General features: G+C 72.5%; 209 protein-coding genes, 1 pseudogene and 2 riboswitches (2 of these 212 running past the window's edge). Of the genes and pseudogenes, 90 read left to right on the forward strand and 120 right to left on the reverse strand.

Going from position 1 to position 226855, the window contains the following annotated elements; genetic code table 11:
* Positions 1 to 336, forward strand: the 3' portion of a protein-coding gene (locus ACZ68P_RS01045) for a glycoside hydrolase family 35 protein (protein ID WP_471000673.1). 1419 nt of this gene lie to the left of the window's left edge; 336 of the gene's 1755 nt are visible here — the last part of the coding sequence; the start codon falls outside the window, past its left edge; it ends in the stop codon at positions 334 to 336.
* A gap of 74 nt (positions 337 to 410) precedes the next feature.
* Here the strand turns inward: ACZ68P_RS01045 and ACZ68P_RS01050 are convergent, their stop codons facing one another.
* Positions 411 to 1208 (reverse strand): S1 family peptidase, encoded by a 798-nt coding sequence (locus tag ACZ68P_RS01050; protein WP_471000676.1) that lies wholly within the window; start codon positions 1206 to 1208, stop codon positions 411 to 413.
* A 141-nt stretch (positions 1209 to 1349) separates the two neighbouring features.
* Between ACZ68P_RS01050 and ACZ68P_RS01055 the strand changes: the two genes are divergently transcribed.
* Both ACZ68P_RS01055 and ACZ68P_RS01060 read left to right on the forward strand, forming a co-directional pair.
* Positions 1350 to 2234 (forward strand): hypothetical protein, encoded by an 885-nt coding sequence (locus ACZ68P_RS01055; protein ID WP_471000679.1) that lies wholly within the window; start codon positions 1350 to 1352, stop codon positions 2232 to 2234.
* 195 nt (positions 2235 to 2429) lie between these two features.
* A complete protein-coding gene (locus ACZ68P_RS01060) occupies positions 2430 to 4067 on the forward strand; it encodes an ankyrin repeat domain-containing protein (RefSeq protein ID WP_471000682.1) in 1638 nt (545 codons plus the stop codon).
* A 149-nt stretch (positions 4068 to 4216) separates the two neighbouring features.
* Here ACZ68P_RS01060 and ACZ68P_RS01065 read toward each other — a convergent pair whose 3' ends face one another.
* Entirely contained in the window at positions 4217 to 5101 is an 885-nt protein-coding gene (locus tag ACZ68P_RS01065; protein WP_471000686.1) for an SDR family oxidoreductase, read from the reverse strand.
* Positions 5098 to 5928, reverse strand: a complete 831-nt coding sequence (locus tag ACZ68P_RS01070) for an SDR family oxidoreductase (RefSeq protein ID WP_471000689.1) — start codon at positions 5926 to 5928, stop codon at positions 5098 to 5100. Before ACZ68P_RS01070 ends, ACZ68P_RS01065 begins: the two co-directional genes overlap by 4 nt.
* A gap of 67 nt (positions 5929 to 5995) precedes the next feature.
* Here ACZ68P_RS01070 and ACZ68P_RS01075 point away from each other — a divergent pair, with 67 nt between their 5' ends.
* From ACZ68P_RS01075 to ACZ68P_RS01090, 4 genes are read left to right on the forward strand one after another with little or no spacing between them, the layout of a single operon-like run.
* Positions 5996 to 6766, forward strand: coding sequence for an enoyl-CoA hydratase family protein (locus ACZ68P_RS01075; RefSeq protein ID WP_471000691.1), 771 nt, complete (start codon positions 5996 to 5998; stop codon positions 6764 to 6766).
* Entirely contained in the window at positions 6763 to 7617 is an 855-nt protein-coding gene (locus ACZ68P_RS01080; RefSeq protein WP_471000694.1) for a CoA transferase subunit A, read from the forward strand. The genes ACZ68P_RS01075 and ACZ68P_RS01080 overlap by 4 nt, the downstream gene beginning before the upstream one ends.
* A gap of 54 nt (positions 7618 to 7671) precedes the next feature.
* Positions 7672 to 8406, forward strand: a complete 735-nt coding sequence (locus tag ACZ68P_RS01085) for a CoA-transferase subunit beta (protein WP_471000697.1) — start codon at positions 7672 to 7674, stop codon at positions 8404 to 8406.
* On the forward strand, positions 8406 to 9455 hold the full coding sequence (locus ACZ68P_RS01090) for an NAD(P)H-dependent flavin oxidoreductase (RefSeq protein ID WP_471000700.1): 1050 nt from the start codon (positions 8406 to 8408) through the stop codon (positions 9453 to 9455). Before ACZ68P_RS01085 ends, ACZ68P_RS01090 begins: the two co-directional genes overlap by 1 nt.
* Before the next feature lie 176 nt (positions 9456 to 9631).
* On the opposite strand, the gene ACZ68P_RS01095 is transcribed toward ACZ68P_RS01090, so the two are convergent.
* The 6 genes from ACZ68P_RS01095 to ACZ68P_RS01120 form a co-directional block, all read right to left on the reverse strand.
* Positions 9632 to 11287 (reverse strand): DEAD/DEAH box helicase, encoded by a 1656-nt coding sequence (locus tag ACZ68P_RS01095; protein ID WP_471000703.1) that lies wholly within the window; start codon positions 11285 to 11287, stop codon positions 9632 to 9634.
* A gap of 93 nt (positions 11288 to 11380) precedes the next feature.
* Complete coding sequence (locus ACZ68P_RS01100; RefSeq protein ID WP_005318814.1) at positions 11381 to 11584, reverse strand: cold-shock protein; 204 nt, start codon at positions 11582 to 11584, stop codon at positions 11381 to 11383.
* A 188-nt stretch (positions 11585 to 11772) separates the two neighbouring features.
* Positions 11773 to 12930 carry an acetyl-CoA C-acetyltransferase gene (locus ACZ68P_RS01105; protein WP_471000706.1) on the reverse strand — a complete coding sequence of 386 codons (1158 nt, stop codon included), beginning with the start codon at positions 12928 to 12930 and terminating at the stop codon, positions 11773 to 11775.
* A gap of 18 nt (positions 12931 to 12948) precedes the next feature.
* The gene (locus ACZ68P_RS01110) at positions 12949 to 13536 is read right to left on the reverse strand and encodes a TetR/AcrR family transcriptional regulator (RefSeq protein ID WP_471002360.1); all 588 of its coding nucleotides are present in this window, start codon (positions 13534 to 13536) and stop codon (positions 12949 to 12951) included.
* A 90-nt stretch (positions 13537 to 13626) separates the two neighbouring features.
* Entirely contained in the window at positions 13627 to 14415 is a 789-nt protein-coding gene (locus ACZ68P_RS01115; RefSeq protein ID WP_471000708.1) for an SDR family oxidoreductase, read from the reverse strand.
* Complete coding sequence (locus ACZ68P_RS01120; RefSeq protein WP_471002363.1) at positions 14412 to 15548, reverse strand: acyl-CoA dehydrogenase family protein; 1137 nt, start codon at positions 15546 to 15548, stop codon at positions 14412 to 14414. Before ACZ68P_RS01120 ends, ACZ68P_RS01115 begins: the two co-directional genes overlap by 4 nt.
* Positions 15549 to 15606: 58 nt before the next feature.
* Here ACZ68P_RS01120 and ACZ68P_RS01125 point away from each other — a divergent pair, with 58 nt between their 5' ends.
* Together ACZ68P_RS01125 and ACZ68P_RS01130 are read left to right on the forward strand one after the other, a co-directional pair.
* Positions 15607 to 16746 (forward strand): acyl-CoA dehydrogenase family protein, encoded by a 1140-nt coding sequence (locus tag ACZ68P_RS01125; protein ID WP_471000711.1) that lies wholly within the window; start codon positions 15607 to 15609, stop codon positions 16744 to 16746.
* On the forward strand, positions 16746 to 17828 hold the full coding sequence (locus tag ACZ68P_RS01130) for an acyl-CoA dehydrogenase family protein (RefSeq protein WP_471000714.1): 1083 nt from the start codon (positions 16746 to 16748) through the stop codon (positions 17826 to 17828). The genes ACZ68P_RS01125 and ACZ68P_RS01130 overlap by 1 nt, the downstream gene beginning before the upstream one ends.
* A gap of 226 nt (positions 17829 to 18054) precedes the next feature.
* Here ACZ68P_RS01130 and ACZ68P_RS01135 read toward each other — a convergent pair whose 3' ends face one another.
* Together ACZ68P_RS01135 and ACZ68P_RS01140 are read right to left on the reverse strand one after the other, a co-directional pair.
* Positions 18055 to 18432, reverse strand: a complete 378-nt coding sequence (locus ACZ68P_RS01135; RefSeq protein ID WP_471000717.1) for a VOC family protein — start codon at positions 18430 to 18432, stop codon at positions 18055 to 18057.
* 56 nt (positions 18433 to 18488) lie between these two features.
* Entirely contained in the window at positions 18489 to 19208 is a 720-nt protein-coding gene (locus ACZ68P_RS01140; RefSeq protein ID WP_471000720.1) for a VWA domain-containing protein, read from the reverse strand.
* Between the two features lie 141 nt (positions 19209 to 19349).
* On the opposite strand from ACZ68P_RS01140, the pseudogene ACZ68P_RS01145 reads away from it, so the two are divergent.
* The 3 genes and pseudogenes from ACZ68P_RS01145 to ACZ68P_RS01155 form a co-directional block, all read left to right on the forward strand.
* Positions 19350 to 19475 (forward strand): annotated as a pseudogene (locus tag ACZ68P_RS01145) (wHTH domain-containing protein); the annotation flags it as partial.
* Entirely contained in the window at positions 19472 to 19807 is a 336-nt protein-coding gene (locus ACZ68P_RS01150; protein WP_471000723.1) for a hypothetical protein, read from the forward strand. The pseudogene ACZ68P_RS01145 and the gene ACZ68P_RS01150, both read left to right, overlap by 4 nt.
* Positions 19804 to 20256, forward strand: coding sequence for a hypothetical protein (locus tag ACZ68P_RS01155; protein ID WP_471000726.1), 453 nt, complete (start codon positions 19804 to 19806; stop codon positions 20254 to 20256). The genes ACZ68P_RS01150 and ACZ68P_RS01155 overlap by 4 nt, the downstream gene beginning before the upstream one ends.
* 250 nt (positions 20257 to 20506) lie before the next feature.
* Here ACZ68P_RS01155 and ACZ68P_RS01160 read toward each other — a convergent pair whose 3' ends face one another.
* The 3 genes from ACZ68P_RS01160 to ACZ68P_RS01170 all read right to left on the reverse strand — a co-directional run bounded on the left by ACZ68P_RS01160 (position 20507) and on the right by ACZ68P_RS01170 (position 27820).
* The gene (locus ACZ68P_RS01160) at positions 20507 to 21967 is read right to left on the reverse strand and encodes a glutamate synthase subunit beta (RefSeq protein WP_471000729.1); all 1461 of its coding nucleotides are present in this window, start codon (positions 21965 to 21967) and stop codon (positions 20507 to 20509) included.
* Positions 21960 to 26519 carry a glutamate synthase large subunit gene (gene gltB / locus ACZ68P_RS01165; protein WP_471000732.1) on the reverse strand — a complete coding sequence of 1520 codons (4560 nt, stop codon included), beginning with the start codon at positions 26517 to 26519 and terminating at the stop codon, positions 21960 to 21962. Before gltB ends, ACZ68P_RS01160 begins: the two co-directional genes overlap by 8 nt.
* Positions 26520 to 27091: 572 nt before the next feature.
* Positions 27092 to 27820, reverse strand: coding sequence for a VIT1/CCC1 transporter family protein (locus ACZ68P_RS01170; protein WP_365715124.1), 729 nt, complete (start codon positions 27818 to 27820; stop codon positions 27092 to 27094).
* A 221-nt stretch (positions 27821 to 28041) separates the two neighbouring features.
* Between ACZ68P_RS01170 and ACZ68P_RS01175 the strand changes: the two genes are divergently transcribed.
* The 7 genes from ACZ68P_RS01175 to ACZ68P_RS01205 all read left to right on the forward strand — a co-directional run bounded on the left by ACZ68P_RS01175 (position 28042) and on the right by ACZ68P_RS01205 (position 36056).
* Positions 28042 to 29049: an ADP-ribosylglycohydrolase family protein gene (locus ACZ68P_RS01175; protein ID WP_471000735.1), complete on the forward strand. Its 1008-nt coding sequence runs from the start codon at positions 28042 to 28044 to the stop codon at positions 29047 to 29049.
* 125 nt (positions 29050 to 29174) lie between these two features.
* Positions 29175 to 30494: an ADP-ribosylglycohydrolase family protein gene (locus ACZ68P_RS01180; protein WP_471002366.1), complete on the forward strand. Its 1320-nt coding sequence runs from the start codon at positions 29175 to 29177 to the stop codon at positions 30492 to 30494.
* Positions 30475 to 31626, forward strand: coding sequence for an ADP-ribosylglycohydrolase family protein (locus ACZ68P_RS01185; protein WP_471000738.1), 1152 nt, complete (start codon positions 30475 to 30477; stop codon positions 31624 to 31626). Before ACZ68P_RS01180 ends, ACZ68P_RS01185 begins: the two co-directional genes overlap by 20 nt.
* A complete protein-coding gene (locus tag ACZ68P_RS01190; RefSeq protein WP_471000741.1) occupies positions 31623 to 33131 on the forward strand; it encodes an ADP-ribosylglycohydrolase family protein in 1509 nt (502 codons plus the stop codon). The genes ACZ68P_RS01185 and ACZ68P_RS01190 overlap by 4 nt, the downstream gene beginning before the upstream one ends.
* Positions 33128 to 34054 carry a ribokinase gene (rbsK, locus tag ACZ68P_RS01195; protein ID WP_471000744.1) on the forward strand — a complete coding sequence of 309 codons (927 nt, stop codon included), beginning with the start codon at positions 33128 to 33130 and terminating at the stop codon, positions 34052 to 34054. Before ACZ68P_RS01190 ends, rbsK begins: the two co-directional genes overlap by 4 nt.
* A complete protein-coding gene (locus tag ACZ68P_RS01200; RefSeq protein ID WP_471000747.1) occupies positions 34051 to 35265 on the forward strand; it encodes a CaiB/BaiF CoA transferase family protein in 1215 nt (404 codons plus the stop codon). Before rbsK ends, ACZ68P_RS01200 begins: the two co-directional genes overlap by 4 nt.
* Positions 35262 to 36056 carry an HpcH/HpaI aldolase/citrate lyase family protein gene (locus ACZ68P_RS01205; RefSeq protein ID WP_471000750.1) on the forward strand — a complete coding sequence of 265 codons (795 nt, stop codon included), beginning with the start codon at positions 35262 to 35264 and terminating at the stop codon, positions 36054 to 36056. Before ACZ68P_RS01200 ends, ACZ68P_RS01205 begins: the two co-directional genes overlap by 4 nt.
* Positions 36057 to 36138: 82 nt before the next feature.
* Here ACZ68P_RS01205 and lgt read toward each other — a convergent pair whose 3' ends face one another.
* The 11 genes from lgt to hisI all read right to left on the reverse strand — a co-directional run bounded on the left by lgt (position 36139) and on the right by hisI (position 45155).
* Positions 36139 to 37182, reverse strand: a complete 1044-nt coding sequence (lgt, locus tag ACZ68P_RS01210; RefSeq protein WP_471000752.1) for a prolipoprotein diacylglyceryl transferase — start codon at positions 37180 to 37182, stop codon at positions 36139 to 36141.
* A 73-nt stretch (positions 37183 to 37255) separates the two neighbouring features.
* Positions 37256 to 38080: a thioredoxin domain-containing protein gene (locus tag ACZ68P_RS01215; protein ID WP_471000755.1), complete on the reverse strand. Its 825-nt coding sequence runs from the start codon at positions 38078 to 38080 to the stop codon at positions 37256 to 37258.
* Positions 38081 to 38143: 63 nt separating this feature from the next.
* Entirely contained in the window at positions 38144 to 38959 is an 816-nt protein-coding gene (gene trpA, locus ACZ68P_RS01220) for a tryptophan synthase subunit alpha (protein WP_471000758.1), read from the reverse strand.
* Positions 38956 to 40251, reverse strand: a complete 1296-nt coding sequence (gene trpB, locus ACZ68P_RS01225) for a tryptophan synthase subunit beta (RefSeq protein WP_471000761.1) — start codon at positions 40249 to 40251, stop codon at positions 38956 to 38958. The genes trpA and trpB overlap by 4 nt, the downstream gene beginning before the upstream one ends.
* Positions 40252 to 40366: 115 nt before the next feature.
* A complete protein-coding gene (gene trpM / locus ACZ68P_RS01230; protein WP_471002369.1) occupies positions 40367 to 40591 on the reverse strand; it encodes a tryptophan biosynthesis modulator TrpM in 225 nt (74 codons plus the stop codon).
* 58 nt (positions 40592 to 40649) lie between these two features.
* Entirely contained in the window at positions 40650 to 41459 is an 810-nt protein-coding gene (gene trpC, locus ACZ68P_RS01235) for an indole-3-glycerol phosphate synthase TrpC (protein ID WP_471000764.1), read from the reverse strand.
* A 130-nt stretch (positions 41460 to 41589) separates the two neighbouring features.
* Positions 41590 to 42153: a DUF2752 domain-containing protein gene (locus ACZ68P_RS01240; RefSeq protein WP_471000766.1), complete on the reverse strand. Its 564-nt coding sequence runs from the start codon at positions 42151 to 42153 to the stop codon at positions 41590 to 41592.
* Positions 42154 to 42227: 74 nt separating this feature from the next.
* A complete protein-coding gene (locus ACZ68P_RS01245; protein ID WP_471000769.1) occupies positions 42228 to 42476 on the reverse strand; it encodes an HGxxPAAW family protein in 249 nt (82 codons plus the stop codon).
* Positions 42477 to 42609: 133 nt separating this feature from the next.
* The gene (locus ACZ68P_RS01250; protein ID WP_471000771.1) at positions 42610 to 43287 is read right to left on the reverse strand and encodes a TIGR02234 family membrane protein; all 678 of its coding nucleotides are present in this window, start codon (positions 43285 to 43287) and stop codon (positions 42610 to 42612) included.
* A 6-nt stretch (positions 43288 to 43293) separates the two neighbouring features.
* Positions 43294 to 44793 (reverse strand): anthranilate synthase component I, encoded by a 1500-nt coding sequence (locus ACZ68P_RS01255; protein WP_471000775.1) that lies wholly within the window; start codon positions 44791 to 44793, stop codon positions 43294 to 43296.
* A gap of 11 nt (positions 44794 to 44804) precedes the next feature.
* Positions 44805 to 45155, reverse strand: a complete 351-nt coding sequence (gene hisI, locus ACZ68P_RS01260; RefSeq protein WP_365715108.1) for a phosphoribosyl-AMP cyclohydrolase — start codon at positions 45153 to 45155, stop codon at positions 44805 to 44807.
* Between the two features lie 84 nt (positions 45156 to 45239).
* Between hisI and ACZ68P_RS01265 the strand changes: the two genes are divergently transcribed.
* Positions 45240 to 45875 carry a TIGR03085 family metal-binding protein gene (locus tag ACZ68P_RS01265; protein WP_471000778.1) on the forward strand — a complete coding sequence of 212 codons (636 nt, stop codon included), beginning with the start codon at positions 45240 to 45242 and terminating at the stop codon, positions 45873 to 45875.
* A 139-nt stretch (positions 45876 to 46014) separates the two neighbouring features.
* Here the strand turns inward: ACZ68P_RS01265 and hisF are convergent, their stop codons facing one another.
* The 8 genes from hisF to hisD are packed head-to-tail and all read right to left on the reverse strand — an operon-like array spanning position 46015 to position 51779.
* Positions 46015 to 46770 carry an imidazole glycerol phosphate synthase subunit HisF gene (gene hisF, locus ACZ68P_RS01270; RefSeq protein WP_471000781.1) on the reverse strand — a complete coding sequence of 252 codons (756 nt, stop codon included), beginning with the start codon at positions 46768 to 46770 and terminating at the stop codon, positions 46015 to 46017.
* Positions 46767 to 47180 carry a RidA family protein gene (locus tag ACZ68P_RS01275; RefSeq protein WP_471000784.1) on the reverse strand — a complete coding sequence of 138 codons (414 nt, stop codon included), beginning with the start codon at positions 47178 to 47180 and terminating at the stop codon, positions 46767 to 46769. Before ACZ68P_RS01275 ends, hisF begins: the two co-directional genes overlap by 4 nt.
* Complete coding sequence (gene priA / locus ACZ68P_RS01280; protein WP_471000786.1) at positions 47177 to 47908, reverse strand: bifunctional 1-(5-phosphoribosyl)-5-((5-phosphoribosylamino)methylideneamino)imidazole-4-carboxamide isomerase/phosphoribosylanthranilate isomerase PriA; 732 nt, start codon at positions 47906 to 47908, stop codon at positions 47177 to 47179. The genes ACZ68P_RS01275 and priA overlap by 4 nt, the downstream gene beginning before the upstream one ends.
* 2 nt (positions 47909 to 47910) lie before the next feature.
* Positions 47911 to 48561: an imidazole glycerol phosphate synthase subunit HisH gene (hisH, locus tag ACZ68P_RS01285; RefSeq protein WP_471000789.1), complete on the reverse strand. Its 651-nt coding sequence runs from the start codon at positions 48559 to 48561 to the stop codon at positions 47911 to 47913.
* Entirely contained in the window at positions 48558 to 48725 is a 168-nt protein-coding gene (locus tag ACZ68P_RS01290; RefSeq protein WP_365715102.1) for a hypothetical protein, read from the reverse strand. The genes hisH and ACZ68P_RS01290 overlap by 4 nt, the downstream gene beginning before the upstream one ends.
* Positions 48722 to 49315, reverse strand: a complete 594-nt coding sequence (gene hisB / locus ACZ68P_RS01295) for an imidazoleglycerol-phosphate dehydratase HisB (protein WP_158986436.1) — start codon at positions 49313 to 49315, stop codon at positions 48722 to 48724. The genes ACZ68P_RS01290 and hisB overlap by 4 nt, the downstream gene beginning before the upstream one ends.
* Positions 49312 to 50442, reverse strand: a complete 1131-nt coding sequence (locus ACZ68P_RS01300) for a histidinol-phosphate transaminase (protein WP_471000793.1) — start codon at positions 50440 to 50442, stop codon at positions 49312 to 49314. The genes hisB and ACZ68P_RS01300 overlap by 4 nt, the downstream gene beginning before the upstream one ends.
* On the reverse strand, positions 50439 to 51779 hold the full coding sequence (gene hisD / locus ACZ68P_RS01305; protein WP_471000795.1) for a histidinol dehydrogenase: 1341 nt from the start codon (positions 51777 to 51779) through the stop codon (positions 50439 to 50441). The genes ACZ68P_RS01300 and hisD overlap by 4 nt, the downstream gene beginning before the upstream one ends.
* Positions 51780 to 51953: 174 nt before the next feature.
* Between hisD and ACZ68P_RS01310 the strand changes: the two genes are divergently transcribed.
* From ACZ68P_RS01310 to ybaK, 4 genes are all read left to right on the forward strand, one after another.
* Positions 51954 to 53555 carry an oxidoreductase gene (locus tag ACZ68P_RS01310; RefSeq protein ID WP_471000798.1) on the forward strand — a complete coding sequence of 534 codons (1602 nt, stop codon included), beginning with the start codon at positions 51954 to 51956 and terminating at the stop codon, positions 53553 to 53555.
* Positions 53556 to 53790: 235 nt separating this feature from the next.
* Positions 53791 to 54816: a hypothetical protein gene (locus ACZ68P_RS01315; protein ID WP_471000801.1), complete on the forward strand. Its 1026-nt coding sequence runs from the start codon at positions 53791 to 53793 to the stop codon at positions 54814 to 54816.
* 5 nt (positions 54817 to 54821) lie between these two features.
* The gene (locus ACZ68P_RS01320; RefSeq protein ID WP_471000804.1) at positions 54822 to 55559 is read left to right on the forward strand and encodes an LON peptidase substrate-binding domain-containing protein; all 738 of its coding nucleotides are present in this window, start codon (positions 54822 to 54824) and stop codon (positions 55557 to 55559) included.
* A 12-nt stretch (positions 55560 to 55571) separates the two neighbouring features.
* Positions 55572 to 56075 carry a Cys-tRNA(Pro) deacylase gene (gene ybaK / locus ACZ68P_RS01325; protein WP_471000807.1) on the forward strand — a complete coding sequence of 168 codons (504 nt, stop codon included), beginning with the start codon at positions 55572 to 55574 and terminating at the stop codon, positions 56073 to 56075.
* A gap of 58 nt (positions 56076 to 56133) precedes the next feature.
* On the opposite strand, the gene ACZ68P_RS01330 is transcribed toward ybaK, so the two are convergent.
* Genes ACZ68P_RS01330 through ACZ68P_RS01345 form a run of 4 tightly spaced genes read right to left on the reverse strand, consistent with a single transcriptional unit; the run spans position 56134 to position 60018 of the window.
* Positions 56134 to 56787, reverse strand: a complete 654-nt coding sequence (locus ACZ68P_RS01330) for a DUF2567 domain-containing protein (RefSeq protein ID WP_471000810.1) — start codon at positions 56785 to 56787, stop codon at positions 56134 to 56136.
* A 34-nt stretch (positions 56788 to 56821) separates the two neighbouring features.
* Positions 56822 to 57658, reverse strand: a complete 837-nt coding sequence (locus ACZ68P_RS01335; protein WP_471000813.1) for an ABC transporter permease — start codon at positions 57656 to 57658, stop codon at positions 56822 to 56824.
* Positions 57659 to 57716: 58 nt separating this feature from the next.
* Positions 57717 to 58688, reverse strand: a complete 972-nt coding sequence (locus ACZ68P_RS01340) for an ABC transporter ATP-binding protein (protein ID WP_365715242.1) — start codon at positions 58686 to 58688, stop codon at positions 57717 to 57719.
* A gap of 37 nt (positions 58689 to 58725) precedes the next feature.
* Positions 58726 to 60018 (reverse strand): NYN domain-containing protein, encoded by a 1293-nt coding sequence (locus ACZ68P_RS01345; RefSeq protein WP_471000816.1) that lies wholly within the window; start codon positions 60016 to 60018, stop codon positions 58726 to 58728.
* Between the two features lie 216 nt (positions 60019 to 60234).
* Here ACZ68P_RS01345 and ACZ68P_RS01350 point away from each other — a divergent pair, with 216 nt between their 5' ends.
* Positions 60235 to 60405: a hypothetical protein gene (locus tag ACZ68P_RS01350; protein WP_471000819.1), complete on the forward strand. Its 171-nt coding sequence runs from the start codon at positions 60235 to 60237 to the stop codon at positions 60403 to 60405.
* A 147-nt stretch (positions 60406 to 60552) separates the two neighbouring features.
* Here ACZ68P_RS01350 and dnaE read toward each other — a convergent pair whose 3' ends face one another.
* Complete coding sequence (dnaE, locus tag ACZ68P_RS01355) at positions 60553 to 64092, reverse strand: DNA polymerase III subunit alpha (RefSeq protein ID WP_471000822.1); 3540 nt, start codon at positions 64090 to 64092, stop codon at positions 60553 to 60555.
* A 223-nt stretch (positions 64093 to 64315) separates the two neighbouring features.
* Between dnaE and ACZ68P_RS01360 the strand changes: the two genes are divergently transcribed.
* From ACZ68P_RS01360 to ACZ68P_RS01380, 5 genes are all read left to right on the forward strand, one after another.
* Positions 64316 to 65641 carry a DUF2252 domain-containing protein gene (locus tag ACZ68P_RS01360; protein ID WP_365715091.1) on the forward strand — a complete coding sequence of 442 codons (1326 nt, stop codon included), beginning with the start codon at positions 64316 to 64318 and terminating at the stop codon, positions 65639 to 65641.
* A 61-nt stretch (positions 65642 to 65702) separates the two neighbouring features.
* Positions 65703 to 66389, forward strand: coding sequence for a hypothetical protein (locus ACZ68P_RS01365; protein ID WP_471000825.1), 687 nt, complete (start codon positions 65703 to 65705; stop codon positions 66387 to 66389).
* Between the two features lie 46 nt (positions 66390 to 66435).
* On the forward strand, positions 66436 to 67251 hold the full coding sequence (locus ACZ68P_RS01370; protein ID WP_471000828.1) for a DsbA family protein: 816 nt from the start codon (positions 66436 to 66438) through the stop codon (positions 67249 to 67251).
* A gap of 109 nt (positions 67252 to 67360) precedes the next feature.
* Positions 67361 to 69007, forward strand: a complete 1647-nt coding sequence (locus tag ACZ68P_RS01375; RefSeq protein WP_471000831.1) for an alkaline phosphatase D family protein — start codon at positions 67361 to 67363, stop codon at positions 69005 to 69007.
* Between the two features lie 329 nt (positions 69008 to 69336).
* On the forward strand, positions 69337 to 70302 hold the full coding sequence (locus tag ACZ68P_RS01380) for a zinc metalloprotease (protein ID WP_471000834.1): 966 nt from the start codon (positions 69337 to 69339) through the stop codon (positions 70300 to 70302).
* Positions 70303 to 70350: 48 nt separating this feature from the next.
* On the opposite strand, the gene ACZ68P_RS01385 is transcribed toward ACZ68P_RS01380, so the two are convergent.
* Complete coding sequence (locus tag ACZ68P_RS01385; protein WP_471000836.1) at positions 70351 to 70938, reverse strand: dienelactone hydrolase family protein; 588 nt, start codon at positions 70936 to 70938, stop codon at positions 70351 to 70353.
* Between the two features lie 63 nt (positions 70939 to 71001).
* Here ACZ68P_RS01385 and ACZ68P_RS01390 point away from each other — a divergent pair, with 63 nt between their 5' ends.
* Complete coding sequence (locus tag ACZ68P_RS01390) at positions 71002 to 72156, forward strand: mechanosensitive ion channel family protein (RefSeq protein WP_471000839.1); 1155 nt, start codon at positions 71002 to 71004, stop codon at positions 72154 to 72156.
* Positions 72157 to 72237: 81 nt separating this feature from the next.
* Here ACZ68P_RS01390 and ACZ68P_RS01395 read toward each other — a convergent pair whose 3' ends face one another.
* The 5 genes from ACZ68P_RS01395 to ACZ68P_RS01415 all read right to left on the reverse strand — a co-directional run bounded on the left by ACZ68P_RS01395 (position 72238) and on the right by ACZ68P_RS01415 (position 77048).
* Positions 72238 to 73824: a Na+/H+ antiporter gene (locus tag ACZ68P_RS01395; protein ID WP_471000842.1), complete on the reverse strand. Its 1587-nt coding sequence runs from the start codon at positions 73822 to 73824 to the stop codon at positions 72238 to 72240.
* 326 nt (positions 73825 to 74150) lie between these two features.
* Positions 74151 to 74618: a GNAT family N-acetyltransferase gene (locus ACZ68P_RS01400; RefSeq protein ID WP_471000845.1), complete on the reverse strand. Its 468-nt coding sequence runs from the start codon at positions 74616 to 74618 to the stop codon at positions 74151 to 74153.
* Positions 74615 to 75556, reverse strand: coding sequence for an RluA family pseudouridine synthase (locus ACZ68P_RS01405; protein ID WP_365715082.1), 942 nt, complete (start codon positions 75554 to 75556; stop codon positions 74615 to 74617). Before ACZ68P_RS01405 ends, ACZ68P_RS01400 begins: the two co-directional genes overlap by 4 nt.
* 41 nt (positions 75557 to 75597) lie before the next feature.
* Positions 75598 to 76164 (reverse strand): signal peptidase II, encoded by a 567-nt coding sequence (gene lspA / locus ACZ68P_RS01410; RefSeq protein WP_471000849.1) that lies wholly within the window; start codon positions 76162 to 76164, stop codon positions 75598 to 75600.
* Positions 76165 to 76226: 62 nt separating this feature from the next.
* Positions 76227 to 77048 (reverse strand): TraR/DksA family transcriptional regulator, encoded by an 822-nt coding sequence (locus ACZ68P_RS01415; protein ID WP_471000852.1) that lies wholly within the window; start codon positions 77046 to 77048, stop codon positions 76227 to 76229.
* Between ACZ68P_RS01415 and ACZ68P_RS01420 the strand changes: the two genes are divergently transcribed.
* Positions 77041 to 77505 carry a hypothetical protein gene (locus ACZ68P_RS01420; RefSeq protein ID WP_471000855.1) on the forward strand — a complete coding sequence of 155 codons (465 nt, stop codon included), beginning with the start codon at positions 77041 to 77043 and terminating at the stop codon, positions 77503 to 77505. The two genes, ACZ68P_RS01415 and ACZ68P_RS01420, sit on opposite strands and share 8 nt — an antisense overlap.
* 529 nt (positions 77506 to 78034) lie before the next feature.
* A complete protein-coding gene (gene ileS, locus ACZ68P_RS01425; protein ID WP_471000858.1) occupies positions 78035 to 81172 on the forward strand; it encodes an isoleucine--tRNA ligase in 3138 nt (1045 codons plus the stop codon).
* A gap of 480 nt (positions 81173 to 81652) precedes the next feature.
* On the opposite strand, the gene ACZ68P_RS01430 is transcribed toward ileS, so the two are convergent.
* The 16 genes from ACZ68P_RS01430 to rsmH form a co-directional block, all read right to left on the reverse strand.
* Positions 81653 to 82798: a DivIVA domain-containing protein gene (locus ACZ68P_RS01430; RefSeq protein WP_365715078.1), complete on the reverse strand. Its 1146-nt coding sequence runs from the start codon at positions 82796 to 82798 to the stop codon at positions 81653 to 81655.
* 55 nt (positions 82799 to 82853) lie between these two features.
* Positions 82854 to 83144 carry a YggT family protein gene (locus tag ACZ68P_RS01435; RefSeq protein WP_365715077.1) on the reverse strand — a complete coding sequence of 97 codons (291 nt, stop codon included), beginning with the start codon at positions 83142 to 83144 and terminating at the stop codon, positions 82854 to 82856.
* A 76-nt stretch (positions 83145 to 83220) separates the two neighbouring features.
* Entirely contained in the window at positions 83221 to 83844 is a 624-nt protein-coding gene (locus ACZ68P_RS01440) for a cell division protein SepF (RefSeq protein ID WP_365715076.1), read from the reverse strand.
* 123 nt (positions 83845 to 83967) lie between these two features.
* Complete coding sequence (locus ACZ68P_RS01445; protein WP_471002373.1) at positions 83968 to 84687, reverse strand: YggS family pyridoxal phosphate-dependent enzyme; 720 nt, start codon at positions 84685 to 84687, stop codon at positions 83968 to 83970.
* A 16-nt stretch (positions 84688 to 84703) separates the two neighbouring features.
* Positions 84704 to 85432: a peptidoglycan editing factor PgeF gene (pgeF, locus tag ACZ68P_RS01450; RefSeq protein WP_471000863.1), complete on the reverse strand. Its 729-nt coding sequence runs from the start codon at positions 85430 to 85432 to the stop codon at positions 84704 to 84706.
* Positions 85429 to 86637 carry a cell division protein FtsZ gene (gene ftsZ / locus ACZ68P_RS01455; protein WP_365715074.1) on the reverse strand — a complete coding sequence of 403 codons (1209 nt, stop codon included), beginning with the start codon at positions 86635 to 86637 and terminating at the stop codon, positions 85429 to 85431. Before ftsZ ends, pgeF begins: the two co-directional genes overlap by 4 nt.
* Before the next feature lie 279 nt (positions 86638 to 86916).
* Positions 86917 to 87729, reverse strand: coding sequence for a cell division protein FtsQ/DivIB (locus ACZ68P_RS01460; protein ID WP_471000867.1), 813 nt, complete (start codon positions 87727 to 87729; stop codon positions 86917 to 86919).
* A gap of 110 nt (positions 87730 to 87839) precedes the next feature.
* Positions 87840 to 88934, reverse strand: a complete 1095-nt coding sequence (gene murG, locus ACZ68P_RS01465; protein WP_471000871.1) for an undecaprenyldiphospho-muramoylpentapeptide beta-N-acetylglucosaminyltransferase — start codon at positions 88932 to 88934, stop codon at positions 87840 to 87842.
* Positions 88935 to 88940: 6 nt separating this feature from the next.
* Positions 88941 to 90278 carry a putative lipid II flippase FtsW gene (gene ftsW / locus ACZ68P_RS01470; RefSeq protein ID WP_471000874.1) on the reverse strand — a complete coding sequence of 446 codons (1338 nt, stop codon included), beginning with the start codon at positions 90276 to 90278 and terminating at the stop codon, positions 88941 to 88943.
* A gap of 55 nt (positions 90279 to 90333) precedes the next feature.
* Complete coding sequence (gene murD, locus ACZ68P_RS01475; RefSeq protein WP_471000877.1) at positions 90334 to 91782, reverse strand: UDP-N-acetylmuramoyl-L-alanine--D-glutamate ligase; 1449 nt, start codon at positions 91780 to 91782, stop codon at positions 90334 to 90336.
* Positions 91764 to 92834, reverse strand: a complete 1071-nt coding sequence (gene mraY, locus ACZ68P_RS01480) for a phospho-N-acetylmuramoyl-pentapeptide-transferase (protein WP_471000880.1) — start codon at positions 92832 to 92834, stop codon at positions 91764 to 91766. Before mraY ends, murD begins: the two co-directional genes overlap by 19 nt.
* Positions 92831 to 94255: a UDP-N-acetylmuramoyl-tripeptide--D-alanyl-D-alanine ligase gene (locus ACZ68P_RS01485; protein ID WP_471000883.1), complete on the reverse strand. Its 1425-nt coding sequence runs from the start codon at positions 94253 to 94255 to the stop codon at positions 92831 to 92833. The genes mraY and ACZ68P_RS01485 overlap by 4 nt, the downstream gene beginning before the upstream one ends.
* Before the next feature lie 3 nt (positions 94256 to 94258).
* On the reverse strand, positions 94259 to 95908 hold the full coding sequence (locus ACZ68P_RS01490; protein ID WP_471000886.1) for a UDP-N-acetylmuramoyl-L-alanyl-D-glutamate--2,6-diaminopimelate ligase: 1650 nt from the start codon (positions 95906 to 95908) through the stop codon (positions 94259 to 94261).
* Positions 95909 to 95924: 16 nt separating this feature from the next.
* Positions 95925 to 97889, reverse strand: a complete 1965-nt coding sequence (locus ACZ68P_RS01495; RefSeq protein ID WP_471000889.1) for a peptidoglycan D,D-transpeptidase FtsI family protein — start codon at positions 97887 to 97889, stop codon at positions 95925 to 95927.
* A 5-nt stretch (positions 97890 to 97894) separates the two neighbouring features.
* Positions 97895 to 98512, reverse strand: coding sequence for a cell division protein FtsL (gene ftsL / locus ACZ68P_RS01500; RefSeq protein WP_471002376.1), 618 nt, complete (start codon positions 98510 to 98512; stop codon positions 97895 to 97897).
* A gap of 85 nt (positions 98513 to 98597) precedes the next feature.
* A complete protein-coding gene (rsmH, locus tag ACZ68P_RS01505) occupies positions 98598 to 99554 on the reverse strand; it encodes a 16S rRNA (cytosine(1402)-N(4))-methyltransferase RsmH (RefSeq protein WP_365718903.1) in 957 nt (318 codons plus the stop codon).
* A 255-nt stretch (positions 99555 to 99809) separates the two neighbouring features.
* On the opposite strand from rsmH, the gene ACZ68P_RS01510 reads away from it, so the two are divergent.
* From ACZ68P_RS01510 to ACZ68P_RS01525, 4 genes are all read left to right on the forward strand, one after another.
* The gene (locus ACZ68P_RS01510) at positions 99810 to 100412 is read left to right on the forward strand and encodes a beta-class carbonic anhydrase (protein ID WP_471000898.1); all 603 of its coding nucleotides are present in this window, start codon (positions 99810 to 99812) and stop codon (positions 100410 to 100412) included.
* A gap of 167 nt (positions 100413 to 100579) precedes the next feature.
* Positions 100580 to 101620: an AAA family ATPase gene (locus ACZ68P_RS01515; RefSeq protein ID WP_471000901.1), complete on the forward strand. Its 1041-nt coding sequence runs from the start codon at positions 100580 to 100582 to the stop codon at positions 101618 to 101620.
* Complete coding sequence (locus tag ACZ68P_RS01520; protein WP_471000904.1) at positions 101620 to 102993, forward strand: DUF58 domain-containing protein; 1374 nt, start codon at positions 101620 to 101622, stop codon at positions 102991 to 102993. The genes ACZ68P_RS01515 and ACZ68P_RS01520 overlap by 1 nt, the downstream gene beginning before the upstream one ends.
* A complete protein-coding gene (locus ACZ68P_RS01525) occupies positions 102990 to 105410 on the forward strand; it encodes a transglutaminase TgpA family protein (RefSeq protein ID WP_471000907.1) in 2421 nt (806 codons plus the stop codon). Before ACZ68P_RS01520 ends, ACZ68P_RS01525 begins: the two co-directional genes overlap by 4 nt.
* Before the next feature lie 245 nt (positions 105411 to 105655).
* Here ACZ68P_RS01525 and ACZ68P_RS01530 read toward each other — a convergent pair whose 3' ends face one another.
* The 3 genes from ACZ68P_RS01530 to ACZ68P_RS01540 form a co-directional block, all read right to left on the reverse strand.
* Entirely contained in the window at positions 105656 to 106057 is a 402-nt protein-coding gene (locus tag ACZ68P_RS01530) for a DUF3040 domain-containing protein (protein WP_365718911.1), read from the reverse strand.
* Positions 106058 to 106361: 304 nt separating this feature from the next.
* On the reverse strand, positions 106362 to 107150 hold the full coding sequence (locus tag ACZ68P_RS01535; protein ID WP_471000910.1) for a class I SAM-dependent methyltransferase: 789 nt from the start codon (positions 107148 to 107150) through the stop codon (positions 106362 to 106364).
* Positions 107151 to 107217: 67 nt separating this feature from the next.
* Positions 107218 to 107778 (reverse strand): SAV_6107 family HEPN domain-containing protein, encoded by a 561-nt coding sequence (locus ACZ68P_RS01540; protein ID WP_471000912.1) that lies wholly within the window; start codon positions 107776 to 107778, stop codon positions 107218 to 107220.
* A gap of 159 nt (positions 107779 to 107937) precedes the next feature.
* Between ACZ68P_RS01540 and ACZ68P_RS01545 the strand changes: the two genes are divergently transcribed.
* The 5 genes from ACZ68P_RS01545 to ACZ68P_RS01565 all read left to right on the forward strand — a co-directional run bounded on the left by ACZ68P_RS01545 (position 107938) and on the right by ACZ68P_RS01565 (position 114218).
* A complete protein-coding gene (locus tag ACZ68P_RS01545) occupies positions 107938 to 109017 on the forward strand; it encodes an ATP-binding cassette domain-containing protein (RefSeq protein ID WP_471000915.1) in 1080 nt (359 codons plus the stop codon).
* Positions 108989 to 111076 (forward strand): YhgE/Pip family protein, encoded by a 2088-nt coding sequence (locus ACZ68P_RS01550; protein ID WP_471000918.1) that lies wholly within the window; start codon positions 108989 to 108991, stop codon positions 111074 to 111076. The genes ACZ68P_RS01545 and ACZ68P_RS01550 overlap by 29 nt, the downstream gene beginning before the upstream one ends.
* 82 nt (positions 111077 to 111158) lie before the next feature.
* Complete coding sequence (locus ACZ68P_RS01555) at positions 111159 to 111767, forward strand: TetR/AcrR family transcriptional regulator (protein WP_471000921.1); 609 nt, start codon at positions 111159 to 111161, stop codon at positions 111765 to 111767.
* 368 nt (positions 111768 to 112135) lie between these two features.
* Positions 112136 to 112765, forward strand: coding sequence for a DUF4126 domain-containing protein (locus ACZ68P_RS01560; RefSeq protein WP_471000923.1), 630 nt, complete (start codon positions 112136 to 112138; stop codon positions 112763 to 112765).
* 10 nt (positions 112766 to 112775) lie between these two features.
* Positions 112776 to 114218 (forward strand): phytoene desaturase family protein, encoded by a 1443-nt coding sequence (locus tag ACZ68P_RS01565; protein ID WP_471000926.1) that lies wholly within the window; start codon positions 112776 to 112778, stop codon positions 114216 to 114218.
* 84 nt (positions 114219 to 114302) lie between these two features.
* Here ACZ68P_RS01565 and ACZ68P_RS01570 read toward each other — a convergent pair whose 3' ends face one another.
* From ACZ68P_RS01570 to ACZ68P_RS01590, 5 genes are all read right to left on the reverse strand, one after another.
* On the reverse strand, positions 114303 to 115109 hold the full coding sequence (locus ACZ68P_RS01570) for a hypothetical protein (RefSeq protein WP_471000929.1): 807 nt from the start codon (positions 115107 to 115109) through the stop codon (positions 114303 to 114305).
* A 51-nt stretch (positions 115110 to 115160) separates the two neighbouring features.
* Complete coding sequence (metF, locus tag ACZ68P_RS01575; RefSeq protein WP_365718927.1) at positions 115161 to 116078, reverse strand: methylenetetrahydrofolate reductase [NAD(P)H]; 918 nt, start codon at positions 116076 to 116078, stop codon at positions 115161 to 115163.
* Positions 116079 to 116151: 73 nt separating this feature from the next.
* On the reverse strand, positions 116152 to 116805 hold the full coding sequence (thiE, locus tag ACZ68P_RS01580; RefSeq protein WP_471000933.1) for a thiamine phosphate synthase: 654 nt from the start codon (positions 116803 to 116805) through the stop codon (positions 116152 to 116154).
* An 83-nt stretch (positions 116806 to 116888) separates the two neighbouring features.
* Positions 116889 to 117254 (reverse strand): Rv2175c family DNA-binding protein, encoded by a 366-nt coding sequence (locus ACZ68P_RS01585; protein WP_365718931.1) that lies wholly within the window; start codon positions 117252 to 117254, stop codon positions 116889 to 116891.
* Between the two features lie 199 nt (positions 117255 to 117453).
* Positions 117454 to 118617 carry an NAD(P)/FAD-dependent oxidoreductase gene (locus tag ACZ68P_RS01590; RefSeq protein ID WP_471002379.1) on the reverse strand — a complete coding sequence of 388 codons (1164 nt, stop codon included), beginning with the start codon at positions 118615 to 118617 and terminating at the stop codon, positions 117454 to 117456.
* A 239-nt stretch (positions 118618 to 118856) separates the two neighbouring features.
* Positions 118857 to 118969, forward strand: a riboswitch (TPP riboswitch).
* Between ACZ68P_RS01590 and thiO the strand changes: the two genes are divergently transcribed.
* From thiO to ACZ68P_RS01620, 6 genes are all read left to right on the forward strand, one after another.
* A complete protein-coding gene (gene thiO, locus ACZ68P_RS01595) occupies positions 118967 to 120145 on the forward strand; it encodes a glycine oxidase ThiO (protein ID WP_471000937.1) in 1179 nt (392 codons plus the stop codon). It overlaps the preceding riboswitch by 3 nt.
* Before the next feature lie 5 nt (positions 120146 to 120150).
* Positions 120151 to 120351: a sulfur carrier protein ThiS gene (gene thiS / locus ACZ68P_RS01600; RefSeq protein WP_471002383.1), complete on the forward strand. Its 201-nt coding sequence runs from the start codon at positions 120151 to 120153 to the stop codon at positions 120349 to 120351.
* Between the two features lie 5 nt (positions 120352 to 120356).
* A complete protein-coding gene (locus ACZ68P_RS01605) occupies positions 120357 to 121151 on the forward strand; it encodes a thiazole synthase (RefSeq protein ID WP_471000940.1) in 795 nt (264 codons plus the stop codon).
* A 94-nt stretch (positions 121152 to 121245) separates the two neighbouring features.
* Complete coding sequence (gene pknB / locus ACZ68P_RS01610; RefSeq protein WP_471000943.1) at positions 121246 to 123174, forward strand: Stk1 family PASTA domain-containing Ser/Thr kinase; 1929 nt, start codon at positions 121246 to 121248, stop codon at positions 123172 to 123174.
* A 5-nt stretch (positions 123175 to 123179) separates the two neighbouring features.
* Positions 123180 to 124031 (forward strand): deoxyribonuclease IV, encoded by an 852-nt coding sequence (locus ACZ68P_RS01615; RefSeq protein ID WP_471000946.1) that lies wholly within the window; start codon positions 123180 to 123182, stop codon positions 124029 to 124031.
* A gap of 79 nt (positions 124032 to 124110) precedes the next feature.
* Positions 124111 to 124671 (forward strand): DUF4396 domain-containing protein, encoded by a 561-nt coding sequence (locus ACZ68P_RS01620; RefSeq protein ID WP_471000949.1) that lies wholly within the window; start codon positions 124111 to 124113, stop codon positions 124669 to 124671.
* 95 nt (positions 124672 to 124766) lie between these two features.
* On the opposite strand, the gene ACZ68P_RS01625 is transcribed toward ACZ68P_RS01620, so the two are convergent.
* Positions 124767 to 125399 (reverse strand): sulfite oxidase-like oxidoreductase, encoded by a 633-nt coding sequence (locus tag ACZ68P_RS01625; protein WP_471000952.1) that lies wholly within the window; start codon positions 125397 to 125399, stop codon positions 124767 to 124769.
* 175 nt (positions 125400 to 125574) lie between these two features.
* On the opposite strand from ACZ68P_RS01625, the gene bfr reads away from it, so the two are divergent.
* Positions 125575 to 126051, forward strand: coding sequence for a bacterioferritin (gene bfr, locus ACZ68P_RS01630; protein ID WP_471000954.1), 477 nt, complete (start codon positions 125575 to 125577; stop codon positions 126049 to 126051).
* 24 nt (positions 126052 to 126075) lie between these two features.
* On the opposite strand, the gene ACZ68P_RS01635 is transcribed toward bfr, so the two are convergent.
* Both ACZ68P_RS01635 and ACZ68P_RS01640 read right to left on the reverse strand, forming a co-directional pair.
* Entirely contained in the window at positions 126076 to 126330 is a 255-nt protein-coding gene (locus ACZ68P_RS01635) for a (2Fe-2S)-binding protein (RefSeq protein WP_365718951.1), read from the reverse strand.
* A gap of 138 nt (positions 126331 to 126468) precedes the next feature.
* Positions 126469 to 127818 (reverse strand): class II 3-deoxy-7-phosphoheptulonate synthase, encoded by a 1350-nt coding sequence (locus ACZ68P_RS01640; RefSeq protein ID WP_471000958.1) that lies wholly within the window; start codon positions 127816 to 127818, stop codon positions 126469 to 126471.
* A gap of 100 nt (positions 127819 to 127918) precedes the next feature.
* Between ACZ68P_RS01640 and ACZ68P_RS01645 the strand changes: the two genes are divergently transcribed.
* On the forward strand, positions 127919 to 127975 hold the full coding sequence (locus ACZ68P_RS01645) for a trp operon leader peptide (RefSeq protein ID WP_093653364.1): 57 nt from the start codon (positions 127919 to 127921) through the stop codon (positions 127973 to 127975).
* A 91-nt stretch (positions 127976 to 128066) separates the two neighbouring features.
* The gene (locus ACZ68P_RS01650) at positions 128067 to 130001 is read left to right on the forward strand and encodes an anthranilate synthase family protein (protein WP_471000961.1); all 1935 of its coding nucleotides are present in this window, start codon (positions 128067 to 128069) and stop codon (positions 129999 to 130001) included.
* 27 nt (positions 130002 to 130028) lie between these two features.
* On the opposite strand, the gene ACZ68P_RS01655 is transcribed toward ACZ68P_RS01650, so the two are convergent.
* From ACZ68P_RS01655 to ACZ68P_RS01675, 5 genes are all read right to left on the reverse strand, one after another.
* Positions 130029 to 131027, reverse strand: a complete 999-nt coding sequence (locus ACZ68P_RS01655; RefSeq protein WP_471000964.1) for a 2-hydroxyacid dehydrogenase — start codon at positions 131025 to 131027, stop codon at positions 130029 to 130031.
* A 75-nt stretch (positions 131028 to 131102) separates the two neighbouring features.
* Positions 131103 to 132131, reverse strand: coding sequence for a 6-phosphofructokinase (locus ACZ68P_RS01660; RefSeq protein ID WP_471000966.1), 1029 nt, complete (start codon positions 132129 to 132131; stop codon positions 131103 to 131105).
* Between the two features lie 99 nt (positions 132132 to 132230).
* Positions 132231 to 132941 carry a response regulator gene (locus tag ACZ68P_RS01665; protein WP_471000969.1) on the reverse strand — a complete coding sequence of 237 codons (711 nt, stop codon included), beginning with the start codon at positions 132939 to 132941 and terminating at the stop codon, positions 132231 to 132233.
* 6 nt (positions 132942 to 132947) lie between these two features.
* Positions 132948 to 134180: a MacS family sensor histidine kinase gene (gene macS, locus ACZ68P_RS01670; RefSeq protein WP_471000971.1), complete on the reverse strand. Its 1233-nt coding sequence runs from the start codon at positions 134178 to 134180 to the stop codon at positions 132948 to 132950.
* Between the two features lie 33 nt (positions 134181 to 134213).
* The gene (locus ACZ68P_RS01675; protein ID WP_361433551.1) at positions 134214 to 134945 is read right to left on the reverse strand and encodes a lysophospholipid acyltransferase family protein; all 732 of its coding nucleotides are present in this window, start codon (positions 134943 to 134945) and stop codon (positions 134214 to 134216) included.
* Positions 134946 to 135160: 215 nt separating this feature from the next.
* On the opposite strand from ACZ68P_RS01675, the gene ACZ68P_RS01680 reads away from it, so the two are divergent.
* Positions 135161 to 135943, forward strand: coding sequence for an alpha/beta hydrolase (locus tag ACZ68P_RS01680; RefSeq protein WP_471000975.1), 783 nt, complete (start codon positions 135161 to 135163; stop codon positions 135941 to 135943).
* Entirely contained in the window at positions 135936 to 136586 is a 651-nt protein-coding gene (locus ACZ68P_RS01685; protein ID WP_471000978.1) for a hypothetical protein, read from the forward strand. Before ACZ68P_RS01680 ends, ACZ68P_RS01685 begins: the two co-directional genes overlap by 8 nt.
* A gap of 240 nt (positions 136587 to 136826) precedes the next feature.
* Here the strand turns inward: ACZ68P_RS01685 and ACZ68P_RS01690 are convergent, their stop codons facing one another.
* The 6 genes from ACZ68P_RS01690 to ACZ68P_RS01715 form a co-directional block, all read right to left on the reverse strand.
* Positions 136827 to 137570 (reverse strand): endonuclease/exonuclease/phosphatase family protein, encoded by a 744-nt coding sequence (locus tag ACZ68P_RS01690; protein WP_471000980.1) that lies wholly within the window; start codon positions 137568 to 137570, stop codon positions 136827 to 136829.
* A 78-nt stretch (positions 137571 to 137648) separates the two neighbouring features.
* The gene (locus ACZ68P_RS01695; protein WP_471000983.1) at positions 137649 to 138590 is read right to left on the reverse strand and encodes an ROK family glucokinase; all 942 of its coding nucleotides are present in this window, start codon (positions 138588 to 138590) and stop codon (positions 137649 to 137651) included.
* Positions 138591 to 138656: 66 nt separating this feature from the next.
* Positions 138657 to 139118, reverse strand: a complete 462-nt coding sequence (locus ACZ68P_RS01700) for a DUF5304 domain-containing protein (RefSeq protein ID WP_471000986.1) — start codon at positions 139116 to 139118, stop codon at positions 138657 to 138659.
* Between the two features lie 54 nt (positions 139119 to 139172).
* Positions 139173 to 140324, reverse strand: a complete 1152-nt coding sequence (locus ACZ68P_RS01705) for an ArsA family ATPase (protein ID WP_471000989.1) — start codon at positions 140322 to 140324, stop codon at positions 139173 to 139175.
* Positions 140325 to 140435: 111 nt separating this feature from the next.
* Complete coding sequence (locus ACZ68P_RS01710; RefSeq protein WP_471000993.1) at positions 140436 to 140879, reverse strand: SRPBCC family protein; 444 nt, start codon at positions 140877 to 140879, stop codon at positions 140436 to 140438.
* Positions 140880 to 140968: 89 nt separating this feature from the next.
* Complete coding sequence (locus ACZ68P_RS01715; protein ID WP_471002386.1) at positions 140969 to 141736, reverse strand: metallophosphoesterase family protein; 768 nt, start codon at positions 141734 to 141736, stop codon at positions 140969 to 140971.
* Positions 141737 to 142000: 264 nt separating this feature from the next.
* Between ACZ68P_RS01715 and ACZ68P_RS01720 the strand changes: the two genes are divergently transcribed.
* On the forward strand, positions 142001 to 143797 hold the full coding sequence (locus ACZ68P_RS01720) for an AMP-dependent synthetase/ligase (RefSeq protein ID WP_471000996.1): 1797 nt from the start codon (positions 142001 to 142003) through the stop codon (positions 143795 to 143797).
* Positions 143798 to 143937: 140 nt separating this feature from the next.
* Positions 143938 to 144468: a hypothetical protein gene (locus ACZ68P_RS01725; RefSeq protein WP_471000999.1), complete on the forward strand. Its 531-nt coding sequence runs from the start codon at positions 143938 to 143940 to the stop codon at positions 144466 to 144468.
* A gap of 58 nt (positions 144469 to 144526) precedes the next feature.
* Here ACZ68P_RS01725 and ACZ68P_RS01730 read toward each other — a convergent pair whose 3' ends face one another.
* Complete coding sequence (locus ACZ68P_RS01730; RefSeq protein ID WP_471001002.1) at positions 144527 to 145669, reverse strand: glycosyltransferase family 4 protein; 1143 nt, start codon at positions 145667 to 145669, stop codon at positions 144527 to 144529.
* Positions 145670 to 145750: 81 nt separating this feature from the next.
* On the opposite strand from ACZ68P_RS01730, the gene ACZ68P_RS01735 reads away from it, so the two are divergent.
* Positions 145751 to 147025 (forward strand): glycosyltransferase 87 family protein, encoded by a 1275-nt coding sequence (locus ACZ68P_RS01735; protein ID WP_471001005.1) that lies wholly within the window; start codon positions 145751 to 145753, stop codon positions 147023 to 147025.
* 88 nt (positions 147026 to 147113) lie between these two features.
* Here the strand turns inward: ACZ68P_RS01735 and ACZ68P_RS01740 are convergent, their stop codons facing one another.
* From ACZ68P_RS01740 to ACZ68P_RS01760, 5 genes are all read right to left on the reverse strand, one after another.
* Positions 147114 to 148358 carry a hypothetical protein gene (locus ACZ68P_RS01740; RefSeq protein WP_471001007.1) on the reverse strand — a complete coding sequence of 415 codons (1245 nt, stop codon included), beginning with the start codon at positions 148356 to 148358 and terminating at the stop codon, positions 147114 to 147116.
* A gap of 40 nt (positions 148359 to 148398) precedes the next feature.
* Positions 148399 to 149412 (reverse strand): C40 family peptidase, encoded by a 1014-nt coding sequence (locus tag ACZ68P_RS01745; protein ID WP_471001010.1) that lies wholly within the window; start codon positions 149410 to 149412, stop codon positions 148399 to 148401.
* A gap of 205 nt (positions 149413 to 149617) precedes the next feature.
* Positions 149618 to 150646, reverse strand: a complete 1029-nt coding sequence (locus ACZ68P_RS01750) for a C40 family peptidase (protein ID WP_471001013.1) — start codon at positions 150644 to 150646, stop codon at positions 149618 to 149620.
* Between the two features lie 256 nt (positions 150647 to 150902).
* Positions 150903 to 152267, reverse strand: coding sequence for an NYN domain-containing protein (locus ACZ68P_RS01755; RefSeq protein WP_471001016.1), 1365 nt, complete (start codon positions 152265 to 152267; stop codon positions 150903 to 150905).
* Positions 152268 to 152301: 34 nt separating this feature from the next.
* Positions 152302 to 152544, reverse strand: coding sequence for a hypothetical protein (locus ACZ68P_RS01760; protein WP_260228851.1), 243 nt, complete (start codon positions 152542 to 152544; stop codon positions 152302 to 152304).
* A 187-nt stretch (positions 152545 to 152731) separates the two neighbouring features.
* On the opposite strand from ACZ68P_RS01760, the gene ACZ68P_RS01765 reads away from it, so the two are divergent.
* Entirely contained in the window at positions 152732 to 153466 is a 735-nt protein-coding gene (locus tag ACZ68P_RS01765) for a rhomboid family intramembrane serine protease (protein ID WP_471001019.1), read from the forward strand.
* Complete coding sequence (locus ACZ68P_RS01770) at positions 153463 to 153744, forward strand: Lrp/AsnC family transcriptional regulator (protein WP_017238849.1); 282 nt, start codon at positions 153463 to 153465, stop codon at positions 153742 to 153744. Before ACZ68P_RS01765 ends, ACZ68P_RS01770 begins: the two co-directional genes overlap by 4 nt.
* 91 nt (positions 153745 to 153835) lie before the next feature.
* Here ACZ68P_RS01770 and ACZ68P_RS01775 read toward each other — a convergent pair whose 3' ends face one another.
* From ACZ68P_RS01775 to ctaE, 6 genes are all read right to left on the reverse strand, one after another.
* A complete protein-coding gene (locus ACZ68P_RS01775; RefSeq protein ID WP_471001022.1) occupies positions 153836 to 155212 on the reverse strand; it encodes an aminotransferase class V-fold PLP-dependent enzyme in 1377 nt (458 codons plus the stop codon).
* A 160-nt stretch (positions 155213 to 155372) separates the two neighbouring features.
* Positions 155373 to 155489, reverse strand: a riboswitch (SAM riboswitch).
* Between the two features lie 156 nt (positions 155490 to 155645).
* A complete protein-coding gene (gene trpD, locus ACZ68P_RS01780) occupies positions 155646 to 156710 on the reverse strand; it encodes an anthranilate phosphoribosyltransferase (protein ID WP_471001024.1) in 1065 nt (354 codons plus the stop codon).
* A gap of 126 nt (positions 156711 to 156836) precedes the next feature.
* Positions 156837 to 158462 (reverse strand): cytochrome bc1 complex cytochrome b subunit, encoded by a 1626-nt coding sequence (gene qcrB / locus ACZ68P_RS01785; RefSeq protein ID WP_471001026.1) that lies wholly within the window; start codon positions 158460 to 158462, stop codon positions 156837 to 156839.
* Positions 158459 to 159511, reverse strand: a complete 1053-nt coding sequence (gene qcrA, locus ACZ68P_RS01790) for a cytochrome bc1 complex Rieske iron-sulfur subunit (protein WP_471001029.1) — start codon at positions 159509 to 159511, stop codon at positions 158459 to 158461. Before qcrA ends, qcrB begins: the two co-directional genes overlap by 4 nt.
* Entirely contained in the window at positions 159508 to 160317 is an 810-nt protein-coding gene (gene qcrC / locus ACZ68P_RS01795) for a cytochrome bc1 complex diheme cytochrome c subunit (RefSeq protein ID WP_471001032.1), read from the reverse strand. Before qcrC ends, qcrA begins: the two co-directional genes overlap by 4 nt.
* A gap of 71 nt (positions 160318 to 160388) precedes the next feature.
* Positions 160389 to 161009 (reverse strand): aa3-type cytochrome oxidase subunit III, encoded by a 621-nt coding sequence (ctaE, locus tag ACZ68P_RS01800; RefSeq protein ID WP_015033013.1) that lies wholly within the window; start codon positions 161007 to 161009, stop codon positions 160389 to 160391.
* 177 nt (positions 161010 to 161186) lie between these two features.
* Between ctaE and ACZ68P_RS01805 the strand changes: the two genes are divergently transcribed.
* Positions 161187 to 161588 carry a response regulator transcription factor gene (locus ACZ68P_RS01805; protein WP_471001035.1) on the forward strand — a complete coding sequence of 134 codons (402 nt, stop codon included), beginning with the start codon at positions 161187 to 161189 and terminating at the stop codon, positions 161586 to 161588.
* A 60-nt stretch (positions 161589 to 161648) separates the two neighbouring features.
* Here ACZ68P_RS01805 and ACZ68P_RS01810 read toward each other — a convergent pair whose 3' ends face one another.
* From ACZ68P_RS01810 to ctaC, 4 genes are all read right to left on the reverse strand, one after another.
* Positions 161649 to 162902 (reverse strand): L,D-transpeptidase, encoded by a 1254-nt coding sequence (locus ACZ68P_RS01810; RefSeq protein WP_471001038.1) that lies wholly within the window; start codon positions 162900 to 162902, stop codon positions 161649 to 161651.
* A gap of 111 nt (positions 162903 to 163013) precedes the next feature.
* Positions 163014 to 163412 carry a cytochrome c oxidase subunit 4 gene (locus tag ACZ68P_RS01815; protein ID WP_365719009.1) on the reverse strand — a complete coding sequence of 133 codons (399 nt, stop codon included), beginning with the start codon at positions 163410 to 163412 and terminating at the stop codon, positions 163014 to 163016.
* Positions 163409 to 165145: an aa3-type cytochrome oxidase subunit I gene (gene ctaD / locus ACZ68P_RS01820; protein WP_365719011.1), complete on the reverse strand. Its 1737-nt coding sequence runs from the start codon at positions 165143 to 165145 to the stop codon at positions 163409 to 163411. The genes ACZ68P_RS01815 and ctaD overlap by 4 nt, the downstream gene beginning before the upstream one ends.
* Entirely contained in the window at positions 165142 to 166107 is a 966-nt protein-coding gene (gene ctaC, locus ACZ68P_RS01825) for an aa3-type cytochrome oxidase subunit II (RefSeq protein ID WP_471001042.1), read from the reverse strand. The genes ctaD and ctaC overlap by 4 nt, the downstream gene beginning before the upstream one ends.
* 286 nt (positions 166108 to 166393) lie before the next feature.
* On the opposite strand from ctaC, the gene ACZ68P_RS01830 reads away from it, so the two are divergent.
* Positions 166394 to 167776, forward strand: a complete 1383-nt coding sequence (locus ACZ68P_RS01830) for an aminotransferase class V-fold PLP-dependent enzyme (protein ID WP_471001045.1) — start codon at positions 166394 to 166396, stop codon at positions 167774 to 167776.
* 158 nt (positions 167777 to 167934) lie between these two features.
* On the opposite strand, the gene ACZ68P_RS01835 is transcribed toward ACZ68P_RS01830, so the two are convergent.
* Positions 167935 to 168909: a carbohydrate kinase family protein gene (locus ACZ68P_RS01835; protein ID WP_471001048.1), complete on the reverse strand. Its 975-nt coding sequence runs from the start codon at positions 168907 to 168909 to the stop codon at positions 167935 to 167937.
* Between the two features lie 133 nt (positions 168910 to 169042).
* On the opposite strand from ACZ68P_RS01835, the gene ACZ68P_RS01840 reads away from it, so the two are divergent.
* Both ACZ68P_RS01840 and ACZ68P_RS01845 read left to right on the forward strand, forming a co-directional pair.
* Entirely contained in the window at positions 169043 to 169249 is a 207-nt protein-coding gene (locus ACZ68P_RS01840) for a hypothetical protein (RefSeq protein ID WP_471001050.1), read from the forward strand.
* A 76-nt stretch (positions 169250 to 169325) separates the two neighbouring features.
* Complete coding sequence (locus ACZ68P_RS01845) at positions 169326 to 170744, forward strand: hypothetical protein (protein WP_471001053.1); 1419 nt, start codon at positions 169326 to 169328, stop codon at positions 170742 to 170744.
* 89 nt (positions 170745 to 170833) lie between these two features.
* Here ACZ68P_RS01845 and ACZ68P_RS01850 read toward each other — a convergent pair whose 3' ends face one another.
* On the reverse strand, positions 170834 to 171190 hold the full coding sequence (locus tag ACZ68P_RS01850) for a HesB/IscA family protein (protein WP_018848827.1): 357 nt from the start codon (positions 171188 to 171190) through the stop codon (positions 170834 to 170836).
* Between the two features lie 263 nt (positions 171191 to 171453).
* On the opposite strand from ACZ68P_RS01850, the gene nadA reads away from it, so the two are divergent.
* Positions 171454 to 172635 carry a quinolinate synthase NadA gene (gene nadA / locus ACZ68P_RS01855; protein WP_471001056.1) on the forward strand — a complete coding sequence of 394 codons (1182 nt, stop codon included), beginning with the start codon at positions 171454 to 171456 and terminating at the stop codon, positions 172633 to 172635.
* 125 nt (positions 172636 to 172760) lie between these two features.
* Here the strand turns inward: nadA and ACZ68P_RS01860 are convergent, their stop codons facing one another.
* The 5 genes from ACZ68P_RS01860 to ACZ68P_RS01880 form a co-directional block, all read right to left on the reverse strand.
* A complete protein-coding gene (locus ACZ68P_RS01860; protein ID WP_471001059.1) occupies positions 172761 to 175928 on the reverse strand; it encodes an efflux RND transporter permease subunit in 3168 nt (1055 codons plus the stop codon).
* A gap of 184 nt (positions 175929 to 176112) precedes the next feature.
* Complete coding sequence (locus ACZ68P_RS01865; RefSeq protein WP_471001062.1) at positions 176113 to 176805, reverse strand: response regulator; 693 nt, start codon at positions 176803 to 176805, stop codon at positions 176113 to 176115.
* The gene (locus tag ACZ68P_RS01870) at positions 176802 to 178031 is read right to left on the reverse strand and encodes a sensor histidine kinase (protein ID WP_471001065.1); all 1230 of its coding nucleotides are present in this window, start codon (positions 178029 to 178031) and stop codon (positions 176802 to 176804) included. The genes ACZ68P_RS01865 and ACZ68P_RS01870 overlap by 4 nt, the downstream gene beginning before the upstream one ends.
* Before the next feature lie 128 nt (positions 178032 to 178159).
* Entirely contained in the window at positions 178160 to 178438 is a 279-nt protein-coding gene (gene pspAA, locus ACZ68P_RS01875) for a PspA-associated protein PspAA (RefSeq protein ID WP_471001068.1), read from the reverse strand.
* A gap of 38 nt (positions 178439 to 178476) precedes the next feature.
* The gene (locus ACZ68P_RS01880; protein WP_471001070.1) at positions 178477 to 179274 is read right to left on the reverse strand and encodes a PspA/IM30 family protein; all 798 of its coding nucleotides are present in this window, start codon (positions 179272 to 179274) and stop codon (positions 178477 to 178479) included.
* 272 nt (positions 179275 to 179546) lie between these two features.
* On the opposite strand from ACZ68P_RS01880, the gene ACZ68P_RS01885 reads away from it, so the two are divergent.
* Both ACZ68P_RS01885 and ACZ68P_RS01890 read left to right on the forward strand, forming a co-directional pair.
* The gene (locus ACZ68P_RS01885) at positions 179547 to 180143 is read left to right on the forward strand and encodes a DUF3043 domain-containing protein (protein WP_471001073.1); all 597 of its coding nucleotides are present in this window, start codon (positions 179547 to 179549) and stop codon (positions 180141 to 180143) included.
* Positions 180144 to 180247: 104 nt separating this feature from the next.
* Positions 180248 to 180955, forward strand: coding sequence for a class I SAM-dependent methyltransferase (locus ACZ68P_RS01890; protein WP_471002389.1), 708 nt, complete (start codon positions 180248 to 180250; stop codon positions 180953 to 180955).
* Positions 180956 to 181255: 300 nt separating this feature from the next.
* Here the strand turns inward: ACZ68P_RS01890 and ACZ68P_RS01895 are convergent, their stop codons facing one another.
* Positions 181256 to 181462 carry a hypothetical protein gene (locus tag ACZ68P_RS01895; protein ID WP_365719037.1) on the reverse strand — a complete coding sequence of 69 codons (207 nt, stop codon included), beginning with the start codon at positions 181460 to 181462 and terminating at the stop codon, positions 181256 to 181258.
* A 90-nt stretch (positions 181463 to 181552) separates the two neighbouring features.
* On the opposite strand from ACZ68P_RS01895, the gene ACZ68P_RS01900 reads away from it, so the two are divergent.
* The 4 genes from ACZ68P_RS01900 to ACZ68P_RS01915 all read left to right on the forward strand — a co-directional run bounded on the left by ACZ68P_RS01900 (position 181553) and on the right by ACZ68P_RS01915 (position 186468).
* Positions 181553 to 182755 carry a bifunctional adenosylcobinamide kinase/adenosylcobinamide-phosphate guanylyltransferase gene (locus ACZ68P_RS01900; RefSeq protein WP_471001077.1) on the forward strand — a complete coding sequence of 401 codons (1203 nt, stop codon included), beginning with the start codon at positions 181553 to 181555 and terminating at the stop codon, positions 182753 to 182755.
* 44 nt (positions 182756 to 182799) lie between these two features.
* Complete coding sequence (gene cobT / locus ACZ68P_RS01905; RefSeq protein WP_471001080.1) at positions 182800 to 183888, forward strand: nicotinate-nucleotide--dimethylbenzimidazole phosphoribosyltransferase; 1089 nt, start codon at positions 182800 to 182802, stop codon at positions 183886 to 183888.
* A gap of 97 nt (positions 183889 to 183985) precedes the next feature.
* Positions 183986 to 185761 carry a phosphatidylglycerol lysyltransferase domain-containing protein gene (locus tag ACZ68P_RS01910; RefSeq protein WP_471001083.1) on the forward strand — a complete coding sequence of 592 codons (1776 nt, stop codon included), beginning with the start codon at positions 183986 to 183988 and terminating at the stop codon, positions 185759 to 185761.
* Positions 185758 to 186468 carry a hypothetical protein gene (locus ACZ68P_RS01915; RefSeq protein ID WP_471001086.1) on the forward strand — a complete coding sequence of 237 codons (711 nt, stop codon included), beginning with the start codon at positions 185758 to 185760 and terminating at the stop codon, positions 186466 to 186468. Before ACZ68P_RS01910 ends, ACZ68P_RS01915 begins: the two co-directional genes overlap by 4 nt.
* On the opposite strand, the gene ACZ68P_RS01920 is transcribed toward ACZ68P_RS01915, so the two are convergent.
* Positions 186408 to 187172: a hypothetical protein gene (locus ACZ68P_RS01920; protein ID WP_471001089.1), complete on the reverse strand. Its 765-nt coding sequence runs from the start codon at positions 187170 to 187172 to the stop codon at positions 186408 to 186410. The two genes, ACZ68P_RS01915 and ACZ68P_RS01920, sit on opposite strands and share 61 nt — an antisense overlap.
* Positions 187173 to 187248: 76 nt before the next feature.
* On the opposite strand from ACZ68P_RS01920, the gene cobS reads away from it, so the two are divergent.
* Positions 187249 to 188019: an adenosylcobinamide-GDP ribazoletransferase gene (gene cobS, locus ACZ68P_RS01925; protein WP_471001092.1), complete on the forward strand. Its 771-nt coding sequence runs from the start codon at positions 187249 to 187251 to the stop codon at positions 188017 to 188019.
* Positions 188020 to 188116: 97 nt separating this feature from the next.
* Here cobS and ACZ68P_RS01930 read toward each other — a convergent pair whose 3' ends face one another.
* The 5 genes from ACZ68P_RS01930 to ACZ68P_RS01950 all read right to left on the reverse strand — a co-directional run bounded on the left by ACZ68P_RS01930 (position 188117) and on the right by ACZ68P_RS01950 (position 194738).
* A complete protein-coding gene (locus ACZ68P_RS01930; protein WP_471001095.1) occupies positions 188117 to 188923 on the reverse strand; it encodes an endo alpha-1,4 polygalactosaminidase in 807 nt (268 codons plus the stop codon).
* On the reverse strand, positions 188920 to 189537 hold the full coding sequence (locus ACZ68P_RS01935) for a spherulation-specific family 4 protein (RefSeq protein ID WP_471001098.1): 618 nt from the start codon (positions 189535 to 189537) through the stop codon (positions 188920 to 188922). Before ACZ68P_RS01935 ends, ACZ68P_RS01930 begins: the two co-directional genes overlap by 4 nt.
* Before the next feature lie 80 nt (positions 189538 to 189617).
* Entirely contained in the window at positions 189618 to 191120 is a 1503-nt protein-coding gene (locus tag ACZ68P_RS01940) for a hypothetical protein (protein WP_471001101.1), read from the reverse strand.
* Positions 191117 to 192637 (reverse strand): GT4 family glycosyltransferase PelF, encoded by a 1521-nt coding sequence (gene pelF, locus ACZ68P_RS01945; protein WP_471001104.1) that lies wholly within the window; start codon positions 192635 to 192637, stop codon positions 191117 to 191119. Before pelF ends, ACZ68P_RS01940 begins: the two co-directional genes overlap by 4 nt.
* A gap of 25 nt (positions 192638 to 192662) precedes the next feature.
* Positions 192663 to 194738 carry a hypothetical protein gene (locus tag ACZ68P_RS01950; RefSeq protein WP_471001107.1) on the reverse strand — a complete coding sequence of 692 codons (2076 nt, stop codon included), beginning with the start codon at positions 194736 to 194738 and terminating at the stop codon, positions 192663 to 192665.
* A gap of 293 nt (positions 194739 to 195031) precedes the next feature.
* Here ACZ68P_RS01950 and ACZ68P_RS01955 point away from each other — a divergent pair, with 293 nt between their 5' ends.
* The 6 genes from ACZ68P_RS01955 (at position 195032) to ACZ68P_RS01980 (ending at position 204897) form a co-directional block, all read left to right on the forward strand.
* Positions 195032 to 196540: a leucyl aminopeptidase gene (locus ACZ68P_RS01955; RefSeq protein WP_471001110.1), complete on the forward strand. Its 1509-nt coding sequence runs from the start codon at positions 195032 to 195034 to the stop codon at positions 196538 to 196540.
* Positions 196541 to 196922: 382 nt separating this feature from the next.
* Complete coding sequence (gene lpdA, locus ACZ68P_RS01960) at positions 196923 to 198311, forward strand: dihydrolipoyl dehydrogenase (RefSeq protein WP_471001113.1); 1389 nt, start codon at positions 196923 to 196925, stop codon at positions 198309 to 198311.
* A gap of 62 nt (positions 198312 to 198373) precedes the next feature.
* Positions 198374 to 200152, forward strand: coding sequence for a 2-oxoglutarate dehydrogenase, E2 component, dihydrolipoamide succinyltransferase (gene sucB, locus ACZ68P_RS01965; RefSeq protein ID WP_471001116.1), 1779 nt, complete (start codon positions 198374 to 198376; stop codon positions 200150 to 200152).
* Positions 200153 to 200266: 114 nt separating this feature from the next.
* Entirely contained in the window at positions 200267 to 200890 is a 624-nt protein-coding gene (locus tag ACZ68P_RS01970) for a GntR family transcriptional regulator (RefSeq protein ID WP_471001119.1), read from the forward strand.
* Positions 200891 to 201205: 315 nt separating this feature from the next.
* Positions 201206 to 203902 (forward strand): pyruvate dehydrogenase (acetyl-transferring), homodimeric type, encoded by a 2697-nt coding sequence (aceE, locus tag ACZ68P_RS01975; RefSeq protein WP_471001122.1) that lies wholly within the window; start codon positions 201206 to 201208, stop codon positions 203900 to 203902.
* A 32-nt stretch (positions 203903 to 203934) separates the two neighbouring features.
* Positions 203935 to 204897, forward strand: a complete 963-nt coding sequence (locus ACZ68P_RS01980) for a helix-turn-helix transcriptional regulator (protein ID WP_471001125.1) — start codon at positions 203935 to 203937, stop codon at positions 204895 to 204897.
* A gap of 23 nt (positions 204898 to 204920) precedes the next feature.
* Here ACZ68P_RS01980 and ACZ68P_RS01985 read toward each other — a convergent pair whose 3' ends face one another.
* Complete coding sequence (locus tag ACZ68P_RS01985; protein ID WP_471001128.1) at positions 204921 to 205847, reverse strand: SDR family oxidoreductase; 927 nt, start codon at positions 205845 to 205847, stop codon at positions 204921 to 204923.
* Between the two features lie 99 nt (positions 205848 to 205946).
* Here ACZ68P_RS01985 and ACZ68P_RS01990 point away from each other — a divergent pair, with 99 nt between their 5' ends.
* The gene (locus ACZ68P_RS01990; protein ID WP_365719098.1) at positions 205947 to 206465 is read left to right on the forward strand and encodes a DUF4240 domain-containing protein; all 519 of its coding nucleotides are present in this window, start codon (positions 205947 to 205949) and stop codon (positions 206463 to 206465) included.
* A 44-nt stretch (positions 206466 to 206509) separates the two neighbouring features.
* On the opposite strand, the gene ACZ68P_RS01995 is transcribed toward ACZ68P_RS01990, so the two are convergent.
* Positions 206510 to 207295: an SDR family NAD(P)-dependent oxidoreductase gene (locus tag ACZ68P_RS01995; RefSeq protein ID WP_471001130.1), complete on the reverse strand. Its 786-nt coding sequence runs from the start codon at positions 207293 to 207295 to the stop codon at positions 206510 to 206512.
* A 127-nt stretch (positions 207296 to 207422) separates the two neighbouring features.
* Between ACZ68P_RS01995 and ACZ68P_RS02000 the strand changes: the two genes are divergently transcribed.
* Positions 207423 to 208082 (forward strand): TetR/AcrR family transcriptional regulator, encoded by a 660-nt coding sequence (locus tag ACZ68P_RS02000; RefSeq protein WP_471001133.1) that lies wholly within the window; start codon positions 207423 to 207425, stop codon positions 208080 to 208082.
* On the opposite strand, the gene ACZ68P_RS02005 is transcribed toward ACZ68P_RS02000, so the two are convergent.
* Entirely contained in the window at positions 208057 to 208599 is a 543-nt protein-coding gene (locus ACZ68P_RS02005; protein WP_471001136.1) for a GNAT family N-acetyltransferase, read from the reverse strand. The genes ACZ68P_RS02000 and ACZ68P_RS02005 overlap by 26 nt on opposite strands.
* A gap of 46 nt (positions 208600 to 208645) precedes the next feature.
* On the opposite strand from ACZ68P_RS02005, the gene ACZ68P_RS02010 reads away from it, so the two are divergent.
* Both ACZ68P_RS02010 and ACZ68P_RS02015 read left to right on the forward strand, forming a co-directional pair.
* Entirely contained in the window at positions 208646 to 209542 is an 897-nt protein-coding gene (locus ACZ68P_RS02010; protein ID WP_471001139.1) for a TIGR01777 family oxidoreductase, read from the forward strand.
* 302 nt (positions 209543 to 209844) lie between these two features.
* Complete coding sequence (locus ACZ68P_RS02015) at positions 209845 to 211167, forward strand: NAD(P)/FAD-dependent oxidoreductase (protein WP_471001142.1); 1323 nt, start codon at positions 209845 to 209847, stop codon at positions 211165 to 211167.
* A gap of 276 nt (positions 211168 to 211443) precedes the next feature.
* On the opposite strand, the gene ACZ68P_RS02020 is transcribed toward ACZ68P_RS02015, so the two are convergent.
* Positions 211444 to 213087: a regulator gene (locus ACZ68P_RS02020; protein ID WP_471001145.1), complete on the reverse strand. Its 1644-nt coding sequence runs from the start codon at positions 213085 to 213087 to the stop codon at positions 211444 to 211446.
* A 293-nt stretch (positions 213088 to 213380) separates the two neighbouring features.
* On the opposite strand from ACZ68P_RS02020, the gene lipB reads away from it, so the two are divergent.
* The 4 genes from lipB to ACZ68P_RS02040 all read left to right on the forward strand — a co-directional run bounded on the left by lipB (position 213381) and on the right by ACZ68P_RS02040 (position 216530).
* Positions 213381 to 214232, forward strand: a complete 852-nt coding sequence (gene lipB, locus ACZ68P_RS02025) for a lipoyl(octanoyl) transferase LipB (protein ID WP_471001148.1) — start codon at positions 213381 to 213383, stop codon at positions 214230 to 214232.
* A gap of 116 nt (positions 214233 to 214348) precedes the next feature.
* Positions 214349 to 215308, forward strand: coding sequence for a lipoyl synthase (lipA, locus tag ACZ68P_RS02030; RefSeq protein WP_471001151.1), 960 nt, complete (start codon positions 214349 to 214351; stop codon positions 215306 to 215308).
* 294 nt (positions 215309 to 215602) lie between these two features.
* Positions 215603 to 215815, forward strand: coding sequence for an SCO2195 family GlnR-regulated protein (locus ACZ68P_RS02035; protein WP_137994733.1), 213 nt, complete (start codon positions 215603 to 215605; stop codon positions 215813 to 215815).
* Positions 215816 to 215825: 10 nt separating this feature from the next.
* Entirely contained in the window at positions 215826 to 216530 is a 705-nt protein-coding gene (locus ACZ68P_RS02040) for a DUF4191 domain-containing protein (RefSeq protein ID WP_471001155.1), read from the forward strand.
* 85 nt (positions 216531 to 216615) lie between these two features.
* Here ACZ68P_RS02040 and ACZ68P_RS02045 read toward each other — a convergent pair whose 3' ends face one another.
* Entirely contained in the window at positions 216616 to 217083 is a 468-nt protein-coding gene (locus ACZ68P_RS02045; RefSeq protein ID WP_471001158.1) for an RDD family protein, read from the reverse strand.
* A 221-nt stretch (positions 217084 to 217304) separates the two neighbouring features.
* On the opposite strand from ACZ68P_RS02045, the gene glnA reads away from it, so the two are divergent.
* A complete protein-coding gene (gene glnA / locus ACZ68P_RS02050; RefSeq protein WP_391140845.1) occupies positions 217305 to 218714 on the forward strand; it encodes a type I glutamate--ammonia ligase in 1410 nt (469 codons plus the stop codon).
* Positions 218715 to 218823: 109 nt separating this feature from the next.
* On the opposite strand, the gene ACZ68P_RS02055 is transcribed toward glnA, so the two are convergent.
* Positions 218824 to 219099 (reverse strand): hypothetical protein, encoded by a 276-nt coding sequence (locus ACZ68P_RS02055; RefSeq protein WP_365722073.1) that lies wholly within the window; start codon positions 219097 to 219099, stop codon positions 218824 to 218826.
* Positions 219100 to 219234: 135 nt separating this feature from the next.
* Here ACZ68P_RS02055 and ACZ68P_RS02060 point away from each other — a divergent pair, with 135 nt between their 5' ends.
* The 3 genes from ACZ68P_RS02060 (at position 219235) to ACZ68P_RS02070 (ending at position 221899) form a co-directional block, all read left to right on the forward strand.
* Positions 219235 to 219594: an arsenate reductase family protein gene (locus tag ACZ68P_RS02060; RefSeq protein ID WP_471001162.1), complete on the forward strand. Its 360-nt coding sequence runs from the start codon at positions 219235 to 219237 to the stop codon at positions 219592 to 219594.
* A 47-nt stretch (positions 219595 to 219641) separates the two neighbouring features.
* Positions 219642 to 221072, forward strand: coding sequence for a MocR-like pyridoxine biosynthesis transcription factor PdxR (pdxR, locus tag ACZ68P_RS02065; RefSeq protein WP_471001165.1), 1431 nt, complete (start codon positions 219642 to 219644; stop codon positions 221070 to 221072).
* 83 nt (positions 221073 to 221155) lie between these two features.
* The gene (locus tag ACZ68P_RS02070; protein ID WP_471001168.1) at positions 221156 to 221899 is read left to right on the forward strand and encodes a hypothetical protein; all 744 of its coding nucleotides are present in this window, start codon (positions 221156 to 221158) and stop codon (positions 221897 to 221899) included.
* Positions 221900 to 221952: 53 nt separating this feature from the next.
* Here ACZ68P_RS02070 and ACZ68P_RS02075 read toward each other — a convergent pair whose 3' ends face one another.
* On the reverse strand, positions 221953 to 222861 hold the full coding sequence (locus tag ACZ68P_RS02075) for a Gfo/Idh/MocA family protein (protein WP_471001171.1): 909 nt from the start codon (positions 222859 to 222861) through the stop codon (positions 221953 to 221955).
* Between the two features lie 931 nt (positions 222862 to 223792).
* Between ACZ68P_RS02075 and glnII the strand changes: the two genes are divergently transcribed.
* On the forward strand, positions 223793 to 224824 hold the full coding sequence (gene glnII, locus ACZ68P_RS02080) for a glutamine synthetase (RefSeq protein ID WP_471001174.1): 1032 nt from the start codon (positions 223793 to 223795) through the stop codon (positions 224822 to 224824).
* Positions 224825 to 225216: 392 nt separating this feature from the next.
* A complete protein-coding gene (locus ACZ68P_RS02085; RefSeq protein WP_471001177.1) occupies positions 225217 to 225783 on the forward strand; it encodes a winged helix-turn-helix domain-containing protein in 567 nt (188 codons plus the stop codon).
* On the opposite strand, the gene ACZ68P_RS02090 is transcribed toward ACZ68P_RS02085, so the two are convergent.
* On the reverse strand, positions 225784 to 226855 hold the 3' portion of the coding sequence (locus ACZ68P_RS02090) for a PepSY-associated TM helix domain-containing protein (protein WP_471001181.1). 437 nt of this gene lie beyond the right edge of the window; the window shows 1072 of its 1509 coding nt (coding positions 438-1509); the start codon falls outside the window, past its right edge; it ends in the stop codon at positions 225784 to 225786.

Consider the following 226855-nt stretch of genomic DNA (forward strand, 5'->3'; position numbering starts at 1 on the left):
CACGGGGTGCGGGCCCGGGGGCTGCGGCTGGACGCCTTCACGCCGGCGGCGGTGCGGAAGGTGCCGTTCCGGCCGGTGGCGGGGGGCGGGGCGGAGCCGGGTCTGTACCGGGCGGTGGTGGAGGTGACCGGGCGTCCGGGTGACGCGGCGCTCTCCCTGCCGGGCTGGGGGCGCGGTTTCGTCTGGGTCAACGGTTTCTGTCTGGGGCGGTACTGGGAGGTGGGCCCGCAGGATTCGCTGTTCACGCCCGGGCCGGTGCTGCGGGAGGGCGCGAACGAGGTGTGGGTGCTGGAGCTGGAGGGCGGCGGGCCGGGGCCTCGGGTGGAACTGACGTAGGGGGTCCCGGCGGCGGACCCGTACGCCCGGGGGCAGGTGCGGCCCCCGGGCGCACGGGTGGTGCCGTCGGTGCGTCAGAGGGTGGCCGCGGCCGACTTGATGGCGGTGGCGAACGTCGACACCTCGGTGTAGACGCCGGGGTAGCCGGGCCGTGCGCAGCCCTCGCCCCAGCTCACGATGCCGACCTGGATCCAGGCGCCGGCGTTGTCGCGGCGGAACATCGGGCCGCCGGAGTCACCCTGGCAGGTGTCGACGCCGCCCTGGTTGTAGCCCGCGCAGAGCTCCTCGCTGGGCACGAGGTCGCTGCCGTACGACGCCTGGCAGGAGGCGTCGGAGACGAACGGGACCGTGGCCTTGCGCAGGTAGCGCTGCTGCGCGCCGCCCTCGCGGGTGGCGCCCCAGCCGGCGACGGTGAAGGTGCCGCTGTTGTACGCGGTCGTGTCGGCGATCTTGAGGGTGGGCAGCGTGGTGATCGGCGAGGCGAGCTTGATCAGCGCCCAGTCCTTGCCCTTGCCGTTGTAGCCGGGGGCCTGGAGGACCTTGGTCGACCGGACCTTGACGGCGCTGCTGCTCTGCAGGTCCACGACTCCGGCTGTGGCGGTGATGCTGGTGTTGTTGCCGGAGCCGCTCACACAGTGGGCGGCGGTGAGCACGATCTGCGGGGTCAGCAGCGAACCGCCGCAGCCCATGGAGAGCCTGACCATCCAGGGGAACTCGCCCTGGGCGGCGAGGGTGCCGCCGACGACGGGCGCCGGCGCGGCGGACGCGGTGCTGGGCTGGAGGCTGACGGCGGCGAGGACGACGGCACCGGCGGCGGCGATTCTCTGGAGCGCGCGGACGATCCTGTTCTTCTGCAAGTGACTGCCTTTCATGGGGGGTTGAGCCTTGATGGCATGAGCCCGTCAAGGCGTGGTCCGGATTATGGGCAAGGGCTCCTGGGGCCCACAAGCACCCGTTTTCGGCCAGGCGAACGAAGCCCGGGGGCCCGTAGAGTGGAAGGAAGGGGGTCCGGCGTGCCGAACGGTAACGAAGTCGTCCACGGGTTTCCGCATCTCGACACGGTCCGGGCCGCGATCACCGCGTTGTACCGCCGACTGTCGTCGGACGGAGTAAGGCGGTACGCGACGAGCGTGCCGGCGGCGGACGTGGCCTTCGGGGACGACGACGAGCTCCATCTGGGTGCGCAGCGGGTGGCCGCCGCGCTGGTGGGGCACCTGGGGCTGCCGGGTCTGCCGCGGGCGCGGATGGTGGTGAGCTTCCGCGAGATGGAGCACGCGGCGAGCGTCGAGCTGGCGGCGGGCCCGGAGTACTTCATCGAGCTGAACGACCGCTTCCGACGACACCGCAGGGACGTGGGGGCGGCGCTGGCCCACGAGATCACCCATGTGCTGCTGCACCGTCTCGGCCTGCACTTCGCGGACGTCCGGGAGAACGAGATCCTCACGGACGTGGTGACCACCTACCTGGGGGCGGGGTGGCTGCTGCTCGACGCCTACCGGGAGGACGAGGTGTCGAGCCAGAAGCTCGGCTATCTGACGCCGGAGGAGTTCGGCTACGTCCTGGCCAAGCGCGCGGAGGTCTTCGGTGAGGATCCCTCGCCCTGGTTCACCAGCGTCGCGGGGTACGAGGCGTGGGCGCGGGGCCGGGAGCTGGCCTCCCGGGACGGGCGGCGGCCGCCGCTGGAGACGGCGGGGTGGGCGGCGCGGCACCGCTACTCCAAGGAACGGCGGTACGGCCGGGCGGGCATAGGCGCCTCGTACGCCTTCGAGGGCACGGGCCGGTCGATGCGGGTCTCCTTTCCGTGCCCGGTCTGCTGGCAGCGGATCCGGGTGCCGACCGGGCGCAGGCTCCGGGCCAGGTGCCGGGTGTGCGGGACGGTGCTCGCGTGCGAGACGTAAGACCAACGCGGCGCAGGCGACCGGCACGCGCCGATCCGGGACGACACGCGCCGAGACGGGATGGCCTGGGGCGACCTGAGGCCGCGTGACGGCGTGACGGGCGTGACGGCGTGACGGCGTGACGAGCGTGATGACCTGAAGGCGTCGGGACGTAATGATTTGCGTCGTTCGGCCGGCCCGGGTGAGGGTCGGTGGATGAGCACGTTGTTCGAGGGGATCCACGACGGTGATGTCGACGCCGTCGTACGGGCGTTGCGGAGCGGGGAGCGGGCCGAGGCCGACGAGGGCGGGGAGACCGCGCTGTACCGGGCCGCGTTGGCGAACGAGGCGGGGATCGTACGGGTGCTGCTCGCCGCGGGCGCCGATCCCGCGCGGGGCGGCGGGGCGGAGGGCGGGGACCTGGCCCTGTGCGCGGCCGCCTGCGGTGGACACGCCGAGGTGGTGCGGGCGCTCCTCGCCGCCGGGGCGCACCCCGACCAGGAGGAGGCGTACGGCTTCACGGCCATGGCGTGGGCCGTACGGCTCGGCCACGCCGAGACCGTGCGGGCCCTCCTGGAGCACGGCGCCTCCCCGGACCGGCCCGGGCCCGACGGCCTGCCGCCGCTCGTCGCCGCCGCCCGGCGCGGGTCCACGTCGAGCGTGCGGGCCCTCCTCGAACACGGCGCCGGCGCCCGGGAGGAGGCGTTGGGCGAGGCGCGTCGCTGGATCGGCGTGGACGTCGCGGGGGCCGTGCTGCGCGGGCTGCTCGACACGCACGGCCCCCAGCCGTACGAGGCGGTCGTGCGCCGGGTCCGGGAGGACGGCGGGATCACCGTCGTCGTCGACCTGCTGCGCGCGGACGGCACCCCGGGCAGCGGGAACGACCAGCAGACCGGTCACGCCGCCGTCGCCACCCTCCTGGAGACCGCGCTCGGCGTCCGCGTGCCGCACGAGGAACTGGCCGCCCGGGCCCTGCGGTGCGCCGACCCCGGCCTCGACGACTGGACCGAGGCGGTCGCCGCGCTGGCCGCCCGCGGCGACGAGGAGACCTTCCGCGCGGCCGCCGCGTGGTGCGCCTGCGACGACGCTCCGCGCCGGGCGTTCGGCGCGTACGTCTTGGGGGCACTGGACGGCTTCGCCGACCACGCCCTCGCGGTCCTGCGCCGCCTGGCGACGGAGACCCTGACGAAGGACGGGCCTTCCTGGCACGGGCTGGGCCCGGCCGACCGGGCCGGCGGGTGGGGCGTGGGTGGTGGGCGGGGTGTGGGCAGTGGGCCGGGCGCAGGCGGCGGACCGGCCGTGGGCACTGCGTCGGCCGTGGGCGGCTCGGCGCGTGAGCCCGCGCTGGCGGTGGTCACCGCGCTCGGGCGGGTCGCGCCCTCGGCGCAGGACCGGCGGGAGGCGGGCGGGGAGCCGGCCGGGCTGGGCGAGCTGCTGCCGTTCGCCGCGCATCCCGACGCCGAGGTGCGGCGCGCGCTCGGGACGGCGCTCACCGGGCTCGTACCGGCCGGGCACGCGCGGGCCTTCGACACGCTCCTCGCGCTGAGCCGGGACCACGACTCGGGCGTGCGGGACTGGGCGACGCTGGCGCTCGCGGAGGTGCCCGGGGACACGCCCGGCCTGCGCGAGGCGCTGGCGGCCAGGCTGGGCGATCCGGACCCGGACGTGGTCGCCGAGGCGGCCCGTGGCCTGGCCATGCGCCAGGACCCCCGCGCCCCCGACGCGCTGGCGGCCCTCCTCGCGGACGGCGCCCCGGACTCGGCGGCCCGTGACACGGCCCTCGCCGCCCTGGAGTTCGTGCGGGACGAGCGCGTAAGGAACCGGCTGGAGTGGACGAGCCCGCGCTGCCGATGACCGGCGCCTCCGTTCGGCGCGGCAGCGGCCGCGGACGCGGGGCCGGTCGGCCCCGCCTTGCGCTCCGCACACCGCTCCCGGCGTCTGAGCCACGGCATGCCCCGGAGCCTCCGCTCGCGGCCGGCCGACGCGCGGCCGCCGACCCAGCCCTACGCTCCGTACACCGCTCCCGGCCTCTCCGCCGCGGCCAGGAGTCTCGCCGCCGCCTCCCCCGCCTCCGCGGGCGTCCAGCGCGCTCCCTTGTCCGTCGTGGGGCCGGGGCGCCAGCCCTCCATGACGGTGATGCGGCCGCCTTCCGCCTCGAAGACCCGGCCGGTCACCCCGGCGGAGGCGGCCGAACCCAGCCAGACCACCAGGGGGGAGACGTCCTCCGGGACGCCCGCCAGGTCCGCGAAGGCCCGTTCGGTCATCCGGGTCCGGGCCGCCGGGGCGACGGCGTTGACCTGGACGCCGTACCGGCTCGTCTCCGCCGCCGCCACCAGGGTCAGCCCGACGATCCCGGCCTTGGCCGCCGCGTAGTTCCCCTGCCCCACGCTGCCCAGCAGGCCCGCGCCCGAGGTGGTGTTGACGACCCGTGCCACCGGCGGGTGGCCCGCCTTCGCCTCGGCCCGCCAGTGGGCGAGCGCGTGCCGCAGCGGCAGGAAGTGGCCCTTCAGATGCACCCGCACGACGGCGTCCCAGTCGTCCTCGTCGAGGTTGACGAGCATCCGGTCGCGCAGGAAGCCGGCGTTGTTGACGAGGGTGTCGAGCCGTCCGTACGCGTCGAGCGCGGTGGCGATCAGCGAGGCCGCGCCCTCCCCCGTCGCGACATCGCCGCCGTGGGCCACCGCGTCGCCGCCCGCCGCCCGGATCTCCTCGACCACGCGTCCGGCCGGCGACCCGGCCGAGGCGGCGCCGTCGAGGCCCACCCCCAGGTCGTTGACGACGACCTTCGCGCCCTCCGCGGCGAAGGCGAGCGCATGGGCCCGTCCCAGGCCCCGTCCGCCGCCGGTCACGATCACGACCCTGCCCTCGCACATGCCCGTATCGGTCATCTCTGCTCCCGCTCTCCTTGTCGGCTCTCCTTGTCGGCGTTCGCGGCGTCCAGGAAGGCGGGCCGCTCCCCGCCCCCGTGTACCAGCAGTGAGGCCCCCGAGACGTACGCGGCCCGCTCCGAGGCCAGGAAGACGGCCGCCTCCCCGACGTCCGACGGGTCGGCGAGACGGCCGAGCGGGACGGTCCGGGCGACGGCGGCGATCCCGTGCTCGTCGCCGTAGTGCAGGTGGGACAGTTCGGTGCGGACCATGCCGACGACGAGGGTGTTGACCCGGATGTCCGGGGCCCACTCCACGGCCATGGAACGGGCCAGGTTCTCCAGGCCCGCCTTCGCGGCCCCGTACGCGGCCGTGCCCGGCGAGGGCCGCGTCCCGCTGACGCTGCCGATCATGACGACCGAGCCCCGGGCGGCCCGCAGGGGCTCGTACGCGGCGAGGGTGGCGGTCAGCGGGGCCGTCAGGTTGAGCGCGACGACTCGCGCGTGCCGCTCCGCCTCGCTCTCCCCCCGGCCGGCACCCCCGCCACCGCCTCCTCCCCCGCCTCCGCCGAGCAGCCGGTAGGGCGTTCCGCCCGCGTTGTTGACCAGGACGTCGAGCCGTCCGTACCGCTCCGCGACACCGGCGAAGAACCCGGTGACGGCCGACGCGTCCCGCAGGTCGAGCGGGGCGAAGTCGGCCCTCCGCCCCCCGTCCTCGACCGGCGCGTCCGGTGGTCTGCGGGCGCAGACGACGACCCGCGCTCCGGCCCGCAGAAACGCCCGGGCGATCCCGGCGCCCACCCCGCGCGTCCCGCCGGTGACGACGGCGACCCTCCCGTCCAGCTCCATCGGCTGCTACCTTCCTCAGCACGCAGTCACCTAACAAATGTTTGGTGGAAAGGTAGCTGATCCGCTCATGGGTGTCTCCACCTCACGCCCGGGCAAGGGCACCGCACTTGTCACCGTCGACTTCCCGCCCGTCAACGCCCTCCCCGTCCAGGGCTGGTACGACCTCGCCGACGCCGTCCGGGCGGCCGGCCGCGACCCGGAGGTCCGCTGCGTGGTCCTGGCGGCCGAGGGCCGCGGCTTCAACGCGGGCGTCGACATCAAGGAGATGCAGCGCGAACACGGTGTCGGGCACACGGCGCTGATCGGCGCCAACCACGGCTGCGCCGAGGCCTTCTCCGCGGTGTACGCGTGCGAGGTGCCGGTCGTCGCGGCCGTCGGCGGCTTCTGCCTGGGCGGCGGCATCGGACTCGTCGGCAACGCGGACGCGATCGTCGCCTCCGAGGACGCCACCTTCGGACTGCCCGAGCTGGACCGGGGCGCCCTCGGCGCCGCCACCCATCTCGCCCGGCTCGTTCCGCAGCATCTGATGCGCGCGCTGTACTACACCTCCCGCACCGCCACCGCCGCCGAACTCCACGCCCACGGCTCGGTCTGGAAGGTCGTCCCGCGCGCCGGGCTCCTGGACGCCGCGCTGGAGCTGGCGCGGGAGATCGCCGCCAAGGACGGACGGCTGATCCGGCTCGCGAAGGCCGCCCTCAACGGCATCGACCCGGTGGACGTCCACCGCAGCTACCGCTTCGAGCAGGGCTTCACCTTCGAGGCCAATCTCAGCGGTGTCGCCGACCGGGTCCGCGACACCTTCGGGAAACGACGGCAGGCCGAGGAGGGCTCGCGGTGACCGACAAGACGATGACCCCCGAGGAGGTCGTGGGCCGGCTGCGCAGCGGCATGACCCTCGGCATCGGCGGCTGGGGCTCCCGCCGCAAGCCGATGGCCCTGGTCAGAGCGCTGCTCCGGTCCGAGATCACCGATCTCACCGTGATCTCCTGCGGCGGCCCCGACGTGGGTCTCCTCGCCGCCGCCGGCCGGATCCGCCGGCTCGTCGCCCCCTTCGCGACCCTCGACTCCATCCCGCTGGAGCCCCACTTCCGGGCCGCCCGCGAGAGCGGCGCCCTCCGGCTGACGGAGCTCGACGAGGCCATGTTCCTGTGGGGCCTGCACGCGGCCGCCAACCGGCTGCCGTTCCTGCCCGTCCGGGCCGGTCTGGGCTCGGACGTGATGACGGTGAACCCGGAGCTGCGCACGGTCCGCTCGCCCTACCCGGACGAGGACGGCGTGCGCGAGGAGTTCGTCGCCGTGCCCGCCCTGCGGATGGACGCGGCCCTGGTCCACCTCAACCGCGCCGACCGGCTCGGCAACGCCCAGTACCTCGGCCCCGACCCCTACTTCGACGACCTGTTCTGCGAAGCCGCCGACACCGCGTACGTGTCCTGCGAGGAGATCGTGGCCGGCTTCGGCGACGCCGTCCCGCAGACCCTCCTCGTAGGGCGGCACTCCGTCACCGGAGTCGTCGAGACGCCGAACGGCGCCCACTTCACCTCCTGCGCCCCCGACCACCCCCGCGACGAGCCCTTCCAGAGGCTGTACGCGACCACTCCCTGGCCGGAGTTCGCGGCCCGCTTCCTGGCCGGCAAGAGCGAGGACGACTACCAGCAGGCCGTACGCGCCTGGCACGAGGAGCAGCGGTGACCACGACCGCCGCCGAGGAGGAGCAGTGTCCGCGAACCCCACCGAGGAGCAGCAGTGACCACGACCGCCGTCACCCGCGCCGAGTACTGCGTCGTCGCCTGCGCGGAGGCCTGGCGGGACGGCGGCGAGGTCCTCGCCGCCACCATGGCCCCCGTCCCCTCCTTCGGCGCCCGGCTCGCCAAGCGCTCCTTCGCCCCGGATCTGCTGCTCACGGACGGCGAGGCGATGCTCGTCGACCTCGACGGGGAGGTGGAGGGGTGGCTGCCCTACCGCCGTCACCTCACCATGGTCACCGGCGGCAAGCGGCACGTGATGATGGGCGCGAGCCAGATCGACCGGTACGGCAACCAGAACATCTCCTGTGTCGGCGACTGGTCGCGGCCCGCCCGCCAGCTCCTCGGCGTTCGCGGTGCGCCCGTCAACACCTTGAACAACCCGGTGAGTTACTGGATCCCCCGGCACTCGCCACGGGTCTTCGTCGAGCGTGTCGACATGGTCTGCGGCGTCGGCCACGACCGCGCGGCCGCCGCCGGGGCGGGCCGCTTCCACCGGATCCCCCGGGTCGTGACGGACCTCGGCGTACTCGACTTCGAGACGCCCGACCGTGCGATGCGGCTCGCGTCGGTCCATCCGGGGGTGAGCGTGGAGCAGGTGAGGGCGGCGACCGGCTTCGCGCTGGTGATCGGCGACGAGGTGCCGTGCACCCGGGAGCCGACCGCCGAGGAGCTGCGGCTGATCCGCGAGGTGATCGACCCCGCGGGGCTGCGCGAGCGGGAGGTCAGGGTCTGATGGAGACCGCGCTGACCCGGCTCACCGGGGTCGAGCACCCGATCGTGCAGACCGGGATGGGGTGGGTCGCCGGGCCGCGTCTCGTCTCGGCGTCGGCGAACGCCGGGGCGCTGGGCATCCTCGCCTCGGCCACGATGACCGTCGAGGAGCTGCGGGCCGCGGTCCGCGAGGTGAAGTCCCGTACGGACCGGCCGTTCGGGGTCAACCTCCGGGCGGACGCGGCCGACGCCCGGGAACGGGTGCGGATCGTCGTCGACGAGGGGGTACGGGTCGCCTCCTTCGCCCTCGCCCCGTCGCGCGAGCTGATCACCGGGCTGAAGGACGCCGGGGTGGTCGTGATCCCGTCGGTGGGCGCCCGGCGGCACGCGGAGAAGGTCGCCGCGTGGGGCGCGGACGCGGTGATCGTCCAGGGCGGCGAGGGCGGCGGCCACACGGGCGAGGTGGCGACGAGCGTGCTGCTGCCGCAGGTGGTGGACGCGGTCGGCATCCCGGTGATCGCGGCCGGCGGTTTCCACGACGGCCGCGGCCTGGTCGCCGCGCTGTCCTACGGGGCGGCCGGCATCGCGATGGGGACGCGGTTCCTGCTGACGTCGGACTCGACCGTGCCCGACGCGGTGAAGGCGCGGTATCTGGCGGCGACGGTCAAGGACGTCACCGTGACCACGGCCGTGGACGGGCTACCGCACCGGATGCTGCGGACGGAGATGGTCGCGGCGCTGGAGCGCGCGGGCCGGTTCCGGGCGCTGGCGCAGGCCGTGCGCCGGGCGGAGGGCTTCCGGAGGGTCTCGGGTCTGTCGTGGCCGCGGATGGTCCGCGACGGGCTCGCGATGCGGCACGGCAGGGACCTGTCGTGGAGCCAGGTCCTGCTGGCCGCGAACACGCCGATGCTGCTGCGGGCGTCCATGGTCGAGGGCCGTACGGATCTCGGCGTCATGGCGTCCGGGCAGGTCGCGGGCGTGATCGAGGACCTGCCGAGCTGCGGGGAGCTCGTCCTGCGGGTGATGTCCGAGGCCGCGGACGTGCTCCGCTCCCTGCCCTCAGCGGGCTGAGCCCTCGGCGCCGGTCCCCCGCCGCCGGTCGGGCGGATCGACGGGGCGGGTGCACGGGCGCGCTGCCGTCGCCCGCGGTGACCACCGCGAGACGCCGCCCGGCGCGGTGGCGCACCCCGCGGCCCGGGTCCGGGAGCGCCGCCCGTCGGCGGCGCTCCCGGACCCGGCCGGGTGTCCTACTGCGCGGCGCCCCGTCGGCCGCCGCCGCCGGTGCGGGTGCGGGTGCCCGAAGCGCCCGTGCCCGTACGGCCGTTGGAGGCGGTGCGGGTGCGGCCGCCGGTGCCGCCACCGCCGCCGCCCCCTCGGCGGGAGCGCTGTCCGCCGGTCCTGGGCGCGCCGGTCCGGGTGCCGCCGGTCCGGCCCGAGGCGGGCTGGGGCGGCTGCGGGACCTCGATGACGACCGGTATGCCGGACGGCTCGCGGGCGCCGGTGAGCCGGGCCAGCTCCTCGTCGCTGGACTTGATCTGCGCCGTACGCGGGCTGATGCCGGCGTTGGACATCAGCCGGCTCATGTCTCGCTTCTGCTCGGGCAGCACGAGGGTGACGACGCTGCCGGACTCGCCGGCCCGGGCGGTGCGGCCGCCGCGGTGCAGGTAGTCCTTGTGGTCGATCGGCGGGTCGACGTTGACGACCAGGTCCAGGTCGTCGACGTGGATGCCGCGGGCGGCCACGTTGGTCGCCACCAAGACGGTGACCAGGCCGCTCTTGAACTGGTCCAGGGTGCGGTTGCGCTGCGGCTGGGAGCGGCCGCCGTGCAGCCCGGAGGCCCGCACACCGTCGGCGAGGAGCCGCTTGACCAGCCGGTCCACGGCCCGCTTGGTGTCGAGGAAGAGGATCGTGCGGCCGTCGCGGGCCGCGATCCTGGTGGTGACGGCCTTCTTGTCGGTCTCGTCGGCGACGTAGAGCAGGTGGTGCTCCATCGTCGTCACCGCGCCCGCGGACGGGTCGACGGAGTGCACGACGGGGTCGGTGAGGAACATCTTGACCAGCCGGTCGATGTTCTGGTCGAGCGTGGCGGAGAACAGCATCCGCTGGCCGTCCGGCTCGACCTGCTTGAGCAGCGCGACGACCTGGGGCATGAAGCCCATGTCGGCCATCTGGTCGGCCTCGTCGAGGACGGTGATCGCGACCTGGTCGAGGCGGCAGTCGCCGCGCTCGATGAGGTCCTTGAGCCGGCCGGGCGTGGCGACGAGCACCTCGGCGCCGCGGCGCAGGGAGTTCGCCTGCTTGGTGATCGACAGGCCGCCGACGACGGTGGCGAGGCGCAGCTGGACGGAGGTGGCGTACGGCGCGAGGGCGTCGGTCACCTGCTGGGCGAGCTCGCGGGTGGGCACGAGGACCATGGCGAGCGGGGCCTTGGGCTCGGCGCGGCGGCCCGCGGTGCGGGCGAGCAGGGCGAGGCCGAAGGCGAGGGTCTTGCCGGAGCCGGTGCGTCCGCGGCCCAGGATGTCCCGGCCGGCGAGCGAGTTCGGCAGGGTGGCGCCCTGGATCGGGAAGGGCTCGGTCACGCCCTGGGCGGCGAGCGTCTTGACGAGCGCCGGGGGCATGTCGAGGGCGTCGAAGGACTCGACGGAGGGGAGGGCGGGCGTCAGCGTCTCCGGGAGGGTGAACTCGCGCGGAGGCGGGGGTGTGGCGGGGCCACGGCCGCGCGAGGCGCCGCCCTTGGCCTTGGGGGCACCGGAACCGCGGCGCGAGCCGGCGCCGCCGGAGGCGCCGCCCCCCGAGCCGTTACGGCCGCCGGAGCCGCGCGCGGGGCGGCCCGAGGCATTTCCGGACGGGGTTCCGGAAGTAGAGTCCGCGGCCCGGCGGGGCCGCTTTTCGGAGCGAGTCATGGGGGAAATGCCTTCCTGGGCCTGAGCACAGCACGAGCCGGGACCCGCACCTGCGCGGTGCGGGCCCCGGCTGCGAGAAACGCGTTACGGCAATCAGGCGGGGAGGATGTTCTCCGCCTGCGGGCCCTTCTGGCCCTGCGTGACGTCGAAGGTGACCTTCTGGCCTTCCTGCAGCTCACGGAAGCCGGAGGTCGCGATGTTGGAGTAGTGGGCGAAGACGTCGGCGCCGCCGCCGTCCTGCTCGATGAAGCCGAAGCCCTTTTCCGAGTTGAACCACTTCACGGTTCCAGTAGCCATGTGAATCTCCTGAATAGGTAGGGTCCCCATCCCGGAGAGTCCGGAAAACAAAATTGCGCCTGAAGGAACATTCCCGTCAGGCGCACATAAAGTTCATGGGTACCAAAACTAGCAACAGGGAGACACTAGCACGCCGTCCCGCCCGGACGGGCGGGACAGCGACGAGTGTCACACCCGGCGGGCGGACGTCACAGCCGTTCGATGATCGTCACGTTGGCCTGACCGCCGCCCTCGCACATGGTCTGGAGGCCGAACCGGCCGCCGGTGCGCTCGAGTTCGTGGAGGAGGGTGGTCATCAGCCGGACGCCGGTGGCGCCGAGCGGGTGGCCGAGGGCGATGGCGCCGCCGTTCACGTTCACCCGGTCGGGGTCGGCGCCGGTCTCCTTCAGCCAGGCCAGGACGACCGGGGCGAAGGCTTCGTTGATCTCGACCAGATCGATGTCGTCGATCGTCATGCCGGCCTTCTTCAGGGCGTGCGCGGTGGCCGGGATGGGGGCGGACAGCATCCGGATGGGGTCCTCGCCGCGCACCGAGAGGTGGTGGACGCGGGCGCGGGGGGTCAGGCCGTGTTCGCGTACGGCGCGCTCGCTCGCCAGGAGCATCGCCGCGGCGCCGTCGGAGACCTGGGAGGAGCAGGCGGCGGTGATCGTGCCGCCTTCGACCACCGGGGCGAGGGCGGCCATCTTCTCGGCGGTGGTGTCCCGGCGGGGGCCCTCGTCGACGGTCACGGTGCCGTAGGCCGTGGTCTCGCGGGCGAAGCGGCCCTCGTCGATCGCGCGCAGCGCCCGCCGGTGGGAGCGCAGGGCGAACTCCTCCTGGTCGCGGCGGGTGATGCCCCATGTCGCGGCGATCAGCTCGGCGCCGTGGAACTGGTTGACGGGGGCGTCGCCGTAGCGGGCGCGCCACCCTGCGGAGCCGGCGTAGGGGCCGTCGGTGAGACCGAGCGGTTCGGCCGCCTGCCGGGAGGCGAAGGCGATAGGGATCATGGACATGTTCTGGGTGCCGCCCGCGACGACGAGGTCCTGGGTGCCGGAGAGGACACCCTGGGCCGCGAAGTGGACGGCCTGCTGGGAGGAACCGCACTGCCGGTCGACGGTGACGCCCGGGACCTCCTCGGGCAGGCCGGCCGCCAGCCATGCCGTACGGGCGATGTCACCGGCCTGGGGGCCGACGGTGTCCAGGCAGCCGAAGACCACGTCCTCGACGGCGGCCGGGTCGATGCCGGAGCGCTCGACGAGGGCCTTCAGGACGTGGGCGCCGAGGTCCGCCGGGTGGGCGGCGGCGAGTCCGCCCCTGCGGCGGCCCACCGGGGTGCGGACCGCTTCGACGATGTAGGCCTCGGGCATGGCTGCTCCTTCGCGGGGTCAGGTGCGTACGGCGATTCCGTCCAGGACCATCGAGAGGTACTGGCGGGCGATCTCCTCCGGGCTGTGGTGTCCGCCCGGCCGGTACCAGGACGCGGCGACCCAGACGGTGTCGCGCACGAACCGGTAGGTGAGCCGGATGTCGAGGTCGGCGCGGAAGGCCCGGGTGCCGACGCCGCGCTCCAGCGTGCCGAGCCAGGCCTTCTCGAACTTCTGCTGCGACTCGGAGAGGTAGTGGAAGCGGGGCTGGTCGGTGAGGTGCTTGGACTCCTTCTGGTAGATGGCGACGGCGGCGCGGTGCCGGTCGATCTCGCGGAAGGACTCGGTGACGAGGGCCTCGATGGTCTCCCGGGGGCCGAGGCCGGCGGCGAGCACGGCGTCGTACCCCTCCCACAGCTCGGTCAGGAACGTGGAGAGGATCTCGTCGAGCATCGATTCCTTGGAATCGAAGTGGTAGTAGAGGCTGCCGGCGAGCATGCCGGCGGCGTCCGCGATCTTGCGGACGGTGGTGGCGTTGTAGCCCTGGGCGGCGAAGACCTCGGCGGCGGTGTCGAGGAGTTCGCGGCGCCGCTCGGGCGAGGGGGTCACCGGGGTCTTCCGCTGACCGCGCGGCTTGGCGCCGGGCGCGCTGTTCGGCTTGCTGTTCGGCTGGTTCGTCGGCACGTCCCCATTCTCGTCCTACGGGTGCTGGCTGCTGACCGAGACGGTCTCGCCGGTCATGTAGGAGGAGTAGCCGCTGGCGAGGAAGACGATGACGTTGGCGACCTCCCACGGTTCGGCGTGGCGGCCGAAGGCCTCGCGGGCGGTCAGCTCGTCGAGGAGTTCCGCCGAGGTGACCTTGACCAGGTGGGGGTGGAGGGCGAGGGAGGGCGAGACCGCGTTGACGCGGACGCCGTAGGGGGCCGCCTCCAGGGCGGCGCAGCGGGTCAGCGCCATGACTCCGGCCTTGGCGGCGGCGTAGTGGGCCTGGCCGGTCTGGGCGCGCCAGCCGACGACGGAGGCGTTGTTGACGATCACGCCGGGGGTGCCGGACTCCCTGAAGCGGCGCAGGGCGGCGCGGGTGCAGCGGAAGGTGCCGTTCAGGGTGACGTCGAGGACGCGGGTCCACTGTTCGTCGGTCATGTCGGCGAGTTCGGCGGTTCCGCCGAGTCCGGCGTTGCCGACGACGACGTCCAGGGCGCCGTGGAGTCGTACGGCGGTGTCGAAGAGCCGCTGGACCTGGCTCTCGTCGGTGACGTCGCACGGCAGCGCGTCGACGCGGCCGGCGCCGAACTCCGTGGCGAGGGCGGCCTCGGTCTCCTTCAGGCGGCGGGCGTGGGCGTCGCTGAGGAGGACCCGGGCGCCTTCCTCCAGGAATCTGCGGGCGGTGGCGCCGCCGATGCCGGCTCCGGCTGCGGCGGTGATGACGGCGGTGCGGCCGGCGAGGAGGCCGTGTCCCGGTATGTAGGCGGGGGCTGCCGGGGTCATGGGCGCGGCTCCTTCGGGAGGCCGAGCACCCGCTCGGCGATGATGTTCCGCTGGATCTCGCTCGACCCGGCGTAGACGGTGTCGGCGCGGGAGAAGAGGAACAGCCTCTGCCAGGCGTCGAGTTCGTACGGTTCGCCGGGCAGGACGGTGGAGGCGGCGCCGCGGACGTGCATGGCCAGTTCGCCGAGGTCGCGGTGCCAGTGGGACCAGTACAGCTTGGCGGTGGAGGGGTCGGTGCCGCGCAGGGCGCCCGCGCGCATGGCGTGGAGTCCGCTCCAGGCACGGGTGAGCCGGTCGCGGACGAGGGGGTCGGCGAGGGCTCCGGTGCGCCGGGCGAGGGCGATGAGGTCCTCCAGTTCGCGCCGGAAGCCGACCTGCTGGCCGAGGGTGGAGACGCCGCGCTCGAAGCCCAGGGTGGCCATCGCGATCCGCCAGCCGTCGCCGGGTGCGCCGACGACGTGGGCGGCGTCCGCGCGCGCTCCGTCGAAGTGGACCTCGTTGAACTCGCCGGTGCCGGTGAGCTGGGTGATCGGCCGGACCTCGACGCCCGGCTGGTCCATGGGGACGAGGAGGTAGGAGAGGCCCGCGTGCCGGTGGGAGCCGGGGTCGGTGCGGGCGAGGACGAAGCACCACTGGGACTCGTGGGCGAGGGAGGTCCAGATCTTCTGGCCGTGCACCACCCAGGTGTCGCCGTCGCGGGTGGCGCGGGTGCGGACGGCGGCGAGGTCGGAGCCGGCGCCCGGTTCGCTGTAACCCTGGCACCAGAGTTCCTCGGCGGCCCGGATCGGCGGGAGGAAGCGGGCCTGCTGTGCCGGTGTGCCGTGGGCGATGAGGGTGGGGCCGAGAAGCTGTTCGCCGATGTGGTTGACCCGGGCGGGGGCGTCGGCGAGGGCGTACTCCTCGTGGAAGGCGATCTGTTCCGCCACGCTCGCGCCGCGTCCGCCGTACTCCCGCGGCCAGCCGACGCAGGTCCAGGCGTGGGCGGCCAGATGCCGCTCCCAGGCGAGCCGTTCGGCGAACGCCTCGTGCTCGCGGCCCGGCCCGCCGAGCCCCTTCAGGTCCGCGAACGCTCCCCGGAGATGGGCCGCCAGCCAGTCCCGTATCTCGGCACGGAAGGCCTCGACGCTGTCCATGGCGCTGCTCATGGCCGTACGTTAACCTACCAAACACTTGTTAGGGAAGGATGCTCCGATGGATCTGACGCCCACCGCCCAGGAGGAGGACTTCCGCGCCGAGGCCCGCTCCTGGCTGCGCGCCCACGTCCCCGACGAGCCGCTGCCGTCCCTGGAGACCGAGGCGGGCTTCGCGGCCCATCGCGCCTGGGAGGCCCGACTCGCCGCCGACCGCTGGTCGGTGGTCTCCTGGCCGGAGCGGTACGGCGGCCGGGGAGCCGACATCTTCCGGTGGCTCGCCTTCGAGGAGGAGTACTACGCGGCGGGGGCGCCCGGACGGGTCTCGCAGAACGGCATCAGCCTGCTGGCCCCGACCCTCTTCACTCACGCCACCGAGGAGCAGCGGGCCCGTGTCCTGCCCGCGATGGCGACCGGCGAGACGGTCTGGGCGCAGGCGTGGTCGGAACCCGAGGCGGGCTCCGACCTGGCGTCGCTGACCTCGCGGGCGGTCCGTACGCGGGGCGGCTGGCTGCTGTCGGGCCAGAAAACGTGGTCCTCGCGGGCCGCGTTCGCCGACCGGGCCTTCGGCATCTTCCGCAGCGATCCGGCGGCCGACCGCCCGCACCGGGGCCTGACGTACCTGATGTTCGACCTGCGGGCACCGGGCGTGACCGTCCGGCCCGTCGGGCGGCTGGACGGCAAACCGGCCTTCGCCGAACTCTTCCTGGACGAGGTCTTCGTTCCCGACGAGGACGTGATCGGGGAGCCCGGCCAGGGCTGGCGGATCGCGATGTCCACGACCGGCGACGAACGCGGGCTCACCCTGCGCTCCCCCGGCCGCTTCCTGGCCGCCGCCGACCGTCTCGTACGGCTGTGGCGCGCGACCGGCGAGGACCGGGGCGCCCGGGACCGGGTGGCGGACGCGGTGATCGGGGCGCGGGCCTATCAGCTCTTCACGGCGGCCGGGGCCTCGCGGTTCGCGGCGGGCGCGACGATCGGGGCGGAGTCCAGCCTCAACAAGGTCTTCTGGTCGCAGTACGACATCGCGCTGCACGAGACGGCGCTCGACCTGCTGGGCGCGGAGGGCGAGCCGGCGGACGGGGAGTGGAGCGAGGGATACGTCTTCTCGCTGGCCGGGCCCGTCTACGCCGGAACGAACGAGATCCAGCGCGACATCATCGCCGAGCGCCTGCTCGGCCTGCCGAAGGGCCGCCGCTGATGAGGTTCCTGCCGACCGGGGAGCAGCGCGCCTTCAGGCGCTCGCTGGACGCGATGCTGACGGCCGCGGACACGCCGGCGGCGGTACGGGCCTGGGCCCAGGGCGCCCCGGAGGCGGGGCTCGCGGTGTGGGCCCGGCTCGCCGAGGCGGGGGTGTTCGCGCTGCCGGTCCCGGAGGCGTACGGGGGAATGGGCCCGCTTCCCGTCGAGCTGGCCCTGGCCTTCGTGGAACTGGGCCGCCACGCGGTCCCGGGCCCGCTGGTGGAGACGGTGGCGACGGCCGCCCTGCTGAGCGAACTGGCCCGCCTGGGCGAGCCGGGCCCGGCGAAGCGCCTGCTGCCGGGACTGCTGTCGGGCGGGACACCGGCGACCTTGGCGACACCCGCCCGGGGCCCGGCACAAGGCCCGGGCCGGGCCTCGGGCGGGGTGGAGGCGGGCCGGGGCGGTGCTCCCGCGGCCCGCGTCGGCGGGGGCGGTGCCGTCCCGCCCACGCCCTACGCGCTCGACGCCGATGCCGCGGCGGTCACGTGCACCGTCGTCGGGGACGAGCTGCGGATCGCCCCGGGGCACGGCCCCGTGCGGGCGTCCGCCGATCCGGCGCGGCGGCTCGCGCTCCCCGACCCGGGCGGCGAGCTGCTGGCCGCCGGGCCGGCCGTCGTCGCCGCCGCCGGACACGCCGCGCGGTGGGCGATGCTCGCGACGGCCGCGCAGTCGCTGGGGGTCGGGCTCACCCTGCTCGACCGGACGGTGGCGTACGCGAAGCAGCGCACCCAGTTCGGCGCGCCGATCGGCTCGTTCCAGGCGGTCAAGCACCGGCTGGCGGACACGCTGATCGGCCTGGAGTTCGCCCGGCCCCTGCTCTTCGGAGCGGCGCTCACGTTCGAGAGCACCGATCTCGCCGCGGCGAAGGTCACGGCCGGCGAGGCGGCCTACGCCGCGGCCCGGACCGCCCTGCAGGTCCACGGCGCCGTCGGCTACACCGAGGAACTCGACCTCTCCCTCTGGCTGCGCAAGGCCCGCCCGCTGCGGGACGCCTGGGGCGCACCGCCCTGGTGCCGGGCCCTCGTGCTGGGCACGCCGTGACGTCGTGACGTGAGGTGACGACGTGCCGTGCCGGGACGTGCCGTGCCCTGCCGTGCCGGGACGTGCCGTGCCGTGCCGTGCCGGGACGACTGGGCACGACGTCACGGCGGGGCGCCGACAGAGGGCCGCACGCCGAAAGGCGACGGTCGGGAATCCTGACGCCGGTCAGGGATCCTGGCGCGGCGCGCCGTGGTCGTCGCCGCGCCGGATCGTGCGTGGGAGGCCCTCAAGCCACGCGTTCGGAGGCGGACCGCTCCACACAGAACTCGTTGCCCTCCGGGTCGGCCAGGGTCACCCATCCCGTCCCGTCCGGGCGCCGGTGGTCGCCGACCAGCGTCGCGCCCAGCGCCGTCAGCCGCTCGACCTCCTCGTCACGGGTGCGGTCCTGCGGCTGGAGGTCGAGATGCACCCGGTTCTTCACCGCCTTTCCCTCCGGCACGGTCACGAAGAGGATCCCGGCGCCGCCGGGGGTCTCCACCAGCGACTCCTCGTCGCCCGGCGAGTCCTCGTCGGACACCTGGGAGTCCAGCACCGCGGCCCAGAACGTGGCCAGGGCGTAGGCGTCGGAACTGTCGATCGTCACGTGTCGCACCGATGAGCTCATGACGGTCACTCTCGTCCGGGGGCGCCCGCCGGGGCCAGTGGTTTTCGCCGCGGGCGTCAGCCGCGCACGATGGCCTGGGCCCGGGCGGCGGACAGCCAGGCGGGGAAGTCGGCCACGAGCCGGTCGTACAGCTCCGAGTCCGGGACGCGGCGCGGGTCCTTTCCGGCGTGGAAGAAGCCGGCGTTGTCCACGGGCCGCTTGTCCGGAACCGCCAAGTCGTCCAGCTTGCGCAGGAACTCGAACTGCCGGCTGCCCGGGTCGCCGAAGCCGACGAACTGCCAGAAGATCGGCAGCTTCGCCGCCTTGCACAGATAGCGCTCGGCGGCGAGCTTGTTGATCGGCCCGCCGTCGGTCTGGAAGACGACGAGCGCGGGCGCTGTGGCGCCGCTGTCGAGGTAGTGGTCGATGACCGCGTCCATGGCCAGGTGGTAGCTGGTCTTGCCCATGTGGCCGAGACCGGCGACGATCCGGTCGACCCTGCCCTGGTGGTCGGCGAGCGCGATGTCGGTCTCGGCGTCGATGTCGGTGGAGAAGAACACCACCGGCACCCGTCCGTCGTCGTCCAGGTTCGCCGAGAGCCCCAGCACCCGGTCGGCCAGGGCCTGGACGCTGCCGTCCTGGTAGTACGGCTTCATCGAGCCGGAGTAGTCGAGCACCAGATAGACGGCGACGCGCTGCCCGCTCATGCCGTGCTTGAGCAGGGAGACCCCCGCCGACTTGTACAGACTCACCAGCGCGGGTGCGGACTCCTCGACCTTGGTCAGGCTCAGCGCCACGGACGGCTCCCCTCCATCGTCCCGTACGGACTGCCGAGCGTACGGGATCGCCGAGGCCCTCTCGCGAAGGGCCGACACCCGGAGTAACAGGATCTGGAATCATGGGCGTTGGGGTGGTGGTGAGACGAGGGGCCCGTCGACCCGGACCACGTCGTCCTGTGCGCCGAGGAGACGGAGCTTACCGAGGACGACGTCCTCGACCGGCTCCGTCGCTACGCCCGACTGTTCGCCCTTGAGCTGCCCACGCCCGGAGGCCCGCGCCCATGAGTTCCACCGTCCCGTACGAGGACCGGCACCTGCCGCTCACCGAGGCCGCGACGACCTTCCTCTGGGAGTACCGCTCCGAGGGCGAGGGCCGGTACGAGGCGACCGGTGAGTGCCCCGCCTGCCGGTGCGTGATGACCAAGGTCTGGCCCTTCGGCCAGTACGTCGCGACGAAGGGGCCCTTCAGCCGCAAGCACCGGCCCGATGACGACGACGGCCCGTGGTACACCCCGTGCGTCTGCACGTCCTGGCACGTGAACCGGCCGGCCGGGGCGGACCGGGGCTGCGGCGCCGGTTTCTGGATCGCCTTCCCGCCGTCGGGGCTTCCCCGGTGAGCGAGTACACGGCGGAGGAACTCCGCGACGCCGAGGCGCGGGCCGGCGCGATGGCGACCCCGCCGGCGCAGCTGCGGGCGGCCCTCCAGCAGGCGGAGGGGTACCGCAACTTCCTCACGACGCTCACCGGTCTACTCACGGTGATCTTCGTGCTGAAGGGCCAGGAGAACCTGAGCAAGCTGTCGCCCGGGCCGAGGTGGTCGGTGATCGGGCTGCTCGCCGGAGCGTTCCTGCTGCTGATCGTGGCCTCGTGGATGATGGTCTCCGCCGTCCACGAGCGCCCGGGCGCGACCCGCCCCCTCGGTGCGGTGCAGATCCTCCGCTACGAGCGGAAGCGCGCCCGTACGGTCCGGCGGATGACGGACTGGGCGCGCTGGATGGGCCTGCTGGGCGTCCTGGCCGTGGCGGCGGCGTCCTTGATCACCTGGATCGCCCCGAGCGGCGGCTGACCCCTCTGCTCCCGGGACGCGCCGCGGCGCCCGCCCAGCCGTCCGGTGCCCTTCCTCGAGGCCGCCCTCGCACCGATCGGCCGCGGGCGGCCTCCCGGGCTTCGGCCGGCCGCGCCGGACTCCGTCCGCCGGGCGTGCCTTCCCGGGACGCGCCGCGGCGCCCGCCCAGTCGTCCGGTCGGGGACATTCGGGAAGGCGCCGCGCTCAGTTCCGTACGTCGTTGTACGGGACGTCTCAGGGTGCTGCCGGATCAGACCGTCAGGGAACGGTCCGTCGGGCGGATCGGGGCCGGGAGGTCGCTCGCGCCCGTCAGGAAGCGGTCGACTCCGCGCGCCGCCGAGCGGCCCTCGGCGATCGCCCAGACGATCAGCGACTGACCGCGGCCCGCGTCGCCGGCCACGAACACGCCACCGACGTTGGTGGCGAAGTCCGCGTCCCGCGCGATGTTGCCGCGCTCGTCGAGCTCCAAGCCGAACTGCGAGACGAGACCGTTCTCGACGTCCGTACCCGTGAAGCCCATCGCGAGCGTCACCAGCTGGGCGGGGATCTTGCGCTCCGTGCCCGGCTTCTGGGTCAGCTTACCCTCGATGAACTCGACCTCGACCAGGTGCAGGAACTGGACGTTGCCGTCCTCGTCGCCCTCGAAGTGGGTGGTGGAGACGGAGTAGACCCGCTCGCCGCCCTCCTCGTGTGCCGAGGTGACCTTGTAGAGCATCGGGAACGTGGGCCACGGCTGGCCGGCCGCGCGGTCCTCGCCCGGTCGCGGCATGATCTCCAGCTGGGTGACCGAGGCCGCGCCCTGGCGGTGGGCGGTGCCCACGCAGTCCGCGCCGGTGTCGCCGCCGCCGATGACCACGACGTGCTTGCCCTCGGCCGTGATCGGCGGAGCCACGAAGTCGCCCTCGACGACCTTGTTGGCGAGCGGCAGGTACTCCATCGCCTGGTGGATGCCGGCCAGCTCCCGGCCGGGGACCGGCAGGTCGCGGGCGGTGGTGGCACCGGCGGCGATGACCACGGCGTCGTACCGCTTGCGCAGGTCCTTCGCGGTGATGTCACGGCCGATCTCGACACCCGTGCGGAACTTGGTGCCCTCCGCGCGCATCTGCTCGATGCGGCGGTTGATGTGCCGCTTCTCCATCTTGAACTCGGGGATGCCGTAGCGCAGCAGGCCGCCGATGCGGTCGGCGCGCTCGAAGACGGCGACCGTGTGGCCGGCCCGGGTCAGCTGCTGGGCGGCGGCGAGACCCGCCGGGCCGGAGCCGATGACCGCGACGGTCTTGCCGGACAGGCGCTCGGGCGCCTGCGGCTTGACGTCGTTGCTGTCCCACGCCTTGTCGATGATGGAGACTTCGACGTTCTTGATGGTGACGGCCGGCTGGTTGATGCCGAGCACGCACGCGGCCTCGCACGGAGCCGGGCACAGGCGGCCGGTGAACTCCGGGAAGTTGTTGGTGGCGTGCAGCCGCTCGGAGGCCTGGGACCAGTCCTCGCGGTAGGCGTAGTCGTTCCACTCGGGGATCAGGTTCCCGAGCGGACAGCCGTTGTGGCAGAACGGGATGCCGCAGTCCATGCAGCGGCCGGCCTGCTTGCTGATGATCGGCAGCAGGGAGCCGGGAACGTAGACCTCGTTCCAGTCCTTGACTCGCTCGCCCACCGGCCGGGTCTTGGCGACCTCGCGCCCGGTGGTCAGGAAGCCCTTGGGGTCAGCCATTGGTCGCCGCCTCCATCATCTTCTCGGTGGTCTCGGCCTCGGAGAGACCGGCGAGCTCAGCGGCGTCCTTGGCGGCGAGCACTGCCTTGTACGTGGTCGGGATGATCTTGCTGAAGCGGTCGGCGTTCACGGCCCAGTCGGCGAGGAGCTTCTCGGCGACGGTCGAGCCCGTCTCCTCCTGGTGGCGGCGCACGACGTCGTGCAGCCATGCCTTGTCGGTGTCCGACAGGGCTTCGACGGCGGCCAGGTTCCCGGAGTTGACGTTGTCCCGGTCGAGGTCGACGACGTACGCGACGCCGCCCGACATGCCGGCCGCGAAGTTGCGGCCCGTCTCGCCGAGGACGACCGCGGTGCCGCCGGTCATGTACTCGCAGCCGTGATCGCCCACGCCTTCCGAGACGACCAGCGCGCCGGAGTTGCGGACGCAGAAGCGCTCGCCGGTGCGGCCCCGCAGGAACAGTTCGCCGCCGGTCGCCCCGTACGCGATGGTGTTGCCCGCGATCGTGGAGTACTCGGCCAGGTGGTCGGCGCCGCGGTCCGGGCGGACGACGACACGGCCGCCGGAGAGGCCCTTGCCGACGTAGTCGTTGGCGTCGCCCTCCAGGCGGAGCGTGACACCGCTCGGCAGGAAGGCGCCGAACGACTGGCCGGCGGAGCCGGTGAAGGTGATGTCGATGGTGTCGGCGGGCAGGCCCGCGCCACCGAACTTCTTGGTGACCTCGTGGCCGAGCATGGTGCCGACCGTGCGGTTGATGTTGCGGATCGCGACCTGGGCCCGGACCGGCTGCGCCTCCTCGGCCGAGTTCGCGCCCAGTGCCTCGGCGGCGAGCTCGATCAGCTCGTTGTCGAGGGCCTTCTCCAGGCCGTGGTCCTGCTCGACCAGGGCGTGGCGGACCGCGCCCTCGGGCAGCTCGGGCACGTGGAAGAGCGGGGCCAGGTCCAGGCCCTGCGCCTTCCAGTGGGTGACGGCGCGGCTGGTGTCGAGGAGCTCGGCGTGGCCGACGGCCTCCTCGAGGGTGCGGAAGCCCAGCTCGGCGAGGAGTTCGCGGACCTCTTCGGCGATGAACTCGAAGAAGTTGACGACGTACTCGGCCTTGCCGGAGAAACGGTCCCGCAGGACCGGGTTCTGGGTGGCGATGCCGACCGGGCAGGTGTCCAGGTGGCAGACGCGCATCATGACGCAACCGGAGACGACGAGCGGCGCGGTCGCGAAACCGAACTCCTCGGCGCCGAGCAGCGCGGCGATGACGACGTCGCGGCCGGTCTTGAGCTGGCCGTCGGTCTGGACGACGATCCGGTCGCGCAGGCCGTTGAGCAGCAGGGTCTGCTGGGTCTCGGCGAGGCCGAGCTCCCAGGGGCCGCCCGCGTGCTTGAGCGAGGTGAGCGGCGAGGCGCCCGTGCCGCCGTCGTGGCCGGAGATGAGGACGACGTCCGCGTGGGCCTTGGAGACGCCCGCGGCGACCGTGCCGACGCCGACCTCGGAGACCAGCTTCACGTGGATACGGGCGGCCGGGTTGGCGTTCTTGAGGTCGTGGATCAGCTGAGCCAGGTCCTCGATGGAGTAGATGTCGTGGTGCGGCGGCGGCGAGATGAGGCCGACGCCGGGCGTCGAGTGACGCGTCTTGGCGACCCACGGGTAGACCTTGTGGCCGGGCAGCTGGCCGCCCTCGCCGGGCTTGGCGCCCTGCGCCATCTTGATCTGGATGTCGTCGGCGTTGACCAGGTACTCGCTGGTGACACCGAAGCGGCCGGAGGCGACCTGCTTGATGGAGGAGCGGCGCGCCGGGTCGTACAGGCGGTCCGGGTCCTCGCCGCCCTCACCGGTGTTGGACTTGCCGCCCAGCTGGTTCATGGCGATGGCGAGGGTCTCGTGCGCCTCGCGGGAGATGGAGCCGTACGACATGGCGCCCGTCGAGAACCGCTTGACGATCTCGGAGGCGGGCTCGACCTCGTCGATGGAGATCGAGGGGCGGTCCGAGGTGATGCCGAAGAGGCCGCGGAGCGTCATGAGGCGCTCGGACTGCTCGTTCACCCGGTCCGTGTACTGCTTGAAGATGTCGTACCGCTTGTTGCGCGTGGCGTGCTGCAGGCGGAAGACGGTCTCGGGGTCGAACAGGTGCGGCTCGCCCTCGCGGCGCCACTGGTACTCGCCGCCGATGTCCAGCGCGCGGTGCGCGGAGGGGACGCCGGAGGCGGGGTATGCCTTGGCGTGCCGGGCGGCGACCTCCTTGGCGACGACGTCGAGGCCGGCGCCGCCGATCTTGGTCGCGGTGCCGTTGAAGTACTTCTCGACGAAGGCCTGGTCGAGGCCGACGGCCTCGAAGACCTGGGCGCCGCGGTAGGAGGCGACGGTCGAGATGCCCATCTTGGACATGACCTTCAGGACGCCCTTGCCGAGGGCGTAGATCAGGTTGCGGATGGCCTGCTCGGGCTCCAGGCCCTCGATGAAGGTGCCGGCGCGGACCAGGTCCTCGACCGACTCCATCGCGAGGTACGGGTTGACGGCGGCGGCGCCGTAGCCGATGAGGAGGGCCACGTGGTGGACCTCGCGGACGTCGCCGGCCTCGACCAGCAGGCCCACCTGGGTGCGCTGCTTGGTGCGGATGAGGTGGTGGTGGACGGCCGCGGTGAGCAGCAGCGACGGGACCGGCGCGTGCTCGGCGTCGGAGTGCCGGTCGGAGAGGACGATCAGGCGGGCGCCGCCCTCGATCGCGGCGTCGGCCTCGGCGCAGATCTCCTCGATGCGGGCGGCCAGGGCCTCGCCGCCGCCGGAGACCCGGTACAGGCCGGACAGGGTCGCGGCCTTCATGCCGGGCATGTCGCCGTCGGCGTTGATGTGGATGAGCTTGGCCAGCTCGTCGTTGTCGATCACCGGGAAGGGGAGCGTGACGCTGCGACACGAGGCCGAGGTCGGCTCCAGCAGGTTGCCCTGCGGGCCCAGGGAGGAGCGCAGCGAGGTGACGAGCTCCTCGCGGATGGCGTCCAGCGGCGGGTTGGTGACCTGCGCGAAGAGCTGGGTGAAGTAGTCGAAGAGCAGCCGGGGGCGCTCGGACAGGGCCGCGATCGGGGAGTCCGTGCCCATGGAGCCGAGCGGCTCGCCGGCGGTGCGGGCCATCGGGGCGAGGATGATGCGGAGCTCTTCCTCGGTGTAGCCGAAGGTCTGCTGGCGGCGGGTGACCGAGGCGTGGGTGTGGACGATGTGCTCGCGCTCGGGGAGGTCCTCGAGCTCGATCTCGCCGGTCTCCAGCCACTCGGCGTACGGGTTCTCGGCGGCGAGGCCGGCCTTGATCTCGTCGTCCTCGATGATCCGGTGCTCGGCGGTGTCGACGAGGAACATCTTGCCGGGCTGCAGGCGGCCCTTGCGGACGACCTTGGCGGGGTCGATGTCGAGGACGCCGACCTCGGAGGAGAGGACGACGAGGCCCTCGTCGGTGACCCAGTAGCGGCCGGGGCGCAGACCGTTGCGGTCGAGGACCGCGCCGACCTGGACGCCGTCGGTGAAGGTGACGCAGGCCGGGCCGTCCCAGGGCTCCATCATCGTGGCGTGGTACTGGTAGAAGGCGCGCCGGGCCGGGTCCATGGTCTCGTGGTTCTCCCACGCTTCCGGGACCATCATCAGGACGCTGTGCGGCAGGGAGCGCCCGCCGAGGTGGAGCAGCTCCAGGACCTCGTCGAAGGAGGCGGAGTCGGAGGCGTCCGGGGTGCAGACGGGGAAGATGCGGTCGAGCTTGCCCTCGCCGAAGAGGTCGGAGGCGAGCTGGGACTCGCGGGCCACCATCCAGTTGCGGTTGCCCTTGACCGTGTTGATCTCGCCGTTGTGCGCGACGAAGCGGTACGGGTGGGCCAGCGGCCAGCTCGGGAAGGTGTTGGTGGAGAACCGGGAGTGGACCAGGGCCACGGCGGTGGCGCAGCGGCGGTCCGACAGGTCCGGGAAGAAGGGCTCCAGCTGGCCGGTGGTCAGCATGCCCTTGTAGACGATGGTGCGGGCGGAGAGCGACGGGAAGTACGTCGCCGCCTCGCGCTCGGCGCGCTTGCGCAGGAGGAAGGCCTTGCGGTCGAGCGCGATGTCCGTGTTCCGGCCGTCGGTGACGAAGAGCTGGCGGAAGACGGGCATGGTGGAGCGGGCCGAGGCGCCGAGCAGCTCGGGGGCGACGGGGACCTCGCGCCAGCCGAGGACGTCGAGGCCTTCTTCGGCGGCGATCGTCTCGATCTGCGAGACGGCCTGTGCGGAGCCGTCGGCAGGGAGGAAGGCGATGCCGACGGCGTAGGCGCCGGCGGCGGGGAGGTCGAAGTCGGTGACCTCGCGGAGGAAGGCGTCCGGGACCTGGAGCAGGATGCCGGCTCCGTCTCCGGAGTCGGGCTCGGAGCCGGTGGCGCCGCGGTGCTCGAGGTTGCGCAGTACGGTCAGCGCCTGCTCGACCAGCGCGTGGCTGGCTACACCGGTGAGGGTGGCCACGAACCCGACACCACAGGCGTCGTGTTCGTTACGGGGGTCGTACATCCCCTGCGGAGCGGGGCGACCGTCCATGGGCGACCAGGCGTCGGAACGCATCGGCTCTCCCGTCGTCGTCGTGGCATATGCAGCAGCCGAGGGACGACGTTGGCCCTCCGCGAAATTTCGTGCAGGTTACATGATGGCTGGCTTCTCGGGAAGCGGATAGCTCATTCCAGCATGCGGACACCGCTGACACGGAGCGGTGGCGTTGGTTCACAGGTGGACAGGTCGATCTTGTGGCATTCGTAAGGATTCGACGACCTGTCGCGGAGCGGGCTTCATTGCCCGCGGCGCTTACGCCTCATGCCCTGCGGTCAGGGTTTCGAAACCGCCGGGTAACCGGCTAGATATGTCGCGCTGTGCATAGTGTCTCACTGGTCCGGCGGATCCGCTCAGGGATATACGTCACAGCCAGCATGCACGCGAAAGGCCCCCGCCGCAGGGCGTGGGCCGGGGCGGGGGCCGCCTTCCGGGGTCCGGGCAGCTACGGCCAGGGGCCGGGGGCGCCTCTACGTCAGGGGCCGGGGGTCCCGGGTCCCGGCCGGGGAGCCCGGGGCCGGGGGCGCCTACGAGTCAAGGGCCGAGGATTCCGGGCCCGGGCCCGGGCCCGGGGGATCCGGGCGCACGTGTCAGAGCGCCGCTCCGAAGAGCATGCCGAGACCGTACGTGAGGGCCGCGGCGGCGCCGCCGAGGACGAGCTGGCGCAGGCCGCTGAACCACCAGCTGCGGGCCGTCACCCGGGCCACGAGCGCGCCGCAGGCGAAGAGCCCGACGAGGGCGAGGAGCACGGCGGGCCAGAGCGCGGTCGCACCGAGCAGGTACGGCAGCACGGGGAGCAGGGCGCCGAGCGCGAACGAGCCGAAGGACGACACGGCGGCGATCATCGGCGAGGGCAGGTCGTCGGGGTCGATGCCCAGCTCCTCGCGGGCGTGGATCTCCAGCGCCTGCTCGGGGTCACGGGAGAGCTGCATCGCCACCTCGCGGGCGAGCGCGGGCTCGACGCCCCGGGAGACGTACAGCGCGGCCAGCTCCTCCATCTCGTCGACCGGGTGCTTGCGCAGCTGCCGGCGCTCGACGTCCAGCTCGGCCTGGACCAGCTCCCGCTGCGAGGCGACGGAGGTGTACTCGCCGGCCGCCATGGAGAACGCGCCGGCCGCGAGTCCGGCGAGGCCCGTGATCACGATGGTCTGCTGGGAGACCGCGCCACCGGCGACACCGGTCATGAGGGCGAGGTTGGAGACGAGGCCGTCCATCGCCCCGAACACGGCGGGGCGCAGCCATCCGCCGTTCACGTCACGGTGCGTGTGGTTGTCGCGGTGCGCCTCGTGGAGCGGCGCCTCGGTTTCGATGATGGACATGCTTCTCCCCTGTCGTTCCAGCGGGTCGGGCTGACCCCGCCACCCCCAGCACTGTCGAAAATACGCGCGATGTAAGGGGCGCGCCAGCAAGGCAGGCCGTACTTAGTAAGGCTCACCTGATCTTTCCGACGTGGCGTCAGGCGGGTGACAGAAACGGTTCCGCGCACTCTTCGCGCCCCTCGCGGGGACAGATCAGGGAACCGTGAAAGAGGAGCGAGATGGTGAGCGAGACGGGGACCAGGATCTGCGGCACGCGCGAGCGCGCCCGAGGCGCGCTGCTCGGCCTCGCGGTCGGTGACGCGCTCGGCGCCCCCGCCGAGAACATGCGCCCCTCGGAGATCCGCCGCCGCTGGGGCCGGATCGAGGGCTTCGTGACGGACCGGCCGGCCGGTACGGACGACACGGAGTACGCGATCTTCTCCGGACTGCTGCTCGCCCGCCACGGCTCCGCGCTGACCGTCCGCCACGTGGAACGGGCCTGGCACCACTGGATCGCCGACCTGGACGAGGGCCCTTTCCGGGGGGCCGGGTTCAGTGAGCGGGGCACCCTGGAGAACCTCCGGCGGGGCCTCGCCGCTCCCATCTCCGCCCAGCACCGTCACGCCTGGTCGGACGGGCTCGCCATGCGCGCCGCCCCGTTCGGGGTCTTCGCGGCGGGGCGCCCCTCCGAGGCGGCCAGGCTCGTCGCCATCGACGGCAGCGTCAGCCACGACGGCGAGGGGATCTACGGCGGCCAGGCGGTGGCGGCCGGCGTCGCGGCCGCGATGACGGGCGCGTCGGTGACCTCGGTCATCGCGGCCGCGCTCTCCGTGGTCCCGATGGACTCCTGGACGGCCCGCTCGATGCGCCGCGCGGTGGTGGCGGCCCAGCGGATCCAGCCCGACGCCCTGACCAGGGAGCGCACCGTCCGCTCGGCGGTCGTCATCGGCGGATACCCGTGGACGGACCTGGCGCCCGAGGCCGTCGCCCTCGCCTTCGGCGCCTTCGCTGCGGCGCGGGGCGACTTCCGTACGGCCGTCCTGACCGCGGTCAACATGGGCCGGGACGCCGACACCACGGCGGCGGTCGCGGGCGCGCTGGCCGGCGCGGCGGCGGGCGCCTCGGCGATCCCGGAGGAATGGGCGACGGCGATCGGCCCGGTGAAGGGCAGCTGCCTGCCGTCGATGCGGGGCTACCACGTCCTGGACATCGCCGACCTGCTGACGGCGGACGAGGAGGACGCGGCATGACGACGACGGATTCCACCCACCGCGCCCACGGCTCCGGAGCCTCCGCCGCCGCCTCCGCCCCCTCTCTGACCGAGCCTCCCGCCGTGGCCGGGCCTCCCACCGTCCTCCCATACGGCGACACCGCCATGGACGACGGCCGGCCACCGCCCGCCAGGCCCGGCATCCCGCGAACAGCGGAGGACCAGGGCGTCACCGGCGACGACGACGCCCGACCCCGGCCCGCCCAGCCCGGCACCTCCGGCCCCGGGAACGCTTCCGCAACCGCGCAGGGCGCTCCCGGGACGGGCGGGCGGGGCGGGCGGTCCCGCACCGACAGCGTCGAGGGACTGCTCCTCGGTCTCGCGGCGGGCGACGCCGCCGGCTGGCCGGCCGCCCGCCACCGCGCCGCCCGCATGCCCGAGTGGACCCGCCGGCTCACCCGCGAACTCGACACGTTCGCCGAGCAGAACGCGACCACCACCCTTCCCGTGCCCATCGCCCTCAACCAGCCCCCCGAGCCGCTCCGCCTCGGCCCCTCGGACGACGCCGAGTGGGCCGTCTTCACCGCCGAGGCCGTCCTCGCCTCCGCGGGTCCCCTCTTCTCCTCCCTCGCTCCCGACCGCCGTCTCCGGGCCGCCGTCGACCTCGCCTGGAACTCGCTCGCCGGCCAGATCGCCGCCGCCGCCGACCGCGCCCCCGAGGTGGAGTCCGCCGTCCTGCCCCTGCGGGCCCGGATCTCGGTCCGCGCCGGGCTCGGCAATCTCGCCACCGGTCTGCGCCCGCCGGCCACCGGCCACGACAACCCGCACTTCTTCGACGACGCCGCCTGCGTCCGCGCCGTCGTGCTCGCCGTCGTCCACCCGGGCGATCCGGTCGCGGCGGCCGAACTCGCCGAGTTCGACGCCCGGTACACCCAGGACGGCGACGGTGTCCACGGAGCCCGCGCGATGGCGGCGGCCGTCGCCGCGGCGCTCGGCGGGGCGACCGTGGACGACGCCGTGGCGGCCGCGCTCGCCCAGCTCCCGCCCGCCACCGAGATCGGGCGCAACGCCCAGCAGGCCGTGAAGATGGCCCAGGACGCGGAGTCCGCCTTCGAACTCGTCCCCCTCCTGGAGCACCAGATCGTCGACCACGTCTACAGCTACGGCATCGCCGCCGCCGAGACCGTCCCCGTCGCGCTCGCCCTCGCCCTCGCCGCACGCGGCCGGACGGCCGCGGCCGTGCCCGCGGCCGCCTGCCTCTCCCGCGTCGCCGACTCCGCCCCCGCGCTCGCGGGCGCGCTCACCGGGGCGCTCGGGGGCGGCGCCTCCGTCCCCGCCACCTGGCGCGACGCCTGCCGCACCCTCGCCGGTTGCGCACTCCCCCGCCTCGCGGGCACGGACCTGGTCGAACTCGCCGGGCTGCTGGGAGACACGGAACTGACCACCACGGGTGGACAATTCCGGCATGACACCCACACTGGATGACCGGATCACCGGCAGTCTCGTCGGGGCCGCCGTGGGCGACGCCCTCGGCGGCCCCGTCGAGGGTTACACCCCGACCCAGATCCTGGAGCGCCACGGCGGCCGGATCACCGGCATCGTCGGCCCCTGGAACGGCGACTCCTGGCGCACGGCCCGCCCCCTCGCGCCCTACCACAAGGGAGACGGGCATGTCACCGACGACACCTTGATGACGCACGCGCTCGTCAGGGTGTACGCGACGGTGCGCGACCACCTCGACGCGTTCGCGGTGGCGGACCACCTGGTGCCCGAACTCATCGCGAACCCCGTCTGGATCCCGGAGCTGGAGGCCGAGGCACTCCCCCTCCAGCGGATCTTCCTCGCCGAGAAGTGGATCGTGACCCGGCTCCACTACGGCCATGTCGACCCCCGCGAGGCGGGCAACGGGAACATCGTCAACTGCGGTGCGGCGATGTACATGGCGCCCGTCGGGCTGGTCAACGCGGCCGACCCGCGGGCCGCCTACGCCGAGGCGCTGGACGTCGCGGGCGCGCACCAGTCCTCGTACGGCAGGGAGGCCGCGGGGGTGTTCGCCGCGGCGGTGGCGGCGGCCTGCGATCCCTCCGCCACACCCGCCTCCGTGGTGGACACCGCGCTCTCCCTCGCGAAGGACGGCACCCGGGCGGCGATCGAGGCGGTCGCCGAAGTCGCCGCGCGGTACACGGACTTCGAGTCGGCCCTGGTACCGCTGCGCGCCGCCGTGGCGCCCTTCGACTCGGTGGGCCCCGACTACCGCGCTCCGTCCCTCGGCGCGCGCCGCCCGTCGCGTCTGCACGCGATCGAGGAGCTGCCCGTGGCCCTGGGCATGCTCCTGGTGGGCGAGGGCGACTACCGCCGTACGGTACTGGGCGCGGTCAACTACGGGCGTGACTGCGATTCGATCGCGACGATGGCGGGGGCGGTGGTGGGCGCCCTGCACGGCGAGTCCGCCGTGCCCGCCGACTGGGCCAAGCGGGTCGCCGAGGCGAGCCGTCTGGATCTGCACGCCCCGGCGGCGGCGTTGAGCGCGGTCGCGCGGGAGGTCTTCGAGCGGGACACCGCCCGGCGCCGGGCGCACGAGTCGGCGTACGCGGCCCTGACGAGCGCGGACCGATGAACCTGCGCGTCACCTGGGTGCAGCCGGAGGACCTGGTCGGGCACGAACTCCGCCAGGCGGCGGAGGACGGCCGCGACGCCTCCTCGATCGCGGCCCGCTGGCAGGCGGCGGGCGGCAGGCCGGCGCCTCCCCTGGCGGGCGCCTCACCGACCCCGCGCCCCGGCCTCCGCCCTCTGGCGGAACGCCTCCTCGACGAACTGGCCGCCCTGCCCTCCCCCCTGGCCGTCCGGGAACCCACCGCCCTCGCCGCCATCCAGGCAAGCGCGAGCACCCCCGGCACCTCACCTCCTGCGCCCCCGGGTCACGCTCCTCCCCCCGCCCGCGGCGCCTCACCTGCCGCACCGCCCCCCGGTATCTCACCGTCCCCAACCCCCGGAGCCCCTCCTCCCCCGCTCCCCCGCCCGACCACCCGGCCCACCGCCCCCGCCCCCGGCCCGGCGGAGCCCTCCCCCCTCCGTGACCGTCTGCACGCCGCCTGGCTCGGCCGCGCCGCCGGCTGCCTGCTCGGCAAGCCCGTCGAGAAGCTGCCGCTCCCCGCCATCCGCGCCCTCGCCCGCGCCGCCGGCAACTGGCCGCTCTCGTCCTGGTTCACCGCCAGGGGCGTGCCCCCCGAGCTGCTCGCCGCCCACCCCTGGAACCGCCGTTCCGCACCCACCTCGCTCGCCGAGAACATCGACGGCATGCCCGAGGACGACGACCTCAACTACCCCCTCCTCAACCTGCTTCTCCTCCAGCGGTACGGCCGCGACTTCACCACCGCCGACGTCGCCCGCCTCTGGCTCGACGAGCTGCCCGCCGGCCGCACCTTCACGGCCGAGCGCGTCGCCTACCGCAACCTCCTCGACGGCGTCGAACCCCCGCTGACCGCCGTCCGCCGCAATCCCTTCCGCGAGTGGATCGGCGCCCAGATCCGGGCCGACGTCCACGGCTGGACCCACCCGGGCGACCCGGCCGCCGCCGCCGCGCAGGCCCACCGGGACGCGACGCTCACCCACACCGCGAACGGCGTCTACGGCGCCATGTTCGTCGCCGCGGTCCTCGCCACCGCCGCGACCGGCACCGCCGACGTCCACCAGGCGCTGGCCTCCGGTCTCACCGTCATCCCTTCCCGCTCACGCCTCGCCGAGGCGGTGCGCCTGGGCATCGACACCGCGGGCGCGACCGCCGACTTCGACGCCGTCGTGGACCGGCTGCACGCCACCCTCGGCGGGTACCACTGGGTCCATGCCGTTCCCAACGCCGCCCTGCTCGCCGCCGCGCTCACCCATGCCGACGGCGACTTCTCCCGCTCCCTGTGCGCGGCGGTCTCCGGCGGCTGGGACACCGACTCCAACGGCGCCACCGCCGGATCGGTCGCCGGTCTGCTCGCCGGCCACCCCGACCGGCTGCCCACGCGCTGGACCTCCCCCCTCAAGAACCGACTGTCGACCTCGGTCCCGTCCTTCGACGGCATCGGCTTCGACACCCTGGCCGAACTGACGCATCTGGAGGCAGTACACCCATGACCGGCATCGTGGTGCTCGGCAGCACCAACATGGACCTCGTCGCGTTCGTGCCCAGGGCCCCCGCACGCGGAGAGACCGTCACCGGCCGGGAGTTCCGGACCATTCCCGGCGGCAAGGGCGCCAACCAGGCCGTCGCGGCCGCCCGGGCCGGCGCCGAGGTCGCGATGATCGGCGCCGTCGGCGACGACGACTTCGGCCTGCGGCTCCGGGCCGCGCTGGAGGGGGCAGGGGTCGAGACCGACCTGCTGCGCACCTCCGAAGGCCCCTCGGGCACGGCCCACATCGTCGTCGACGACGAGGGCGGCAACGCGATCGTCGTCGTCCCCGGCGCCAACGGCACCGTCACCTCCCTCACCCACGGCGACGAGGCCCTGATCGGCACCGCCGGCGCCCTCCTCCTCCAGCTCGAACTCCCCCTCTCCGTCGTCGCCGAAGGCGCCGCCACCGCCCGCCGCCTCGGCGTCCGTACCGTCCTCACCCCCGCCCCCGCCCCCGCCCAGCCGCTTCCCGCCGGACTCCTCGCCGCGACCGACCTCCTGGTGCCCAACGAGCACGAGGCGGCCGCGCTCACGGGCATCGCCGACCCGCACGCCGCGGCGGCGGCGCTGCTGCGGGACGTGCCCGAGGTGGTCATCACCCTCGGCGCCGCGGGCAGCCTCTACCTCGCCCGGGGCGGCGAACCGGTCACCGTCCCGGCCCCCCGCGTCCGGGCCGTGGACACCACCGCCGCCGGGGACACCTTCGTCGGCGCGCTCGCGGTCGCCCTCGGCGAGGGCCGCCCCGTCCCCGAAGCGCTGGCCTGGGCGTCGACCGCCGCCGCGCTCTCCGTCCAGCGGGAGGGCGCCTCCTCCTCGATGCCGTACCGCTCCGAGATCGACACGGCCCACGCCTCCCTCACCGGACGGGAGGTTGACGCCGTATGAGGCCCCCGCTGACGCCCCCCGGAAAGGCCGCCCCTCTCCACGGCCTGCGCGTCCTCGACCTCGCCACCCTCTTCGCCGGGCCCCTGGCCGCCATGATGCTCGGCGACTTCGGAGCCGACGTCATCAAGGTCGAGCATCCCCGCAGGCCCGACCCGTCCCGTGGGCACGGCCCCGCCAAGGACGGGGTCGGCCTGTGGTGGAAGGTCCTCGGCCGCAACAAGCGGACGATGACCCTCGATCTGTCCGCCCCCGGCGGCCGGGACACCCTGCTGCGCCTCGCCGCCGACGCCGACGTGATCGTGGAGAACTTCCGCCCCGGCACCTTGGAACGCTGGGGTCTGGGCTGGGAGGAGCTCTCCGCCGTCAACCCGGAGCTGGTCCTCACCCGGGTCACCGGCTTCGGGCAGTTCGGGCCGTACTCCCACCGCCCCGGCTTCGGCACCCTCGCCGAGGCCATGAGCGGCTTCGCCTCCATCACCGGCGAGCCGGACGGCCCGCCCACCCTTCCCCCCTTCGGTCTGGCCGACTCGATCGCCGCCCTGGCGACGGCGTACGCGGTGATGACCGCGATCGCCGCCAGGACGGCCACCGGCCGCGGCCAGGTCGTGGACATGGCGATCATCGAACCGATCCTCTCCGTCATCGGACCGCACCCCCTCTGGTACGACCAGCTCGGCTATGTCCAGCCGCGCACCGGCAACCGCTCCCGCAACAACGCCCCGCGCAACACCTACCGCACCGCCGACGGCTCCTGGGTCGCCGTCTCCACCTCCGCCCAGTCCATCGCGGAGCGCGTCCTGCGGCTGGTCGGCCGCCCCGAACTGATCGACGAACCGTGGTTCGCCGACGGAGCAGGCCGCGCCGACCACGCGGACGTCCTCGACGAGGCGGTCGGCACCTGGATCGCCCGCCACACCCGCGAGGAGGCCATGACCGCCTTCGAGAAGGCCGAGGCCGCGATCGCGCCCGTCTACGACATCCGGGACGTGATGGAGGATCCGCAGTACCGCGCCCTCGACACCGTCACCGAGGTCCCCGACCCCGAGCTGGGTCCGATCCGCATGCAGAACGTCCTCTTCCGGCTCTCCGACACCCCCGGCGCGATCCGCTGGGCCGGCCGCCCCCACGGCGCCGACACCGCCGACGTGCTCGCCGAGCTGGGCCTCTCCGCCGCCGAGATCAGCGCGCTGCGCGCCGAGGGAGCCGTATGAGCCATCCCCTCACCTGGCTGTACGCACCCGGCGACCGCCCCGCCGTCGTCGGCAAGGCCCTGACCTCCGGCGCCGACGTGGTCATCGTCGATCTGGAGGACGCGGTGGCGCCGGAACGCAAGGCATACGCCCTCTCCGCCACCGTCGATCTGCTCTCCGACCCCCACCCCGTGCCGATCCACGTCCGCATCCACACCCCCCGGGACATCGCTCCCCTGGCCTCCCTCCCCGGCCTCGGCGGTTTCCGTGTTCCCAAGGTGACACACGCCACTGACATCCACCGGATCGCCGAAGCGTTCCCCGGCGTTCCGCTCTTCCCGCTCCTGGAGAGCGCGCTGGCCGTCGAGCACGCCTACGCCATCGCCTCGGCCCACCCGGCCGTCCACGGCATCGCCCTCGGCGAGGCGGACCTCCGCGCCGACCTGGGGCTACGCCACGACAGCGGACTCGACTGGCCGCGCAGCCGCGTCGTGGTCGCCGCCCGCGCGGCGCGCCTCCCGCCCCCGGCCCAGTCCGTCCACCCCGACGTACGCGACCTGGACACGCTGGCGGCCGACTGCGCCCGGGGCCGTTCCCTCGGCTTCCTGGGCCGGGCGGCGATCCACCCGCGCCAGCTCCCCGTCATCGAGCAGGCGTACCTCCCGACACCCGACGAGGTCGCCGCGGCCGAGGAGGTCGTCAAGGCGGCGGAGGCGGAGGCGGGTGCCCTGGCCCTTCCGGACGGCCGTTTCGTCGACGCGGCCGTGGTGGACGGCGCCCGCCGCGTGCTGGCCCTGGCCGCGAGGGCCTAGGACGACGACAGGGCGGTGTACGACGACAGGGCCGCCCGGTACCTCTCGGTACCGGGCGGCCCTGTGCGCGAAGGGGGGAGGGTCAGCTCTTGCCGGAGGCTCCCGCTCCGTGGTCGGCGCCGTCCTTGGCGGACTCGCCGTCCCGCGGCGCGTCCGCCGGCTCCTCGCCCTCGGCGGAGCCGGAGTCCCCGGAGCCGGACGCCGAACCGGTCGCGGAGTCCTGGGCGTCGGCGGCCCCGCCCTCGGAGCCCTTCGCGTCCTCCGTGCCCTTGACGTCCGCGTCCTCGGACCGGCCGGACGCCTTGTCGCCCTTCGCCTCGGGCTCCACGATCTCCTCCCGTCCCGGGCGCACCCGCGACGAGATCACGATGTAGACGACGGCCAGGACGAAGACGACGATCGCCGTCCACACGTTCAGGCGCAGGCCGAGGACGTGGTGCGCCTCGTCGACGCGCATGTACTCGATCCAGCCGCGGCCGGCGCAGTACGCGGCGACGTAGAGGGCGAAGGCCCGCCCGTGGCCCAGCCTGAAGCGGCGGTCCGCCCAGACCACGAGCAGAGCGACACCGATGCACCACAGCGACTCGTAGAGGAAGGTCGGGTGGTAGAGCCCGGGCTCGCGGTTCGCACCGGCGCTGATCTTCAGGGCCCAGGGCAGGTCGGTGGGCTTGCCGTACAGCTCCTGGTTGAACCAGTTGCCCCAGCGGCCGATCGCCTGGGCGAGGGCGATGCCGGGCGCGATGGCGTCCGCGTACGCCGGCAGCGGGATGCCACGGCGGCGGCAGCCGATCCAGGCACCGACCGCGCCGAGCGCGATGGCGCCCCAGATACCGAGGCCGCCCTCCCAGATCTTGAAGGCGTCGACCCAGTTCTCACCCTCGCTGAAGTACAGCTGGTAGTCGGTGATCACGTGGTAGAGCCGGCCGCCGACGAGGCCGAAGGGCACCGCCCAGACGGCGATGTCGGCCACGGTGCCGGCTTTGCCGCCCCGGGCGATCCAGCGCTTGTTGCCGTACCAGACGGCGACGAAGACACCGATGATGATGCAGAAGGCATAGCCGCGCAGCGGAACCGGTCCGAGGTTGATCACACCGGTCGACGGGCTGGGAATGTAGGCAAGGTCCATGGCAGGACCGACGCTACCCTGCCGGGCGGGCGGGACGGCAGCCCGCCCGGCAACGTATGCGTAACTACCGGTCTCAGCCGGTGGCCTCCGGGGAGGCCGTGCCGGGCTTCTTGCCCTTGGCGGCCTCGGCGACCCACTTCTTCAGGTTCTCCGGGGAGATCTGCTCGCTCCCCTTCGTCGGGAAGATCGATTCTCCGTCGAGGAGCACCGACGGCGTCCCGCGGAAGTCGCTGTTCTTGAAGGCCGTGTTGGACTTCCCGACCCAGCTGTCGTGGGTGCCGTCCTCGACGCAGCTGCGGAAACCGGGGGTGTCGAGGCCCGGCACCTTCGCGGCCAGCTCCAGCAGCTTGGCGTTGTCCGCGAAGGCGTCGTCGGTCTCCGGCGGCTGGTTGATGTAGAGCACGTCGTGGTAGGCCGTGAACTTCCCGGCGTCCTGGGCGCACGCCGCGGCGTTCGCCGCGCGCAGGGAGCCGCTGCCGCCCATGTTGCCGTCGATGATGGTGGCCAGGTGGTACTCGGTCTTGAGGGCGCCGGACGCCTCCAGCTCGTGGATGGTGTCCCGGAACGCGTTCTCGAAGGACGCGCACGCCGGGCAGCGGAAGTCCTCCCAGATGGTGAGCGTCGCCGGAGCGTCCGTCCGCCCCGTCGGGATCGCCGGCGCGTCGTCGCCGATCGCGCCGGTGGGCGCGACGACCGGTCCCGCCTTGTCGGAGCCGCTGTCCTTGCCGCCGCTATTGGCCGCGATCACACCGACGACCGCGGCCAGGCCGAGGACGCCGACGACCGCCGCCGACACGATGAGGACGCGCCTCTGCTTCTCGCGCGCCTTGTCGCGGTCGCGCTGCTCCTTGAGGCGCTCCCGCGCGCTCTGCTTACCGTCTCGGTTCTTCTCGCTCACGCCCTCAGCAACGAACCGGGGAGGCGCGTACGCGCCTCCCCGGTCACAGTCCACCCATACGGGCTACAAGGTGCGTCGCACGCCCTCGGCGAGTTCGCCCGCCAGTTCCCTTACGGCGGCGAGCCCGGCGGCCTCGTCCTGCGCGTCGAGCATCCGCTTGACGAAGGCGGAGCCGACGATGACGCCGTCGGCGAAGGCCGCCACCTCCTTGGCCTGCTCGGCGTTGGAGACGCCGAGGCCGACGCAGACCGGGAGGTCCGCGGTGGCGCGGGTGCGGCGGACGAGGTCGGCGGCCTGCTCGCCGACCGACTCGCGGGTGCCGGTGACGCCCATCAGGGAGGCGGCGTAGACGAAGCCGGAGCCGGCGGCCGTGATGGTGGCCAGTCGCTCGTCCCTGCTGCTCGGCGCGACGACGAAGACGGTGGCGAGACCGTGCTTGTCGGCGTGCTCGCGCCAGGTCGCGGACTCCTGGACCGGCAGGTCGGGCAGGATGCAGCCGGCGCCGCCGGCCGCGGCCAGCTCCTCGGTGAAGCGCTCGATGCCGTAGCGGTCGATCGGGTTCCAGTACGTCATCACGAGCACCGGCTTGCCGGTGGCGGCGTGCGCCTCGCGGACCGTGCGCATGACGTCGGCGATCCTGACGCCGCCCCGCAGGGCGATGTCGTCGGCGGTCTGGATGACGGGGCCGTCCAGGACCGGGTCGCTGTGGGGGAGCCCCACCTCGACGATGTCGGCCCCGCCGTCGAAGACGGCGTTGACGGCCGCGATGCCGCCGTCCACGGTCGGGAACCCGGCCGGCAGGTAGGCGATGAGGGCCGCGCGGTTCTCCGCCTTGGCCTTGGCCAGGGTCTCGCCGAGAAGCTGGATGTTGCCGCTCACTTGGTGTCCCTCCGGATCTCGCCCGCGCCGTCCTCGGCGGCGGCGTCGGCCTCGACGGCGGCCGCGTCGGTGTCGTACAGGCCGAAGTACCGGGCGGCCGTGTCCATGTCCTTGTCGCCGCGCCCGGAGAGGTTGACGACGATCAGGCCGTCCTCGCCCAGCTCCCTGCCGACCTGGAGCGCGCCGGCCAGCGCGTGTGCCGACTCGATGGCCGGGATGATGCCCTCGGTGCGGGAGAGCAGCCGCAGGGCCTGCATGGCCTCGTCGTCGGTGACGGCGCGGTACTCGCCGCGGCCGGTGTCCTTGAGGTACGAGTGCTCCGGGCCGATGCCGGGGTAGTCCAGGCCGGCCGAGATGGAGTACGGCTCGGTGATCTGGCCCTCGTCGTCCTGGAGGACGTACGACCGGGAGCCGTGCAGGATGCCGGGCTCGCCTGCGGTGAGGGTGGCGGCGTGCTCGCCGGTCTCGACGCCGTGGCCGGCCGGCTCGCAGCCGATCAGCCGGACGCCGCTGTCGGGGATGAAGGCGTGGAAGAGGCCGATGGCGTTGGAACCGCCGCCGACGCACGCGACGGCGGCGTCGGGCAGGCGTCCGGCGCGCTCCAGGATCTGGCGGCGGGCCTCGACGCCGATGACGCGGTGGAAGTCGCGGACCATGGCCGGGAAGGGGTGCGGTCCGGCGACCGTGCCGAAGAGGTAGTGGGTGCGGTCCACGTTGGCGACCCAGTCGCGGAACGCCTCGTTGATGGCGTCCTTCAGGGTGCGGCTGCCGGACTTCACCGCGATGACCTCGGCGCCGAGCATCCGCATGCGGGCGACGTTCAGCGCCTGGCGCTGGGTGTCGATCTCGCCCATGTAGATGGTGCACTCGAGCCCGAAGAGGGCGCAGGCGGTGGCGGTGGCGACGCCGTGCTGGCCGGCGCCGGTCTCGGCGATGACGCGGGTCTTGCCCATGCGCTTGGTGAGCAGGGCCTGCCCGAGCACGTTGTTGATCTTGTGCGAGCCGGTGTGGTTGAGGTCCTCGCGCTTGAGGAAGATCCGGGCGCCGCCGGCGTGCCCGGCGAACCGGGGCACTTCGGTGAGGGAGCTGGGGCGGCCGGTGTAGTGGACCATCAGGTCGTTGAGCTCGCGGGCGAACTCGGGGTCGGCCTTGGCCTTGTCGTACTCGACGGCGACCTCGTCCACGGCGGCGACGAGGGCCTCCGGGATGAACTTGCCGCCGTAGGCTCCGAAATAGCCCTCGGCGCTGGGGACCTGACCCTCGGGGTCCGGGATGAAGAACTCGCTGGACATGCGGCTGCTCCTCGCGGGGCGTGTGCCCCGGGTGACGTGCGGTTGGCGGTCACGTTATGCGCGCACCGGCCACCGCCGTCGAACATCCGCGGCCCCACACGGAGGGGGCGAGGTGTCAGGCGGTGGTCGTGGTGGCGCGCGCGGTGCGCGGGCGCCATCGCATGCCGTTGACCTGGCCGGGCTCGTCGCCGATCACGTACCGCACCCGGCGGCCGTGGACACGGCGGGCGGGCGCGCGGCAGCCGCGCGGACGGCAGCCGCGGGCGAGCGGGGGGTGGACGGGCGCGGCGGCGGTACGGAGCCTGCCGCGGCGACCGGGCGCCGCCGGCACGCCGGCCACGCTCCGGGCGGCGGGGCCCGGGGCGTGCGGCGTGTCGTGGCGGCGGGTCACGGGCGGGTCAGCTCCGGCCGTGGCGCAGGGCCGGGTGGGCGCCGGCGGCGACCAGGTCGGCGACGGCGGCCTTCGGGTCGCGGCCGGTCACCAGCGACTCGCCGACCAGGACCGCGTCGGCGCCGGCGTTGGCGTAGGCGATGAGGTCGTGCGGGCCGCGGACGCCGGACTCGGCGACCTTGACGACGTTCGCGGGGATCTCCGGGGCGACGCGCTCGAAGGTGGAGCGGTCGACCTTGAGGGTCTTGAGGTTCCGGGCGTTGACGCCGATGACCCGCGCGCCGGCCTCGACCGCGCGCTCGGCCTCCTCCTCGTCGTGGACCTCGACCAGCGGCGTGAGGCCGATGGACTCGGCACGCTCGATGAGGGAGACCAGGGCCTCCTGCTCGAGGGCGGCGACGATCAGGAGCGCGAGGTCCGCGCCGTACGCCCGGGCCTCCCACAGCTGGTAGGCGGTGACGATGAAGTCCTTGCGCAGGACGGGAATGTCGACCCGGGCCTTGACGGCCTCCAGGTCGGCGAGCGAGCCGCCGAAGCGGCGCTCCTCGGTGAGCACGGAGATGACGGCCGCGCCGCCCGCCTCGTAGTCCGCGGCCAGACCGGCCGGGTCGGCGATCGCGGCGAGCGCGCCCTTGCTCGGGCTGGAGCGCTTCACCTCGCAGATCACCTTGACGCCGTCCCCGCGCAGTGCGGCGACGCCGTCCTTGGCCTGCGGCGCCTTGGCGGCGCGCTCCTTGAGCTCGTCGAGGGAGACCCGCGCCTGCCGCTCTGCGAGGTCGGCGCGCACGCCTTCGATGATCTCGTCGAGCACACTCACGCGAGAGGCCCCCTTCCGGGACGGTGATGGTGACGTTGGTGAAGATGAACCAGGTTCAGCCATGTCGATGGTATCCGCAGCGCGGCCCGAGGCCCGCATCCGGTGGAGGTGCGTCCCACGTGGTGGGACTTCACGGTGCGAGCGCGGCGCCGAACGGCAGGTTCCGCACAAGGGTGAAGGCGGTCACGACGGCGCCGATCACCCACCACCAGGGCGGGGAGATCGCGAAGCGCATCGGCACCCCGCGGACGGCGCGAATCAGCCAGACGGCCATGACGACGGCGAAGAGGCCGTAGCCGACGACGGCGAGGGCGTTGGCGCCGAGGGCGGTGCCGAGCTCTCCGTGGACGAAGGCGTGGGCGCTGCGCAGACCGCCGCAGCCGGGGCAGTACAGGCCGGTGAAGCGCAGCAGGGGGCAGACGGGGTAGTGGCCGGGTTCGTTGGGGTCGACGGTGCCGACGTAGGCGAAGGCGGCGGCGACGGCGCCGAGCGCGCCGACGGGGGTGAGCAGCCGTCGGCCGCGCGACAGTGGCGCGGCTCCTCCGGGCTGCCCGGGCAGGGGCCCGTGCCCGGGCCGGAACACCGGCGCGGCGGGCTGCCGCGGATGCTCGGGCACCGCCTCCCGAGGGGGCGCCGAGGGCGGCGGCGGGGCTGCTTCGTCGGTCACGGCGGGGGCCGTCGGCTTCGCGTCCACCCGGTGATTCTCGCCCCTGACGCGGGAAGGCGCAGCCCGGCTCGGCCGGACCGCGCCTTCTCGCGGGTCGTGCGTCAGGCTCGGGCCTTCTCGGCCGCAGCCGCGCGGGCGGCCGCCACGTGCTCGGGCTCCTTGGGCATGCCGAGGCCCGCGGCCTTCATGGCGAGGCCGACGACACCGCCGAGGGCGATGACGGCGATCCCTGCCCAGAAGCCGGGCACGTTGGCCGCCACCATGAAGACTCCGGCGATGCAGAAGCCGATGAAGGAGATGATGACACCGGTCCAGGCGGCCGGGGTGTGTCCGTGGGCGCTGCCCGCCATGAGTTGCTCCTCGTTGCTGTTGCTCGGTGGTGGCTCAGTGGTGAGGTCACGCCTGCGCGGACACTCAGGGTCATTGTCCCGCACACAGGGGCGCGGGGATGAATCGGGGTGGCGCAAGGGTCACGCGTCGCGCTCAGCCGTCGTGCGTGGGGTCCTCGCCGCGGTCCAGGGCCTTCCACAGGTCCTCGGGCCGGTCGGGGTCGGTGCCGGGCCGGGTGGCGGGTCCGCGGGCCGGGCGGGCGCCCCGGGGGCCGCCCTCGCGTTCGTAGCGGCCGCCCATGGCGGGCCAGGCGGCGCCGTAGCGCAGGGCGAGGAGCCCGGCGAGCAGGATGAGGACCGCGCCGGCGGCGGTGACGTAGGGCCACGCGGTGTGGGTCAGGCCGGTCACCGAGGCGGCGGTGTCGCCCGTGATGCGGGCGGCCTCCGCGTCCAGGGCGTCGCTGTCGGAGGCGCCGAGGAGGGAGGCGACCACGGCGCCGGCGCCGCTGAGGGCGAGAAGCCCGGAGACGAGGGTGCGGCCGGTGCGGCGGACGGCGAAGACGGCGACGAGGGCGGCGAGCCCGACGATCGCGAGCGCCGTGGGCACGCCGGTGACGGTGCCGCCGTCGGCCTCGACGGGCACGGTGCCGCCGCCGACGGTCGCGGTCCCCTCGGCCCAGATCTGCCCCGCGGAGAGCAGGACGACGGTGGCTCCGAGGGCACCGAGCAGGAGGGCCGCGGCGAGGCTGCGGCGGCCACCGGGTGCGGTGGCCGCGCCGCTCGCGCGTGCGGCTCGGGGCTGGGGTACGGGTACGGCACTCACGTACCCCACTATCCCCTACGCGCCCGGTGCGGCGTTCATCCGGTTGGCGGTGTGGACCGCGCGCAGCACGGCGGCCGCCTTGTTGCGGCATTCGTTGTCCTCGCCCACCGGGTCGGAATCGGCGACGACACCGGCTCCGGCCTGCACGTACGCGGTGCCGTCGCGCAGGAGGGCGGTACGGATGGCGATGGCGGTGTCGGCGTCGCCGGCGAAGTCGAGATAGCCGACACACCCGCCGTACAGGCCGCGCCGTGACGGCTCGAGCTCCTCGATGATCTGCATCGCGCGGGGCTTGGGCGCGCCGGAGAGCGTGCCGGCCGGGAAGCAGGCGGTGAGGACGTCGAAGGCGGTCCTGCCCTCGGCGACCCGCCCGGTCACCGTCGAGACGATGTGCATGACGTGCGAGTACCGCTCGATCGACATGAAGTCGACGACCTCGACGGAGCCCGGTTCGCAGACCCGGCCCAGGTCGTTGCGGCCGAGGTCGACGAGCATGAGGTGCTCGGCGCGCTCCTTGGGGTCGGCGAGCAGTTCGTCGGCGAGGTCGTGGTCCTCCTGCGGGGTGGCGCCGCGGTGCCGGGTGCCGGCGATCGGGTGGAGCATCGCCTGTCCGTCCTCGACCTTGACGAGGGCCTCGGGCGACGATCCGACGACGTCGAAGCCGTTCTCGAAGCGGAAGAGGTACATGTACGGGGACGGGTTGGTGGCGCGCAGGACCCGGTAGACGTCGAGCGCGGAGGCCTCGCAGGGGGTCTCGAAGCGCTGCGAGGGCACGACTTGGAAGGCCTCGCCCGCCCTGATCCGCTCCTTGATGTCCTCGACGGCGTCCTGGTAGGCCGTGCCGCCCCAGAGGGCCGAGAACTCCGGCAGTTCGGAGACGGGGAGGGCGGCGGGGGTGGACCCGACCGGGCGGGCCAGGTCGGCCTCCATCGCGTCGAGGCGGGCGACGGCGTCCGCGTACGCCTCGTCGACGCCGGTCTCCAGGTCGTTGTGGTTGATCGCGTTGGCGATCAGCAGGACCGTGCCGTCCCAGTGGTCGAGGACCGCGAGATCGCTGGTGAGGAGCATGGTGAGCTCGGGAAGCCGCAGGTCGTCGCGGCCGTGCTCGCCGATCTTCTCCAGGCGCCTGACGATGTCGTAGCCGAGGTAGCCGACCATGCCGCCGGTGAAGGGCGGCATGCCGGAGGCCAGGTCGCGCGGGGTGTGCAGGGCCTCGACGGTGGCGCGCAGGGCCTGGAGGGGGTCGCCGTCGGTCGGCACGCCGACAGGCGGCGTGCCGAGCCAGTGGGCCCGGCCGTCACGGACCGTGAGGGTGGCGTCGCTGCGGACGCCGACGAAGGAGTAGCGCGACCAGGACCGGCCGTTCTCGGCGGACTCGAGGAGGTAGGTGCCGGGGCGTTCGGCGGCGAGCTTGCGGTAGAGCCCGACCGGGGTGTCGCCGTCCGCGAGGAGCCGGCGGCTGACAGGGATCACGCGGCGGTCGGCCGCCAGCTTGCGGAAGGTCTCGAGGTCCATGGCGGCTGACCTTACTGGGAGAGCGGGAGCACGTCGGCGTCGAAACAGGTGCGGGCGCCCGTGTGGCAGGCGGCGCCGACCTGGTCGACCTTGACGAGCACGGTGTCGGCGTCGCAGTCGAGGGCGACCGACTTGACGTGCTGGACGTGGCCGGAGGTGTCGCCCTTGACCCAATATTCGCGGCGGCTGCGCGACCAGTAGGTGCAGCGGCCGGTGGTGAGGGTGCGGTGCAGGGCCTCGTCGTCCATCCAGCCGAGCATCAGCACCTCGCCGGTGTCGTACTGCTGGGCGATGGCCGGGAGGAGCCCGTCCGGGCTGCGCTTGAGGCGCGCGGCGAGGGCCGGGTCGAGATTGCTGCTCATGCGGCCATTGTGCCGTGGCCGGAGCGTTCGCCCGGCAGGGCGTCCACTGGGCGGAACGGCGGCCCGCGCCGTACGCTGGCGGGCATGTCGACCCATGCCAAGCGTGAACGACTTCTGCTCGCCGACCTGTTGGAGGCGGCGGGGCCCGAGGCCCCGACGCTCTGCGAGGGGTGGACGACCCGGGACCTCGCGGCCCATGTGGTGGTGCGCGAGCGCCGGCCCGACGCGGCGGCCGGGACGGTCGTGCCGGTGCTGAAGGCGCGGCTCGACCGGGTGCAGGCCGAGTTCGCCGACAAGCCGTACGAGGAGCTGATCCAGCTCATCCGTACGGGTCCGCCCCGGATGTCGCCGTTCACCATCAAGCAGGTGGACGAGGGGGCGAACACGGTCGAGTTCTACGTCCACGCCGAGGACGTGCGCCGTGCCCAGCCCGACTGGTCGCCGCGCGAGCTGGACCCGGTCTTCTCGGACGTGCTGTGGGCCCGTCTGGAGAAGGGCGCGCGGCTGCTCGGCCGCAAGGCGCCGGTGGGCCTGGTGCTGCGCCGTCCGAACGGTCAGACGGCCGTGGCGCACCGGGGCACGCCGGTGGTGACGGTGTCCGGGGAGCCGGGTGAGCTGACGATGTTCCTCTTCGGCCGCCAGGACGCGGCGAAGGTGGAGGTGGACGGCGAGCGGGAGGCCGTGGACCGGCTGCACCAGGCGAAGCAGCTGGGGATCTAGATCCGCCCGAGTGGCGCTCGGCCGCCCACTGCGCCGCGAGACCGACCGTGTGGGGTGAGCCCCCGCCGGTCGGACCGGCGGGGGCTCGTGCCCGGGATGTGCGTACGGAGGTCAGCGGACCGGGTGCCCCTGACGGAGGTCAGCGGACCGGGTGGCCCGCCTCCCTGAGCGCGTCCTTGACCTGCGAGATCCGCAGGTCGCCGAAGTGGAAGACGGAGGCCGCGAGCACGGCGTCCGCGCCCGCCTCGATGGCCGGGGGGAAGTCGGCGAGACGTCCCGCGCCACCGCTCGCGATCACCGGGACGGTGACGTGCCGGCGGACGGCGGCGATCATCTCGGTGTCGTAGCCGTCCTTCGTGCCGTCCGCGTCCATCGAGTTGAGCAGGATCTCGCCCGCGCCCAGCTCGGCGGCCCGGTGCGCCCACTCGACGGCGTCGATGCCGGTGCCCTTGCGGCCGCCGTGTGTGGTGACCTCGAAGGTCCCGGCGGGCGTGCGGCGGGCGTCGACCGACAGGACCAGCACCTGGCGGCCGAAGCGCTCGGCGATCTCCCGGATCAGCTCCGGGCGGGCGATGGCCGCCGTGTTGACGCCGACCTTGTCGGCGCCGGCCCGCAGCAGCTTGTCGACGTCCTCCGCCGAACGGACGCCACCGCCCACGGTCAGCGGGATGAAGACCTGCTCGGCGGTGCGGCGCACCACGTCGTAGGTCGTCTCCCGGTTGCCGGAGGAGGCGGTGATGTCGAGGAAGGTCAGCTCGTCGGCGCCTTCGGCGTCGTACAGCTTCGCCATCTCGACGGGGTCGCCCGCGTCGCGCAGGTTCTGGAAGTTGACGCCCTTGACGACCCGGCCGTTGTCCACGTCCAGGCAGGGGATCACGCGTACGGCGAGGCTCACGCGCCCTCACCGCCCTGTCCCTCGGGGCGGTACGCCTCGACCTCGACCTCGACGACCAGGCTCGGGTCCACGAACCCGGAGACGATGATCATCGAAGCGGCCGGGCGGATCGCGTCGAACAGCTTCTTGTGGGCGCGGCCGACGTCGTCCACGTCCCGGGCGTGGGTGATGTACATCCGGGTGCGGACGACGTGCTCCGCGCCGAGCCCGAGCTGCCCCAGCGCGGCGAAGGCGACGTTGAAGGCGTTGACCGTCTGGTCGTACGGTCCTCCGCCGGCGATCTGCCCGTCGACGATGGAGGTGCAGCCGGAGACCAGGACCAGGCCGTTGGGCAGTTCCACCGCGCGGGAGTAGCCGAACTGCTCCTCCCAGGGGGCGCCGGTCACGACCTTGCGGAGGGAGCCGGTCATACGGACGCCACCGCCTCCAGCGCCTGCTCCAGGGTGAACGCCTTGGCGTACAGCGCCTTGCCGACGATCGCGCCCTCCACGCCCTCGGGAACGAGCCGGGACAGGGCGCGCAGGTCGTCCAGGGACGACACGCCGCCGGAGGCGACGACGGGCTTGTCGGTGGCGGCGCAGACGTTCTTCAGCAGTTCCAGGTTGGGGCCCTGGAGCGTGCCGTCCTTCGCGATGTCCGTCACGACGTAGCGGGCGCAGCCCTCGGAGTCGAGGCGGGCCAGCGTCTCGTAGAGGTCGCCGCCGTCGCGGGTCCAGCCGCGGCCGCGCAGGGTGGTGCCGCGGACGTCGAGGCCGACGGCGATCTTGTCGCCGTGCTCGGCGATGACCTTGGCGACCCACTCGGGGGTCTCCAGGGCGGCGGTGCCGAGGTTGACGCGGGTGCAGCCGGTGGCGAGGGCCGCGGCGAGCGAGGCGTCGTCGCGGATGCCGCCGGAGAGCTCGACCTTGATGTCCATGGCGCGGGCGACCTCGGCGATCAGCTCGCGGTTGTCGCCGGTGCCGAAGGCGGCGTCGAGGTCGACCAGGTGCAGCCATTCGGCGCCGGAGCGCTGCCAGGCGAGGGCCGCCTCCAGCGGGGAGCCGTAGGAGGTCTCCGTACCGGACTCGCCGTGCACGAGGCGGACGGCCTGGCCGTCGCGGACGTCGACGGCGGGGAGGAGTTCAAGCTTCTGAGCCATGATCAGAGGGTCTCGATCCAGTTGGTGAGGAGCTGGGCACCGGCGTCGCCGGACTTCTCGGGGTGGAACTGCGTCGCCCACAGGGCGCCGTTCTCGACGGCGGCGACGAAGGGCTCGCCGTGGGTGGCCCAGGTGACCTTGGGGGCGCGGATGTTGGGGTTGCCGATCTCCAGGCTCCACTCGCGCACCGCGTAGGAGTGCACGAAGTAGAACCGGGCGTCGGCGTCGAGGCCGGCGAACAGCTCGCTGTCCTCGGGCGCGTCGACGGTGTTCCAGCCCATGTGGGGGACGATCGGGGCCTTCAGCGGCTCGACCGTACCGGGCCATTCGTCGAGGCCCGCGGTCTCCACGCCGTGCTCGATGCCGCGCTCGAAGAGGATCTGCATGCCGACGCAGATGCCCATGACGGGGCGGCCGCCGGCCAGCCGGCGGTCGACGATCCACTGGCCGCGAGCTTCCGTGAGGCCCTTCATGCAGGCGGAGAAGGCTCCGACGCCGGGGACGAGGAGTCCGTCGGCGTTCATGGCGCGGTCGTAGTCGCGGGTGATCTCGACGTCGGCGCCGACGTGGGCCAGGGCCCGCTCGGCGGAGCGGACGTTGCCGAAGCCGTAGTCGAAGACGACGACCTTCTTCGGGGTGCTCACAGTGCTCATTCCCAGATCCCCTGAATCCGCAGGACGCCGGCGACCAGACACATCACGGAGGCGATGCTCACCAGCACGATGAGGCCCTTGGGCATGTCCTGCTTGACGAAGGAGTACACACCGCCGGCGAGGAAGAGCCCCACCACGATGAGGATGGTGGAGAGGCCGGTCACAGGGCGCCCTTCGTGGAGGGCAGGATCCCGGCCGCGCGCGGGTCGCGCTCGGAGGCGTAGCGCAGGGCCCGGGCCAGCGCCTTGAACTGGCACTCCACGATGTGGTGGGCGTTGCGGCCGTACGGCACGTGGATGTGCAGCGCGATCTGGGCCTGCGCGACGAAGGACTCGAAGATGTGCCGGGTCATCGTCGTGTCGTAGGAGCCGATCATCGGCGCCATGTTCTCGGGCTCGGTGTGCACCAGGTAGGGGCGGCCCGAGAGGTCGACGGTCACCTGGGCGAGCGACTCGTCCAGGGGGACGGTGCAGTTGCCGAAGCGGTAGATGCCGACCTTGTCGCCGAGGGCCTGCTTGAAGGCGGCGCCGAGCGCGAGGGCGGTGTCCTCGATGGTGTGGTGGGAGTCGATGTGCAGGTCGCCGTCGGTCTTGACCGTGAGGTCGAAGAGGCCGTGGCGTCCGAGCTGGTCGAGCATGTGGTCGTAGAAACCGACGCCCGTGGCGACGTCGACCTTGCCGGTGCCGTCGAGGTCGATCTCGACGACGACGGAGGTCTCCTTGGTGGTGCGTTCGACCCGTCCTACGCGGCTCATGAACTCTGCTCCTTCTTCAAAGCGCGAACCGCATCGAGGAACGCGTCGTTCTCTTCGGGGGTGCCCGCGGTGACCCGCAGCCGGCCCGGTACGCCGTTGTCCCGGACCAGGACCCCGTGGTCGAGGATCTTCTGCCAGGCCGCGTGGGAGCCCTCGGCTCCGTCGAAGCGGCCGAACTGCACGAAGTTGGCGTCGGAGTCGGTGACGTCGAAGCCGATGGCCCTCAGCTCGGTGACCAGGCGGTCGCGCTCGGCCTTGAGCTGTTCGACGTACCCGAGAAGCGTATCGGTGTGCTCCAGGGCGGCGAGCGCGGTGGCCTGGGTGACGGCGGAGAGGTGGTACGGCAGGCGCACCAGCTGTACGGCGTCGACCACGGCGCGGTGGGCGGCGAGGTAGCCGAGGCGCAGTCCGGCGGCGCCGAAGGCCTTGGACATGGTGCGGGAGACGACCAGGTGCGGCCGGCCCTCGAGCAGCGGCAGGAGGGAGTCCCGGTGGCTGAACTCGACGTAGGCCTCGTCGACGACGACGAGGGACGGCTTGGCGGCCTGGGCCGCCTCGTACAGCGTCTCCACGGTCTCCGCCGCGACGGCGGTGCCGGTGGGGTTGTTGGGTGAGGTGATGAAGACGACGTCGGGGCGGTGCCGCTCGATGGCGTGCGCCGCGGCGGCGACGTCGATCGTGAAGTCCTCGTCGCGCGGGCCGGAGATCCAGCCGGTGCCGGTGCCGCGCGCGATGAGCGCGTGCATCGAGTACGAGGGCTCGAAGCCGATGGCCGTGCGGCCGGGGCCGCCGAAGGTCTGGAGCAGCTGCTGGAGGACTTCGTTGGAGCCGTTGGCGGCCCAGACGTTCTCGACGGTGACCGGGTGCTTTCCGGTACGTGTGAGATAGCGGGCGAGCTCGGTGCGCAGCTCGACCGCGTCCCGGTCGGGGTAGCGGTTGAGGCCGCGGGCGGCCTCGGCGACCCGCTCCGCGATCCGGGCCACGAGGGGCTCGGGCAGCGGGTAGGGGTTCTCGTTGGTGTTGAGCTGGACGGGGACGTCGAGCTGCGGCGCGCCGTACGGGGACTTGCCGCGCAGCTCGTCTCTGATGGGCAGGTCGTCGATGCCGACCTTGTCGTACGAGGTCACTGGCCGGGCACCTTCCATCCGAAGCGCGCCTTGAGGGCGGCGCCGTGGGCGGGCAGGTCCTCGGCCTCGGCGAGGGTGACCACGTGGTGGGTGACCTCGGCGAGGGCGTCGCGGGTGTAGTCCACGATGTGGATGCCGCGCAGGAAGGACTGCACGGACAGGCCCGAGGAGTGGCAGGCGCAGCCGCCGGTGGGCAGGACGTGGTTGGAGCCGGCGCAGTAGTCGCCGAGGGAGACGGGGGCCCAGGGGCCGACGAAGATCGCACCGGCGTTGCGGACGCGGTCGGCGAGGGCGGCGGCGTCGGCGGTCTGGATCTCGAGGTGCTCGGCGCCGTAGGCGTCGACGACCGTGAGGCCGTCCTCCAGGTCGCGGACGAGGACGATCGCGGACTGCCGGCCGGCGAGGGCCGGGACGATCCGGTCGTCGATGTGCTTGGAGGCGGCGACCTGGGTCTTCAGCTCGGCCTCGGTGGCGGCGGCCAGTTCCTCGGAGTCGGTGACGAGGACGGCGGCCGCCATCGGGTCGTGCTCGGCCTGGCTGATCAGGTCGGCGGCGACGTGGACGGGGTCGGCGGTGGAGTCGGCCAGGATGGCGATCTCGGTCGGGCCCGCCTCGGCGTCGATGCCGATGCGGCCCTTGAGGAGGCGCTTGGCCGCGGCGACGTAGATGTTGCCGGGGCCGGTGACCAGGTTGACGGGGGCGCAGCCGGGCTCGTCCTCGGTGCCCTCGGTGCCGTACGCGAACATGGCGATGGCCTGGGCGCCGCCCGCGGCGTACACCTCGTCGACGCCGAGCAGCGCGCACGCGGCGAGGATCGTCGGGTGCGGCAGGCCGCCGAACTCCTTCTGGGGCGGCGACGCGATGGCGACGCCCTCGACGCCGGCCTCCTGGGCCGGGACGACGTTCATGACGACGGAGGAGGGATAGACGGAGCGGCCGCCGGGGACGTAGAGCCCCACGCGCTCGACGGGGACCCACTTCTCGGTGACCGTGCCGCCGGGCACGACCTGGGTGGTGTGGGTGGTGCGGCGCTGCTCGCGGTGGACGATCCTGGCCCGGCGGATGGACTCCTCCAGGGCCGCCCGGACGGCCGGGTCCAGCTCGTCGAGGGCGCCGGCGATCGTCTCGGCCGGGACGCGCAGCGCGGCGACGCGGACGCCGTCGAACTTCTCGCCGTAGTCGATCACCGCGGCCGCGCCATGATGCCGTACGTCCTCGCAGATGGGCCGCACCTTCTCCAGGGCGGCTTCCACGTCGAACTCGGCACGGGGCAGCAGGTCGCGCAGCGCGGCACCCTCGGGGAGGGTGTCGTCGCGCAGATCGATTCGAGAGATCACGGGTCAATTCTCTCAGACGCCCCACGGGCGCCGGACGTCCGTATCACTGGCTGATACGAGCCACAGTGGCGTCTTGTCGCCACAGCTGACCGTTAGCGTTCAGTCCGTCACTCAGCGGGAAGAACGGCTGTACGAATCCAGGATTGCGGGTTCGTGGAAAGCGAGGGGGCGGCAGTGACCGAGCCGCACGAGGACGGTATGCCGGACGGTCTCACGGGCCCGGAGCGGTCCATGTGGTGGGCGTTCCGGGTCGGCAGGGCCTGTGACATGAGCGAGGGGGACCCGGCTCTGGACGATCCGTTCGGGCCGCGCCCCTGGGGGGACGAGCGCAGTGTGCGCGCCGAGGTGGTGGCACTGCTGCTGCTCGACGGACCGCCGGCGCGGTCGGGGCGGGTGGCGGCGCTGAAGCTGCGCGGCGTGCGGATATCGGGGGCGCTCAATCTCGCCGGCGGGACGATCGGTCCGTACGTCGAGATGAACCGCTGCCGGTTCGACGAGGAGATCGTGCTTCCGGAGGCGCACTTCGGGACGCTGCGGATGGTGGAGTGCGCGATACCCCGGCTGGAGGGGGCGCGGCTGCAGACCCAGGGCGACCTGCACCTGCCGCGCTGCCGGGTGGAGCGGGGGATCCGGCTCACCGACGCGCAGATCGGCACGGACCTGCTGATCAACCAGATCCAGGTGTGGCCCGACCGGCGTGGGCGGGCGATCACGGCGGACGGCCTGGTGGTGGCACAGGACCTGCAGGCGGAGCTGATCGAGACGTACGGCGAGCTGAGCCTGCGCGGAGCGAAGGTGGGCGTGTCGCTGAGTCTGCGGGGCAGCGTGCTGCGCGGCGCGCAGGAACGACGGGCGCTCAACGCGCCGCAGCTGACCGTGGAGCGTTCGCTCTATCTGAACGCCGCGTGGGTGTACGAGTCGACGGGAAACGCCACGGCCACTCCGCCCTACGGCATCGGGTACACCCCGGTGCGGGGGGCGCGGCGCAAGCCGGTCGAGTGCCACGGCGGGGTGCGGCTCGACGACGGGCGGTTCGGCGACGCGGTGGACCTGCACTACGCCCGCTTCATGCTGAACGGCGCGCGCCGCGAGGAGGTGTCGCTGCGCCGGATCGTCACGCCGGAGCTGCGGTTCAACGGAGAGCGCCCGGAGGAGGGGCGGGTGGTGCTCAACGGCGCCAAGATCGTGACCCTGATCGACCTGTCGACCAGCTGGCCGGGACCCGGCGGGCTCGCGATGGGCGGCTTCGTCTACGAGAACCTGGTGCCGTACGGCCACTTCCCGCTGGCGCGGCGGCTCGAATGGGTGGCCGCGGCGACCCCGGAGTACGCCCCGGAGCCGTACGAACGCCTGGCGACGGTCCTGCGCAGCAGCGGTGAGGACGCGGACGCCCGGGTGGTGCTGCTCGCCAAGCAGCGGCGGCGGCGGGAGACGCTCCCGGTGGCGGGGAAGCTCTGGGGCTATCTCCAGGACTGGACGGTGGCGTACGGCTATCGCCCGGGCCGGGCGGCTCTCTGGATGGCGGTGCTCTGGGCGGCGGGGGCGATCGCCTTCTCCCGCTACGACCCGGTGCCGCTGAAGGCGGAGGAGTCCCCCCGGTGGAACGCCACGCTGTACGCGCTGGACCTGCTGCTGCCGGTGATCAACCTCGGCCAGGAGGGCTACTGGCGGCTGGAGGGCGTCTGGCAGTGGGGGGCGACGGCCCTGATCCTGCTCGGGTGGGTGCTGGCGACGACGGTGGCGGCGGGGGCGTCCCGGCTGCTGCGACGGGGCTAGAGACAGGGCGGGGAGGCGCGGGGCCGGGCGTGTCGGAGTGCGGGGAGACACGCCCGGCCCCGGCGCGGCGCCCGGCCGGATGGAGGATCGGGGGGCGCACGGCACGGATTCCGACCAGGCTCACCCCTTTCTTTACCCTGTCTTGACCTCGGTCAGGACAACTTTCCCGCCGCCACCAAAGCTTCACAGCTCCCCACTGGCGCCGCCCTCACCTGCGGTTTTCAATGGCGGCACCATGTCATTGCTCCGCGCCCTGATCGGCACCGCCCGACTCGTCCGGCACGCGCCGCGGCTCGCCGCCGTCCTGCCGCCGGACGACGACGTGCTGCTCGACGCGCCGGACGGACGGCTCGCGCCGGCGCTGGTCGCCGCGGCCCTGGCGGACCCCGGCCCGGCGGCCAAGCTCCTCGCCACCACCCGGGAGGCCGCCGAGTGGGAGAACCGGGACCGCTATGTCGCCCGGCTGGCCACCTTCGCGTACAACCGCGACGACTGGCTGGCCCGGTGGCTCGCCGCCGCTCCCCGCGATCCGGACGCGCTGCTCGTCAAGGCGCAGCTCGCGATGCGCAAGGCGTGGGACTCGCCGGCCCGTGCCGAACGGCTGCGTGAGCTGGGCCCGATGATCGACGCGGCCGCCGAGGCGGCGCCGCGCGATCCGGTGCCGTGGCGCCTCGCCCTGGACCACGCGCGGGGCACGCATGCCGCGCACACGGAGTTCGAGACGCTGTGGGAACAGGCCGTCCGCCGCTCCCCGCACCACTACGGCTGCCATGTCGCCGCCCTGAAGTACCTCTCGGCCCAGTGGTACGGCTCGCACAGCGAGTGCTTCGACTTCGCCGAGCAGGCCGCCGAGGACGCGCTGCCCGGCTCCCTGATCCAGGCGCTGCCCGCCCGCGCCGCCTTCGCCGAACTGCTCGTCGGCGCCGGCCGCCCCCATGAGGACCGGATCGACGCCGCCGCCGACCGGGGGGTCGCCCTGTCCGCCGCGTACCCGGTCGGCGATCCGTGGCCCGCGGAGGTGCGCAATCTGCTGGTGTACGTCCTGGTCAGGCGCGGGCGGTGGGACGAGGCGCTGGAGGAGTTCCGGCGGCTCGGGCCCTGTGCGACGTCGTTTCCCTGGACGCTGGTGGGCGAGGATCCGCTCGCCCGGTTCCTCGCCGCGCGGGACGCCGTACGCGTCGAAGTGGCCCGTGCGACACCCCTGCGGGAAGCCGGACGGGGACGGGCCGGTCGAGACGGGCCACGCGGCCATTACGCTTGACCGCTGTGACCACCGCTCGCCTGCCTCTCTTCCCGCTCAACGCGGTGCTGTTCCCGGGCCTCGTGCTGCCCCTGAACGTCTTCGAGGAGCGTTATCGCGCCATGATGCGCGAGCTGCTCAAGACCGACGAGTCGGAGCCGCGCCGCTTCGCCGTCGTGGCGATCCGCGACGGCCGGGAGGTCGCCCGGACCGCCCCGGGCATGCCGGACCCGACGGCGCAGCCGGAGAAGGGCCCCGCCGCGGGCTTCGGCGCCGATCCCATCCAGGCGTTCCACCGGGTCGGCTGCGTCGCCGACGCGGCGACGATCCGGGAGCGGGCCGACGGCAGCTTCGAGGTGATGGCCACCGGCACGACCCGGGTCAAGCTGCTCTCGGTCGACGCGAGCGGGCCGTTCCTGGTGGCCGAGGTCGAGGAGCTCCCGGAGGAGCAGGGCGACGAGGCGGGCACCCTCGCCGAGGGCGTCCTGCGGGCGTTCCGCAGCTACCAGAAGCGGCTGGCCGGAGCGCGGGAGCGGTCCCTGACGACGAGTGAGCTGCCGGACGAGCCCTCGGTGGTGTCGTACCTGGTCGCGGCGGCCGCGGTGCTCGACACCCCGGCCAAGCAGCGGCTGCTGCAGGCCCCGGACACGGCGACACGGCTGCGTGAGGAGCTGACGCTGCTGCGGGCCGAGACGGCGGTGCTGCGGCATCTGCCGTCGCTGCCGGCGGTGGATCTGACCCGGGCGCCGACGAGCCCGAACTGACGGAGGAGCCCGGTGGCGAAGAAGCAGAAGAAGCAGGCGAACGGCGGCGGAACCCCCGCGACGGTGGCGCTGGCGGCCGCAGGGACCCCCTTCACGCTCCACGCGTACGACCACGACCCGGCGTCGCCGTCGTACGGCGAGGAGGCGGCGGAGGCGCTGGGCGTCTCCCCCGACCGGGTCTTCAAGACGCTGGTCGCGGACGTGGACGGCGAGCTGACGGTCGCGGTGGTCCCGGTCGCCGGACAGCTGGACCTCAAGGCCCTCGCCTCGGCCGTCGGCGGCAAGCGCGCGGCCATGGCCGACCCGGCCGCAGCCGAACGCACCACGGGCTACGTCCGGGGCGGCATCTCCCCGCTGGGCCAGCGCAAGCGCCTGCGCACGGTCCTCGACGCCTCGGCCTCGGACCACCCGACGATCTGTGTCTCGGCCGGCCGCCGCGGCCTGGAGGTCGAACTCTCCCCCGCGGACCTGGCCGCCCTGACGACGGCCGTACTGGCCCCGATCGGCCGCGGATAGCGGCGGTCCCGCCCGTGGGACGGGGCCGCCTCGGCTCCGTGCCCGGCGCGGGAGGCCTTCAGCCGCGCGCGGGCGGAGGCGTCGAGGACGGCGGGGGCGAGGCGGGCGACGGGGGCCACTCCGGCTCCGGGTCACGGGGGCCGAAGAGCGCCGTCATCCCCAGGTGGACGGCCGTCGCGGCCAGCGGCCACGCCAGGATCGCGCCCTGCCACATCTCCAGCTTCAGCGGCGCGTCGAACACCACGTTCGGGCCCACCGCCTTGGCGTGGGCCACCACGTCGTGCGTCGGCCCCAGGTACGTCCCGACGCCCCACCCGAGCAGCGAGCCCAGCACGCCCCCGACCGCCAGGCCGAGGACCAGCGCCACACCGCCGTGCCGGTGGAAGAGGAAGACCAGGAGCGCCGCGACCGCCCCGAAGCCCACCGCCAGCAGCACGAAGGTGCCGTCCGCGCCGATCGCCGACTCCCCCTCGCTGTCGCGCAGGAAGACCGCCTTGCCGTCCGAGATGAGCGGCACCCGCGGCGCCAGCCACAGCCACAGCGGCCCCAGGGCCGCCCCGACGACCGTGGAGACGGCGGCCACCACGGCGGCCTGCCGCAGCTCCGTCCCCGTGCTCGGCACATCGTCCTCCTCGGGCGACGGCGGGTAGGGCGAGGGCCAGGCGTGGGCGTCGTGCGGAGGCTGGTGAGGCGGTGTCAGGGGTGCGGTCACCCCGCCATCGTGCCAGGTGCCTCGGCGCCTCGCCTCAGCGGACCGCCGCCCGCCGGTACGCCCACGTCGCCGCCGCCAGCGACGCCACGCCCACCGCGCCGCACACCGCGAGGTCGAGCCCGACCGCCGCCCAGTCGGGACGCGGGCCGAACGTCCGGGCCAGCGCCTCCACCCCGTACGTCGACGGCAGCAGATCGCGCGCCCAGCCGATCGGCCCCGGCAGCCGGTCCGCCGGCAGCACGCCGAGCAGCAGCGCCGCCGACATGCCCAGCTGGCCGAGGAGGGTCGCCAGTTCCTGGCGTGGCGCAAGCAGTCCCAGCGCCGCGCCGAGCCCGGCGAGCGCGGCCCCGGCCAGCGGCACCACGGCGGCCAGGATCCACAGGTGCCCGAGGGGCAGCCCGAACAGCACCGAGCCGATGACGGCGGTGACGACCGTCCCGGGCACGGTGAAGGAGGCGTACGCGCCCGCCGCGCCGAGCACCACGGCGGCCGGCGGTACCGGCAGCGTGGCGTAGTGGTCGAGCCCGCCGCCGGCCCGCAGCTGGCCGAAGTACTGCGCGAGCAGGTTCAGCGCGACGAAGGCGACGACGAGGACGGACGAGCCGGCCACCACGGCCCGCGCCTCCTCCCCGCCGTCGACGACCCCCCGCATCAGGACCATGATCCCGACGGACTGGAAGGTCGCCACGAAGAGCAGCGGGATGCGGGAGACCCGGGCGCGCGAGAGCTGCGCGCGGTACACGGCCGCGAGAGCGGGCAGCAGCCGGGCGCGCGGGGCGAGCGGCGCGGCCGCGGCGCCGCCCTCGCCACCGTCGCGGGTCCACGGCGCCGACGCGCCGGTCGGCCGGACCTCGGCGGGCACGATGCTCACTGCGTACTGCTCCTGACCGTCCGGTTCCCTGACTGCACGCACGACTGCACGCACGGATTCACGCCTTCACCAGTCCCTTGGTCTCGCCGCCCAGCGCCAGGTACACGTCCTCCAGGCTCGGCGTCGCCAGTGTGAAGTCGTCCAGCGCCGCGAACGCCGCCCCGCCCGTGACGGCGGCGACCGCCGCCCGGGCCTCGTCCGGGGCGAGCCGCAGGGTCCAGCGCCGGCCGGACTCCTGGGCGGAGGTCCGCAGCGCGGCGACCTCGGGGACGTCCAGCGGGGCGCGCTCGCGCCACACCAGGTCGACCCGCACCTCGCCCGCGACGCGTTCCTTGAGCCCGGCCGGGGTGTCGCAGGCGATGACCCGGCCGCGTTCGAGGACGGCGACCCGGTCCAGTACGGTCTCGGCCTCGATGACGTTGTGGGTGACGAGCAGCACGGTCGTGCCGTGCTCGGCGCGGCGCCGGTCGACGGCGGCCCAGACGGCCCGCCGGGCGACGGGATCCATGCCGGTGGTCGGCTCGTCGAGGACGAGGACCGGCCGCTGACCGATCAGGGCGGCGGCGACGCAGGCGAGCCGCCGCTGGCCGCCGGAGAGCTTCTTCAGGGGGCGCCCGGCCAGCTCGCCCAGACCGAGTTCCTCCAGGACGGCGTCGCGGGCGGCGCGTGCGTCCCGGGCGCTCAGACCGCGCAGCCGGCCGGTCGTCTCGGCGGCGAGCGCGACGGTCAGCTCGTCGAGCGCGGTGGACTCCTGGCCGAGGTAGGCGAGCAGCCGCGCGGCGCGCTCCGGGTGGCGTACGAGGTCGTGGCCGAGCAGCTCCACCGAGCCGGAGTCGGGGCGCATCAGGCCGGTCAGCTGGCGGACGAGCGTGGACTTGCCGGCGCCGTTGGGTCCGAGCAGGCCGAAGATCTCGCCGCCGCCGACGTCCAGGCTGATGCCGTCGGTGGCGCGCACCTCGGGCGTCGCGGGGGTCCCTCGCCTGCCGCGCGCGGCGGGGTACGTCTTGACCAGATCCCGCACCACGCACACCGTACTCACGAGGGATGAGCCTACGGGGTCCGCGGCCCTACTCCCCCGCGGGGGCGTGTTCCGCGGCGGCCCGGACGTCGATCTCGCGCCAGAAACCGGCCCGGATGGCATACCGGTCGTGCTCGTCGATCTGGTCGTCCTTGTGGGCGAGCAGACCGAACCGTGCCGCGTACCGGAGGAGTTCGCCGTCGATGCGGTGCGGGATGCGCGGGTACATCGTGGCGAGCCGCTGGACGTGGCTCTGCTCGGGGAGCCGTTCCATCCAGCGACGCGCGAAGACCTGCCCCACTTCGAAGGGGTCGCCGCCGACGGTGGTGATGTCCTCCTCGCGGTCGGCCCAGCGCTGCTCCGCGCTGGTGAGCTGGGCGAGGGTGGGCAGCGAGGCCGTCTCCGCGGGTTCCCCGAGAGGGCCGCCGGGGCGTTCGATCCAGCCCTTGTCGGAGGACCAGCGCAGCGTGGCGTTGGCCGGGTGGGGGTGGGCGTGGGTCGTGTGGGGATGGGCCGGGGACGCGGGACCGCGCAGCCCGGCCAGGTCCTTGGGGGTCGGGACGCCGGCCTTGCCGGTGGGCGCGGGGACGCCCGGCGCCGATCCGTTCGCGGAGGGGGCGGCGGGCACGGGGGCCGGCGATCCGTTCTGGCCACGGGCGGCCGTGGCCGCGGCCTCGGCCGCCCGTTCGGCGGAAGCCGCGAGGGCCGACTCGGGCAGCGGGGCGGAGAGGATGGCGGCGATCTCGGGGCGGGGCACGGGCGGCGGAGCGCAGATGCCGGTGAGGTCTTTGGCGCGCACGGCGCGGGTGATCCACGCGCGGTCGAGGACCCGGCGCTCGTCCGCCTCGGCGACGAGGTCCTCGGACTGGTTGTAGTCGCCGTCGGCGGCCTGGACGGCCCAGAGGTGGACGGCGACGCCATGTTCCTTGGCGGACATCAGGCCCGGCAGGAGGTCGCCGTCGCCGGTCACCAGGACGACGTCGGAGCAGGCGCGATTTCTGGCCAGTTCGGTGAGTTCGGCGTGCATCGCCGCGTCGACGCCCTTCTGGGCCCAGCGGCCGTCGCTGCGGGTCAGGGCGCCGAGCCGGACGGTGACCCGGGGCATCACGCGCAGGCGGCGGTGTTCGGGCTGGGGCACCCGGTCGGGTGCGCCGTCGAACCAGTAGATCCGGAGCAGGGGCTGTTCGGTGTCGGCCTCGGCCCGGTCGCGGAGGCCCTGGATGAGGGCGGCGTGGTCGACGGTGATCCGGGAGCGGGCCGGTTCCCCGGCGAGGAGGCTCGCGGCGGCGCCCAGCAGATAGCCGGCGTCCACCAGAACGACGCAGCGGTCCACGTGTTCCACCCTCTTTCGGGAACCTCGGGATCGGAAGTTGCTTCGGATTTCCTTCGAGTCTGCCCGACGGTCGGGAGGTTGACGGCCGGAACTGGATCATCGGCGTGGCGGATCCCGTGCGCCGAGGGCGCTCACGGTGCGTAATGATCCAAAGTGCGGCGGTTCATACCGTATGTGAGTCTGGCAGCGGCCCTGGCCCCGAGATTCCCCTGAGGAGGCATCACCATGGCCAAGAACAAGAACCAGAAGAGTCCGCAGAAGCAGTCGCCGGCCGAGCGTGGCACCCAGCAGGCGCAGCAGTCGGCGATGGAGTCGCAGGCCGAGCAGCGCGCCGCACAGGTGACGCCCGGCGACATGGCCCGCAAGGGCCGGCAGAAGCGCTTCGGCCACAACTGATCTCACCGCGGATCTCCCCGCGACAGACCTGCGGAAGGGGCGCGCCCGTGACGACGGGCGCGCCCCTTCGGTGTGCCGCGGGCCTGGACGGCGGGCACTGTCCGGCCAGGCACGGCTCTCTCCGGCCGGGCACTGTCCGGCCGGGCCCTAACCGGCCAGGCAGGACGGGCCGAGCAGCACCTTCAGGTCGCCGAAGAGCGCGGGGTCGGGCTGGACGCGGTGCCGGTCGAGCCGGAGCACGGTCGTCTTCCGCGGGCCCTGGAGCTTGATCCGCACCTCGGTGTTGCCCTTGTGGTGGCCCAGGATCTCGCCGAGCCTGCTGATCATGGGCGGGGTGACCTTCACCGTGGGGATGGTGAGGACGACGGGCGCGTTGGTCCCGGCGTTCGAGAGGTCGGGGACCATCAGCTCCATGGCGACGAGCCGGGGGATGTCCTCGCGCTTGTCGAGGCGGCCCTTGACGAAGACGACCGTGTCCTCGACGAGCTGGGTGGACACCAGCTGGTACGTGGCGGGGAAGAACATGCACTCGATGGAGCCGGCCAGGTCCTCGACGGTGGCGATGGCCCAGGCGTTGCCCTGCTTGGTCATCTTGCGCTGCAGGCCGGAGATGATGCCGCCGATCGTGACGACCGCGCCGTCCGCGTGCTCGCCGCCCGTCAGCTGGGAGATCCCGGCGTCCGTCTTGTCGGACAGGACGTGCTCCAGGCCGAAGAGCGGGTGGTCGGAGACGTAGAGGCCGAGCATCTCACGCTCCTGGGCGAGCAGGTAGGACTTCTCCCACTCGACGTCGGAGAACTCGACGTCCAGGCCGAAGCCGGGCTCGTCGCCGGCGTCGTCGCCCATGCCGCCGAAGAGGTCGAACTGTCCCTCGGCCTCCTTGCGCTTGACCGCGACCACGTTGTCGATCATCGGTTCGTGGTGGGCGACCAGGCCCTTGCGGGTGTGGCCCATCTCGTCGAAGGCGCCGGCCTTGATCAGCGACTCGATGGTCCGCTTGTTGCAGACGACCGCCTCGACCTTGTCGAGGAAGTCGGGGAAGGAGCTGTACTTCCCCTTCGCCTTGCGCGACTTGATGATCGACTCGACGACGTTGGTGCCGACGTTGCGGACGGCGGAGAGTCCGAAGAGGATCACGTCGTCGCCCTGGGCGGCGAAGTTGGACTCCGACTCGTTCACGTTGGGCGGCAGCACCTTGATGCCCATGCGGCGGCACTCGTTGAGGTAGACCGCGGACTTGTCCTTGTCGTCCTTGACCGAGGTCAGCAGCCCGGCCATGTACTCGGCGGGGTGGTTCGCCTTGAGGTAGGCGGTCCAGTAGGAGACCAGGCCGTACGCGGCGGAGTGGGCCTTGTTGAAGGCGTAGCCGGCGAACGGCACCAGGACGTCCCAGAGCGCCTGGATCGCCTCGTCGCTGTAGCCCTTGTCCCGGGCGCCCTTCTGGAAGAGGACGAAGTTCTTCGCCAGCTCCTCGGGCTTCTTCTTGCCCATCACGCGGCGGAGGATGTCGGCCTCGCCGAGGGAGTACCCGGCGATGATCTGGGCGGCCTTCTGCACCTGCTCCTGGTAGACGATCAGGCCGTAGGTGACCGCGAGCACCTCTTCGAGGGGCTTCTCCAGCTCCGGATGGATCGGCGTGATCTCCTGCTGCTTGTTCTTGCGCAGGGCGTAGTTCGTGTGGGAGTTCATGCCCATCGGGCCCGGCCGGTACAGGGCGGACACGGCGGAGATGTCTTCGAAGTTGTCGGGCTTCATCAGCCGCAGCAGCGACCGCATGGGGCCGCCGTCGAACTGGAAGACGCCGAGGGTGTCACCGCGCTGGAGCAGTTCGAAGGTCTTGGGGTCGTCGAGCGGCAGGGCCAGCAGGTCGAGGTCGATGCCCTTGTTGGCCTTCACCATCTTGACGGCGTCGTCCATGATGGTGAGGTTGCGCAGGCCCAGGAAGTCCATCTTCAGCAGGCCGAGCGACTCGCACTGGGGGTAGTCCCACTGCGTGATGGTCACGCCGTCCGTGTGCCGCACCCAGATCGGGGCGTGGTCGACGATCGGCTCGCTGGACATGATCACGCCGGCGGCGTGCACGCCCATCTGCCGGACCAGTCCCTCGACGCCCCGTGCGGTGTCGATGACCTTCTTCACGTCGGGCTCGTTCTCGTACATCGCCCGGATCTCGCCCGCCTCGCTGTAGCGGGGGTGCGAGGGGTCGGTGATGCCGTTGAGGTCGATGCCCTTGCCGAGGACGTCGGCGGGCATGGCCTTGGTGAGCCGGTCGCCCATGGCGTAGGGGTAGCCGAGGACGCGCGCGGAGTCCTTGATCGCGTTCTTCGCCTTGATCTTGCCGTACGTGCCGATCATGGCGACCTTGTCGGAGCCGTACTTCTCCGTGACGTAGCGGATCACCTCGACGCGCCTGCGCTCGTCGAAGTCGATGTCGACATCGGGCATCGAGACGCGCTCGGGGTTGAGGAACCGCTCGAAGATCAGGCCGTGCGGGATCGGGTCGAGGTCGGTGATGCCCATGGCGTACGCGACGATCGAGCCGGCGGCGGAGCCTCGGCCGGGGCCGACGGCGATGCCCTGCTTCTTCGCCCACATGATGAAGTCGGCGACGACGAGGAAGTAGCCCGGGAAGCCCATCGAGATGATCGTGTCCATCTCGTACTCGACCTGCTTCATGCGGTCCTCGGGGATGCCGTCCGGGAAGCGGCGGTGCATGCCGCGCATGGTCTCCTCCCGGAACCAGGAGACCTCGGTGTAGCCCTCGGGGATGTCGAACTTCGGCATGAGGTTCTTCTCGACGAACATGCCCTCGGTGCTGACCTGCTCGGCGACCAGCAGCGTGTTGCGGCAGCCCTCCTGCCAGGCGTCCGAGGAGTCGACGGCGTACATCTCCTCGGTGGACTTCAGGTAGTAGCCGGTGCCGTCGAACTTGAAGCGGTCCGGGTCGGAGAGGTTCTTGCCGGTCTGGATGCACAGCAGCGCGTCGTGGGCGGTGGCCTCGTGCGCGTACGTGTAGTGCGAGTCGTTGGTGACCAGCGGCGGGATGCCGAGCTTCTTGCCGATCTCCAGGAGCCCGTCGCGGACCCGGCGCTCGATCTCGATGCCGTGGTCCATCAGCTCCAGGAAGTACCGGTCCTTGCCGAAGATGTCCTGGTACTCGGAGGCCGACTTCAGGGCCTCGTCGAACTGGCCGAGGCGCAGCCGGGTCTGCAGTTCGCCGGACGGGCAGCCGGTGGAGGCGATCAGGCCCTCGGACCACTGGGAGATGGTCTCCTTGTCCATCCGGGGCCACTTCTGGAGCCAGCCCTCGGCGTAGGCGTCGGAGGAGAGCTTGAAGAGGTTGTGCAGTCCGGTGGCGTTCGCCGCCCAGATCGTCTTGTGGGTGTAACCACCGGAACCGGAGACGTCGTCCCGCTTCTGGTGCGGCTGGCCCCAGAGGATCTTCCGCTTGTTCCGCCGGGACTCGGGGGCGACGTACGCCTCGATGCCGATGATCGGCGTCACTCCGGCCTTCTTCGCGGTGTGGAAGAAGTCGTACGCCCCGTGGAGGTTGCCGTGGTCGGACATCGCGATGTGGGACATGCCCATCTCGTTGCACGCGTCGAACATGTCCTTGAGCCGCGCGGCACCGTCCAGCAGGGAGTACTGGGTGTGGACGTGAAGGTGCGTGAAGGGCGGCTTGGTCACGGCGGGAGGCCTCCAAAACAGTCTGGGGGGACAGCCTGGAAGTCTACGTCGGCCGACCGACAGACCGGTGCGGATACGGCCGGGCGGAGACCCCCGGTATGAGGCGGCGGCCGGACGGGGGACGGGCACTCGGGGGTACCGTCGCGCGTTGAGAGAGACGGATCACCCGTCCGTTTTGTCATGCACAGCCATACGTCACGTCCCGCACCAGGAGGCACCCTCGATGTCGGTCCCCCAGCCCACCGCCGCGCAGCGCGGTGAGCAGATCCTCGCCGTCTTCGACACCGCCTTCGGCGAGCTCCTCGCCGCCGACCCGGCCGCCTTCCGGGTCAAGTTCCGGAAGATGGCCGGCTCCGCCTTCGCCTTCTACCGGGGCGCCGCGAGCCTGTTCTACGCCGACCTGGAAGGGGAGCGGCACGGCGGTCCGTACGTGGACGAGCGCACCGGCCGGGTCTGGATCCACGGCGACCTGCACGCCGAGAACTTCGGCACGTACATGGACGCCACGGGCCGGCTGATCTTCAACGTCAACGACTTCGACGAGGCCTACGTCGGCCCCTTCACCTGGGACCTCAAGCGGCTCTCCGCCTCCCTGGCGCTGATCGGCTACGCCAAGGCCCTCAGTGACGAGCAGATCACCGAGCTGGTGCGGATCCAGGCCGCCGCCTACCGGGAGCGGATCCACGCGCTCGCGACCGGCGCCAAGGACGACGAGGTGCCGTCGTTCACCCTGGACACGGCCGAGGGGCCGCTCCTGGACGCGCTGCGCGACGCCCGCGGCATGACGCGCTTCGGGCTGCTGGACTCGATGACCGAGATCCGTGACTTCGAGCGCCGCTTCTCCTCCGGTGCCGGGGCCGTCGAGCTGGACGCCGCCGCCCGCTACAAGGTCCTGGCGGCCTTCGACGGCTATCTGGAGACCCTCCCGGAGTCCAGCCTGGCCCGGCCGGACTCGTACCGGGTCAAGGACGTGGTCGGGCGGCGCGGGATCGGGATCGGTTCGGCGGGTCTCCCCTCGTACAACATCCTGCTCGAAGGCAACAGCGACGCCCTCGAGAACGACGTCGTGATCTACATGAAGCAGGCGCAGACACCGGCGGTTTCGCGCCATGTCACGGACGCGGCGGTGCGGGAGTACTTCCAGCACGAGGGCCACCGCACGGTGATCTCGCAGCGGGCGCTCCAGGCGCACGCGGACCCGTGGCTGGGCTGGACGGAGCTCGACGGATCGGGGCAGCTGGTCGCGGAGGTCTCGCCGTACGCGGTGGACCTGGACTGGTCGGACATCGACGACCCGCAGGAGATCGCGGCGACCGTCGCCGACCTCGGCCGGGCGACGGCGACGATGCACGCGGCGGCGGACGACTCCAGCGGCCACTCGCTGGTGCCGTTCTCGACCGAGCGGGCCATCGACGCGGCGATCGCCGCCGACGAGGACGGCTTCGCGGAGCTGTTGGTGGACTTCGCCCACGCGTACGGGGCACGCGCGCGTGCCGACCACCAGATCTTCGTCGACCTGTTCCGCAACGGCCGGATCCCGGGCCTCTAGGGGCGTTCGCAGGGAGCCCTTAAGAGGCTCTTACGGACGGGCATGGCACACTTCCCAGGCTATGGACATATCAGGGACGCGGCTTCGGGGGCTGCGGGCGGCGCTTTTCACGGCACTGGTCGTGACGCTGTCCGTCGGCTCCCACGTGCTGCTGTCCCGGGTCCCGCTGCCCCTGACAGCCGTCGGTCTGCTCGCGGCCGGCGTCTTCGCCGTGGCGTACGCGCTGGCCGGCCGCGAGCGCGGCTTCGGGCCGATCGCGGGGCTGCTCGTCCCGCTGGAGCTGGCGGCCGACACGGTCTTCACCACGGGCCAGGCGCTCTGTTACGGGCCCGCCGGCGGCCCGGTCGCCGGCTCGCTGCGGGCGGTGGGCGTGGACGTGCTCTGCGGCGGCGCCGTGGGCACCGACCTGCCGGGGGTGGCCGCCCCCGAGAGCGGAAGCCTGGCCGCCCTGCTGCACTCGCCGAACCCCGCCCTGCCGTGGCTGCTGCTCGCCGCCCACGTGTCGGTGGGGCTCTTCGCCGCGGCCTGGCTGCGCCACGGCGAGCGGGCGCTGGCCGGGCTCCTTCGGGCCGTGGCGGCCTTCGCGTTCCGGCCGCTGCTGCTGGCGGCGGCGCTCCGCGGAGGGGCACGCCCGGCCCCCGAGCTCGGACGGCGCCGCTCGCAGGAGCCGCGCCGCTCGCGCACCCGGCTTCTCGTGCACTCCGTCGGACGGCGGGGACCTCCGTGTTCGGGCCTCGCAGGCGCCTGAGCACGTCCGTCCCTTTCCCACCTTCCTTTTCACGGAGATCACGATCATGAGTTCACGCAACAGCCAGGCCAACAAGGCGGCCGCCCGCGAGCGGCTCCGTATCGAGCGCGAGCGCCAGGCGAAGAAGGACAAGACCCGCCGCCAGGTGGTCGTCGGTCTGACGGCGGTCGGCGTGCTGGCCGTCGCCGGCGGCGCCGGCTACATCGTCGTCCAGTCCAACAAGCCCTCCGCGTGGGAGGCCGCGGCCAAGGCGACCCAGATCACCGCGCCCAAGAACACCGAGGGCACGAACGGCACGACGGTCGTCATCGGCAAGCCGGAGGCCACCAAGACGCTGGAGCTCTACGAGGACTCGCGCTGCCCGGTGTGCGCCACGTTCGAGCAGCAGGTCGGCCCGACGGTCGACAAGGACGTCACCGACGGCAAGTACAAGATCAAGTACATAGGCGCGACGTTCATCGACAACGCCGCGCAGGGCGAGGGCTCGAAGAACGCGCTGTCGGCCCTGGGCGCGGCGCTCGACGTGAGCCCCGAGGCGTTCATGAAGTTCAAGGCGGCCCTCTACTCCACGAAGTTCCACCCGGAGGAGACGCAGGACAAGTTCGCCAAGGACTCGTACCTCCTGGAGATCGCCGACTCGGTCCCGGCCCTGAAGGGCAACGCGCAGTTCAAGAAGAACGTGGAGGACGGCACCTTCGACGCCTGGGCGATGAAGATGTCCGCCACGTTCGACGCGAGCGGGGTGACCGGCACCCCGACGCTGAAGATGGACGGCAAGACGCTGACCGCCGAGGGCAGCAAGAACCCGCCGCTGACGGTCGACGAGTTCACCGCGGCGCTGACTCCGGCCCTGAAGGGCTAGGTCGTCTCGCGCGGGAGAGCGCGACCAGGACGACAACCGGCCGACAGGCAGGCGAACTTTCCGGTTTTCGCCTGCCTGTTCGTCATACCGGTCAGTAATCTGACTGCCCGTGACCAGTCGTTTCATATCCTCCGCCCCCACCCGCCGTACGGTCGTGAAAGCCGCGGCCGTCACGGCCGTCGCCGCACCGGTGCTGGTGGGCACCGCCTCCCCCGCTCTCGCGGGCACCGAGGCCCCCGTCTTCCTCCACGGCGTCGCCTCCGGCGACCCGCTTCCCGACGGCGTCCTGCTCTGGACGCGCGTGACCCCCACGCCCGACGCCGTGCCCGGCTCCTCCACCGGTCCCGACGTCACGGTCGGCTGGGAGGTCGCCGAGGACCAGGCCTTCGGCAGGACGGTGGCCCGGGGCACCACCACCGCACGGGCCGCCTCCGACCACACGGTCAAGGCGGACGTCCGTGGCCTGCGCCCGGCGACCGCCTACTGGTTCCGGTTCACGGTCGGTGACACCGTCTCCCCGGTCGGCCGTACGCGCACCACCGCCGCCGCCGACGCCACGACCGACGGTGTCCGTTTCGGCGTGGTCTCGTGCGCCAACTGGGAATCCGGCTACTTCTCCGCGTACCGCCACCTCGCGGCCCGCGCGGACCTGGACGCGATCCTCCACCTCGGCGACTACATCTACGAGTACGCGGCCGGGGCCTATCCGAATGCCGCGTACTCCGTGCGGCAGCACGAGCCCACGCACGAGATCGTCTCGCTGGCCGACTACCGCACCCGGCACGCCACGTACAAGACGGACCCCGACCTCCAGGCGCTGCACGCCGCCCATCCCGTGATCGCGATCTGGGACGACCACGAGGTCGCCAACGACGCCTGGGCGGGCGGCGCGGAGAACCACACGCCGGGCGCCGAGGGCGAGTGGGCGGAGCGGGTGGCCGCCGCGAAGCAGGCGTACTTCGAGTGGATGCCGGTCCGCGCGTCCACCGAGGGCACGGTCTACCGGCGGCTGCGCTTCGGCAAGCTGGCCGACCTGCATCTGCTGGACCTGCGGTCGTTCCGCTCCCAGCAGGCCACGATCGGCAGCGGCTCGGTCGACGACCCGGAGCGTACGCTCACCGGCCGCGCCCAACTGGACTGGCTGAAGTCGGGGCTCGCCGGCTCGGACGCCACCTGGAAGCTGGTCGGCACCTCGGTGATGATCTCGCCCGTCGCCTTCGGCTCCCTTCCGGCCCACCTCCTCGGCCCGGTGGCCGAACTGCTCGGCCTGCCGAAGGAGGGGCTCGCGGTCAACGTCGACCAGTGGGACGGCTACACCGACGACCGCAAGGAACTGCTGGCCCACCTGACCGGGCGGTCGATCCGGAACACCGTCTTCCTGACCGGGGACATCCATATGGCCTGGGCCAACGACGTCCCGGTGAAGGCGGCGACGTACCCGCTGTCACAGTCGGCCGCGACGGAGTTCGTGGTGACCTCGGTGACCTCGGACAACATCGACGACCTGCTCCATGTGGCGCCGGGCACGGTCTCCGTGGTGGCGGCCGGGGCGATCAAGGCCGCCAACCGCCATGTGAAGTGGGTGGACATGGACCACCACGGCTACGGCGTGCTGGACGTGACCGCCGAGCGCTCGCAGATGGACTACTACACGGTCTCCGACAAGGCGTCGCCCGACGCGACGGCCGCCTGGGCACGGTCGTACCGGACGCGGAACGGAACGCAGCGCGTCGAGCGGGTGTACCAGCCGGTGTGACGAGATGACCGCATGGTCGATTTTCGGCCATGATCCCTTCTGTTAACAGCGGATCACATCGCTACGGCGGGTGGTGAGTTCGGGCGATCGAATCCGGACACACCACCCGCCTTTGCCGTCTGGTTCGTTACGTCACTGTCTCAAACTCCGGAAGTGACGAAAGTTTTTCTTCCCGATGACCCGATTTGCCGCACGGATGATTGGGCTTGATCAATGCTCAACAACGTCTGACATGGACCCGTAATCTCCCCGCGGTGGCGAGGAACTACCTCTCCACAACCCCCCGCGAGGAGTCACCTGTGCGTGCTCTTGTTCGTATATCGCCGCGTATGTCACGTCGTATGCTCGGCACCGCCGTCATGGCCGGAACCCTGGCCCTGGCCCCCCTCTCCGCCCCCGCGGCGGCCCCGGCCTCCACCACCTCCGCCGCCGGCCTCTCCGCCGAGGAGTGCGCGGACGGTACGGACGCCCACTCCAGCGCCCGCAAGTCCCGCGGCGCCACCGCGCACGCCGCCGAGCCCAACGAGGTCTCCGCCGCCCAGGCCAAGGCCATGGACGCCGACCTGAAGAAGAGACTGGAGTCGGCCCGCTCCAGCGGCATGAACGCCACCGCCGCCGTGGTGAACATCCCGGTCTACTTCCACGTCATCCACAGCGGCACCACGGGCAAGCTGACCGCCACGGACATCAGCAAGCAGCTCGCGGTCCTGAACGCGGCCTACGCCGGCCAGGGCACCGGCAACGTGAACACCAACTTCCAGTTCACGCTCGCCTCGACCGACTACACGGACAACGCGACCTGGTACAACCTGGCCTCCGGCTCCACCGCCGAGAAGCAGATGAAGCAGACCCTCCGCAAGGGCGGGGCGGGCGCGCTGAACTTCTACACCGCCAAGCTCAGCGGCGGTCTGCTCGGCTGGGCGACCTTCCCGTCCTCGTACAACTCCAACCCGTCCATGGACGGCGTGGTCGTGCTCGACTCCTCGCTGCCGGGCGGCTCCGCGGCCAACTACAACGAGGGCGACACCGCGACCCACGAGGTCGGCCACTGGATGGGGCTCTACCACACGTTCCAGGGCGGCTGCAACGGATCCGGTGACTCGGTCGCGGACACCCCGGCCGAGAAGAGCCCGGCGTACGAGTGCCCGACCGGTCGCGACAGCTGCGCCTCCAAGGCGGGTGCGGACCCGATCCACAACTTCATGGACTACACGTACGACGCCTGCATGTACCAGTTCACCGCGGGCCAGGTCACGCGGATGAACGACTTCTGGACGGCGTACCGCGCCGGCTGACACACGCACTGACGGAGGGCGCGGCGGGAGAGCCCCCGCCGCGCCCTCTCACGCGTCCGGGAGGCTGTCGAGGAAGGCCAGGGCGACCGACCAGGCCCGCTCGGCCGCCGCCTCGTCGAAGTCCGGCAGCTCCGGGTCGGTGAACAGGTGCCCGGCGCCCGGGTAGCGGTAGACCTCCACGTCGGCCCCGATCCGGCGCATCGTCAGATACCACGACGTCAGCCAGTCGTGCGGCTCGAACGGGTCCGGGTCGGCCAGGTGGAGCTGGACCGGCAGGTCGTCGACGACCGCGTTCGGCGCGATGTCCGAGGTGCCGTGGAACAGCAGCAGTCCGCGCGCCTTGTCGTCGCCCAGCGCGAGGGTCTGCGCGACCGAGGCGCCGAAGGAGAAGCCGGCGTAGACCAGGCCCCGCTCCGAGTACGGAGCAGCGGCGAGGATCGCGCGCTTCAGCAGCTCCTCCTTGCCGATCTTCTCCTTGAGCTCCGTCCCCGCCTCGACGGAATCGGCGGTTTGGCCCTCGAAGAGGTCGGGCACGCGAACCTGGTGCCCGGCGGCCCTCAGCCGCTCGGCCGCGGCCTCCACAGCGGGGCGCAGACCGTAGGCCGAATGGAAAAGCATGATGTCCATGCGCTCCATCCTGCCAGCCGGTCCCGTCGAGCCCGAGACACCTCGAAGCCTCGGAAAGCCCAGAAGGAGAGGATGAACCCGGTGCGCCCCTTGCTGGTCCTCGGAGGATCGGTCCTGCTCACCCTGCTGGTGGTCTGGCTGGCCGACCTGCTGCTGCGCCGAGCCGACGCACGGCACCCCGACACACCGCTGTGGGGTCTGCTTCGCCGCTGCCGGATCCCGCTCCAGGCCGTCCTGCTCACCGCCGTCCTGCGCGGCACCTACCGGGAGACCCGGTGGTCCCCCGTCCAGGAGCACGAGGCGGGGATCGGCCAGGGCCTGTCCCTGGTCCTGATCGGCTCCAGCGCCTGGCTGGTGACCATGATCGCGTCCGCCGTCGTGGAGTCGACCTTCGCGCGGTACGCCTCCACCAACCGTGACCCCGCCCGGGTCCGCCGGGTGCGCACCCAGGTCACCCTCATCATGCGGATCGTCACGGCGGTCGTCGCCGTCGTCGCCGTGGCGGCCATGCTGCTGACCTTCCCGGCGCTGCGCACCATCGGCACCTCGATGCTCGCCTCCGCCGGCATCATCGGCATCGTCGCGGGCATCGCCGCCCAGAGCACCCTCGGCAACCTCTTCGCCGGCTTCCAGATCGCCTTCGGCGACATGGTCCGGATAGGCGACACGGTGGTGGTGGACGGCGAGTGGGGCGTGGTGGAGGAGGTCACGCTGACCTTCCTCGCGGTTCGGACCTGGGACGAGCGGCGCATCACGATGCCTGTGTCGTACTTCACCAGCAAGCCGTTCGAGAACTGGTCGCGGGGCGGTGCCCAGATGACCGGCACGGTCTTCTTCCACCTGGACCACCTCGCCCCGGTCCCCGCGATGCGCGACAAGCTCAAGGAGATCCTGGCGGAGTGCCCGGCCTGGGACGGCCGCGACTGGAGCCTGGCCGTCACGGACACCACCCCCAGCACCATCCAGGTACGGGCGGTGGTCACGGCCAAGGACGCGGACGACGTCTGGACCGTGCGGTGCACCGTGCGGGAACAGCTCATCGCCTGGCTCACCGAGGAGTACCCGCACGCCCTGCCGCGGATCGCGGTCGCCGACGCCGTACCGGCGCCGCGGGATGCCGGAAGGCGCCTCGACGCGCCGCCGCCGCGGCCCTCCGAGGTCCACAGCAACAACGCCGACGCGTACCAGAAGGGCGGCGACGAACCGGCCCGCATCGGCCGCGGCTGAGGCCCGCCGGGAAGAGCCGGGCCGGCCGCGGCCGGTCCCTCCCGGTCTCGTCCGGCCCCGCCCGGGTCCCGTCCGGTCCGGTCACCTCATGCTGCGTACGTCCAGCTGGCGCAGCACCCGGTCGACCACCTCCGGATCGGCGCCCGGCTCGCTGCGCGCCGACAGCACCTCGTGCCGGGCGGCCGACATCATCTCCCGCTGGATGCGCTGCACCGCCTTGACCCGCTCGGCCCGTTCGGCGAAGGCCGCCCGGCGCTCCTCGTCCAGCATGTCCGGGCTGATCCGCGCCCCGATGTCGAAGGCCCCGCGCATCAGCCGCTCCTGCACCTCCTCGGGCAGCTCCTCGACGTCCTGGATCTCCTTGAGCCGGCGCTTGGCCGCCTTCGCCGCCCGGAACGCCAGGTCGCGCTCGAGAGCCCGCTCGGCGTCCGCGTCGGCCCGCACGCCGAGCCGTTTGACCAGCCAGGGCAGGGTGAGGCCCTGGACGACGAGGGTGGCGATGATCACACAGAAGGCGATGAAGACGATCTCCTCCCGGCCGGGGAACGGCGCACCGTCGTAGGTCCGCAGCGGGATGGCGAGCGCCAGCGCCACCGAGGCCACCCCACGCATCCCGGACCACCACATGACGACGGTCTCCCGCCAGCTCACCGGGATCTCCTCGTCGTAGTCCCGGTAGGTGTGGAGCCTCTTCGCCAGCCAGGTCGCGGGCAGCAGCCAGGCCAGGCGTACGCCGACGACGACACCGACCACGACGGCGCCCCAGCCGAGCATCTCGCCGATCCGGGCGTCCGCGGTGCCGAAGACGTTGTGGAGCTCCAGGCCGATCAGCCCGAAGGCGATCCCGGTGACCAGGGTGTCGACGATCTGCCAGAAGGTCTGCCCCGCGAGCCGGCCCATCACGTCGTCGGCGTCCACGGCGTGCTCGGCGAGATACAGGGCGACGACGAGGACGGCCAGGACGCCGGAGCCGTGCAGCTCCTCGGCGAGGACGTAGGCGACGAACGGTACGAGCAGGGTGAGCCCGGTCTGCAGGGTGGCTTCGCCGAGGATCCCGATGAGCCTGTTGCCGAGCCAGCCGAGGGCCAGCCCGACGGCGACGGCGACGACGCCGGAGAGCACCAGCTCCGCGCCCGCCTCCGTCCAGGAGAAGGTCCCGCCGACGGCCGCGCCGATGGCCACGTGGTAGAGCACGATCGCGGTGACGTCGTTGAACAGCCCCTCGCCCTCCAGGATGGAGACGAGCCGGCGGGGCAGCCCGAGCGATCCGGCGACGGCCGTCGCGGCGACCGGGTCGGGCGGCGCGACGAGGGCGCCGAGCGCGACGGCCGCGGCGAGCGGCAGCCCGGGGACGAGCGCGTCGGCCACGGCGGCGACGGCGGCCGTGGTGACGAAGACCAGTGCGACGGCGAGCAGGAAGATGGGCCGCCGGTTGGCGGCGAACTGCCGCCAGGAGGTCCGCTGCACGGAGGCGTAGAGCAGCGGCGGGAGGACGAGCGGAAGGATGTACTCGGGCGGGATGTCGACGTTCGGCACGAACGGCACGAAGGCGCACCCGATCCCGATCAGGGTCATCAGGACCGGGGCCGGCAGCCCGAGCCGCTCCCCGAGCGGCACGGTGAGCAGAGCCCCTAGCAACAGCAGGAACAGCAGGGCCAACTGGTCCACGGGCGCGCCCTTCTTCCGGCCTCACGGCACGGTCGACGATCGGGCTCCAACCCTGCCACGCCGGGGCGCGGATCCGGACAAACCGACGTGCGGCGCCGCTCGCGAGACCCGCCGCCGGACCGCCGGACCCGTCCGGGCCCCGAAACGTGAGCCGCGGACGCGGGGGCAGGGCTGCGGGAAACGCGGAACCGGGGCCGGGCACCGGGAAACGCGGACCCCGGCTCAGACGGCCCTGGGAAGGCGCGGACCCGGCTCAGACTGCCCTGGAAGGCGCGGACCCGGGCCCGGGCCGGCACTCAGGGCGCGCGGCCCCCGGGGCCTCGGCTCTACAGCACCCGGCGCATCGCCCGGTGCGCGATGCCGGCGTCCGGGAACTCGGGGCCGTACGCCTCGTAGCCGAGCCGCTCGTAGAAACCGAGGGCGTGGGTCTGGGCGTGGAGGTCGACGGCCTTCAGGCCGCGCACGCGCGCCGCTTCCTCGATCGCCCGGACCAGCGCCGCTCCGACGCCGAGACCGCGCGCCGCCTTCGTGACGGCGAGCCGCCCCAGGGAGCCCACGGACGGGTCGCCGCCGGTCTTGCCGGCCGCGTCCGCTCCGTGGAGGAGCCGGCCGGTGCCGAGCGGCAGACCGTCCTCGCGGAGGGCGAGGACGTGCACGGCGGTCTCGTCGTACGTGTCGTACTCGATCTCCGCCGGGACGTCCTGCTCGCCGACGAAGACCTCCCTGCGCACCGCGAAGCAGGCGTCACGGTCGTCCGGACCGAGCGCCTCCCGTACGGCGTATCCGAGACTCACGCGCTCTCCTCCGCGATCTTGTCCAGGGCGGCCCGCAGGTCCGCCGGGTACGTGCTCTCGAACTCCACCCAGCCGCCGTCCGAGGGGTGCTCGAAGCCGAGCCGCACGGCGTGCAGCCACTGCCGGGTCAGGCCGAGCCGCTTGGCCATGGTGGGATCGGCGCCGTAGGTGAGGTCGCCGACGCAGGGGTGGCGGTGGGCCGACATGTGCACCCGGATCTGGTGCGTCCGGCCGGTCTCCAGCTTGATGTCGAGCAGCGAGGCCGCCCGGAACGCCTCGATCAGGTCGTAGTGCGTCACCGAGGGCTTGCCCTCGGCGGTCACGGCCCACTTGTAGTCGTGGTTCGGGTGACGGCCGATGGGCGCGTCGATCGTGCCGCTCATCGGGTCGGGGTGGCCCTGGACCAGCGCGTGGTAGCGCTTGTCGACGACGCGCTCCTTGAACTGTGCCTTGAGCAGCGTGTACGCCCGCTCCGACTTGGCGACGACCATGAGGCCGGAGGTGCCGACGTCGAGGCGGTGCACGATCCCCTGGCGCTCGGCGGCGCCGGAGGTGGAGATGCGGTACCCGGCGGCGGCGAGGCCGCCGATGACGGTGGTGCCGGTCCAGCCGGGGCTGGGGTGCGCGGCCACACCGACCGGCTTCATGATCACGACGATGTCGTCGTCGTCGTGGACGATCTCCATGCCCTCCACGGGCTCGGCCACGACCTGCACGGGCGCCGGCGCCCCGGGCATCTCGACCTCGAGCCACGCGCCACCGCTGACCCGCTCGGACTTGCCGACGACGGAGCCGTCGACCTGGACCTTTCCGGAGGCGGCCAGCTCGGCTGCCTTCGTACGGGAAAACCCGAACATGCGGGCGATGGCGGCGTCGACGCGCTCGCCCTCCAGGCCGTCGGGAACGGGCAGCGTGCGGATCTCGGGACTCGTACTCACCCGTCGAGTATGCCTTGTGCGGACGACACCCGGTTCTGCGGTCAGTCCTTGTGGACGGTCCCGTCCGGGTCCAGGCCGCGGAACGACAGGATGACGATCAGGAAGCCGCCGCAGACGATCGCGGAGTCGGCGAGGTTGAAGACAGCGAAGTGCGCGGGCGCGATGAAGTCGACGACCGCGCCCTCGAAGACGCCGGGCGAGCGGAAGATCCGGTCGGTGAGGTTGCCGAGGGCGCCGCCGAGCAGCAGGCCGAGCGCGAGCGCCCACGGCAGGCTGTAGAGCTTGCGCGCCAGCCGGACGATCACGACGATCACCGCGGCCGCGATGCAGGTGAAGATGATCGTGAAGGCCTCGCCCATGCCGAACGCCGCGCCGGGGTTGCGGATCGCGTGGAACTGCAGCAGATCGCCCACGACGCGGATCGGCTCGTGGCCCTCCAGCTTGGCGACCACGAGCATCTTGCTGCCGAGGTCGAGGAGGTACGCGACCAACGCCACCACGAACAGCGCCACGATCCTGCGCTTGCCCTTCGGCCGCTCCTCCGGCGCCGCGGCCTCTTCGGCCCCTGTTGAATCCGGCGTACCGATGATGCGCTCCGCCTCTGCCACGTGAGTCCCTCAACCTAGGTGCCTGACTGCCCACGAGGGTACGGCACCCGGGTCGGGGACGGTCAGCCCCGGCGCTCCTGCTTCTGCTTGTCCTCGACGCAGAGCGTGGCCCGGGGGAACGCCTGCATGCGGGCCTTGCCGATCGGCTTGCCGCACACCTCGCACAGGCCGTACGTCCCCGCCTCGAGCCGCTCCAGGGCGTGCTCGGTCTGTTCGAGCATCTCGCGGGCGTTGGCGGCCAGCGCCAGCTCGTGCTCGCGGGTGATGTTCTTGGTGCCGGTGTCGGCCTGGTCGTCGCCCGCGCCGTCCCCGGAGTCCCGCATCAGCCCGGTCAGCTCCTGCTGGGAGTGGAGCAGCTCGGTCCGGAGTCTGAGCACCTCGCTCTCCAGGCCGGTCCGCGCCTCGGCGACCTCCTCGGACGTCCAGGGGTCCTCCCCGGGGCGCACGGCGAGGTCGCCGGCCCGGCCCGGGGGCGGCACCGCGGCCTCGTCCCCGGCCGTCGTGATGACTCCACCCGCGGTCTTCTTCGCTGCCACCGTGCCGGCTCCTGTCTGTTCCACCTGTGCCGCGGACGCGGCCTTCGTCGTGACCTCGGCCTTGTCGGCCGTGGCCTTCCCGGCGGCGGTCTTCTCCGCCGGGACCTGCTTCTTCGTGCCCTGCTTCTTCGTGCCCTGCTTGGTGATCTTCTTCGCGGCCTTTCCGGTGGCCTTCCTCGCGGACGCCTTCGCGGCCGTGGCCGCCTCGGCGTCGGCGCCGTCGACCTCCGTCCACTTCCGCGCCGCGGACTTCCGGGCCGCCGCCTCCTCGGCCGGGGCCTTCCCGGCGGTCTTCCCTGCCGCGGCCCTCCCGGCGGCCGGTTTCTTCGCCGGTGCCTTGGTGGCCACCGCCTCCTTGGGCGGCGCCTTCCCGGCTGCGGCTTTCTTCGCCGCCGTCTTCCGCGCCGGGGCGGGGGCCGACCTCTTCCTGACCGGCGCCTTGGCCGCGGTCTTCGCCGTGCTCTTCGCCGTGGTCTCGGTCGCGGTCTTCGCCGTGGTCTCGGTCGCGGTCTTCGCCGTGGTCTTGGCCGGCGCCTTGGCCGTGGTCTTCGTCGCGGTCTTCGCCGGCGCCTTCGCCGTGGTCCTGGCCGTGCTCTTGTGTGCCGGGACCGCCGCGCCCGCCTTCGCCGTGGTCCTGGCCGTGCTCTTGTGTGCCGGGACCGCCGCGCCCGCCTTCTCCGCGACCGTCGACTTCCTGGCGGTCACGTCCTTGGCCGACCCGCCCGCACCGGCGGAGCCGGTGGTCGAGGTCTTCTTCGCGGCGATCTTCTTCGCCACCATGTCGCGGCCCCTTCACATATTGTGATCTTGCTCGCGAATCGTGCTGGGACGATAAATCGACCCAACGCCCGCGGCAACAGGGCACGCCGCCGTCATCGCACCCGCCCATGCCTCCGGCAAGGCGAGCCTGCATCCGTTGTGCCCAACTCCCCGCCGGGTAATCCCGCCGCCCGCTCCCCCACATGGCCGCAGCCGAACTCCCCACCACCCCGTGTGGCCATTCGGGTCACCGGAATCCGGTCGGCCGCGCCGCCCCCGGGCCCGTACACTGGGCGCAGCGAAAGGCTTGGATGGGGACGAGTAGCGTCGTACGCAGCCATGAGCGACCCGGGGACGGTGAGAGCCCGGGGGCGAGCCCGATGTGAAGCATCACCCCGGAGCCGCCGGAAGAACGCCGTGAGCAGTCCCTCGGCCAGTAGACCCGGCATCGCGACCCCAATGAGGGGGCCACGGGCGCACGCCCGGGGCCAAGGAGGGTGGTACCGCGGGAGCCGCGCAGCACGGCGCTCTCGTCCCTCCGGACGGAAACGAGACAGTCCGCCGGAGGAAGATCGATGTCGCAGTACCGCCAGGTGCCCGCCCAGGTCGACCTGCCCGCGCTCGAGCACGCCGTGCTCGATTTCTGGCGCGAGAGCAAGGTCTTCGCCAAGACCCTGGAGCAGTCCGAGGGCCGCCCCGAGTGGGTGTTCTACGAAGGCCCGCCCACCGCCAACGGCATGCCCGGCGCCCACCACATCGAGGCCCGCGTCTTCAAGGACGTCTTCCCCCGCTTCCGGACCATGCGCGGCTACCACGTCGCCCGCAAGGCCGGCTGGGACTGCCACGGCCTGCCGGTCGAGCTCGCCGTCGAGAAGGAGCTGGGCTTCTCCGGCAAGAAGGACATCGAGGCGTACGGCATCGCCGCGTTCAACGACAAGTGCCGCGAGTCCGTGACCCGGCACACCGACGCCTTCGCCGAGCTGACGACCCGCATGGGCTACTGGGTCGACCTGGACGACGCGTACCGGACGATGGACCCCGAGTACATCGAGTCGGTCTGGTGGTCGCTCAAGCAGATCTTCGACAAGGGCCTGCTCGTCCAGGACCACCGCGTCGCCCCATGGTGCCCGCGCTGCGGCACCGGCCTGTCGGACCACGAGCTGGCGCAGGGGTACGAGACGGTCGTCGACCCGTCCGTCTTCGTCCGCTTCCCGCTGACCTCCGGCCCGCTCGCCGGCGAGGCGGCGCTCCTGGTGTGGACGACGACCCCCTGGACCCTGGTCTCCAACACCGCGGTCGCCGCGCACCCCGAGGTCAGCTACGTCGTCGCGTCGAACGGCGAGGAGAAGCTGGTCGTCGCCCAGCCGCTGCTGGAGAAGGCGCTCGGCGAGGGCTGGGTGACCACCGGCGAGTCCTTCACCGGCGCCGAGATGGAGCGCTGGACCTACCGGCGCCCCTTCGAGCTCGTGGAGTTCCCCGCGGAGGCGCACTACGTCGTCAACGCCGAGTACGTCACAACCGAGGACGGTACGGGTCTGGTCCACCAGTCCCCCGCCTTCGGTGAGGACGACCTCAAGGTCTGCCGCGCCTACGGCCTGCCCGTCGTGAACCCGGTCCGCCCCGACGGCACCTTCGAGGAGGACGTGCCGCTGGTCGGCGGCGTCTTCTTCAAGAAGGCCGACGAGGCGCTCACCGCCGACCTGGACGCGCGCGGCCTGCTCTTCCGGCACGTCCCGTACGAGCACAGCTACCCGCACTGCTGGCGCTGCCACACGGCGCTGCTCTACTACGCGCAGCCGTCCTGGTACATCCGTACGACCGCGGTCAAGGACCGTCTCCTCCAGGAGAACGAGAACACGAACTGGTTCCCGGAGTCGGTCAAGCACGGCCGGTTCGGCGACTGGCTGAACAACAACATCGACTGGGCGCTCTCCCGGAGCCGCTACTGGGGCACGCCGCTGCCGCTGTGGCGCTGCGAGGACGACCACCTCACGTGCGTGGGCTCGCGTGCCGAGCTGACCGAGCTGACGGGCACCGACCAGTCGGAGCTCGACCCGCACCGCCCGTACATCGACGACGTCACCTTCACCTGCACGGCGGAGGGCTGCGCGAAGACCGCCACGCGCGTGCCGGAGGTCATCGACGCCTGGTACGACTCCGGCTCGATGCCGTTCGCCCAGTGGGGTTACCCGTACAAGAACAAGGAGCTGTTCGAGAGCCGCTATCCGGCGCAGTTCATCTCCGAGGCCATCGACCAGACGCGTGGCTGGTTCTACACGCTGATGGCGGTCGGCACGCTCGTCTTCGACAAGTCCTCGTACGAGAACGTGGTCTGCCTCGGCCACATCCTCGCCGAGGACGGCCGCAAGATGTCCAAGCACCTGGGCAACATCCTGCAGCCCATCCCCCTGATGGACCAGCACGGCGCGGACGCGGTCCGCTGGTTCATGGCGGCCGGCGGTTCCCCGTGGGCGGCCCGCCGGGTCGGCCACGGCACGATCCAGGAGGTCGTCCGCAAGACCCTCCTGACCTACTGGAACACGGTCGCCTTCCAGGCGCTGTACGCCCGTACGTCGAGCTGGTCGCCGTCGGCCGCCGACCCGGCGCCGGCCGACCGCACGGTCCTGGACCGCTGGCTGCTGAGCGAGCTCAACGCCCTCGTGGACCAGGTGACGCAGGCCATGGAGGCGTACGACACCCAGCGCGCCGGCAAGCTCGTCTCGGCGTTCGTGGACGACCTGTCGAACTGGTACGTGCGTCGTTCGCGCCGCCGGTTCTGGCAGGGCGACAAGGCGGCGCTGCGCACGCTCCACGACGTCGTGGAGACCGTCACCCGGCTGATGGCCCCGCTGACCCCGTTCATCACCGAGCGGGTCTGGCAGGACCTGGTGGTCCCCGTGACGCCGGACGCCCCGGAGTCGGTCCACCTCGCGACGTGGCCGGAGGCCGACACGTCGGCCATCGACCCGGAGCTGTCGCAGCAGATGCTCCTGGTCCGCCGTCTGGTGGAGCTGGGCCGGGCGACGCGGGCGGAGTCGGGCGTGAAGACGCGCCAGCCGCTGTCCCGGGCGCTGGTGGCCGCGACGGGCTTCTCCGCCCTCTCGCCAGAGCTCCGGGCGCAGATCACGGAGGAGCTGAACGTCTCCTCGCTGGCGGCGCTGTCCGAGGTCGGCGGCTCGCTGGTCGACACGACGGCGAAGGCGAACTTCCGGGCGCTCGGCAAGCGCTTCGGCAAGGGCGTCCAGGACGTGGCGAAGGCGGTCGCGGCGGCGGACGCGGCGGCGCTGTCGCTCGCGCTGCGCTCCGGCGAGGCGGTCCTGTCGGTGAACGGCGAGGACGTGACGCTCTCCCCGGAGGAGGTCGTCATCACGGAGACGCCGCGAGAGGGCTGGTCGGTCGCCTCGGACGCGGGCGCCACGGTCGCGCTGGACCTGGAGATCACTCCGGAGCTGCGCCGGGCGGGCCTGGCCCGTGACGCGATCCGCCTGATCCAGGAGGCCCGCAAGAACAGCGGCCTGGACGTGGCGGACCGGATCGCCCTGCGCTGGACCTCGGAGTCCCCCGAGACGACCGAGGCCCTGACGGCCCACGCGGAACTCATCGCGGACGAGGTGCTGGCCACGGACTTCGCCACGACCCCCGCCGACGACTCCTTCGGCTCCCCGTTCACGGACGAGGGCCTCGCCCTGACGTTCCGCCTGCGCAAGGCATAACCCGTCCGAGAGGGCCCGGCACCCCGTGGTGCCGGGCCCTCTCGCATCCTGGGGCCCCGCCCACCCGGACGCCCCGGCCGCGGGGGGCCGGTCGCGGGGCGGGCCCGCCCTCCCCGGCCCCACGCCCGGCCCCTAGCCCGACGAGCGGGGGCCCGCCGTGCCCCCGCCCGACCTGGCCTCCTCCGGCCTTCCCGGCCGCCCCCTCGCGGCGGCGGACGTCCGCGACTCCGCGCCGAGAGCGGGACCTCGAAGGCCCCGGCCTCGCGCCGCCCTCCCGGCGCGGGCCCTCCCCGCCCTTCCGGCCCGGGGCGCGGGGGCCACTGCTCCCCCGCCGCGGGTGCGGCATCGAGCCGCCGCGGCGCCCCGTCCCGGTACGGCACCTCCCGCCCGCCCACGGCAAAAGGGCCGGGCCCCTGGTTTCCCAGGGGCCCGGCCCTCAGCCTGCCGACGGCTACGCGCTCATCGCGCGAACGCCCGCCGTCAGTTGTCGTCCTCGTCGATCAGGAAGCCGCGCATCGGCGCCGGCGCCTGCTGCATCGGCTGCGGCGCCTGCGGCCGGACCGGTGCCATCGGCTGGGTCATCGCCGGGGACATCTGCTGCTGGCCACCGTAGGAGGGCCCACCGCCCATCGACGGTCCGCCACCCATGGTGCCGTTCCCGCCGTACGACGGCGCGCTCGCGCCGGCCGAGGCCATCGAGGGCGACGGCGGCAGGGAGGCGGTCGCCGGCGTCCGCGGCGGAGCCAGCGAGTCGTCGGCCTGGGTCTCCAGCTGGCGCAGCTGCGACTCGAGGTAGGACTTCAGACGGGTGCGGTACTCGCGCTCGAAGCCGCGCAGGTCCTCGACCTTGCGCTCCAGCGTCGCGCGGGCGGACTCCAGGGAGCCCATCGCGACGCGGTGCTTCTCCTGCGCGTCCCGCTCCAGGGCGTCGGCCTTGGCGCGGGCGTCCCGCTCCAGGCCCTCGGCGCGCGAGCGCGCCTCGCCGACGATCTTGTTGGCCTCGGAACGGGCCTCCGCGATCGCCTGGTCGGCCGTCTGCTGGGCCAGCGAGAGCACACGCGCGGCGCTGTCGCCACCGGGACCCTGCTGCTGCATCGGCTGCTGCATCTGCTGCTGGGGGTGCCCCATCGGGCCGCCCATCGGCTGACCCATCGGGCCACCCTGCATGGGGCCGCCCTGCATCTGGCCACCCTGCATCGGGCCGCCCTGCATGGGACCGCCCTGCATCTGACCCGGGCCGCCCATGGGGCCGCCCTGCATCTGGCCGTGGCCACCGGGGCCGGCCGGGAGCTGCGGCGCACCGGACGGCAGCTGCGGCGGACCCATCTGCGGGGGCTGCTGCTGAACCGGCGGTCCGGATATGGCGGCGGGCACCGGGGCGCCGGGACCGACGGGACGATCCTGCTGCTCCGGCGGCTTGCGCATGCCCTGCTGCTGCTGGTTCTGCGCGGCGGCACGCGTGGCGGCGGCCAGCTTCGCGCGCAGGTCCTCGTTCTCGCGGAGCAGGCGGGTCAGTTCGGCTTCGACCTCGTCGAGGAAGGCATCGACCTCGTCCTCGTCATAGCCTTCTCGAAGGCGGACGGTCGTGAACTGCTTGTTCCGCACGTCCTCGGGAGTCAGCGGCATCTCTTCTTCACCTCTACGTAGTCGTCGGCAGTCGGCAAGACCGTATCGTCCACATTCACCTCGCGAAGCTGCTCACGACGGAGATCAGGATATAGACGATGATCATCAGAACGAAGAAGGACAGGTCGAGTGCCACGCCCCCGAGACGCAGCGGCGGAATGAACCGCCGCAGAAGCTTGAGCGGTGGATCGGTGACAGTGTAGGTGGCCTCGAGAACGACCACCATCGCCTTACCGGGTTCCCATGCGCGTGCGAACTGGAAGACGTAGTCCATGACCAGTCGGAAGATCAGCACGATGAGGAAGCACATCAGAGCGATGTAGACCACTTGTAGTGCGACGCCCATCCCGCGCTTCCCTCTCCCCTGGCTCGTGCTCTCGCTTGACCGGCCTCTCGGCCGGGCCGTTCCGGTCCCGTGGTTCTCAGCTCTGGTTGAAGAATCCGCCCTCTGCGATGCGGGCCTTGTCCTCCGCCGTGACATCGACGTTAGCAGGCGACAACAGGAACACCTTCTGCGTCACGCGCTCAATGCTGCCATGGAGCCCGAAGACGAGTCCGGCGGCAAAGTCGACAAGTCGCTTCGCGTCCGTGTCGTCCATCTCGGTGAGGTTCATGATCACGGGGGTGCCCTCGCGGAAGTGTTCCCCGATGGTACGGGCCTCGTTGTAGGTCCGCGGGTGCAGCGTGGTGATGCGGTAGGGCTCCCGCTCGGACACGACCTTGGGCATGATCACCGGTGCGTTCTTCTCCAGGCTCGGGCGTTCGGGTGTGATGGATGCCACGGGGGCGATACGCGCCGGACGTCCGCTTTCGGCGGAAAGCGGGACGGCGTGCGCGACCGGCTCGCGCGGCGCGGCCTGCTGCACCACTCGTACCGGTTCCTCCCGCTCCACCTGGCGCGGGGGCTGGTGGTGGCGCCGCTCCCGCTCGGGCTCGGGCTCCAGCTCGGGTTCGAAGTCGTCGTCGGGGTCGAATCCCCGGCCGTCGTACCCATCGTCCTCCACGAGGCCGAGGTAGACCGCCATCTTGCGCATCGCGCCGGCCATTCTCTGAGTCCTCCGCTCTGTGGTGGATCGGCCTCGTCACCAAGTGCCCGCGATCCACGCGGCCTGCCCGCCATCGGCGGGAATGACCATATTTTCTGCTGTGGTCCGACTTGCTTGGCGACGTTACCCGAGCCTGGGGCGGACACCCAGTACCGCCGTACCGATGCGCACATGTGTCGCTCCGGCCGCCACGGCCTCTTCGAGGTCCGCACTCATCCCCGCGGACACCATGTTCGCAGCCGGACGGGTCGTGCGCAGGGCAGTCGACAAATCCATCAGCCGGTCGAACGCGGCACGTTGCCGCCCGGCGTACGGTCCGGCGAGCGGCGCGACGGTCATCAGCCCGTCGAGCCGGAGTCCGGGTGCGGCGTCCACGGCGGCGGCCAACTCCTCGATGCCGTCGGGCGCCACGCCGCCGCGCTCCCCCCGCTCGCCCGACTCGGCGTCGAGCGCGACCTGGACGAGGAGGCCCAGCTCCCGGCCGGCCCTCTCCGCCGCCGCCGAGAGCGCGGTGACCAGCTTCAATCGGTCGACGGACTGCACGACATCGGCATAACTCGTCACAGAACGGACCTTGTTGGTCTGCAACTGACCGACGAAGTGCCAGCTCAGGTCCAGATCCGCGCACGCGGCGGCCTTGGGGGCGGCGTCCTGGTCCCGGTTCTCGGCGACGTGCCGGACCCCGAGTTCGTACAGGTGTCGCACATCGCTCGCGGGGTAGGTCTTCGTGACCACGATGAGGGTCACGTCCTCCCGTCGGCGCCCGGCGGCCGCGCAGGCCGCGGCGATACGTTCCTCCACCCGCGCGAGGTTCTCCGCGAGTTCGGCCTTGCGGCCCGTCATGCCCGTCATGTCTCTCTCAGTCCAACCAGACATATCCCGCGAGTCGCCCCGTGGTGCGATCGCGGCGGTACGAGTAGTGGTCGCCCGACTCCCGGGTGCAGACCGCGCTCGCCCGCAGGTCCCGGACCCCGAGCCGCTCCAGCTGGGCGTGGACTCCGGCCGTGACGTCGACGGCCGGCGTTCCCCAGCTGGTCCGCGCCCGGGCGGCCGGCTCGACCGCGGCGACCTCGTCCCGCATCTCGGCGGGCACTTCGTAGCACCGCCCGCAGACGGCGGGACCGGTGCGGGCGGCGATCCTGGCCGGGTCGGCGCCGAGTTCGATCATGGCCTTCACGGCGGCCGGGACGACTCCCGCCACCATTCCGGGCCGTCCGGCGTGGGCCGCGGCCGCCACCCCGGCGACCGGGTCGGCGAGGAGCACCGGAGTGCAGTCGGCGGTGAGGACCGCGAGGGCGAGGCCGCGCCGGGTGGTGACGATCGCGTCGACCTCGGGTGCGGGCCGTTCGCCCCACGGTCCGTCGACCACCGCCACGTCGGCGCCGTGGACCTGGTTCATCCAGACGACCTGTCCGGGGTCGAGCCCCAGGGCGCCGGCCGCACGCGCCCGGTTGGTCCGCACGGCCTCGGGGTCGTCCCCCACCGCGCCGCCGAGGTTGAGCTCCTCGTACGGAACGGCGCTCACCCCGCCCCACCTGTCGGTGAAAGCGAAGTGCGCGCCGTTCACGGGCTCGAGCCGGTCTATCACTTCAGGAAGTCCGGGACATCCAGCTCTTCGGCCTGTGTGTCCGGGTACGGGCGGGCCGGCGGGACCGCCGGCGGGGAGACCGGGGCGAGCGGGGTCTCGTTGACCACCGGTGCGGGCTCGGCCGGAGCCGGCGGCTCGTCCCGGGGGGTGACCGTGCCCAGACCGCCGAGCGGACGCTCGGTGGCGCGCGGCGCCGGGGCCGGCTCCTCGCGCTTGGCCGAGGACGAGCTGAGGATGTTGTCCCGGCGGGCCGGCGGCTGGCCGCCGTCGAAGCCGGCCGCGATGACCGTGACCCGCACCTCGTCGCCCAGGGCGTCGTCGATGACGGCGCCGAAGATGATGTTGGCCTCGGGGTGGGCCGCCTCGCTCACCAGCTGCGCGGCCTCGTTGATCTCGAAGAGACCGAGGTCCGAGCCACCGGAGATGGAGAGCAGCACGCCGCGGGCGCCGTCGATGGACGCCTCGAGGAGCGGCGAGGAGATCGCCATCTCGGCGGCGGCCACCGCGCGGTCGTCGCCGCGGGCGGAACCGATGCCCATGAGGGCCGACCCGGCCTCGGACATGACCGACTTGACGTCGGCGAAGTCGAGGTTGATCAGACCGGGGGTGGTGATGAGGTCGGTGATGCCCTGCACACCGCTCAGCAGCACCTGGTCGGCCGACTTGAAGGCGTCGAGCACGGAGACCTGACGGTCCGAGATCGAGAGCAGCCGGTCGTTCGGGATGACGATGAGGGTGTCGACCTCTTCGCGGAGCTCGGCGATGCCGTCCTCCGCCTGGTTGGCCCGGCGGCGACCCTCGAAGGTGAAGGGCCGGGTGACCACACCGATCGTCAGGGCGCCGAGCGAGCGCGCGATGTTGGCCACGACGGGTGCGCCGCCGGTGCCGGTGCCGCCACCTTCGCCGGCGGTGACGAAGACCATGTCGGCCCCCTTGAGGACCTCCTCGATCTCCTCACGGTGGTCCTCTGCCGCCTTGCGACCGACTGCCGGGTTGGCCCCGGCCCCGAGGCCGCGGGTGAGTTCACGACCGACGTCGAGCTTGACGTCGGCGTCGCTCATCAACAGGGCTTGCGCGTCCGTGTTGATCGCGATGAACTCGACGCCCTTGAGACCGACCTCGATCATTCGGTTGATGGCATTGACACCACCGCCGCCGACACCGATGACCTTGATGACTGCGAGGTAGTTCTGCGGTGCTGCCACGTCGAAGGCCTCTCGCCTCGAGTTACGTGTCGCCGCTTCGCGGGGTTAGTCGCGCTGCGTCGACGGATGCCGATGGGACGGTCCGAAACGCCGACCCAAACCCTAACCTTGAACTTTAGGGTTACCAGTGTCTCTGTTCGCTGGACTCTTCCGAACAGGACACTAAGTCGACAAGTGGCGCACGTTCAACGAACACGCCGAACCTCCCGTTTTTCTTTTCACCCTATGTGATCACCCGTAGCGCTGGCCAACCAGGGCGCTGGCCAGCGGTGATGCGCGTCAACTTCCGGACGAGGCGGGGGCGGTGGGGGCGCTTACATCGAAGTGCCCCGCTTTGGGCGTCGCCTTCATGAGCGCGGTGAGGACCCGCGCCTTGACCTCTCCGTCCTCACCACTGCCCCAGAAGACCGTCCGGCCACCGGTGAGCTCCAGAGTGATGGAGTCGTACGAGGTGACCCTGACGACACGAGTGTCCGCCGCGATTTTCCCGGGGAGTTCGCCCGTCACGCCTACCGCCTCCCGCATCAGGCGGTCCGCGTCGAACCGTCGCAGGCTCGGCGAGGAGGCGGTGTCGAGGGCGAGTTCGGGTACGCCTGCGGGGGCCTTGTCGACGGTGGCGAAACGGGTTCCGGTGGAGTCCACTTCGGTGAACTTTCCGCCCTTTTCCACCAGCAGAACCGGTTTCCGTTCCGTCACTTTCAGACCGATTCCATGCGGCCAGGAACGCTCGACCTCGACGGTGTCGATACGGGGCAATTCCCGCAGGAGTCGCGCCCGGATCGCCTCCGTGTCCACGGAGACCAGGGGGGCTCCGATCGGTACGGCGGCGACCGCCTCGACCTCACGCGGGGTCAGGACCTCGGTGCCGGTGGTCGCCACCCGCTCCACGCGCAGCCAGGACGAGCCGTAGAGGGCCCAGACGACGCCCGCCACGACCGCGACCGCGGCCAGTGCGATCATCAGTCCGCGCGGGCCGGGGAGCGGGACCCGGCCGGTCCCGCGCTCCCGGCCACCCGGGCGGGAGGGCCGCCGCGACGGGCCCTTCGGCTTGCTCGCGCCGCTCTTCTCCGCGGTCGTCGACCCGGCTGCCACCTGGCGTCCCCTGCCTTCCGTCCGTTCCGCTGGGCCCTGCCCGCCTCCGGGGCGCCGAGTGCGCCCCGTCGGCTCGCCCGCCCACCCGCCAAGGGGCCGAGCGCCAGGCTTCAGCCCTGCCGGCGGGCGGCGATCGCCTCGTACACCATGCCGACGAGCAGGTCGTCGGCATCCCGGCGGCCGAACTCGGCGGCGGCGCGGGACATCTCGTACAGACGGTGCGGATCGGCCAGTACGGGCAGGACGTTGCCCTGGACCCACTGCGGCGTCAGTTCCGCGTCGTCGACGAGGAGTCCGCCGCCCGCCTTGACCACCGGCTGGGCGTTGAGCCGCTGTTCGCCGTTGCCGATGGGCAGCGGGACGTAGGCGGCGGGCAGCCCGACGGCGGAGAGTTCGGCGACGGTCATCGCGCCCGCGCGGCAGAGCATCATGTCGGCGGCGGCGTACGCGAGATCCATCCGGTCCACGTACGGTACCGGCACGTACGGCGGCATTCCGGGCATGTTGTCCACGCGCGGCAGTTCGTTCTTCGGGCCGACCGCGTGCAGGATCTGGATGCCCGAGCGCTGGAGCACCGGGGCGATCTGCTGCACGACCTCGTTGAGCCGCCGCGCGCCCTGGGAGCCGCCGGAGACCAGCAGGGTGGGCAGGTTCGGGTCGAGACCGAAGGCGGCACGCGCCTCGGGACGGACCCGGGCCCGGTCCAGCGTGGCGATGGTGTGCCGCAGCGGGATGCCGATGTACCGGGCGCCCCGCAGCTTGGAGTCCGGGGTGGCGACGGCGACCCCGGCCGCGTAGCGCGAGCCGATCTTGTTGGCCAGACCCGGCCGGGCATTGGCCTCGTGGACGACGATCGGCACCCCGAGGCGCTTGGCGGCGAGGTAGCCGGGCAGCGCGACGTAGCCGCCGAAGCCGACCACGCAGTCCGCCTTGGTCCGCTCGAGGATCTGCTCGGCCGCCTTGATCGTGCCGCGCAGCCGCCCGGGGACGGTGATCAGCTCGGGTGTGGGCCTGCGCGGCAGCGGGACGGCGGGGATGAGCGCCAACTCGTAGCCCCGCTCGGGCACGAGCCGGGTCTCCAGACCCTTCTCCGTGCCGAGCGCCGTGATTCCCACGCTCGGGTCCTGCCTGCGCAGGGCATCCGCGAGGGCGAGCGCGGGCTCGATGTGGCCGGCGGTCCCCCCACCGGCGAGTACGACATGCACCGAAATTCACCGCTCTCCGGACGGACGCTTCTTGACGCGCCGTCGCATCGACTTCCATCTCACCCCGGCCCGCTTGCCCCAGCCGGGGCGGCGCATGGCCAGGGCCGCTTTCGCGGCGGGCTCCTGTCGCGCGAAGGCGATCAGCAGTCCGACGGCGAACATGGTCGGCAGCAGGGCTGACCCTCCGTAGGAGAACAGCGGGAGCGGGACACCGGCGATCGGCAGCAGGCCGAGCACCGCACCGATGTTGATCACGGCCTGGGCCGTGATCCAGGTGGTCACACCTCCCGCGGCGTACCTCACGAAGGGGTCCTCCGTGCGTCCGGCCACGCGGATACCCGCATAGCCTAGAGCCGCGAACAGGGCGAGTACCGACAGCGTCCCCGCCAGACCCAGTTCCTCACCGGTGACGGCGAAGATGAAGTCCGTGTGCGCTTCGGGTAGTTGACCCCATTTTTCCACACTGGCACCCAGCCCGGAACCGAACCATCCGCCCGACGCCAGAGCATAGATGCCGTGCGCCGCCTGCCAGCAGGGGTCCCCCTCGCCGCCGGGCTCGCTGGCCCCGATGCAGGCGAACCGCCGCATCCGGTTCGGGCTGGTCTTGATGAAGAGCAGCCCGATGGCGGCCGCGACGGCGAGGACGCCGGCGAAGAGCCGGGTGGGCGCGCCGGCGGTCCACAGCAGGCCGAAGAGGATCGCCGTGAGGATGATCGCCGTGCCCATGTCGCCGCCGAGCATGATCAGCCCGAGGAGCAGGAAGGCGCCGGGGACCAGCGGGACCAGGATGTGCTTCCACTGGGACAGCAGGCGCATGTCCTGTTTGCGGGCCAGCAGGTCCGCGCCCCAGAGGATCAGCGCCAGCTTGCCGAACTCGCTGGGCTGGAGCTGAAACGGTCCGCCCAGATAGATCCAGTTCTGGTTGCCGTTGACCGCGTGCCCTATCCCGGGGATCTGGACGAGCGCCATCAGGAAGACGGTGCCGACGATGAGCGGGTAGGCGAGCGCGCGGTGCAGCTTGACCGGCATCCGGGAGGCCAGGAACAGCAGCCCCGCGCCGATGAGCGCGGCCAGGAACTGCTTGCCGAAGAAGTACGAGGGGGCGAGTTCGTAGCGCAGGGCCGTGATCATCGACGCGGAGTAGACCATCACCAGGCCGAGGGTGGTGATGAGCAGTCCGGCGCCGAGGATCACGTAGTACGCGGTCAGGGGGCGGTCCCAGGCGCGGCGCGCCTGCTCGTACATCCGCCGTACCCCGCCGCCGGGGTTCCGTGGCGGCGCGGGGGCGCGGCCCGCGCCGCGCAGGGCGGACGGCCGGCGTGGTCCGGCGGTTCGGCTCGGCATGGTCGCTGTCCCCTCCGGTCGTGCCCGGCGTGGCCGGACCTGTTGGCTGGTCAGGTCAGGCGCGCCCGGTGGCGGCGAGGGCGCGGACCGCGTCCGCGAAGGCCTCGCCCCGCTTGTTGTAGTTGGTGAACATGTCCATCGAGGCGCAGGCCGGGGCCAGCAGGACCGTGTCACCCGGGCGGGCGAGCCGGGCCGCTTCCCGGACCGCCGCGGACATCGCCCCAGTGTCGGTCCGGTCGAGGTCCACCACCGGGACCTCCGGGGCGTGTCGCGCCAGGGCTTCGCGGATCAGCGCGCGGTCGGCGCCCATCAGCACGACGCCTCGCAGCCGGGGCGCGGAGGCCCGCACGAGGTCGTCGAAGGTCGCGCCCTTGGCGAGGCCGCCGGCGATCCACACGAGGGGTTCGTAGGCCGCCAGGGAGGCTTGTGCCGCGTGCGTGTTGGTGGCCTTGGAGTCGTCGACGTACGCGACGCCGTCGACGTCCTCGACGTGCTCGATGCGGTGGGCGTCGGGCCGGAAGGCCCGCAGGCCGTCCCGTACGGCCTTCGGTTCGACGCCGAAGGCGCGGGCCAGGGCGGCCGCGGCGAGCGCGTTGGCGATGTTGTGGGGCGCCGGGGGCCGGACGTCGGAGACCTCCGCCAGCTCCTGGGCCTGCTTCTGGCGGTTCTCGACGAAGGCGCGGTCGACCAGGATGCCCTCGACGACGCCGAGCTGCGAGGGGCCCGGGGTGCCGAGGGTGAAGCCGATCGCCCGGCAGCCCTCCTCGACGTCGGCCTCGCGGACCAGGTGCTCGGTGGCGGGGTCGGCGGCGTTGTAGACGCAGGCGACCGTGTTGCCTTCGTAGATCCGGCCCTTGTCGGCGGCGTACGCCTCCATGGAGCCGTGCCAGTCGAGGTGGTCGGGGGCCAGGTTGAGCACCGCGGCCGAGTGGGCGCGCAGCGAGGGCGCCCAGTGGAGCTGGTAGCTGGAGAGCTCGACGGCGAGGACGTCGTAGGTCTCCTCGCCGAGGACGGCGTCGAGCAGCGAGACGCCGATGTTGCCGACGGCCGCGGTGCGCAGCCCCGCCGCCTCCAGGATCGAGGCGAGCATCCGCACGGTGGTGGTCTTGCCGTTGGTGCCCGTGACGGCGAGCCAGGGCGCCGCCTGCGGGCCGCGCAGCCGCCAGGCGAGCTCGACATCGCCCCAGATCTCCACGCCCGCCTCGGCGGCGGCGGTGAAGAGGGGCTTGTCGGGCCGCCAGCCGGGGGCGGTGACGATCAGCTCGGTGCCTTCGGGCAGGGTCGCGCCGTCGCCGAGGCGGACGGTGATCCCCTCGGCCTCCAGTTCGGCGGCCTGCGCCCGGGAGCGCTCGTCGTCGCCGTCGTTGACGACGGTCACGACCGCGCCGAGGCCGTGCAGGACGCGGGCGGCGGGGATGCCGCTCACGCCCAGGCCGGCGACGGTGACGTGCTTGCCCCGCCAGTCGGCGGCCTGCTGATCGGTGCTCACTTCTCTGATGCCCATCCCGCGTAGAAGAGGCCGAGGCCGACGATCACGCACATGCCCTGGATGATCCAGAACCGGACCACGACCAGGACCTCGGACCAGCCCTTGAGTTCGAAGTGGTGCTGGAGCGGCGCCATCCGGAAGACCCGCTTGCCGGTCATCTTGAAGGAGCCGACCTGGATGACCACGGACATGGTGATCAGGACGAAGAGGCCGCCGAGGAGGGCGATCAGCAGCTCGGTGCGGGAGCAGATGGCGAGACCGGCGAGCGCGCCGCCGAGGGCCAGCGAGCCGGTGTCACCCATGAAGATCTTGGCGGGCGAGGTGTTCCACCACAGGAAGCCGAAGCAGGCGCCCATGAGCGCGGAGGCCACGACCGCGAGGTCGAGCGGGTCGCGCACCTCGAAGCAGGCGTTGGGGTTGGTGAGGTCCATCGCGTTGGCGCAGGACTCCTGGAACTGCCACAGACCGATGAAGGTGTAGGCGCCGAAGACCATCACCGAGGCGCCGGTGGCCAGGCCGTCGAGACCGTCCGTCAGGTTCACGCCGTTGGACATGGCCAGGATCATGAAGAGCGCCCAGACCACGAACAGCACCGGTCCGATGGACCAGCCGAAGTCGGTGATGAAGGAGAGCTTCGTGGAGGCCGGGGTGAGGTCGCGCTGGTCGGCGAACTGCAGCGAGAGGACGGCGAAGGCGATGCCGACGATCAGCTGGCCGGCCATCTTCGCCTTGGCCCGCAGGCCCAGCGACCGCTGCTTGACGATCTTGATGTAGTCGTCGAGGAACCCGACGAGACCCATGCCGGCCATGAGGAAGAGCACCAGCACGCCGGAGTACGTCGGGTCCTCGCCGGTGATGACCTTGGCGAGCGCGTACGCGATGAGCGTGGCCAGGATGAAGGAGATACCGCCCATGGTGGGCGTGCCCTTCTTGCCGGCGTGGCCGCGCGGGCCGTCGTCCCGGATGAACTGGCCGTACCCCTTGCGGGCGAGCAGCTTGATGAGCAGCGGGGTGCCGATCAGGGTCAGGAAGAGCCCGATGGCCCCCGCGAAGAGGATCTGCCTCATCGGCCGGCAACCTCGCCCTCGGAGTCGAGCAGTGCCAGGGCGACCTGCTCGAGACCGACCGACCTCGAAGCCTTCACCAGCACGACGTCTCCCGGACGCAGTTCACTGCGCAACAGGTCGACCGCCGCCCGCGCGTCGGACACGTGCACCGACTCCTCACCCCACGAACCCTCGTTATATGCGCCCAGTTGCAGCCAGGACGCTTCCCTGTCCCCGACCGCCACGAGCTTGCTGACGTTGAGCCGGACGGCGAGCCGTCCGACCGCGTCGTGCTCGGCGAGCGATGCGTCACCGAGCTCGGCCATCTTGCCGAGCACCGCCCACGTACGGCCCCCCTGGGCCTGTGCGGCCCGGCCCATGGACGCGAGCGCGCGCAGGGCGGCTCGCATGGACTCGGGGTTCGCGTTGTAGGCGTCGTTGACGATCGTCACGCCGTCCGGACGCTCGGTGACCTCCATGCGCCAGCGCGACAGGGTGCCTGCCTCGGAGAGCGCGGTGGCGATCTCCTCCACGGGCATGCCCAGCTCGTGCGCGACGGCGGCCGCGGCGAGCGCGTTCGACACGTGGTGCTCACCGTACAGGCGCAAGGTCACGTCACTGCACCCGGTGGGTGTGTGAAGACTGAAAGAGGGCTGTCCGTTCTCTGTGAGCCGGACATTCTCGGCACGTACGTCGGCTTCCGGGTCCTCTCCGAAGAGCGTCACGCGTGCCCGGGTCCGCTCGGCCATGGCGCGCACGAGCGGGTCGTCGGCGTTGAGGACGGCCACGCCGCCCTGCTCGGCCGGGGGAAGCGCCTCGACGAGTTCGCCCTTCGCCTGGGCGATCTGCTCGCGGCCGCCGAACTCCCCGATGTGGGCGGTGCCCACGTTCAGGACGAGTCCGATGCGCGGCGGGGTCAGTCCGGTGAGGTAGCGGATGTGACCGATGCCGCGGGCGCCCATCTCGAGGACCAGGTGCCGGGTGCCGTCGTCGGCCCGCAGGGCGGTCAGCGGCAGGCCGATCTCGTTGTTGAGCGAGCCGGGTGTCCAGACGGTGGGGGCGTGGCGTTGCAGGACCTGGGCGATCAGGTCCTTGGTGGAGGTCTTTCCGGCGGACCCGGTGAGCGCGACGACGTCGGTGCCGAGGCGTTCGACGACGGCGCGGGCGAGGGCCCCGAGCGCCGTCTGGACGTCGTCCACGACGATGGCGGGGACGCCGACGGGGCGGGCGGCCAGCACGGCTGCCGCGCCCGCCTCGACGGCACGCTCCGCGTAGTCGTGGCCGTCGACGCGCTCGCCGGGGAAGGCGACGAAGAGACTGCCGGTCTTCACCTCGCGGGAGTCGATGACGACGGGACCGGTGACGAGCACGGCCGGATCCGGTATGTCGGACGACTTCCCGCCGACGATGGTGGCGATCTCGGCGAGGGAGAGGGCGATCACAACTTATCCCTGACTGTTCTTGAGGCTGCGTTCCATCGCTTCACGCAGGACCTGGCGGTCGTCGAAGGGGCGGACCACTCCGGCGATGTCCTGGCCCTGTTCATGGCCCTTGCCCGCCACCAGGACGGTGTCGCCCGGCCGGGCGCGGGCCACGGCCGCGGCGATGGCGGCGGCCCGGTCCGCTTCGACCACCACGTCACCGCGCTCGTGGGCGGGCACTTCGGCGGCGCCCGCGAGCATCGCGGCGAGGATCGCGAGGGGGTCCTCGGAGCGGGGGTTGTCGGAGGTCAGTACGGCGGTGTCGGCGAGGCGCGCCGCGGCGGCGCCCATCGGTCCGCGCTTGGTGGTGTCGCGGTCGCCGCCGCAGCCGAGCACGATGTGGATGCTGCCCTCGGTGACCTTGCGCAGGGAGCGCAGGACCGATTCGACGGCGTCCGTCTTGTGGGCGTAGTCGACGACGGCGAGGTAGGGCTGGCCGGCGTCGACGCGCTCGAGGCGGCCCGGGACGCCGGGGACGGCGGCCACTCCGTCGGCGGCGGTCTGCGGGTCGATCCCGGCCACGGCGAGGGTGACGATCGCGGCGAGGGTGTTGGCGACGTTGAACGGGCCGGGCAGCGGAGCGGTGGCGGAGACGCGCTCACCCTGCGGGCCGAGGACGGTGAACGTGGAGCCGGCCGCGCCGATCTCGACGTTCTCCGCGCGCCAGTCGGCGTCCGGGTCGCCCTCGGCGGAGAAGGTGACGACCGGGACGGACGCCTCCTTGGCGAGCCGTCGGCCGTACGGGTCGTCGTGGTTCACCACGCCCTGTTTGCTGCGTTCGGGGGTGAAGAGCCGCGCCTTGGCCCCGAAGTAGTCCTCCATGTCGGAGTGGAACTCCATGTGCTCCGGGCTGAGGTTGTTGAAGACGGCGACGTCGAAGACGCAGCCGTCGACCCGGCCGAGCACGAGGGCGTGGCTGGAGACCTCCATGGCGACCGAGTCCACCCCGCGCTCGCGCATGACCGCGAACAGGGCCTGCAGGTCGGTGGCTTCCGGGGTCGTACGTTCGGACTTGATGCGCTCGTCGCCGATCCGCATCTCGACCGTGCCGATCAGGCCGGTGCTGCGTCCGGCCTCACGCAGGCCGCCCTCGACGAGGTAGGCCGTGGTGGTCTTGCCCGAGGTGCCGGTGATGCCGATCTGCAGGAGCCCGGCGCCGGGCCGGCCGTAGATCTCGGCGGCGAGTTCGCCCATGCGGCCCCGTGGGTCGTCGACGACCAGGACCGGCAGGCCGGTCGCGGCGGCCCGCTCGGCGCCCGAGGGATCGGTGAGGATCGCGACGGCCCCGAGTCCGGCGGCCTGGGCGGCGAAGTCCGCGCCGTGCAGCCGGGCGCCGGGGAGGGCCGCGTACACGTCCCCGGGGCGTACCGCCCGCGAGTCATGGGTGATCCCCGAGACGTCTGCGGAGCCGGGGGTCTCGACTCCGAGCCGGGCGGCCAAGTCGCCCAGGGGTGTCGGGCGGGCCTGCTCCGGACGGGGCGGGGCGGTTCGGTACTGATCAGCGTGTGGCACGGCGGTGAGCGTACCGGGCGTACCCGGTGCGGGGCGAAATCGCGCCTCGGGGTCGTCGGCGTTCGATTTCCGGTTCCCGGAATCGGGGGTGATCGTTGTCACTGGTGCTCCCGAGGTGTCACTCGCTGGGCTTGAAGGTCACCGGCATCCGGGCCGGCTGGCTGCCCGTCGGCGCGACGTGGAGTGTCTTGAGGGCGAACTCCATGACCTTCTTGTAGATGGGTCCGCAGATCTGGCCGCCGAAGTAGCTTCCCTTGGTGGGGTTCTGGATGGCGCAGTAGACGGTGATCTGCGGGTCGTCGGCGGGTGCGAAGCCCGCGAAGGAGGCGGTGTAGCCCTTGTAGCGGCCGAGTTCGGGGTCGACGCGGTTGGCGGTTCCGGTCTTGCCCGCGACCCGGTAGCCGGGGATGCGCGCCTTGGTGCCGGTGCCCTCCTCGTCCCCGACCACGGATTCCAGCATCCGTGCGACGGTGCCGGCGGTCTTCTCGCTGATCACCCGGGTCTGCCGGGGTGCGGGAGCCGGGGTGAAGCGGCCGTCGGGCCCCTTGATGCCGCGGACCAGGGTCGGCTCGATCCGTACGCCCTTGTTGGCGATGGTCGAGAAGACCGAGGCGGCCTGCATGGCGTTGACCGACAGGCCCTGGCCGAAGGGGATCGTGTACTGCTGCGAGGTCGACCAGTCCTGGGGCTTGGCGAGGATGCCCGAGGTCTCCCCGGGATAGCCGAGCCCGGTGGGGCTGCCGATGCCGAACTTGCGCAGGTAGGAGTGGAGGACGCGGTTGGCCTCCGGCTGGGTCGCGCCGAGCTGGCCGGTGGCCAGGATCGTCCCGATGTTGCTGGATTTGGCGAGGACGCCGTTGAGGGTGAGGTGCCAGGTCGGGTGGTCGATGTCGTCCTTGAAGAGGCGGTCGCCACGGTGCAGCCGGTTGGGGACGACGACGTGGGTGTCGGGGGTGGCCACGCCCTCCTCCAGGACGGCGGCCATGGACATGACCTTGCTGGTGGAGCCGGGCTCGTAGGCGTCCTGGAGGGCGGCGTTGCCCATGGCGGCGGAGTTGGCCGCGGACAGGTCGTTGGGGTCGAAGCCGGGGGCGTTGGCCATGGCGAGGACCTCGCCGGTCCTGGTGTTCTGCACGATGACGTAGCCGCGGTCGGCCTTGGACTTCCGCACCTGGTCGGTGATGGCCTGCTGGGCGGCCCACTGGATGTCCCGGTCGATGGTCAGCTCGATGTCCGAGCCGGGGACGGCGGGGGTGCCCTGGGAGCCGGCGGTGGGCACCCGGCGCCCGCCGGACTGGGCGAACCTGATCTTTCCGTCCGTGCCGGCCAGCTCCTGGTCGAGCATGGACTCCAGGCCGCCGGCGCCGCGGCCCTCGGCGTTGACGTAACCCAGTATCCCGGCGGCGAGTTCGCCGTTGGGGTAGACCCGCTTGGTGCTCGGTTCGCTGAGGATGCCGCCGAGCACGCTGACGCCGTTGCCGCCCTCGGCCGGCGAGGCCTTCCGCTCGTACACCTTCTTGAGGTCCTTGATCTGCTTCCAGACCTGCGGTGTCTGCTTGCGGGCGAGCAGGGTGTAGCGGGACTTGGGGGTGCGGAGCTTCTTGACCAGCTCGGCGGGGTCCTTGCCGAGGAGCGGTGCCAGGAGCGCGGCGGCCTGCTCGGGGGCGTCGCGGACCTTGGAGTCCTCGGGGGTGAAGAGCTTGGGGTCGGCGGTGATGTCGTACGCGTCGACGCTGGCGGCCAGGGCGATCCCGGCCCGGTCGGTGATCTCGCCCCGGTCCGCGGAGAGGGTGAACTCCTGGTAGCGGTGCTTCTGCGCCTTGGCGGCGTACGCGCTGGCGTCGACGGCCTGGACCTGGAGCAGCCGGACGACGAACACCAGCATGACGAGGGTCAGTCCGAGGGAGACGAGCCGCAGCCGTGGCTTGGGGCTGCCGAGCCGGATGGTGCGGGCCTTGGGGCGCGCCGGGGGCCGCGGGGTGCGGCGCGGGGCGGGTCCGGCCGGCCGGCCCGCGGCGGGGCGGGGGCGCGTGGGCCGGGCGGGGCCGGGGACCGGACGGCGCGGGGGCTCCTTGGGGGGCACTTCGGTCACCTGCCGGAGGTCGTCGGGGCGGGCGCGGGCGTGGTCGTCCTCGGCGTGTCGGACGTGCGGGGGGCGAACGGCGTGTCGGGCGACGCGGTCGCCGTGTTCGAGGCGTCCGGCGTGTCGGGCCGGAGGGCCGCCCCCGCCGGGTCCTGGGTGGCGCCTGTGTCCAGGGTGGCGGCCGGGTCCTGAGGGGCCGCCGGGTTCGGCGTGTCGGCCGCGTTCGTCCCGGCGGTGGCCGGCGGGGAGGCCGGTGCGCCCGCCGGGGGCGTCGGGGTGGCCTGGCCGTCCGTGGGCACCGGCGGGGGCGCGGACGCCTTGGACGGCTTGCCGCGGACCTTGCCGTCCGGGTCGAGGAAGGCGGGACTGCCGCCGGGGACCATGCCAAGCTCCCGGGCCCGCCGCTCCAGCGCGTCGGGCGCGGAGTAGTCGTCGACGTCCCGCTGGAGGGCCTGCTCCTCGTCGGTCAGCTCGGTGGTCTTCTTCTTCAGCTCGCTGAGCTTGAAGGAGCCCTGGTTGAGGGAGGAGTTCAGGAGCAGCAGCGTGATGAGGCCACCGCCGAGCAGAACCACGACGAGCAGGACGAAGGGGGTACGGGCGGCGGTGCTGGGCCCCGACGGCATGAACCGCCCGAGCCTCGCGGCGCGCCCTTTGAGCGGCCCCTTCGTCGTCACGGCTGCTCGCTTTCCCTCGCCCGGCGTGCCTCGGTCACCGCTCGTCCTCCCGGATGCGCTCCGCCCCCCGGAGCCGGGCCGGGGCCGCGCGGCGGTTCTCGGCGATCTCCTCCTCCGTGGGGAGTTCGGCGCCGCGGGTGAGGAGCTTCAGGCGGGGCTGGTAGCGCTCGGGGACCACCGGCAGGCCGGGCGGGGCCGTGGTCGCCGCGCCCGCCGCGAAGACCTGCTTGACCAGCCGGTCCTCCAGCGAGTGGTACGACAGGACCGCGATCCGGCCGCCGACCGCGAGGGCCTTCACGGCCGCCGGGATCGCCGCCTCCAGGACCGTCAGTTCGCCGTTGACCTCGATGCGCAGGGCCTGGAAGGTGCGCTTGGCGGGGTTGCCGCCGGTGCGCTTGGCCGCCTGCGGGAGGGAGTCGCGGATCAGCTCGACGAGACGGGCGCTGGTGGTGAACGGCTCCTTCTCGCGCTCGCGCACGACGGCGGAGACGATGCGCTTGGCCTGCTTCTCCTCGCCGTACGCCCGCAGGATGCGGACCAGCTCGCCGGGCGGGTAGGTGTTGAGGACCTCGGCCGCGCTGACCCCGGTCGTCTGGTCCATGCGCATGTCGAGCGGCGCGTCCTGCGCGTAGGCGAAGCCGCGGTCGGCCTCGTCGAGCTGCATGGAGGAGACGCCCAGGTCGAAGAGGATGCCGTCGGCCTTCGGGATGCCGAGCCGGTCGAGGACCTCGGGCAGTTCGTCGTAGACGGCGTGGACCAGCGTAGCGCGCTCCCCGTACGGGGCCAGGCGCTCGCCGGAGAGCCGCAGCGCCTCCTTGTCCCGGTCGAGGGCGACGAGCCGCGCCTCGGGGAACCGCCGCAGGAGCGCCTCGCTGTGGCCGCCCAGCCCGAGGGTGCAGTCGACGACCACCGCACCGGGGCGCTCGAGGGCGGGGGCCAACATGTCCAGGCACCGCTGGAGCATCACCGGGACGTGTCGGTCGTTGCTCAATGCGCCCTCTCAGATCCGGCGCGGCCGGGACGTGTCACCGGCTCACCGGGCCCTACCGCCGCACACGCGGGGGAGAAACTGCTGAAATCGCTCAATGTCTCCGTGAACTTCGCGCCACTTTAGTCCACGGGCCCCGACGGTCAATCAACCGGCTGGCGCGTCGCGCGGGCGACCGCGGAGACCGGGGGGTTCCGCGGAGTTCACCCCGATGGGCCTGGTCTCTCCTGCCTGTGGGTTACCTCACAACAAGGATCATTGACGTTCTTTGTCCCCTCTCACAGCGGGCCGGGGCGCCCTGTGACCATTACCGTCGATGTCATGTCGACCTCTGCGCACACCTCTGCCGACGCCATAGGTACCGGCGGCACGGTCACGGACCGTCTCGTCGAGGCCAACGCACGCTACGCCTCCGGCTTCACCGACCCCGGAATGGACGCCAGGCCCGTCCTGAACGTCGCCGTCGTCGCCTGTATGGACGCACGGCTCGATCTGCACGCCGCGCTGGGCCTGGAGCTCGGCGACTGCCACACCATCCGCAACGCCGGTGGTGTGGTCACCGACGACGTGATCCGCTCCCTCACGATCAGCCAGCGCGCGCTGGGCACGCGCAGCGTGGTGCTGATCCACCACACGGGCTGCGGTCTGGAGTCGCTGACCGAGGAGTTCCGCCACGACCTGGAGATGGAGGTCGGCCAGCGGCCGGCCTGGGCCGTCGAGGCGTTCCGCGACGTCGAGCAGGACGTCCGGCAGTCGATGCAGCGGGTGCGCACGTCGCCGTTCCTGCTGCACACCGACGACGTCCGGGGCTTCGTCTTCGACGTGACCACCGGCCTTCTCCGCGAGATCGACCCCGCGTAATCCGGCATACCCCGGCATAACGCTCGCACTTGTCCACAGGCAAGTGACACCGGGCGCCACGGGCAACAAGAATGCTCGGGTGACACCTTTCGGAAACCCTCCGGGACGGGTGTACGTGTTTCGGAGCGGGCCGCTCGTCGGCCCGCGAGTGGGCCGAGGAGGGCCGGGTGACGACCTATGACGATCGAGCGAGCCTCGCGGATCTGACCACGACGGCGGAGCGTGTCCGCCGGTCGGTGGAGGGTGTGATCGAGGGCAAGCCCGAGGTCGTACGGCTTTCGCTGACCGTGCTGCTCGCCGAGGGACATCTTCTGATCGAGGATGTCCCCGGCGTCGGCAAGACGATGCTGGCCAAGACGCTGGCGCGGTCCATCGACTGCTCGGTGCGCCGCATCCAGTTCACGCCCGACCTGCTGCCGTCGGACATCACCGGCGTGTCGATCTTCGACCAGCAGCGGCGTGACTTCGAGTTCAAGCCGGGCGCGATCTTCGCCCAGGTCGTGATCGGCGACGAGATCAACCGGGCGTCGCCGAAGACCCAGTCCGCCCTCCTGGAGTCCATGGAGGAGCGGCAGGTCACGGTGGACGGGCAGACCTACGAGCTGCCGAGTCCCTTCATGGTGGTCGCCACCCAGAACCCGGTGGAGATGGAGGGCACCTATCCCCTCCCCGAGGCCCAGCGCGACCGCTTCATGGCCCGCGTCTCGATCGGCTATCCCAGCCCCGAGGCCGAGCTCCAGATGCTCGACGTGCACGGATCGGTCTCGCCGCTCGACGACCTCCAGCCCGTCGCGCACGCCCACGACATCCTGAAGCTGATCGACGCGGTGCGCGGGGTGCACGTGGCCGACGCCGTCCGCCGGTACGCCGTGGACATCGTCGCCGCGACCCGCACCCACGCCGATCTCCGACTCGGCGCCTCCCCCCGCGCCACGCTCCATCTGCTGCGCGCCGCCAAGGCGTCCGCCGCGCTGAGCGGCCGGGAGTACGTCCTGCCCGACGACCTCCAGGCGCTGGCGGTGCCGGTGCTCGCCCACCGGCTGCTGCCGACCACGCAGGCGCAGATGAACCGCCGCACGTCCGAGCAGGTCGTCCTGGACATCCTGCAGCGCACACCCGTCCCGGCCACCGCGCCGCCCTCCGGTCCGCCCGTCGGTCCGCCGGCCGGCCCGCTCTACGGCCAGCAGCCCGGCATCCGGCAGCTGTGATGACGACCGCTGCCGCGCCGGAGGGGCAGCGGGGTGACGACCGGGACGTCCGGGCCGGTGACGACCGCGGCGGCCCACGGGCCGCGCTGAGCGGTCTCACCACGCGCGGCCGTTCCTTCCTCGCCGCCGGGATCGCCGCCGCCGCCTGCGCGTTCGTTCTCGGACAGGGCGACCTGCTGCGCGTGGGGCTGCTGCTGGCCGTCCTGCCGCTGGTCTGCGCCGCCGTGCTCTACCGCACCCGCTACCAGGTCGCGGGCAGCCGCCGCCTCTCCCCGCACCGGGTACCGGTCGGCTCCGAGGCCCGGGTCCATCTGCGGATGGAGAACGTCTCCCGGCTGCCCACCGGGCTGCTCATGCTCCAGGACCACGTCCCGTACATGCTCGGGCCGCGGCCCCGTTTCGTCCTGGACCGGGTCGAGGCGGGCGGCCGGCGGGAGGTGTCGTACCGGGTCCGCTCGGACCTGCGCGGCCGCTTCCCGCTGGGGCCCCTCCAACTGCGCCTGACCGACCCGTTCGGCATGTGCGAGCTGACCCGCTCGTTCAGCGCCTACGACACGCTGACGGTCGTGCCCCGCACCGAACCGCTGCCGCCGGTGAAGCTGGCCGGCGAGGCGGCGGGGTACGGCGACGGGCGGCAGCGCTCGCTGGCACTGGCCGGGGACGACGACATCATCCCGCGCGCCTACCGCCACGGCGACGACCTGCGCCGGGTGCACTGGCGCTCCACCGCCCGCTACGGCGAGTTGATGGTCCGCCGGGAGGAGCAGCCGCAGCGGCCCCGCTGCACGGTGCTGCTCGACACCCGCCGGATCGCCTTCCAGGGGGCGGGCCCCGACTCCGCCTTCGAGTGGGCGGTCTCGGGCGCGGCCTCCGCCCTGGTGCACATGCTGGAGCGGGGCTTCGCGGTACGGCTCCTGACGGACACCGGCAGCGCGGTCCCCGGCGAGGGCGCCGAGGGCTTCGCGGGCTCCTCACAGGACGCGGCCGAGGCCGCGGGTCTGATGATGGACACCCTCGCCGTCGTCGACCACTCCGACGGAGCCGGCTTCTCGCGCGCGTACGACGTGCTGCGCGGCGGCAACGAAGGCCTCCTGGTCGCGTTCGTCGGCGACATCGACGAGGAGCAGGCGGCGCTGGCCGCCCGCATGCGGCAGCGCAGCGGCGCGGCGGTCGCCTTCGTCCTCGACAGCGGCACCTGGCTGACCGGCGGCGCGGTGAGCGGCGCGGTCGAGGAGCGGCTGCGGCAGCTGCGGGAGGCCGGCTGGACGGCGCTGACCGTGCCCCCGGGGGCCCGGCTCGCCGAGCTGTGGCAGCAGGCCGGCGGCATGTGGGTGGACGGCCCCGCGGGCGACTTCTTGGGAGGACGGTCATGAGCGGTCGCGCGCGGCTGACGCTCGGCGCCTACGCCGCCACGCTGATGGCGGCGGGCGCGCTGCTTCCGCTGGTGCAGCCGGCGACGTGGATCTTCACGGCGGCGATCCTGCTGGCGGTGCAGAGCGGGGTCGGGGTGATCACCCGGCGGGTTCCGCTGGCCAGGCCGCTGACGATCGCGGCCCAGGCGGTGGTGACGCTGCTGGCGCTCACCCTGGTCTTCGCGCACGGGCACGCGCTGCTCGGGTTCCTGCCCGGGCCCGCGGCCTTCTCGCACTTCGCGACGCTCTTCGAGGCGGGGGCCGCCGACGTCGGCCGGTACGCGATCCCGGCTCCGGACACCGAGGGCATCCGGCTGATGGTCGTCGGCGGCGTGCTGGTGGTCGGCCTGCTCGTGGACACCCTCGCGGTGACCTTCCGCAGCGCCGCGCCGGCCGGCCTGCCGCTGCTCGCCCTCTACTCGGTCGCCGCCGGGCTGTCCGACGGCGGGGCGAGCTGGCTGTGGTTCCTGCTGGCGGCCACCGGCTACCTCCTGCTCCTCCTGGGCGAGGGCCGGGACCGGCTCTCCCAGTGGGGGCGGGTGTTCGGCGGCGCGCCGCGCCCGGCCGGCGGTGGCCCGGCGGCCGGCGACGGCGGGCAGGTGCTCGCCCCGGTGCGGACCGGCCGGCGGATCGGTGTGGTCGCCATGGGCATCGCTCTGGTGGTGCCGGCCGCGCTGCCCGCCCTCAACGGCGGGCTGCTCGGCGGGCCGGGCGAGGGCGCGGGCACGGGCGGCAAGGGCGGCACGATCTCGGCGGTCAATCCGCTCGTCTCCCTCCAGGACAATCTGCGGCAGCCCGAGGACCGCGAGGTGCTGCGCTACCGCACCAACGCCGTCGACACCAGCGGCATGTACCTGCGGCTGGTGGCGCTCGACCAGTTCGACGGCACCTCGTGGAAGTCATCGGTCCGCCCGATCGACGACGTGCCCGAGCGGCTGCCGAGGCCGGACGGGCTCAGCGACCAGGTGCGGTCGACCGAGATCACGGGCAACTTCGTCGCCTCGCCGTCGTACGAGCAGAAGTGGCTGCCGATGCCCTACCCGGCGGCCAAGGTCGAGATCGACGGCCGCTGGAGGTACGAGCCGGCCGGCCGGATGCTCGTCGGTGACGACAAGCAGACCACCCGTGGCGCCCGGTACACCGTGACGAGCCTGGACGTGCGGCCGACGCCGGGTCAGCTGGCCGGGGCGGCCCCGCCGCCGGACAGGCTCCGGTCGGAGTACACCCGGGTGCCCGCCTCCCTGCCCGCCGACGTGAAGGCGACGGCCCTGCGGGTCACCGACGGCGCGCGCAACGACTACGAGCGGGCGGTGAAGCTCCAGGACTGGTTCGCCCGCGACGGCGGTTTCCGCTACGACGTGGACGTCGAGTCGGGGACAGGAGTGCGGGCGATCTCCCGCTTCCTGCAGCAGAAGGAAGGGTTCTGCGTCCACTTCTCCTTCTCGATGGCGGCGATGGCCCGTTCGCTGGGCATCCCGGCGCGGGTGGCGGTCGGCTTCATGCCCGGCACCCCGCGGGCCGACGGTTCGGTCTCGGTGGGCATACGGGACGCCCACGCCTGGCCTGAGCTGTACTTCGAGGGGGCGGGGTGGACCCGGTTCGAGCCGACGCCGTCGCGCGGTTCCACCCCGGACTACACGCGTTCGCAGACGCCCACGGACACGCCGTCGGGTCCGGCGCAGCCGGAGACCAGCGCCTCGGCGCTCCCCTCCGCGGTGCCGAGCGCCTCGGACAGCTGCCCGCCGCAGCTGCGCCGTCAGGGCGAGTGCGGTCCCGACGCGGCGGCGGGCGGTGACACGTCCGGCGGCGGCGGGGTGGATCCGCTGAAGGTGTTCCTGCTGAGCCTGGGCGTGGCGGCGGTCGTGCTGCTGTTCCTGTCCCCGCTGCTGTGGCGCACGCGGGTACGGACCCGGCGGCTCGGCCTGCCGGGCCGCGCCGCCGAGGACACGGCGGCGCGGACCCTGGCGGCCTGGCGGGAGATCAACGACACGGCCTGGGATCACGGCGTGGCGCCGGACGAGTCGCAGACCCCCCGGAAGACGGCGGCGCGGATCGTCCGTCTGGGCGCCCTGGAGGGCGAGTCGGCGAACGCGGTGCACCGGGTGGCTCGCGCGGTGGAGGAGGTCCTCTACGCCCCGAGCCCGCGACCGGCCGTGGGGCTGACGGAGGAGGTGGGCCTGGTCAGGTCCGGCTTCCACGCGGCTTCCGGCCGCCGCGCCCGGCTGCGGGCACTGCTCGTGCCGCGCTCGGCCGTCCGGGTGCTGTGGGGCGCCTCGGCCCGCTGGTCGGCCCTCATGGACCGCTGGTCGTCCTGGCGTCAGGGCGTGGCGGCCCGCGCGGCGACGACGTTCCGCAAGGCGTCCCGCCAGCGCGGCTGAGCCCGGCTCCGTGTCCCGCCGGCGCGGCTGAGCCCGGCCCTCGCGCCTTCCGGCCCCGCTCCCGAGCCGTCGGGGGCGGGGTCGTGGCCGTCCGTGGCGAGGCGACCCGGCGGGCGGGGTTCCGACAGCGAGCGGTTCACAGGCCCCCGCACACGACGAGCCCCGCGGGGTCGGGCACCTTGGCGGTGCCGGCCCGCGGGGCTCGGGGTCGTCTGGGGCCCGTACGGCCCTCGCTCACGGGGCCGTCAGTGGCCGCCGCCCTGCTGCTCGTCCCGGCGGCGCTGCCACCGTTCCTCGATGCGGTGCATCATCGAGCGACGCTGTCGGGCCTGACGGCCGCCGGCCGCTCCACCCGCCGCCTGCTGCTCGCCCGGCTTGGGCGCCTTGCGCCAACCGGTGACGGCCAGAACCGCGCAGCCCAGCATGACGAGGAATCCCACCACGCTGATCCAGATCTGCTGTGCGACCATTCCGGCCATGAGGAGCGCGATACCCACCAGAAAGCCGACGACTGCCTGGTAGACCCGTCGCCGGGTGTACGTACGCAGTCCGCTTCCCTCGAGCGCTGTCGCGAACTTGGGATCTTCGGCGTACAGCGCTCGCTCCATCTGCTCGAGCATTCGCTGCTCGTGCTCCGAGAGCGGCACGGAGTCCTCCTAGTCGTCGGTCGCGGGGGCGACCGGTATGCGGCCCTTTCAGGATAGGCAGGGAATCGCCCCCGTGAAACCCGCCCTCAACGCCAAATCGCCATTCCGGGCCGCCATGCGGTTCGGTTGCTGAGGCGTTGATTCCCCAGCGCCCTACCTGTCATGCCGGATGGTGTGCCTCGATCATACGGGGCGAAGCCCCGGACCGGAGGGTCTGTGGCGTACTCCATGTGCGGCTGCGTCGCTGATCAGCCGGTTGCGCGCCCTTCCGGGCCCGGAGAGGGCGCGCACCGCCGGGCGGGTGTCAGGCGCGCTTGTCGCCCAGGACGTGCAGCTGGGTGGCGATGGCGTGGAAGGACGGCAGCTCCGCGGCGGCCGCCTCCAGCTTGAGCAGGGCCTCCGCGGCGCCCGGTTCGGTGTCGACCAGGACGCCCGGGACCAGGTCGGCGAAGACCCGGACGCCGTGCACGGCGCCGACGTCCAGACCGGCCCCGGTCGCCAGCGCGGTGAGCTGGTCCGCGGTGAAGCGGCGGGGCACCGGGTCGCCGTCGCCCCAGCGCCCTTCGGGGTCGCTCAGGGCGGTGCGGGCCTCGGTGAAGTGGCCGGCGAGGGCCCGCGCGAGGACGGCGCCGCCGACGCCCGCGGCGAGCAGGCTGAGCGCGCCGTCGGGGCGCAGTGCGGCGACCGCGTTCCGTACGCCCTCGGCCGGGTCGTCGACGTACTCCAGGACGCCGTGGCACAGCACCACGTCGTAGTTCTCGGGGGCCACGACGTCGAACAGGCCGCGGATGTCGCCCTGGACGCCTTCGACGAGGTCGGCGACACCGGCCTCGGCGACGCGCCGCTCCAGGGCGAAGAGGGCGTTCGGGCTCGGGTCGACGACGGTGACCCGGTGGCCGAGACGGGCCACCGGGACGGCGAAGTTGCCGGAGCCGCCGCCCGTGTCGAGGACGTCCAGACAGTCCTTCCCGCCGGCCTTGGCCCGGCGGTCGAGGGCGTCCTTGAGGACGTCCCAGACGACGGCGGTACGAAGGGAGGCGCGCGAGGGTCGCGACGACGTCTCTCGACCGAAGACAGGGGAAGGGTCCGACACGGCTGCTGACTCCTCGGTGACGGGTACGAACGCTCCCCACCCTATGGCCTCGCGCGCGAACTCCCGATCACCGCGTGGCCTCGTCCGCCCGGGGCTGGCGGGGCAGTACCGGCCGGAGCGCGAGGAGCCGCTCGACCAGCCGCAGGAACATGGTGGCGTCCCTGACCAGGTCGTCGGCGTCCCGTCGGCTCGCGGCGCCCGCGATGCCCGCCTCGGCCCGCGCCCGCCGCTCGGCGCCGGAGGCGAACAGGGCGCTCCACTCGGTCAGCTCGGGGGCGATCTCCGGGAGCACCTCCCAGGTGCTGCGTATGCGCCGCCGCCCGCGCGGGTCGGCCTCGGGCCTGCCCCGGGCGGCGAGCACGGCCGCGGCCGTACGCAGGGCGGCGAGGTGGGCGGTGGCGTACCGCTCGTTGGGCTCGGCGGACGCGGTCGCCTCGTCGAGCCCGGCGTGGGCCTTGGCGAGCAGGTCGAGGGCGGCGGGCGGGGCGGTGGCGCGGCGCAGGACGGGGTGGATGTCGGTCGGCGGTCCGACCAGGGCGGGGGCGGGGCGGCCTCCCCCACGGCCTTCGGCGTGGGAGGTGCCCCCGGGACGGCGCCGGGGTGCGGCTGCTGCGGAGGAGCTGGCCATGACGAGCCTCCTGTCGTCGTGTGACGGCGCTGTGGCCGTATGTGTCCATCGTGCAGGGCGCCACTGACAATCCGGCTGACCTGGGCTTTTGCCTCAACCTCCGTTCGGCGGTAAGTTTTTGCACTGACCGGTCAGTTCAAAAGAGAAGGGGGTGGATCCGTGGCAGCGCATGCGGAGGAGTCACAGGGCGCCGCCGTCGTCGCGGACGGGTTCGGACTGAAGGGGCCGCGCGGCTGGGCCTTCCGCGAGGTCGGCTTCCGGGCGGAGCCGGGGGCGCTCGTCGCGATCGAGGGCCCGTCCGGTTCGGGCCGCACCTGTCTCCTGCTCGCCCTCACCGGCCGGATGAAACCCCACGAGGGCCACGCCGAGGTCGCCGGGCTCCGGCTGCCCCGCCACATGGGGGCCGTGCGCCGGATCAGCGCGCTCGGCCCGGTCCCCGGCGTCAGCGACCTCGACCCGGCGTTCACCGTCGACGAGCACCTGCGCGAGCGCGCGCTGCTCCAGCGCCGCTTGGACGGTTCCCTCCGGTCCCTGCTGCGCCCGCCCGGGGAGCGGGCCGCCGCCGCGCGGCGCCGGATCGAGGAGGCCCTGGAGGCCGCCGGGCTCGACCCGGCCACCCTTCCGAAGGCCGGCAGGACCTCCGTACGGGATCTGGAGCGCCTGGAGGCCCTGCGCCTCTCCGTCGCCCTGGCCCTGATCGGCAGGCCCCGGCTGCTCGCCCTGGACGACACCGACCTCAAGCTCTCGGACACCGACCGGGCCGCGGCCTGGTCGCTGCTGCGCTCGATCGCCGACGCCGGCACGACCGTCCTCGCCGTGTGCAGCGAGGCCCCCGAGGGCGCCCTGAGGGTCACCACGGCGTCCCGCACGACGGGGACGACGGGCGGCGACGCCCCCGCCGCGGCAGCCCCTGACGCAGCCGCCGAGAGCGACGCCGGGACCGCTGCGGACACCGCCGAGGAGCGGACCGGCGACGCGCCCCGCGACCCCGACGCGACCGCCGCGAAGGACACCGCCGAGGACCGCGGCGGCCAGGAGCCCGGCGGCGAGGACCGCGGCAGCGAGGGCCCCGGCGGCGACGCGCCCCGCGACCCCGACGCGACCGCCGCGAAGGACACCGCCGTCACGAAGAACGCCGCGAAGAAGACCGTCGAGGACACCGCCGACGCGGGCGACGGCGACGCCGACACCATCGAGGAGGGGGCGGCCGATGCGCTCGCCGAAACTGGCCGCGCTTGAGCTGAAGCGCTTCGGCAGGGGCAAGCTGCCGCGGGCCGCGCTCGTCGCGATCCTGCTGCTGCCGCTGCTGTACGGCGCGTTGTACCTCTGGTCCTTCTGGGACCCCTACAGCAGGCTCGACCGGATACCCGTCGCGCTCGTCAACGAGGACCGGGGCGCCACCACCGGCGGCACGAAGGTCCACGCGGGCGACGACATCACCAAGGGGCTGCGCGAGAGCAAGGTCTTCGAGTGGCACGAGGTGAGCGACGCCGAGGCCCGCGAGGGCGTGGAGGACGGCACGTACTACCTCTCGCTGACCATGCCCGCCGACTTCAGCACCCGGATCGCGTCCAGCTCCGGCGACGCCCCGGAGACCGGCGCCTTGAGGGTCCGTACGAACGACGCCAACAACTACATCGTCGGGCAGATCTCCCGGACGGTGTTCTCCGAGGTCCGCACCGCCGCCTCCACCAAGTCCTCGCGCTCCTTCCTGGACCGGATCTTCATCTCCTTCTCCGACATCCACGACGCGACCGAGAAGGCCGCGCAGGGCGCCGGACAGCTCAAGGCAGGCGCGGACAAGGCCAAGAAGGGCTCCAAGAGCCTGGCCGACGGGCTGAAGACCGCCAAGGAGGGAAGCGGCGACCTGGCCTCCGGTCTCAGGAAGCTGGACAAGGGCGCCGCCGACCTGGAGACCGGCTCCCGGCAGGTCGCCGACGGCACCAAGGCCCTCGCCGACAAGGTCAACGGCAAGGCCGCGCAGGTCCGCCCGTACCTGAAGAACAACGGCAAGGCGATCGGTGACACCGCCCGTCTGGTGGCCGACTCCACCGCGGCCGTGCGACACGACCTCGACGACCTGGTCAGGCGCGCCCCGATCGCCCGCAGCGCCGCCCACCTCGCCGACGACACGCTCGAGAAAGTCCACCGCGAGCAGTGCGTGGACAAGCCGCTCCCGGACCCGAAGGCGTGCCCGGCCCTCAAGGAGGCCAAGGTCGCGGCCGACGACGTGGCCAAGATCGCCGACGACCTCCACGAGCTGACCAAGGACAGCACGGGTGACCTGAAGAAGCTCGACGGCCGGCTCGCCACCCTGCAGAAGCAGGCCGAGGACCTCGCCAAGGCCGCGCCGACCCTCGAGGAGGATCTCGACGGCGCCGTCGCGAAGATCAACAAGCTCAACACCGGGGCGCAGAAGGTCGCCAAGGGAGCCGACCAGCTGCACACCGGCCTCACCACCGCCAAGACCGGCTCCAAGAACCTCGACACCGGTGTCGGCAAGCTGAAGAAGGGCGCGGGCGACCTCGACGGCGGCCTGTTCAAGCTGGTCGACGGCTCGGGCGAGCTGGCCGGCGGACTCAAGGACGGGGTCGCCAGGATCCCGGACTACGACAAGCAGGACCGCGACCGCCGTACGGAGGTCATGGCCGACCCCGTCGAGCTCGCCTCCCAGTCGCTGCACAAGGCGCCCAACTACGGCACCGGCTTCGCGCCGTACTTCATCCCGCTCTCCCTCTGGGTCGGCGCGATGGTGGCGTACATGCTGATCCAGCCGCTCAACCGGCGCGCCCTGGCCGCCGGTGCCTCGGCCTGGCGGATCGCGCTGGCCGGGTGGCTCCCGGTCGCGGCGATCGGCCTGCTCCAGGTCGCCGCCCTGATGTCGGTGCTGCACTGGGGCCTCGGCCTGAAGACGACCACGGCGGCCGGCACGGTCGGTTTCCTGGCCCTGGTGACCTGCTGCTTCGCCGCGATCATCCAGTGGCTCAACGCCCGCTTCGGCGCGGCGGGGCGGATCCTCGTCCTCGCCGTGCTGATGCTGCAGCTGACCTCGGCGGGCGGTACGTACCCCGTGCAGACCAGTCCGGGCTTCTTCAACGCCATCCACCCCTTCCTGCCGATGAGCTACGTGGTCGAGGCGCTGCGCCGACTGATCACGGGCGGCGGGACCGGCCCGGTGTGGCAGGCGGTCGTGGTGCTGAGCGCGTTCACGGTGGGCGCCCTGGCGCTGACCGCCCTCTCCGCCCGGAGCAAGCAGGTGTGGACGCTGGACCGGCTCCACCCCGAACTGTCCCTGTGAGGAACGGTCCCGGTGACGGACAGTCCGGCGACGGACCGGTACCGGGACCCCGAGACCTGCCACACCTGTGAGAATCGAGCCCATGGACAGCAGCAGCACCAGACGCCGGGCCACGCGCGCGAAGCTCTACGAGGCCGCCGTCACCCTCATCGCCGAGCAGGGCTTCTCGGCGACGACGGTGGACGAGATCGCCGAGCGCGCGGGCGTCGCCAAGGGCACGGTGTACTACAACTTCAAGAGCAAGACCGAACTCTTCGAGGAGCTGCTGCGGCACGGCGTGGGCCTGCTCACCGCCTCGCTCCGTGACGCGGCGGAGGAGACGGCGAAGCGGGGCGGGAGCCGGGTCGACGCGCTGGACGCGATGATCCGGGCCGGTCTGGTCTTCATCGACCGCTATCCGGCCTTCACCCAGCTGTACGTCGCCGAGCTCTGGCGCACGAACCGGGCCTGGAACGAGACCCTCCTGGTGGTCCGCCAACAGGCGGTCGCCGTGGTGGAGGGCGTGCTCCGCGAAGGCGTCGAGGAGGGGGAGCTGAGCGAGGAGATCGACATCCCGCTGACGGCGGCGGCGCTGGTGGGCATGGTCCTGGTGGCCGCGCTCGACTGGCAGGCGTTCCAGCGGGAACGCTCCATCGACGACGTCCACAGCGCGCTCTCCCGCCTGCTGCACGGGCGGGTGAGCGGACGCTAGATTTCGGGTCCCGGTTCACCTCCGGGCGCTGAGAGCCGGGGGCCGGCCGCCCGCCCACGAGGCGGGGCACGCGCAACGCGAAGACGCCGGTCCGGCGAGGCTCGATCCCCCCGAGCCTCGCCGGACCGGCGCTTTTCCCACGCCCCCGTGCACCCCCGTGCACCCCCGTTGCGGCAGGTGCGCGGCCCCCATCCGCAGCCCCGTGTCCGCGGTTGCGGAGCCGCGCCCCTTCCGTGGTCACCACTCTGCCGTCCTCGCAGGTCACGGCCCATCCGCGCATCTACTCATCCGGACGTCTGAGTACGCGTACTCACCCCTGCGTTCCCGACCTCACGCGCGTGGGGCGGCCGCTGGCTACGATCGCGTCCGTGTCCGTACTCCCCCTGGTCTTCACCAGTGGCTGGGCGAGCGGGATCAACGCGTACGCGGTGGTCCTGCTGCTCGGCCTCTTCGGCGCGACCGGCCTCACCGACGAGGTGCCCGAGTCGCTGCAGCGCACCGACGTCCTGATCGCCGCCGGGGTGCTGTTCCTCTGCGAAGCGGTGGCGGACAAGGTCCCCTACCTCGACTCGGCCTGGGACGCCGTCCACACGGTGATCCGCCCGGTCGCGGGCGCCGTGGTCGGCGCGCTGCTCGCCGGGCAGTCCGGTTCGCTGCCGGAGCTGGCCGCCGGCGCGGTGGGCGGCACCACCGCCCTGCTGAGCCATCTGGTCAAGGCCGGGACGCGGATGGCGATCAACACCTCGCCGGAACCGTTCTCCAACGTCGGGGCGAGCCTCGCCGAGGACCTGGGCGTCGCAGGGATCGTCACCTTCGCCATGTTCAACCCGGAGATCGCGGCCGCCATCGCCGCCGGCCTGCTCGTGCTCGGCCTCGTGGCGCTGGGCTTCCTCGCCCACCGCATCCGCCGCTTCCTGCGCCGCCGGGCCCAGCGCCGGGAGGAGAAGCGGCTGGCGGCCTCCGAGGCTGCCGACAGGGCCCGTCACGCCGGCGGATAGGGTCGCTGACATGGCACGGATTGTGGTGATCGGCGCCGGCATGGGCGCCATGGCGGCGGCCGCCCGGCTGGCCGTGGCGGGCCACCGGGTGACGGTGTACGAACGCACGGAGACCTACGGCGGCGCGGTGCGCCGGTTCGAACGCGACGGGTTCGCCTTCGACACGGGGCCGGGACTGCTCCATCTGCCCGCCGTCTACCGCGATCTGTTCGTCAAGACCGGCAAGGAGCCGCTGGAGGAGTGCGTCGAGCTGACCCAGGTCGACCCGGCGAGCCGTCAGGTCTTCGCCGACGGGACCCGGGTCGATCTGCCCAACGCCTCCCGCGCGGGTACGGTCGCCGCCCTGGACGGGGCGCTCGGCGCCGGCGCGGGGGAACGCTGGGGCGACTTCATGGGCCGGGCCCGCGAGGCCTGGGACCGCACCCGGCGCCCCCTCCTGGAGGAGCCCCAGCCCGCCGACCCCTCGGCGCTGGGCCGCGAGCCCTACCCGGCGCTCAAGACGGGCTTCCTGCGGCGTCCCACGACCACGCTCGCCGGGATCGGCGCGCGGGAGCTGCGCGACCCCCGGCTCGCCGACCTCCTGGACGCGTACGCAACGGCGTACGGCTTCGATCCCTCGACCGCCCCCGCGGCGGCCGCCGTCCTGCCGTACCTGGAGCAGACCTTCGGCACCTGGTACGTGAAGGGCGGCATCCGGGCGCTCGCGGACGCCGTGTACGCGAGGTGCCTGCGGCGGAAGGTGGAGTTCGTCTTCGACGCGGCCGTCTCCGACGTGCTGGAGGAGGACGGCCGTGCCACGGGTGTCCGGCTGGCGTCGGGCGAGGTCGTCGAGGCGGACCACGTGGTCGCGGGCGCGCCCGTGCCGGCGCTCCTGCGTGACCATGTCGTCTCCTGGGACCGCCGGGCCGACCTGGCGCCGCACCACCAGGCCCTCGGTACGGGCCGGGTGACGGTCTGTCTGGCCCTGCGCGGCGCCCGGGAGGCGGACGCCGTGCACCGGACCGTCGTCCACGCGGCCGGCGACCGGCCCACCGTGACGGTCCTGCGGCCCGGCGACCCGGCGCTGCGGCCGGACGACGGGCACGAGGCGGTGACGGTCACCGCGACGGTGCCCCTGCCCCCGGAGGGGGAGCGGGACTGGCGGACGGTCGCCGACCGCGCGGTCGCCCAGGCGGAGTCGGCCGTCCCGGACCTGCGCGGGCGGCTGCTGTGGCGGGAGGTCCGCACGCCGGAGGACACCCTGCGGGAGACGGGCACCGCCGAGGTCCCCGGGCCCGCGCTCGCCGGCGGCGCCGGCGGGTGGCTGCCCGCCCCCAACCGTTCCCCGCTGGCCGGACTTCACCTCGCCGGCGGCTGGTCCCACCCCGGCGGCGGGCTCCCCCACGCCGGGATGTCGGGCGCCCTCGTCGCCGGCCTGATCGTCGAGGGCGCCGGCTTCCGCGGCTCGCAGTAGGCGGAAGCGGGAGCAGGCAGCCCGGAGCACAACCGGCCTCCCCGACGCGCGGCGCACGGCGGGGCGCCGGTCCGACGGGCCGGTTCAGTACCGGTACTGCTGGTCGTTGCCGTAGTCGTGGTTCTCCTGGCCCTGCTGGTACGGGGGCTGTTCGCCGTCCCGCTGCTGCGGGACCCAGACGCCGCCGGGCGGGGTGTCGTAGGTGTACGCGGACACGTAGGGGTCGGCATAGGGCTGCTGGCCGGGCGTGCCGTAGTCGTACGAGGCGTACTGCTGGCCGTCGGTGCCCGGGCCGATGTACGGGTCGGAGTAGGCGGCGTACTGCTGCTGCCCGGAGCCGTAGTCGTACGCGGGCTGGTCGTAGGCGGGCTGCTGCCCGTACTGCTGCGCGTAGGGGTCGTAACCACCGCCGTACGCCTGGCCCGCCTCGGACCGGGGCTCCGCCTGGTCGTACGCGCCGGCGTAGACGCCGTACTGGCCCGTGTCGTCGGGCATCGGCTGGGGCTCGTACACCGCGAAGGCGTCGGCGGCGGACGGCTCGGGCGCCACCGGCTCGTAGGCGACCTCGGTGACCTCCAGCGTCGGACCGGCGGCCTCGGCCGGTGCGGCGGACCGACGGCGGCGGCTCGCGCCGGGGCTGCCGCCGATGGCCCAGCCGGTGGAGAAGCCGCGGCGGAAGGAGAGCGTCACGTAGGTCTGCCCGACGGCGAAGGCGACGGCGCCGGCGATGATCACGGCGACCGACGGCAGCAGGACGCCGAAGACGACGCCGAGGAAGCCGCAGAACGCGAGGACGCGCCAGCGCAGCCGCGCCTTGTACTGCAGGAGCACCTCACCCAGCAGCCACAACGCCACGACACCGAACGCGATGTAGAGGACCGTCCACCCCATGCCCGCCCCTCTCCTACGGCCACCGCCGCGGGTCTGGGGCGGGTACGCCGGTCACGACTGCACGTGCAGTCCGAGATTCTCGTAGATCTCCAGCGTCGCGGTGGAGTTGTTCAGCGTGATGAAGTGCAGTCCGGGGACACCCTCGGAGAGCAGACGCGCGCAGAACTCCGTCGCGAACTCGATGCCAATGGAGCGTACAGCGGCCGGATCGTCCTTGACGGCGAGGATGCGTTCTTTCACGTCGGCGGGGAAGGCCGCGTTGCTCAGCTGGGGCAGCCGGTCGAGGGTCCTGACGTTCACAACGGGCATGACTTCGGGGATGATCGGCGTCTCGCAGCCGGCCTTCTGGACGCTGTCACGCATCCGGAGGTAGTTCTCCGGATCGAAGAACATCTGGGTGATGGCGTAGTCGGCGCCGGCGCGGCACTTGTCCACGAAGTGCCGGATGTCCGTGTCCCAGTCGCTGGAGCGGGGGTGCATCTCGGGGAAGGCGGCGACGCCGACGCAGAAGTCGCCGGACTCCTTGATCAGCCGGACGAGGTCGGCGGCGTACTGGACGCCCTCCGGGTGCTCGATCCACTCCCCGAGGGGGTCGCCCGGCGGGTCCCCGCGCAGCGCGAGCATGTTGCGGATCCCGGCGTCGGCGTACTGGCCCAGGACGTTGCGCAGCTCGGCGACCGAGTGGTCGACGGCGGTGAGGTGCGCCACCGGGGTGAGGGTGGTGTCGGCGGCGATCTTCTGCGTGGCCTTGACCGTCCCGCCGCGGGTGGATCCGCCGGCGCCGTAGGTCACCGAGACGAAGCTGGGGGCGACCGCCTCGATTCTGCGCAGGGCGTTCCAGAGGCTTCGCTCGCCCTTCTCGGTCCTGGGCGCGAAGAACTCGAAGGAGTACGAGCGTGCACCGGACGCGAGGATGTCGCGGACCGTGCGCGCGCGGTCCGAGCGGGTGGAAGCGGTACCAAGGGCCATACCGGCAGGTTAGACGGGGTACCCCCGCCGACGAAGCGGAGTCCGAAAGATGGACATCGTCAAAAGACGGACGTCATCCGGAGATCCGCTCCCGGACCCGCTTGGCCAGGCGGGCCGTGGCCGCGGCCGGGTCGTCGGCCTCGGTGATCGCCCGGACGACAACGATCCGGCGGGCCCCGGCGTCCAGGACCTCGTCGAGGGTGGTCTCGTCGATGCCGCCGATGGCGAACCAGGGCCGCTCCTGGCCGAGGGAGGCGGCGTACCGCACGAGCCCGAGGCCCGGTGCGTACCGGCCGGGCTTGGTGGGGGTGGGCCAGCAGGGCCCGGTGCAGAAGTAGTCGACGCCCGGCGCGGCGACGGCGTCGTCCACCTCGGACTCGGCGTGGCAGGAGCGGCCGATCAGCACCTCGTCGCCCAGGACGGCCCGCGCCGCGGGGACTGGCAGGTCGCCCTGCCCCAGGTGCAGCACGTCGGAGCCGATGGCGTGGGCGACGTCGGCCCGGTCGTTGACGGCGAGCAGCGTGCCGTGGCGGCGGCAGGCGTCGGCGAGGACGGCGAGGTGCTCCAGCTCCTCGCCGGCCTCCATGCCCTTGTCGCGGAGCTGCACGATGTCCACGCCGGAGGAGAGCACGGCGTCGAGGAACGCGGGCAGGTCGCCCTGGCGCCTGCGGGCGTCCGTGCAGAGGTAGAGCCGGGCGTCGGCGAGCTGCGCGCGTGGCGTGGACATGGGTGGTTCCCCCCGGTCGGTGCGGTGGCGCCGTGGGGCCGGGCGGGCCCGGCCCCACGGCGTCCTGTGCTGTCTTGGGTGCGTCAGACGGCGAGCGCCTGGGCGCGGCGCTTCACCTCCGTGCCGCGATTCTCGCTGAGGGCCTGCGCGGGCGTGCCCGGCAGGGTCGGGTCGGGAGTGAAGAGCCACTCCAGCATCTCTTCGTCGGAGAAGCCGTCGTCCTTCAGCAGCGTCAGGGTCCCGCTGAGACCCTTGACCACCTTGTCGCCCTGGATGAAGGCGGCGGGCACCTGAAGCGCCCGGTTCTCCCCGCGGCGCACGGCGATGAGCTGGCCCTCCTTGACCAGCTGCCGCACACGCGTCACCTCGACATCGAGCATTTCCGCGATGTCGGGGAGGTAGAGCCAGGCGGGGACGAGAGCATCGATTCTTGCGTCAATCTCGGTCACGGGAACAAGCCTGCCATCTGGGGCTGACAGTCGGAAGTCGGGCCCCGGCGAGCGTCCGCCGACGAGCGGCCGGCCCGGGCCGGGAGCGGGCCGGGCGGGCCTCGGTGGGCGCCTCTCGGACGGCGGGACTTCGCGGGCACTCCTCGGAGGACGGGCCTCGGAGGGCGCTCCTGGGACGGCGGGACTTCCCGGGCGCTCGTCAGAGTGCGGCCGCCTTCAGGGGCACGGAGGGGTCCGTGGCCCGTTCGGGATCGATGCGGGCGGCTGCCTCGATCAGCTTGCGGCCCTGGGCCAGGTCGCGGGGGCGCCCGACGGCCAGCAGGGCGACGAGGACGCCCTCGCGGAGCCACAGGACGGACCAGGAGGCCCCGGCGGGGTCGCCGCGGCGGACCAGCGCGTCCGCGGTGGTGTGGTGCCCCGCGTACTGGACGAAGCGGCCGAACTGCTCGGACCAGAAGTAGGGCACCGGGTCGTAGACGCCGGGGGTCTCGCCGATGATGTCGGCCGCGACCGTGCGCGGCCCCTGGAGGGCGTTGTCCCAGTGGTGGACGAGGAGCCGCTCGCCGTACCGGGCGGAGGGGAAGGAGGCGCAGTCGCCGACGGCGTAGACGTCGGGTAGGGAGGTGCGCAGCCGGTCGTCGGCGGTGACCGAGCCGCCCGCGTCGAGGGCGACGCCGGAGCCGTCGAGCCAGTCCGTGGCGGGCCGCGCGCCGATGCCGACGACGACGGCGTCGGCGGCCAGCGGCCGGCCGTCGGCCAGGACGACGCTGCCGGTCTCGACGCGGTCCACGCGCGCGCGGGTGAGCAGGGTGGCGCCGCTCTCCTCGTACCAGCGGGCCATCGGGGCGGCGACCTCGGCGGGCAGCGCACCGGCGAGTGGCCGGTCGGCGGCCTCGACGACGGTGACGGCGCAGCCGGCCTCGCGCGCGGCGGTGGCGAACTCGGCGCCGATCCAGCCCGCGCCGACCACGACGATGTCGTGGCGCTGCTCCAGGACGGGCTTGAGCCGGGCGGCGTCGTCGAGGGTGCGCAGCAGGTGGACGCCGGGCACGCCCTCGGTGCCGGGCAGGGTGACGGGGTGGGCGCCGGTGGCGATGACCAGCACGTCGTAGGGCACGGCCCCGGCCTCGGTGTCGATCGCGTGGTCGCCGGCGCGCAGGCCGGTGACCTCGAGGCCGAGGCGCAACTCAATGGAGAGCGCCTCGAAGTCGAGGTCGAAGGCCGAGTCCTCGGCCTTGCCCAGGAGGACGGCCTTGGAGAGCGGGGGCCGGTCGTAGGGCTGGTGCGGCTCGGCGCCGATGAGGGTGACCGGGCCCGCGAAGCCCTGCTCGCGCAGGGCGACGGCGGTCTGCACCCCCGCCATGCCGGCGCCCACGATCACGACATGCTGCTGTGCCTGCTTCTGCTCGCTCACCCGATCACCTTACGCAGCTGACGCGACGTCAGGAAGGTGGCCGCTCCCTCGCGCCGGGCCGGTCCCTCACCCGGTCCGTCTGCCCCGGATCGGGCCCGACCCGACACGCGCGTTCCCCAGGGCCGCTCCTGCGGGCGGGAGGCTCCCTTACCGGGCGCCGACGGCTGGGGATAGTCTGACCGCCAACGTAGAGCACTCGCGGGAGCCCGGACGCACCGGGCTGAGAGGGAGGCTGGCCGGCCTCCGACCGTACGAACCTGATCCGGGTCATGCCGGCGAAGGGAGGGGCTGGACGCCCATGCCATCACGTACGTCACACGTCCGTACGTCCTCGGACGTCCTCGTCATCGGGGGCGGGATCATCGGCCTCGTCACGGCCTGGCGCGCGGCGCAGCGCGGGCTGCGGACGGCGCTCGTGGATCCGGAGCCCGGGGGCGGGGCGGCGCGGGTCGCGGCCGGCATGCTCGCCGCCGTCACCGAACTGCACTACGGCGAGGAGACCCTGCTCGGCCTCAACCTCGCCTCCGCGCGCCGCTATCCCGACTTCGTCGCCGAGCTGCGGGACGCCACCGGCCACGACGTCGGCTACCGCTCCTGCGGGACCCTCGCCGTCGCCCTGGACGCCGACGACCGGGCGCACCTGCGGGAGCTGCACGCCCTGCAGATCCGTTGCGGCCTGGAGTCGGAGTGGCTCAGCGGGCGGGAGTGCCGTCGCCTGGAGCCCATGCTGGCGCCGGGGGTCCGGGGCGGGCTGCGGGTCGACGGCGACCATCAGGTCGATCCCCGCAGGCTCGCCGACGCGCTGGTCGCCGCCTGCGAGCGGGCCGGTGTGGTCCTCCACCGGAGCGTCGCCGAGCGGCTGACGGTGGTGGGCGACCGGGCCGCGGGCGCGGTGCTCGCCGACGGGACTCCGCTCGACGCCGAGCAGGTGGTCCTGGCCGCGGGGAGCCTGAGCGGCCGGCTCGGCGGTGTGCCGGAGGAGGTGCTGCCGCCCGTACGGCCGGTCAAGGGGCAGGTGCTGCGGCTGCGTGTGCCGCCGGCGTACGCGCCGTTCCTGTCCCGGACGGTGCGGGCCGTGGTGCGCGGAAGCCACGTCTATCTGGTGCCGCGTGAGAACGGCGAGCTGGTCGTCGGGGCGACCAGCGAGGAGCTGGGCTGGGACACCACCGTCACGGCGGGCGGGGTGTACGAGCTGCTGCGCGACGCGCACGAGCTGGTGCCGGGCATCACCGAGCTGCCGCTCACCGAGACCCGTGCGGGTCTGCGGCCCGGGTCGCCGGACAACGCGCCCCTGCTGGGCCCGAGCGCGCTGCCGGGGCTCCATCTGGCCACCGGCCACTACCGCAACGGGGTGCTGCTCACCCCCGTCACCGGCGACGTCATGGCGGAGGTGCTGACCACCGGCACGCTCCCGGACGAGGCCCGCCCCTTCACTCCCCGCCGCTTCTCTCCCGTACGTCTGGAGCAGCCCGCATGAACGTGCTGAACGTGTCCGTGAACGGGGAGCCGCGCGAGCTCGCGGGCCCCGTCTCGCTCGACGCCCTCGTCGCCACCCTGACCTCGGCGCCCTCGGGGGTGGCCGCGGCCGTCAACGAGACCGTCGTGCCGCGCGGCCAGTGGCCCGCGACCGTCCTCGGCGACGGCGACCGGGTCGAGGTCCTCACCGCCGTGCAGGGGGGTTGAGCGCGATGTCCGACGACACCTTCGTCCTCGCGGGTACGGAGTTCTCCTCGCGCCTGATCATGGGCACGGGCGGGGCTCCCAGCCTGGACGTCCTGGAACGCTCGCTGATCGCCGCCGGCACGGAGCTGACGACGGTCGCGATGCGCCGTCTCGACCCGACGGTGCAGGGCTCGGTCCTCTCGGTCCTGGACCGGCTCGGGATCCGGGTCCTGCCGAACACGGCGGGCTGCTTCACGGCGGGCGAGGCCGTGCTGACGGCGCGCCTGGCGCGGGAGGCCCTCGGAACCGACTGGATCAAGCTGGAGGTCGTCGCCGACGAGCGGACCCTGCTGCCGGACGGGGTGGAGCTGCTGGACGCGGCGGAGACGCTGGTGGACGACGGCTTCACGGTCCTGCCGTACACCAACGACGACCCCGTGCTCGCGCGCAAGCTGGAGGACGTGGGGTGCGCGGCGATCATGCCCCTGGGTTCGCCGATCGGCTCGGGGCTCGGGATCCGCAATCCGCACAACTTCCAGCTGATCGTGGAGCGGGCGGGGGTGCCGGTGATCCTGGACGCGGGCGCGGGGACGGCGTCGGACGCGGCGCTCGCGATGGAGCTGGGGTGCGCGGCGGTGATGCTGGCGTCGGCGGTGACCCGGGCGCAGGAGCCGGTGCTCATGGCGTCGGCGATGCGGCACGCCGTCGAGGCGGGCCGGCTGGCCCGGCGGGCGGGCCGCATCCCCCGCCGCCACTTCGCCGAGGCCTCGTCCCCCACGGAGGGCCGCGCTGTTCTCGACCCGGAGCGTCCGGCGTTCTGACGAGGTGATCCGCCTCACCCCGTCCCGTCACAGGTGCGCTGCAGTCCACGGTGGCGGGGACGGGGCGTCCGCCCGGGCTCGTAAACTCGGGGCCGTGGACACGACCCTTCAGGACCCTCTCGTCGGGCGGCTGCTTGACGGCCGCTACCGCGTCGACGCGCGCGTCGCCGTCGGCGGGATGGCCACGGTCTACCGGGCCGTCGACACCCGCCTCGACCGGGTGCTCGCGCTCAAGGTGATGCATCCGGCGCTGGCGACCGACGTCACCTTCGTCGAGCGGTTCATCCGCGAGGCGAAGTCCGTGGCACGGCTCTCCCACCCCAACGTGGTCGGGGTCTTCGACCAGGGCGCGGACGGCGCGTACGTCTATCTCGCGATGGAGTACGTCGCCGGCTGCACGCTGCGGGACGTGCTGCGCGAGCGCGGAGCCCTGCAGCCCCGGGCCGCGCTCGACATCCTGGAGCCCGTGCTGGCGGCGCTCGGCGCCGCGCACCGGGCCGGTTTCGTGCACCGCGACATGAAGCCGGAGAACGTCCTGATAGGGGACGACGGCCGGGTGAAGGTCGCCGACTTCGGTCTCGTACGGGCGGTGGGCTCGGCCACGAACACCACCGGCTCCGTCCTCGGCACCGTCTCGTACCTCGCCCCCGAGCAGATCGAGCACGGCACCGCCGACACCCGCGCCGACGTGTACGCGTGCGGTGTCGTGCTGTACGAGATGCTGACCGGTGGCAAGCCGCACGGCGGTGACACGCCCGCGCAGGTCCTCTACCAGCACCTGAACACCGACGTCCCGGCTCCCTCCGCCGCCGTCCCCGGGCTCGCCGCCGCACTGGACGGGCTGGTGGCGGGTGCCACCGCCCGCGACCCCGAGGTCCGCCCGTACGACGCCGTCGCGCTCCTCGCCCTCACGCGGGAGGCCCGTGCGTCCCTCGACGACGAGCAGCTCGACGCGGTACCGCCGCAGGCCCGCGCCGAGGCGCTCGGGGAGGGCCACGACGGCTCCGAGGACCGGACCAGCGTGATCCCGCGCGCCGCCGTGACGCAGCACACGAGCCGGCTCGCGAGGGAGCCGGAGCCGCGGCCGGAGCACCGGGCCGCCACGGGTGCGGGCGCCGGTGCCCGCCGGGTGTCCCTCCCCCGCGGCCCCTGGCTCGTCCTCACCGTCGTGCTGGTGGTCCTGGGGCTCGGCGGCGGCGTCTGGTACATCAATTCCGGCCAGTTCACCCGCGTTCCCGCCGTCCTCGGGCAGAGCGAGGCCCAGGCCGCGCAGCGGCTCAAGGACGCGGGCCTGGACGTCGGGAGTACCCGCCGGGCGTTCAGCGAGGTCTTCGAGCGCGGGACCGTCATGGCCACCGAACCCGCACCCGGCGAGCGCGTGCGCGGCAACGGCACGGTGACGCTCACCCTCTCCCGCGGCCCGGAGACCGTGAAGGTCCCCCACCTCAAGCGCAAGCCGCTCGCGGAGGCCCGGCGGATCCTGACCGAGGAGGGCCTGGCTCCCGGCGTGGTCGGCGAGGCCTTCAGCGAGGACGTCCCGCAGGGAGCCGTGATCAGCTCCGATCCCGAGCCCGGCACCGAACGCGCCCCCGATTCGGCCGTCGCCCTCGTCGTCAGCAAGGGTGTCCCGATCGAGGTCCCCTCGGTGGCCGGCGAGTCGGTGGCCGACGCCACCGAGACGCTGCGGAACGCCGGTCTCACCGTGAAGGTCGCCACCGAGCGGATCGACTCCCCGGAGCCGGCCGGTTCGGTCGCCGCCCAGTCCCTCGCCGAGGGCAGCCGCGCCGCCCGGGGCGACACGATCACCCTCACGGTCTCCAAGGGGCCGCGGATGATCGAGGTCCCCGACGTCACGGGCGAGCAGGTCGACGCGGCGCGCGAGCGGCTGGAGGGCGCGGGCTTCGAGGTGGAGGTCAAGAAGACCTTCCCCTTCCTCGGGGACACCGTCTCCGGCCAGTCCGTCGAGGGCGGCGCCACCGCCCCCGAGGGCTCCACCATCACCCTCACGACCAAGGGACTGTAGGACTCATGCGCAACCCCGTCGGCGGCCATGTCCCCGTGGCCGGCGGCCTCGCCACGACCGGCCTCGCCTACGCCCGCGAGCTGGGCGCCGAGACCCTCCAGGTGTTCGTCGCGAACCCGCGCGGCTGGGCCACGCCGGTGGGCAGCCCGGCCCAGGACGAGCGGTTCCGCGCCGGGTGCGAGGCCGCCTCGATGTCGGCGTGGGTCCACGCTCCGTACCTGATCAACTTCGGTTCCCACACCGAGGCCACGGTCGAGCGGTCGGTGGAGTCCCTGCGGCACTCACTGCGCCGGGGCCGGGAGATCGGCGCGAAGGGCGTGGTCGTGCACACCGGCTCCGCGACCGGGGGCCGGCCGCGCGAGGAGGCACTGGCGCAGGTCAGGGAGCGGATGCTGCCGCTGCTCGACGAGCTGACCCACGAGGACGACCCCTTCCTGCTCCTGGAGTCCACGGCCGGCCAGGGCTTCTCGCTCTGTTCCCGTACGTGGGACTTCGGGCCGTACTTCGACGCGCTGGAACACCATCCCCGGCTCGGGATCTGCCTGGACACCTGCCACATCTTCGCGGCGGGGCACGATCTGACCGGTCCGCACGGCGCGACCCAGACCCTGGACCTGCTGGTGGAGACGGTCGGCGAGGGCCGGCTGAAGCTGATCCACGCCAACGACTCGAAGGATGTCGTCGGCGCGCACAAGGACCGGCACGCGAACATCGGGGCGGGCCACATCGGGCAGGAGCCGTTCCGCGCGCTGATGCGCCATCCGGAGACCGAGGGTGTTCCCCTGGTCATCGAGACGCCCGGCGGCAAGGAAGGCCATGTGGCGGACGTGGAGCTGCTGAAGAAGCTCCGCGAGTGACTTCCCGTTGAGGAATACCCCCAGGGGGTATACGGTTCTTGGAGAGGCAGGAACCGCTACCCGACGTTGGGGGCCCGCCATGGAGCACGAAGCGCACGACCACCACTCCGGCCGCCGGAACCACGGACAGCACGAGCCGCAGGACGTCCGCCCCCCTCACCCCGACGAGCACCGGCGTGACCACCGGCACCACGGCGGCGGCGAGGTCTCCTGGTCCATGGCCGTGAAGGCGACGCTGCACTGCCTCACCGGATGTGCCATCGGCGAGGTCCTCGGCATGATCATCGGCACGGCGCTCGGCTGGGGCAACGCCCCGACGATGGTGCTCGCCATCGCCCTGGCCTTCCTCTTCGGCTACTCACTGACCCTCTGGGCCGTCGTGCGGGCCGGACTCTCGCTGAAGGCGGCCGTCGGCGTCGCACTCGCCGCCGACACCCTCTCCATCACCGTGATGGAGATCGTCGACAACGGCGTCCTGCTGCTGGTGCCGGGCGCCATGGACGCGCACCTGTCGGACGCGCTCTTCTGGGGCGCCCTCGCCTTCGCCTTCCTCGTCGCCTTCCTGATCACCACACCCGTCAACAAGTGGATGATCGGCCGGGGCAAGGGCCACGCGGTGGTCCACCGCTACCACCACTGAGACCGGCCGGAACCGCGCGCCGCGCGACGGCCCGGGACGCCTGGAGAGCGTGCGTACGGGGCGCCGCGACCCAGGCGGGGCTTTCCGGATGCGACCTAGAGCTCCGGGCCGTCGCCCGGCTCCTCCTGGTAGGAGTAGCGCTGCTCGGTCCACGGGTCACCGATGTTGTGATAGCCGCGCTCCTCCCAGAAGCCGCGGCGGTCGGCGGTCATGTACTCCACGCCCCGGACCCACTTGGGCCCCTTCCACGCGTACAGGTGGGGGACGACGAGCCGCAGCGGGAAGCCGTGCTCGGCGGTGAGCAGCTCCCCGTCCTTGTGGGTGGCGAAGATCGAGCCCTCGGCGGCGAAGTCGGAGAGCCGCATGTTGGCGCTGAAGCCGTACTCGGCCCAGACCATCACGTGCGTGACGTTGGCGGCCGGCGGGGCGAGCTCCAGGACGTGCCGGGCGGGGACCCCGCCCCATTCGGCTCCGAGCATGCTGAACTTCGTCACGCAGTGCAGGTCGGCGACCACCGTGGAGAACGGCAGAGCCGAGAACTCCTCGTGGTTCCAGCACCGCTTGTCGCCGTCGGCGGTCGCGCCGAAGACCCGGAACTCCCAGCGGTCCGGCTTGAACCTGGGTACGGGGCCGTAGTGGGTGACCGGCCAGCCGCGCTGCAGCCGCTGTCCCGGCGGAAGATCCGACTGCGCTGCTTCCCGGTGTACTCCGCTCTCCGGCTGACCCATGTCATCCATGGTGACAGACCGCGAGGGGTGGTCATGACCAGTGAGCACCGGGGTAGGAGCCTATCGGGGCAACTCCCACTAAGCCTGCACTTACTGGACGCCCCCCATCCGTGGTGCGAGGATGCGGCCATCCTGCCCAGTCATTACGTAGACATGCGTGGAAGGAGCCTCTGCGATGCAGGGCGACCCCGAGGTCCTCGAGTTCCTCAACGAGCAGCTGACCGGCGAGCTGACGGCCATCAACCAGTACTGGCTGCACTACCGCATCCAGGACAACAAGGGCTGGACCAAGCTCGCCAAGTACACCCGCGAAGAGTCCATCGATGAGATGAAGCACGCGGACAAGCTCACCGAGCGCATCCTGATGCTGGACGGGCTGCCCAACTATCAGCGGCTCTTCCACGTCCGGGTCGGCCAGACGATCACCGAGATGTTCCAGGCGGACCGCCAGGTGGAGGTCGAGGCGATCGACCGCCTCAAGCGGGGTATCGAGGTCATGCGCGCCAAGGGGGACATCACCTCGGCGAACCTCTTCGAGGAGATCCTCGCCGACGAGGAGCACCACATCGACTACCTCGACACCCAGCTGGAACTGATCGAGAACCTCGGCGAGGCGCTCTACATCTCCACGCTGATCGAGCAGCCGAGCTAGCTCGCTTCCCGCGGGCGGTCTGCGCTACGCGGCCTCGGAGAGCCCGTCAGGGACCGGCAGATCGGTCGCCAGGGCCGGCATGCCCTGGTCCAGGAGCTCCCGTCGAGGGCAGTTGCCGCGCCCGAGGATGGCCTGGATGCGCCGCACGCAGGAGCCGCAGTCGGTCCCTGCCTTGCAGGCGGAGGCGATCTGGCGGGGCGTGCAGGCGCCCGCGTCGGCGTGGGCCTTGACCTGCTTCTCCGTGACACCGAAGCATGAGCAGACGTACACGCGGTTCACCTCCTGCCGAGATCGATAAGGCTAACCTAACCTTACCCGGCGGGTCCGGCGCGTAAAAGCCCCGGAGACGACGGTGGGGCGCGGATCACATGGATCCGCGCCCCTTCGTCGTAGGAATGCACCTACTGATCGCGACGGCTAGTCGCGGTACAGCTCCGCGACCAGGAACGCCAGGTCGAGCGACTGGCTGCGGTTGAGCCGCGGGTCGCAGGCCGTCTCGTAGCGCTGGTGCAGGTCGTCGACGAAGATCTCGTCGCCGCCGCCCACGCACTCGGTGACGTCGTCACCGGTGAGCTCGACGTGGATGCCGCCCGGGTGCGTGCCGAGGCTCTTGTGGACCTCGAAGAAGCCCTTGACCTCGTCGAGCACGTCGTCGAAGCGGCGGGTCTTGTGGCCGGAGGCCGCCTCGAAGGTGTTGCCGTGCATCGGGTCCGTCACCCAGGCGACGGTCGCGCCGGAGGCCGTGACCTTCTCGACCAGCTCCGGGAGCTTGTCCCGGACCTTGTCAGCGCCCATGCGGACGATGAAGGTCAGCCGGCCGGGCTCGCGCTCCGGGTCCAGGCGGTCGATGTAGGTCAGCGCCTCGTCGACCGAGGTCGTCGGGCCGAGCTTGATCCCGATCGGGTTGGCGATCCGCGACGCGAACTCGATGTGCGCGTGGTCGAGCTGGCGGGTGCGCTCACCGATCCAGACCATGTGGCCGGAGGTGTCGTACAGCCGGCCCGTGCGCGAGTCGGTGCGAGTCAGGGCGCCTTCGTAATCGAGCAGCAGCGCCTCGTGGGAGGCGAAGAACTCGACCGCGCGGAACTCCGCCGGGTCGGTGCCGCAGGCCTTCATGAAGTTCAGCGCGTTGTCGATCTCGCGCGCCAGCTGCTCGTAGCGCTGGCCCGAGGGGGACGACTTCACGAAGTCCTGGTTCCAGGCGTGCACCTGGCGCAGGTCGGCGTAGCCACCGGTGGTGAAGGCGCGCACCAGGTTGAGCGTCGAGGCGGACGCGTTGTACATCCGCTTCAGGCGCTCCGGGTCCGGGACCCGGGACTTCTCGTCGAAGTCGAAGCCGTTGACCGAGTCGCCGCGGTACGTCGGCAGGGTGACGCCGTCGCGGGTCTCGGTCCCCTTCGAGCGGGGCTTGGAGTACTGCCCGGCGATGCGTCCGACCTTGACGACGGGCACGGAGGCCGCGTACGTCAGGACGGCGCTCATCTGGAGCAGCGTCTTGAGCTTGGCACGGATGTGGTCGGCGGACACGGCGTCGAAGGCCTCGGCGCAGTCGCCGCCCTGGAGCAGGAACGCCTCGCCACGGGCGACGGCTCCCATCCGGGCGCGCAGCTGGTCGCACTCGCCCGCGAAGACGAGCGGGGGATACGACTCGAGGTCCGCGATCACATCGCGCAGAGCCTCGGCATCGGGGTACTCGGGCTGCTGCGCCGCGGGCAGGTCTCGCCAGGTCGCCTTGGCGACGGCGTGGGAATCAGCGTTCACGGTCACACCACCACAGTACGGGGCGACACCCGCCGTCCACGCCAGTGACCGCTGGGTGAGACGGATGAGACGGACACGACACGCTCCATGGGCTACGATCACCGCCATGTTCGCGCAGACGACCCGGAACTGGTGGTGGACCGCTCATCCGGCGGCCCACTGACTGCGCGTACTCGAACACGCGAAGGCCGCCCGAGGGGCGGCCTTCTTCGTTTTCCGGGCCGTTCCTCTCCGCTCCACGGAAGGAACGCACGATGGACCTGTCCCGCCTCCTGGACGACTCCTGCCCCCCGTTCGCCCTGCTGCGCCGCCGCACCCCGGGCCGTGACCACGACACCGTCGAGGTGCTGATCGGCGCCGTGCACGAGGCCGAGCGCCTCGCGGACCTGCCGGTCGGCACGCTGCCGACGCTCGCCCTCGTGCCGTTCCGGCAGATCCGCGAGCGCGGCTTCGACGTCCGGGACGACGGCACCCCGCTCTCCGTGCTGGTCGCCGAGGAGGCGTACGAGCTGCCGCTCGCCCAGGCGCTGGTGCAGCTTCCGGCCCACCGGGTGCGGGTGGAGGGCGGGGGGTTCGACGTGTCGGACGCGGCGTACGCCGAGACCGTGCGGCGGGTGATCGACGAGGAGATCGGGTCGGGGGAGGGTGCCAACTTCGTCATCCGGCGCACCTACACCGGCGAGATCCCCGGCTTCGGGCGGAAGGACGCGCTGGCTCTCTTCCGGCGGCTGCTCGCCGGCGAACGGGGCGCGTACTGGACGTTCGTCGTCCACACCGGGGACCGGACGCTGGTCGGCGCGAGTCCGGAGGTCCACGTCCGGATGACGAGCGCGGGAGGCGAGGGCGAGGTGGGCGGAACGGTCGTGATGAATCCGATCAGCGGCACCTACCGCTATCCGTCCGGCACCGCGCCGACCGCCGAGGACCTCCTCACCTTCCTCGCCGACCGCAAGGAGACCGAGGAGCTCTCCATGGTGGTGGACGAGGAGCTGAAGATGATGTGCACGGTCGGTGACATGGGCGGGGTGGTGATCGGCCCGCGGCTCAAGGAGATGGCACATCTCGCCCATACGGAGTACGAGCTGCGCGGCCGCTCGTCCCTCGACGTGCGGGAGGTGCTGCGGGAGACGATGTTCGCGGCGACCGTCACCGGCTCGCCGGTGCAGAACGCCTGCCGTGTCATCGAGCGTCACGAGACGGGGGGCCGCGGGTACTACGCGGGGGCGCTCGCGCTGCTCGGCCGGGACGGGAACGGCGCCCAGACCCTGGACTCCCCCATCCTGATCCGCACCGCCGACATCTCCGCCGACGGGCGGCTGCGGGTCCCGGTGGGCGCGACGCTGGTCCGGCACTCCGATCCGGCGGGCGAGGTGGCCGAGACCCACGCCAAGGCGGCGGGGGTACTCACCGCCCTGGGGGTGCGGGAGCCGGGGCCGGCAGACGAGCCGGCCCCGGCGCGACGGCTCGCCGACGATCCCCGGGTGCGGGCGGCGCTGGACGCCCGGCGGGCCGGCCTGGCGCCGTTCTGGCTGAAGATGCAGGTGCGGTCGGCGGAGCTGACCGGGCACGCCCTGGTGATCGACGCGGAGGACACCTTCACCGCGATGCTCGCCCATCTGCTGCGCTCCTCCGGCCTGGAGGTCTCGGTCGTCCGGTACGACGAGCCGGGGCTGCGGGAGCTGGCGCTCGCGCACGACGGTCCGGTGGTCCTCGGGCCCGGGCCCGGCGATCCGGGGGACGCGGCCGATCCGAAGATGCGGTTCCTGCGGGGCCTGACGGCGGAGCTGCTCCGGGACCGGGACCACCGCCCCGGATCCGGCACTCGCCGAGGTTCCTCGGGCCGCCCCCGCCTGCTGGGGGTCTGCCTGGGGCACGAGCTGATCGCGGCCGAGCTGGGTCTGGAGATCGTCCGCAAGCGGACCCCGTTCCAGGGGGCGCAGATGCGGATCGACCTCTTCGGGCAGGAGCGGACGGTCGGGTTCTACAACAGCTTCACGGCCCACTGCGACGACCGGGCGGCGACCGAACTGGCCATGCACCGGATCGAGGTGAGCCGGGACGCGGCGACGGGCGAGGTGCACGCCCTGCGCGGACCGGGCTTCGCGGGCGTGCAGTTCCACCCCGAGTCGGTCCTGACGATGGAGGGCGCCGGCATCACCGCGTCCCTGCTCGCCGCGGTGCTGGTCTGACCGCTGCCGGTGCCGGGGCGGGGCGGCTCAGGAGGCCGCCGGGACCAGGACGTTCTCGCTGCGCCGCCCCGCGGCGTAGTCGAGGACGTTGCGGACGGTCGTGTCGACGATCTGGCCGACCGCGTCGACCGTGTAGTACGCCTGGTGGGAGGTGACCACGACGTTGGGGAAGGTCACCAGGCGGGCCAGGGTGTCGTCCTCGACGACCTCCAGGGACTTGTCGAGGAAGAAGAGGCCCGCCTCCGCCTCGTACACGTCGAGGCCTACTCCGGTGAACCGGCCGGCGCGCAGTTCGCCGACGAGGGCGCCGGTGTCGATCAGGCCGCCGCGGCTGGAGTTCACCAGGATGGCGTCGTCCTTCATGGCCTTGAGCGCGGCGGCGTCGATGAGGCGCCGGGTGGACGGGAGCAGCGGCACGTGCAGGCTGATCAGGTCGGACTCGGCGAGGAGCTGTTCCTTCTCGACGTACGTCATGCCGAGCTCGACGCAGGCCGGGTTCGGGGCGATGTCCCAGCCGAGCAGCCGCATGCCGAAGCCGTGGGCGATCCGGGTGAACGCCTCGCCGATCTTGCCGGTGCCGAGGACGCCGACCGTGCGGCCGCGCAGGTCGCGTCCCATGAGTCCGTCGAGCCGGAAGTCGAAGTCGCGGGTCCGGTTCGAGGCGCGGACGATCCGCCGGTTGACCGCCATCGCCAGCGTCCAGGCGAACTCGGCGACGGAGTACGGGGAGTAGGACGACACCCGGGCGACGGTGAGGCCCAGTCGTTCGGCCACGTCGAGGTCGATGTTGTTGAAGCCGGTGGAGCGCTGGGCGATCATCTTCGTCCCGCCGTCGGCGAGGATCCCCAGCACGCGGGCGCCGAGGTCGGCGTTGACGCTGGTGGACACGACGGTGTGGCCGACCGCGATGGGGGCGGTGTCCTCGGTGAGGAAGACGTCGAGGCACCGGACGCGGTGGTGTCCGTGGAACGCCTTCTCGATCAGCGGTTTCTCGTCCGCCTGTACTCCGAACGCCAGGATCTCCACGGAGCCCCTCCGGGGGTTTGCCGGATTTGTCTGGTACCCGGCGAATATACGGCCCCCGGAGGCGCCACGCGTGCCTCAGCCGAAGAAGACCCCCACCTCCGCGTAGAGCGCCGGGTCGACGGTCTTGAGGCGGGCCGTCGCCTCGGCGATCGGGACGCGCACGATGCCGGTGCCGCGCAGGGCGACCATCTTCCCGAAGTCGCCGTCGCGCACCGCGTCGATGGCGTGCAGGCCGAAGCGGGTGGCGAGCCAGCGGTCGAAGGCGCTCGGGGTGCCGCCGCGCTGCACATGGCCGAGGACCGTGGTGCGGGCCTCCTTGCCGGTCCGCCGTTCGATCTCCTTGCCCAGCCACTCCCCCACGCCCGAGAGCCGGACGTGCCCGTAGGAGTCGAGCGTCCCGTCCTTGAGGACCGCTTCCCCGCCCCGGGGCATCGCGCCCTCGGCGACGACCACTATCGGGGCGTAGGTGGCCTTGAAGCGTGAGGTGACCCAGGCGCAGACCTGGTCGAGGTCGAAGCGCTGCTCGGGGATGAGGATGACGTTGGCGCCGCCGGCGAGGCCGGAGTGGAGGGCGATCCACCCGGCGTGCCGCCCCATCACCTCGACCACCAGCACCCGCATATGGGATTCGGCGGTGGTGTGGAGGCGGTCGATGGCCTCGGTGGCGATGCCGACGGCGGTGTCGAAGCCGAAGGTGTAGTCGGTGGCGGAGAGGTCGTTGTCGATGGTCTTGGGAACCCCGACGCAGGGGACGCCGTACTCGTCGACCAGCCGGGCGGCGACACCCAGGGTGTCCTCGCCGCCGATCGCGATCAGGGCGTCGACCTCGCACTTGGCGAGGTTCTCCTTGATCCGGCGGATGCCGTGCTCCGCGTCGAGGGGGTTGGTGCGCGACGAGCCGAGGATGGTCCCGCCGCGGGGCAGGATGCCCCGGACGGCGGGAATGTCGAGGCGGACGGTGTCGCCCTCGAGCGGCCCGCGCCAGCCGTCGCGGAACCCGGTGAAGGCGTAGCCGTACTCCTGGACGCCTTTGCGGACGATGGCGCGGATCACCGCGTTGAGACCGGGGCAGTCGCCGCCCCCGGTCAGTACGCCGACACGCATGGAGGTCTCCTTCGCCGTGGCGGACGGAACGTACGACCTACGCTAGTAGTGACGTGGGTCACTCCGACACGGCACGGCGGGTGAATCGCGGAGGACTCCTCAGGCGTCGTCCAGGCCCCGCTCGATGGCGTAGCGGACGAGTTCCACCCGGTTGTGCAGCTGGAGTTTGCCGAGGGTGTTCTGCACGTGGTTCTGCACGGTGCGGTGCGAGATGACCAGGCGCTCGGCGATCTGCTTGTAGCTCAGCCCCTTGGCGACCAGGCGCAGGACCTCGGTCTCGCGCTCGGTCAGCTGCGGGGCCTTCGGCTCGTCGGTGCCGGTGGTGGTGGCCGGTTCGGTGGCGAGGCGGCGGTACTCGCCGAGGACCAGGCCCGCCAGGCCCGGCGTGAAGACGGGGTCGCCGACGGCGGTACGGCGCACCGCGTCGATCAGCTCGGCCGTGCTGGCGGACTTGAGGAGATAGCCGGTGGCGCCGGACTTGACCGCCTCCAGCACGTCGGCGTGCTCGCCGCTCGCCGAGAGCACCAGGACCCTCAGCGCGGGGTCGGCGCCGACCAGTTCCTTGCAGACCTGGACCCCGGGCTTGGCCGGGAGGTTGAGGTCGAGGACGAGGACGTCCGGGCTCACCGCCGTGGCGCGGCGCACGGCCTGTTCGCCGTCGCCGGCCGTGGCGACCACGTCCAGGCCGGCCTCGGCGAGGTCCCGCGCGACCGCGTCCCGCCACATCGGGTGGTCGTCGACGACCATCACCCTGATCGGCTCCGCCGTCCGCCGCTCGTCCGCCCGGGCCTGCGCCCGCTGCTCGCTCATGTCCGTTCACCTTCCCCCGTGGTTCCCGCGCTGCCGCGGGACCTTCAGTTCCACTTCCGTGCCCTGGCCGGGGACCGAGATCAGCTCGGCCGTGCCGCCCAGTTCCCGCAGTCTCCCGCGGATGGACAGGGCGACGCCCATCCGGCCCTCGCCCTCGGCCTGGGCGAGCCGCCCCTCCGGGATGCCGGGGCCGTCGTCCCGCACCGTCACGATCACCTCGTCCGGCCAGTCCTCCACCAGGATCCACGCCCGCGCGTCCGCGCCCGCGTGCACCCGGACGTTGTCCAGGGCGGCGCCGACGGCGGCGGCCAGTTCGCGGGCCGCGGGAGGCGGGAGCAGGACCGGGGCCCCCGGGTCGGAGAGCGTGACCCGCGCCCCGGCGCGCGGGGCGAGCAGCGTCCGCAGGTCGACCGGCGCCCCCGGGGAATCCGCCGCGCCGGACTCGTCGTCGGGGACGTCGACGTACCGGACGACGGCCCCTTCGGACTCGTCCTCGGAGATCAGGGACGGCCGGGTGAGGCCGCCGGCGACCAGGGTGCGCAGGGCGACCTCCTGCTCACCGGCCATCCGGCCCAGCTCCGCCGCCTCGCCGCCGAGGGCCGTGCCGCGCCGCTGCACCATCGCCAGGACCTGGAGCACGCTGTCGTGGATGTCCCGGGCGAGGCGCTCCCGCTCCCGGGTCGCGGCCTCGATCTCCAGGGCTCGGGCGAGGGTGCGCTCGGAGGCGCGGGCGACCTCGACGACGTAGCCGATGGCGACGGAGGCCACCCACACGAGCAGCACGTTGTGGAGGGTGTCGCGGCTCGGGTGGCCGCGCTCGACGATGTTGGCGACGGCCACCAGCGAGGAGGCGAAGGCCGCCCAGCGCCAGCCGCCCTTGATCGCGTACGCGAGGACGGCTCCGGCGGTCCATATCGAGGGCAGCGTGGGGCCGTCGACGATCCGGGCCTGGGCGTCGGCGAGCGGGGTGAGCAGGATGCCGGTGAGCGCGACCGTGAGGTCGGCGACGAGGAAACGACGGGTGCAGCCGGCCGCGTTGGCCACCTTGGGAAGGGTGGCCAGGTTCCAGACGCACATGACGGCGAGGAAGGCGACGGCCACCCAGGGCCGCTCGAAGTCGTCACGCGAGAAGACGAAGAGCAGGACCGCGTAGATCATGGTCAGGACGCGGTAGGCGGTGAGCGCCCGCCACAGCGGCTGCTCGACCGACATCCGCACGACACGCTCGCGCTTGGCCATCTCCCCCACCCCCACGGCACCCCCCGGCAGGGGTCAGGCGCCGGACTCTTCCCGTGCCGCGATCTCGGCCTTGACGGCTTCCTTGGCGGCTTTCTCGGCCTCGGCGATCTGCCGCTTGGCGGCCGTCGCGTAGATGTCGACGTACTCCTGGCCGGACAGCTTCATGATCTCGTACATGACCTCGTCGGTCACCGAGCGCAGGATGAAGCGGTCGCCCTCCATGCCGTGGTAGCGGCTGAAGTCCAGCGGCTTGCCGATCCGGATGCCCGGCCGCATCAGCTTGGGGACGACCTTGCCGGGTGGCTGGATCTTCTCGGTGTCGATCATCGCGACGGGGATCACGGGCGCGCCGGTGGCCAGGGCCACGCGCGCGAGGCCGCCCGGCTTGCCGCGGTAGAGCCGGCCGTCGGGCGAGCGGGTGCCCTCGGGGTAGATCCCGAAGAGGCCGCCCTTCTCGATGACCTCGATACCGGCCTTGATCGCGGCCTCGCCCGCGCCGCGCGCGCCGGAGCGGTCCACGGGCAGCTGGCCGACGCCCTTGAAGAAGGCGGCGGTGAGCTTGCCCTTCACTCCGGGCGAGGTGAAGTACTCGGCCTTGGCGATGAAGGTGACCTTGCGGTCGAGGACGGCGGGAAGGAAGAAGGAGTCCGAGAACGAGAGGTGGTTGCTCGCGAGGATCGCCGGCCCCTCGGCGGGAATGTTCTCGAGGCCCTCCACCCACGGCCTGAAGGCCAGCTTCAGCGACCCTCCGATGGAGAACTTCATTGCGCCGTAGATCAACTCGAGTGCCTTCCGTGTGCCGTCGGACAGACCATATCCCGCCGTGTCCCGCGCTCCCGCGCGGGAGCGGCCCATGACGGGGCACCTTCGTGCATACGGACCTGGTCGGTGTCGGTCCGGTCGCGTACGGTGAAGGTCCTTCCCCTTTTGCCGTCGCTTCGTCGAACCCCCCGAAGCCGAACCCCGAACAGGAGACCCCGGTGCCGGTCCTTCCTGGAGCCGAGCCGTACCGCCACGAGGGCGGAGAGGTCGGCGTCCTTCTCTGTCACGGATTCACCGGATCCCCGCAGTCGCTGCGCCCCTGGGCCGACTATCTCGCCGAGCGCGGACTGACGGTGTCGCTGCCCCTGCTCCCGGGGCACGGCACCCGCTGGGAGGACATGCAGCTCACCACCTGGCAGGACTGGTACGCGGAGGTGGACCGGGCCCTGCGGGAGCTGCTCGCCCGGTGCGGGCGGGTCTTCGTCTTCGGCCTGTCGATGGGCGGGGCGCTGGCGCTGCGGCTGGCCGCGAAGCACGGCGACGCGGTCCAGGGCCTGGTCCTGGTCAACCCGGGCAACAAGGTGCACGGCGTCGCCGCGCACGCGCTGCCGGTGGTACGCCACTTCGTCCGTACGACGAACGGCATCGCCAGCGACATCGCCAAGGAAGGCGTCACCGAGATCGGCTACGACAAGGTGCCGCTGCACGCGGCGCACTCGCTGCGGAGCTTCTTCCGCACCGTGGACGCGGAGCTGCCGCAGGTCACCCAGCCGATCGTGCTGCTGCACAGCCCGCAGGACCACGTGGTGCCGCCCGCGGACTCGGCCCGCATCCTCGGCCGGGTCTCCTCGACGGACGTGCGGGAGATCCTGCTGGAACAGAGTTACCACGTGGCGACGTTGGACCACGATGCGGAGCGGATCTTCGAGGAGAGCTGGGCGTTCGTCGGCCGGCTCGCTCCGGACGTCGTCGGGGAGAAGGGGAGCACGAGCGGTGGCTGAGCAGCAGGACGGGGAGCGCGAGCCGCAGCCCATCGACGAGGAGGCCGCCTGGGCGGCGATCGTCGCCGGGTACGGCGAGGAGCCGGCGGACCCTCCAGGGTCCCGGCCCTTCAGGTCGGTCGAGGACCTGGCGCTGCCCGAGCCGGTGGAGAGCGAGAGCGACGACGACGGCGAAGCCGAGGACGACGCCGAGGACGAGGAGCCGGAGAGACCGGCCCTCGGCAGTTCGGTCGTCTTCGCCCCCGGCGTGAGCGTGGGCGGTGGCCCGCGCGACTACCGGCTCGCGGATCCGGACGAGGAGCCGGCGGAGTCGGCGGAGTCGGCGGAGGGTTCCGAGGGCGGCGAGGAGGACAAGCCGGGCAAGCGCGCCGGGAGGGACGACGACGGCGAGGGGCACTTCGTCCCGCCGGAGCCGCCGCCGCTGCCGGAGGCCGACGCCACGACGAAGTTCGCATGGCTCGGTGTGGTGGGCGGCCCGGTCCTGATGCTCCTCGCGGTGCTGCTCCAGTGGGACATGACCTGGTGGCTGACGACACTGTGCGTGGGCGGTTTCCTGGGCGGCTTCGCGACGCTGGTGGCCCGGATGAAGCACGACGACGACGATGACGGCTACGACGACCCGGGCCGCGGCGCGGTGGTGTGACGGCCGCGTGCGTTGCGGTGACGCCGAGAGGCGCGGTGCTGTGACGACCGCCGGCGTGCGGTGACGCCGAGAGGCGCGGAGAGGTGACGGCCGCGTGCGCCGGGGCGTGACGACCGGGTGCGCGGCGGTGGGAGGACGGGGCGCAGGGCGCCTGGCCCGGGCCGGCCAAGGGCTCCGCACGGGGCGGGCTCGGCCCGGCGCACCCGGCCGGACCGGCCCGGCCGGGTCGGCGTGGCCCCTTCAGCTCGCCGGGATCCGGACCGCCGCGAGCACCGGCAGGTGGTCCGTCGCCGCCCTGAGGTCGGCCTCCGGAAGGCCCGGCGGGACGCCGCAGCCGAGGAACTCCACACCCTCCGTGGCGAGGATCGCGTCGATCCGCCGGCGCGGTTCGGCCGCCGAGAAGGTGTACTGCCCGCCCCAGGGGGCGACCTGCCGGCCGTCCTGGAGCTCCTTCGCCAGGCGCGTGAAACTCCGCCCCTCCGGCGGCTCGTTGAGGTCACCGCCCACGATCGTGTGCGGTGCGTCCATCGCCGCCACCCGGTCGAGGAGCATCCCCGTCTGCGCGTACCGCTCCTCCTCGCGCAGGCTCAGATGGCAGCTGATCAGCCCGACCCTCGCCGCCGCGAACCGGACGACCGCCGTCGCGAAGCCCCGGCGGTGCTGTCCCGGGGTGAGCGGCAGCAGGATGTCCTCGGTGCGCTCCACGGTCGCCCGCAGCGAGCACATCAGCAGGGGCCCGGCGGCGGTGGCGCCGCCGCTCAGCACATAGAGGTCGCTCTTGGCGGCCAGCCTGGCCGCGTGCTTGCGCCAGCGGAAGAACCGGGGCGCCTCCTGGACGAAGACGATGTCGGGCGCGCAGGCCCGGATGACCCGGGCGAGGGCGTCCTCGTCGTCCCGCTGGGAGCGGACGTTGTAACCGAGCACCCGCACGACGGCCGAACCGTCCGCTTCGGTGCGGGAGTTGGGCAGCTCACTGATCGCCATGCCCCGCAACATACGACAACCGCCCGCCGTACCCCGAGGGGCACGGCGGGCGGAGTCGCGAAGGAGTGCGGGAGGCGGTCAGCCCTGGCGGGCCAGGTCCGCCGCACCGACCAGTCCGGCCTTGCCGCCGAGCTGGGCCGCGAGGACCTGCGCGTGCGGACGCCACTGGCCGCCGATCAGCCAGCGCCGGAAGGACTTCCGGATCGGGTCGAGCACCAGCTCGCCCTCGTCCGACACCCCACCGCCGACGATGAACGCCGACGGGTCGAACAGCGACGCCAGGTCCGCCAGACCGGCGCCGGCCCAGCGGGCCAGCTCGCGGAAGGAGTCCACGGCCACCGGGCACCCCTGGCGGGCGGCCGCGCTGACGTGCTTGCCCTCGATGCCGTCCGGCGTGCCGTCACCGAGCTCCAGGAGGATCCTGGCGTTCTCCGGGGTGGCGTTGGCGCGCTGCTTGGCGTAGCGGACGAGCGCGCGCCCGGAGGCGTACTGCTCCCAGCAGCCCTGGCTGCCGCAGCCGCACAGCAGGCCGTCGGGGACGACCCGGATGTGGCCGAACTCCGCGGCGACGCCGAAACGTCCGCGGCGCAGCTTGTTGCCGATGATGATGCCGCCGCCGAGACCGGTGCCGAGCGTGATGCAGATGACGTCCTCGTGCCCCTGCCCCGCCCCGAACCGGTACTCGCCCCAGGCCGCCGCGTTCGCGTCGTTCTCGACGACGACCGGCAGGCCGACCCGCTGCTCGACCTTGTCCTTCAGCGGCTCGTGCCGCCAGTCGATGTTCGGCGCGAAGAGGACGGTGGCGCGCTTGTCGTCGACATAGCCCGCCGCGCCGATGCCGACGGCCTCGATCTGGTGACCCTTGCCGGCCTCGGACACAGCGGCGCAGATCGCGTCGACGATGCCTCCGGGGGTCGGCGGGGTGGGCACCTTGTGCGTGTCGAGGATGTTGCCCTCCTCGTCGACCACGCCGGCCGCGATCTTCGTGCCGCCGATGTCGACGCCGATGGTGAGTCCCATGTGTCCCTCAGTTTTCGGTCGAGCCCCGCTAGGGCCAACCGTACCCGAGGGGGGCGGCCGTACCGGTCAGTCGAGATCGATGTGCTGCCCGGTTCCGGGGCCTTCGTCACGCGGATCGTCGGGACGGTCGGCCGGTGCCGCGGTCCCCGGCTCCGCGCCGCCCGGGCGGTTCCCCTCGCGCGTCCAGCGCGTCTCGTGGCCCTCGACCGCCGAGCGGTACGCGGCGAGGAGCTCGCTGCCCGCCGCCGCGAGATGGTCGAAGACCTGCGGGTTCCGCTCGATGACGGGCTCGACGGCGGCCTTCGCCTGATGGACGATCTGCTGCACGGTCTGCTGGACGGCGCCCTGTGCGGCCATGCCCGCCAGCGGGCCCCTCAGCCCGGAGACCTTGTCGGCGACCGCGTCGAAGAGCCTGCGGAACTCGTCGGCGGCCGAACCGGGCTCCGTGCCTGCGCGTGCGCGGCGGCGGGCCTTCTCGGCCTCCAGGTCCTCGGCGCACGCCTTGGCCCAGGCATCCGAATCGCTCATGGCGTACTCCTTACGGCTTCTACCGTCGACGGTACACGGGCGCCGGGGCGTCCGTTACGGCGTCTTCGGCCAGAGGCCGGGATCCGGGGTGAAACGGACCCGCAGGTCGCCGTCGACCAGACCGGCGCCGGAGACGGTGCAGCGGCGCAGCACGGGCGGCAGGGGGACGTTGCGGCGGAAGGGCCCGGCGGCGAGGAGGAGTTCGTCCCCCCGGCGTACGAGGGACAGCTCCTCCTTGACGGCCCCGGGCAGCGGGAGGTGCCACACGAGGATGCCGTCCTCCCCGCGGCGGTCCTCGACCGTCCACGCGGGCGCGCCGGCGGGGACGGGCCCCGCTCCGAGCTTCTCCTCCACCGCAAGCAAGGCGAGGTCCTCGGGGCCGCCGAGGTCCCTGCCGAGGTGGGGCAGCGCGTGCACCGGGCCGTCGTACGCGTCGCGGAGCCGCTCCAGGTGCCGGTGGCGGCCGGCGGCCAGCGCGGCGAGCCAGGGGTCGGCGGAGTCGGCGGGGAGCAGCCGGTTGGCGACGACCGCGTCGAGGACCAGACCGTGCAGCGCCAGCCCGAGGCGGGCGGTGCGCAGGGTTTCGTGAGCCTCCGGGCCGGGCTCGACGACGAGGCGGACGGTGGTGCCGGGGGCGTCGACGACGGCCTGGACGGCGGCCAGCTCGGCCTCCCAGCGCCCGGTGGTCTCGTACAGCCACTGGGCGGGCATGGGGACGCCGGCCAGCTGGGCGAGCATCGGGCGCAGGGCGCGGGCGGCCTGCCGCTCGGGCGGCAGGAGGCGGCGCAGATAGCGGCGGAGCTGCTCGGGCAGGGCGACGACGGCGAGGGTGTCGGGCAGCGGCGGCATGTCGACGACGACCAGGTCCCGGTCCGTGGCGGCGGCGTCGCGCAGGGCGCGCAGGAGCGCGAAGGGCCGGCTGCCGGGGAGTTCGGTCAGCTCGGCTTCCTCGAGGGGGGCCGCGCCGAGGAGGTCGAGGGCGGTGGCGGAGCGGGCCTGGAGGTCGAGGAACTCGCGGCGGAAGTCGGCGGCCGGGTCGGGGCGGAGGATCCGGAGGGTGCCGGGGGCGGCCGCCGCGAGCGTCTCGTCGGGCCGTTCGGACACCAGGAGGACCCGGCGGCCGGCCGTCGCCTCGGCGAGGGCGGTCGCCGAGGCGACGGTGGTGCGTCCGGCGCCGCCGGGGCCGGTGACAAGGATGATCCGCATGGGGTGACGCTACCGGGCCGCCGTCGGGCGTCCGGCCCTCCCCCGGACGTCGTCCGCGGGAGACGCGAGGCGCGAGGCCGGGCGGAAGGCCCGTCGGCGGCGCGGCGGGCGCTACGCGCCGGACTCGACGCGCTTCTTCAGGCCGGCGAGGGCGCGGTCGATGATGACCTTCTCCGCCTTGCGCTTGATCATGCCGAGCATCGGGATCTTGACGTCGACCGTCAGCTGGTACGTCACCTCGGTGCGCTGTCCGCCGCCGGCCGGGGCCAGGCGGTAGGAGCCGTCCAGGGCGCGGAGCATCTGGGACTTGACCAGGGTCCAGCTGACCTCGTCGTCGCCGGTCCAGGTGTACGCCAGGGTGTGGTCGTCCTTGATCGCGCCGGCGTCCAGGAGCAGCCGGACCTTCTGCGCGCGGCCGGCCGCGTCGGTCTCCAGGACCTCGGCCTCCTTCACCTCGCCCGTCCACTCGGGGTAGCGGGCGAAGTCGGCGATCACGCCCATGACGTCGGCCGGTGCCGCCTCGATGGTGATGCTCGAGCTGGTGTGTTCGGCCATCGTGCTGGTTCCTCCACTGTGCGGTCCGGCGGAAGTCGAAGGGCACGAGCGTGCCGACCGAAGGCTATCGCGCCCCTGGGACCGGGCTCTCACCACTCCAGGGCCCAGGGCCTTCCGGTCGCCGCGAAGTGGCCGACGTTGACGCATTCCGTGGTGCCGATCCGCATCCGCCGTGCCAGCGGCTGGTGGACGTGTCCGAAGAGGGCGTAGCGCGGCCGGGTGCGGCGGATCGCGTCGAGGAGGGCGCGGCTGCCGCGCTCGAAGCGCCGCGCGACCGTGTCGTAGGTGAGCTCCGGCACCTCCGGCGGGATGTGGCTGCACAGCACGTCGACGTGGCCGAGGGCCTCGACCTTCGCCGCGTACTCCTCGTCGGAGATCTCGTACGGGGTCCGCATCGGGGTCCGCAGCCCGCCGCCGACGAAGCCGAAGACCAGGCCGCCGATCTCGATCCGCTCGCCGTCCAGGACGGTGGTCCCGTCGCGGGCGAACTCGGGCCACAGGCCGGGGATGTCGACGTTGCCGTAGGTGGCGTAGGTCGGCGTCGGGAAGGCGGCGAACAGCTCGGCGTACTGCCGGCGCACCGCGGACTCGATCGCCGTGTCGCGGTCGACGGCGAGCTCGGACCAGAGCCGTCTTCCCAGCTCACGGGCCTCGTCGAAGCGGCGCGCGGTGCGCAGCTCGACGATGAGGTCGGCGTTCTCGACGCCGAAGAGATCGGGGAAGATCCCTCGGCTGTGGTCGGCGTAGTCGAGGAAGAGCACGAGGTCACCGAGACATATGAGGGCGTCCGCCCCCTCCCCCGCCTTGGCGAGGGCGCCGGTGTTCCCGTGCACGTCACTGACGACATGGACTCTCATGCCTGGCATGAGCCCACCTTAGGGCGTCGGACCTGCGGTTACTTCCGAGTCCGTGAAGGTGTGGACTACTGTGCGCGAAGCACCGCCATACATGTGTGACGCATGGAACATCTGACCCGACCCCCCTATCGGGAACCGAGTACTGATGGGTAACGTCCGGGCAGTCCAGTCGTGCTCACCCCCACTGAGCACCTGCCCGATCTTGGACTTCACCGGTGCATCACACAGAGCCGTGGCGCCGGCGCCCGATGAGGAGCAGCAGTCTTGCGCGAGTTCAGCCTTCCGGCCCTGTACGAGGTCCCCACGGACGGCAACCTGACCGATCTCATCCGCCGCAACGCGTCTCAGCACCCAGATGTCGCCGTGATGGGGCGCAAGGTGGCCGGCGTCTGGACGGACGTCACCGCCCGGCAGTTCCTCGCCGAGGTCCGCGGGGTCGCGAAGGGGCTGATCGCCTCCGGCGTGGAGCCGGGCGACCGGGTGGCGCTGCTGTCCCGGACCCGTTACGAGTGGGTGCTCCTCGACTTCGCGATCTGGAGCGCCGGCGGGGTCACCGTGCCGGTGTACGAGACCAGCTCGCCGGAGCAGATCCAGTGGATCCTCGGCGACTCGGGGGCCTCGTTGGTCCTCGTGGAGTCCGCCGCCCACGAGGAGTCCGTGGAGTCGGTCCGGGCCGGCCTTCCCGAGCTCAAGGGCGTCTGGCAGATCGAGGCCGACGCGGTGGCCCGGCTGACCGCGACCGGTGCGGACGTCTCCGACGCGCTGCTCGACGAGCGGATGTCGTCCGCGCACGCCGACGACCCGGCGACGATCGTCTACACCTCCGGCACCACCGGCCGCCCCAAGGGCTGTGTGCTGACGCACCGCGCCTTCTTCGCCGAGTGCGGCAACGTGGTGGAGCGCCTCAAGCCGCTGTTCCGTACCGGCGAGTGCTCGGTCCTGCTCTTCCTGCCCGCCGCCCACGTCTTCGGGCGCCTGGTCGAGGTCGCCTCCGTGATGGCGCCGATCAAGCTGGGCACCGTGCCGGACATCAAGAACCTCACCGACGAGCTGGCCGCGTTCCGGCCGACCCTGATCCTCGGTGTGCCGCGCGTCTTCGAGAAGGTCTACAACTCGGCGCGGGCCAAGGCGCAGGCCGACGGCAAGGGCAAGATCTTCGACAAGGCCGCGCACACGGCGATCGCGTACAGCCGCGCGATCGGCACGCCGCAGGGTCCGTCCCTCGGTCTGCGGATCAAGCACAAGATCTTCGACAAGCTGGTCTTCTCCAAGCTGCGCGCGGTGCTCGGCGGTCGCGGCGAGTACGCGATCTCCGGTGGCGCGCCGCTGGGCGAGCGGCTCGGCCACTTCTTCCGCGGCATCGGTTTCACGGTCCTGGAGGGCTACGGCCTGACGGAGTCGTGCGCGGCGACGGCCTTCAACCCGTGGGACCGGCAGAAGATCGGCACGGTGGGGCAGCCGCTCCCCGGCTCGGTGGTGCGGATCGCCGACGACGGCGAGGTGCTGCTGCACGGCGAGCACATCTTCTCGGGCTACTGGAAGAACGAGACCGCGACGGCCGAGGCGCTGGCCGACGGCTGGTTCCACACCGGTGACATCGGGACCCTGGACGAGGACGGCTATCTCGCGATCACCGGCCGGAAGAAGGAGATCCTGGTGACGGCGGGCGGCAAGAACGTCGCCCCGGCGGTCATCGAGGACCGGATCCGGGCGCACGCGCTGGTCGCGGAGTGCATGGTGGTGGGCGACGGGCGGCCGTTCGTGGGCGCGCTGGTCACCCTGGACGAGGAGTTCCTGGGCCGGTGGGCCGCCGAGCACGGCAAGCCCTCGGGCTCCACAGCGGCTACGCTGCGCGAGGACGCGGAGCTGCTCGCCGAGGTGCAGCGGGCGGTGGACGACGGCAACGCGGCGGTGTCCAAGGCGGAGTCGGTGCGGAAGTTCAGGGTCCTGAACTCCCAGTTCACCGAGGAGGCCGGGCACATCACCCCGTCGCTGAAGCTGAAGCGGAACGTCGTGGCGAAGGACTTCGCCGACGAGATCGAGGCGATCTACCGCGCCTGACGCTCGCTCAGAACGCCCCTGGCAGCCCTCGTTCCGGGCCGCCGGGGGCGTTCGCGCGGTCCGCGAGCATGTCCGCGCCACCACCGGTACGGCGACCCGCCGCACACCGGCACACCGACAGCAAGAGGAGCAGAGGTTTCATGCGGCTCAAGCGCACCGCCGTCCTGGGGGCGGCCCTGACCGCCCTCGTCACGGTCACGGGCTGCAGCAGCAGCTGGGGAGAGGACGCCGGCCTGGCGAAGGCGGGTGACCTGGCGGGAGTCGAACGGATCGTCAGCGAGCACACCCTGTGCAGCGACCTGCGCGCCGCCTCCGGGGACGGCTCCATGAACGAGGAGTCGAAGGACCCGGCCTGGGGCATAGGCCAGCGCGCGGTCTGCGGTGACGACCGCGAGGACACCCTGACCCTGCTGACCGTCACGGACATGGAGAAGTTCCAGGAGGCCAACCGCAAGGCGGCCGCCTCGGGCGGCGGGAGCCGTTTCCTCATCGGCCAGGACTTCGCCCTCGTCCCGGGCGACGAGCGCGTCGCCGAGAAGCTCAAGGACTCCGGCACCCTGCTCTTCACCTGCGAGAAGGACTTCAAGATCCCCGACGGATACCGCCAGGAGGAGCTCCTGGTGGACGGCTGCGCGCTGACCGACTACCTGCCCGCCCCGCTCCCCGGCTAGGGAGTGTCCGGAAGGTGCAGGGACACCGCCCAGGGCCGGGGAGCCTCGGCTCCGGCCGTCAGAGCAGCTCCTTCAGCCGCTCCGCCAGCAGGTCCCAGCGCCAGCGTTCCTCGACCCAGGAGCGGCCCCGCTCGCCCATGCGCGCGCGCAGCTCCGGGTCAAGGAGCAGGGTCGCGACGCGGTCGGCGGACTCCTCCGGGGAGTCGCCGCGCACCACCCAGCCGGTCTCGCCGTCGAGGACCGCGTCCGGGGCCCCGCCCGAGTCCCCGGCGACGACCGGGAGGCCGGTGGCCGACGCCTCCAGGTAGACGATGCCCAGGCCCTCGACGTCGAGGCCGCCCCGCCGGGTCCGGCAGGGCATCGCGAAGACGTCCCCCGCGCCGTAGTGGGCGGGCAGCTCCTCCCAGGGAACGGCGCCCGTGAACCGTACGGAACCGGCCACGCCGGTCGTCGCCGCGAGCCGCCGCAGGTCCTTCTCGTACGGGCCGCCCCCGACGATCAGGAGCACCGCGTTCGGCACCCGCCGCAGGATCGCCGGCAGGGCCCTGATCAGCGTGTCCTGCCCCTTGCGGGGGACGAGCCGCGAGACGCACACGACCACGGGCCGGTCGCTGAGCCCGAGCCGCTCGCGGACGGCCTCGCCGCCCGAGCCGGGATGGAAGGTCTTCTCGTCGACGCCCGGCGGGAGCTGCACCATCCGCCCGGCCGCCGCCGGCGTCAGCGCCGACGCGATCCGCGAGCGGGTGTACTCGCCGAGGTAGGTGATCGTGTCCGTGCCCTCGCCGATCCGCCGCAGCAGCTGCCGGGAGGCGGGCAGCTGCGCCCATCCCGCCTCGTGCCCGTGCGTGGTCGCCACCAGGCGGAGCGCCCCGGCCCGGCGCAGGGCGGGCGCCATCAGGCCGAGCGGCGCGGCGGCCCCGAACCAGACCGACTCGCAGCCGTGCTCGCGCAGCAGCGCGGTGGCCCTGGCGGTGACGCGGGGGGTCGGCAGCAGCATGGTGGTGCGGTCCCGTACGACCGTGAAAGGCTGGGCCGCGTCGAACGCGGCGGTCGCCTCGGTCCCCTCGCGGCCGCGCTTCCACGTGGAGGCGTAGACGACGATCCGCTCGGGATCCAGGCGCAGCGCCATGTTGTGCAGGAACGCCTGAATTCCGCCGGGGCGTGGCGGGAAGTCGTTGGTTACGATCAAGGTCTTGTGCATCGTGGCCGAATCTACCGTGGCCGCACCACCGCCCGGCAGCACCTCCGCGACAGCGGACCGACAGACGAGGACGAGGTAGGAATGACGGGCGTATGGGGCGCGCTGCGCACGCGCGCGGCCGACGGCGCGAGTCTCCGGCTCCCGCTCGCCGTGTGGGCGGTGACGCGGGTGGTGCTGCTGCTCTTCGTCCTCAAGGTCGTGGTGATGCCCGGCCCCGACGTCACCAGCGACGTCGAGGAGATCTACCAGGGCTGGTACGAGGTCCTGCGGACGGGCACGTACCCGCTGGACGACGTCAGCTGGCAGTACCCGCCCGGCGCGGCCCTCGCCATCCTCTCCCCCGCGCTGCTGCCCTTCCTGGGGTACTCCTCGGCCTTCTTCGTCCTCGCCCTGCTCTGCGACGCGGTCGTCCTCGGTCTGCTGCTGTACGCGGGGAGGCGTCCGGGCCGCACACCGCGCGGCACCTGGATCTGGATCGCCGGCGTCCCGCTGCTGGGGCCGACGGCGTACGCCCGGTACGACCTGATGGTCACCGCCGTCGCCGTCGCCGCCCTGCTCGCCGCGCCCCGTCGTCCGACGGTCCTGGGCGCGCTGGCCGGTTTCGGGGCGGTCGTGAAGGTCTGGCCGGTGCTGCTGCTCGCCGGCACTCCGCGCGGCCGCGCCACCCTGCGGTCCTGGTCGACGGCGGCGGGGGCGGCGGCCGGTCTGCTGCTCCTGTGCACCCTCGCGGCTCCGGGCGCGCTGGCCTTCCTGACCTACCAGCGCGACCGGGGCACGGAGGTCGAGTCGCTGGGCGCGCTGGTCTTCCACGTGGCGCGGTACGTCGGCTGGGAGGGCGAGCCGCGCATGAACTACGGCTCGATCGAGTTCCTCGGCCCCGGCGTCCCCGCCGTGTCCACGGCCGCGATGGCCCTGACCGTCGCGGTGTTCGCCTGGCTGCTGCTGTGGCGGGTCCGGGCGCGGGCCTTCTCCACGACGACGCCCGCGGACGCGGCGTTCGTGGCGGTGCTGCTCTTCACGACCACGAGCCGGGTGATCAGCCCGCAGTACATGATCTGGCTGGTCGGTCTCGCGGCGGTCTGCCTGGTCTACCGGGCGAGCCGGATGCGACGGCCCGCGATCCTGGTCCTGTGGGCGACCGCGGTGACGCAGCTGGAGTTCCCCATCTGGTTCTCGCACGTGACGGACAGCGATCCGCTGGGGCTCACGCTGCTGCTGGTACGGAACGGGCTGCTGGTCGCCGCCTCGGTTTCCGCCTGCCGCGTCCTGTGGCGCCGGACGGTGAGCGAGCCGCGCGCCGGAACACCGGCGGCGCCGGTGCGGCCGGAGCGGGCGAAGACGCTCTCGGCTCCCTGAGCCGGGGCCGTGCGCGCCGCGGGCGAGGCGGCCCCTCCGGCCGGTCGCCCGGGCGAGGAGCGCGGTCCCGTCAGGGCGTGCCGGCCGGTCAGGCCAGCCGGGCGGACAGGAAGCGGCGCCAGGCGGCGGTGAACTCCTCGGGGCTCGTGCGGAGGACGTCGTGCAGGGCCTTCTCCACCGCGCCCTCGCGGGAGGGGTGGGCGCCCACCGCGCGGTAGAAGGCGGTCAGCTCCGGCTCGCCCCACCGCTCGGCGATCATCGCGCAGGCCAGCCAGCCCCCTTCGTAGGCCCGCGCCAGCGCCTCCCCGTCGCCGCCGAAGGCGAAGGCCTCGTCGTCGGGGAGCTCCGCCGGGACACGGCCGGCCCCGACCGCGCGGCGCAGTTCGGGCGCGGCCTGGGCGGCCGTGCGGCCGGTGCCCCGGTAGGCCACCCAGTCGGCGAAGCCCTCGGAGAGCCAGACCGGGGTGGCCGGCGAGGTCGAGGCCCGGGTGGCCACGTGCGTGGTCTCGTGGGTGAGGACGAACTGGCGCCCGAACGCGCCAAGCGCCCCGTACGCCTCGGGGTTGACGATCACGCGGTCCGCGGGGGCCTCCGGCCCGCCGCGGACCTCGCCGGTCGTGACGGCCGCGATGCCCCGGTAGGAGGCCCCCGGCGCCCCGAGCAGGGCGCCCATCGCGTCCAGGGAAGCCGGCACCAGGACGACCACCCGGCCCGCCCAGGCCGACGGCCAGGCCGCCGAGACGGCGGGCACCGCCCGGTCCGCAGCCGCCGCGATCGCCCGGAGGCGCTCCTCCGGCTGCCCGACGCCGAGGATGAGGCTGCGCCGTCCCCGTACCGCCTCCACCTCGCCCTGCTGCCACAGCTGCTGGACGTCGGCCCCGGCGTCCCCGGGGCGGTCGGCGCTCACGTACCACCGGCCGTTCCGCTCGGTCAGCTCCAGGAGGCGCTCGGTGGTGACGGGGCCCGGGTCGTAGCCCCGCACCTGGTAGCGCAGCTCCGCGCGGACCGTCGCTCGGCCGCCGTCCGCCCGGTCCACGTCCTTCACCCGGTAGTCCCACGAGCCGAGCGGCACCTCGGCGAGGTGGTCGAACTCCCTGAGCGCGGCCGGGGCGAGCGTGGGGTCGAGACCGACCGTGTAGGCCGCCTCGTCCCGGGCGAGCAGCGCGCGCGCCTGGCGGTCGAGCAGGCTCTGGATCTCCCGGGGCGCCGGGTCGACGGGCCCGGGGGCGGCGCATCCGCCGAGCGCCAGCAGGGCGGTCAGCAGGCAGGCCGCCGGGCGTGCCCTGCCTCCGGTGGGGCGATCCCCCTGCGCTCTCCGCCCCTGACGTGCCACGCCTCCGATCGTACGGGCACTCGTACGGGCAGGCGTACGGTCAGACCCGGGTCACCGTGACGTGCGACATCATCCCGACCGGGTCGTACCGCACCCGGGCCCCGGGGTACGGAGCGTGGATCACCTGCCCGTCGCCGGCGTAGATGCCGACGTGGCTGGCGTCGTCGCGGTACGTCACCAGGTCGCCCGGCTGTGCCTGCGCGAGCGGCACCTGTCGTCCCGCGTACCGCTGGGCCGAGGACGTCCGCGGCAGGCTGATCCCCGCCTGGCGGTACGACCAGACCATCAGCCCTGAGCAGTCGAAGGCGGAGGGACCGGTCGCGCCCCAGACGTAGGGGCGGCCGATCGCGCTGCGGGCGGCGACGACGGCGGCCGCGGCCCGTGTGGAGGCCGGGCCGAGGTCGCCGAGCGGGGGCAGGTCGTCGCGGCCGGAGCGGGAGGCCCGGGCGTCCCGGTCGAAGGACTCCCGCTCCTCTGCGGTCAGGGACGCCAGCAGCCGGCGGGCCTCGGCGAGCTTCCGCTCGACCGTGCGCTTGTGCGTGGCGACCTGGGTCCGGCTGCGCTCCAGCTCGGCGAGCAGCCGCCGTGCCTCGCTCCGCTTCTGGGTGGACGCGCGCAGCTCGTCCCGGAGCCGGCTCAGGGCGACGCCCTGCCGGGAGGCGACCCGGTCGAGGACCGAGGCCCGGTCGAGGTAGGAGTCGGGGTCGGCGGAGAGCAGCAGCGCGAGGGCGGGGTCGATGCCGCCGGAGCGGTACTGCGCGCCGGCGACCGAACCGAGCGCGCCGCGCATGCGGTTGATGCGCTCCTGGCCGCGCGCGACGCCGTCCTGCGCCTGGGCGAGCGTCCTGCGCAGCGCGTCCGCCCGCTCGTCGGCCTTGTTGTAGCCCTCGGTGGCCCGTTCGGCCTCCTCGTAGAGCCGGTCGACCGTGGCCCTGGTGGCCTCGGGGGTGCCGTTGGGGTCGGCGCTCGCGGGGACGGCGCCGAAGGCCGTCGCCGCGGTGGCCGCGGCGGCGGTCAGGACGGTGACCCTGGCGGGTCGTCGGTGGGACGCCACGAATCGCGCTCCGTTCAGCTGTGCCCGGTCTGGCGCGGCAGACAGTAGCCGCTGATCACTCCGCGTCCAACGAGGACGCCGGGCACACAAAGTGACGCCCCGCCGGACATCACAGGTCACCGGCGGGGCGTCAGGTCAGCCACGGGTGCGACGAACCACCCGATCGGGCGTCAGGTCGCGGGAGGCGCTGAAGGGGGCGGAGGCGTCAGATGCGCACACCGAACTGGAAGGTACCCATGTAGTCCATGGACTCGTAGCGGACCACGGCGCCCGGCTTGGGGGCGTGCAGGATCGTGTTGTTGCCCGCGTACAGACCCACGTGCGACAGGCTGTTGAAGAAGACCAGGTCGCCCGGCTTGAGCTGGCTGCGGCCGATCTTCACGCCGTCGTTCTGCTGGGTGTAGGTGGTGCGCGAGATGCCGACGCCCGCCTGGCGGTAGGCCCACTGCGTCAGCCCGGAGCAGTCGTACGAGTTGGGGCCCTCGGCGCCGGAGACGTACGGCTTGCCGAGCTGGGTGGCGGCGGCGCTGAGGGCGGCGCCACCACGCTGGGAGGCCGGGACCTCGTTGCCGAGGTCGACGCGGTCGCCCGCCGCGCGGCTGGCACGCTGCTCGTCCTGCTGGATCCGGGCGCGCTCGGCGGCGGTCAGGGTGTTGAGCAGCTTCTGCGCCTCGGCGAGCTTGCCCTGGAACTTCTTCTTCTTCTCGCCGAGGGTCTTGCGGACGTCCTCGAGGTCGGCGAGCTTCGTCGTCGCCTCGGCGCGCTGCTGGGCGAGGGTGCGCTGCTTGGCCTGGATCGACTGGAGCACGTCGGCCTGCTTGGCGCCGAGCTGGTCGATCGCGGACGCCTTGTCGAGGTAGGTGTCCGGGTCGGAGGAGAGGAAGAGCTGGATCGCCGGGTCGATGCCACCGGAGCGGTACTGCGCGCTGGCGACCGAACCGATGTTGTCCCGCAGGGTGTTGAGCTCCTGCTGACCGCGGGCGACCTTGTCCTGGAGGGCCCCGATCTCCTTCTGGAGCTTGCCGCGGCGCTCTTCGGCCAGGTTGTACTGCTCCGTGGCCTCCTCCGCCTCGTGGTGCAGCTTGTCGACCTTCGACTTCACGTCGTCGATCTTCGGCTTCGGAGCCGCCTGGGCTCCGGTCTGGGCGGTGAGCGCGACAGCCGCCGCGGCGGTCATGGTGAGCACGGTCACGCGGGTGCGGCTCGGCTGCTTGGGACGACGGTGGGACGCCACGAAGGCGAGCTCCTTCTTCCTCGAGCCGCCCAACCAGGCTGCGGCAGGCGGTTCCTCCGCTGTCATCCCCGATGGACGATCAACCGCGCGAAGGTTCGAGGCCTGACCCTAGTGACCAACTTGTGATCAGTTCAAATCCTCATGGGCAAAATCTCGCGCAGGCGCCACTTTATTTCCAGACATCACACAGGCAGTGATGAGCACTTGACCGTGCGCCCCCCAGAATCCGGGCATTACGGCCATGAGTTGCCAAGTGTCACGAGGCGCGCGAAAGCCGCTTGAGCAACAAGGCGGACGCGACCGGCCGCGCTCCGGACTTGGCGACGCCGTCGGCGACTTCACGGTCGGTGGAGACCACGACGACCGGCCGCCCCGGAGGCTCGGCCCGCACCAGCTGGCGGATCAGCTCGTCGGCGGTGACGCCCGGCTTGGAGAACAGCACCCGCACCCCGCGGGGCGGCGCGAGCAGCACGGGGGCGGCCAGCTCCGCCCCGTCGAAGACACAGGTGACCTCGGCGCCCGAACGGGCCGCGAGCGCGGAGAGGCCGCCGAGGAGCCGCAGCCGCTGCTTCTCCAACGGCATGGTCGGATAGCCGGTCTTGGTGACGTTGTAGCCGTCCACGACCAGATGGGCCTGCGGCAGCGCGAGCAGTTGGTCGAGCAGCGCCGGGTCGGTCTCGGACAGGGCGCGGGCCGCGATGTCCTTCGGCGACATCCGGCCGGGCTCGACCGCGTCCACGGTGTCGGCGGGGTGGACGGAGACGGGCGGCAGGGCCAGTTCGCGGCGCAGCCCCTGGGCCGCGTCCAGGACCGTGTCGAGCAGCAGGCGCAGCCTCATGTCCTCCACCGAGCGCCCCTCGCGGGCGGCCCGGCGGCTGGCCTCCAGGGCCGCCTCGACCTCGGCCAGCCGGGCCTTGAGCCGTCTGCTCTCGCTCTCGGCGGCCGAGACCCGGGCGGCGGCCTCCGCCTTGACGGCGTCGATCTCGGCCTGGGTGCGGCGCAGGGCCGCCTCGCCCCGCTTCACGTCGCTCTGGGCGCTGCGCAGCTTGCGATGAAGCGATTCGGCTTCCTTGCGGGCCGCCTCCAGGTCGTGGCGCAGCTGCTCGGTCTCGCCCCGGCCCCGCTCCCGGGCCGCGGCGACCTCCTCGCGCAGCCGCTCCAGCTCGCGCCGCCCGGCCTCGTCGGCCCGCTCGGCGTCCGCCCGCTGGACCTCCTCGCCCGCGGCGGCGACCAGCTTGACCCAGCCCCCCGGCCGCAGCACGTAGGCGGCCGCGGCGACCTCGACGGGATCGGCGGCGGCGGGCGGCGCCCCGGACTCGACGGTCGCGGCCAGCTCCGGCTGGGCCTCCTTGAAGCGCTCGCCGATCCGCTGCCGGAAGAGCGGGTCGCTCTCCAGCGCGGCGGCCATGGCGTTGCCCGCGAACTTGGCCCGCCGGGTGGGGGTGAAGCGGGCGTACTGCCGCAGCGGGCCGGGCAGCTCCGCGACGGTGAGCCCGCCGAAGGCGTCGGAGACGATCGCGACGACCCGCCGCCGTACGCCTTCCGGCAGCGGGCGGTCGAGCGCCTCGGCAGCGTCACCTGCCGCGCCGGCCGGCTCACCACCGTGCGCGGGCTGCTCCACGATCCGTCACCCCACTGTCGTTCGCACCGCTCCGTCAGGAAGCGGTGCCCGGCCTGTCCACCAGCTCGATCTGATCCACCGCGTTGCACCAACGACAGCGGACCGACTCGATGGTCTCACTGACCACCTCGCGCTCCTCCACCTTCGGCTCCCCGGCGAGGTCCAGATGGACGTACTCGACGACCTTGGAGGAGCGCGTCACGTCGAACCGGGTCAGGTTGCCGCAGAGCGTGCAGCGCCAGCGGGTCTCGGCGGTCGGCAGGGGAACCGTCGTCATCGGACCGTCCTCTTTCTTGTGCGGGATGCGGGAGCCGCGGTGCGCCGTCGAACTGCGGTGGTACTGCTCGTCACCCTACGGCCTCGGGGGGAGGCCCTGCTCGGGTGGAGCCCGGCTCGGGGGCGACCGCCGGGCGCCCCGGCGAGGCGCTCTGTCCAGGTCGGCCACGGTACGCGATGATCTGTCCATGATCGACTGGCGGGAAGCGGCCTTCGGCGCGTGGCGGGGTGCCCGGAACGGCCCCACGGTGACCTACGGCCTCATCGCCGTCTGCTGTCTCACGTTCCTGGCCGGACCGGCGTCGGGCCTCAATCCGGGGTACGGCACCGGGGACGCGTTCCTCGCGGCGCAGAGCGCCTACTTCCACCGCTGGGGGGTGCTCCCGGCCGAGCTGACGAACGGCGAACCGCGCGCCCTGCTCACCCCGCTGACCGCGCTCTTCGTGCACGGCAGCTGGCTGCACCTGCTCGGGAACATGCTGTTCCTCTTCGTCTTCGGCACGATGGCCGAGGAGCGGATGGGGGCGGCGGGGTTCCTGCTCTTCGCCGTCGGCTGCGGCTACCTCGCCCTGCTGGGCTACGCCGCCGTGCACGCGACCAGCGAGCAGACGCTGGTGGGGGCCTCGGGGGCGATCTCGGGCGTCCTCGGGGCGTTCCTGTACCTCTTCCCGCGGGCCCGGGTGACCAGCCTCTTCCCGTTCCTCTTCTTCCTGCCGCTGCGCTTCCCGGCGTGGATCGTGCTGATCTTCTGGTTCGTGCTGCAGTGGCTGGCGGCGCGCACGGCGGGGCCGGGTCCCGGGGTGGCCTATCTGGCGCACGTCGTGGGCTTCACCATCGGCTTCCTCTACGCCTGGGGGCGCTACCACCGTGGGGATAGGGTGAAGGCCCCAGCCGCGGCGACCGAGGGAGAAAGCCAGCCGTGATCACCGCGATCGTGCTCATCAAGACCAGTGTGGACCGCATCCCCGAGATCGCGGAGTCCATCGCCGCACTCGACAGCGTCAGCGAGGTCTTCTCGGTGACCGGTACGTACGACCTCATCGCCATGGTCCGGGTGCCCCGGCACGACGACCTCGCGGACGTCATCCCCGGCCGGATCAGCAAGATCCCCGGTGTCGAGGCCACGGACACGCACGTCGCGTTCCGTACGTACTCCCAGCACGACCTGGAAGCGGCCTTCGCCATCGGCCTGGAGTCGTAGGCCGCCCGCCCGGAGCCCCGGACTCCGGGCCGCCAGGGGCATGACGAAGGGGACCCCCGCGGGGGTCCCCTTCACCCGTACGAGTGGCTGCTCAGCCGCGGTCGGGGACGCAGCGTCCGTCCTCCGTGCGGTACTTCCACTGCGCGCCGTCCCGGACCAGCTCCTTGACGGCCCGTACGAAACGCTCCACGTGCTCGTCCGGCGTACCGGCCCCGAAGCTGACCCGGATCGCGTTCAGCGACTTCTCGCCCGGCTCGCCCTCCGGGGCTCCGCACTCGCCGACCTGCTGCTGGTCGCCGCCCAGCAGGGTGCGGACCAGCGGGTGGGCGCAGAAGAGGCCGTCCCGGACGCCGATGCCGTACTCGGCGGAGAGCGCCGCGGCGAAGTGGGAGCTGTTCCAGCCCTCCACCACGAAGGAGATGACGCCGACCCGGGGGGCGTCGTCGCCGAAGAGCGAGAGCACCTTGACCTCGGGCACCTCGGCCAGGCCCTCGCGCACGGTCGCGATCAGCTGCCGCTCGCGCTGGACGAGGGTGTCGAAGCCGGCCTCGGTCAGCGCCTTGCAGGCGGAGGCGATGGAGTAGACGCCGATGACGTTCGGGGACCCGGCCTCGTGGCGGGCGGCGGTGGTGTGCCATTCGACGTCCACTCCCCCGTCGGCACGGCGGGCGACCTTCCGCGAGGCGCCGCCGCCGGCCAGGTACGGCTCGGCGCTCTGGAGCCAGTCGGCGCGGCCCGCGAGGACGCCCGAGCCGAACGGGGCGTACAGCTTGTGCCCGGAGAAGGCGATCCAGTCGACGTCCAACTCCCGTACGGAGAGCGGGTGATGGGGGGCGAGCTGGGCGGCGTCGACGACGATCCGGGCGCCATGGGCGTGCGCGGCGGCGGCGAGTTCGCGCACCGGCCACAGCTCGCCGGTGACGTTGGACGCCCCGGTGACGCAGACGAGGGCGGGGCTTTCGGCCTCCGACGCGGCGGCCCGGTCGGCGAGCGCGCGCTCCAGGGTCTCGACGGCCTGGGCGGGGGTGCGCGGGGCGTTGAGGTAGGTGACCCGGGCGTCCTGCCACGGCAGGAGCGAGGCGTGGTGCTCGGTCTCGAAGACGAAGACCTCGCAGCCGGCGGGGAGGGCGGCGGCAAGCAGGTTGAGGGAGTCGGTGGTGGAGCGGGTGAAGACGACCTGGTCGTCCGGGCGGCAGTCGAGGAAGGCGGCGACGGTGGCGCGGCTGTTCTCGAACAGGTCGGTGGACAGCTGCGAGAGGTAGCCGGCGCCCCGGTGGACGCTGCCGTAGTACGGCGCGTAGGCGGCCACGTCGTCCCAGACCCGCTGGAGGGCCGGCGCGCTGGCGGCGTAGTCGAGCGCGGCGTACGTCACCTCGCCCCCGGTGACGAGCGGGACGGTCACATCGCGTCCCAGAACGGGCAGCGGGGCACAAACCGACTGGTCGGCGGCAACGGTGGAGACAGACATGGCGAACTCCCGTACGAGGCAGGCGAGATCCCGCGCCGGCGGACACGCGGCAGCGCTGGGAAAAGAAAAAGGGGTATGCGGAAGAAGGGGCGGAAGGGCCCTATCGCATTCGCTTGCTCACAAGAGGCTCCCTGAGGACCAGGACCCCAAGGCTTCGAGGGGTCCGCGCTTGCCGTGGACCTTGCTGTCCACGGCCTGGTCTTCACCCGGGGCACCCCGCCACGGACGGAGGGTTGCCGGACAGCAAGCCGGGGCTTCCTAGCTGTCACTCATGACCTGGCACAGAACGTATGTCAGCTGATCGTGTCCGCGCAACCCCGTACCGCATTCCGGGACGGGGCCGCGCGCCGACCGATCAGGGGGTGTCCGGAGGGTCCGGCGTCCGCCCCGCAGGGCGGGGGCGAGACTCTCGGGACACGGCCTGGGGTCGTGACTACGCGTTGCTGGCGGTGATCCAGCGCTCCAGCGCCTTGCGGGCGGCTCCCGAGTCGATCGACTCGGCCGCCTTCGCGATCCCCTCGCGCAGTTGCTCCACCAGGGTGCCCTCCCCCGGCTCCAGCGCCGTGAGCGCCGCCGCCGAGTTGAGCAGCACCGCGTCCCGTACGGGACCGGTCTCGCCCGCGAGCAGCCGACGGGCCACATCGGCGTTGTACGAGGCGTCGGCGCCGCGCAGCGCCTCGACGGGGACGATGTCGATGCCGACGTCCCTCGGGTCGAACGCCTCCTCGCGGACCGTGCCGTGCCGGACCACCCACACCCGCGAGGTGGCCGTGGTGGTCAGCTCGTCGAGGCCGTCGTCCCCGCGGAAGACGAGCGCCGAGGAACCGCGTTCAGCGAGCACGCCCGCCATGATCGGGGCCATCCGGGCGTCGGCCACGCCGGTCGCCTGGGCCTTGACTCGGGCGGGGTTGGTGAGCGGACCGAGGAAGTTGAAGACCGTCCGGATCCCCAGCTGGCCGCGGGCGGCGGCCACATGCCGCAGCGCGGGGTGGAACTTCACCGCGAAGCAGAAGGTGATCCCGGCCTCCTCCGCGACCTCGGCCACCCGTCGCGGGGTCAGCTCCAGGTTGACGCCGAGCTTCTCCAGGACGTCGGAGGCCCCGCTCGCGCTGGACGCGGCCCGGTTGCCGTGCTTGACGACCTTGGCCCCGGCGCCGGCCACCACGATCGCCGACATGGTGGAGATGTTGACGGTCTTGGCGCCGTCGCCGCCCGTGCCGACGATGTCCACGGAGGCGCCCGGGACCTCGATGAGGTTGGCGTGCTCGTACATCGTCCGGACGAGTCCGGTGATCTCCTCGACGGTCTCACCCTTGGCGCGCAGCGCGACGGCGAAGCCGGCGATCTGGGCGTCGGTGGCCTCGCCCCGCAGGATCCGGTCCATCGCCCAGGCGGTGTCCTCGGCGCTCTGGTCGCGGCCGGTCAGCAGGCCGTCCAGGACCGCGGGCCAGGAGCGGCCCGCCGTGGTAGGTCCTCCAGCGGGGGTCACAGCGCTCATGGCAGCTCCTGGTCATTGCCGTAACGAGACGGATACTCGCCCACCCTATCCATCCGGGGGGACGGCAAAGAGCCCCGTCCATCGAATGGACGGGGCTCTCGCTGTGGCGACCTTCAGGTCAGGTGATCAGTGGTGGCCGTGGCCGCTGGTGATCTCCTTGTACTCCTCGGCGGTGGGCTTGGGGATCTGGCTGTCCTCGCCGTAGTAGCTCCGGTTGAGCCGGACCCGGAGCTTCTCCATCCGGCTTACCTTGCGCTCGACACCGTTCTCGTCGACCCCCGCCGGCAGCTCCGCGGGCTCGTACTGCTCGTGCGCCGTGAGCGCGTAGAGCTGGCCCTGGCTGAGCGGCTCGTGGATCTCGACGAACTCACCGTGCGGCAGGCGCTTGATGATGCCGGACTCGCGCCCGTGCAGCACCTTGTCCCGGTCCCGGCGCTGGAGGCCGAGGCAGATCCGCTTGGTGACGATGAACGCGATGACCGGTCCGACGAAGAACGCGATCCGGACGAACCAGGTGATCGAGTTGATCGACAGGTGGAAGTGGGTCGCGAAGATGTCGTTGCCGCCACCCACGAGCATGATCATGTACGCGGTGATCCAGGCGACACCGAAGGCGGTGCGCGACGGAGCGTTGCGCGGGCGCTGCGCGATGTGGTGCTCGCGCTTGTCACCGGTGATCCACGACTCGATGAACGGGTAGACCGCGATCGCCGCCAGGACCAGCGGGAAGAGGATCAGCGGGATCATCACACCGAGGACCAGCGTGTGGCCCCAGAGGTTGATCTCCCAGCCCGGCATGACACGGATCAGACCCTCGGCGAAGCCCATGTACCAGTCGGGCTGGGCGCCGGTCGACACCTGGTCCGGACGGTACGGGCCGAGCGCCCAGATCGGGTTGATCGAGGCGATCGCCGCGATGATCGAGATGACACCGAAGACCAGGAAGAAGAAGCCTCCGGCCTTGGCCATGTAGACCGGCAGCAGCGGCATGCCCACGACGTTCTTGTTCGTGCGGCCGGGACCCGCGTAGTGCGTGTGCTTGTGGTACACGACGAGGATCAGGTGGGCCACCACGAGGCCGAGCATGATGCCGGGCAGCAGCAGCACGTGCGCCGAGTAGAACCGGGCCACGAAGTCGCCGCCGGGGAACTCCCCGCCGAACAGGAACATCGACAGGTACGTGCCGACGATCGGCACGGACAGGATCGCGCCCTGCATGAAGCGGACACCGGTGCCGGAGAGCAGGTCGTCCGGGAGCGAGTAGCCGGTGAAGCCGGTGAACATGCCCAGGAAGAACAGCAGGAAGCCGAACAGCCAGTTGATCTCACGCGGCTTACGGAAGGCGCCGGTGAAGAACACGCGCATCATGTGCACGAACATGCCGGCGATGAAGACCAGCGCCGCCCAGTGGTGGATCTGCCGGATGAGCAGACCACCGCGCACGTCGAACGAGATGCGCATGGTCGAGTTGAACGCCTCGGACATCAGCTGACCCTGCAGCGGGATGTAGCTGCCGTGGTACTCCACCTCGTTCATCGACGGGTGGAAGAACATCGTCAGGTACACACCCGTGAGGATGATGATGATGAAGCTGTAGAGGCAGATCTCACCGAGCATGAAGGACCAGTGGTCCGGGAAGATCTTCCGCATGTTGGCCTTGGCCAGGGTGTAGACACCCAGACGGCCGTCGGCCCAGTCGGCGACCCGCTCACCGGCGGGGGCCTTCTTCTGCGTATCGGTCGTAGTGCTCATCCGCGCTCCCAGAAGGCAGGGCCGACGGGCTCGTCGAAGTCGCCGAGCGCCTCGAGGAAGCCCTTGTCGTTCACACCGATCCGCAGCTGCGGAAGGGCGTGACCGGCCGGGCCGAAGATGACGCGGGCGCCGTCGGACAGGTCGAAGGTGGACTGGTGGCACGGGCAGAGCACGTGGTGCGTCTGCTGCTCGTACAGGGAGATCGGGCAGCCCACGTGGGTGCAGATCTTCGAGAAGGCGACGATGCCCTCGTGCGACCACTCGAGCTCGCGCTTGTCCTTGATGTCGTCCGGCTGGATGCGGACGATCATCAGGGCGGCCTTGGCGATCTCGGTCTGGAAGTCGTGGTCGTGCTCCGAGAGGCCCTCGGGCATCGCGAAGGTCAGCGAACCGACCGCGACGTCCTCGGGACGCAGCGGCTCGTGCGTGTTCATGTTGATGAGCTGCTTGCCCTTGGCCCACAGCGTGCTGCGGAGCTTCTTCTCGGGCAGCGGACCCATGTCACGCAGCAGCACGATGCCGGAGAGCGGTACGAGCGACAGCGCGCCGAACATCGTGTTGCGGATCAGCTTGCGCCGGCCCATGCCGGACTCGGCGGCACCGGCCGCGAAGTCCGCCATCACCTGCGCCTTGGTCTCCGGGGAGGCCTGGATCGGGTGACGCTCGTCCGCCACCTCGACGTCGGACATCAGGGTGCGGGCCCAGTGGACCGCGCCCGCGCCGATGAAGAAGAGCGCCAGACCGAGGGTCCATCCCAGGGCGAAGTTGAGCGCGCTCACCCGGCCGAACGGCCAGATGTAGACGATCTTGTCGACCGGGAAGATCACGTACGACGCGATGAAGCCGACGGTGGCCAGCATCGACAGCGTGAACATGAAGGCGACCGCACGCTCGGACCGCCTGGCGGCCCGCTCGTCGATGTCCTGGATGCGCGGCTTGTGGGGCGGAAGGCCCGGGTCGGCGAACGGGTCGTCGGCGACCTTCACCGCGCCGTGCGCGGTGTCCTGCTCACTGGGCAGGTTCTCTTCTGGAATCTCTTGGGTACTCATGACTTCTTGGCCTTAGCGGTGTGGGCCGCGACCCAGACGGCAACGGCGATCAGCGTGCCCAGCCCGAAGATCCAGCCGAAGAGACCCTCGCTGACGGGGCCGAGGCCACCGAGCGAGAGCCCGCCGGGGCTGTCCGACTTGTCGCTGTTGACGGCCTGGACGTACGCGATGATGTCCCTCTTCTCCTTCTCGGGCATCGTCGTGTCCGGGAAGGAAGGCATGTTCTGAGGACCGGTCTGCATGGCCTCGAACAGGTGCTTCGGGCTCACGCCTTCGAGGCTCGGGGCGTACTTGCCGTGCGTCAGCGCGCCGCCCTCACCGGTGAAGTTGTGGCACTGGGCGCAGTTGGAGCGGAACAGGTCGCCGCCGCGGGCGATGTCGGCACCGTCGGGGCTGTACTGCGACGCCTTCGGCGTGATGGGGCCGGCACCGAGAGAGGCGATGTACGCCGCGAGCTGATCGATCTCAGCCTGCGTGTAGATGACCTTCTTCTTCGGGACCTGGGCGCCCGGCTGCTGGGCCGGCATGCGGCCCGTGCCGACCTGGAAGTCCACGGACGCCGAGCCGACGCCGACCAGGGAGGGGCCGTCAGAGGTTCCCTGACCGCCGGTTCCGTGGCAGCTGGCGCAGCCGACGGAGTAGAGCTTCTTGCCCTCCTCGATGGCGAGGGACTGGGCGGTTTCATCGGCCTTCGCCGTGCCCGCGGGCGCGAAGGCGGCGTACAGCCCCCCAGTGGCCGCCAGCGCGAGAAGGAGGACGACGACCGCCGCCAGCGGATGGCGTCGTCGTGCGGAGAGCTTTTTCACGGATTACCCCGGTGTCAGGATCTTCTGCGTCGATGCTTGCTGGATGTCTCGGTGCGCCGAGAGGCGCCCGATTACTTGATCATGTAGATCGTGGCGAAGAGGCCGATCCAGACGACATCGACGAAGTGCCAGTAGTAGGACACGACGATGGCGGCGGTTGCCTGCTCGTGAGTGAACCTCTTGGCGGCGTACGTCCGGCCCAGGACCAGCAGGAAGGCGATGAGACCGCCCGTCACGTGCAGGCCGTGGAAGCCGGTGGTCAGGTAGAACACGGAGCCGTACGGGTCCGACGAGAGCGAGAGGCCCTCGTGCTTGACCAGCTCGGTGTACTCGAAGACCTGGCCGCCGATGAAGATCGCACCCATCACGAACGTGATGATGAACCACGTCCGGAGCTTCTTCACATCGCCCCGCTCGGCGGCGAAGACGCCGAGCTGGCAGGTGAGGGAGGAGAGCACCAGGATCGTGGTGTTGGTGGCCGAGAACGGGAAGTTCAAGGCCGAGGCCTTTTCCGCCCAGAACTCGGCTCCCGTCACCGATCGCAGGGTGAAGTACATCGCGAAGAGGGCCGCGAAGAACATCAGCTCGGAACTCAACCAGATGATGGTTCCGACGCTGGTGAGGTTCGGCCGATTGACCGACGGGTGCGCGTGCCCGGTTTCTACTGTCGTTACTGTCGCCACGACCGACATTATGTCGGTCGCTTATCCCGCCCTCACTCCGGGGGGTGCCGTTCGGAGTGTCAGGGGGGTGTGTCCAGCCCGAACGGCCCATCGAAGAGGTCTCCCAACCGGGGTCGAACCGGTGTTGACGGGGTGTGGGACGGAGTAGCATCCGCCGCATCGGTTGATGACCTTCACGGAGGAACGATGCAGTCGAGCGCCACGGTCCTGGTCTACAGCGACGACGCGAACACCCGCGCGCAGGTGCGGCTCGCCGCGGGACGCAGGCCCGCGGCCGACGTTCCCCCGGTCGAGTACATCGAGTGCGCGACACTCCCGGCGGTGCTGAAGCGCCTCGACGAGGGCGGCGTGGACGTCTGCGTCCTGGACGGCGAGGCGGTGCCCGCCGGCGGGATGGGCGTCTGCCGCCAGATCAAGGACGAGGTCTTCCACTGCCCGCCGGTGCTGCTGCTGATCGGCCGCCCGCAGGACGCCTGGCTGGCCACCTGGAGCCGCGCGGACGCCGCGGTGACCCTCCCGGTCGAGCCGGTGGACTTCGCGGCCTCCCTCGCGGCCCTGCTGCGCACACGGCTCGCCATCGACGCGTGAGGTGCGTACGGGACGGGCCCCGGAGGCCCGTCCCGTACGTTCCGCCCGGCCGGGCACGGCCTAGATCGACGGCCGTAGGCGGGCGATCTCGGTCGGGGCGGTGCGGTTCTTGGCGTCGGCCACCAGCGCGCTGCCCTGACGCCACTCGTCCCAGGGCAGGTTCCAGTCGCCGAAGCCGTTGCCGAAGGCGTCCATCGTGTCGCCGGAGCTGTTGACGGTCTTCACGATGTCGCCCGGACGCACGGTCTCGAAGAACCAGGCCGCGTTCCCCGTCGACATGCCGACACAGCCGTGGCTGACGTTCGCAACTCCTTGCGATCCGACGGACCACGGCGCGGCGTGGACGTATTCACCACTCCAGGTGACGCGCGTCGCGTAGTAGACGGGCAGGTCGTACGACTCCGAGCTGCCCGCGGCGATGCCGACGCTGGTGCCCCGCATCCGGACGAAGTACTCCTTGCCCAGCACCACTTTGATCCCGTTACGGGTGGAGAAGCCCGGCTTCCCGGTGGTGACCGGAATGGTGTTGATCACTTCTCCGTTGCGCCGCACGGTCATGTAGTGCGAGCCGGCGTCCGCGACGGCCTCGATCCGGTCGCCGATCGTCAGCTTCAGCGGCTTCGACTCGCCGCCGTAGAGCTTGTCGCCGACCTTGACCCCGTCCAGGTTCGCGCTCACCGCGATCGCCGCGCCCGCGGGCCAGTACTCCTTCGGACGGAAGTGCAGCTTCTCGTCGTCCACCCAGTGCCAGGAGCCCTCCACGGACGGCGTGGAACGCACCTTGAGGGCCCGCTCGACCACCGCCCGGGCCGCCTTGTCCTTCACCGGCAGGCTCAGGTCGGCCGTGATCGGCTGCCCGACGCCGTACTTGCCCGCCTCCGGGCCGAACTTCACGGTGAGCGCCCGCTTGGCCGGAGCCGTCTCGAACGTGAACGTACGGGTGCCGGGAGCGCCGTCCCCGTCCTCCGTGGCGACCTTGACGGTGTAGCGGGCGCCAGCGGTCAGGGAGCCCGTGGAGCGCCAGCGCAGGCCGTCCGCGGTGAGTTCGCCGGCCAGGTGGTGCCCGGCCGCGTCGACGGCCGTCACATCGGTGATGCGGCCCTCGTCGCCCTTGGCGGTGATCTCCAGCGCCTTGTCCGGGTCGGCCTTCCTGCCGTCCGCCGGAGCGCTGAAGGAGATCTGCTGCGCCGCGTCGTACGGCCTCGTGGACAGCGGGTGGCCCTCCGAGCCCGAGCAGGCGGTGGTGCCCGCGGAGACGGTGACGGCCAGCAGGGTGCAGCTCACAACAGTCCGAATGCGCGGCGTGTCGTTCATGACATCACCGTAAGAACAATCCTCGGGGCGAGCGCGCCGAGTGCTGCAAAAGAGGGGCCCGGCCGCTTCGGTGACGAAGCGGCCGGGCCCCTCGGGGTCCTGCGGGTCCTGCTACTGGTTCTGGTTCTCACCGCGGTAGAACTCGAACACCCAGCCGAACAGGCCGACCAGGATGAGCGGGGTGGAGAAGTACAGGATCCACCAGCCCATCGCGACGGCGAGGAAGGCGAGCGCGCCACCGATGGCCAGCGAGAGCGGCTGCCAGCTGTGGGGGGCGAAGAAGCCCACCTCGCCGGCCTCGTCCGCGACGTCGGCCTCCTTGTCGTCCTGCGCCATCGCGTCGACACGCTTGGCCGTGAAGGCCAGGTAGTAGCCGATCATGATGGACAGGCCGAAGGCGAGGAAGAGCGCCGTGGTGCCGACCGGCTCCTTCGACCAGACGCCGTAGAGGATCGCCATGGCGAGGATGAAGACGCTCAGCCAGATGAACATCTTGCCCTGGATCTTCACTTGCCGGCCTCCTTCTCACCCGCGAGGGCCTTCTCGGCACCGTGGTTCTCGAGCTGGTCGATCGCCGCGATCTCCGGGTGGTGCAGGTCGAACGCCGGGGATTCGGAGCGGATCCGCGGCAGGGTGAGGAAGTTGTGGCGCGGCGGCGGGCAGGAGGTCGCCCACTCGAGCGAGCGGCCGTAGCCCCACGGGTCGTCGACCTCGATCTTCTTGCCGTACTTGGCGGTCTTCCAGACGTTGTACAGGAACGGCAGGATCGACAGTCCGAGCAGGAACGAGGAGATCGTCGAGATCGTGTTCAGCGCGGTGAAGCCGTCGGCGTCGAGGTAGTCCGCGTAACGACGCGGCATGCCCTCGGCGCCCAGCCAGTGCTGCACCAGGAAGGTGCCGTGGAAGCCGATGAACAGCGTCCAGAAGGTGATCTTGCCGAGCCGCTCGTCCAGCATCTTGCCCGTGAACTTCGGCCACCAGAAGTGGAAGCCGGCGAACATCGCGAAGACCACGGTGCCGAAGACGACGTAGTGGAAGTGCGCGACGACGAAGTACGAGTCGGAGACGTGGAAGTCCATCGGCGGCGAGGCCAGGATGACGCCCGTCAGGCCACCGAAGGTGAAGGTGACCAGGAAGCCGATCGTCCAGAGCATCGGTGTCTCGAAGGACAACGAGCCCTTCCACATCGTTCCGATCCAGTTGAAGAACTTCACGCCGGTCGGTACGGCGATGAGGAACGTCATGAAGGAGAAGAACGGGAGGAGGACGCCGCCCGTGACGTACATGTGGTGGGCCCACACGGTCACGGACAGACCGGCGATCGCGATGGTCGCGGCGATCAGGCCGATGTAGCCGAACATCGGCTTGCGGCTGAAGACCGGGATCACTTCGGAGACGATGCCGAAGAACGGCAGGGCGATGATGTACACCTCTGGGTGTCCGAAGAACCAGAAGAGGTGCTGCCACAGCAGGGCGCCGCCGTTGGCGGCGTCGAAGACGTGGGCGCCGAACTTGCGGTCCGCCTCCAGGGCGAACAGCGCGGCCGCCAGGACCGGGAAGGCGAGCAGGACCAGCACACCGGTCAGCAGCACGTTCCAGGTGAAGATCGGCATGCGGAACATCGTCATGCCCGGAGCGCGCATGCAGATGATCGTGGTGATGAAGTTGACCGAACCGAGGATCGTGCCGAAGCCGGAGAAGGCCAGACCCATGATCCACATGTCGGCGCCGACACCCGGCGAGCGGACGGCGTCCGACAGCGGGGAGTAGGCGAACCAGCCGAAGTCGGCCGCACCCTGCGGGGTGAGGAAGCCGGCCACCGCGATGATCGAGCCGAAGAGGTACAGCCAGTACGCGAACATGTTCAGCCGCGGGAACGCCACGTCGGGCGCGCCGATCTGCAGCGGCATGATCCAGTTCGCGAAACCGGCGAACAGCGGCGTCGCGAACATCAGCAGCATGATCGTGCCGTGCATCGTGAACGCCTGGTTGAACTGCTCGTTCGACATGATCTGCGTGCCCGGACGGGCCAGCTCGGCGCGCATGAAGAGCGCCATCAGACCGCCGATGCAGAAGAAGACGAACGACGTCACGAGGTACATCGTGCCGATCGTCTTGTGGTCGGTGGTGGTCAGCCACTTCACCACGACATTGCCGGGCTGCTTGCGCCGGACGGGCAGCTCGTTCTCGTACGAGTCCTCAGCTGCTGCGGCGGCACCCTGGGGTTCGTTGAGGATGCTCACAGTTGCTTCTTCTCCGCATTCCTGGCCGGGTCCGTCTGCTCAATGCCCGACGGGATGTAGCCGGTCTGCCCCTTCTCCGCCAGCTCCTTCAGGTGCTGCTGGTAGCGCTCCGGAGAGACCACCTTGACGTTGAAGAGCATCCGGGAGTGGTCGACACCGCACAGCTCGGCGCACTTGCCGAGGAAGGTGCCCTCCTGGGTCGGAGTCACCTCGAAGGCGTTCGGATGACCCGGGATGACGTCCTGCTTCATGAGGAAGGGGACGACCCAGAAGGAGTGGATGACGTCGCGCGAGGTCAGGACGAACCGGACCTTCTCGCCCTTCGGCAGCCACAGCGTCGGGCCCGGGTTGCCGGTCTGCGGGTTCCGGTCACCGGGGATGCCGGCGTCGTAGACGCCGCCCGCGTTGTCCGGGAACTGCTTCTTGTACCGGTCCGGAAGCCCCTCGAGGTTGGGGGCCGTCTTCGCGTCACCCTCCACCCCGGGGACGTTCTCGATGTAGTTGAAGCCCCAGCTCCACTGGTAGCCGACCACGTTGATGGTGTGGGCGGGCTTGGGAGTGAGCGTGAGGAGCTTCGACTCGTCGCGCGCGGTGAAGTAGAAGAGCACCGACACGATGATGAGCGGGGTGACCGTGTACAACGCCTCGATGGGCATGTTGTACCGCGTCTGCGGAGGTACCTCCACCTTGGTGCGGCTGCGCCGGTGGAAGAAGACGGACCACAGGATCAGCCCCCAGACGAGGACACCCGTGGCGAGCGCAGCCGCCCACGAGCCCTGCCAGAGGGAGAGGATCGTGGGCGCCTCTTCGGTCACCGGGGTGGGCATACCAAGGCGGGGGAAGTCTTCCCAGTTGTACGAGCAGCCGGTGGCTGTCGCCAGGATCAGGCCCGCAGTCAGCACCTGCGGCAGCTTCCGCCGCATCGGGCGCCGCGACGAGCGGTCGGAGCCGTTGGGACTCACGTAGCGCCTTCCCGAGAGTCTCGGCCCGCGCTGGTCGGCTACGGCCGTCTCGCTGGTCGGTCGCCGCCCCGGCCGCGGGCAGGGGTTTGGATGTTTATGCGGACCAAACCCTACTGGACGCTATTTGGGGTCGCGCGGGGAGGGTGCCCAACGCGCCGTCCGACTCCCCGAAGGGGTGGACTCCGCCATTCCGCAGGTCGGTCCCACGATGTCGTCCCCCGGCCGACCCGCGGCATGACCGGGGCATCTGACGGGGGCTCATATGGCGGGGCTCTACCGTGGACGGGTGCCCTACTTCGACGCCGCGTCCGCCGCCCCCCTGCACCCCATCGCCCGCCAGGCGCTGCTTGCCTCCCTCGACGAGGGCTGGGCCGATCCGGCCCGGCTCTACCGCGAGGGGCGGCGCGCCCGGCTGCTGCTCGACGCGGCTCGGGAGGCCGCTGCGGAGGCGGTGGGCTGCCGTCCCGACGAGCTGGTGTTCACTCCTTCGGGGACGCACGCGGTTCACTCGGGAATTTCCGGAGCGCTCGCGGGGCGTCGGCGTGTCGGGAACCGGCTCGTGGTGTCGGCGGTCGAGCACTCCTCGGTGCTGCACGCGGCCGAGGCGCACGCGGGGGCCGGCGGCACGGTGACCGAGGTGCCGGTCGGCCGCTCGGGGGCGGTGGAGGCCGGGACCTTCGGGGCGGCCCTGGAGGCGGGAACCGCGCTGGCCTGTCTGCAGTCCGCCAACCACGAGGTGGGGACGGTCCAGCCGGTGGCCGAGGTCGCCGAGGCGTGCCGGGCGGCGGGGGTGCCGCTGTTCGTGGACGCGGCGCAGTCGCTGGGCTGGGGGCCGGTCGAGGGCGACTGGTCGCTGCTGGCGGCGAGCGCGCACAAGTGGGGCGGCCCGGCGGGGGTCGGTCTGCTCGTCGTACGCAAGGGGGTGCGGTTCGCCGTGCGGGGGCCGGCGGACGAACGGGAGTCGGGGCGGGCGGCCGGCTTCGAGAACCTTCCGGCGATCGTGGCGGCGGCGGCCTCGCTGCGGGCGGTGCGGGCGGAGGCCGAGGCCGAGGGGGCACGGCTCCGCGGTCTCGTGGACCGGATCCGCGGGCGCGTGCCGGAGCTGGTGCCGGACGTGGAGGTCGTGGGCGATCCGGTGCGCCGGCTCCCGCACCTCGTCACCTTCTCCTGTCTCTATGTCGACGGGGAGACCCTGCTGCACGAGCTGGACCGGGAGGGCTTCTCCGTGTCGTCCGGTTCGTCGTGCACGAGTGCGACCCTCACCCCCAGCCACGTGCTGCGCGCGATGGGGGTGCTGAGCGAGGGCAACGTCCGGGTGTCGCTGCCCGCCGGCACGCCTTCCGGTGAGGTGGACCGCTTCCTGGAGGTGCTGCCGGGGGTGGTCGGGGCGGTACGGGAGCGGCTCGGCGCCCCGGAGCCCGCGGCCTCGGCGGGCGGGGCGGACTCCCTCGTGGTGGACGCCCTGGGCAGGCGCTGTCCGATCCCGGTCATCGAGCTGGCGAAGGTGATCGGCGACGTCCCGGTGGGCGGCACGGTGACCGTCCTCGCCGACGACGAGGCGGCCCGGCTCGACATCCCGGCCTGGTGCGAGATGCGCGGCCAGGAGTACCTGGGCGAGGAGCCCTCCCCGAAGGGCGGCACGGCCTACCGGGTGCGGCGGGTGGCGTAGGGCGAGGTCTCCTCGTGGGCGGCCGGGGTGACGTACCGCCGGGGCCGGTCGCCTCGTGGGCGGCCGGGGTGACGTACCGCCGGGGCCGGGGGGCGGTGTGGTGCCGCCGCGGGGCCCGCGTGGTGCGGGCCCCGGGGCGGGGGCCGGAGCCCCTCGGCTCAGGCCAGGTGCGCCTGGACCTCGGCGCCGGCCTCGTGGCCGTACGCCTTGACGAACCGCTCCATGAAGTTGGCGCGGCGCAGCGTGTACTCCTGGGTGCCGAGGGTCTCGATCACCAGCGTGGCGAGCATGCAGCCGACCTGGGCCGCGCGCTCCAGGCTGACGCCCCAGGAGAGGCCGGTGAGGAAGCCGGCGCGGAACGCGTCGCCGACGCCGGTCGGGTCGACCTTGGCGTCCTCCTCCGGGCAGCCGACCTCGATGACCGGCTCGCCCGCGCGCTCGATGCGCACGCCGCGCGACCCGAGGGTGGTGACCCGGTGGCCGACGCGGCCGAGGATCTCCTCGTCGCTCCAGCCCGTCTTCGACTCGATGAGGCCCTTCTCGTACTCGTTGGAGAAGAGGTAGGTCGCGCCGTCGAGGAGGGTGCGGATCTCGGCGCCGTCCATGCGGGCGATCTGCTGCGAGAAGTCGGCGGCGAAGGCGATGCCGCGCGTCTTGCACTCCTCGGTGTGGCGGAGCATCGCCTCGGGGTCGTCGGCGCCGATCAGCACGAGGTCCAGGCCGCCGACCCGGTCGGCGACGGCCTTGAGCTCGATCTGCCGGGCCTCGCTCATGGCGCCGGTGTAGAAGGAGCCGATCTGGTTGTGGTCCTTGTCCGTGGTGCAGACGAACCGGGCGGTGTGCAGGACCTCGGAGATCCGCACGGAGCCGGTGTCGACGCCGTGGCGGTCGAGCCAGGCGCGGTACTCGTCGAAGTCGTAGCCGGCCGCTCCCACCAGGATCGGGTGGCCGCCGAGCTGGCCCATGCCGAAGCAGATGTTCGGGCCGACACCTCCCCTGCGGATGTCGAGGTTGTCGACGAGGAAGGAGAGGGAGACCGTGTGCAGCTGGTCCGCGACGAGCTGGGCTGCGAACCGGCCGGGGAAGGTCATCAGGTGGTCGGTGGCGATGGAGCCGGTGACTGCGATACGCACGGCTGGGCGCTCCTGCGGGACGGAGTGGCGTTGACAGTTCACGCTACCGGGCCGGAGGCCCCCCTGCCGAACAGTGGAAACTACCCCAGAGTAGGGCTTTTCTCCGAAGCCGTACCGTGCGTACGGTGCGCGTATGTCCACGCACCCCGCTCCCCGGGAGCATCAGGAGTCCGAGTTCAGCCTCGCCCAGCTGCGCGGCGACAGCGCGCGGATGGCCCCGCACTGGGTGGTCCCGGCGACCGTGGCGGCCGATCCGGTCTCCCCTTCGCTGATCCACGGTGTCGTCGTCCCGCCCGCTTCTGCCCGGCTGATCGCCGCCACGTCCGAGTACGGCGGCTGAGGACGGAACCAGCCGCTCCCGCCTTCCGTCCCATCGGTGTCTTCGACAGGATTCCGGCGGGACGAAGGAGTATGCGGTGAGCGGTACGGAGAACCCGCGAGGGAAGCGTACGGCGCCGTTGGTCGCCTCGGTGACGGCGGGCGTGCTGCTGATCGGCGGCGGCGGCGTGTACCTCGCCACGACGGCGTCGGACGGCGGTGCCGGCGATACGAGGAGCAGCTCCGCCCCTCCCCCGCCGCTGCACCTCGACGCCAAGGGCGGCACCGGCGGCGACGGCCCCGGCATCGCGCCGGGCGAGCCGGACCCGAACGACGGCGGAGCCGTCTACAAGGCCAAGGGCCCACTCCCCAAGGGGCCCTCCTCGGCCGCAGTCCACCGGCCCGAGGGCCGGGTCACCTCGGCGGAGGTGACCCGGCTGGCCACGGCACTCGGCATCGCGGGCGCCCCGAGGCTGGAGGGCGCGGTCTGGAGGATCGCGCCGGAGAAGGACGGGTCGGGGCTGCGTCTCGACGTGTCCGCCGAGGCGCCGGGCAGCTGGACGGTCTCGCGGTACGACGGCGGGCCGGCCGGGGACACCTGCCTGAAGGGCAAGGCGTGCCCGCCCCCGGGCGAGCCGAAGCCGCCGCGCGGCGGGACCCCGGTGAGCGAGGCGGCCGCGAAGGCCGCGGCCGCGCCCGTCCTGAAGGCGATCGGGCAGAGCGACGCCGCGGTGGACGCGTCCCAGGTGATGAACGGGTCGGTACGGGTGGTCAACGCCGATCCGGTCGTGGGCGGGCTGCCGACGTACGGCTGGTCGACCGGGATCCACATCGGCCCCGACGGTACGCCGGTGGCGGGCAGCGGACAGCTGATGAAGCCCGCGAAGGACGACACGTATCCGGTGCTGGGTGCGCCCGCGGCGCTGGAGGAGCTGAACAAGGCGTCCGCGGGCGGTCCGGTCGGGATCGGCGGGTGCGCCACCGACCCGCCGGCGACGGCGGACGGCCCGGCGGCGACGTGCGAGCCGGACGCCACGCCGCGGGAGCTTCCCGTGACCGGCGCGGTCTTCGGTCTCGCCTCGCAGTTCGTGAACGAGAAGCGGGTGCTCGTCCCGTCGTGGCTGTTCCGGGTCGAGCCGCAGGCCGGCGGCACGCCCTACACCGTCGTCCAGACGGCGGTGGCTCCGGAGCATCTGGCTCCGCCGGTGAAGCCGTCCGCGCCCCCCGCCCCCGACGAGGGCACGGCGCCCGCGCGCCGGATCGAGTCGTATCGGACCGACAGCACCGGCACCGCGCTGGCGGTCACCTTCTGGGGCGGGGTGTGCAGCACGTACACGGTCTCGGCGGACCAGGGACCCGGCAAGGTCTCGGTGCGGGTGAGCGAGCGGCCGGGCGACCCGGACCGGGTGTGCATCGCCATGGCGGTGGAGGTGACGAAGACGGTGACGCTCACCCAGCCGCTCGGTGCCCGGTCGGTCATGGACGCGGCGAGCGGGGAGCCCGTCCCGAAGAAGTAGGCCCGCCACCGCGCGGGGCCCGTGGACGCGCGAAGGCGGCCGCCCGGATGACCGGGTGGCCGCCTTCGCGCGTGTGGCGCCCTGGGGGCTTAGCTGAACGAGTCGCCGCAGGCGCAGGAGCCCGTGGCGTTCGGGTTGTCGATCGTGAAGCCCTGCTTCTCGATGGTGTCGACGAAGTCGATGGAGGCGCCGCCGAGGTACGGGGCGCTCATGCGGTCGGTGACGACCTTGACGCCGTCGAAGTCCTTGACGACGTCACCGTCGAGCGAACGCTCGTCGAAGAAGAGCTGGTAACGCAGGCCGGAGCAGCCGCCGGGCTGAACGGCGACGCGCAGTGCCAGATCGTCGCGGCCTTCCTGGTCGAGCAGGGCCTTGACCTTGGCCGCGGCGGCGTCAGACAGGAGGATGCCGTCGCTGACAGTGGTCTTCTCGTCCGATACGGACATCTGCTTCTCTCCCGGGTTGTACGGAGACTGCTTGCCGACGGTTGCAACCGGCGGGGCCCCGGATTCATTCCGGTTGGAGCCCGAGTCTTTCCCCTTCATGCTCGCACACCGGCTCGGGTACCGGAACGCACCAGGGGACGGGGTGCGGCGCGGACTTTCGTCACATCGACACTATGGCCATCGTCAAAGTGACGTGAACCGGTTATCATAGATAGTGTCATTTCGACGAAAAGGCCCGCTCGCAGACTCGCAGACAAGAAAGGGTGCGTGACGTGACCACCGCCCAGCCCCTGGACGTCCAGCCGACGCCGCTCGCCCTCCTGCTGCTCGGCCGCGAGGCCGACCCCAGGAGCGAGCGCGGCGTGGAGTGCCCCGGCGACCTGCCGTCGCCCTCCGACCCCGACCTGGTGGAGCGTGCCCGCGCCGCGAAGGAGAAGCTCGGGGACAAGGTCTTCGTCCTCGGCCACCACTACCAGCGCGACGAGGTCATCCAGTTCGCGGACGTCACCGGCGACTCGTTCAAGCTCGCCCGCGACGCGGCCGCGCGCCCGGAGGCGGAGTACATCGTCTTCTGCGGTGTGCACTTCATGGCCGAGTCGGCCGACATCCTCACCACCGACGACCAGAAGGTCGTCCTGCCGGACCTGGCAGCGGGCTGCTCGATGGCGGACATGGCCACCGCCGAACAGGTCGCGGAGTGCTGGGACGTGCTGACCGAGGCCGGCGTCGCCGAGCAGGTCGTCCCCGTCTCGTACATGAACTCGTCGGCCGACATCAAGGCCTTCACCGGCAAGCACGGCGGCACGATCTGCACCTCCTCCAACGCCAAGCGCGCTCTCGACTGGGCGTTCGAGCAGGGCGAGAAGGTGCTCTTCCTGCCCGACCAGCACCTGGGCCGCAACACCGCCGTCCGCGAGATGGGGATGTCGCTGGAGGACTGCGTCCTCTACAACCCGCACAAGCCGGGCGGCGGCCTGACCGTCGAGGAGCTGCGCGCCGCCAAGATGATCCTGTGGCGGGGTCACTGCTCGGTGCACGGCCGGTTCTCGCTGGACTCGGTGAACGACGTGCGCGAGCGGATCCCGGGCGTGAACGTCCTCGTCCACCCCGAGTGCAAGCACGAGGTCGTGGCGGCCGCCGACTACGTCGGCTCCACGGAGTACATCATCAAGACCCTGGAGGCGGCCCCGGCCGGCTCGAAGTGGGCCATCGGCACGGAGCTGAACCTGGTCCGCCGCGTCGCCGCCGCGCACCCGGACAAGGAGGTCGTCTTCCTCGACAAGACGGTCTGCTTCTGCTCGACGATGAACCGGATCGACCTGCCGCACCTGGTGTGGGCGCTCGAGTCGCTGGCCGAGGGCAAGCTGGTCAACCGCATCGAGGTCGACAAGGAGACCGAGAGCTTCGCCAAGCTGGCCCTGGAGCGGATGCTCGCCCTGCCGTAACCCGCGTGCGTCCGCGTCCCCGCCCCCGTTCAGGGGCCGGCGGAGGACCGGGACCCCTCGCACAACACCGCCGAAGGGCGCCCCGCGAATCGCGGGGCGCCCTTCGGCCTTGGGTGTGCCGGGCGTCAGATGTCCAGCTTGTCCAGCGCGTCGAGCAGGGTCGCGTCCCCGGGGGTCACGTCCGGCTGCTCGGGGTCGCCCGAGGAGCCGTCCCGCTTCGCGGCCTTCTTCGCCTTCTTCTCCGCCTTCTTCTTCGCGCGGCGCTCCTTGCGCAGCTCGACCATCGCGTAGAGCGTCGGGACGAGCAGCAGGGTCAGCAGCGTCGAGGTGATCAGACCGCCGATCACGACCACCGCGAGCGGCTGGGCGATGAAGCCGCCCTCGCCCGTGATGCCGAGCGCCATCGGGAGCAGGGCGAAGATCGTCGCCAGCGCCGTCATCAGGATCGGGCGCAGTCGGTGGCGGCCGCCCTCGACGACCGCCTCGACGACACCCAGACCCTGGGCCCGGTACTGGTTGATCAGGTCGATCAGGACGATCGCGTTGGTGACCACGATGCCGATCAGCATCAGCATGCCGATCATCGCCGGGACGCCCATCGCGGTGCCGGTGACCACCAGCAGACCGATCGCGCCGGTCGCCGCGAACGGGATCGACACCAGCAGGATCAGCGGCTGGATCAGCGACCTGAAGGTCGCCACCAGGAGCATGAAGACGATCGCGATCGCCGCGAGCATCGCCAGGCCCAGATTGGCGAACGCCTCGGACTGGTCCTCGGAGACACCACCGATGGAGGCGGTCGCGCCCTCCGGGAGGTCGAGCGCGTTGATCTTCGACTGGAGCTCCGTGCTCACCGCGCCGGTGTTGTCACCGGTCGGCTTGGCCGTGATCGTCGCGGCCCGCGAGCCGTCGATCCGGGTCATCGAGACCGGACCCGGGACCAGCTTCACCTCCGCGATGTCGCCGAGCTTGACCGGTCCGAGCGGCAGCGCCTTGAGCTCGGCCATCGTGGTGGCCCGCCGCGCGGAGGTCAGGACGACGTCCCGCTCGGTCTCGTCGAGGATCGCCTTGCCGGCGGGGGTGCCACGGACCGCCTGCGCGACGGCCATGCCGAGGGTCGTGTCGTCGAGACCGAGGTCCGCCGCCTTCGCGTTGGCCCTGACGGATATCCGCGGCACGGACTGCGACAGGTCGCTCTGGACGTCGGTGACGTCGTCGAGCTCGGCGACCTCGGCCTTGACCGCCTCGGACGCCTTCTTCAGGGTGTCGGCGTCGGATGCCTTGACCACCACGCTCAGGTCCTGGCTGCCGAAGCCGTCGCCCGCCGCGATCGTCGTGTCGCCGATGCCGTCGAGCCCGCCCAGCGCCTCGTCGATCGCGTCACGGGTCTTCTCGTACGACGCCGAGTCCTCCAGCGTGACCTGGTACGAGGCCTGGTTGGCGCCGGTGCCGCCGCCGAAGGCGGCCATGAAGCCCGAGGAGCCGACCGTGACCTGGTAGTCCTTCACCCCGTCGGTGGTGGAGAGGACCTTCTCGACCTTCTTCGCGGCCTCGTCGGCCGCCGCGAGGCTGGTGCCCGGAGCGAGCTCCTGCTTGATGCTCAGGACCTCCTGCTCGCCCTGGTCGAAGAAGTTGGTCTTCAGGAGCGGGGCCATGCCGAAGGTGCCGACCAGGACGACGATCGCGATCGCCACGCTGGTGAGACGGCGCCGGGTCGCGAAGCGCAGGACCGGGACGTACAGGCGCTGCAGCCGGCTCCGGTCCTCCTTCTCCTCCGCGCGGCGCCGGGCCTCCTCCGGGTCCTCGGACGTGCCCTTGGGGGCACGCAGGAACCAGTACGAGAGGACCGGGACGACGGTCAGGGAGACGAGGAGCGAGGCGAGCAGGGCCGCGGTGACGGTCAGGCTGAACGAGCCGAACAGCTCGCCGACCATGCCGCCGACCAGACCGATCGGGAGGAAGACCGCGACGGTGGTGAGGGTGGAGGAGGTCACGGCGCCCGCGACCTCGCGGACCGCCGTGAGGATCGCCGACTGGCGCTCCTCGCCGTAGCCGAGGTGCCGCTTGATGTTCTCCAGGACCACGATCGAGTCGTCGACGACCCGGCCGATGGCGATGGTGAGGGCGCCCAGCGTCAGCATGTTGAGCGACAGGTCGCGGGTCCACAGCACGATCAGGGCCAGGACGACCGAGAGCGGGATGGAGACCGCGGTGACCAGGGTGGAACGGATCGAGGCGAGGAAGACCAGGATCACCAGGACGGCCATGACGAGGCCGAGCGCGCCCTCGGTGGTCAGACCGGAGATCGACTTGGAGACGGCGGGTCCCTGGTCGGAGACGACGGTCAGCTCGGCGCCCGCGCCGAGGTCCTCGCGCAGCTCGGGAAGCTTGTCCTGGACCGCCTCGGAGATGGCGACGGCGCTGCCGTCGTTGTCCATCGTGGCCATCACGGCGAGGCTGGGCTTGCCGTCGGTACGGGTGATGGAGACCCGCGAGGACTCCTCCTGCTTCACGGACGCCACGTCGCCGAGGCGGACCGCCTCGCCCTTCTCGGGCTTGATCCGCAGGTCCTGGATCTGCTGGAGCGAGGTGTAGCCGCCGCCCACCTGGACCGTGCGGCTCTTGCCGGCCTCGGAGAACGAGCCGGCCGGGAAGGTGCCGCCGCCCGAGCGGATGGCCTCCGCGAGCTTCATGGCGCTGAGACCGGCCTTGGCGAGCTTGGCGTCGTCGGGGGTGACGGAGATCTGGAGGTCCTGGACGCCGTCGACGGAGACCTGGCCGACGCCGTCGATGTCCTCCAGGGCCGGGACGACGGTCCGCTCCAGCTGGTCGGCGAGCGCCTGCTGGTCCTTGTCCGAGGTGACGGCGAGGACGACCGTCGGGATGTCGTCGGTCGAGCCGGCGACGACCTGCGGGTCGACGCCGTCCGGCAGCGCCACGCGCGCCCGGTTCACGGCCTGCTGGACGTCGGCGACGAGCTGCTTGGTGCCCTCGTCGCCGTAGTCGAAGGTCGCCATGATGACGGCGTTGCCCTCGGAGGCGGTGGACGTGATGCCCGTGATGCCGTCGACGGCCTTCAGGGTGTTCTCGAGCGGCTCGACCACCTGCTTCTCGACCACGTCGGGGGACGCGCCCTGGTACGGGGCCAGCACCGAGACCATCGGAAGTTCGATCGAGGGCAGCAGCTGCTGCTTCAGCTGCGGTATCGCGATCGCTCCGAAGACGATGGCGACGATGGACATCAGCCCTATCAGGGCCCGTTGCGCGAGGCTGAATCTGGACAGCCAGGACATGGGGTCTCTCTTCTGTGGCGTGCTCGGCGGGTCTGTGGCGTGCTCGGCGGGTCCGAGGCGCGCTCGGCGGGGCGGAGGAAGGCCCGACCTACACCATCAGCCATGAGAAGGGCCCGGTCCTCGCCCCCCGGGCCCAAATCCTTATGCCGCGCATACCGCGCCTGGAGTACGCCGGGGTACTCCCTCACTCCACCCTTGGACGTACCAGACCCGACTCGTAGGCCGTGACCACCAGCTGGGCCCGGTCGCGGGCGCCGAGTTTGGCCATGGTCCGGTTGACATGCGTCTTGACCGTGAGGGGGCTGACTTCGAGGCGCTCGGCGATCTCGTCGTTGGAGTGACCCCCGCCGACGAGGACGAGCACCTCCCGTTCGCGGGTGGTGAGGGCGGCCAGGCGCTCGGAGTACGACGCCGGCTCCGCACCGTCGTCCGGGTCCGAACTCCCGCCCTGGGCCAGGAACCTGGCGATCAGTCCTTTGGTCGCGACGGGTGAGAGCAGCGCCTCGCCGGCGGCGGCGATCCGGATGGCGTTGAGCAGCTCCTCCGGTTCCGCCCCTTTTCCGAGGAAACCGGAGGCACCGGCCCGGAGCGACCGCACGACGTACTCGTCCACCTCGAAGGTGGTCAGCATGACGATCCGTACGGCGGACAGCTCCGGGTCGGCGGTGATCATGCGGGTGGCGGCCAGGCCGTCCGTGCCCGGCATCCGGATGTCCATCAGGACGACGTCGGCCTTCTCGGAGCGCGCGAGGGCGACGGCCTCGGCCCCGTCGGCGGCCTCGGCGACGACCTCCATGTCGGGCTCGGAGTCCACCAGCACCCTGAACGCGCTGCGGAGCAGTGCCTGGTCGTCGGCGAGCAGCACCCGGATCGTCATGTGTCCTCCCCCGTACGGGCCGTGGTGGGCAGTATCGCCTGGACGCGGAAGCCGCCGCCGTAGCGGGGCGCGGCGGTCAGGCTGCCGCCGAGGGCGATGACCCGCTCCCGCATGCCGAGCAGGCCGTGGCCGCCGGTGTCCGTGGCGGCCGCCGCGGGCTGGGGGGTGCCGTCGTCGAGGACGGTGATCTCGACGGTCCGGCCGACCCGCACCACGCTCACCTCCGCCTTGGCCGCCGGGCCCGCGTGCTTGCGCACGTTGGTCAGGGCCTCCTGGATGATCCGGTACGCGGCGAGGTCGACGGCCGAGGGCAGGGCGGCGCTGTCGTCGGTGCGGGCCAGCTCGACGGGGAGGCCGGCGTGCCGGAAGGTGTCGAGCAGCTCGTCGAGGACGGCGAGGCCGGGGGCGGGCTCGGTGGGGGCCTCCGGGTCGCCGGACTGGCGCAGCAGACCGACGGTGGCGCGCAGCTCGTTCAGGGCGGAGCGGCTGGCCTCGCGGACGTGCGCGAGGGCCTCCTTGGCCTGGTCGGGGCGCTTGTCCATGACGTGGGCGGCGACCCCGGCCTGGACGTTGACCAGCGCGATGTGGTGGGCGACGACGTCGTGGAGGTCGCGGGCGATCCGGAGTCGCTCCTCGGCGACCCGGCGCCGGGCCTCCTCCTCGCGGGTCCGTTCGGCGCGCTCGGCCCGCTCGCGGATGGCGTCGACGAAGGCGCGCCGGCTGCGGACGGCGTCCCCGGCGGCCGCGGCCATGCCCGTCCAGGCGAAGACGCCCAGGTTCTCCTGGGCGTACCAGGGCGTCGGCCCGAAGATCATCGCCGCGCCGGTCAGCACGCCCATGGTGGCGAGGCCGACGCGCCAGGTGGTGGGGCGGTCGGTCCGGGCGGCGACGGTGTAGAGCGCGACGACGACGGCCATCGCGACGGGGGCCGGGTTGTCGTCGCCGATCAGTTCGACGAGGGTGACGGCGCCGGTGAAGACCAGGACGCCGAGGGGTTCGCGCCGGCGCAGGACCAGGGCGGCGGCGACGAGCAGCATGAGCAGCACGCTGGTGGTGTCGGGGGTGCGGTCGCCGAAGGTCGGGCCGTTGGGGCTGCCGTGCGGGTCGGCGAAGGAGCCGGTGACCATGCACACGAGCACGGCCAGGGCGAGGCCGGCGTCGAAGGCGAGGGGGTGCGCCCGCAGCCAGCGCCGGCCGCGCGAGAACCCGCTGTCGAGGGAGGTCACATCGGGCAACGGTACGGGGTGGGACGCGACGGTGCCCCGCCCCCCGGGCGAGGGGGACGGGGCACCGTCGGTGTCGGAGTGCGGGCCGCCCGGGGCGGCGGGCTCGCCGGCCCGGGACCGGTCCGCCGTCAGCCGGGGATCAGGCCGTCGTCGGAGAGCATCTCGCGGACCTCTTCGAGGGTCGCGTCCGGTGACGGCAGGATCAGCTCGGACGGTTCGAGCGCGTCGTCGGCGAGGGGGTCGCCGAGGGTGCGCACCGCGTCGAGGAGAGCGGAGAGGGTGCGCCGGAAGCCCGAACCGTCACCCGACTCCATCTCGGCCAGCAGCTCGTCGTCGAGCTTGTTGAGCTCGGCGAAGTGACTGTCGGCCAGCTTCCACTGGCCCTCCCCCATGATCCGTACGATCATGACGCGCCTTCCTTAAAGGGCTCGTTGGTCGCGACTCGTCACTGCTTGTCGAAGCGGGGGTGGGACTGCTGCTGGTCCTGCGGGGTGGTGGCCCCGGCGCCGCCCTCGATCGCCTGCTTCGAGGCCGAGGAGCCTCCCGCCAGCTCCGCCTTCATCCGCTGGAGCTCCAGCTCGACGTCCGTGCCGCCGGACAGCCGGTCCAGCTCCGCCTGGATGTCGTCCTTCGCCAGACCGGACTGGTCGTCGAGCGCGCCCGAGGCGAGCAGCTCGTCGATCGCCCCGGCCCGGGCCTGGAGCTGGGCGGTCTTGTCCTCGGCGCGCTGGATCGCCACGCCGACGTCGCTCATCTCCTCCGAGATGCCGGAGAAGGACTCGGCGATCCGGGTCTGCGCCTGCGCCGCCGTGTAGGTCGCCTTGATGGTCTCCTTCTTCGTACGGAAGGCGTCGACCTTCGCCTGCAGCCGCTGCGCGGCCAGGGTGAGCTTCTCCTCCTCGCCCTGCAGCGTCTGGTGCTGCACCTCGAGGTCGCTCACCTGCTGCTGGAGGGCCGCCCGGCGGGACAGCGCCTCGCGGGCCAGGTCCTCGCGGCCGAGCGCCAGCGCCTTGCGGCCCTGGTCCTCCAGCTTGGCGGACTGGCCCTGGAGCTGGTTCAGCTGCAGTTCGAGGCGCTTGCGGGAGGTCGCCACATCGGCGACGCCCCGGCGGACCTTCTGCAGCAGCTCCAGCTGTTTCTGGTAGGAGTAATCGAGGGTCTCGCGCGGATCCTCGGCCCGGTCAAGGGCCTTGTTTGCCTTCGCGCGGAAGATCATCCCCATACGCTTCATGACACCGCTCATGGGCTTCGCGCGCCCCCTTCTGACGGACTCGGCTCAAGCACTCCAACAGGATCCACAGTACGGTCCCTGTCTCCATTACCGCACTGTTCGGGGCCGGATGTGCTCCTCCCCAAGGACGACTGCGGGCGGGCCCTCTCCGGCCCAGGGTGTAGACGGCTCTCAGGGAAACCCGCGCATGTCGTCCCGTACGTACCCCCACAGACGCAGCCCGTTAGCGGATCGTTCCCGGCGGGGCTGGGGTCCATGCTCCCCACCACGTACCCTTGGGTTTTGTGTTCCGTAGCCGTTCCAAGGAAGAGAAGGCCCCCACCGATCAGGTGACGGCGGACCTCTCCAAGCAGCCCCGCGACCCGCAGGCCCCCAAGGGCCGCCCGACCCCGAAGCGGAGCGACGCGCAGACCCAGCGCCGTCGTGCCGCGACGGTGCCGACCGACCGCAAGGAGGCCGCCAAGCGCCAGCGCGAAGCGCGCCGCTCGGACCTGGCTCGTCAGCGCGAGGCGCTGGCCAGCGGTGACGAGCGTTATCTGCCGGCCCGAGACAAGGGTCCGGTCCGCCGCTTCGTTCGCGACTTCGTCGACTCGCGCTTCGCCATCGCGGAGTTCTTCCTGCCGATGGCCGTGGTGATCCTCGTCCTGTCGATGATCCGCGTCCCGTCGCTGCAGAACATCTCCCTGCTGCTCTGGCTCGGTGTGATCGTCATGATCGTCATCGACTCGATCGGCATCTGGCTGCGGCTGAAGAAGCAGCTGAACGAGCGCTTCCCGAACGAGTCCAAGCGCGGCGCCGTGGCCTACGGGCTGATGCGTACGCTCCAGATGCGCCGACTGCGGCTGCCGAAGCCGCAGGTCAAGCGCGGAGAGCGGCCCTGAGCGGCGAAAGCTCCGGATCCGGCACCGGCGGCCCCCTGCTGCCCGCCGTCTCCCCGTGGCCGGCCGGCCACGGGGGCCTGCGCGAGACCGTCCGGCAGGAGTTGATCGCGCGCCAGCTCGACGAGCAGATAGCCGCCCGCTACCCCGTGGGGCAGCGGCTGCGGATCCTGGACGCGGGCATGGGGCAGGGCACCCAGGCGCTCCGGCTGGCCAGGGCCGGGCACACCGTGACCGGCCTGGAGGCCGATCCGGAGCTGCTCAAGGCGGCCCGTGACGCGCTGGCCACCGAGCCGGCCGGGATCCGTGAGCGGGTCCGGCTGGTCGAGGGCGACGGCCGCGAGACCGGGGTGCACTTCCTGCCGGGCAGCTTCGACGTCGTGCTCTGCCACGGCGTGCTCATGTACGCGGACGCACCGGACGCGCTGCTGGCGGGCCTGGCGCGGATGCTGGCGCCCGGGGGCCTGCTGTCCCTGGTCGTACGGAACGCGGAGGCGCTGGCCATGCGGCCGGGGCTCGCCGGGGACTGGACGGGCGCGCTGACCGGCTTCGAGTCGGACGTGTACACCGACCACAACGGGCTCAAGGTGCGCGCCGACCGGCTCGACGCGCTGACGTCGACGCTCGCCGGGATCGCGGCGCCGCTGCACGCCTGGTACGGCGTGCGGGTCTTCACCGACGGCCTGCCGGGCGAGGTGGGGCTGCCGGCCGCGGAGGAGCTGGAACGTCTCCTGGCCGCGGAGGACCGCGCGGGCCGGACGGAACCGTACCGCCGGGTCGCGGCACTGCTGCACCTGTGCGGGGTCAGGGGTTAGAGCGGCGGGGCGGGCCGACGCCGGGGCTCTCCCCCGCGGGGCCGCCCCCCGCGACGCCCTCGCGGTCCTGACGCCGCGCCCTTCGGGCCGCCCCCGGGCCGGGTGCTCCGAACCGCGCTCCCCGCGAGCCGGGCCACGGCCCTGTGAGCGGCAGTTGCTCCGGGCGCGGGGCGCCTGACAGGCACCGGCCTCCGGGGGTGTGCCCACCCGTTCCGCCCCGGCGGAACAGATGCCCACAAGAGGTCGGGCGCCGGGGGCGGGGTGACGTGCCCCGTGGTCCCGCCCCCGTCGCCGGGCGCTCTAGCCCTCCGCGTTCAGGGGCATCGGGCCGTAGATCTTCGTACCGTCCTCGGAGAGGGTGACCTGGTCCGCGCCGCCCTCGAGGAGGTCCTTCCAGTACTCACCGAGCCAGGACTCGGCGTCTCCCTGGGTGGTGAACTCCTCCGGCGTCAACGCCGGCTGGACCTCCGTGCCGTCGGACTTCTCGAACCGCCACGTCCATGCCATGTCCGCCTCCTGGGCTCACCGGATGATCGGTTTCCTGCCCGCAGCGTAGCCGGGCGCGCACCCTTCGGGGTGACGCGGGAGGATCAGGGGGTGGAACTGACTCTGCTCGGCACCGGCGCCCCCCTCGGGCTGCCCCGCCCCGACTGCCCTTGCGCCGTGTGCGCGACCGCCCGTGGCCCGCTGGCGCGGGCGGCCACCGCCTTGCTCGTGGACGGGGCGCTGCTGCTCGATCTGACGCCGGGGGCCGCGCTGGCCGCCGCCCGGTCCGGGCATTCGCTCGTCGGCGTCCGGCAGGTGCTGCTGACGCATCCGCACGACGGACCGGCCGTGGAGGTGCCGGCCGGGCTGCCCGCGGCGGGGAGGGTGCCGGACGGACGGGAGTTGACGTTGATCAGCGGGCACCGGGTGCGGGCGGTGCCGATGGACTCCCCCGGCACGGGGTACGAGGTGACGTCCCTGGACGGCGAGCGGCTGCTGTACCTGCCGCCCGGCGGCGCTCCCGCGGGCCTGCCGGAGGACCACGGCACCGCGTACGACATGGTCGTCGCGGACGTCACCGGCCGGCCCGACGCGCTGGCCAGGCTGCGGGCGACCGGGGCGGTGACGGCGCGCACCGAGGTCGTCGCCGTGCACCTGGACCACGACGTGCCCTCGGGGGCCGAGCTGGACCGGCGGCTCGCGGCGGCCGGCGCGCGGGCGGTGCCGGACGGGACGACCCTGTACGTCGGCGAGTACCACGAGGTGCCTGAGGTGCCGCGCCGCACGCTGGTGACCGGCGGGGCCCGTTCGGGCAAGTCGGTGGAGGCGGAGCGGCGTCTGGAGTCGTTCCCCGACGTGGTGTACGTGGCGACCGGCGGCCGACGCGAGGGGGACCCGGAGTGGGCGCAGCGGGTGCACCTGCACCGGGAGCGGCGGCCGCACTCCTGGCGGACGGTGGAGACCTGCGACCTCGTGCCCCTCCTGGAGGAGGAGGGCCCGCCGCTGCTGGTCGACTGTCTGTCGCTGTGGCTGACGGACGCCATGGACCGGGCGGAGGCCTGGGACGACGAGCGGTGGGAGCACGGCGGGCAGCAGGAACTGCGGAAGCGGACCGCGGAGTTGGTGGCGGCGGTGCGGGCGACTTCTCGTACGGTCGTGGCCGTGACGAACGAGGTGGGCTCGGGTGTCGTGCCGGCCACCGCGTCGGGGCGCCGCTTCCGGGACGAGCTGGGCCGGTTGAACGCGGCCTTCGGGGACGAGTGTGAGCAGGTGCTCCTCGTCGTCGCGGGACAGGCCCTGGTGCTGCGCGGGTAGGGTGCGATCACCGATGGCCACCGCCGACGTCACGAGGAAGAGCCTTGAACCTGGACGACTTCTCCGATCTGATCGAGCGCCCCGACGGGGGGATACGGCGTGACGCCGAGGAGCGCCGGGAGCGGCTGATCGTGCCGCCCGGCGCGCTCGGCCGGCTCGACGAGCTGGGCGAGTGGCTGTCGGCGGCGCAGGGTTCGGTGATGGTACGGGCGATCGAGCAGCCCCGGGTGGTGCTCTTCGCGGGGGATCACGGGGTGGCCTCGCTCGGGGTGTCGGGCCGTCCGGCCGGGACCGCGTACGAGCTGGTCCGCGCGGTGCTCGACGGCGCGAGCCCGGTGGCGGTGCTCGCCCGCCGGGCGGACGTGCCGGTGCGGGTGGTGGACGCGGCGCTGGACTGCGACCCGGAGCTGCTGCCCGCCGAGGTGGTACGCCACCGGGTGAGGCGCGGCAGCGGCCGGATCGACGTGGAGAACGCGCTGACCGCCGAGGAGGCGGCCGCGGCCGTCGCGCTCGGTGTGGCGATCGCCGACGAGGAGGCCGACTCGGGCACGGACCTGGTCGTCCTCGGTGACCTGAGCGTCGGGGGGACGACCCCGGCGGCCACGCTGGTCGCGGCGCTGTGCGGCACGGACGCCTCGGTGGTCACCGGCCGGGGCGGCGCGGGCATCGACGATCTGGCGTGGATGCGCAAGTGCGCGGCGGTGCGGGACGCCCTGCGGCGGGCCCGGCCGGTCCTGGGCGACCAGGTCGAGCTGCTCGCCGCGGTGGGCGGGGCGGACCTGGCGGCGATGACCGGGTTCCTGCTGCAGAGCGCGGTGCGGCGGATGCCGGTGATCCTGGACGGTGTGGTGGGGGCGGCCTGTGCGCTGGTGGCGCAGCGGGCGGCGTTCCGGGCGCCGGACTGGTGGCTGGCGGGTCAGGTGAGCGGGGAGCCGGCGCAGTCCAAGGCGCTGGACCGGATGGCGCTCAACCCTCTGCTCGACCACGGCGTCACTGTGGGCGAGGGAACCGGGGCGTTGCTCGCTCTTCCCCTCGTCCAGGCCGCGGCCGCACTGGCCGCCGAGCTGCCCGAGCAGCCGGAACCGACCATTCCGGAACAGCCCGCGGCGGGCCCCGCGGACGAGGAGAACTGAGGCCGATCACGGCACCGGACACGGCCCGTCCGCCACGCGCGGACGGCCGCGTCCGGCGACCGACCATGACGAGCGATGCCCCATATGATCGCTTTTCATGGGAGAGGTCCGTTTGTCCATCGAAGGAGCGCCCGGGGGAACCGCCCGATCGCGGCGAGGTGCCGCGTTCGCCGTCTGGTATCTGCGCGCCGTCACGTTCGTCAACTTCCTGAGCGCTGTCTGGTTCTCGCTCGGCCAGGACCTCCGCCGGCACAACACGGACGACTACTTCACTCCGTACATGCTGACCGCGGGCTTCGCCTCGGGCGTCTTCACGCTCTTCCTCGCGATCACCATGCGGCGGCGCAAGCGGGCCGCCTGGATCCTCAACATCGTCCTCAGCGGGCTCTTCCTGCTGCTCTTCGCCTTCGCGATGATCTTCCCGGAGATCCGGCAGCACGCCCAGAACTGGGTGTCGCTGGCCCTCACCGCCGCCTTCGTGCTCGCGCTGCTGCTCGGGCGCAAGGAGTTCTACGCCAAGGGCGACCGGTCCAACCCACTGCTCGCCGCGGTGGTGGCGGCCGGCGGCCTCCTGGTCACCTCGCTGCTCGCCGCGGTCCTGGTCACCGTCACCGACACCTCCCCCGCCCACTCCGCGTTCCTGGAACGCTGGCGGTACGGCGTGATGCGGCTCGTCACGCTGGCCTCCGACGGCTCCCGCTTCGACGGGATCGCCCCGCCCGGCTGGGTCGACGTCACCATCAACGTCCTGTCCACACTGCTGCTGTTCGCCGTGCTCTTCGCCGCCTTCCGTTCGCGCCGCGCCGTCGACCCGCTCACCGAGGACGACGAGGACAGGCTGCGCGCCCTGCTCGACAAGCACGGCGACCGGGACTCGCTCGGCTACTTCGCGCTGCGCCGCGAGAAGAGCGTCGTCTGGTCCCCCAGCGCGAAGGCCGCCGTCGCCTACCGGGTCGTCGGCGGCGTCTCGCTCGCCTCGGGCGACCCGATCGGCGACCCGGAGGCCTGGCCCGGCGCGATCGAACCGTGGCTGACCGAGGCCCGGGAGCACGGCTGGATCCCGGCCGTGATGGGCGCGAGCGAGGAGGCCGGCACGATCTACGCCCGGCACGGCCTGGACGCGCTGGAGCTGGGCGACGAGGCGATCGTGGACACCGCCGAGTTCACCCTGGACGGCCGGGCCATGCGGACGGTCCGCCAGGCGTTCAACCGGGTCAAGCGGGCCGGGTACGAGGTCCGGATCCGGCGCCACGAGGACATCCCGGCCGACGAGATGGAGGCGCTGCTCCGCAAGGCCGACGACTGGCGCGACGGGGCCACCGAGCGGGGCTTCTCGATGGCGCTCGGCCGGCTCGGGGATCCGCGCGACGGCCGGTGCGTGATGCTCGAGTGCAGGGACGGCGGCGACGGGGAAGGAGCCGGCGAGCTGCGGGCGGTGCTCTCCTTCGTGCCGTGGGGCCCGAAGGGCCTCTCGCTCGACCTGATGCGCCGGGACCGGGACGCCGAGAACGGCCTGATGGAGTTCGTGGTCATCGAACTCCTGCAACGCGCCCGGGAGATCGGGATCACGCAGGTCTCACTGAACTTCGCGATGTTCCGCTCCGTCTTCGAACGTGGCTCGAGGCTCGGGGCGGGACCCGTGCTGCGGATGTGGCGTTCGCTGCTCAGCTTCTTCTCCCGCTGGTGGCAGATCGAGTCGCTGTACCGCGCCAACGCCAAGTACCGACCGATCTGGGAGCCCCGTTTCATGCTCTTCGAGAAGAGCGCCGACCTGCTGCGCATCGGCCTCGCCGCGGGCCGCGCCGAAGGCTTCCTGGAGGCCCCAGGACTGCCGAAGTGGATGCACCGCAGGCACCTGGAGGGCCGGCGGTGAGTCCCGCCCCGCGGAGCTTCGCCCGCCGCGAGTGGGGGCCGCTGTACACCGCCGTCCGGGCGGCCCTGGTCACCCGGGGGTGGCGGGCGGTCCCGATGACCCTGGCCGCGGTCTGCCTCACGGCGCTCTTCCAGCTGACGCAGAACCAGGACTGGGGCTACCGGCCGGTGCAGGCCGTCGGCTCGGTGCGCGCCGAGGACCCGCTGTGGCTCGCCCTGGCGCGCACCCCCCTCTCGCTCTTCGTCCCCGCCCTCGACCTGCCGGTGTGGGGGGCGCTCGCGCAGATCCTGCTGGTCTTCGGCATCGCCGAGATCTGCCTGGGACGGTGGCGCACGCTCGCCCTCGCCTACACGGCGACGCTGGCCGGGACGCTGTACGCGCGGATCGGCATCGCCCTCGGCCCGGACTCCCCGCTCGGGCTGCCGGCCTCGGACGCGCGGGTCGTCGACACCGGCCCGTCGGCGGCGGTGGTCGGGCTCGCGGTCTACGTGTGCTGGCGCTACCGGGCGTGGTGGACCGGGGCACTCGTGGTCGTCGCCATGGTGGTGGAGGTGCTGGTCAAGGAGAACCTCGCGGGCAAGGAGCACCTGGCGGCCATCGCGGCCGTGCTCGTGGTCGTGGCGCTCGGAGCGTGGCGGGAGCGCCGTCAGGACGAGTCGGAGCCGCGCCCCGGCACCCGATCCTGGAAGCCCCCGATCAGGTCCTGACCCTTGCGCCGCACCTTGTCCCAGCGCCGGTCGTGCCGGTAGGCGCGCAGCCGGGAGCGGGCGCGGGCCTTGGGGCGGCGGGTGTAGGCCTTGCGTGACCACCAGGAGCCGGGGCGGGCGAGCCGTACCGCGCCGAAGAGCGCGACGAACGGCATCAGCGTGCCGATGACGGCCATCCGGAACTTCCCCTTCATCAGGGCGACGAGGACGAAGAGGAAGTTCACCGCGAGGCTGAGGATGAAGGCGCCCCGGTTCTGGCGCTCGTCGGCGGTCAGGTCGTCGACACCGAGCGGCGAGAACCCGCCGAGGACCAGGACCACCAGAGCGGCCGTCAGGACCACCACCTCGACGCTCTTGCGCCCCTGATCGCTCCAGTAGACGTCGTCGAGATGGAGGATCAGGGCGAACTCGTCGAGGACGAGCCCCGCCCCGACCCCGAAGACGACGGCGAACACGACGGCGGCGGCGCCGTACCGGCCGCAGGCGACGGCGCCGAACCCCCCGGCGACGGTGAGGACGACGCCGGGCACGACGTGGTGGATGTGGAGCCCGCCGGAGGAGACGTTGCCGAACGGCCCCTTCCCCGCCCGGATCATGCGGGTGACGATCCGGGTCGCCACGAAGGTCACCACGAAGGAGGTGAGGGCGATGAGCAGGGGAAGCTTGCCGGGCTCGACGATGTTGCGTGAGAACCAGTGACCCATGCCACCTGCTTCCGGTATGCGCGATATGCACGTCATGCGCAATTTACAAGGTGCGGCGCTGTTCTACGCTGCCCCGATGGACGGCCTGCGTTTCGCCTTCGGCACCCTCACGGTGCTCCCCGCCCGCATCACCCGCTGGGACCGGGAGACGGCGCGCGCCGGCATGCTCTGGGCACCGCTCGCCGGGCTCGTGGTCGGTCTCTGCTCCGCCGCGCTCGGCGGAGCGTTCCTGCTGCTCGGCTCCGGCCCCCTGCTCGCGGCCGTCGTCTCGGCGGCGGTCCCCTCCCTGATGACGCGCGGCCTGCACCTGGACGGGCTCGCGGACACGGCCGACGGCCTGGGCAGCGCGAAGCCGGCCGAGGACGCGCTGCGGATCATGAAGCAGTCGGACATCGGGCCGTTCGGCGTGATCGTGCTGCTCTTCGTCATGTTCGCCCAGGTCGCCGCGTTGTACCGGCTGTACGGGGAGGGCTGGGCCCAGGGCGCGGTGGCGGCCGCGCTCGCCGCGACCGTCGCCCGCCTCGCCCTCACCCACGCCTCCCGCACCGGCATACCGGCGGCCCGCCCCGAGGGCCTGGGCGCGATGGTCGCCTCCACCGTCCCGCCCCGACCCGCGGCCCTGATCACGGCCCTCGTCCTGCTGGCCTGCGCCGGCGCCGGCGCGCTGTTCTCCCCGTACGACGCCCTCCGCCACGTCCTGGCGGCGGGGGCGGGCCTGGGGGTGGCGGCGTGGCTGCTGCGGCGGTGCGTGCGGAGGTTCGGAGGGGTGACCGGGGACGTGTTCGGGGCGGTGGAGGAAGTGGCGGGAACGGTGGCGCTGATGGGGCTGACGCTGGGCGTTCTCTGATCACTTCGTGACCGGCGGGAGGGCGGCCTTCGGGGCGGGTGCCGAGCGGCTGGGTGAGGGCCGTGCACCCGCTCCGTCGTGACCCGCGCCGGAACCGTCAGCACGCCTCGCGCCACACCCCCAGCTCGAACCGCTTCCGCATCGAGCTGAGGCCGAGCTGCCGGGCCTTCGGGCAGAAGGCGTCCACCTCCACCTCGTACTCCACGTGGAAGACCGCCTTGCCGGCCTTCACGAACGGGGTCAGCCGGTCGCACTCGTCGTACTGCGCGCACTGTTCGTTGACCGCGAAGTCGAAGTCCGCGAGGAGCCCGGGGATCTGGTCCAGGTCGTTCTTCAGGCCCACCGCCAGGCCCCGGTCGTGGGCCAGTTTCGCGATCAGGCGGTTGTAGCGGAGCTGGTCGGCGGCGGTGAGGGGGAAGCCGGTGCGGTTCTCGTAGCCGTCCATGTTGTCCGGTTCGACCGCGTCGAAGCCCTTCGTGCGGCACATGTCGAGGCGTTCGGCCATCAGCGGGGCGAGCAGGTCCGTGCGGCGGATGTCGAGCCAGCGTTCACCCTTCCAGCCGTTGCCCTCGCCGAGCAGGGACGCGGGGAACTCCGAGGCGTCGGGGCGGAAGTCCTCCCAGGCGCCGGTGGAGAGGTAGCAGATCACCTTCCGGCCGCGCGTGTGCAGGTCCCGAACGGTGGCCGCCGGGTGGTCGAAGCCGTCGATGTCGTACACGGGGACGTCGACGGCCGGGTCGAGGCGGCCGCTGAGCTGCCACTGCCAGGCGAGGCCGGGCTTCGGCTGCCAGCGTGCGGACGGACGGACGTCGTCCCGGGCGGACGGGCGGCCGTCGTCCGGCGCGCTCGTACAGGCCGTCGCCAGGAGCAGCAGGGCGGCGAGGAGGAGCGGCGGGCGCCTCATCGGGCGGGCTCCAGGAGGTGCGGGAGGGTGCCCCACGGGTGGGCGCCCGCGCCCGGGACCGCGCAGTGGACGCGGGTCGTCGGCAGGGCGTCCGGCGGAGCGGCGTAGACGAGGTGGCAGTAGTGGTCGGCGACCGGCAGGTCGAGTGTGCGGTAGAGGTCCCAGGGGCCCTCGAAGGTGACCAGCAGGTCGGCGACGTCGGCGTAGCCGCGGTCGGGGTGGGCGCCGTGGTTGAGGACGACCGTCCGTGCGCCGGCCGCCCGCGCGGCGATGCCCAGGCGCCGGTAGTGCGCGAGGGCGTCGGGGCCGGTCGGCACCTGGTCCAGGAAGGCTCCGTCGGCCCCGTACCAGTCGCGGTGGCGCAGCAGTTCGGCCACGACCTCGCCGTGCGCCCGGCGGCCGTAGGCGGTGTCGGTGTAGCCGAGCACCCGCACCCCGGCCTCGCGGAGCCGTTCGGCGACGGTGGCGAAGGCGGGGTCGGGGGCCTGCCCGGCGCCGTCGGCGGGGTTCAGGACGACGCCGTAGAGCGCCGGCGCCGCCTCGATCACCGAGGCCCAGGCGTCGGGGCGGTCGGCCGGGTGTTCGTAGAAGGGAACCAGGAGGGAGGGGGTCACAAGGCGTTCCTCGCGGGTGTCTTGTCGATCGGGCCGCATCAGGGGCGGCCGCGGCTGTCGCCGGGACGAAGGGAGGGGGTTCAGGCGCGGTGGGCGGTCGGTCGTATCAGAAGAGCACAGGTAAGGACCGCGAGGACCGCCGCCGCTCCCGCGGCGATCGCCGGGCGGGTCCCGGGTGGTGCCAGGATCTGCGCGGCCGCCGCGAGCAGGCACACGGCGGCCGCGCCGCGGACGGCGCCGAAGGCCTGGAGGAGCAGTCCGAGCCAGAGGACGACGCCGACGAGGAGGAGCGCGAGGAGCCGGGTGGCGGTCGGACGGGGGGCGTCGGGCCAGAGCAGGGTGCCGGTGACGGTCAGGGCGAGGAGGACGGCGAGGTAGCCGCCGAGGGAGCGGGCGAGGACGCCGGCCGTGGCCCGGCGGAACTGCCGGGCGGTGGTGAGGATCCGCAGCCGTGCCAGGCTGCCGCTGCGGAAGCGGTGCAGCAGCCACTCCGCCGGCCCCATGGACAGGGTCAGCGCGACGACGGCGGCCGGGTCCGCCGTGCACAGGACGAGCAGTCCGGTGCCGAGGCCGAACAGGCCGTACGGGAGGGAGGCGGCGAGCGGCGGACCGCCGCTGCCGCTCGCGCCGGGCCGGGCCCCCGGCCGGAGGACGAGCGCGGCGAAGGCGACGCTCGCCGCGAGCGAGACCAGCAGCAGGGCGGCCCGCAGGACGCCCGGCAGGTCGTACCAGAACGCGGGTACGGCACCCATCAGCGGCAGCAGCGCGCACAGCAGGGCGCGTTCGCGGCCGAGGACGAGCAGGACGGTCGCGGCGGCGAGGTAGAGCGCCTGGCCCGCGGCGAAGGCGGCGGCGTGCCACTCCCCCGGCCCGGCGGCCGCGCAGGCGACGACCGCTCCGGCGAGGGCGCCCGCCGGGGCGCCGAGGAGCAGCGCGCGGACGGCGGCCCGCCGGTCGCCGAGCCCCAGCCAGGAGTACGCGCGGTGCGCGAGGGCCTGGTTCCACACCCAGCCGGTGACGGCACCCGCGAGCAGGGGGATCGTTCCGGCAGGCAGGCCGTGGGGGCCGCGCGGCCCGGCCAGGAGCGGCGCCCCGAGGACGTAGGCGAGCCCGGGCAGGGCGAAGACGAGCCCGCGCAGGAGGCAGCCGGCGAGACCGGTGTGCCAGGGCCCGGTGGGCGGCGCCTCCGGGGCGATGTGGCGCCGTTCGACGCGGGCGTAGAGGTCCTCGGCGAGGGAGAAGGAGTCGGCGCGTCCGTAGGTGAGGCGGATGTGGTCGTCCGTCATGCCGTCGGACTCCAGGATCGCGGCTATCTCGTCGGGGTGGACGGCCGCGGCGGCCAACGCGTCCAGGCGGAGGGCGAGTTCGTCGAGGGGGTCCGCGGCCGTGCGGCCGGCCTCGCCCCGGTCGGTGTCGCCGGGGGCCGCGGCCGCGCCGTCCGCGGCGGGATGCCCGCAAAGCTTCGGATCGGCGGCGGGCGCGGCGGGTTCGTCCATGGCCAGGGAGCCGTACGGCCGCTGACGCGGTATCACCGGCAGGGCGTCCCGCATGGTGCCGTTCGTCAGCCAGAGGGAGCCGCTCATGACAGCGAGCCTCCCCCGACGAGGTCCTGGCGCCAGGGGTCGGTGAGGCGGACGGTCCAGTCCTCCGGGTCCGGGAGCGGGGTGACGGGCTGTCCGGCCAGTTCGCGGTAGATCTGCCGGAAGCCGTCGACCGAGCGGTGCAGGGTGAACCGGTCCACGACCCGCTGCCGAGCCCTGCGCCCCAGCTCGGCCCGCCGTTCCCCGTCGCGCAGCAGTTCGGTGACGGCCGCGGCCATCACCGCGGGCTCGCGCGGCGGGACGACGATTCCGGTGTCGCCGACCGCCTCCCGCACCCCGCCCACGTCCGTCGACACCGTCGCCCGGCCGCACGACATGGCCTCGATCAGGGAGAAGGGGAACCCCTCGCTGATCGAGGACAGCATCACGACGCTGCCCGCCGCGTACGCGCCGGCCACGTCGGAGACCCGGCCCTCGAAGGTGACGCCGTCGGTCACGCCCAGTTCGGCGGCGAGCTTCTCCAGACGGGTCCGGTAGTCCTCGCCGCCGGCCGGGACCGGTCCGAACAACCGCAGTCGCAGTTCGGGGAGTTCGGCGCGGACGATCGCGTACGCCCGGATCAGCGTCTCCAGGTCCTTGATGGGGTCGACCCGGCCGGCCCAGCTGAGCGTGGGCACCTCGGGTTCGGGGCCGGCGTACGGGAAGGCGGCCGGATCGACGCCGTTGTAGACGGTCCGGATGCGGTCGGAGGGCGCGCCGCCGCGCTCCTCCCACCGCCGGTTGTACTGGTTGCACGGGGTGATGAGGTCGGCCTTGCGGTAGCCGAGCGAGTTGAGTTCGCGGTAGAAGCCGAGCATCAGGGCCTTGACCGGCCAGCGTTGGGCCTCGGTGCGGTAGCCGAGGTAGCGCTCGCGCAGATAGATGCCGTGTTCGGTGAGCAGGAACGGCACTCCTTCGAAGTGCTGGGCGGCGAGCGCCGGCAGCGTGGCGAGTCCGCTGGAGACGGCGTGCGCGACGCTGCCGTCGGCTATCCGGCCGGCGAGGGGCCGGAGCGCGTGCTCCAGCAGGTCGGTGGCGGTCAGCGCGTCGTGGACGGTGGGCCGGGCCGCGGCGGTCGGCAGGTGCGGCATGGTCCAGATCCGCATCAGCGTGCGGAGCACCCGCTCGGAGCGCAGGGCGGCGGTGAGCCGTCCGCTCCGGGCGAGTCCGGCCAGGGCGTAGAGGCCCTCGCCGAAGTCGCACCCGGCGTCCGGGTCGAGGACCGACAGCAAGAAGCGTTCGTACGTCTCCAGGAAGCGGCGGCCCTCCCTCCCCCGCGGGGGCCGGCCGCGAGCCGGCCCCGGGGAGGCGCCCCAGAGGGGGAACGACGTGTGGCGGTAGAGGTTGGGCGGCAGCTCCCAGGTGACCGGTTCCCGTCCGCTGCCGGTGAGCGCGAGGACGGCGAAGTCGACCTCGGGCATGCCCCGGACGAGCTGGTCGCACCAGGTGCTCACGCCCCCGTGGACGTGCGGATAGGTGCCTTCGGTGAGCATGGTGACGTGGCGGCCACTGCTCGGCATGTGCGTTCCCCCCTCGACGTGCTGGTCAGGCGGACGGGAGCGTGAGGGTGATCGCGGTCTGGAGCAGCTCGGGCGCGGTCCAGGCCGAGCGCGTTCCGGCGTAGGGCGTGCCGAAGGCCGCGGTGCCGAGGGCGAGCCGCTTGCGGGTGCCCTCGGGCGCGGTGATCGGGGCGTCCACTCCGGCGGGGGCCTTGACCGTGACGGTGGCGCCGACGCGGTAGGCGGTGACCTTTCCGGCGGCGAGGGCCTGGTCCCAGGCGGCCCGGCGGCTCAGCTCGGTGCCGACGTCGCGCTGGCGCGGGTTCACCAGAGGGGTGCTCTCCGCGAAGAGGGCGCGGTAGTCGGCGAGGACCTTGTCGAGGACGGGGTAGAGCAGCCGCTCCTCGGCGAGGTTGGACTGGTGGACGTAGTGCGGGCGCGGGTCGTTCGCCACCACGTGGGAGAGCGCGATGCGGGCCTCCTGCGGGACGATGTGGGAGGCGTACCCGGTGGCGGTGTCGAGCGGTGCGGGCAGGCAGGTGGAGGCCGGGTTCGTCTCGCAGACGCCGCTGCCGCCGTCGGCGCGCGAGGTGTAGATCCAGTTGTATTCGTCGGCCATCTCGGCGGCCGTGCCCACGTTGTAGTACACGTTCATGGGGTGGCGCGGGACGGTCCTGGCGGTGCCGACGGCGCGCTGCGCGGGTTCGCGGGAGTTGTCGCTCGCCAGCCACTTCACCCCGTTGTCGGCGAGCGCGCCGGCGAGGTTGGGGTTGTCGGTGTTCTGCTGCGGCAGGGTCTTGAGGCCGGAGTGCTCACCGGTGACGAGTTCGGTGCGGTCGACGGAGATGCCCTTGCCCACGGCCCAGTTGTGGTTGTTCCGGATCTGTCCGGAGATCTCACTCCGGCTCGTCCACAGGGTGGCTCCGGCGGTGTTCCTGGCGCACTGCCAGGGGACGGTGGCGGTGTCCTGGACGCAGCCGAGGAAGGGGTGGGTGTAGGTGTGGTTCACCCAGCGGTACTGGGCGCGGTCGGCGATCAGTTGGGCGGCGAGCGGGTCGCTGCCCGCGTGCTCGGTCTTCCACTGTTCGCCCTGGCCGCCGTTGTAGACCATGTCGAGGGTGAAGCCGGCGGACTTCTGCCAGGCGGCGGCGTGGCGGGCGTCGTCGGCGGTCATCCGGACCGGGTTCACGCCCTCGCCGTCGTCGCCGACGCAGTCGAAGTCGCCCGGGGTGCAGTTGCGGACGGTGTCCCAGCGGGCGTCGGGGGCGAAGACGTCGTCGACGTGGACGGAGAGGTAGTTGCGGCTCCGGCCGAGGTGGACGCCCTGGGTGAGCCATTCGACGATGCCGCGGGCGAGCGCGCGGAACTGCCGCTGGTACTGGTTGTAGGCGAAGGTGACGACCAGTTCGCGGCGGCCGTCGTGGGCGTACTCGCCGATCAGGCTGGCCCGGCCGCCGTCCTCGACCGGGATGTCGAGGTAGCTGGTGTAGCCCTCGCGGGGACGGCCGGCGTAGCCGTGACTCTCGCTGATGGCGGGGTCGTTGTCCTCGAAGGTCAGCGGCCCGTCGAGGTGCTTGAAGGGCCCCGCCTTGCCGGCGGCGGTGACGGAGGCGGTGGCTCCGTCGAGGGGGCCGGAGAAGCCGTGGTCGTTGGTGTAGTCCAGGCCGACGCCGGGGTGGGCCCAGGTGTACGCGTCGACCTGCGGGATGCCGAAGGTCCGCTCGTACGCGAGGAGCGCCGCCTGCTCGGCGGAGTCCGGGCCGAAGGCGGACTCGTGGGGGACGACCACGCCCTGGTACTTGGCGCGGGGGCGGCCGGTAGCGCTGTCGGAGGGGTCGCTGAGGAAGCCGGGCGTGATGACCGGGCGGCCGGAGTCGTTCAGGTCGACCGTGCGGTAGGGCACGCCGGTGGAGCGCAGCTCGGAGGTGATGGCCTGCACGGCGCTGCCGCCGTCGTCGAGGACCAGGACGGTGAGGTCGATCCGCGGGACGGGTACGGCGGCGCTCGCCCCGGCCGACGGGATGACCGTGGCGAGCAGGGCGGCGGCGAGCAGGGCTCCCGCGGTACGGCCCCGGCGTCCGGAGCGGGCGGGTCCGGGCATGCGGATTCGGTCGGATTCCATCGAGTCGTGTCCCCCTCGGCAGGCCGCCCGCACGCGGGGGACCTGTGGAGATGATGCGAAGACGCGGTGGCCGCGCTTGCGTGAATGAGGCGAGTGTGGACGAGCTCTCCGAGCTTGCGCGGTAAACGTGAAAGAGACACCACGGATGAGTGAATCACCGTCGCCGTGAGCGAACACGGACGGCGAGCGTAGGCTCGTTCACGGCGCCGTCTGGGCCGAAATACGATGCGGCGGGCACGGTCGGCCCATCCCTCGACCGCCACAGGACTCAATGGAAGCGAGATTTCACCACCGTGACTGCTCTCACTCTCAGCACCGCCGGTGCGGCGACGCTGCGCGCCGACGCGCTCGTCGTCGGCGTCGCCACGTCGGGCAAGGCCCTCGTCGTCGCTCCGGGCGCCGAGGCCGTGGACAAGGCGTTCGACGGCCGGCTCGCTGCCGTCCTGGAGACATTGGGCGCCTCGGGTGCCGAGGGTGAGGCGATCAAGCTGCCCGCCCCCGCCGGCCTCAAGACCCCCGTCGTCCTGGCCGTCGGCCTGGGCACGGCACCCGAGGACGGCGAGGCGTTCGACGCCGAGGCGCTGCGCCGCGCCGCCGGTACCGCCGCCCGCACGCTGGCCGGGGCCAAGAAGGCCGCCTTCGCGCTGCCGATCACCGCCCCCGAGGACGCGGAGGCGATCGCGGAGGGCGCGCTGCTCGGCGCGTACGCCTTCACCGCCTACCAGGACAAGGGCAAGGACGCGAAGCTGCCGCCGGCCGAGATCGTCCTGCTCGGCGGCAAGCCGCGCGACAAGGCCTTCAAGGCCGTCGCGGAGCGCGCGCTGGCGCTGACGGAGGAGATCAACCGCGCCCGCGACCTGATCAACATGCCGCCGAACGATCTGACCCCGGCCGCCTTCGCCGCCACGGCCCAGGCCGCGGGCAAGGAGCACGGCCTCAAGGTCCAGGTGCTCGACGAGAAGGCCCTCGCCAAGGGCGGCTACGGCGGCATCCTGGGCGTCGGCGCCGGTTCGCAGAACCCGCCGCGGCTGGTCCGCATCGCCTACACGCACCCGGACGCGGAGCGGACCCTCGCCCTGGTCGGCAAGGGCATCACCTACGACTCGGGCGGCATCTCGCTGAAGCCGGCCGGGCACAACGAGACGATGAAGTGCGACATGAGCGGCGCCGCCGCCGTGTTCGCCGCGGTCGTCGCCGCCGCCCGGATCGGCCTGGCCGTCAACGTCACCGGCTGGCTGGCGCTCGCCGAGAACATGCCGTCGGGCTCGGCCACCCGCCCCGGCGACGTGCTGCGGATGTACAGCGGCAAGACCGTCGAGGTCCTCAACACGGACGCCGAGGGCCGGCTCGTCCTGGCGGACGCGCTGACGAAGGCGTCGGAGGAGAACCCGGACGCGATCGTCGACGTGGCGACCCTGACCGGTGCGATGGTCCTGGCTCTCGGCAACCGCACCTTCGGCATCATGGCCAACGACGACGACTACCGCACCGCGATCCACGAGATCGCCGGAGAGGTCGGCGAGCAGTCCTGGCCGATGCCGCTCCCCGCGGACCTGCGCAAGGGCATGGACTCCCCGACGGCCGACATGGCGAACATGGGCGAGCGGATGGGTGGCGGCCTGGTCGCCGGTCTCTTCCTCAAGGAGTTCGTCGGCGAGGGCATCACCTGGGCCCACCTCGACATCGCGGGCCCGGCCTTCCACGAGGGTGCGCCGTACGGCTACACCCCGAAGGGCGGCACGGGATCGGCCGTCCGCACCCTGGTGAAGCTGGCGGAGCGCACCGCCGACGGCGCGGTCTGATCGTCTTCGCGGCCCGGCTCTCCTCCGGGGCGCTCGGTGCCGCGGTCGACGGTCGACCGTGCTCGCCCTTCCGACGGCGTCGCGCCCCTTCGGTTCGCTCGCACTCCCGCGCACCGGCTCCCGGGTTCCCGCCCACGAGCCGGTGCGCCGGCGGTCCACCGGCGACGAAAACCGCCCTCCTCCCGGACGATCACCTCTCCGTACGGGCGATCCGCGGGTCTCACTGACCGGCCCCGCGTCCCGCCGTCCGGCAACAAGTGCGAAGATGGGTTCTCGGCAGGACAGGGCCCCCACCACAGGGCCGAATAAAAAGCGGCCGAACACCAGCCGCCGCCCGGTCAGAGAAGGCCGGCGACCGGCGCACATGCATGGAGGACGTGACGTGGCGAACGACGCCAGCACCGTTTTCGACCTAGTGATCCTCGGCGGCGGTAGCGGCGGTTATGCCGCGGCGCTGCGCGGAGCGCAGCTGGGCCTGGACGTCGCACTGATCGAGAAGAACAAGCTCGGCGGCACCTGCCTGCACAACGGCTGCATCCCCACCAAGGCCCTGCTCCACGCCGGTGAGGTCGCGGACCAGACCCGTGAGGCGGAGCAGTTCGGTGTCAAGGCCTCCTTCGAGGGCATCGACATCAAGGCCGTGCACAAGTACAAGGACGACGTGATCTCGGGCCTGTACAAGGGCCTGCAGGGTCTCGTCGCCTCCCGCAAGGTGACATACATCGAGGGTCACGGCCACCTTTCCTCCCCGACCTCCGTCGACGTGGACGGCCGCCGCGTCGAGGGCCGGCACGTCCTCCTCGCGACCGGTTCCGTACCGAAGTCGCTGCCGGGCCTGGAGATCGACGGCAACCGGATCATCTCCTCGGACCACGCGCTGACCCTGGACCGTGTCCCGGAGTCCGCGATCATCCTCGGCGGCGGTGTCATCGGCGTCGAGTTCGCGTCCGCGTGGAAGTCCTTCGGGACCGACGTGACGGTCATCGAGGGCCTGAAGCACCTGGTCCCGGTCGAGGACGAGAACAGCTCCAAGCTTCTTGAGCGCGCCTTCCGCAAGCGCGGCATCAAGTTCAACCTCGGCACGTTCTTCCAGTCCGCCGAGTACACCGACAGCGGCGTCAAGGTGACCCTCGCCGACGGCAAGACCTTCGAGGCGGAGGTGCTGCTCGTCGCCATCGGCCGCGGCCCGGTCTCCTCGGGTCTCGGCTACGAGGAGCAGGGCGTCGCGATGGACCGCGGCTACGTCCTCGTCGACGAGTACATGCGTACCAACGTGCCGACGATCTCGGCCGTGGGCGACCTCGTCCCCACGCTGCAGCTCGCGCACGTCGGCTTCGCCGAGGGCATCCTCGTGGCGGAGCGCCTGGCCGGTCTGAAGACCGTCCCGATCGACTACGACGGCGTGCCGCGGGTGACGTACTGCCACCCCGAGGTCGCCTCCGTCGGTATCACCGAGGCGAAGGCCAAGGAGATCTACGGCGCGGACAAGGTCGTCGCCCTGAAGTACAACCTCGCGGGCAACGGCAAGAGCAAGATCCTGAAGACCGCGGGCGAGATCAAGCTCGTGCAGGTCAAGGACGGTGCCGTGGTCGGCGTCCACATGGTCGGTGACCGCATGGGCGAGCAGGTCGGCGAAGCGCAGCTGATCTACAACTGGGAGGCGCTGCCGGCGGAGGTCGCGCAGCTCATCCACGCCCACCCGACGCAGAACGAGGCGCTCGGCGAGGCCCACCTGGCCCTGGCCGGCAAGCCTCTCCACTCCCACGACTGACGCTCACGTCATCAACGGGCGCGACGACCACTTTCCGCAATTCGTTAGGAGCAACTGAAACCATGCCGGTTTCCGTAACCCTGCCGGCGCTCGGCGAGAGCGTCACCGAGGGCACCGTCACCCGCTGGCTCAAGGCCGAGGGCGAGCGCGTCGAGGCCGACGAGCCGCTGCTCGAGGTCTCGACCGACAAGGTCGACACCGAGATCCCCGCCCCCGCGTCGGGTGTTCTGGCCTCCATCAAGGTGGCCGAGGACGAGACCGTCGAGGTCGGCGCCGAGCTGGCCGTCATCGACGACGGTTCGGGTGCCCCCGAGGCCGCCGAGCCGGCTCAGGCGGAGCCCGCCCAGGCCGAGGCTCCGGCCGCGGCCCCGCAGCAGGAGGCCCAGGCCCCCGCGCCGCAGACCACCCCGTCCACGGACGTCGAGACCCCGGCTCCGGCTCCCACGGCCGAGGCCACCTCCGGCGGCGGTTCGGCCGAGGGCACCGACGTCGTTCTCCCGGCGCTCGGCGAGTCCGTCACCGAGGGCACCGTCACCCGCTGGCTGAAGTCGGTCGGCGACTCCGTCGACGCCGACGAGCCGCTGCTCGAGGTCTCCACGGACAAGGTCGACACCGAGATCCCCGCCCCCGCCTCCGGCGTTCTCCTGGAGATCGTCGTCGGCGAGGACGAGACCGCCGAGGTCGGCGCCAAGCTGGCCGTCATCGGTGCCGCGGGTGCCGCTCCCGCCGCCGCCCCGGCTCCGGCCGCCGAGGCTCCCGCCCCGGCCGCCGAGGCTCCCGCCGCTCCGGCCGCTCCGGCCCCGGCGCCCGCTCCCGCGGCTCCGGCCGCTCCGACTCCGGCTCCGGCTCCGGCTCCGGCTCCGGCCGCCCAGGCTCCGGCTCCCGCCGCGCCCGCCGCCGCACAGCCGGCGGAGGACGGCGCCTACGTGACCCCGCTGGTCCGCAAGCTCGCCACCGAGAACGGTGTCGACCTGGCGGCCGTCAAGGGCACCGGCGTCGGTGGCCGCATCCGCAAGCAGGACGTCATCGCGGCCGCCGAGGCCAAGAAGGCCGCTCCGGCCCCGGCCGCCCCGGCCGCCGCCGCCGCGCCGCAGATCCCGGCCCTGGAGGCGTCTCCCCTCCGTGGCCAGACCGTCAAGATGCCTCGCATGCGCAAGGTCATCGGCGACAACATGATGAAGGCGCTGCACGGCCAGGCCCAGCTGACCTCGGTCGTCGAGGTCGACATCACCAAGCTGATGCGCCTGCGCGCCGCCGCGAAGGACTCCTTCGCGGCCCGTGAGGGCGTCAAGCTGTCCCCGATGCCGTTCTTCGTGAAGGCGGCGGCCCAGGCGCTGAAGGCCTTCCCGGTCATCAACGCCCGGATCAACGAGGACGAGGGCACCATCACGTACTTCGACTCGGAGAACATCGGCATCGCCGTGGACTCCGAGAAGGGTCTGATGACGCCCGTCATCAAGGGTGCGGGCGGCCTGAACATCGCCGGCATCGCGAAGGCCACCGCCGAGCTGGCGGGCAAGGTCCGTGGCAACAAGATCACGCCGGACGAGCTCTCCGGTGCGACCTTCACGATCTCCAACACCGGCTCGCGCGGCGCGCTGTGGGACACGATCATCGTTCCGCCGAACCAGGTCGCCATCCTGGGCATCGGTGCCACGGTCCGTCGTCCGGTCGTCGTGAACCACCCCGACCTGGGTGAGACGATCGCGATCCGCGACATGACGTACGTCGCGCTCTCCTACGACCACCGTCTGGTGGACGGCGCCGACGCCGCCCGCTACCTGACCGCGGTCAAGCAGATCCTCGAGGCCGGCGAGTTCGAGGTGGAGCTCGGCCTGTAGGCAAGCTACCGAGCTGTAACAAGGCTCACCAGCGGCGCCCCTGTTCGGGAGTACTCCCGGCAGGGGCGCCGCCGTATTGTCATAGGCGTCAGCACGTCCCTAAGGAGCGGCTTCATGAGCGTGCCCGTCGTCCACTCGCTGCGCGAACAGATCCGCGAGCACATCGTGGAGGGCATCGTCAGCGGCCGCTGGAAGCCGGGCGAGCGGATCGTGGAGCGGCGCATCGCCACCGAGCTGGAGGTCAGCCAGACCCCGGTCCGGGAGGCGCTGCGGGAGCTGGAGTCGCTGCGCCTGATCGAGTCGGCCCCGAACAAGGGCGTGCGGGTACGGAACCTCACGGCGGCCGACCTGGAGGAGAGCTACCCCGTCCGGGCCGGTCTCGAGCAGATCGCGGCGGAGCTGGCGGCGAGCCGTCTGGCGGCCGACTGCTCGGCTCTGGAGCCGCACGTGACGGCGCTGTACGAGGCGGACCGGACGGCCGACGGCACGGCGCAGGTGCGGCACACCGTCGCCTTCCACCGGGAGCTGGTGAAGGCCGCGGGGAACGGCGTGCTGCTGCACACGTGGGAGGGCCTGGGCATCGAGGTCTTCACGGCCCTGTCCATCCGCTGGCTGGGCACGGTCCAGAAGTCGTACGCGGAGGAGCACCAGGAGCTGGTGGAGGCGTTCCGCCGGGGCGATCCGAACATCGGGGCGATGGTCAAGGCGCACGTGCTGGGCTGCGCGCCCCGGGCCTGACCTCGGAACCACCGAGCCCCGAACCCCTGTCGTGACGAGCGGATCCGCCCCTGGCGGGTCCGCTCGTTTGTGCGATCAGGCTCTCAAACGGCTCCGGGATCCCGCCCCCCACCTGCGGAAACAAGGCACCCGGTGCCCCCTTTCGCGGCACCCTGTGCCGACTTTCTCGATCTGAAGAGGTTTTCCCCTTCAACCCTTTGATCGATCATCGATCGTCGGATTACAGTCTTCGGCGGGCCGCACCCCGGCCCTTCGCCCTGTCCTGCCAGACAAGGCACCCCTTCTCCACCCCCATCTGTCCGGAAGGCGGCGATCATGACCGATCCCGTAGGCAAGAATCCGAGTGAGCTCGACCAGCTCCCGGACCGTGACACCGAGGAGACCGCCGAGTGGGCGGCCTCCCTCGACGCCGTCACCAAGGCCGCCGGCCCTCATCGGGCCGCCTACCTGATGCGCCGCACGCTCCAGCATGCCGAGGGCGCGGGCCTGGCCCTGCCCAAGCTGCTGGAGACGGACTACGTCAACACCATTCCCACCTCCGCGGAGCCGGCCGTCGACGGTGACGAGGAGATGGAGCGGAGGATCACCGCCTGGAACCGCTGGAACGCGGCCGCGATGGTCTCCCGCGGCGCCAAGCACGGTGTCGGCGGCCACATCGCCACCTTCGCCTCGGCGGCCTGGCTGTACGAGACGGGCTTCAACCACTTCTTCAAGGGCAAGGAGCAGGACGGCTCGGGCGACCAGCTCTACATCCAGGGCCACGCCTCCCCGGGCATCTACGCCCGCGCCTTCCTCGACGGCCGCCTCACCGAGGCGCACCTCGACAACTTCCGGCAGGAGTCCGGCGGCCAGGGCCTGCCCTCCTACCCGCACCCGCGCCGCCTCCCGTGGCTGTGGGAGTTCCCGACCGTCTCCATGGGTCTGGGTCCGCTCTCCGCCATCTACCAGGCGCGCTTCAACCGCTACCTCACCAACCGCTCCATCAAGGACGTCTCCGCCTCCCACGTGTGGGCGTTCCTCGGCGACGGCGAGATGGACGAGCCCGAGTCGACGGCGGCCCTCGCGCTCGCCGCCCGCGAGGGTCTGGACAACCTGACCTTCGTCATCAACTGCAACCTGCAGCGCCTCGACGGCCCGGTCCGTGCCAACTTCAAGATCGTCCAGGAGCTGGAGGCCCAGTTCCGCGGCGCCGGCTGGAACGTCGTGAAGTCGCTCTGGGGCAACGCCTGGGACGAGCTGTTCCGGCTCGACACCACCGGCGCCCTCGTCCGCCGCCTCCGCGAGGTCCCCGACGCGCAGGTGCAGACGTACCAGACCCGCGACGCCGCCTACATCCGCCAGGACTTCTTCGGCTCCGACCCGGCGCTCGTGGAGATGGCGAAGCTGCTGAGCGACGACAAGATCCTGGAGTGCTTCCACCTCTCGCGCGGTGGCCACGAGCCGCGCAAGGTGTACGCCGCGTACAAGGCCGCCCTGGAGTTCAAGGGCGCGCCGACGGTGATCCTCGCGCAGACCGTGAAGGGCTTCACCCTCGGCGAGGGCTTCGCCTCCAAGAACGCGAACCACCAGATGAAGAAGCTCTCGGTGGACGAGTTCAAGAACATGCGCGACCTGCTGGAGCTGCCGATCTCGGACTCCCAGTTCGTCGACGGCGTGGTCCCCTACGGTCACCCCGGCGCCGACGCCCCCGAGGTCCGCTACCTCCAGGAGCGCCGCGCGGCCCTCGGCGGCCCGGCCCCAGCCCGCCGCGCGCAGCCGCTGGCCCCGCTGCCCGCCCCGGCGGAGAAGGCCTTCACCGCCTTCGACAAGGGCTCCGGCTCGCAGTCGGTGGCGACCACCATGGCGTTCGTCCGCCTGGTCAAGGACCTGGTCCGCGACAAGGAGACCGGCAAGCGCTGGGTCCCGATCGTCCCGGACGAGGCCCGGACCTTCGGCATGGAGTCGCTCTTCCCGTCGCTCGGCATCTACTCGCCGAAGGGCCAGACGTACGAGCCGGTCGACCGCGACCAGCTGATGTACTACAAGGAGGCCGTCAACGGCCAGATCCTCAACGAGGGGATCACCGAGGCCGGGTCCATGGCCGACTTCATCGCCGCCTCCTCGTCGTACGCGACGCACGGCGAGGCGATGATCCCGTTCTACATCTTCTACTCGATGTTCGGCTGGCAGCGCACCGCCGACCAGATGTGGCAGCTCGGCGACCAGCTCGGCCGCGGCTTCCTCGTCGGCGCCACCGCGGGCCGTACGACGCTGACCGGTGAGGGTCTGCAGCACGCGGACGGCCACTCCCCGGTGATCGCGGCGACCAACCCGGCCGCCCTGACCTACGACCCGGCGTTCGCCTACGAGGTCGCGGCGATCGTCAAGGAGGGTCTGCGCCGGATGTACGGCGAGGCCGCCGAGGGCGAGGACCGGGACGTCTTCTACTACCTCACGGTCTACAACGAGCCCATGCCGCAGCCCGCCAAGCCGGCCGGGGTCGACGAGGGCATCATCAAGGGCCTGTACCGCTTCAACACGGCGGAGTCGGCCGGTCTCGACCTTCCCGCCAACGCCGCGCGGATCCAGCTGCTCTCCTCCGGCACGGCCATCCACTGGGCCCTGGAGGCGCAGAAGCTGCTCGCCGCCGAGTGGGGCGTGGGCGCCGACGTGTGGTCCGCGACCTCCTGGACCGAGCTGCGGCGCGACGCGCTGGAGGCCGACGCCGCGCTGCTGCGCGGCGAGGAGCGGGTCCCGTACATCCGCCGGGCGCTCGAAGGCGTCGACTCCCCGGTCCTCGCGGTGTCGGACTACATGCGGCAGGTCCCCGACCAGATCGCGCAGTGGGTCGAGCAGGACTACTCCTCGCTCGGCGCGGACGGCTTCGGTCTGTCCGACACCCGCGCGGCGGCCCGCCGGCACTTCGGTGTCGACGCCCAGTCGATCGTGGTCGCGGCCCTGGCCCGGCTCGCTTACCGCGGCGAGGTCCCGGCCTCCGCGGTGAAGGAGGCGCGCGAGCGCTACGGCCTCTGAGCCACTCCGGTCGGCCGGGCAGAATGCGTGTCATGCGCGCTGCCCGGCTGATCAAGATGGTGCTGCTGCTCCAGTCCCGTCCGTCGATGACGGCGGCCGAACTGGCCGAGGAGCTGGAGGTGTCCGAACGCACCATCACCCGTGATGCCCTCGCCCTCTCGGAGGCGGGGGTTCCGGTGTATGCGGACCGGGGGCGGGCCGGTGGCTACCGGCTGATCGGCGGATATCGCACCCGGCTGACGGGCCTGGCCCGGGGCGAGGCGGAGGCACTGTTCCTGTCCGGTCTGCCGGGCGCCCTGCGCGACATGGGGCTCGGCGACGCGGCCTCCGCGGCCCGGCTCAAGGTGTCGGCGGCGCTGCTGCCCTCGCTGCGGGACGCCCCGGAGTCGGCGGCGCGGCGGTTCCTCCTCGACGCGCCGGGATGGTGGCAGGAGCCGGAGACGCCCGAGCTGCTGCCGGCGATCGCGGAGGCGGTATGGGACGACCGGACGGTCGCGGCGCGCTACCGGCGCGGGGACGGCGAGGTCGCGCGCGAACTGGCGCCGCACGGGCTCGTCCTGAAGGCGGGGACCTGGTACGTCTGCGCCCGGGCCGGTACCTCCTTCCGTACGTACCGGGTGGACCGCTTCACGGCGGTCTCGGTCGGGGAGGAGCGCTTCGTCAGGGACCAGGACTTCGACCTGGCCGCGTTCTGGGAGGAGCGCTCGGCGGAGTTCGCCCGGTCGCTGCTGCGGGCGGAGGTGGTCCTGCGCCTCTCCCCCGCCGGCGCGCGGGCGCTCCCGCACGTCACGGACCGGGCGGCGGCGCACGAGGCGCTGGCCTCCGCGGCCCGCGACGACGCCGGTTTCGTGACGGCCAGGCTCCGCGTGGAGAACGACGAGGTCGCCTTCTCCCAGCTGATGAGCCTGGGCGCGGATGCCGAGGTCCTGGAACCGGCGCCGCTGCGGGCGCGTTTCGCCGAGGCGGCCGGACGTCTGGCGGCGCTCTACGGGTAGTCGCCCCTCCTACGGCCCGCGCTCTACCGGTAGTCCTCCACGCTCACGTCCTCGCCGGCCTCCTTGGCCATGATGAAGGCCCAGGCGTCCGGCCGTGAGCCGTCCGCGTCCGTGAAGCCGTACTCCTTGGCGAGCTGTGCGCTGGAGAGCGACTGTCCGTTCCAGCGGGCCCGCTCGGGGTCGGCGGCCAGGGCGGCGACCGCGCGGCCGACGTAGACCGGGGACTCGGCGACGGCGAAGTCGGGGAGCTTCTCGACGGCGTCGCGCCAGTTCGCCTCGGTGACGCCGAAGTGGTCCAGCATCTGCTCGGAACGCAGCCACCCCGGGGTGAGCGCCACCGCCGTCCCACCGGCCTCCTTCAGGTCGTGCGCGAGGGCGTACGCCATCCGGAGCGGCGCGTTCTTGGTGAGGTCGTAGAAGAAGTTCTCCCGGAAGCGGGCGTTGTACTCGGCGGTTCCGTCCGTCACCTCCACGACAAGGCCGCCCGGGTGGCGGACGAGCAGCGGTAGGGCGACCGCGCTGGTGACGACATGGGTCTTCACGCCGAGTTCCAGCATGCGCAGGCCGCTGTCCAGGTCGGTCTCCCAGATCTTCTTCCCGAAGGCGGGGACGAGGAGGTGCTCGCCGCCCCAGATGTCGTTGACGAGGACGTCGAGGCGGCCCTGCTCCTGGTCGATCCGGGCGACCAGGGCCCGTACCTGCTCCACCTCCAGGTGGTCCGTGACCACGGCGATGCCCTCGCCGCCGGCGGCCGTCACCAGCTCGGCCGTCTCCTCGATGGTCTCGGTGGACCGGTTGACCTCGCTGACCTTCGTCCGGGTGGTGCGCCCGGTGACGTACACGGTGGCGCCGGCGGTGCCCAGCTGGACGGCGATGGCGCGGCCCGCGCCCCGGGTGGCGCCCGCGACCAGTGCGATCCTGCCGGCGAGCGGCTTCGTTTCAGTCGTCATGGAAACGACCATGGCAGGAAAGTACGACATCCTCTGTCGGGTTTGATTCGGCCGTTTCGGGGTGCGTCGCCCTCCGCGAAGGCCGATGCTGGTCCCGTGATGGACGAGACGGAGTTCTGGGAGATCATCGACTCCACCCGCGAGGCCGCCGAGGGCGACCCGGAGGACCATGCCGACCTGCTCGTCGAACGGCTGCTGCAGTTCGACCCCGACTCCGTGCTCGACTTCGCCCGTCACTTCGAGGCCCGCTACAACCGCGCGTACCGCTGGGACCTGTGGGGCGCGGCGGCGGTGCTGCTCGACGGAGCCGGCGACGACGCCTTCGACTACTTCCGCTGCTGGCTGATCGGCCAGGGGCGTGAGGTCTTCGAGGGGGCGGTGCACGATCCGGACGCGCTGGCCGAGCTGCTCGACGAGTTCGACGAGGAGATCGACGGGGACGGCGAGGAGCTGGGGTACGCGGCGGACGAGGCGTACGAACAGCTCACCGGCGCGGAGGCGCCGGATCTGGGGATTCCGCCGCAGCCGGCCGAGCCGGAGGGCAGCCCGGTCGACCTGGCGGACGACGCGGTGCTCGCGGCGCGCTACCCGAGGCTGTGGGAGCGCTTCGGGTCGTAGGGAGTGTCCTGCCGATCCTGCCGGGGCGCCCGACCGGCGGGGCGTCAGAAGTGGGTGCCGCCGTCGATGCGGACCTCGGTGCCGGTGATGAAGCGGCCGTCCTCGCTCGCCAGCATGGCGACGACCCCGGCCACGGTCTCCGGCCCGGCGAAGCCGTGGCCGAGCGCGGGGGCGAGCTTCACGAAGAGGGAGAGGTCGGCGTCCTCCGGCAGGCCGGGGCCGACGCTCTGCCGGCTGGCTCCGGTGCCGTCGGTCATGCCGGAGGAGATGGAGCCGGGCTGGACGGCGGTGAAGCGGATGCCCTGCTTGGCGTACTCGGCGGCCAGCGCGTGGGTCATGGACTGGATACCGCCCTTGCTGGCGGCGTAGGCGGCCATGTACGGGTGGGCGAACATCGCCGAGGTGGAGGAGAAGTTCACGACGGCGGAGCCGTGGCCGTCGAGGAGCGCGGGTATCGCCTCGCGGATCACCAGGAAGGTGCCGGTGAGGTTGATCCGGAGGACCCGCTCGAAGGAGTCGAGGCTCGTCTCGTGGGTGTGGGACGAGCGCAGGATCCCGGCCGCGTTGACCAGGACGTCGAGACCGCCGAGCGCCGCGACGGCGGCGGCGACGCCCTCGCGTACCGAGGTCTCGTCGGCGACGTCGACGACGAGGGTCGTCAGGCGGTCCGCGTCGGCTCCGGCCCGGGCGAGGGTGTCCTCGAGCCCGGCCTCGCTGATGTCGGCGGCGACGACACGGCCGCCCTCGGCGAGCATGCGCAGCACGGTGGCCTGGCCGATGCCGGAGCCTCCGCCGGTGACCAGTGCGCGGCGTCCTTCGTAGCGGTTCATGTCCCGATCCGACCTCTCGCTGGGGCTTCGCTGCGGCTCTTCGCGGGACACCGTACGCCTTGGTGGCACGTTTTGCCATCGGTGCACGGCATGCCTTCGCGGCAAGGGCGGGCGTACGCTTGCCCGCGTGAGCACCAAGCCCCCCTCGCTGACGGAGCGCCGCAAGGCGGCCACCCAGCTCGACATCGCCCACGCCGCCGCCGAGCTGTTCACCGAGCGCGGCCCCGACGGGACGACGGCCGAGGACATCGCCCTGCGGGCCGGGGTCGCCCTGCGCACCTTTTACCGCTACTTCCGCTCCAAACAGGACGCCGTGGCCCCGCTCCTGGCGGGCGGCGCGGACCGCTGGCGGGAGCGGCTGGCGGCGGCCGGGCCCGGCGCCGCGCTGCCCGACGCGCTGGAGAGGTCCGTCGCCGAAGCCCTCGCGGCGGCCGACGGCGAAGCCGCCGAGGGGCTGCGCCGGACCCGCGGTCTGCTGCGCGCGGCGGCCGGGGACCCCGCGCTGCGGGCGGTCTGGTACCGGGTGAACCAGGAGTCCGAGGACCGGCTCCGGCCCGTCGTCGCGGCGCTCGCCGGGCCCGACGCGGACCCCCTGGAGGTGCGCCTCGCCGCGGCGGCCGCGACGGACGCGATCCGCATCGCCCTGGAGACCTGGGCGGAGACGGACGCGCCGGTAGGCGGGGAGGGCTCACCGGCCGCGCTCGCGGTGCGGTGTCTGCGGGAGCTGGGGGGCGGGATGCGGCTGCTGGGACGGCCCGCCGTCACGGAGCCAGGGAGCGCCCCATGAACACGTCGTCGACGTACCGGCCGTCCAGGAAGAACTCCTCGGGCAGCACGCCCTCGACCGCGAAGCCCTCGGAGGCGTAGAGGGCGCGGGCCGGCTCGTTGTGGCCGAGCACCCGCAGCGTGATCCGCCGGCCGCCCTGCCGCACCGTCTCCGCCACGGCGGCGCGCAGCAGCGCACGGGCCACGCCCCGGCCTCGGGCCTGCGCGGCGACGGCGAGGCCCTGGATCTGGCGGACGTGGGTGTTGCACGCGAGCGGGGTGGGCCGCCCGAGCTTCAGATAGCCGACGACGACCCCGCCGTCCTCGGCGACGAGATGGTCCTCCGGACGGTTTCGGTCGTCGAAGAAGGGGCCGTACGGAGGCAGGGGCGCGGGCTGCACGGCGTGCAGGGGCGACCAGGTCGCGCGGTCCAGCTCCCCGAGGGTCTCGCCGTCCTCCGCGAGGGCGGGACGAATGCGTATCCGGGTCTGCGTCTGGATCTGCGTCTGCGCCTGCGGCGACTCATGAGGAACGGCCATGGCCGCCACTGTGCCACGCGGGGCCGCGGAAGGGCAGGATGGCCCCATGCAACGCTCCCGTATCGCGGTCACCGGCGCCTCCGGACTCATCGGCTCGGCCCTCGTGCGCTCCCTGCGCGCCGACGGCCACCACGTCTCCCGTCTGGTACGGCGGCCCGCCCGGACGGCGGACGAGGTGGAGTGGGACCCCGCGCGGCTGTACGTCGACGCCGCCGGACTCGTCGGGGTGGACGCCGTCGTGCATCTGGCGGGAGCCGGGGTCGGCGAGCGCCGCTGGACCGAGGCGTACCGCAAGGAGATCCGCGACAGCCGCGTGCTCGGCACGACGGCGATCTCCCAGGCGCTCGCCTCGCTGGCGGAGCCGCCGAAGGTGCTGGTGTGCGGGACGGCCCTGGGCTACTACGGCGACACGGGTACGCGCGCGGTGGACGAGAGCGCTCCGGCGGGCGAGGGCTTCCTGCCGTCGGTGTGCGTGGAGTGGGAGGCCGCGGCGGCTCCCGCCGAGGAGGCCGGCATCCGGGTCGCCTATGCCCGCACGGGCCTGGTGGTGGCCCGCGAGGGCGGGGCGTGGGGGCGGCTGTTCCCGATCTTCCGCTCCGGGATCGGCGGCCGGATGGGCGACGGCCGGCAGTACTGGAGCTTCATCTCGCTGCACGACGAGGTGGCCGCCCTGCGCCACCTGATCGACACCGACTCCCTCTCGGGACCGGTGAACCTGACGGCCCCTGAGCCGGTCACCAACCGGGAGGTGACGGCGGCGATGGGCCGCGTCCTGCGCCGCCCGACGCTGCTGCCGGTGCCCGCATCGGCCCTGAGGGCGGTCCTGGGCGACTTCGCGCAGGACGTGCTGGGGAGTCAGCGGGTGCTTCCGGTGCGGCTGTTGGAGTCGGGGTTCGACTTCGCCTTCCCGACGATCGACGAGTCGATCCGCGCGGCGGCCTGACGGGCCGTCGCGCCCGAGCCGCCGCGGCGCGGTGTCCATGGACCCGGCCGAGCGCGAGGCCGTCGCGGTACGGCACGGCGTGCGGACCGGCCCTCGGCCGGGGAGGCGCGGGGTGTGCGCCACCCTGTGCTGCGTGCACCCCGGTGCGCGCGGCTGGCATCGGGCGGAGCGGTGCCTAGGCTGGACGGCCCCTGAATGCCCCCCGCGGCCACACGACGAACCGTGGACCCGAACCGGGGCATTCCGGGGGCCTGTTGGGGGCATGAGCCTCCCACCAGCCGCGCCGACCCGGGGAGGGGCACGTGCTCAGTACCGCACGCCATGCGCACCACACGGACGTCGTGACGGACGTCGTCATCGTCGGAGCGGGAATCGCGGGGCTCGCCGCGGCACACCGGCTGACCAGAGCGGGGCTCTCCGTCACGGTCCTGGAGGCCGCCGAGCGGGTGGGCGGACGGATGGTCACCGACGAGGTCGACGGCTTCCGGCTCGACCGCCTCGGCCCGCTGCTGACCCTGTCGTACCCGGAACTGCGCCGCATCCCGGGGCTCGACGGCGCCGTCCTGCGTCCGTTCGCGCCGGGGGTCCTGGTCCACAGCGACGGACGGTACGTCAGGAGCGGCGGGACGGGGAGCATGCGAGGGGCATTCACCATGGCGCGCGCCCTCGCGAGCGCCCCCCGTCAGGCGGCCGCGTCACTCGACCACGCGCGGCTGGGGGCCACGCTGGCCCGGCTCGCCGCCACGCCCGCGCAGCGGCTGGCGACCCGGCCGGAGCGGACCGCCCGCGAGACCCTGAACGCCCGGCTGCCCGCCCGTACGGTCCAGGGCTTCCTGCGCCCCCTGCTGGCCGCGCTGCTGGGCGACCCCGATCTCGCCGTGTCGAGCCGGGTCGCGGATCTCACGCTGCGGTCGTTCGCCCGGGGCCGGTTGTGCGTGCCGCAGGGCGGGTCGGGAGCGCTGCCCGAGCTGCTGGCCGCGTCGCTGCCGCCCGGGACGGTCCGTACGGGTGTCCGGGTCACCGAGGTCTCGATCACCAGGGTGGCGACGGCGGAGCACGGGGAGTTCGGCTGCCGGTCGGTCGTCCTGGCGACCGGGGCGCGGACCGCCGCCGAGCTGCTGCCGGGTCTGCGGACGCCGCGCTTCCACGCGGCCACGGTGGTGCACCACACCGCTCCCGCCGCGCCGCTGGCCCACCCGCTCCTGCTCCTGGAGTCGGACCCCGGCGGTCCGGTGGCGCACACGGCGGTGATGAGCGCGGTCGACCCGCTGCGCGCGCCCGCGGGGCGGGTGCTGGTCACCTCGACCATCCTGGGCACCCCGCCGGACGACGTCGAGCGCCGGGCCCGCAAGCACCTCGCCACGCTGTACGGCACGTCGACGGACGAGTGGGAGCTGCTGGCCCTGCGGCACACGGCCGACGCCTTCCCGGCGATGCCGCCGCCCCACGACCCGCGCCGTCCGGTGAGGCTGCTCTCCGGGCTCTACGTCTGCGGCGACCACCGCGACACCGGGACACCGCAGGGCGCCCTCTTCTCCGGTCGCCGCGCCGCCCACGCCCTGATGCGGGACCTGGGCATCCACCCGGTGAAGGAGGCACCGGCGACGGCCGAGGCGGCGGCCTAGCGAACGGCGTCCGGTCGCGCCGCACGTCGCGAGGGGGCGTCGTGCCCCCGCGCCACGCGGACCACGGCAGGCCGGCCGCCGCCCTCCCCGGACGGGAACAGGGCGGCGCCGGCCCCACGCGGGGCCACGTGCCCTGTCGGCCGATGGCCCGGCCTGGGCGGACGGGAACCCCCGCCCCTGACCGGGGATCGCCCGGAGGCACCCCGGCCGTACGCCAAGCCGCGCGCCCGGTGTCCGGCCCGCCCTCCGACGCCCCCGCCGGCCCATCGGCCGGCGTCAGCCGATCGCGGCCACCCGGTCGCGGTACGTGCGGACGGCCGCCGCGTCGCGGTAGGGCTCCAGGCGGCGCTCGAAGTCGCGGATGTACTCGGTCGCGCGGGCCGAGCGCATCTCGGAGGCCTGTTGGGCGGCCTCGGCGCCCAGGGCGCAGGCCTGGTCCAGTTCGCCGAGGCCGAGGCGGGCGGAGGCCAGTACCACGCGGCAGAAGAGGCGGCTGCGCGCGAAGCCCGGCGCGCGGAGCTGGAGGGAGCGTTCGGCGTGCTGCGCCGCCGAGCGGTACTGCTGCAGGTCGCGGTGGCAGTGCCCGAACTCGTCCGCGAGCTGGGCCTCGTCGAACGAGCGCGCCCAGTAGGGCACCTCGTCGCCCGGCCGGGCCGCTTCGAGGGCGCGCTCGGCCCGCGCGAGCGACGCGGTGCTCGCCCGCGCCTCGCCGAGGACGCCGTGCCCGCGCGCCTCCACCGCGTGCAGCAGCGCCTGGACGACGGGCGGCGCGGACGTGCCGACGCCCTGCTGGGCGACCCGCGCGAGCTGCACGGCCTCGCGCCCGTGCCCGAGGTAGACCGCCTGCCGGCTCATCGTGATCAGGACGTACGAGCCGTAGGCGCGGTCGCCGGCCGCCTGGGCGAGCCGCAGCGCCTGGACGAAGTACCGCTGCGCCAGACCGTGCGCGGCGATGTCGAAGGAGGTCCAGCCGGCCAGCCGCGTCAGGTCCGCCGCGGCGGCGAAGAGCCGGCGGCCGACGGACTCGCCGTAGGTGCCCCGCAGCATCGGCTCGGCCTCGTGTTCGAGGTAGCGGACGAGTGCCTGGCGCGCGTGGCCGCCGCCGTAGGCGTGGTCGAGGGTGCGGAACAGTTCGCCGACCGAGCGCAGGGCGGCGATGTCCCCGCTGGAGACCCGCTGGCCGGGCCCCCGGTCGGTGCCGCGCTGGCGGGGGACGGAGAAGCGGCCCTGGGGCGGGACGCGGGCGTCCTGCGGGCCGCGGGAGAGGCCCTCGGCGGCGGCCCGGACGTCGGTGCCGGTCCTGCCGTCGGCGCCGAGGCGCTCCGTACCGAACCTGCCGTCCGCGCCCCCGCGCCGTTCGGCGCCCAGGCGTCCCTCCGGGGCGCCGAGCCGGCCCTCGGTCCCGGGACGCTGGTCCGGGGCAGGGCGGGGTTCCTGTCCCGGCCTGCCGGCCGGGTATCCGTCCCCCCGGGCCACCCGCTCGTCCGCGCGGCCGATCAGCCAGTCCCGGCTGGGGACGACCAGACCGGCCGGGGTGAAGGCGATCTTGCGCAGCTCGGCGTGGCTGCCCGAGTCCTTCCGCCACAGCCCGCTGACGATGTCGACCGCCTCCTCCGGCGTCGCCGCGAACTCCAGACCGGCGTAGACCGGCGCGCAGGCGTCGAGGCCGAGGTCCTGGGCCGAGAGGCGGCGGCCGAGGCGCCGGGTGAACACCTCGGCGATCAGGGCCGGAGTGGTGCCGCGCGGCTGCTGACCGCGCAGCCAGCGGGTCACGGAGGTCTTGTCGTACCGCAGGTCGAGGCCGTGCTCCAGACCGAGCTGGTCCACCCGCCTGGCCAGGCCCGCGTTGGAGAACCCGGCTTCGGCGATGAGTGCGGCGAGCTGGCGGTTCGGGATGCGCTGCGGGGGTCGTTCCGTCATCAGCTGTGCGGTCTCCTGCCTTCCGGGCCCGGGTGGCAGCCCTCGTGGACCCTCATGGAACGGCGCGAATTTAGCGGCCCTCACCGCCCGTACCGCCACCTTCGCCCCACATTCATCCGATCGTGTGAGGATTGGGGAGGCCGCTGACGTGTCAGCCCCCCGCCGCACCTGCCGGACGGGCGTGTCCGGTGCGGCCGTACAGTGGCATGGGCGCGAATGACGCAGGGTGCCGAGCCGGCCCCCCGGGACGATCCCCGGATCACGGCCTCCGGCACCCAGGAGGAGGCATTGCCGTGAGTGAGCTGCGATTCGTCCGCTTGGGCTTCGGCGACGAGGCCGTCGAGTACCAGGTGGCCTGGGACAAGCAGCGCGAGGTGCACGCGGCCCGGTTCGCCGACGAGACCGAGGACACCTGCCTGCTCCTCGAGCACCCGCCCGTGTACACCGCGGGCCGGCGCACGGCGGAGAGCGAGCGCCCCCTGGACGGTACGCCGGTGGTGGACGTGGACCGCGGCGGCAAGATCACCTGGCACGGCCCCGGCCAGCTCGTCGGTTACCCGATCATGAAGCTGCCCCGCCCGGTCGACGTCGTCGCGCACGTCCGCCGCCTGGAGGAGGCGCTGATCCTCACGGCCGCCGAGTTCGGCCTGGAGACCACCCGGATCGAGGGCCGCAGCGGCGTGTGGGTGCTGGGCGACCCGGTGGAGCGGCGTCCGTCGCTGGGCGGCCTCTCCCTCGACTTCGACCCTCGGCTCGATGACGAGGAGTTCGACCCCCGCCTGAACGGCCCGGAGTACGCCCCGTCCAACGCGGGCCAGCGCCGCGAGGACCGCAAGCTGGCGGCGATCGGCATCCGGGTCGCCAAGGGCGTCACGATGCACGGCTTCGCGCTGAACGTGAACCCGGACAACACCTGGTTCGACCGGATCATCCCGTGCGGCATCAGGGACGCGGGCGTGGCCTCGCTCGCGAACGAGCTGGGCCGGGACATCACGATCGAGGAGGTCCTGCCAGTGGTGGAGAAGCACCTGAAGGCGGTCCTGGAGAACGCGGAGCCGAAGCCGCGCGAGGTCGTACGCGAGACGGCTCGGGCCGCCGCGCCCGCTCCCGCCGCCGCCCCTCTCACCGCCTCCGCCTCCGCTTAGGGGGCGCCGGCGGGGAATGCCGGGCCCCGGTCACAGGTTGGCCAGACGGAAAGACGTACGAACCAACGGGCGTACCCTGGTGGGCGCCGAAGAATCGAAGCTACAGGGAGCCGGTCGTGTCCGCAGTCGCACCCGACGGACGCAAGATGCTGCGCCTGGAGGTCCGTAACGCTCAGACCCCCATCGAGCGCAAGCCCGAGTGGATCAAGACCCGGGCGAAGATGGGTCCCGAGTACACGAAGATGCAGAGTCTCGTGAAGAGCGAGGGCCTGCACACGGTCTGCCAGGAGGCGGGCTGTCCCAACATCTTCGAATGCTGGGAGGACCGCGAGGCCACCTTCCTCATCGGCGGTGACCAGTGCACGCGGCGCTGCGACTTCTGCCAGATCGACACGGGCAAGCCGGAGGCGCTGGACCGTGACGAGCCGCGCCGCGTGGGCGAGTCGGTCGTCACGATGGACCTGAACTACGCCACGATCACCGGCGTCGCGCGCGACGACCTGGAGGACGGTGGCGCCTGGCTGTACGCGGAGACGGTGCGCCAGATCCACGAGCAGACGGCGGACCGCGCGGACGGCCGTACGAAGGTGGAGCTGCTGGCCCCCGACTTCAACGCGGTGCCGGAGCTCCTCGCGGAGGTCTTCGCCTCGCGCCCCGAGGTCTTCGCGCACAACGTCGAGACGGTGCCGCGGATCTTCAAGCGCATCCGTCCGGGCTTCCGCTACGAGCGTTCGCTGGACGTCATCACCCAGGCGCGGGACTACGGTCTGGTCACGAAGTCGAACCTGATCCTCGGCATGGGCGAGACCCGCGAGGAGATCAGCGAGGCGCTGCGCCAGCTGCACGAGGCCGGCTGCGAGCTGATCACCATCACGCAGTACCTGCGTCCGTCGGTCCGGCACCACCCCGTGGAGCGCTGGGTGAAGCCGCAGGAGTTCGTGGAGCTGAAGGAGGAGGCCGACGAGATCGGCTTCTCCGGCGTGATGTCGGGTCCGCTCGTGCGGTCCTCGTACCGGGCGGGCCGTCTCTTCCAGCAGGCGATGGAGAAGCGCGGCGAGGCCACGCTCGACCGGTGAGGCGAGGCGCGGGCCCGCCGACGATGTGAATCCGCGCACAAGTAGTTACCGGCCGGTAATGGCCGAATCCGACGCGGCTCGTACACCTCCGCAGGTCAGGGAGGCCGTACGGGCCGCGTCGGCGTCTCCCGGGCCACCCGGCCGCGCGCACCCACGCTTCATCAGTGTTTGACCACCGGGTCATGCGCTGGTAACACCGAACCGTGACCCTTGGGTCACGGAGGGTTGTCCTGGACCGCCGCTCCCCTCGCCCTTCCCCCACCTCGTCTCATCCGCTCTCGAGGGAGGACCCACATGCAGGCCGCGACACATGTCCGCGCCACCGCGATCCCGTCCGTCACCGACGCCCTGAAGGCCGTCGAGGCGCTGCTCCTGGCCGGAGGCCAGCGCACCGCCCGCCGTAACGCCTGGACCTCCGTCCTGGAGGACCGCCGCCGGGCCAAGGACCGGGTCGAGGCCCAGCATGTGATGGAGGCCGTGGCTGGCCACGCTTCGCGGGCCACGTAAACTTCAGGACATGGCGAGGAAGGCAAACACGGGCAGCGGTGACGCTGCGAACCAGGGGCGACTGAAGCAGATCGCCCTCACGTACAAGATGACCCGAAAGGCCGACCCGAAGGTCGGGCTTGTCGTCGCTGGCGTGGGCATCGTCGTACTCGGTGTCCTCCTCGCGATCGGCTTCCTGATCGGGCACCCGGTCTACGTCGGCATCCTGGGCTTCATTCTGGCCCTGCTGGCGATGGCGATCATCTTCGGACGGCGCGCCGAGAAGGCCGCCTTCGGTCAGATGGAGGGCAGGCCGGGCGCGGCGGCGGCGGTGCTGGAGAACATCGGGCGCGGCTGGACGACCACCCCGGCGGTGGCGATGAACCGGAACCAGGACGTCGTGCACCGCGCGGTCGGCCGGGCCGGCATCGTCCTGGTGGCGGAGGGCAACCCGAACCGGGTGAAGACGCTGCTCGCGGCCGAGAAGAAGCGGATGGCCCGGATCGTCGTGGACGTTCCGGTGCACGACATCGTCGTCGGCGACGGCGAGGGTCAGGTGCCGCTGAAGAAGGTCCGTACGACCATGCTGAAGATGCCGCGGGTGCTGTCCGGCCCGCAGGTGACGGTCGCCAACGACCGGCTCCGGGCGATGGGCGACCTGATGAGCAACATGCCGCTGCCGAAGGGTCCGATGCCCAAGGGCATGCGGATGCCGCGCGGCGGAAAGATGCGCTGAGGTCCCGCACACGACGAGGGCGCCCCCGGAACCGAGAGGTTCCGGGGGCGCCCTTTCGCTGGGACGGGGTCCGCCGCCGGTGCGGTCAGATCCTGACCTGGACGGCGCCGGCGAGGCGGTCGTGGAGGCCGCGTCCGTCGCGGTCCCAGATCAGGGCCGGGATCGCGAGGCAGACGAGCACGCTGCGGAGCACCACGCGGGGGAAGCCGAGGCGCCCGCCGTGCACGGAGGCCACCCGCAGACCGAAGAGCCGCTTGCCGGGGGTGAAGCCGACCGTGCCGACGGTGAGCACGCTCACGGCGAACAGGATGACCAACGCCCAGTTGCCGGTCGCCTGGTCGTAGCCGTGCGTGACGAGGCCGTATGCGATCAACATGCACAGCGCCCAGTCCACGACGAGGGCCCCGATCCGCCGCCCGGGGCGGGCGATCGAGCCCGGCCCCTCCTCGGGCAGACCCAGCTGCTCCCCCCGGTAACCGAAGTCCACACCGGCGTCCTCGGCCGCCGCGCGGGGTCCCGAGAGCCACGATCCCAATGCTTGCCTGTTGTCCACGCGTCCACGGTACTGTGCCCGCTTTTGATCACTTCGGCCTGGGTGCGGACCGGCCCGCCGCGACGCCCGTCACACGCGCGCCGGTTAACTTGGGCGAAACAAATGGGTCATGCTTGAGAAATCCCGTCTGCCTATGGTCGGGTCCAGCGTGTGCCACCGCACTGGCCGCACGACCGAGCTGCAACCCCGCCCCTCCCCGGGCCGGGAGTAGGAGGAGTTGGATGTTCCAGAACGCCGACGAGGCCAAGAAGTTCATCAAGGACAACGACGTCAAGATGGTCGACGTCCGTTTCTGTGACCTTCCGGGAGTGATGCAGCACTTCACGATCCCGGCGACGGCGTTCGACCCGTCCGACGAGCTCGCCTTCGACGGTTCGTCGATCCGCGGTTTCCAGGCGATCCACGAGTCGGACATGGCCCTGCGCGCGGACCTGTCGACGGCCCGCCTGGACCCGTTCCGCCGTGACAAGACGCTGAACATCAACTTCTTCATCCACGACCCGATCACGGGCGAGCAGTACAGCCGTGACCCGCGCAACATCGCGAAGAAGGCGGAGGCGTACCTCGCCTCCACCGGCATCGCCGACACCGCGTACTTCGGCCCCGAGGCGGAGTTCTACGTCTTCGACTCGGTGCGCTTCGAGACCTCGGCGAACCAGGGCTTCTACCACATCGACTCCGAGGCCGGCGCCTGGAACACCGGCAAGGTCGAGGACAACCGGGGCTACAAGGTCCGCTACAAGGGCGGCTACTTCCCGGCCCCGCCGGTGGACCACTTCGCCGACCTGCGCGCGGAGATCTCCCTGGAGCTGGAGAACGTCGGCCTCCAGGTCGAGCGCCAGCACCACGAGGTCGGCACCGCCGGCCAGGCGGAGATCAACTACAAGTTCAACACGCTGCTCGCCGCGGCCGACGACCTGATGCTCTTCAAGTACATCGTGAAGAACGTCGCCTGGCGCAACGGCAAGACCGCGACCTTCATGCCGAAGCCGATCTTCGGCGACAACGGCTCGGGCATGCACGTCCACCAGTCGCTGTGGTCGAACGGCGACCCGCTCTTCTACGACGAGCAGGGCTACGCGGGCCTCTCGGACACCGCCCGCTACTACATCGGCGGCATCCTCAAGCACGCCCCGTCGCTGCTGGCCTTCACCAACCCGACGGTGAACTCCTACCACCGCCTGGTGCCCGGCTTCGAGGCCCCGGTCAACATGGTCTACTCGCAGCGCAACCGCTCCGCGGCCATGCGCATCCCGATCACGGGCTCGAACCCGAAGGCCAAGCGCGTCGAGTTCCGCGCGCCGGACCCGTCCTCGAACCCGTACCTCGCCTTCTCGGCGCTGCTCCTCGCGGGCCTCGACGGCATCAAGAACAAGATCGAGCCGGCGGAGCCGATCGACAAGGACCTCTACGAGCTGGCTCCCGAGGAGCACGCGAACGTCCAGCAGGTCCCGACCTCGCTCCCGGCGGTCCTCGACGCCCTGGAGGCGGACAACGAGTACCTCCAGGCGGGCGGTGTCTTCACCTCCGACCTCATCGAGACCTGGATCGACTACAAGCGCACGCACGAGATCGCCCCGATCCAGCTGCGCCCGCACCCGCACGAGTTCGAGCTCTACTTCGACCTCTAAGCCGTACGCACGCACCGGCGCGGCGAAGGCCGCCACCCCTCGCGAGGGGTGGCGGCCTTCGCCGTTCTCCCGGGGTGCACGACCGGGTCGGGACGCGGCCTCTCCGGCGTCAGCGGCCGTAGCGGATCAGGGTGCGGACCATGCGGCAGGTGGTGTCGGAGGGCGGGTGGATGCCGAGCTGCTCGGCCGTGGTGCGTATCTTCGCGTTGCCGGCCTTCGCGGGGTCGTAGACGCCCGAGTCGAGCAGGGCGATCGCGAGGCGCATCGCCTTCAGGCGGCGGTTGTGGCTGACGTACCACTCGCGGGGTCGGCCCGCGGGGAGCGGCTGCTTCCGCAGGGGCTTCCAGGGTTCGAGGGACAGCGTCCGGATCGTGGCGACGGCCATGGGCGACCTCCTGGCGAACGGTGGGTGCGGGCCCTCCCCGGGACCCTCACCTTCACTCATGATTTTACCCGTCACCACTGACAATCATCCCTGGCCAGACCGGGTTTGAGGCTCTCGGCGGGTACCGTTCGCACCATGGAGATCTGGATCAATCCCGCCTGCTCGAAGTGCCGCGCCGCCGTCGAGCTGCTCGACGACGAGGGCGCCCGGTACACCGTGCGCCGCTACCTGGAGGACGTGCTGACGCCCGACGAGATCCGGGCCGTTCTGGAGCGGCTCGGGCTCGAGCCGTGGGACATCACCAGGACGCAGGAGGCCGACGCCAAGGAGCTGGGTCTGAAGGACTGGCCCCGGGACGAGGCGAACCGGGACCGGTGGGTGGAGGCGCTCGCCGAGCGTCCCCGGCTGATCCAGCGGCCCATCATCACGGCGGACGACGGTACGGCGGTGGTCGGCCGGTCCGAGGAGGCCGTACGGGACGCTCTGGGGCGGTGAAGCCGGGCGAGGGGGCAGGGGGCCGAGGAGGAGACGGGGGTGACCGCGTGACGGCGGGCGGGTGGAGCGACGCGGCCGAGGTGCTCGGGGCCGACCTGCATCTGGAGCTGACCGGGGCGGGGAGCCGGCGGGCGGTGCTGATCAGGGCGTTGCGCGAGGCCGTACGGAGCGGGCGGCTGGAACCCGGGACGCGGCTGCCGCCGTACCGGTCGCTCGCCGCCGATCTGTGTCTCACCCGGAACACCGTCGCCGACGCGTACGCCGAGCTGGTCACCGAGGGCTGGCTGACCTCGCGTCAGGGGTCGGGGACGCGGGTGGCCCGCGGGGCGGTGGCCGTGGACACGAGGGCCACGGGCGACGGGACCCGGGCGGGCGGGGCGCCGGTGCCTCCCCTTCCGTACGACCTGGTGCAGGGCAAGCCGGACCCCGCCGCCTTCCCCCGCGCGGCCTGGCTGGCGGCGGCACGGCGGGCGTTGACGGCCGCGCCGCACGAGGCGTTCGGAATCGGCGACCCGCGCGGGCGGGTGGAGCTGCGGCAGGCGCTCGCCGGATACCTGGCGCGTGTACGCGGGGTGCGGACGGGCCCGGACCGGATCGTCGTCTGTTCGGGCGCGGCGCACGCCCTGCGGCTGCTGGCCCGCGCCGTGCCCGGGCCCTGGGCCGTGGAGTCGTACGGACTCCCCTTCCACCGGCGGCTGCTCGCCGAGGCGGGGATCCGCACCCTGCCCGTCGACGTCGACGAGGACGGCGCCGACGTCGGGGCGCTCCCCGGGGGCGTCGGCGCGGTGCTGCTGACGCCCGCACACCAGTTCCCGACAGGGGGACCGCTCCTGCCCGACCGCCGGGCGGCCGTCCTCGACTGGGCGCGGGAGACCGGCGGACTCGTCGTCGAGGACGACTACGACGGGGAGTTCCGCTACGACCGGCGGCCCGTGGGCGCCCTCCAGGGCCTCGCCCCGGACCGCACGGTGCTGCTCGGTTCCGTCAGCAAGAGCCTGTCCCCCACCCTCCGGATCGGCTGGATGGTGCTGCCCGCGCCGCTGGTGGACGCCGTCCTGGCGGCGAAGGGCGAGCGCGAACCGTACTCCTCCGCCACCGAACAGCTCACCCTCGCCGACTTCGTCGCCTCGGGCGCGTACGACCGGCACGTCCGCCGGATGCGCCGGCATCACCGCGGGCGGCGCGACCGGCTGGTGACGGTGCTCGCCGAACGCGTGCCGCAGGTGCGGGTGACGGGGGTCGCGGCGGGGCTGCACGCCGTCGTGGAACTGCCGGCGGGGACGGAGCGGGCGGTGGTCGAGGCAGCCGCCCGTCACGGGGTCGTGGTGGAGGGACTTGGCGGGTTCCGGCACCCGGAGGCGGTCGGGGCGGCGCGGGCGGACGGCCTGGTCGTCGGCTATGCCACGCCCCCCGAGCGGCTGTACGGCGCCGCCCTCGATGCCCTGTGCACGGCTCTGCGGGAGGTCCTGGGCGACTGAAGGACCGCCTCCGATTGAGCGGAACGGGCCCGCTGCTCGTATCTGACGCCACAGGAACCGACAGGAAACGAACGGAGCCTCACGTGTCACGCAGGAGAACGCTCAGCCGCAGGAAGAAGCTCACGCTGGTGGCCGGTGCCCTCGTACTCGTCGGCGGCACGGCGGTGGTGCTGACGGGTACGAGTCAGGCCTCGGCCGCCTGCGACGGTATGGCCACCGCACTCGCCAACAACGAGCGGTTCATCGCGGACCAGCGTGCCCGGCCGGACGCGCTGTCGGCGGCCCGCATCGCCAACCGTGAGGCGGTGATCGCCGAGATCCGGCGGCAGCAGGCGGCGGCCGGATGCGGCGCCGAGGCCGGGGGCGCGGACGAGGCCGCGAACGGAGGAGGGAACGGCAACGGCAACGGCAAGGGGTACGGAGCCGGGAACGGAAAGGGGAACGGGAACGGAGCCGGGAACGGGAACGGGATGGGGAACGGCGGTGGGGGTGACGCCGACGACGGTGCGCAGACGCAGGCTCCGCCGGCCGAGGCCGATCCCGCGCCTCCCGCCTCGGCGCCCCCGGCCGACGGGGCCGGTGACGTCGTCTGCGCCGGGTCCACCGTCACCCTCTCCGGCGAGGCCGGCGCACCGGCAGCGTCCAGCGGCGAGTTCCCTCCCGGCACGCGGCTCAGGGTGACCAACCTCGACAACGCGAAGTCGATCACCGTCGAGGTCACGTCGGCCTCCGGCAGCTGTGTGCTGCTCAACAACGAGGCCTTCGAGCAGGTGCGCGAACCGGGGAAGTTCCTGATCCGCAAGGCCCGGATCGAACGCGTCGGCTGAGCCTGGCCGGTGGTGGCGCCGGCGGCGACCGGCGGCGCCACCACCGCCTCCGCCTACGCCTCCGACGCCGCCTTCGTCTCCGCCTCCGTCAGGATCTCCGTCAGCCGCAGACCGAACCGGGCGTCGCACCCGTGCGGCGCCCCCGTCCGCGCCGACGCGAGGAGCGCGGCGATCGCCCCGCCCAGCGCCCCCACGGCACCGTCCCAGCCCGGCATGACCGCGCGTCCCCGCTCGCCGTGCAGCGTGAGCGCGGCCTCCGCGGCCCCCGGCGGGGCGCTCAGGGTGAGCGTCGCCGTGCTGCTCGCACCCGAGGTGTGGCGCAGGACCAGGTGGCGGGTGTCCGCCGGGCCGCGTACGCAGCTGATGTCCGTGACGTCACCGAGCACGGGGAGGTAGACGGAGAGCACGTGCGGGCCGACGTCCCACAGGCCGCCCTTCTCGCGCCGCCACGGGGAGGCCGCGTACGCGCTCGTCGAGCCGGGGGCGAAAAGCGAGCCCAGCCAGTGCGCCTCCCCCAGGAACCAGCCGCCGGCCGCCGCCTGCTCGTCGATCCACCGCGCCGTCGGCTCCGCGAACCGCAGCGTGCAGAAGACGACCGAGGCCACGCCCGCCTTCTCGACCGCCTCGGCCACCTCCCTGGCCGCCGCGACCGTCGTGGCCACCGGCTTGTCGAGAAGGACGTGGCAGCCGGCGGCGGCCGCCCGCGCCGCGAGCGGCGCCTGGATGTCGGGCGGCAGTGCGAAGGCCACGGCGTCGCTCGCCTCGAAGAGGGCGTCGACGTCGTCGTACGCGCGCGTGCCGCACGCCTCGGCGATCCCGGCCGCCGCCTCGGGCCGTCTGCCCCACACCCCGCTGAACTCCACACCCTCGTGCGCGGCGAGCGCGGGCGCGTGGGTCCGCCCGGCCCAGGGGCCGGTGCCGAGGAGTCCGATACGGGGCGTGGCGCCCGGAAGCTTCGTCATGCCCCCAGTCTGCCGGTCCCCGCCGACAGCGGGCCCCGGCGGGTGCGGCCGCGGACCCGGTGGAGCGGTCCGGCCACCGGCCGGGTGGCGGGCGAGGTGCTGCGAGGTGTGGGCGGACGCGCCTGGACCCGGAGCGCGGACGCGCGCCGTCCGGGTGAACCCCCGTATACGACACACGGGGTGGTGAGCCACGGCGGCCGGCGCCGCACGTGCCGACGGCGGGGATCAGGGGTGCGGAGGGTCCGGCGGCGCTGGTGGAGACCGCTCCGGACGTATCCGGACCGGCGGACGGAGCCGTTCCCGAAGGGGGTCCCGATCCGGCCCGCTCCGCCCGGCCCGCACCGGCTGCGGCCGGCGGGGACGTCGGCCGGACGTCGGGACGGGTCGGAGCCGGTGGAAGGGCCGAGGGTTCCGGGGCTCGGGGAGTCGCCGCGGGTCTTCGGGGTCCACGCCGGGCGGTGCGGGCCGATGCCGTACGTCGACGACTCCCCGGGGGCCGCCTTCGCCGTCCCGCTCCCGGCCGAGGAGCGGCACCTCGGCGAGCCGGCCACCGACCGCACGGGGCGGACAGCCCGTCCGCGGGCGTTCCGGCTCTCCGGAAGCCAGGATCCGTCGCGGTCGTCCGCCGCGCCGGTTCCGCGGCGCGGACGCGCACCCCGGGCGCGCGGCGGAGACGCTCGGCATCGCGTACGCCGAGGTCGCGCGGTGGGTCGGGGCGGCCGGCCCCCTCTCGCCGCCGCACGCGCGGGTGATCGCACAGCGTCCGCGGGAAACGCAGGAAGGCTGAGTAACACGGGGTTCACAATCGGGCAACGGGCGGGAAATCCCGTGTTGCGAAGCTGCGCGCAGACACCGAGCACGACACCGCAGCTCTCGCAGCGTCGCGAGCCGCCGCGCGTCCCCGCAGCAGCATGCCCAAAGGATGAGGCCCGTGACCTTCAAGGCTGAGTACATCTGGATCGACGGCACCGAGCCGACCGCGAAGCTTCGCTCGAAGACGAAGATCATGGCGGGTTCGGGCGCCACCCTCGCCGAGCTTCCCATCTGGGGCTTCGACGGATCCAGCACCAACCAGGCCAAGGGCCACGCCTCGGACCGCGTCCTCAAGCCGGTCTTCGTCTGCCCGGACCCGATCCGTGGCGGCGACGACATCCTGGTGATGTGCGAGGTCCTGAACACGGACATGACGCCGCACGAGTCCAACACCCGTGCCGCGCTGGCCGAGGTCTACGCGAAGTACGCCGCGCAGGAGCCGATCTTCGGCATCGAGCAGGAGTACACCTTCTTCGACGGCGAGCGTCCGCTCGGCTTCCCGGTCGGCGGCTTCCCGGCGCCGCAGGGCGGCTACTACTGCGGTGTCGGCGCCGATGAGATCTTCGGCCGCGACGTCGTCGAGGCGCACCTGGAGAACTGCCTGAAGGCGGGTCTGGGCATCTCCGGCATCAACGCCGAGGTCATGCCGGGTCAGTGGGAGTTCCAGGTCGGCCCGCTGGCGCCGCTGGAGGTCGCGGACCAGCTGTGGGTGGCCCGCTGGCTGCTCTACCGCACGGCCGAGGACTTCAAGGTCTCGGCGACGCTGGACCCGAAGCCGGTGAAGGGCGACTGGAACGGCGCGGGCGCGCACACCAACTTCTCGACCAAGGCGATGCGCGAGGGCTACGACGCGATCATCACCGCGGCCGAGTCGCTGGGCGAGGGCTCGAAGCCGCTCGACCACGTCAAGAACTACGGCGCCGGCATCGACGACCGCCTGACGGGTCTGCACGAGACCGCCCCGTGGGACGAGTACTCCTACGGCGTCTCGGACCGCGGCGCCTCGGTCCGCATCCCGTGGCAGGTCGAGCAGGACCAGAAGGGCTACATCGAGGACCGCCGCCCGAACGCGAACGTCGACCCGTACGTGGTGACCCGCCTCCTGGTGGACACCTGCTGCGAGGCCCTGGAGAAGGCCGGCCAGGTCTGATCCGCACCGCACGACGCCGAAGGGCGCCCGCCGTGACCACGGCGGGCGCCCTTCCGCCTTTCCGGGCCCGGCACTTGGGGCCGCGGCCGGCCTGGGGAAGTGTCGGGCCCCTCGCCGATCCGGCCGGTAAAGCGGGGTCGGGAGGCATTCCCGAGTAGTATACTAGGGATATGGCCATCACTCAGAACGACATCGCGACGGGTCGTCACGACCTCGAGCCGTTCTGGCCTTCCCGTCAGCACCACGACTTCGACCGGTGCTGTCGGCGCGTGAGGAACGCGTCGGCCCTCTAAAGCCCCGATCGGTACGGTCCGATCCCCGGCCTTCGGCCCACGCGCACGACGTACGACGCCTCCCCGTCCGTTCCCTCGCGCGAAATGAGCTGATCCGTCATGGCCCCCACCCCGAGCGCCTCCCTGAGTACGCCCCTCACCGCCGTCCGTCCCGGACGTCACCGACTCCGGGCCGTCGATCCGAACGAGGTCGCCGAACTCTCCCGCGTGGCGGAGTTCCTGCCGCCCGGCGCCACGCTGCTGCCCGCGCCGCCGCACACCCTGCCGACGCTGCCCGGACGGCCCCCGATGGTCGGGTACCTCGTCCTCGTCCCGGCCGACCAGCAGGTGGCGGTGCCGTCCCCGGCCGGTGAGCCCCTGGCGGCAGCGGAGACCGTCGCCGAGCAGGGGCCGGTCACCATCGACGGCGCCCAGCGGATCGCCGTCGTCGACGGGGAGCCGCTGGACCTCACGTACCTCGAGTTCGAACTGCTCGCCCACCTCGTCGCCCACCCCCACCGGGTGCACACCCGGGACCAGTTGGTGACCACGGTGTGGGGGTACGGGCATGTCGGCGACGGCCGGACCGTGGACGTCCACGTGGCCCGGCTGCGCCGCAAGCTGGGCGCCGAGCACCGCCACACGATCCAGACCGTGCGGCGGGTCGGCTACAAGTACACGCCCTGATCAGGCCTCACGGGTGAGGTCCCGGTCCCGGGACCTCACCTTCGTCACGGCTCCGGCCGCGAGGTCGGCCACCAGGAAGGCGAGCAGGCTCAGGCCGAGCAGCGGCACGAACCAGCCGGCCAGGGCGGTGACCGCGAGCAGCGGCAGCAGCATCGTCGGCGGCACGCTCCGCCACGCCCCGCGCGCGGCCGGGCGGCCCGGGCGGCGCAGCCACCACATGCGGTAGCCCGAGACGATCAGCACGATGAGCGCGAGCGCCAGGGCGGCGAGTGCCAGCTGGTTGAACAGGCCGAGGAAGACGCCCATGTGGGCGTCGATACCGAAGCGGGTCGCCTGGGCCAGCACCGGGTAGTCGGCGAACCGGAGTTCGTCGATGACCGTGCCGTCGGCCGGGTCCACGGCCACCGAGTCCAGGTGGACGGGGAACCGGGCGTCGGTCTCCTTGACGACATAGCCCTTGCCCTCGGAGGGCAGGGTGACGGCCGTCGGCCCCTCGATGCCGGCCGCGCGGGCCGCCTCGACCGCCTTGTCGATGCCGACGTCCGCGCCCCGGGCGGGTGCGGCGTCGTGGCCGGAGCCGTGGCCCGCGTGCTCCCCGGACCCGCCGGCGGCCGCGCCGTCGAGCGCCGCGGAGACGGACGGGGTGGCGCCGCCGAGCTGCGCGCGGACCGTGTCGATGTTCTCACCGGCGTACCGCGACCAGGTCAGACCGGTGGCGGAGAGCAGCAGGAGTCCGGCCACCGCCGCCAGGCCGATCGTGCCGTGCCAGGAGAGGGTGCGGCGGCGGGACTTCGGTCCGCGTTCCGGTACGAGCAGGGCGCGGCGGTTCTTCCGGCGACGGCCGAGCCAGAGGGCCAGGCCGCCGAGCGCGACCACCCAGAGCCAGCTGGCGGCCAGCTCGCTGTAGTGGCGGCCGAGGTCGCCGAGGTGCAGATCGCGGTGGAGTTCGTCGATCCAGGTGCGCAGCGGCAGCGCTCCGGAGCCGCCGTAGCTGGGCAGTTGTCCGCGTATCTCGCCGGTGTAGGGGTCGACGAAGACGGCGAGGGACCTGCCCTCCTCGACGTCCGGGTCG

It is taken from the genome of Streptomyces sp. NPDC036822 (assembly GCF_055609145.1).

Excerpts from the sequence above, each read along its gene's own strand:
- ACZ68P_RS01050 (WP_471000676.1), bottom strand. The coding sequence starts at position 1,208 with ATGAAAGGCAGTCACTTGCAGAAGAACAGGATCGTCCGCGCGCTCCAG.
- ACZ68P_RS01060 (WP_471000682.1), top strand. The coding sequence starts at position 2,430 with ATGAGCACGTTGTTCGAGGGGATCCACGACGGTGATGTCGACGCCGTC.
- ACZ68P_RS01065 (WP_471000686.1), bottom strand. The coding sequence starts at position 5,101 with ATGACCGATACGGGCATGTGCGAGGGCAGGGTCGTGATCGTGACCGGC.
- ACZ68P_RS01070 (WP_471000689.1), bottom strand. The coding sequence starts at position 5,928 with ATGGAGCTGGACGGGAGGGTCGCCGTCGTCACCGGCGGGACGCGCGGG.
- ACZ68P_RS01075 (WP_471000691.1), top strand. The coding sequence starts at position 5,996 with ATGGGTGTCTCCACCTCACGCCCGGGCAAGGGCACCGCACTTGTCACC.
- ACZ68P_RS01090 (WP_471000700.1), top strand. The coding sequence starts at position 8,406 with ATGGAGACCGCGCTGACCCGGCTCACCGGGGTCGAGCACCCGATCGTG.
- ACZ68P_RS01095 (WP_471000703.1), bottom strand. The coding sequence starts at position 11,287 with ATGACTCGCTCCGAAAAGCGGCCCCGCCGGGCCGCGGACTCTACTTCC.
- ACZ68P_RS01100 (WP_005318814.1), bottom strand. The coding sequence starts at position 11,584 with ATGGCTACTGGAACCGTGAAGTGGTTCAACTCGGAAAAGGGCTTCGGC.
- ACZ68P_RS01105 (WP_471000706.1), bottom strand. The coding sequence starts at position 12,930 with ATGCCCGAGGCCTACATCGTCGAAGCGGTCCGCACCCCGGTGGGCCGC.
- ACZ68P_RS01115 (WP_471000708.1), bottom strand. The coding sequence starts at position 14,415 with ATGACCCCGGCAGCCCCCGCCTACATACCGGGACACGGCCTCCTCGCC.
- ACZ68P_RS01120 (WP_471002363.1), bottom strand. The coding sequence starts at position 15,548 with ATGGACAGCGTCGAGGCCTTCCGTGCCGAGATACGGGACTGGCTGGCG.
- ACZ68P_RS01125 (WP_471000711.1), top strand. The coding sequence starts at position 15,607 with ATGGATCTGACGCCCACCGCCCAGGAGGAGGACTTCCGCGCCGAGGCC.
- ACZ68P_RS01130 (WP_471000714.1), top strand. The coding sequence starts at position 16,746 with ATGAGGTTCCTGCCGACCGGGGAGCAGCGCGCCTTCAGGCGCTCGCTG.
- ACZ68P_RS01135 (WP_471000717.1), bottom strand. The coding sequence starts at position 18,432 with ATGAGCTCATCGGTGCGACACGTGACGATCGACAGTTCCGACGCCTAC.
- ACZ68P_RS01150 (WP_471000723.1), top strand. The coding sequence starts at position 19,472 with ATGAGTTCCACCGTCCCGTACGAGGACCGGCACCTGCCGCTCACCGAG.
- ACZ68P_RS01160 (WP_471000729.1), bottom strand. The coding sequence starts at position 21,967 with ATGGCTGACCCCAAGGGCTTCCTGACCACCGGGCGCGAGGTCGCCAAG.
- gltB (WP_471000732.1), bottom strand. The coding sequence starts at position 26,519 with ATGCGTTCCGACGCCTGGTCGCCCATGGACGGTCGCCCCGCTCCGCAG.
- ACZ68P_RS01170 (WP_365715124.1), bottom strand. The coding sequence starts at position 27,820 with ATGTCCATCATCGAAACCGAGGCGCCGCTCCACGAGGCGCACCGCGAC.
- ACZ68P_RS01180 (WP_471002366.1), top strand. The coding sequence starts at position 29,175 with ATGGACGACGGCCGGCCACCGCCCGCCAGGCCCGGCATCCCGCGAACA.
- ACZ68P_RS01185 (WP_471000738.1), top strand. The coding sequence starts at position 30,475 with ATGACACCCACACTGGATGACCGGATCACCGGCAGTCTCGTCGGGGCC.
- ACZ68P_RS01190 (WP_471000741.1), top strand. The coding sequence starts at position 31,623 with ATGAACCTGCGCGTCACCTGGGTGCAGCCGGAGGACCTGGTCGGGCAC.
- rbsK (WP_471000744.1), top strand. The coding sequence starts at position 33,128 with ATGACCGGCATCGTGGTGCTCGGCAGCACCAACATGGACCTCGTCGCG.
- ACZ68P_RS01200 (WP_471000747.1), top strand. The coding sequence starts at position 34,051 with ATGAGGCCCCCGCTGACGCCCCCCGGAAAGGCCGCCCCTCTCCACGGC.
- ACZ68P_RS01205 (WP_471000750.1), top strand. The coding sequence starts at position 35,262 with ATGAGCCATCCCCTCACCTGGCTGTACGCACCCGGCGACCGCCCCGCC.
- lgt (WP_471000752.1), bottom strand. The coding sequence starts at position 37,182 with ATGGACCTTGCCTACATTCCCAGCCCGTCGACCGGTGTGATCAACCTC.
- trpB (WP_471000761.1), bottom strand. The coding sequence starts at position 40,251 with ATGTCCAGCGAGTTCTTCATCCCGGACCCCGAGGGTCAGGTCCCCAGC.
- ACZ68P_RS01245 (WP_471000769.1), bottom strand. The coding sequence starts at position 42,476 with ATGGCGGGCAGCGCCCACGGACACACCCCGGCCGCCTGGACCGGTGTC.
- ACZ68P_RS01255 (WP_471000775.1), bottom strand. The coding sequence starts at position 44,793 with ATGGACCTCGAGACCTTCCGCAAGCTGGCGGCCGACCGCCGCGTGATC.
- hisI (WP_365715108.1), bottom strand. The coding sequence starts at position 45,155 with ATGAGCAGCAATCTCGACCCGGCCCTCGCCGCGCGCCTCAAGCGCAGC.
- ACZ68P_RS01265 (WP_471000778.1), top strand. The coding sequence starts at position 45,240 with ATGTCGACCCATGCCAAGCGTGAACGACTTCTGCTCGCCGACCTGTTG.
- ACZ68P_RS01275 (WP_471000784.1), bottom strand. The coding sequence starts at position 47,180 with ATGACCGGCTCCCTCCGCAAGGTCGTGACCGGCGCCCCCTGGGAGGAG.
- priA (WP_471000786.1), bottom strand. The coding sequence starts at position 47,908 with ATGGCTCAGAAGCTTGAACTCCTCCCCGCCGTCGACGTCCGCGACGGC.
- hisH (WP_471000789.1), bottom strand. The coding sequence starts at position 48,561 with ATGAGCACTGTGAGCACCCCGAAGAAGGTCGTCGTCTTCGACTACGGC.
- hisB (WP_158986436.1), bottom strand. The coding sequence starts at position 49,315 with ATGAGCCGCGTAGGACGGGTCGAACGCACCACCAAGGAGACCTCCGTC.
- ACZ68P_RS01315 (WP_471000801.1), top strand. The coding sequence starts at position 53,791 with ATGTCATTGCTCCGCGCCCTGATCGGCACCGCCCGACTCGTCCGGCAC.
- ACZ68P_RS01350 (WP_471000819.1), top strand. The coding sequence starts at position 60,235 with ATGGCCAAGAACAAGAACCAGAAGAGTCCGCAGAAGCAGTCGCCGGCC.
- ACZ68P_RS01360 (WP_365715091.1), top strand. The coding sequence starts at position 64,316 with ATGTCGGTCCCCCAGCCCACCGCCGCGCAGCGCGGTGAGCAGATCCTC.
- ACZ68P_RS01365 (WP_471000825.1), top strand. The coding sequence starts at position 65,703 with ATGGACATATCAGGGACGCGGCTTCGGGGGCTGCGGGCGGCGCTTTTC.
- ACZ68P_RS01370 (WP_471000828.1), top strand. The coding sequence starts at position 66,436 with ATGAGTTCACGCAACAGCCAGGCCAACAAGGCGGCCGCCCGCGAGCGG.
- ACZ68P_RS01380 (WP_471000834.1), top strand. The coding sequence starts at position 69,337 with ATGTCACGTCGTATGCTCGGCACCGCCGTCATGGCCGGAACCCTGGCC.
- ACZ68P_RS01385 (WP_471000836.1), bottom strand. The coding sequence starts at position 70,938 with ATGGAGCGCATGGACATCATGCTTTTCCATTCGGCCTACGGTCTGCGC.
- ACZ68P_RS01390 (WP_471000839.1), top strand. The coding sequence starts at position 71,002 with ATGAACCCGGTGCGCCCCTTGCTGGTCCTCGGAGGATCGGTCCTGCTC.
- ileS (WP_471000858.1), top strand. The coding sequence starts at position 78,035 with ATGTCGCAGTACCGCCAGGTGCCCGCCCAGGTCGACCTGCCCGCGCTC.
- ACZ68P_RS01430 (WP_365715078.1), bottom strand. The coding sequence starts at position 82,798 with ATGCCGCTGACTCCCGAGGACGTGCGGAACAAGCAGTTCACGACCGTC.
- ACZ68P_RS01435 (WP_365715077.1), bottom strand. The coding sequence starts at position 83,144 with ATGGGCGTCGCACTACAAGTGGTCTACATCGCTCTGATGTGCTTCCTC.
- ACZ68P_RS01440 (WP_365715076.1), bottom strand. The coding sequence starts at position 83,844 with ATGGCCGGCGCGATGCGCAAGATGGCGGTCTACCTCGGCCTCGTGGAG.
- ACZ68P_RS01445 (WP_471002373.1), bottom strand. The coding sequence starts at position 84,687 with ATGACGGGCCGCAAGGCCGAACTCGCGGAGAACCTCGCGCGGGTGGAG.
- ftsW (WP_471000874.1), bottom strand. The coding sequence starts at position 90,278 with ATGCCGAGCCGAACCGCCGGACCACGCCGGCCGTCCGCCCTGCGCGGC.
- murD (WP_471000877.1), bottom strand. The coding sequence starts at position 91,782 with ATGGGCATCAGAGAAGTGAGCACCGATCAGCAGGCCGCCGACTGGCGG.
- mraY (WP_471000880.1), bottom strand. The coding sequence starts at position 92,834 with ATGAGGCAGATCCTCTTCGCGGGGGCCATCGGGCTCTTCCTGACCCTG.
- ftsL (WP_471002376.1), bottom strand. The coding sequence starts at position 98,512 with ATGCCGTCGGGGCCCAGCACCGCCGCCCGTACCCCCTTCGTCCTGCTC.
- ACZ68P_RS01520 (WP_471000904.1), top strand. The coding sequence starts at position 101,620 with ATGACGACCGCTGCCGCGCCGGAGGGGCAGCGGGGTGACGACCGGGAC.
- ACZ68P_RS01525 (WP_471000907.1), top strand. The coding sequence starts at position 102,990 with ATGAGCGGTCGCGCGCGGCTGACGCTCGGCGCCTACGCCGCCACGCTG.
- ACZ68P_RS01540 (WP_471000912.1), bottom strand. The coding sequence starts at position 107,778 with ATGGCCAGCTCCTCCGCAGCAGCCGCACCCCGGCGCCGTCCCGGGGGC.
- ACZ68P_RS01550 (WP_471000918.1), top strand. The coding sequence starts at position 108,989 with ATGCGCTCGCCGAAACTGGCCGCGCTTGAGCTGAAGCGCTTCGGCAGG.
- ACZ68P_RS01555 (WP_471000921.1), top strand. The coding sequence starts at position 111,159 with ATGGACAGCAGCAGCACCAGACGCCGGGCCACGCGCGCGAAGCTCTAC.
- ACZ68P_RS01565 (WP_471000926.1), top strand. The coding sequence starts at position 112,776 with ATGGCACGGATTGTGGTGATCGGCGCCGGCATGGGCGCCATGGCGGCG.
- ACZ68P_RS01570 (WP_471000929.1), bottom strand. The coding sequence starts at position 115,109 with ATGGGGTGGACGGTCCTCTACATCGCGTTCGGTGTCGTGGCGTTGTGG.
- metF (WP_365718927.1), bottom strand. The coding sequence starts at position 116,078 with ATGGCCCTTGGTACCGCTTCCACCCGCTCGGACCGCGCGCGCACGGTC.
- thiE (WP_471000933.1), bottom strand. The coding sequence starts at position 116,805 with ATGTCCACGCCACGCGCGCAGCTCGCCGACGCCCGGCTCTACCTCTGC.
- ACZ68P_RS01590 (WP_471002379.1), bottom strand. The coding sequence starts at position 118,617 with ATGGCGGGGGTGCAGACCGCCGTCGCCCTGCGCGAGCAGGGCTTCGCG.
- thiO (WP_471000937.1), top strand. The coding sequence starts at position 118,967 with ATGCCATCACGTACGTCACACGTCCGTACGTCCTCGGACGTCCTCGTC.
- ACZ68P_RS01605 (WP_471000940.1), top strand. The coding sequence starts at position 120,357 with ATGTCCGACGACACCTTCGTCCTCGCGGGTACGGAGTTCTCCTCGCGC.
- ACZ68P_RS01615 (WP_471000946.1), top strand. The coding sequence starts at position 123,180 with ATGCGCAACCCCGTCGGCGGCCATGTCCCCGTGGCCGGCGGCCTCGCC.
- ACZ68P_RS01620 (WP_471000949.1), top strand. The coding sequence starts at position 124,111 with ATGGAGCACGAAGCGCACGACCACCACTCCGGCCGCCGGAACCACGGA.
- ACZ68P_RS01625 (WP_471000952.1), bottom strand. The coding sequence starts at position 125,399 with ATGGGTCAGCCGGAGAGCGGAGTACACCGGGAAGCAGCGCAGTCGGAT.
- bfr (WP_471000954.1), top strand. The coding sequence starts at position 125,575 with ATGCAGGGCGACCCCGAGGTCCTCGAGTTCCTCAACGAGCAGCTGACC.
- ACZ68P_RS01650 (WP_471000961.1), top strand. The coding sequence starts at position 128,067 with ATGGACCTGTCCCGCCTCCTGGACGACTCCTGCCCCCCGTTCGCCCTG.
- ACZ68P_RS01660 (WP_471000966.1), bottom strand. The coding sequence starts at position 132,131 with ATGCGTGTCGGCGTACTGACCGGGGGCGGCGACTGCCCCGGTCTCAAC.
- ACZ68P_RS01665 (WP_471000969.1), bottom strand. The coding sequence starts at position 132,941 with ATGAGCGAGCAGCGGGCGCAGGCCCGGGCGGACGAGCGGCGGACGGCG.
- macS (WP_471000971.1), bottom strand. The coding sequence starts at position 134,180 with ATGGCCAAGCGCGAGCGTGTCGTGCGGATGTCGGTCGAGCAGCCGCTG.
- ACZ68P_RS01675 (WP_361433551.1), bottom strand. The coding sequence starts at position 134,945 with ATGAAGTTCTCCATCGGAGGGTCGCTGAAGCTGGCCTTCAGGCCGTGG.
- ACZ68P_RS01690 (WP_471000980.1), bottom strand. The coding sequence starts at position 137,570 with ATGGCGATCAGTGAGCTGCCCAACTCCCGCACCGAAGCGGACGGTTCG.
- ACZ68P_RS01695 (WP_471000983.1), bottom strand. The coding sequence starts at position 138,590 with ATGGGACTCACCATCGGCGTCGACATCGGCGGCACGAAGATCGCGGCC.
- ACZ68P_RS01700 (WP_471000986.1), bottom strand. The coding sequence starts at position 139,118 with ATGAGCGATTCGGATGCCTGGGCCAAGGCGTGCGCCGAGGACCTGGAG.
- ACZ68P_RS01705 (WP_471000989.1), bottom strand. The coding sequence starts at position 140,324 with ATGCGGATCATCCTTGTCACCGGCCCCGGCGGCGCCGGACGCACCACC.
- ACZ68P_RS01710 (WP_471000993.1), bottom strand. The coding sequence starts at position 140,879 with ATGGCCGAACACACCAGCTCGAGCATCACCATCGAGGCGGCACCGGCC.
- ACZ68P_RS01715 (WP_471002386.1), bottom strand. The coding sequence starts at position 141,736 with ATGAGAGTCCATGTCGTCAGTGACGTGCACGGGAACACCGGCGCCCTC.
- ACZ68P_RS01725 (WP_471000999.1), top strand. The coding sequence starts at position 143,938 with ATGCGGCTCAAGCGCACCGCCGTCCTGGGGGCGGCCCTGACCGCCCTC.
- ACZ68P_RS01730 (WP_471001002.1), bottom strand. The coding sequence starts at position 145,669 with ATGCACAAGACCTTGATCGTAACCAACGACTTCCCGCCACGCCCCGGC.
- ACZ68P_RS01735 (WP_471001005.1), top strand. The coding sequence starts at position 145,751 with ATGACGGGCGTATGGGGCGCGCTGCGCACGCGCGCGGCCGACGGCGCG.
- ACZ68P_RS01760 (WP_260228851.1), bottom strand. The coding sequence starts at position 152,544 with ATGACGACGGTTCCCCTGCCGACCGCCGAGACCCGCTGGCGCTGCACG.
- ACZ68P_RS01765 (WP_471001019.1), top strand. The coding sequence starts at position 152,732 with ATGATCGACTGGCGGGAAGCGGCCTTCGGCGCGTGGCGGGGTGCCCGG.
- ACZ68P_RS01775 (WP_471001022.1), bottom strand. The coding sequence starts at position 155,212 with ATGTCTGTCTCCACCGTTGCCGCCGACCAGTCGGTTTGTGCCCCGCTG.
- trpD (WP_471001024.1), bottom strand. The coding sequence starts at position 156,710 with ATGAGCGCTGTGACCCCCGCTGGAGGACCTACCACGGCGGGCCGCTCC.
- qcrB (WP_471001026.1), bottom strand. The coding sequence starts at position 158,462 with ATGAGCACTACGACCGATACGCAGAAGAAGGCCCCCGCCGGTGAGCGG.
- qcrA (WP_471001029.1), bottom strand. The coding sequence starts at position 159,511 with ATGAGTACCCAAGAGATTCCAGAAGAGAACCTGCCCAGTGAGCAGGAC.
- ctaE (WP_015033013.1), bottom strand. The coding sequence starts at position 161,009 with ATGTCGGTCGTGGCGACAGTAACGACAGTAGAAACCGGGCACGCGCAC.
- ACZ68P_RS01805 (WP_471001035.1), top strand. The coding sequence starts at position 161,187 with ATGCAGTCGAGCGCCACGGTCCTGGTCTACAGCGACGACGCGAACACC.
- ACZ68P_RS01810 (WP_471001038.1), bottom strand. The coding sequence starts at position 162,902 with ATGAACGACACGCCGCGCATTCGGACTGTTGTGAGCTGCACCCTGCTG.
- ACZ68P_RS01840 (WP_471001050.1), top strand. The coding sequence starts at position 169,043 with ATGTCCACGCACCCCGCTCCCCGGGAGCATCAGGAGTCCGAGTTCAGC.
- ACZ68P_RS01850 (WP_018848827.1), bottom strand. The coding sequence starts at position 171,190 with ATGTCCGTATCGGACGAGAAGACCACTGTCAGCGACGGCATCCTCCTG.
- ACZ68P_RS01860 (WP_471001059.1), bottom strand. The coding sequence starts at position 175,928 with ATGTCCTGGCTGTCCAGATTCAGCCTCGCGCAACGGGCCCTGATAGGG.
- ACZ68P_RS01865 (WP_471001062.1), bottom strand. The coding sequence starts at position 176,805 with ATGACGATCCGGGTGCTGCTCGCCGACGACCAGGCACTGCTCCGCAGC.
- pspAA (WP_471001068.1), bottom strand. The coding sequence starts at position 178,438 with ATGATCGTACGGATCATGGGGGAGGGCCAGTGGAAGCTGGCCGACAGT.
- ACZ68P_RS01880 (WP_471001070.1), bottom strand. The coding sequence starts at position 179,274 with ATGAGCGGTGTCATGAAGCGTATGGGGATGATCTTCCGCGCGAAGGCA.
- ACZ68P_RS01895 (WP_365719037.1), bottom strand. The coding sequence starts at position 181,462 with ATGGCATGGACGTGGCGGTTCGAGAAGTCCGACGGCACGGAGGTCCAG.
- ACZ68P_RS01910 (WP_471001083.1), top strand. The coding sequence starts at position 183,986 with ATGGGAGAGGTCCGTTTGTCCATCGAAGGAGCGCCCGGGGGAACCGCC.
- ACZ68P_RS01920 (WP_471001089.1), bottom strand. The coding sequence starts at position 187,172 with ATGGGTCACTGGTTCTCACGCAACATCGTCGAGCCCGGCAAGCTTCCC.
- cobS (WP_471001092.1), top strand. The coding sequence starts at position 187,249 with ATGGACGGCCTGCGTTTCGCCTTCGGCACCCTCACGGTGCTCCCCGCC.
- ACZ68P_RS01930 (WP_471001095.1), bottom strand. The coding sequence starts at position 188,923 with ATGAGGCGCCCGCCGCTCCTCCTCGCCGCCCTGCTGCTCCTGGCGACG.
- ACZ68P_RS01940 (WP_471001101.1), bottom strand. The coding sequence starts at position 191,120 with ATGAGCGGCTCCCTCTGGCTGACGAACGGCACCATGCGGGACGCCCTG.
- pelF (WP_471001104.1), bottom strand. The coding sequence starts at position 192,637 with ATGCCGAGCAGTGGCCGCCACGTCACCATGCTCACCGAAGGCACCTAT.
- ACZ68P_RS01950 (WP_471001107.1), bottom strand. The coding sequence starts at position 194,738 with ATGGAATCCGACCGAATCCGCATGCCCGGACCCGCCCGCTCCGGACGC.
- sucB (WP_471001116.1), top strand. The coding sequence starts at position 198,374 with ATGCCGGTTTCCGTAACCCTGCCGGCGCTCGGCGAGAGCGTCACCGAG.
- ACZ68P_RS01970 (WP_471001119.1), top strand. The coding sequence starts at position 200,267 with ATGAGCGTGCCCGTCGTCCACTCGCTGCGCGAACAGATCCGCGAGCAC.
- aceE (WP_471001122.1), top strand. The coding sequence starts at position 201,206 with ATGACCGATCCCGTAGGCAAGAATCCGAGTGAGCTCGACCAGCTCCCG.
- ACZ68P_RS01980 (WP_471001125.1), top strand. The coding sequence starts at position 203,935 with ATGCGCGCTGCCCGGCTGATCAAGATGGTGCTGCTGCTCCAGTCCCGT.
- ACZ68P_RS01985 (WP_471001128.1), bottom strand. The coding sequence starts at position 205,847 with ATGACGACTGAAACGAAGCCGCTCGCCGGCAGGATCGCACTGGTCGCG.
- ACZ68P_RS01990 (WP_365719098.1), top strand. The coding sequence starts at position 205,947 with ATGGACGAGACGGAGTTCTGGGAGATCATCGACTCCACCCGCGAGGCC.
- ACZ68P_RS01995 (WP_471001130.1), bottom strand. The coding sequence starts at position 207,295 with ATGAACCGCTACGAAGGACGCCGCGCACTGGTCACCGGCGGAGGCTCC.
- ACZ68P_RS02005 (WP_471001136.1), bottom strand. The coding sequence starts at position 208,599 with ATGGCCGTTCCTCATGAGTCGCCGCAGGCGCAGACGCAGATCCAGACG.
- ACZ68P_RS02010 (WP_471001139.1), top strand. The coding sequence starts at position 208,646 with ATGCAACGCTCCCGTATCGCGGTCACCGGCGCCTCCGGACTCATCGGC.
- ACZ68P_RS02020 (WP_471001145.1), bottom strand. The coding sequence starts at position 213,087 with ATGACGGAACGACCCCCGCAGCGCATCCCGAACCGCCAGCTCGCCGCA.
- ACZ68P_RS02035 (WP_137994733.1), top strand. The coding sequence starts at position 215,603 with ATGCAGGCCGCGACACATGTCCGCGCCACCGCGATCCCGTCCGTCACC.
- ACZ68P_RS02040 (WP_471001155.1), top strand. The coding sequence starts at position 215,826 with ATGGCGAGGAAGGCAAACACGGGCAGCGGTGACGCTGCGAACCAGGGG.
- glnA (WP_391140845.1), top strand. The coding sequence starts at position 217,305 with ATGTTCCAGAACGCCGACGAGGCCAAGAAGTTCATCAAGGACAACGAC.
- ACZ68P_RS02055 (WP_365722073.1), bottom strand. The coding sequence starts at position 219,099 with ATGGCCGTCGCCACGATCCGGACGCTGTCCCTCGAACCCTGGAAGCCC.
- ACZ68P_RS02060 (WP_471001162.1), top strand. The coding sequence starts at position 219,235 with ATGGAGATCTGGATCAATCCCGCCTGCTCGAAGTGCCGCGCCGCCGTC.
- ACZ68P_RS02075 (WP_471001171.1), bottom strand. The coding sequence starts at position 222,861 with ATGACGAAGCTTCCGGGCGCCACGCCCCGTATCGGACTCCTCGGCACC.
- ACZ68P_RS02085 (WP_471001177.1), top strand. The coding sequence starts at position 225,217 with ATGGCCCCCACCCCGAGCGCCTCCCTGAGTACGCCCCTCACCGCCGTC.